This is a genomic window from Cryobacterium gelidum, assembly GCF_004403985.1.
Classification (GTDB): domain Bacteria; phylum Actinomycetota; class Actinomycetes; order Actinomycetales; family Microbacteriaceae; genus Cryobacterium; species Cryobacterium gelidum.
On record NZ_SOHL01000009.1, the window covers coordinates 1 to 170,709 of the forward strand.

A 170,709-nucleotide genomic window follows, 5' to 3' on the forward strand; every position below is an offset into this window, starting at 1 on the left:
CCGAGCAGCAACGTACCTGGACTGGATTCATAGCTACAATCACCACAGACCCCATACCGGCATCGGCGGCAAATCACCCATCGACCGCGTTCACAACGTCAGTGGGAAGAACACCTAGGCCGCTGGGTTCAGGTCCCGGGAAATAGACTGCGCGGCGGCGCGCAGCGCGGGAATGGCACGCTGCGCAAACGCCTCGTCGACCCGGGATACCGGCCCGGAGACGCTGATAGCGGTGGGCGTCGGCGCATCCGGAACTCCCATAGCGAAGCAGCGCACACCGATTTCCTGCTCACCGTCGTCGACGGAGTAGCCTCGTTCCCGGATCCTGGCGAGATCGGCCAGCAGATCATCCACCGTGCCGATACTCATGGTCGTGGGCGTCGGCATGCCTACCCTGGCCACAATAGCGCGCACGGCGTCATCGCCCAGCTGCGCCAGAATCGCCTTGCCGACTCCGGTGGCGTGAGTGTGCGCGCGCCGGCCGACCTCCGTGAACATGCGCATAGAGTGCTTGGACGGAGCCTGGGCGATGTAAAGCGCCATGTCGGCGTCAAGAACGGCCATGTTCGCCGTCTCCCCGAGCTGGTCGACCAGCGACCGAAGTTGCGCGCCGGCGAGGGCGCCGAGCTGCTTGCTGGCTGCCGCTCCGAGGCGAATGAGTCCGGGGCCCAGGGCGTACCGCCGATTGGCGAGCTGGCGGATGTACCCCTTGGCCATCAGTGTGCGCAGCAGTCGATGAATGGTCGGCAACGGCAGGTCAGTGGAGGCGGCGAGTTCGCTCAGCATCACCGCTCCACCAGCAGCCGTGATCAGTTCCAGAAGTTCAAAAACCCGCTCCACCGACTGCACACCGCTACCAGCCGCACGTTCCGCCATCTCCAAGCCTCCAGACCGTGTGTGACAACAAATATCTGCAGTGCGGAAATCGTCGCCGGGTTCCCCAGAGTACACAGCGGTTGACGTGGGGCCGCACCGACCATATTATTTTCGTAGCGCAGAACTTTTCTTCCACAATGCGAAATTACGTGGAATGAAACCGCTCATTTGTCGACTCGAGCAAGGAAGCCCATGCCGTACACCGTGAATTGCTCCATCCTGCTGACCGAGCTGCCGATGCTCCAGCGCCCGGCCGCTGCCAAGGCCGCCGGATTCGACGCGGTCGAGTTCTGGTGGCCCTTTGCCGCCGCCGTTCCCACCGACACGGAGATTGCCGACTTTGAGAACGCGATCACGGACGCCGACGTTCGACTGACCGGTTTGAACTTTGCTGCCGGGGACATGCCGGCCGGGGACCGGGGTCTGGTCTCCTGGCCCGCGCGTTCCAACGAGTTTCGCGACAACCTGGCGGTCACGGCTGGTATCGGCGAGCGCCTCGGCTGCTTGTCCTTCAATGCCCTCTACGGAAACCGCATCGACGGCGTCACCGCTGAGGAACAAGACGACCTCGCTGTCGAAAACCTCTCCCTCGCCTCGCAAGCCGTCGCCCCGATCGGCGGCACCGTGCTTCTGGAGCCGGTGAGCGGCGCACCGAGGTATCCCCTGCGAACGGCGGCCGACGTGCTGGCCGTAATCAACCGGGTGAGCGCCCAGACCGGCGACACGAACATCAAACTGCTCGCCGACTTGTACCACCTCGCCGTCAACGGCGACGACGTCGAAGCCGTGATCGCCGAGCACGCACACCTATTCGGCCACATCCAGATTGCCGACGCACCGGGCCGCGGCGAACCAGGAACGGGCACGCTTCCGATTCGCGAGTGGCTCGCGCGCAGTCACGATCTCGGCTACGAGGGCGCCATCGGGCTTGAGTACAAGACGGCCGCAGCAAACCCGTTCGCTTGGCTCGAAGCCGTCTAACCGAACAAGCCCATCCACCACCCGTCAGAAAAGGACAATGAAAATGATCAATGTTGCCGTCATCGGCCTGGGAATCATGGGCCTTCCCATGGCGATCAATCTCGTCAAGGCCGGTCACAACGTCATCGGCTTCAATCGCAGTCCGGCACGGATCGATCAGTTGATTGCCGCGGGCGGTATCGGCGCGGCCAACATCGCCGAAGCCGTGCGGGATGCCCATGTCGTGATCACGATGCTGCCCGACTCGCCCGATGTCGAAGACGTCGTCGGCGGCCCGGACGGCGTCTTCGCCAACACTCCGGCCGGCGCCTCGTGGATTGACACCAGCACCATCCGTCCCGACGTCACCGTTCGCCTCGCCAACGCCGCACGGGACGCCGGGCTCAAGGCCGTCGACGCCCCCGTTTCCGGTGGCGAGGCCGGCGCGATCGAGGGCACCCTGTCAATCATGGTCGGCGGGGACGCCGCCGACGTTGAGGCCGTTCGCGGCGTGCTGGACGCGGTGGGCAGCACCGTCGTCCACGTCGGTCCGGCCGGGTCCGGCCAAACGGTCAAAGCCGCTAACCAGCTCATCGTCGCCGGCACTATCCAGCTCGTCGCCGAGGCGCTGGTATTTCTGGAAGCACACTCGGTTGACACCGCGGCCGCCGTCAAGGTGTTGGCTGGCGGACTGGCCGGCAATCGCATCCTGGATCGCAAAGCCGCCTCGATGGTGGCGCGCCGCTTCGAACCGGGTTTCCGGGTCGACCTGCACCACAAGGACCTGGGCATCGTCACCGCCGCCGCCCGCGCCGCCGGCGTCTCCATTCCGCTGGGTGCGATGGTGGCCCAGCTGATGGGCGCCCTGCGCGCCGAAGGCCACGGTTCGCTCGATCATTCGGCTCTGCTGTTGCTGGTCGAGCAGATGTCCGGCCGCTCGCACACCGAAACACCAACGATTCAGCTCCAAGGAGAACCACATGTCTAAAATGCGTGCAGTCGACGTCGCCGTCGCCATCCTCGAGAAAGAGGGAGCCACCCAGACCTTCGGCGTGCCGGGCGCCGCCATCAACCCGTTCTACTCGGCCATGCGCGCCCACGGCGGCATCGACCATATCCTGGCCCGCCATGTAGAGGGCGCGTCGCACATGGCCGAGGGATTCACCCGCACCAAAGCCGGCAACATCGGCGTGTGCATCGGCACCTCCGGGCCGGCCGGCACGGACATGATGACCGGGCTCTACTCCGCATGGGCCGACTCCACGGCCATCCTCTGCATCACCGGCCAGGCGCCGGTGAGCAAGCTGCACAAGGAAGACTTCCAGGGCGTCGATATCGCCTCTATTGCGGCACCCGTCACCAAGATGGCCGTCACCGTGCTCGAGGCCGGGCAGGTTCCCGGTGTCTTCCAGAAGGCGTTCTATCTGATGCGCTCCGGCCGCCCGGGCCCGGTACTGATCGACCTGCCGATCGATGTGCAGCTCACGGAAATCGAGTTCGACATCGACACCTATGAGCCGCTGGCTGTGGCCCGGCCCGCGGCATCGGTTGCCCAGCTGAAGAAGGCACTCTCCATGCTGCTGCTCGCCAAGCGCCCGGTGATCATCGCCGGCGGAGGCGTGATCAACGCGGACGCCTCACAGCAGCTGGTGCAACTCGCCGAGGTGTTGAACATTCCGGTGATTCCCACGTTGATGGGCTGGGGCAGCATTCCCGACGACCACCGGCTCGCGGCCGGCATGGTGGGACTGATGACCTCGCACCGCTACGGCAATGCGACCATGCTCGAATCGGATTTCGTTCTCGGCATCGGCAACCGCTGGGCGAACCGGCACACCGGCGGCCTCGACACATACACAAAGGGTCGTACGTTCATTCATATCGACATCGAGCCCACCCAGATCGGGCGTATCTTCTCACCCGACTTCGGCATCGTCTCCGATGCCGGGGCTGCGCTTGCCGGTCTGGTTGAACTTGCACGGGAATGCAAGGCCGAAGGCGGACTGCCCGATTGGGAGAGCTGGGTCGAGAGCTGCGTGCACCGTAAGAATACGATGCAGCGCAAGACACACTTCGACAACGTCCCGATGAAACCGCAACGCGTGTATGAGGAGATGAATCGCGCATTCGGCACCGAGACCCGATATGTGACCACGATCGGGCTCTCCCAGATTGCCGGGGCACAGTTTCTGAACGTGTTCCACCCGCGGCACTGGATCAATTGCGGCCAGGCCGGTCCCCTCGGCTGGACGCTGCCCGCCGCCCTGGGCGTAGCCGTGGCCGATCCGACGAAGACGGTCGTCGGGCTCAGCGGCGACTACGATTTTCAGTTCATGATCGAAGAACTAGCGGTGGGCGCCCAATTCCACATCCCGTACCTCCATGTCGTCGTGAACAACTCCTATCTCGGCCTGATCCGACAGGCGCAGCGCCGGTTCGACATGGATTACCAGGTGTCGCTCGCGTTCGAGAACATCAACTCGCCCGAGCTCGAGGGCTACGGCGTCGACCACGTCAAGGTGGCCGAGGGCCTCGGCTGCAAAGCCATCCGGGTGCGCGAAGCCGACGATCTGCAGGCAGCGTTCGCGCAAGCCCAGGCCTGGATGGCCGAGTTCCGGGTTCCCGTGGTCGTCGAGGTCATCCTCGAGCGGGTCACTAATATCTCGATGGCCGCCGCCGAGATCGACGCCGTTACCGAGTTCGAAGCCCTCGCCGAGACAGCGGCCGATGCGCCCACCGCGCTCTCCTTTATGGTCTGACTCGGCCCATTGACTGAGTGCACGTGCAATTCACGAACAAGGGAGTTCTTGTGAGTACAACAACCGTTAGCGACCAGACCGGCAGTACCGTGTTCGGTGCGCTCCGCGCGGCCGTGGCCGATCCGGCCCGGGTGAAGACCCGCGCCCTCGACCTTTACGCCAACGCACACGATGCCTCGCACTTCCTGCTTATCCCGCAGGCGGTCGTGGTAGCCACAAACGCTGCCGAGGTCGGCGCGCTCCTGCGCGCCGCTGCCGCGCAGGGCATGCACCTCACGTTCCGGTCGGGAGGCACCAGCCTGAGCGGGCAGGCCATCACCGACGGGGTACTGGTCGATGTGCGTCGCAACTTCAAGAACATCGAGGTGCTCGACGAGGGCCTCCGGGTGCGGGTGCAGCCGGGCGCCACTGTGCGTGCCGTGAACACCCGGCTGGCCCAGTACGGCCGTAAGTTCGGGCCCGACCCGGCCAGCGAGTCCGCCGCAACCATCGGCGGCGTCGTGGCGAACAATTCCTCCGGAATGGCGTGCGGAACCGTCGATAACACCTACCAGACCCTCGAATCGGTCATCGTGGTGCTGCCCAGCGGCACCGTCGTCGACACCGGGGCTGCGGATGCCGATGATCATCTCCTCAGACGGGAACCGGTTTTGTACAACGGCCTGCTCGAACTGGCGCGACGCACCCGAAGCAGCGCGGCATCCGTCGCCACTATTCGGCAGCAGTTCTCGATGAAGAACACCATGGGCTACGGCGTGAACTCCCTTCTGGACTTCGACCGGCCGGTAGACATGCTCGCGCACCTGATTGTGGGCAGCGAGGGCACGCTGGGCTTCGTGGCCGAGGTGGTTTTTCGTACCGTGCCCAAGCTGCCGCACGTGACGACGGCACTGCTCGTGTTTCCCGGGCTCGAGGCCGCCACAGCCGCGCTGCCCGCCCTCGTGGCGACCGGCGCGGCCACCCTCGAACTCATGGACGCGCTATCGCTGACTGTGGGACAGCAGATGCCCGGCGCCCCGGCCATCGTGCTCGACCTCGTTATCCACGAGCACGCCGCCCTCCTCGTGGAATACCACGCCGAGTCGTCCGAGAAACTGGCGCAGCTGCTCGAGACCGGTATGCAGACCGTCAACACGCTGGATCTCACCCTGCCGGCCGATTTCACGACCGATGCGGGCATCCGCGGCCAGCTGTGGTACCTGCGCAAGGGGATCATCCCGGCCGTGGGCGGCACCCGGCCGCAGGGCACGAGCGCACTGCTCGAAGACATCGTGGTTCCCGTGCCGGCGCTCGCCCGCACCTGCATGGAACTGATTCGACTGTTCGCCAAGTACGAGTACGAGAACTCCATGATCTTCGGTCATGCCAAAGACGGCAACGTGCACTTCATGCTCACCGACGATTTCGGCAGCCCGACCGGACTGGAACGGTTCAGTCGGTTCACCGAAGACCTCGTCGACCTCGTACTCGGCGAGGGTGGTTCGCTCAAGGCCGAGCACGGCACCGGACGCGTGATGGCACCCTACGTGCAACGCCAATACGGCGACGAACTCTACGACGTCATGCGGCGCATCAAGGTATTGTTCGACCCGGCCGGCCTGCTCAACCCGGGCGTGCTCATCAATGATGATCCGGCTGCGCACCTCAAGGACCTCAAGGCCATCCCTGCAGTGGCGAAAGAAGTAGACCGCTGCACCGAGTGTGGCTGGTGCGAACCGGTGTGCCCGAGCCGAAACGTGACGCTCACACCCCGGCAGCGCATCGTATCGCTGCGTGCAATCGAACAGGCCCGGCTCGATGGCAATCTCGCCCTCGTGGCCGAGCTGGAAAAGGACTACGAGTACGACGCCGTGCAGACCTGCGCCGCCGACGGCATGTGCCAGACAGCCTGCCCGGTGACGATCAACACCGGCGACCTCATGAAACGCCTGCGCCGGGACGACGCCAACCCGGTCGAGAAGGCAATCTGGAATGTTGCCGCGAAGAACTGGGGCGCCGTGACCCGGGGTGCTGGCGTGGCCCTGAGTGTGGTTCGCACGATACCCGTCGGCGTCATCCTCGCGCCCAACAAGCTGGCCCGCGCCGTGCTCGGCACAGACGCAGTGCCCCTCTATTCCCCCGAACTGCCCGGTGGCGGCGCCAGCCGCAAACGTCGAGCGGTGACGACTGCGCCCCAGGCACACTCATCTATCACCGTCGAAGAAAGCGAAACCAGCCATGCGTAATCCACCGTCGGAAACCACCCGGCAGCGTGCCCTGCCAGCGGATGCGCCGCAGGCCGTCTATTTTCCCGCTTGCGTGCAAACGATGTTCGGTCCGGCCACCACCGGAACTTGCGGCGTACAGGTCGGCTTCGAGCAGTTGTGCGAACGCGCCGGCATCACCCTCCTCGTTCCGGCCGGAATCGACGCGCTGTGCTGCGGCACACCATGGTCGTCCAAGGGCATGGTCGACGGGCTCGCCACCATGAGCCGAAAGACCCTCGCCGCCCTGCGCACCGCCACCAATGAGGGCGAACTGCCCGTCATCTGTGACGCCTCCTCCTGCACAGAGGGCCTGCGCCACATCATCGAGGGCGACACCAGCGCGCGGCCCTTGACCGTCATCGACGCGGTCGAGTTCGCCGCCACCCACATCCTGCCGAGCCTGCCGGGGTATCAGAAAATCGAATCTCTCGCGCTGCACCCCACTTGCTCCTCCACCCGGATGGGCATCAACCCGGCGCTCGACACCATCGCCGACGCCATCGCCGAACACGTCGAAATCCCCGAGAATTGGGGGTGCTGCGCGTTCGCCGGCGACCGAGGAATGCTCCATCCCGAACTCACCGCATCCGCCACCCGCGCCCAGGCCGCGGACGTCGTCGCCATGGGTGCCACCGCCCACGCCTCCTGCAACCGCACCTGCGAACTCGGAATGACGCGTGCCACCGGCAAACCGTATCGCCACGTGCTCGAGATCCTGGAAGAGGTGACGCGACCGTAGTGAGCTAACGCTCCACCACGCACCACCACACTCGAAAACAAAGGAGTTTTTTCGTGAAATCCGTCGATGCACCATTTCAGCAAATCATCGATCCGATAGCTGGATCCCTGGTCCTTTCGGCCATCTGCGCCGCACTGCCCCTCATCCTCCTGTTCGTGCTGCTCGGCGTTTTCAAGGTCAAGGCGCACAAGGCCGCCCTGGCCAGCCTGCTCTTGTCCGTTGTGCTTGCCCTGCTCGGCTGGCAGATGCCAGTCGGCCAGACACTCAGCGCCGTCGGAGCAGGAGCCGTCTACGGAATGATCCCGATCCTGTGGATCCTCATCAACGCCCTGTGGATCTTCAAGCTGACCGTCGCGACCCCCTGGTTCGAGGTGCTCGGGCGCACCATCCGTTCCATTAGTGATGACATGCGGATTCTGTCGATCCTGATCGCTTTCTGCTTTGGCGCGCTGCTCGAGGCACTGGCTGGTTTCGGCGCACCGGTGGCCATTACCGCAGCCATGCTCCTGGCCGCCGGTATGAAACCGCTCAAATCGGCGATGGTGGCGCTACTTGCCAACACTGCCCCGGTGGCTTTCGGATCGGTGGCGGCGCCGATCATCGCCCTCAGCGGCGTCACTGGGCTCCCCATTCATGACCTCGCGTCGATGATCGGTCGGCAGACCCCGTTCATGGCCCTGCTGGTACCGCTCGTGTTGGTCTTCATCGTCGACGGCAAGCGCGGCGTGAAGCAGACCTGGCCGGTGGCGGTAGTCGCCGGCGTTGTCTTCGCGGTGGCGCAGTTTTTCGCCTCCAACTTCCTTGCCGTCGAACTGGTGGACGTGATCGCCGCTCTCGCGACCATCGCTGCCGTACTGGTCATGTTGCGGTTCTGGCAGCCGTGCGAAACCATCGGATTGCCGACGGCAGCCGCCAATGCACCCTCGGATGACGTGCGGGTGCGCACCGGCGCTGTCGGTGACGACGGTGGGCTCGAGGTTCGGGCCGGGGCGTCCGCTGCCGCCGCTTCCCTGGTTGTGGCAACATCGCCGATCGACGCCGCGCCGGTGAAAACGACGCGTCCCGAACCTCGGCAGGTATGGACGGCCATCGCCCCCTACCTGATCATCATCGTGATCTTCTCGATTGCGCAAGTCCCGATAGTCAAGGCGTGGCTGACCGCTTTCGGCAGCGTGACGTTCCAGTGGCCGGGACTGGATGTGACCGACCCAGAGGGCAATCCGGTTGTCGCGCAGCTCTTCAAACTGGACCATCTCAAGGCAGCCGGCACATCCGTGCTGATCTCCGGTGCGGTCCTGATGGCCCTGTACAAGATCACCCCCCGCCAAGGACTGCAGATCTACCGGGAAACCCTGCTGCAGCTGCGCTGGACCATCGTCACCGTCACCGCAGTGCTCGCCCTGTCGTTCGTGATGAATCTGTCCGGACAGGCCAGCACGCTGGGCGTCGCCCTCGCCTCCACCGGCGGCTTCTTCGCCGTGCTCTCCCCGCTACTGGGGTGGATCGGTGTGGCCTTGACCGGCTCCGACACCTCGTCCAACTCCCTGTTCGGGCAGCTGCAGGTCTCTGCCGCCAACTCGAGTGGCCTCTCGCCCGTCTTGATGGCTGCGGCGAATTCCTCAGCCGGGGTGCTGGGCAAAATGCTCTCGCTGCAAAATCTTGCAGTGGCCGCGGCCGCCGTCGGACTCGCCGGGGCGGAGAGCACGCTCCTACGCAAGCTCATTGGTTGGAGTCTGGGCCTGCTCGTGCTGATGACCCTCCTGATCTGGCTCCAATCCACCCCCGTGCTCGGCTGGATGGTGCCCTGACGGCGGCGCTCGCGGTGGCGAGCTAGGGAATCGCCACCGCGACGGGTTGGGCCACGTGAACGCGGTCCCGCCCGCTGTGCTTGGCCTCGTAGAGAGCGGCATCCGCTCGGGCCAGCCAGGCCGAGACAGGTTCGTTTGGCTCGAGTGCCGCCACCCCCGCGCTCACGGTGCAGGCCAGCCCCGGAGCGAGGCTCCCCCAGTCGTAGCCGCGCACGGAGGTCAAAAGCCGTTCGCAGGCCGCCGTCGCTTCAGCCAGGCTGGTTTCAGCGAAGACGAGCAGGAATTCCTCGCCGCCCACCCGCACCGCGAGGTCGGTGCCGCGGGTGACCGCGCGCAGCATCGAGGCCATCACCGTGAGAACTCGATCACCCGTCGCGTGACCGTGGACGTCATTCACCTGCTTGAAGTGATCGAAATCAATCATGGCGGCGCAGAGCGGTCGCGTGCCTTTCTCGTCGTGGCCCATCAACCACGGCAATTCACGGTCGAGTGCGCGACGATTCAACAGGCGGGTGAGTGGATCGGTGTTTGCCTGGTCGTCGAGTTCCTTGGCCCGGAGGCGTTCCACTCCCACTTCCAGTTGGGATTTCTCGACCTCGTGGCGCGCCTGTTCGATTTCGATGGTGTTGATCAGCATCTGAGCCTGCAGCCCGGCTGTCTGTACGGTCATGAGCAGTGTCACGGCGTGCAACTGCTCATGGTGCGCCAGCGCCTGCGCGAAGCGCCCGCCCGCCTTGTGCATCTCATACAGTGACCGGTGCAGCTTGGCGAGCAGCGCCGGTTCGTCATCGACGTCGGGATTGACGAGCTGGGCTTCCATCATGGCGGTGGCTTCGTCGAAACAGCCGGAAGCCCGTACCAGCTCCGCGAGCTGGGCGTCGATGTCGATCTCGAGGCTGCGGTAGCCGTGCACCGTGCTGAGTACCTTGCCCTGCCGACCTTGCTCCCGAGCCTCGTCGTGCCGCCCGAGCCCGATCAGCAGGCTCACGAGGTTGGTGCGCGCAATCGCCTCCTGAAAGGGATTTTGCTGCTGCTGCGCGAGACCAACCGCCTCGCGCAGGAGAACCAACCCGTCAGTGAAGGGCTGCGAGGCGTCTTCGTCGCGGGAGAGCATGGCGCGAGCCATGGTCAGATAGGTGTCGCCGAGGTTGTTCAGCGCCGTGAAACTCGTCTCCGGGTCGTGCAGCGCTTCGGCGAGTACCAGAGCCTGCTTGCCCAGGTCTACCGAGCGCACGGCGTCGCCCATGGCCCCGTGCACCAGCGACGAGCGGCTCAGCGCCCAGAATTCCGCCGTCGGGTTGGCGCACGCGCGTGCCGCCGCGACCGCGCCGAGCACGTGGTGGAGTGCTGTCTCATTGAGGGCGGTGTCGGAGAACGCCAGCGCGAGCGTGCAGTGCACCTTCGACTGGGCCAGCCGGTCGCCACTTGCCGTGTAGTACTCCAACGCCAGAAGGCCCTGCTTGACCGATGCCTGATAGTCGCCCAGCCGCAGGCGATGCATCATAAGCAACTCCCGGGCACGTGCTATTTGGCCGGGAGTCGCCTCGGGGCGGGTCAGCGCCTCTTCGGCCTGGTCCGCGCCGAGTCGATGCTCCCCCTGCGCACGTGCTCGTTTACTGCTCGCGAGGAGGTCGTCGAGGCTCATCGAAAGCTCTCCTGCGACAGCAGTGTCATTAAGGATCATGGTGCAGCCCCCAGCAGTCTGCGGCTCAACTAGAACCGGGTAGCGGCCCGCGCGCACGCAAACCGCCTCTGAGCCATTTCTGCTCATAGGGCAAGCATAGGGATGAACCAGCCCGAACAGTTCCCCCGACTAACCCCGTACGGGTCATCGGCGGTTATTTTCGCGAAGGGCCAGCCCAGCACTGGTCTGCACCGACCGGTTCCCGGCGGTGATCAGCCAGCCAGGACGCCTCCTCTGTCGTCGTCGTTCTGCCCCTCACACCGCTGCGGGCCGGCGAAAGCTTCGCCACCGATCCGAACGAGTCAGCACTCGCCGGGCCGGAATTTCGGGCGCACGTGACAGTTGAGCAACAGGGGCGAGTGCAGTCGGGTGACGAACTCAGACTGATCCAGGTTGCCGTCGTGGACATGGCGCTCGGAACGGCGACGAGCGGCCGCATGTACTCGCGACGCTCGACCGTGGCGATTTCGAGGCATCGACCCCTGATTACGATATGTGTCCGTAAGCCTGGCTCGGCGCCGCTCCGGCGGCGAGTACGCTCGAATCGTGTTGTCTCGCGATCTGATTCGTCTGTACCCCGAGCTCTACCATGTGGCGGCCGACGGCAGTTGGCCCGCGATCGAGCGGCATGGGCTGCTCAGCCCGTCCGCGCTCGTGACCCGCTGGGGCGTCAAGCAGGGGGCCCCGCAAGCGGCCATTCTGGCTAAGCGGCGAGGCGAGTCGCGCGTGCTGGAGCATGCGGAATTCGGCACCGCGGTCATCCGTCATCAGAAGGCCATTCATGAGCCATCGCTCGACGACGCCCTCGACGATATGACACTCGCCGAGTGGTACGCAGCCCTGAACGAGCGAGTATTCTTTCACCTGCAGCCGCGACTTCTGCGCGACCTGCTGACCGCCCGCTCCTATCGGGATGACGCCCACACCGTCATCACCCTGAGCACCAGAAGCCTGGTCGCCGCTCACGAAGACGAGATAGAGCTCAGCGCGATCAACTCCGGCTTCGCGCAGCGGCACAGCAGGGAGCCACGCGGGCGGGACACCTTCGTGTCGATCGCACACTTTCACCACCCGACCCGGTCACACGCGGTGACCAAGGGGCAGGACATCGCCGAACTCGCCATCCCACGTGGTGTGCGCGACCTGCGCGACCACGTGGTGCGCGTCGAGCGGATGCGCGAGGGCACAGTTCTCGAGCGCCTCGCCTGACGCCTCGGCTGGTCAGCGGGCGGCGAGGTACTCGGCGACGAGGGGCGACATCGCGCCGAAGAGCACTGCCACGGTCGCCGCCAGAACCGTGAATGTGGTGCGTCGGGTGCGAGCATCTGCTACCTGCTGTTCCAGCGCGGTGAACCGTGCGTTCAGGTGCGCCGAAGCGAATGGCTGGCCCGCGGCAAGCCAGGTTGATGGATCGTCGATGATCGCGGCGAGCGCGGCCTGCTGGTGCGGGCTGAACACTTGCTGGCGCCCCACGAGCCATCGGCGCAGACGTGGCGAGTCGATGACCGTCACCGCGTCAGGTTTGCCGGCAAGCAGAATTTTGTGCGTTTTGACCAGCACAATCACGGGTTGAACCTCGGTCGTCGCCGGCATCGCTGCGGCCAGCAGCGCGGTGATCTGGGCCGATTCGAACCGGGCATCCCGCAGGTACGGGAAAGCGCGATCGCCAATCGGAATCGAGCGCGGCGCGCCGAACAGGTCGCGATCCCAGCGGGTCCGTGAATTGATAGCGAAGATGCCACCCGGGCCCAGCACGAGATGGTCGACCCAGAACGCCGTGTTGCGAATGGGCAGGGAATGGTAGACGCTGTAGCCGGTTGGCAGTCGCGCGAGAATGTCGCCGACAGTCCTCTCGGCCTGTGCTGCGCGCAACCAACTGAGCTCGTTTGCGTCGAGCGGCGAGGCACCGAGGATGCGCGCGAGCCGGGATCGCGGCGGCCGATCATCGTACTGACGGAGCAGTTCCTCGACGACGGATTGCCCAGCGAAGCGACCGGGGACAGCGGGTGTTTCCGGCGTCGTAAGCGGGGCAGGCTCGTGATCCCGAGCATGCCCCCCAGCGCCAAGAATTGTAAAAGCCATGTTCACTTGCCTCACCCACGGATTCGTATCAACCATCATGATGGCATCGACACCTGACAATTCTGCGTGAACGACCTGCCGTGTTGCAGCATTGGCTGGCAAATCCTTGGTAATTCACAGAAGCGCTGCGCGGGCGACGTGCGAGCTGAGCGGAGCATCCGCTGTCACTGCAGGGCGTCGGCCCCGAATGCCGCCTCCCCCAGTACGCAGGGCAACGTCGGCTAGCCTGAAAGCCTCCCCACCGATTGGAATTGCACGTGAAACACCTGACCTTCAACGTTTGCGCGATCGCGGGACTCGGTTTCAGCGGCCTAGCCGTGCTTCTGCTGCTGGCCAATCTCGTCTCGGGCAACGAGTTCGTCGACGCGATCCTGCCAGCGGCCGTTGTCTCCCTCGTGGTCGGCGGCGCGTTCTCGGTGCGCGCCCGCCTGCTCTCGGCCAAGGGCCACGGGCCCGCCAAACGCTGACCGCAGAACGCTGGCCGCAGAGCGCAAGCGACGCGCCGCACGGTGCGAGCGGGTCACGCAGACGCTAGGTGCGCCCCCAATGCCTCGACGACGAGGGCATGGTCGTCGAGCTGCGGCAGACCGGAGACACCGACCATTCCCACGATCGACCCACGAACGAACAGCGGAAACGCTCCCCCGTGCGCCGCGAACCGGGTCAGGTCGAGCCGGGAATCGACGTCGAAGTCGACGCCGCGGCTGCGAAATTCCACGCCGACGGCGAGCGAGGAGTGCCCGTAGCGGCGTACGACGGCGAACTTGCGCTCCAGCCAGCCGTCATTATCAGCGGATGCTCCCGCCAGGCCAGCATGAAACACCCGCTGGTCACCCAGCATGATCGCGATCGCAACCGGCAACGTCTGCTCAGCGGCGAGCGTGCGCAACCGGGTTCCGAGCATCCAGGCGTCGTCGTGGCTGAACGCGTCGAACTGCAGGATACGTTCCTGCTCGAGCAGGGTCTGCAGGTGGGCGAGGTCGTCGGTGTGCATCGATGTCCAATCCGGGGCATCGTTGCCGCCGTGGTTATAAGCACCGGAATCGGTGGATTATCAGACCCCCACGCTACCGGGCCGCGGCGCGATAGACGGGCGAATGCCCCAGGTCAGCGGGTTGTCGATCACGGCGGCGAGTTCCATGCGTTCGATGGGCCGCAAGACCTGAGGGCGCGCGGCCAGCCAGGCGCCGAGCGTGGCCGCGCCGAGCACCGGCGGAGTTCTGCCCGACGGCGAGCGGCCGGTGACCCACAGGGCGCGGGTGCCCAGCAGGACGAGCGCTGGCTGCACCGCCGTTCGCAGCGGCAGCCGACCCCGCAGCAACAGCGTGAGGCGGTATGCGCCGGCTTCGGCGACCGCGAGATCCGGGGAGCGCGGCCCTGCAACGAGCACCGTGTGGCGGTGCACCCAGACGATGTGGCCGTCGTAGGGCTGCGCGTGCAACGCAAAGATGCCGCCGGGGCCAACGAGGAGGCGCACGGTGCTCGCTCCGTCGTCGCCGCCGAGCGCGGTCGAGGTGAAGGCAGCCCAGTGTTGCGGCAGCGTCGCGAGCAGGGTGTCGACGGCGGTGTCGGTGCGCGCGCGAGCCAGGGCCAGAGCGTCGGGCGTCGCCGCAGCGTTGCGCGACGCCCGGCCAAGCAGCCAGAACAGGCCAGTTGATGATCGAGGCGCTCCGGTGCGATTCGATTCGGGCATTTCCGGCGGCGTCGACAGGCGCCGCCGCGTGGAGAGTATGTGAGTCATGAGTGCTCCTCGCCGGGTTTTATATCCTGCCAGTGCCACCCCATCGGCATGACCCCCAGAATAGGGGGGCTTTCACCAAGCGGATATCACCCCGCTGCCCCTGAGTCGAGACGGCCGGGTTGTACAACGTATATTCGAAGGGTCGTGCGCCTGCGGCCAGAAGGAGCCTTATGACCGTTCGACGCCCGACCCGGTCGGTTCTGGTGATCGGGGTGATCGTGGGCGTGCTCGCGGCGATCCTGATCGGTACGGCGGTGACGGGCACATCCGTTTCGCCTGATCGGGCCCGAACTATGGGCAGCGCGACGCCGACGGCTGCACGGCCGGCCACCACCGCCCCCGAGCCCGCGGCCCTCGCCGTGCTCGCGACACTGCCGATCAAGGGGCGCGCGCCGAAGACCGGCTATGACCGCGAGGAAAGCTTCGGATCAGCCTGGCAAGACGTCGACCAGAACGGATGCGACACCCGCAACGACATTCTGGCCCGCGACCTGACCGTGCTCGTGGTCGACAGTGGCTGTGAAGTGCAGAGCGGCACCCTGCTCGGGCCATACACGGGCCTGACCATCGCTTTCGTGCGTGGGCAGACGACCTCGTCGCTCGTGCAGATCGACCACGTCGTGGCGTTGTCGAATGCATGGCAGACCGGCGCGCAGCAGCTGTCGCAGCAGCAGCGGGTGGCGTTGGCCAATGATCCGCTCAACCTGCTTGCCGTTGACGGCGTGACCAACTCGCGCAAGGGAGATGGCGACACGGCCACCTGGTTGCCGCCGCTGAACAGCTACCGGTGCATCTATGTGGCGCGGCAGGTCTCGGTCAAAGCGGCCCATGCGCTGTGGGTGACCCCGGCTGAGCATGATGCGATGACGCGCATACTGTCAGACTGCCCCGACGAGCTTTCGAGCACCGGCATCGCGCCGGGCGACGCGCCCGAACCGGCAGAGCCGGACGACGAGACCCCGAGCAACGTCTTTTCCCAACCTGCACCGCCGCACGTGAGGCCGGCGCGGCCCCCGTGCACGCCGGAGATCCCGGCTACGGCAGCCACCTCGACCGCGACGGCGACGGCAGCGCCTGCGAATAGGCCGCCGGCAGGCTACGGCGCGCCGAGCAGTCGGGGCACTATCAGCAGCATCTCCAGCGCCGTGAAGGTGGTGAACACCATTCCGCACAGTAACCACAGCTGACGGGTGCGACGTGCACGAGCCACCTCCGTTTCCAGGACAGCAAAGCGCTGCAGGATCTCGGCCGGTTCCAGCGCCGTGAGCGCCTGCCAGAGCACGGGATTTTCGACGTATCCGGCAATTGCCAGCCGGTCGAGTGGGGCCAGCACCGGAGGTAGTCCCTGCAACCAGGCGCAGAGGTCGGGCGCCTCAATGATTTTCACCCGTGACGGCTGTGCCTGCACGATCACGTTCTTGGCGTCGACGAGCACGACGACGCCGCGCACCGATGCGGGGCGCGGCATCCGCTGGGCGAGAAAGGCAGTGAGGCTACCCGCCTCATATTCGGCCTGCCTCAAATAGGGAATCTTTCGGGCACCGATCTGCACATTGCGGCTGGCGACCTGCACCGATTTGCGCGCTTGCCGGTGGGAATGGAGGGTGAACACCCCGGCCGGTCCGATCACAAGGTGGTCGACGTCGGCACCGCTCTCGCCCACCGGCAGGGAATGAAAAACGATCCATTCCCGCGGCAGCTCGGCCAGAGCCAGCCCCACGGCGATTTCCGCGCGGGCGGCGTCAAAGCAGCGCACGCTGCCTGCGCCGAGCGGGGATCGACCGATCAGGCGTTCCAGCGAACTGCGGGGCGCGACCAGGCGTTGCTCCAGCAGGAGCACTTCCATGCTCGACTGCGCCGGGCAACGCTGTCGCATGATCGGAGCATCGAAAGTCACGGTTCTCCTGTCGGGTACCTGAATGTAGCCTGCCGAGGACCGGCCCGAGCAGCCCCCGAACCGGGAGTTGCGGGGGCCCCCGATGTGCGATCGAGCGTGCTCGAACAGTTCGCCGCAGCGGATGCGTTGAATCACCCCTGACGCGCGGCCCGGTCGGCCCGCCGGTCGATCAGCTGCGGCTAGCCGATTCAGGGGTGTACATACTTTCGCTTATGCTTAAGCCAGCAACTTGGCATGGCCGTTTGGTCTTCCGCGCCTGAGAGCCCGACCAAAGGTACCTGCAGTATGAACAAGAAGAATATTCTCCTGGCCAGCGCCGCTGGCGTCGCACTCGTATTGGGCGGCGCGGGCCTTGCCCTGGCCGCAACCAACCTCGGCGACAACGATGGCCCGCTCAGCGGCGAAACCCTCGACCGCGCGAGCAACGCCGCCCTGGCCGAAGTCGGTCCGGGAACCGTGTCGAGCGCCGAGCGCAACGATGACGGCGGAAGCGCTTACGACCTTGCGGTCCGCCTCGACAACGGCACCGAGGTCGACCTCGAACTCAACGATGCCTTCGACGTGGTCTGGGTCGGCGACTACGACAACACCAGTGACGACTCCTCGAACAACAGCGAGGCGGCGCCGAGCCCGAGCGCCACGGCCGACGCGAGCGCCGCCGACCAGGCCGCCAGCGAGCGTGCCAGCGCGGAAGCCGCCGCCCTCGTCGCGGTCGGCAACGGTCGCGTGACCGATTTTGATCGGGACGAAGACTGGGACCACGTGTACGAGGTTGAGGTCACCCTCGACGATGGCACCGACCGCGACGTCGAGCTCGACGCCGGCTTCGTCGTCGTGCGCATCGACGACGTTCAGCAGTAAGAGCCGTTCAGCAGTAAGAGCCGTTCAGCAGGAGGCCCGGAGCGAAATTGCTCGGGGCCTCCTGCTGTTGGTCAGCGTTCGACGAGGATACCGTCTTCGTCGCAGTAGACGGTGCGCCCGGGGGTGAAGACGACGCCGGCGATCTCGACGACGGTGTCCGCCACCCCGGAACCGGTCTTGGAACTCTTGCGGGGGTTGCTGCCGAGGGCCTTGACGCCGAGGTCGAGGGCACCGATGGCGACCCGGTCACGCACGGCGCCGTTGATGATCGCGCCGGACCATCCGTTCGCGACGGCGAGGTCGGCGATTATGTCGCCCATGAGCGCCGAGTTCAACGAGCCGCCGCCGTCGATGACGAGTACGGCACCGTCGCCGGGCGTGGACAGGATCGACTTGAGCAGCGCGTTGTCCTCAAAGCAGGTCACCGTGCGGATCGGGCCGCTGAACCGGGCGCGCCCACCGATCGTCTGAAACTGCAGGGGTACGGATTGCAGCTCGTCACCACGCTCGTCGTAGAGGTCGGCGGTCAATACGGTCATTGTTCCTCCAGGTTTTCAATGCTTCCAGAGTAGGCCCCGAGCATGCCGGCCGTGGAGCAGGGTCGGGGCGCTCTGGTGACCCAGGCTAGAAACGGATGCTGTCGGTTCTCGCGGTCACACTGTCCAGCACGTCGGACAGTACCTCCACGCCGATACCTGGGCCGGTCGGCACCCGCAGGTGCCCGTTCTCGAGCTCGAACGGTGCGGTGAGGTCCTCTGCGAAATACCGGTTCGAGGCCGAGGTGTCGCCCGGCAGTATGAAGTTCGGCAGGGCGGCGAGGGCCACGTTGGCCGCCCGGCCGATGCCGGTTTCGAGCATGCCGCCGCACCAGACCGGAACGCCGTGGGCCGCGGCGACATCGTGGATGCGCCGAGCCTCGAGATAGCCGCCGACCCGGGCCGGTTTCACGTTGATGATGCTGCACGCGCCGAGGGTGATCGCCGTCGCGGCGTCGCGGGCGGATCCGATCGATTCGTCGAGGCAGATCGGCGTGGAGATGAGCCTGGCCAGGTTGGCATGGCCAAGCAGGTCGTCCTCCTTCATCGGCTGTTCCATCAGCAGCAGGTCGAACGGGTCGAGCAGGGCGAGGTGGCGGGCATCGACGAGGGTGTATGCGGTGTTCGCGTCGACCTGCAACAGCAGGTCAGGACCAAAGCGCTCGCGCACGGCCCGCACAGGGGCAAGGTCCCAGCCTGGTTCGATTTTCAGTTTGATACGCAGGTAGCCTTCATCGAGATAGCCGGCGACGACGTCGAGCAGCTCGGGGACCGAATTCACGATGCCGACCGAGACGCCGGCCGGCACGCTGTCGCGCACCGCGCCGAGATGGTTGCCGAAGGAGGCGCCGGTGGTTTTGAGTTGCGCATCGAGAATGGCCGTTTCGAGAACGGCCTTGCTCATCCTGTGCCCCTTGACCGGTTCGAGTGCGGAGGCGACGAGTTCGGCGCTGAGCCGGTCGCCCACCGCCTGCAGCCGGGGCACCAGGTGGTCGCGAATAACCAGGTCGCTCGCGTCGAGAAATTCGGAGCTGTACAGGGGACGGGCGTCGGCGGCGCACTCGGCCCAGCCCTCGGCATCCGCTGTGATGACGCGCACCACGGTCACTACCCGCTCGGTGGCCGTGCCGAACGAGGTGCGGAACGGCCGCACTAACGGCATGTGCACCCGGCGCAGCTCGATGGTCTCGATTTTCATGCGGTTCCTCCCGGTGCGAGTCGGTACCAGCCGTCACGGCTGACTCCGCGGGCTACGTGCCCCGACGCGAACACGTCGGTGAAAATAGCCCGGACGCTGAGCCGCCACCGGGCGGCCAGCCGCGGGTCCAGCCCGCGCAGCGCCACAATATCAGTGGGAACCCGGCACCACAGAGCACCATTCGCCGCAACGAAGGCCGGTTCGCCGTCGGGGCCGAGCCGGAGCACATCATGCAGCCCGAAGTCGGGAAGCCCAACCGCAACCGGGCGGTCTTCGCTGCAGGCAGCCGACTCGTCGCTCGTGAGCGGCCACACCGCGACCAGGCGGTCGCTGGGGTCGTTGGCGTTCATTTCGCCCATCATCGGGCCGTAGAAATCAACGGCGTACTCACTCGCGTGGGCGCCGAGTTTGGTGAGGTTGAAGCGGGCATTGCGGCTGACCAAGGGGTCGAAGGTCCAGGTCATCTCGGATAGGTCACGGTCCAGGCCCCAGGCCCGCTGGTGCTGTTTCAGGGCAAAGCCGACGCCGTGGTCGCTGTTGCCGGGCAGCACCCCGGCAATCAGGGAGTACATCGACGCGATCTTTTTCGACGGGGACGATGGCGTGACGATCGCCGCAGCGGCGCCGACGAGGCGGCCGGCCTGGTCCCGGGCCACGGTCACATTGCAGCCGGCGTGACCGATGCTGCAGAGCAGTTCGGAGGGGATGACGCTCTCGCCGGGTGGCAGCCGCCAGACCGTGTTGAAGAGCGTTTCTATCTCCAGAAAACCGGCGAGGCTGCCCTCGTTGCTCACCAGCACGCCGGCCGATTCGGCCGCCACCCGGGCCGCGGCCTGGGCTTGTTGGGCAAGGGCTGAGTTCTGCGACATTTGATCAGTGTGGCATTCTCGGCCGCCCGTGTCTTGCCCCGCCACTGTGACTCGACCTGCGCGTGGTCCAGAGCGAAGGAGCGCGCACGGTCCCCGCGCCCGGTGCACACTGGTGGGGTGATTCGTAAACGCGTGCTCGCCCGCGGCGAGGTGCAGGGCGTCGGATTTCGGTACCATGCCCGGGCCCAGGCCCTGCACCTCGGGCTCGTCGGGTATGCCCGCAACCGGCCGGACGGAACGGTGGAACTCGAGCTCGAGGGGCTGGAGGCATCCGTTTCGCGCATGCTGCGCTGGCTCGAAACCGGCCCGCGCTACGCCGTCGTGACCGCGCTCGAGGTGAGCGATGTGGCCACAACGGGCGAGAGCGAGTTTCAGATCACCGGCTGAGGTCGGGGGCCGCCCAGCGCTGGCGTAGCGTTAGCCTATGACCGCGCGCACGAGCCCCGCCGGGGGGCGGGAATGAACGCGCGCACCGCGTTCGCCCTGGCGCGCCTCGGTTTGAGCGCGGCGGGACTCGTCGCCCTGATCGGCTATTTTCAGTACACCCTGGGCGTGACCACGTTTGCCATCGCGAATTTCTTCAGCTATTTCACGGTGCAGAGCGGCATTGCGTCGGTCATCGTCTTCGTGACGGCGGCAGTGGTTGCCGCGCGCCGGCTGACCGATCCGGCCTGGCTCGATATGTTGCGGGCCATGGTGACAACCTACATTCTGGTCTCGGGCGTGGTCTACGGAATCATCGTCTGGCGGTCCTCTGGCGTGAACTACTCGATCGAGGTGCCGTGGTCGAGCCAGTTACTGCACTTCGTGATTCCGATCTGCGCCCTCATCGACTGGATCGTCGACCCGTACAAGGCCCGCCTGTCGTGGAAATATCTCGGCTGGGCTATCGTCTTCCCCGTGTTCTGGCTGGTCTTCACGCTCATTCGCGGACCGATCGTTGGCTGGTACCCGTACTTCTTTCTCGACGCACGTCAGGTGAGCGGCCCCGGCGAGACCGTGTTGTACTGCCTGATCATCGTGGCCATCATCACCGGAATTGCGGCGCTGCTCACCGGGATCACCCGGCTGAAGCGGATGCCGCGGCACCTGCTCCCACCCTGGCGGGCCGCCGCCTGAGCTAGTCTCCGGGCACCGCGAGGAACGGTTCGAGCGCCGCAAGCGCCGCGGCGAGAAAGGCATCGTCGTCGAGCGCAGACAGCCGGGTCGCGTTTTCGGCGGCGATGAGACCCAGGAGAACGGGTTCGCCGGTGAGCGGCATCATGTTGATCCAGACCGCAAAGTCGGAATCTTCGCCGACGATGGTCCAGAGCCGGGCCGCGGTATCCCAGAACGGCACGTCGAAACGCAGCCAGACCTTATCGACCACGCCCATTCCGAGTGCGGCAATCGCGCCGCGATGGGCGAAGGGCAGCGCCGGCGAGAACTCGATCGTCGCATTCTTCAGCACGCCGAGCGGCACCGTCACGATGACCCGATCGGCCGACAGCGACTCGCCGGTGCCGAGGCGCAGACTCACGCCGCGATCGTCGTGCGCGACCCGGTTCACCACGCTCGAGAGCAGCAGCTCGAGGCCCGCCGCTTCACTGGTGAGCAGGGTCGAGTACCCGCCGACCACGATCTGGTCGTTGTCCGCACTGGCGATATCGGTCGTGTACCAGGCCGATTGCTGACTCGGCGTCGCCCCGGTTTCGACCTTGAGCCGGGTGGCGATTTCGTACTCCAGCCAATCGGCATCCGAGAGCCCTTCGGCATTCGGAGTCTTCGACAGGCTCGCTTCGCCCGAGTCGATCAGGGCCCGTTCAACCGAGACGTCTTGCTGCTGATCGGCCGCCCAGCTGAGGGCGCCCGCCACGGCCTGAGCGCCTAACGGTGAGGGTTCGACGACTGCGCCCGCCCGGCTACGCACCTCGGGAGTGCGCTCGAACGGTAACAGTGTCACCCCGAGGGCGGTCAACTCGTTGTCCAGGAAGCTGTCGGAGCTATGGTGCACGAACGAGGGGCCGCGCTCGATCGGAAAGGGCCAGTCGCTGCTGACGGTGTCGATGCGCCCGCCGATACGGTCGCGCGCTTCGATGACGACCACACTGAAGCCGGCGGCGACGAGACGGCGGGCGGCGGTGATGCCGGCGATCCCCGCACCGACAATGGTGATGCGTTCGCCGGGAGCCGCGACGCCCTGCACCTGGCTGGCCACGAGCACGCCCGAAGCGCGGGCACCCTGCACCGTCCCGGGCTCATCGACCGCTGTGGCCTCACCGGCGAAGAACACCCGGGCGTCGACGGCCTGACCGAGAGCGGTGCGGTGTTCAGGAGTGGCGCCGACGGCGGCGTAGCTGAAGGATCCGCGGGAGAAGGGGTCGGTCGACCAGTTCGTACGGTCGACCGTGATCGGCTGGGGCACCAGCGAGGGCGTGAGGGTCGACGGCGAAGTGGATGGCGGCGGCACCGGCGCTGGCGCCACGCACGCCGCGAGGGCCAACACGGACAATCCCGACGCTGTGCCGAGCAGAAAAGTGCGCCGCTTCACGATCGGTCTTTTTCAGAACGGCGACTTTCGGGCGCGGGCCTGCGGTACTTCAGTCCGGCGCCAGTCATGACACCAAACTACCGCAGACCGTCACTGTCGACGACGTTGTCGACATCTGCAGCACACGGGCGGGCCGCGCACCATGGAAAACAACGGCTTAGAACGGGCGGCGCTCCTCGGCCACGGAGTTTCCTCCGTCGACGATGATCACCTGCCCGGTGACATAGGCGGCCCCGGGCGAGGCGAGAAAGGCGATGACGGATGCGACCTCTCCCGGTGTACCGCTGCGACCGGCCGGAACGAGCGCAGCTTCCAGGGCCTCGCTCGTGAGCTGGGAGCCGGTCGCGATCCAGCCCGGCGCGACGGCGTTGGAGGTGATGCCGGCTCCGGCCTCGTCGACGGCGAGGGCCCGGGTCAGCCCGACCAGCCCCGCCTTGGCCGCGGCGTAGGCGACATCGCCGCGGCTTGCCATGATCGTTCCGCTCACGCTCGACACCGTCACGATACGGCCCCAGCCGGCCGCGCGCATGAAGCCGATCACGGCGCGCGTGGCGTGGAATGCCGTGGACAGGTTGATGGCCAGGCCCCGATCCCACTCGGCGGGGCTGGTGAGAATGTCGCCGTGGCCCATCTCGGCGTCGCCGACGGCGACCATGCCGGCGTTGTTCACGAGGATCGTGGGTTCTCGCCCGCTTGCCGCGAGCGCCGCCTGCAGGTGCGCGGCACCCGCGGCCGAGTCGAGGGTGCAGACGATTCCGATGACGTCGAGGCCGCGCGCGGTCAACTCGCGTGCGCGGTCGTGCACTCGCGCCGTCGTGCCGGTGAGGATCACCGGGGCACCGAGTTCGCCGAGCATCCGTGCGGCTGCGAAGCCGATGCCGGTGGCGCTGCCCGCACCGGTCACGAGCGCGGTACGCCCGCCGAGGTCGAAGGCGGCCGGTAGTGCGGGTGCAGGAGTCATGGCGTCAGGTTAGCGCCCCGCGTCCCGAGTAACTCCTGCACTGTGTGAACGGTGCGACGCGGATGCGCAGAATTTTGGTCGACTCCCCCTCCGCGCCCGCAGATTGCTGGAGTTCTGACGGGGGTGCCGGGGGTGACCGGGGCCACTTCAGGACATTCGGCCGGGCGCCGGAGGCTGGGCGAGCCGTTAGATGAGCTCCGGCACGATCAGGAAGCCGTCGACCAGCAGTTCACGCACCCGCGGCAGCAGTTCGGCGGTCAGCGCGGCCTCGTCGGCGCCCAGCAGCTGGGCGAGAGCACCGATGATGGCGCCGACCGCGAGGTCGCCGTCAGAGGCACCGACCAGCCCGGCGAGCGCCGTGTCGAGCGCAACCGAGCGGCCGAATCCACTGCCCTGGTGCAGGGTCATCAGCGTCGGGTCCGCCTCACCGGGCCAGTAGTGGCGTTCTTCGGTGACGTCGGGGGCCACGGTGAGGTTGGTGCGCAACAGGCGTGCGTCATCCGTTCGCGCCTGCCAGTCGTGCGCGGCGAGGCACTCGGCCAGGTGCGCGCCGAGGCCGGCCGGGTTGTGGCCGAGGGCGTCGGGCATCCGTTCGAGGCGGCGCAGGGTGGATTCGTGCGCCCCCGCTTCCGGCAGTCGCAGCAGCAGGTAGCCGAAGCCGACTTTTCGCACGTCGCGCGCCGCGAAGTCGTTCAGCCAGGCGTTGTACAACCGGTCGAAGTCGAGGCCGGGTCGAGTACCGCCGTCGCGGATCCAGGTCTCGGCATACTCTCCCGGTGACTGTACCTCGCGTTCGATAATCCACGCGTCGAGCGCGGGCGAAGGCTGAGCCGGCATGAGCCAGTGCTCGAGCCGTTCGAAGGCGTCCGTGTCGCCCCGGTATTCCCAGTTTCCGAGCAGCTGTGCGATGCCTCCGGGGGTGAGATGCTCGGCCGCCCCGCGCACCACGGCCTCGACCAGCGCGTCGCCGACCATTTTGCCGTCGCGATACTCGTAGCTCGGTACACCCTCGGTGCGTGGCGTGATCACAAACGGCGGATTCGAGATGATGTGATCGAACCGCTCCCCCGCCACCGGCTCGAACAAGCTGCCGAACCGAAACTCGATATTGTCGATCTCATTGAGTTCGGCGTTCAGCGCCGCGAGCTCGAGCGCCCGCGTCGAGATGTCGGTCGCGACGACGTGCTCGGCGTGCCGGGAGGCGTGCATGGCCTGAATCCCGCAGCCGGTACCGATATCGAGTGCCCGCGCCACCGGGGTCGGCATCATGAGTCCGCTCAGGGTGCGCGAGGCTCCGCCGATGCCGAGCACGTGACTTTCGCCGAGCGGATGCCCGAGCGCCAGTTCCCCCAGGTCGCTCACGATCCACCAGCTGCCAGCGCCGTGGGCGTCGATGAAGCTGTAGGGGCGCAGGTCGACGAGTGGCCGCACGAGCGTGTCGACGAGTGGCCGCACGAGCGTGTCGACCGCCGCCACGAGCCCGAGTTCTTCGGCGCCGGCCGCCCCGAGCGACGACAACGCGGCGTCGAGGTCCGCGCGCGGCACCGGGTCCCCCAGCAGGAACAGCCGGGCGAGGGTTGCGGCGGGCTCGTTCCGGCCCAGCGTGGTGGCGAGCGCGGCGAGCGCCCGCTGGGCTGGAACCCGCTGGTTGCGATAGAGCGCAGCATCCGCTTCGATGCCCCACAGGCCGGTCAGGCCGGGAACCGAGAAGTGGGCGGCCGCGAGGTCGGTGCGCAGTCGGGCGATGAGGTCGGTGGTCGTTATTGCAGAAGTCACCCGTCCATTCAACTCGATGCGCACCCGGGGCTGTACCCCGTGCCGTATATCTGCGCGCGGCGCGTCCTGCGGTGACCCTCGCAATGCGACCGGCGGCACCGATCGGTCACAACCAGCGCATCGTGAATGCGCGTGCGACGAGCTCGTTGGCCGGCGGCAGCGTGAGACCGCGCACGAGCGCGTTGCGGGCGCCGAGCCGCAGGCCATGGGCTGGCCGGCCCATTGCCATGTTGAATCCGGCCTGCAGGGCCGCGCGGCGAGCGGCGGCGCGGCGGGTGCGGTCGTAGTCGGCCAGAACGGATGCCGCCGCCCCGGGATCAAGCAGCGCCCGCTGCAGCGCCGGTGCCAGTGCAACGGCGTCGAGCCAACCGAGGTTCATTCCCTGCCCACCTATCGGACTGATCTGGTGCGCCGCGTCGCCGACCAGCGCGATGCGCCCGGCGGGCCGGGGCCCGGACACTGGTTCGGCCCGTAGGTTGGACCGCCGAGACCCCGCGTACAACGGATCCGAGTGCAGGCGCCCCGCGAGCCTCTGCTGTACCACGAACGCACTCGCCGCCCCGAGCGGCTCGGCCACGGTCACCCGTGTTCGAAAACGGATGAGCTCGGCCAGGTCGGCGCTATCGGCATCCGTGGCCAAAAAATCGGTCATCGCCACCCAGCGGCGCCGGCCGCCGGGCAGCGGGAAGGACTCCACCACGCCGCCGCGCTCGAAGTAGAGCACCGCGCCGGTGTCGGTGTCGCGGGGGCCTGAATCGGCGAAGTCTCCCATCAGATACGTTTCACGCCGTCCGAGCTGCCGCCAGGTGATACCGGCCGCCGCCCGCACGCGACTGCGCGCGCCGTCCGCGCCGATCACATAGCGGGCCTCCACGGTGCCCGAGTCGGTGGATAGCAGGGCCGCGTCGCCGCGCTCACGCACCCCGGTCACGGTCACGCCGCTGCGATACCGGCCGGGCCGCAACTTCTCGAACCGGTCGCGCAACAGGGCCTCCGTCTCGTATTGCGGCAGTGCCACGACGAACGGATAACCCGGAGTGGCCCGTTCGAACGACATCTGCCCGAGCGTTCGGCCATCGCAGTGCACCTCTCCCGCGCGAATGCGCACGGCCCGCTCGAGCAGGGCGTCGGCGACACCGATCCCGGCGAGGGCGGCGAGGGACGGCGGGTGGATGCCGATCGCCCGCGAACGCAGGGACGGCTGCTGGCGCTGCTCGAGCACCTCGACGTCAAGTCCGCCGACCGCGAGCACGCAGGCGAGCATCGTACCGACCGGCCCCCCGCCGACGATGACGACGTCACGCATCGGGCCTGTCCCAGCCCAGCACCAGCCGTGACGGCAGGCCGCGCGACACCGTCCACCCGGCCGGCACCGCCGCCCGCAGCTCCGGCGCGGTGTAACTGCGCCGGATCGAGGTGAGCCCGTCCGGGCGAATATAGGAGCGCCGAAAGAACGGCCGGGTCGCCGCCGCGAACCCGAGGTACGCGACGTTCGACCGCTCGAGATCGGCGTGTAGCACGTGGCGGCGAGCGAGTTGTTCCGAATCCACGAGCAGCCCCTTCAACTCGTCGACGCCGAGGTGGTGCAACACGTGGTTGGAGACCACGAAGTCGAAGCGCGCGCCCTCGACCACGAGGTCTGAGCTCAGTGCACGCCGAAACGACAGCCCGGCAATGTGCGGTTGGCTGGTGGCGAAACCGTGCGCGCGGGCATCCGGATCGATGCCGGTCACCCGCAGCCGGAGGCCGTCGCGCGTCGCCCAGCGGGCCAGCGCCCGCGAGATATCTCCGCCACCGGAGCCGACATCGAGCAGTGTCGTCTCGGTTGTGGTTGACAGGGCGGGGCGGATGCTGCGGCGGTAGATTCGCCGCCAGCCCGAGACGACCGCGTTGACCACCCGAAAATCCTGATACGTGCGGGTGAGCATGGCCGGATCGCACAGTGGGGAATCCATGATCTCCGCTGCTTCGTCGGCCCGTACCCGCAGTGAAGGCCGGGCCATTCAGCCCTCGATCACGGTCATCAAGCCGGATTCCACGGTGAGTCCAGGGCCGAACGCCATGGCGCACACGCGTTCCCCGTCGGCGGTGGCGGGACCGTCGAGGATGGCCTTCATCACGAACAGAATGGTCGCGCTGCTCATATTGCCGTTGGTGCGCAGCGTTTCGCGCGAGGGAATCAACTGGTCGGTGCGCAGCTCGAGCTTGGCCTCGGTCTTGTCGAGGATGCTGCGGCCGCCGGGGTGAATCGCCCAGTGCTCGATCACCGAGCTGAGCGACGCGGTGGGTGCCAGGGTGAGAACCGGGGCGAGGAGCGTCGCGACGGCGCCGGCAGCCGAATCGGGTACCCCAGCGGGGAGAGCGTCGGCAAGCTGCGCGGTGATCGACGCATCGCGGGCGAACAGCGGGGCGAGGGCGCCTTCGATGTGCTCATCGATGATGTGCGGCACGTAGGTGCTCAGAATCATCTCGAAGCCCTCATCGCCAATTTTCCAGGCCATGTCGCCCTCGCCGATCGGGGTGATCACCGTTTCGAACAGGTCGAGGCCGAGGGCCTTCTCGCCGGGCAGCGGGGCCCGGGCGCTGACGATACCGGCTGCCGCTCCGTCGGAGAACAGAGAGGAGGCGACGATGGTATCCGGGTCGCTCGAGGTGCGCAGGTGCAGCGAGCAGAGTTCGGCACTGACCACGAGCACGACGGCGGTCGGGTCGGCCTCGACGAACTGCTTCGCGGTGCGCAGGGCCGGCATCGCGGCGTAGCAGCCCATGAATCCGAGGTGGTAACGCTGGGTGCTGGCCTGCAGGCCGAGTTCGCGCACGAGCATGAAGTCGGGACCGGGGGCATAGAACCCGGTGCAGGAGACGGTGACGACGTGGGTTACGTCTTCGGGACGAATGTCGGGGCAGGCGGCGAGCGCCCGACGCCCGGCTTCGACGAAGAGTTTGGTGGCTTCCGTGATGTAGAGCTCGTTGCGCACCCGGGTGCTCGGCACGAGCAGGAGCTGCTGCCGCGCATCGAAGAACTGGGGTTCGGCCGCATCGTTGTCTAGGGTGAGCTCGTCGATGACGGTGTGCCGGGTCTCGATGCCCGACACGTTGAAACTCGTGCTGACCAGCCGTTGAGCTAGTCGGCTGAGTCCGGGTTGGGCGGCGAAGATGTCGCGCACCTGCTCTTGGATCAGAATCGTCGGGGGAACTACGGTCTGGAGCGCTCTCAGCGTGACGGCCATGAGTTAGTCTCGCACGCGCCCCTGACGGAGTACACCCCAACTTTGCGAAGCTAGGGCAGCCGAGCGAACAGCCGGGTTCCTCCGAGCGCGAGCAGCAGGCCAGCCGTGACGATGGCCGCGACCCCGCCCAGGTAGGCGACCACGGTGCCGAATACTCCGACAGCGTCGAACAGACCGCTGTTCAGTACGAGGGTGGCGATGAAGGCCAGGGCTGAGAGAGCGCCGCAGCCGATCGACAGCCAGCGAACAACACGCACGGTCGACCGGCGCAGGCCGGTGAAAGACAACCGGCGTGTGGCTGCCGTGGCGGAAGCCGCAGCATCCGCTCGTGGGTCGGCGCCCACCCGCCGCCAGGCCAGCACCACTCCCGCGAGACACCCCCAGAGGGCCACCCACAGCAGCGCCGCGATCACGTCACTCGGCCGGTGCCACTGGTTGGCGAGCGTCGCCACACCCGCCAGCACAGCGAAGGCGGTGCCCCACCCGGCGACCATCGGCCGGGTGCGTGGGCTCGCCACCAGAAACACGACGAGAGCGGATGCCGCTGCCACCGTCGTATGCCCCGACGGGAAGGAGTTCCCCGCGTACCCCTCGACGGCCAGGTCGGGACGAGAGAGAATGCCGTACTTGAGCAGTTGGGCCGTGGCCGTGGCGGCCGCGGCGGCGGCGAGCGCGACGATCAAGGTACGCCAGTTTCGGCGCACAAGCGCGATGACCGCGGTCAGCACCACACCGAACGCTACGGCGACATCGGGCACCGAGTCGAGCACCCGGCCGGTGAACGGGGTGATGCTGCTTCGGCCGAATTCGGCGCCGTCGTAGGCGAGCTGGTCGGCTTCCTGGCCAGCGTGGCTGCGCACGAAAAACAGATAGAGGCCGATGAAGGCAACCGTGGTGAGCGCGACTCCGGCGAGGTACCCGAATGATCCCTGCCTGAAGGAGCTGAGAATGGACGGGTTGCGCACGGTCCAGCATGCCACAGTGTTTCTGGGAGACAGCGTTTCTGGGAAACAGCGATTTCGGGGAGATAGCGTTTCTGGGAAACAGCGATTTCGGGGAGACAGCGTTTCGGGGAGACAGCGTTTCTGGGAGACAGCGTTTCTGGGAAACAGCGATTTCGGGGAGACAGCGTTTTCGGGGAGGCCGTGTGCCGGGCGGAGCCCGGGTCACCTCACCCGAAGGCGCCGGCCTGGCAAGTGGCGAGCACGACTTTTCCGCGCAGATGCCCGGCCATGAGGTAGCGGTAAGCGTCTTGCACCTGCTCGAGCGAGAACACGCGGTCGATCGGCAGCACGATCTCGCCATCGGCAATCAACGTGGCGAGGGCGCTGAGATCGTCGATAGTCGCGGCCTGGCCGCCGACCCCGGTGATTCCGGCGCCGGCACGATGGCCGCGCGCGGCGATCGTGTTGATGCGAGAACCGGACACACCGAGATCGAGGGCCGCGTCGATCGTGGCAGCCCCGTTGTAGTCGAGGGCCGCCGTCACGCACGGCGCGACAGCACGTACCCGGTCGACCAGACCATCACCGTAGGTGACCGGAATGACTCCGAGGCCACGCAGAAAGTCATGATTCGCCGGGCTGGCGGTGCCAATCACGGTCGCCCCGGCCCGGAGAGCCAGCTGGCAGGCGAGTATACCGACTCCCCCGGCGGCGGCTCCGATCAGCACGGTGTCCGCCTCGGTCAGCCCAAGGGAGGCCACACTGGCCCAGGCGGCGCGACCGGCGATGTCCAGGCCACCGGCTTCTTCGAAGGTCAGAGCGGTCGGTTTCTTGATGATGCGGGTCGCGTCGACAACGACATAGTCGGCTTGGGCGTGCATCCGCTTGCCACCGAATACCGCATCGCCGACCTCGAGCCCGGCGACGCCGTCACCCACCTCGTCGGTGATGCCGGAGAAGTCGTTGCCGTTTCCGCAGGGCGGGACCGCCTCGTAGCGCAGGGCAGCCGCGCCGCCGTGAAAAATATTATAGTCGACCGGGTTGAGGCCGGCGATGTGCACGCGCACCCGAACTTCACCGCGCCCGGCCTGCGGCCGCTCATCGCGCACGATGCTGAGCACCTCGGGACCACCAAATTCATCAACGCGTACGTATCGAGCCATGCGGTCAGCCTAGGGCCGCGCGTCGACGACGTCGGCATAGACTCATCCAACGTCGGTCCCGTCCATTGGCCCAGAATTTCGCACGATTAACGCGTGTCGTACACCTAACGTTCAAGAACTCCTGATGGACTACCGTCAGTACCGTTGGCGCGCGCGTGCAGAGTGCGCACCTTCCGAACGAATGGAAGTTCTGTGAGCATTCGAACGGCTGAATATCCCAGGCCGAACCAATTTCTCCTCCATCTCAGTGACACTCACCTGCTTGCCGGCGGCAATCGTCTGTACGGCAGCGTGGATGCCACGGCACACCTCATCAAGCTCTTTGCCGAGGTTGAGGCATCCGGGCGCCGTCCCGATGCCATCATCTTCACCGGCGATCTGGCCGATAAAGGCGAGCCGGGGGCCTACGACCACCTGCGAGACATCGTCGAACCGGCCGCTGCCAGGCTCGGTGCGCGGGTCATCTGGGTGATGGGAAACCACGATAACCGTGAAGTGTTCCGCACGAATCTGCTCGATGAACCTGCGTCAGCGACCCCGATCGACCGGGTCTACGATCTGGACGGGCTTCGTATCATCACGCTCGATACCACGGTGCCGGGCCACCATTACGGAGCGGTATCCCAGGATCAGCTCGACTGGCTGGCCGATCAGCTCCGGGTACCCGCACCCGAGGGAACGATCCTCGCCATGCACCACCCGCCGGTGCCAAGCATGCTCGATCTTGCCGTCGCAGTCGAATTGCATGACCAAGCCGGGCTGGCACGGGTGCTTCGCGGCACCGATGTGCGCAGCATCCTGGCCGGCCACTTGCATTACTCGTCGACCGCGACCTTCGCGGGGATCCCGGTATCGGTGGCCTCGGCCACCTGCTACACACAGGACCTCACCGTGCCCGTCGGTGGTACGCGCGGCTGGGATGGCGCCCGTGCATTCAACCTCGTACACGTTTATCCGGACACCATCCTGCATTCGGTCGTGCCGATCGGCAATTACCCGGCGCTCGAATATATCGACGCTGAAGAGACGGCTGGGCGACTCCGCGACCTGGGCGTACAGATTATGCTCGCGGGTGCCGTGCCGGCATCACATGAGCCGCCGATGACCATGCCGATCCCGGTTCTGCAGTAACCACCTGGCTCGCGCGCTCCCACGGCGCGGCGAACGGGAAGTAGAGGTCCAGAAACTCAATGACGGCTGCATGGCGCTCGTCGTCGGAAATCTCCGGGAAGCTCCCGTCGTTCAGGCAGAACATGTCCTGGTTGCGGTGTTTGCGCAGTCGGTTCATCTGCCGCAGCGCGATGCGCAACGTTGTCTCGATGTAGATCGAGTGCGCCTGGGTCTGAGCGACCGCGCGGCCGGTCATCAACGCGTAGTAGTGGTAGAGCGAGTTGGTGACGGAGATGTCGGTCGCCGACCGAAAGCGGCTGGCCGCGGTACGACTGAAGTCTTCGGGAAATTCCTTTTCCAGCTCCAGCAGCACGCTCTTGCGCATCGGCGCCGGCGTGTGCTCGAGGTGCCGGGTGGTGACCTTGCCGAAGCGGCCGCGCAGCAGGGCGCGGTTCACTCGGGCAGCGTTCTCGAACCCGCTTCGGGTCGGATCGTTCTCGCCCAGGCCAATGCGGGTGGAAGCCTCCACGAACTTGGTCACTCCGCCGGGCGAGAAGAACAGCTCGGGGCCAACCGGGCGACCGAAGAACATGTCGTCGTTGGAGTACAGGAAGTGCTCGGCGAGGCCGGGGATGTGGTGCAGTTGGCTTTCCACGGCGTGCGAATTGTGAATGGGCAACACGCTGGTGTCAACAAAGAAGTCTTCGCTGCGCATAATCGTCACACGCGGGTGTTCCGCGAGCCACTCAGGGGCGGGAGAATCGGTCGCGATGAAGATGCGCCGAATCCACGGGGCGAACATGTAGACACTTCGCAGGGCGTACTTCAGCTCGTCGATCTGGCGAAAGCGGGCATCCGAATCGTCACCCTCACCCACTACGTAGGCCTGCATGCGCTTGGCGCGTTCGCGCTGGAACTCGTCGCTTGAGCCGTCGACCCAGCTAAAGACGAGGTCGATGTCGAAGCAAACGTCGCTGGCCAGATCCTCGAACATATTCTGCAGGGTCAGCCAGGTGCGCCCGTACAGGTCGATCGTGGTTTCGCGGGCCTCGGAGCGCGGCAGCCGGGTGCGCATGAGGGCGTTTTCGACCGGGGCGACGATTTCGTCCTCGCTGAAACGCCACAGTTCAAATTGGAACGCGGTCTGAGCACCGTAGCGCAGGCGGCCGATTGGTTCGATGCGCGGCCGATAGACGCGAAAGACTGAGGACTTGCGCAGCGTGGTGAACGCGCCATCGGCGAGCAGAAACTGCTGGCTGACATGGCCGTCGAGCGGCTTGGCATAGAAGGGCTCGTTGGCGAACGCCGTGGCCAGAACCTTCGTGATTTCCTTCCGTCGTTTGCGGTCGACGGCGATGACCGGACGGTTCTGGTCACCGCGCACCAGCAGAAAGTCGATGCCGGCGTTGGTCAGAGCGTCGTACACAGCTACGAGGTCTTTCACCATGGACTCGTGCGGCGTGTAGTGGCCGTTGATGAGGGCGATCTCGCCCTTGCGCACAACAAGGTCGTCACGGTCGAAGCGGCGGGTGCGGGAATCCGGAGTGATCAGTACCAGTTCGGTCTCACTGCTGAGTGAGAGCGTCGAGATCAGCCCGGTGTTGGTGGATGGTTCCGGCGCGCTCGAGTCGGAGCCGACCGAGTCGGGGCGTAAGGCATCGGTGTCAAAGATGTCGCCGACGAACGATTCGGGACGGCCGTGGGTGGCAGTATCCGGTTGTGCGTCCGGAATATCGAGTTTCGCCATGGTCCTCCTTGAAAAAATGGAGCACTCGATCGCGGGCCAGCCGAGACTGAATCCGAGGAGTGCGGCCGATTGTGTCGGCGTGGATGCTTCAGGGTGTTTCTGAGCGGTGAACGTCTTGAGAAGCGACGAGGTTCTCGATGAGCGACTGGCGTTCGGTGAACGCGGTGGCATTTGTCCTAGTGTACGTCGCGCTGTCGGAAGTTTGCTGCGCAGACCGATCGATCGGTCGGCGGCGCCGGCGAAACGGAGGCTACGGCATCCGTTTCGCTCGTGTGATGCAGGTCAGGGGGCAGAGCTGGCGAACAAACCGGTGATGAGGGCCATGAGCAGAATCGTGATTAGTTCATGGGCGACGACCACGCTCGACGCGGTGGCCAGGAGCGCGGTCCAGATGGTATTCCAGGGAACCCTGCGGGATCCTCTCGGCGGGCCGGTCGGGTGCGGGGCCAAGTTGCGGCGTGGCTGGATCCTGCGATGTTAGTGCTCGTGTGCCCGCTTCACGGGTTGCGCTTCAGCGGCAATTTCGGCCAGGAGCGCGGCGGTGGTATCGACCGGAGGCAATTGCGCCGGGTCGGTGACCGGCAGCTGGCAGACGAAGTCGCGACAGAGGTAGGCGGTGGGCTGGCCACTTGGTGCGGTGCGCTCCGCGAACAGGCCGAATCCGGCATCGGCGAACGACCGGGCATTCGATTCTGAAACGGAGGCGACAACTCCCGCCGCGTGACGTCGAGCGAGGTCGTGCAGGGTGATGGCGGGCGGGGCGGCGCCGGTCGTCGGAGGCGTCGCGGCGGGAGTGTCGGGCGGGGCGGTGGGCGGGGCGGCGGGCGGGGCGACGCCGGTCGTCGGGAGCGTCGCGGCGGGNGGGCGGTGGGCGGGGCGGTGGGCGGGGCGGTGGGCGGGGCGACGCCGGTCGTCGGGAGCGTCGCGGCGGGGGTGTCGGGCGAGACGATGACGAGCTGCTCGATTGGAACTCGCAGCTCGTCGAACAGGCGCAAGGCGGCGCCGAACGCGAGCGGACGGTCGGGTGCGAGGGTCGCGACGAGTCCCAGACCGGCCTGCGCCGCCCGAAGATAGCGGTCGTCGCCGGTGAGGCGGTGCAGCAGCAGGGCCGCGTCGGCGGTGGCGGACAGGCCGGATGGGTACGCTCCCTCGGAGGGATCGACGGCGCTGACTCGGCCCTGTATGGTGAGCACCGGGTCCGCGCCGTGTGGCGGGCGGAAGGCGGGCGCCAGAGTCGTGGTGGCGGACAGCGATGTGATTCCCGCATCGGACCGGGGCGCTGAGGAGGACGCAACGGGTGTGTCGGCGGTGACCGATAGCGTGCTGTCGAGCAGGTGACGAGCCTGGGTGGCGTAGGTCACGTCACCGGTGACGAGTGCAAGTTCGAGGAGACCCCGTGAGTACATGCCGTAGTCCTCCAGCGTGGCCCTCGCCGTTGAGATGCGTCCGCTGACAGAGGCGCGCACGAGGGTACCGTCGGCGCGCTCGTGGTGCTCGCGCAGGTAGTCTGCCGCGCGGCGCGCAGCGTCGATGAGGTGCGGCTGGTCGAAGGCGAAGCCGGCCCGGGCCAGAGCCTGGATGGCGAGGCCGTTCCAGCCGGTCAACACTTTCTCGTCGAGGGCGGGCGGCGTCTGCCGCAGGCGATCGTGCTGCTCGAGTGCGTAATACCCGCCCTCGACCCGGTGGCCGTCGACGGTGCTCTCGGAGTCCTGGGCGCTCGCGAACCCGCCGCCGGGTAGCTGCATCACGTCGCAGAGAAAACGGGCGATTCCGTCGGCGACGAGGCGTGCCCAGGCCGCTCCGGTGAGCATCCAGGCGCGGGTGTACAGGGTGAGCAACTGGGCGTTGTCGTAGAGCATGCGTTCGTAGTGCGGGTCACTCCAGTCGCGGTTCACCGCATAGCGAAAGAAGCCGCCCTCGACCGGGTCTCGCAGCGGGGACGCGCCCATGAGCTTGAGCGTGCGCAGGGCGAGCATCGGTCCGTCGTCACTCGGCGCCCCCGCCGCCCCCTCGCCGCGCGGGTACCCCGCACCGGTCGTGTTCTCGTCCCCGTGGCCGAGGAGAAAGGAGAGCGCCGGGGCCACCGGAAATTTCGGCGCGCCACCGAAGCCACCGAAACGGGCGTCTTCGTAGCCAACCAACTGTGCGACGGCCTTGTGGAGCGTGTCGGCAGTGGGCTGCGCGCCAGACTCGGAGGCGGCGGCGTCCGCGGCGTCCGAAGCGAGCTCGCGCGCTGAGCCGGCGAGCAACTCGGCCACGCGGGCGGCGCCGGCCAACACCTCGACGCGGCGGGTGAGCCAGGCCGTCGTCACCGCGGTCAGAACGTCGCGAAATGACGGATGTCCGGCCAGCGCCACCGGCGGAAAGTACGTTCCCGCGTGAAACGCCTGCCCGTCGGGCGTGACGAACACATTGAGCGGCCAGCCGAGTCCCTCGATGAAGGCACTCGCAGCGGCGAGGTAGCTCGCATCAACGTCGGGGTGCTCCTCCCGGTCGACCTTGATGGAGACGAAGTGCGCGTTGAGGTACTCCGCGATCGCCGGGTCACTGAAACTTTCCCTGGCCATGACATGGCACCAATGGCAGGTGGAGTAGCCGATCGACACGAGCACGGGCACATCCCGCTCGCGGGCTTTTGCGAACGCTTCCTCTCCCCAGCCGAACCAGTCGACCGGATTGTCGGCGTGGCTTCGCAGGTAGGGGCTGATGGCGTCGGCGAGGCGATTGGGCATACTCCATTGTGCTCCCGAGATGCCGTTTCGGGCGAGCGGCCCTTGACGCTAGACGACGCCGAGCCTGCCAGACGGCCGGCGCATCCCCGTGACACCCAGTGGCCCGGCAGCATCGGTCGGCGGGCCACTGGGAACAACGGATGCTGCCGGCTAGTTCACCTCGTTGGGGTGCGCCGCGACGCGGCCGGCTCGTTCCAGCGCTGAGATCATGGTGAATTCGGTGCGAGAGAGTTCGAAGTCGAACACGTCGAAATTCTCCGCCATGCGCTCGCGGCGGTTCGACTTGGGAAACAGGATGTTGCCGTTCTGCAGGTGCCAGCGAATGACGATCTGCGCCGGCGACTTGTCGTGCGTTTCAGCGGCATTCTTCACGACGTCCTCATTGAACAGCGGGTACTTCCCCTGGCCGAGGGGGCCCCAGGCTTCGATGTGGATACCGTTTTCGCGGGCGAAGGCGGTGACCTCCGGCTGCTGGTGCGCCGGGTGCAGCTCGATCTGGTCGACGGCGGGCACGATGGTGGTCTCGTGCAGTAGGCGGTCCAGATGCGGCACCAAAAAGTTGGAGACACCGATGGAGCGGGCACGGCCGGACTCCTGAATCTTCTCCAGGGCTCTCCAGCTCTCGACGAACTTGTCATTGGCCGGCGCCGGCCAGTGGATCAGATAGAGGTCGACCTGGTCGAGACCGAGCTTCTCCAGGCTCTCCTCGAACGCATCGAAGGCGGACTGGGTGCCCTGGCGGTCGTTCCAGAGTTTGGTGGTGATGAACAGCTCGGAGCGGTCGATGCCCGAGGTGGCCAGCGCCTTACCCACGCCCTCTTCGTTGCCGTAAATGGCAGCGGTGTCGATGTGGCGGTAACCCACCGAGAGCGCATCGGTCACGATGCGGGTGGTTTCGTCGGGTTCAACCTTGAACACGCCGAAACCGAGCTGCGGAATCATGTGGCCGTCGTTGAGGGTGATGGTGGGTACAGATTTCGTCATGCATCAACACTATGGGCCGCCGCCACCCGTCTACCCTTCACGCGCCGGATGTTCACTGACCGCGAAAGCGCGCACAGAGCCCCCTGTGGCCTCCTCGAACGGGCATCTTCTGTGCTCGCGCAGCACGGGTGAGGGCGAAGTAACATTGAAGCTTCATGGAAACGCTGAATATCACCTTCCCCGCCGAACTGCCGGTCAGCCAGCGCCGGGAGGACATCGCCCGCGCTATTGCCGACAACCAGGTCGTGATCGTCGCCGGATCGACCGGGTCGGGCAAGACTACCCAGCTGCCCAAGATCTGCCTCGAACTCGGCCGAAAGAACATCGGCCACACCCAGCCGCGCCGACTCGCCGCGCGCACCATCGCCGAACGCATCGCCGAAGAGCTCGGCCAGGAGGTCGGCCAGCTGGTCGGTTACCAGGTGCGGTTCACCGACAAGGTCGGCCCGGATACCCGCATCAAGTTAATGACCGACGGTATCCTCCTGAATGAGATCCACCGCGATCGCATGTTGCGCAAGTACGACACGATCATCATCGACGAGGCGCACGAGCGCAGCCTCAATATTGACTTCCTGCTCGGCTACCTGCGGCAGCTGCTGCCCCAGCGCCCCGATCTCAAGCTCATCATCACCTCAGCCACCATCGACCCAGCGAGCTTCGCGAAGCATTTCGCGGCGCCGGACGGTACCCCGGCGCCGGTCGTCGAGGTGTCTGGCCGCACCTTTCCGGTCGAGATCCGCTACCGGCCGCTCGTGGCGGAGCCCGGCCTCGACGACGACGACGGGGCGGATGCCGCTCCCCCGGTCGACCGCGACTACATCGAGGGCATCACCTCGGCTCTCGATGAACTCGAACGGGAGTCCAACGGCGACGTGCTCGTCTTTCTCTCCGGCGAGACCGAGATTCGCGACGCCGCCGACGCCCTGCAGGGCAAGTACGCCTCCTCGGCCAGCCGCAATCCCACCGAGGTGCTGCCGCTCTACGGCCGGCTGTCGTCGGCCGACCAGCACCGGGTGTTCCAGCCGTCGACCGTGGCCGGGGTGAAACGGCGCATCGTGCTCGCGACCAACGTGGCCGAGACCAGCCTGACCGTGCCGGGCATCCGCTACGTCATCGACGCTGGAACCGCGCGCATCAGCCGGTACAGCGTGCGCTCCAAGGTGCAGCGACTGCCGATCGAAGCGATCTCGCAGGCCTCTGGCAACCAACGCAGCGGCCGCAGTGGGCGCACCAGCGACGGCATCGCGATTCGGCTCTATTCCGAAGAAGATTATCTGCGCCGCCCGGACTACACCGAGCCGGAGATTCTGCGCACCAACCTCGCCGCCGTCATTCTGCAGATGATCTCGCTCGGCCTCGGCGACATCGCCTCGTTCCCGTTTTTGACCCCGCCGGACAGCCGTAATATCAAGGACGGCCTCGACCTGCTCGCCGAACTCGGCGCCATCGAGGCGGAAGGGGGCGGGCGCACCAAGAGCGCACGCGGCACCACCCGTGCCACCAGCAGCGGAGCCGATGCCGCCGTCCCGACTAGCACCGCTGCGCCGGCTACCACCACTGCGCCGGCCGCCGCCGCCGCCCCGACCACCCCGCGCCTCACCCGCATCGGCCAGCAGCTCGCGCAGCTGCCGATCGACCCGCGCTTTGGCCGCATGGTGATCGAATCGAAAACGCAGGGCACCAGCCGGGAAGTCATGGCGATCGTGGCCGGGCTGACCATTCAGGACCCGCGGGAGCGCCCGCTCGAGCGTCGCGCCCAGGCCGACCAGTTCCATGCCCGGTTCGCCGACCCGACGAGCGACTTCCTCAGCCTGCTCAACCTCTGGAACTACCTCGAAAAACAGCAGTCCGAGCTGGGCTCGAGCGCCTTTCGGCGGTTGTGCAAGAACGAATACCTCAACTACCTGCGGGTGCGCGAGTGGCAGGACGTGCTGCGGCAATTGCGCCAGCTCGCCAAGCCGCTCGGGCTGACGCAAGGCGAACCCAGCACGAACCCCGACGGCGTGCACCGATCGCTGCTGGCCGGGCTGCTCTCCCATATCGGTCTCAAGGACGTCGCCAAGAAAGACTACGTCGGTGCGCGCCAGCAACGCTTCGTGCTGTTTCCCGGTTCGACGCTGGCCAAGAAGCAGCCCAACGCGGTCATGAGCGCCGAACTGGTCGAAACCAGCCGGCTGTTCGCCCGCATGAACGCCGTCGTCGACCCAGCCTGGGCAGAACCGCTCGCCGGCAACCTGTGCAAGCGCAGTTACTCCGAACCGCATTGGGAGATGAAGCAGGGCGCCGCCGTGGTCTACGAACGTGTCACGCTGTACGGCGTGCCGATCGTGGCCCGGCGTCGGGTGCAGTTCTCGCGGATCGACCCGGCGTATGCCCGCGAGCTGTTCATTCGCCACGCGCTGGTCGAGGGCGAATGGGACCGGGCCTCGGGACCGCAAACGGCGGCAACCGAGCCGGAAACGGACCGTGGCGGTCGCGGGCCGTCGCGCAACGAACGCGTCGGCATCTCGGTCGACGGCGGCACTGCTACGGGCGGGCGCGGTTCCGGCCGCGGCGCACCCGCGGTCGGCAGCAGCGCGAGCCGTGGCGGCCGGCCCGGCCAAACCGGCGACCCCGGCATGTGGGCGTTCGAACGAGCCAACACCCGGCTGCGGGAGGAACTCGCCGAGCTGGAGGAGCGCACCCGGCGCCGGGACATCCTCTTCGATGACGAGGCCGTCTTCGACTTCTACCAGCGACGCATTCCAGCCGAGGTGTCGTCGACCAAGAGCTTCGAGGGCTGGTGGCGCACGGCCAGGTTCGACACCCCCGACCTGCTCACCATGACCGCCGACGCGCTTGTCGCCGAGGACTCCCCCGAGATCGATGAGGGGCTCTTTCCGCCGAGCTGGCAGCAGGGCGACCAGCGTTTGACCCTCGGTTACCGGTTCGAACCCGGCGAGGAGGACGACGGCGTGACCGTGCGCATCCCGCTCGCGCTGCTCGCCCGCCTCTCCCCCCATGGTTTCGACTGGCAGGTGCCGGGCCTCCGCGCCGAGCTGGTGACCGCCATGATCAAGTCGCTGCCGAAAAGCATCCGCCGCAATGTCGTCCCCGCCGCCGACTGGGCCGCTCGGTTGCTCGGCGAGCTGCCGGCCGAGCCCGGCCTGGTCGAGACGCTGCCCACGCCGGTGCCGCACGTCTCGTTCGCCGAAACCCTCGCGGCGCTGATTCAAAAGCTCACCTATGTGCCGGTGAGCCTGCGCGACTTCGAGCTCGGCCGGGTTCCCTCGCACCTGCGCATGACGTTTGTCGTCACCGACGAACGCGGACGCACCGTCGCCGCCGATAAGGACCTCGCCGACCTGCAGCGCCGGCTCGGCACCCGGGTGCGGGAGAGCGTCGCGAAGGCGACGAGCTCCGCGGCTCCGAGCAACGCGATCGAGCGCGGTGGCGTCACCACCTGGGACCTCGGTGAGCTGCCCCGCTTTCTCGACACCAAGCAGGGCGACAACACGATTCGCGGCTATCCGACGCTCGTCGATGACGGGACATCCGTCTCTATTCGCATGATGAGCACCGAGCTGGAACAAGCCCGCGCGCTGCCTCGCGGCGTGCGCCGGCTGCTGCTGCTCGCGACGCCGTCGCCGGCCGCGTATGTGCAGCAGCACCTGACCGCGGCCGAAAAGCTCAGCCTTGCCACCAGCCCGTACAAAACCACGCAGGCCCTGTTCGAGGATTGCCTCGCCGCCGCGATCGACGACGTGCTCTTTCGCGTGCGCCCGGGCGGCCAGGTGTTCATGAAGGCGGAGTTCGACACCATTCGCGATCGGGTGTCGGGGGTCGTGATGGACTCCATGTTCGAAACCGTGGGTTTGGTCGCCCGTATCCTCACCGCGAGCCGCGCCGCGGACAAGGCGCTCAAGGCCGCGACCAGCATGGCGCTGCTGCCGGGGATCAGCGATGCCCGCCAGCAGCTCACGGCCCTGGTCTACCCCGGGTTCGTCAGCGAAACCGGCCTCACCCAGCTGCGGCACCTGCCGCGCTACCTCGGCGGGATCAGCGCCCGGGTGCCGAAACTCATCGACAACCCGAGCCGCGACCGGGTCTGGATGAACGAGACCCAGGCCGCCACCACCCGATTCGAGAACGCCGGTGGCACGATGCCGGTGAAAGCGGATGCCACGGCGCCGGTTCTGCGCGCCCGCTGGATGATCGAGGAGCTGCGCATCAGCCTGTTCGCGCAGGAGCTCAGGGCGGCGGAGTCCGTCTCGCTGCAGCGCATCCAGAAGGTGCTCGCCGGCTAGTTCGCACCCCAAGCCCACCTGATGAACCCGGGCCCAGGCCCCGAACGCACTTGTACGCGGCGGGGCGGAACGGCGGGCACCGGGGCTAGAGCACCTTGGAGAGGAAGGCGCGGGTGCGCTCGTGCTGCGGGTTGGTGAGCACCTCGGTGGGGACGCCACTCTCGACGACGACGCCGCCGTCCATGAAGACCAGCGAATCGGCGACCTCGCGGGCGAAACCCATCTCATGGGTGACCACGATCATGGTCATGCCGTCGCGGGCCAGGCCCTGCATGACGTCGAGCACCTCGCCAACCAGCTCGGGGTCGAGCGCGCTGGTGGGCTCGTCGAACAGCATGAGCTTGGGTTCCATGGCGAGGGCGCGGGCGATCGCGACCCGCTGCTGCTGGCCGCCGGACAGGTGCGCCGGGTAGTAGTCAGCGCGTTCGGCGAGACCGACCCTGGCCAGCAGGGCGCGGGCGTTGGCCTCGACCCCGGCCTTCGACAGGCCCTTGACCCGGATGGGTGCCTCCATCACGTTCTGCAGCGCGGTCATGTGTGGAAACAGGTTGAAGCGCTGAAACACCATGCCGATATCGCGGCGCTGCCGCGCGGCCTCCTTGGGGCGCATCTCGTAGAGCTTGTTGTTGGCCTCGCGGTAGCCGATGACTTCACCATCCACGCTCAGGCGTCCAGCCGAAACGACCTCGAGGTGGTTGATGCAACGCAGAAAGGTGGACTTGCCCGAGCCGCTGGGCCCGACCAGACACATGACCTCGCCGCGCTTGACCTCGAGCGAGATGCTCTTGAGCACCTCGTTGGAGCCGAAACTCTTGGAGACACGGTCGGCGACCACCATAGGGGTGTCGATTACAGCAACCATCAGCGGTCTCCCTGGTACGGGTCGGTGGCGGGCGACACAACGGTGGGTTGGCCGCTGCCGACGACCGGGGTGACCCCCGTGAGCGCCGCGCTCGCGTCATCCGCTTTCTTGTCTGGACGGCGGTCGCCGATGCCGCGGGCGAACCGTTTCTCGAGAAAGTACTGACCGACCATGAGGATGGAGGTGAAGAACAGGTACCAGATCGACGCGACGATGAGCATCGGCACTGTTTCGAAGGTCACGGCGGCAATGTCTCGGGAGCGCGTGTAGAGCTCGAGGGTGAAGGGAATGGCCGTCACGAGCGAGGTCGTCTTGAGCATCGAGATGACCTCGTTGCCGGCCGGCGGAATGATCACCCGCATCGACTGCGGAACGATCACGCGCACCATGGTCTGGAACCAGCTCATACCGAGCGCGGTCGCCGCTTCTTCCTGCCCGCTGTCAACCGAGAGCAGGCCGGCGCGCACGATTTCAGCCATGTAAGCGGCCTCGTTGAGGGCCAGTCCCACGATCGCGAGAATGAACGCGCTCAGCGCGACCCGGGTCGGAAAAGACACCCACGGTTCGGTGAAGGGCAAGCCGATGTCGATGGACTGGTAGATCGTGCCGATCAGGCCCCAGAATGCGAGCTGAACGTACACCGGGGTACCACGGAAGATCCACAGGTAGACCCAGGCGATACTGCTGACGACCGTGTTGGGTGAGAGCCGCATGATGGCGAGCGTCACCCCGAGAATGATCGCGATGACCATGGAGTAGACCGTGAGCTGCAGGGTGATGAATGCCGCCTGCGAGATGCGCTGGTCGAACAGGTACTTGCCGACCGCCGGCCAGTTGTAGGCCGGGCGCATCGCCGCATCGGCGATGAACAGCGCCACGATGAGCAGTAACACGACCGCGAAGGTGTTGCGCCACGGGTGACGCAGGCGAATGGCCTTGATACCGGGTTCCGTCTTGACGCCGGTCGCGGTCGTGTTAGTCATGATGTGGGTCGCTGACTCTTTCTAGCCGTTGGCGGCGGCGTTGATGGTGATGGTGTCGATGCCACCGTCGGTGACACCCCAGGCGTCGAGGATCTTGCCGTAGGAACCGTCATCGACCATGGACTGCAGGGCGGCCTGCACGGCCGCCGTCAGCTCGGATCCCTTGTCGACGGTGATGCCGTACGGCGCCGTGTCGAAGCTCTCGCCGGCAGGCTGCAGCTTGCCGTTGGCCTTGGAGATGGCGTAGAGGGTGACGGGCGAGTCGGCGCTGAGGGCATCGGCCTTGCCGAGCACGACCGCGTTGGTCGCTTCGTCCTGCGAACCGTAGGGCAGCACCTCGATGGGCTCCTTGCCGGCGGCGGCGCAGGCCGCGTTCTTGGCGGGCAACTCATCGGTGTCTTCAACCGTGTTGGACTGCACGGCGACGGTCAGGCCGCAGGCATTGTCGGGGTCGACGGTGCTGCCAACGGGCGCGGCCCAGAGGATTCCGGCGTTGTAATAGTTGACGAAGTCAACCTGCTTCTCGCGCTCGAGGTTATCGGTGAAGGAGGATTCGCCAATGTCGACGGTGCCACCGGTGATGCTCGGAATGATGGTGTCGAACGACGCGATCTGGTACTTGGTGGTGAGGCCGAGCTTGGCGGCGATACCGTCGGCGAGCTCGATACCCCAGCCGATCGGTGCACCCGACTCGTCCTTGAACTCGTTCGGCGGGTAGGCCGCGTCGGTTCCGACGACGAGCACGCCTGCGCTCGCGATGTCCGCGGGGAGCAGCGCGACCGCGGCGGCATCCGGTTCAATGGTGCTCGCGGCATCGGGCGGCGTCGTGGCTGCAGGAGTGGAGTTGTCGACACAGCCGGTCAGCAGCAATACGGCGGCGGCAGCGAATGCCGGGATAACGTGGCGTGCGCGCATGGCACTTCCTTCTCTAGGTGGTCGAAAATGCGCGGGTTCGACGATGAACCCGCACGCGGGTAAGACCTAACGAGCCTAGTGCAAGCGCGGCGCGGCAAATTCGAGCGTTGACCCCCAGCGGGATATTCTGGGCGAGGGATATTTTGGGCGAATGATATTTTGACGAGGGGATGCCGCGGATCTATCGTCGAGGGGTGTCTACCGAAACCCCGAACATTTTGTACACCTCGCCAACCGATCCCCTTGCCGCGCCCCTCGTGGCCGAGCTGTCCCGGGAGTATGACGAGCGCTACGGCTCGACCGACAAAATCCTGCCGTCGGTCGAGCTCAGTCGATACCCGGCCAGGCGTTTCCAGCCGATTGACGGCGGTACATTTCTGCTGCTGGTGGAGAACGGCCGCGCGGTCGCCGGCGGCGCGTTCATGCGGTCCGATGACCCTCGCGCTGCTGATGGCAGCTCGGTCGAGATCAAACGGGTGTGGACCCACTCGGCCCACCGCCGGCGCGGGCTCGCCCGCCAAGTGATGGCCGAACTGGAGGCCGAAGCGAAGCGGCGCGGCATCCGTTCGATCGTGCTGACGACGGGAGCGCGCCAGCCGGAGGCTGTGGCGTTGTACCTCGCGCTCGGCTACGAGCCACAGTTTGATCCGGCCGCGAACTGGGAATCGCTCGGCTATCTGGAGTTTCGCAAGCGGCTCGATGCTGTCGTCGACGACCGAGATTCTGACGAGCAGTAGACCGGTCGGCGAAACCGGTCAACCGTGCACGCCGCCGGGTCGGTAGTCGGTAGTCGGTAGTCGGTAGTCGGTGCTGAGGGAAACGGATGCCGCAGCGGGCTGACGCTGCGGCATCCGTTTGCGGAATGCGTTACTACTTGACGGCGGCGGCGAGCAGGGCAACGTAGTCGGCGAGGCCCCAGGATAGCGAGAGTCCGGTGGGCGGGGAGACCGAGCTGATGAACGCCGCTCCGACCGGCGACGCGACCGTACCGGCCTGCACCTGCGGCATGGCCTGGGCGTAACTCGCAGTCAGGAACGCGTCGGACTCTTCCCTGGTGGAACCGAAGTTCACCAGCAGGTCGCTCGAGAGCTGGTCGAGCTGCTCGTAGCTGAGCGTGTAGTAGAAGCTTGCCTCGTCGGTGGCGAGGTCGTCGACGGCGGGGGCGCTGACAAAGCCGAGGTCGAGGGTGAAGTCGACCCGGGGGTCTTCTTTCTTATAGACGTAGAAGGTGCCGGCGCTGTCGCTCGCGAGGGCGATGCTCTTCCCGGCGAATTCGGGGTGGGCGGCGGCCTGGTCGGCGATCTGGCCGTCGATCGACGCGAGCAGACTGTCGGCTTCAGCGTTCTTGCCGAGCGCGGTCCCGGTGATCTCGATGAGGTCACGCCACGGGGTGGCCCAGGCATCTCCGGGGTAGGCGACAACCGGAGCGATCTGACTGAGCAGGTCGTACTCCTGCTCGGTGATGCCGGAGTAGGCGGCAAGAATCACGTCGGGCGTTGCTGCCGCGATGTCTTCGTAGGGCGGCTCATCGGAATCAGGCAGTATGACGGGCATCTCTTCGCCCGCGAGCGCCTCGGTTATCCACGGGAGCACGCCGTCGGCGTCGCCGCCATAGCTCTGGAACGGCATGGCCACTGGAGTCACGCCGAGTGCGAACGCGTCGTCGGCGCTGCCCCAGCCCCATGTGACGACGCGCGTCGGCTGAGCGTCAATCGTGGTTTGGCCGAACGCGTGCTCGATGATGACGGGGAAGCTTTCGGATGCCGCGGTGTCGGGTGCGGGGTCGGCCGCGCCAGCAGTGCAACCGGAGAGGCCCAGGGCGAGAATGCTCGCTGCGGCAGCGAGTGTGACAGTGAAGTGTCGGGACACGAAAAATCTCCAGTTCATCGGGCGGGATCGAGGCGCAAGCACACCCGGATCACATCGGTCATAAGGTTAGCCTAACCTAAGTCAGATCTTGCTGGTGTTGCACCGCACGGGCGTCGACCCAGCTGCCCCCATTGCTGCGGTCGTGCAGGGTGCGGTCTGGGCGCTGCGGTCCAGGGCGGGGTTACGCGGCGGGTACACGCCCGTGGAACCGGCCGATCGGCACGACCATGGGCGCGCCGCAGACCGGGTCGGACACGATCCGTGCCTCGAGATCGAAGGCATGCCGCACGATCTCGGCGGTGAGCGTCTCGGTCGGCGTGCCGTTCGCGACGATTCGCCCGGCACGCATGACGACGAGGTGGTCCGCGTAGCGGGCAGCCAGGTTGAGGTCGTGCAGCACCATCACGACGGTCGTTCCGTGCTCGCGGTTGCGCTCGAGCAGCAGGTCGAGCACCTCGATCTGGTGGGTCACGTCGAGAAACGTGGTCGGTTCGTCGAGCAGCAGAATCTCGGGATCCTGGGCGAGCGCCATGGCGATCCAGACGCGCTGGCGCTGGCCGCCGGAAAGGTCTTCGAGGCGGCGCGCGGCCAGCTGCTGGGTGTTGGTGGCGGCCATGGCCTGGGCAACGATCGCGTCATCCGTGCTTGACCACTGCCGAAACCAGCCCTGGTGCGGGTAGCGGCCGCGGCTGACGAGGTCGGCCACGGTGATGCCCTCGGGTGCGATCGGCTGTTGCGGCAGCAGGCCCACCACGGTCGCGACCTTTTTGCCGGGAAGCGCGGCGATGTTGCGGCCACCCAGGGTGACCTGGCCGGCCTCCGGTTTCAGCAGCCGCGAGAGTCCTTTCAGCACTGTGGACTTGCCCGAGGCGTTGGCACCGACGATGACGGTGATCGCGCCGGGCACCAGGTCGAGGTCGAGGTCGTCAATGATGGGGATGTGGTCGTAACCGAGGCTGAGCCCCTCGGCGCGCAGTCGCGGGGTCATCAGGCGCCCTTTCCGGTTGTGTTGCTGGTTGCGAGCAACCAGAGCAGGTAGGGGGCGCCAATGGCGCCCGTGATGATTCCGGCGGGCAGTTCGAGCTGCCCGGGGAGTAGATGCTGGGCGGTGAAGTCGGCGACAGCAGCAATGAGGGCGCCCACGAGAGCCGCCGGGATCAACGCCAGGCCGCCGGTGCCGAGCACGCGCCGCGCGATCGGAGCCGAGACAAAAGCCACGAAGGCGAGCGGGCCGACCGCAGCGGTGGCCGTTGCAGCGAGGGCGACGGCAATCACGAGCAGCACGAGCCGGGTACGTTCGGTGCCGACGCCAAGGCTGCGCGCGAGGTCGTCGCCGAGTTGCAGGGCGCGCAGGCGTGCGCTCAACACGCCAATAACGGGAATCAGCACAAGCAGCACGACGGCCATGGCGGAGATGTCCTGCCAGCGAGCACCACTCACACTGCCGACCAGCCAGAGCAGGGCTCCCTGAGCGTCATTTCGCGTGGCGCGGGAGAGCAGATAGCCCAGCAGGCCCTGCACCATGAACGCGACCCCTACCCCGATCAACACGAAGCGGTAGCCGACCACGCCGCCGCGCCAGGCCAGCAGGTAGATGACACCGGCGACGATGATGGCCCCGGCGAACGCGGCGACAGAGGTCGCGACGGCTCCGAAGCCGAGGATGAGCATGCCGAAGACCGCGGCGGCGCTCGCTCCCCCGGTGACGCCGATGATGTCGGGGCTCGCGAGCGGATTGCGCAGCACGGTCTGGAACAGCGCGCCGGAGAGTGCAAAGGCCACCCCGACGAGCACGGCGAGGGTCAGTCGGGGTAACCGCAGCGAGAGCACGATGAAGTTCTCGCTCTGACTGCCCTGGCCGGTGAGCGTGCGCAGCAGGTCGGGCACACTGAGCGAATAAGCGCCGACCGCGAGGCTGAGCGCCGCGACTATGACGAGGGCACCGAGCAGCACGAGCACGACGCTTCGGCTGCGTCTGCTCCGCTGAGCGCGCGCTCGGGCCAGCGGTGCGGCATCCGCTGGGCGAACGGATGCCGCTGCCCCGGCGCGCACGGCGCCCCACATCACAGGCCAGCCAGTTTCACGCAGCGCACGAGGGCGATGAGTACCGGCGCCCCGAGGAACGCGACGACGAGACCGGCCTCGATTTCGCCGGGCTGGGCGATGAGGCGGCCGAGCACGTCCGCCGCCACGAGCAGGGTCGGACCGAACAGGGCCGAGAATCCGATGATGAGGCGGTAGTCGGGGCCGGTGATCCAGCGCGCGATGTGTGGCACGGCGAGTCCGACGAACACGATCGGGCCGGCCATCGCGGTAGCCGAGCCGCACAGCAGTACGATCGCGACGGCGCAGACGATGCGGGCGGTCACGAGGTTTTGGCCGAGTCCGCGGGCGAGGTCGTCGCCGAGGGCGAGAGCGTTGAGCATGCGCGCGGCGACGATGCTGAGAATCGCACCGACCAGAATGAACGGGGCGAGCGGCAGGGCCGCGTCGAGGCCGCGCGCCACGAGCGACCCGGCCGCCCAGAACCGGTAGCGGTCGAAGGCCTCCGTGTCGGCGAGCAGCACGATCGTGATCAGCGAGGTGAACGCGGCGGTGAGTGCGGTGCCGGCGAGGGCGAGCTTGACCGGGGTCGCGCCCTCGCGGCCAAGCGAGCCGATCAGATACACGATCGTGGCCGCCACGGCGGCACCCGCGAAGGCGAACCAGACGTAGCCGATCGAGGAAGTGACGCCAAACCAGGCGACACCGGCGACGACGAACAGCGAGGCGCCCGCGTTCACACCGAGCAGGCCGGGGTCGGCGAGCGGATTGCGGGTGACACCCTGCATGAGGGCGCCGGCCAGACCGAGGGCGAGGCCGGCCAGGAGGCCGACGACCGTGCGCGGCACCCGCAGGTCGAGAATGACGGTGTGGTCGGTCAGCCTGCGATCGGGGTTGGTCAGCGCATCGAAAACGGTGCCGAGGGTGATCTCCCGGGTGCCGACCACGAGCGACACCGCAATGCTGAGCCCGAGCAGCACGAGCGCGAGGGCGAAGCCGATGACGACGCGGCGCGGACGCATGCGGGCCGGTGCGGCCGGTTCCAGAATGGCGGACTCCGGGTGAATCTGGATCATTGGCCTTCGGACCGGCCGAGCCGCCAGTAGCCCATGAAGGCCACGCGCGACCGCTCGAGGCCGGTCTCGCTCACCAGAAAGCGTCGCAGCAGTTTGATCATGCACGATTCGCCCGCGAGCCAGGCGTAGAAGCCGGTTCCGGCCGCGTTGCTCGGCGATTCCCAGAGCGGGTCGCATTCCACGTCGATCTCGGCGAGGGGCTGCGGAGCCGTCGCGACCGCCGTGCGCACCAGGGCGGTGTTGCTCTCGGCCCAGCCGCGCACGGCGGCGTACAGGCGTTCCCCGTGCGCGGCGGCGTCGCGGGCCAGCCAGGTGATCTCGCAGCCGGCGGGCAGAACCAGGGGGAGAGCATCCGCTTCGCTGGGCACTTCAATGAACGCGCGTGCGCGGCGACCTGCCGGGAGGCTCTCCAGGATGCTGCAGATGGCGGGGGCCGCGGTCTCGTCGCCGGCCAGCAGCAGGTCGGTCGCGTGGGCCGGACGCCAGTCGAGGCCGATCCCGCGGCCGGGGCTGCGCTCGTCGGGGCCGATGATGACGACGTCGGAGCCGATCGTCGCGGCGAGCAGCCAGCGCGCTGCCGGGCCGAGAGGGGCGTGATCGGGGTGGGTGACGAAATCCACGTCGACTTGGCGCAGTTCGGGGCGCACCGCTCGAATAGTGTAGGTACGAAACGGATTGCGGTCGGCGTCTGGCAGCTCACGCCAGCGGGTGTACCACGTGCCGTCGGCCACGGTGCGCTCATCGTCGGCTCCGATGTCGGTCACTCCACGGCCGGGCAGGGGCAACACGATCTTGATGCGCTGATCGAGGCCCATGGTTCCGAAACTGTTGAACTGTGCACCGAAGAATGTCACCCGGGTGAAGTGGTCGCTCAACGAACGGATGCCCACGACCGTCGCCCGGTATGGACGGTAGGCCGGGCGGTCAGCGACCGCCCGGCCGCCGCCTCCCGTCCCGATCGGTAAGGTAAGCATTACCTAAGTATGGCAGGCCTTCCTGGGAAAGGATGTCCAGCCTGACCCAGTCAGGGGTCCTGCAGGTCGCGTCTTCTCCCCCAGTTTTCTGCCTACCCGACCCTAGACTGAAATCATTGTGAAAAGTTACTGGACCCTCCTGCGCACGCCCGGCGTATCGCGCCTGATCGGCGCACAGCTGACGGCCCGTTTCCCATTCGGAATGCTCTCGCTCGCTTTTCTCATCCACATTGAGCGGATCTTCGATTCCTATGGCGCGGCCGGGCTGGTCCTCGGCGCCATGAGCATCGGCCAGGCCATCGCCGGGCCGCTCACCAGTCGCCTGATGGGCCGACTGGGCATGCGCCCCGTGATCATCGCCACGATGTTCATCTGCGCGGTCTCGATCATCGTCATGGCGCTGGTTCCGCTGTCGATTCCGAGCCTCATGCTCATCGGATTCGTCTCCGGCCTGTCCACGCCGCCGATCCAACCGGCCGTGCGCACCATCTATCCCAAGATCGTCAACTCCCGCCAGCTCAACCCGCTGTTCTCGCTCGACGCTTCGGCCCAGGAGATCATCTGGGTGCTCGGCCCCGTGATCGCGACCTTCGTGGCGCTGCAGGTATCGACGACCGCTGGCATCCTGCTCGCCGCATTCTTTCTGGTCGCCGGCGGCATCTGGTTCGTCTCCCTGCCCGAGGTCGGACGGGTGCGCATCCCGCGCAGTCGCCGCAAGATCGGCGTCGTGCTCAAAAAACCCGAGGTGCTGCTCAGTACCATCGTCGGGTTCACGCTCGTCGCGGCCTGCGCCGCCGTCGAAGCCGGCGTGGTCGCGGTGTTCGGCCACGGCAGCGCTGACGCCGGTTGGGTGCTCGGCATCTTCGCGATCGGCTCCCTCATCGGCGGCCTCGCGCTCGGCCACGCACCGATCGGCCCGTGGGCCCTCGCCGCCCGCATGCTCATCGTCACCATCGGGCTGGCCTTGGCGAGCCTGTGGCTCACATTCTGGTGGCTGTCCCTGGCGTTGCTCGTGGCGGGGGTCGGTATCGCCCCCGCCTTCGCGGTCTTGTTCGGCATCGTCTCGGCGAGCGTGAAGTTCAGCGACACCGCCGAGGCCTACGGCTGGGTGGGCACCGGCCAGCTGATCGGCGCCGCCATGGGCTCTGCCATTGCCGGGTTCTCGATCGACCAATCCGGACCGGTCTCGGCGATCTATGTCGCCGCGGGCTTCGCCGCCCTCGGCTGCATCATTCCCGCGCTCGGACGCCGCTGGCACCCCGATCTCCGTGGCCGGGACATCAGCCCCATCCCCGACACCGAACCCATCCAAGTGCAGGTTTCCTAGCCTCTCCCCGACACCGAACCCATCCAAGTCTGGGTCTCCCCGCCTGCTCCCTTCAGGTTCCTCTCTTCTTCATTGCGCCGTAGTGTGAATTTGGAGTCTGTTTTGGGCGGCGGCAAATTCGTCCAAAATCACAGATCGCTGCCGGGGCGGCCGGGAGAGAGATCAGCGGAGGCAACGGGTCAGTACCCGGGCCTGCCACGGCGCGAGCACCAGGTTGTCGATCCCCTCGTTTGCTGGGTAGTTATCGATCAGTGTCGGCGCCGTGCGCCAAGCGTCAGCCTCTGGCAACTCGATGTCGGATAGCTCACCAACCTCCAGGTGTCCATTGCCAAAGTTGGCCAACACGAGCAGCTGGCGATTCTTCAGCGTGCGGGTATAAGCCACGAGCGTCCGATGCTCTGGGTACAGCAGTTCGAACGTCCCACGTGAGATCACCGGATCGGTATGGCGCAAAGCGATGAGGGTACGGTAGAACTCAAAGATTGATCCGGCCCGGCCGTGCTGCGACTGGGCATTGATGGTCGGGTAATTCGGGTTCACGGCGATCCAGGGCGATCCTGCCGTGAAGCCAGCCTGCGGCTCGTCGCTCCACTGGATTGGAGTTCTCGCATTGTCCCGGCTGATGTGCCGGATGCTATGGAGTACGTTCTCCGGTTACCCGCCCAACTCTTCGATTGCCTCGGCGAAGTAGTTGAGCGACTCGATGTCACGAAAGTCTGATATTCCGCCGAACGGAACGTTGGTCATCCCGAGCTCTTCGCCCTGGTAGACGTAGGGCGTGCCGCGCTGAAAGTGCAAGACCGTCGCGAGCATGGTTGCCGACTCGGCCCAGTACAGACGATCATCGCCGAATCTGCTCACCGCACGGGGCTGATCGTGGTTGTTCCAATAGAGACTGTTCCACCCGACCTTAGCCAGGCCCTCCTGCCATCTGGCGAAAGACGCTTTGAGTTCACGCACGTCGAGGGGGCGGGGATCCCATTTCCCGGAGGGGCCGTTATCGAGGCTGACATGCTCGAACTGAAATACCATGTCGAGTTCGCGCCGAGCGGGGTCGGTAAATCGGCGTGCCTGTTCGACGGTCACACCCGGCATCTCACCAACGGTGAGAAACCGACCAACCCGGCCGGCGAAGACACGCTCGTGCATCTCATGCAGAAATTCGTGGATGCGCGGGCCGTAGCCGTAGTGCGGGAAACCGTCTCCGTAGTGCTTATCGGGCGCGATGACCCCGTCGGGAAGCGCCGGATCCTTTGAGATGAGATTGATTACGTCCATGCGGAAACCGTCGACCCCCCGATCGAGCCACCACCGCATCATCTCGTACACGGCCTCGCGCACGTCGGCATTTTCCCAGTTGAGGTCCGGCTGCTTGCGGGAGAACAGGTGCAGATAGTATTCGCCGGAAGCCTCGTCCAATTCCCAGGTCGAACCCGAGAAGAATGAACCCCAGTTGGTCGGCTCCGCACCCGGTTCTCCCCCAATGCCCCCCGTGCGCGCCGGCCGCCACCAGTACCAGTCGCGTTTGGGGTTATCGCGGCTCGAGGCAGATTCCACGAACCACGGATGCTCGTCCGATGTGTGATTGACGACAAGATCCATGAGCAGCGTCATGCCGCGCCGATGAACCTCGGCCACAAGCAGATCGAAGTCTTCGAGCGTACCGAAGACCGGGTCGATGGCACGATAATCGCTGATGTCGTAGCCGTTGTCGTCGTGCGGCGATGCGTAGATCGGGGAGAGCCAGATGATGTCGACACCGAGGATCTCCAAGTGATCGAGACGCGCGATGATGCCGCGTAGATCCCCGATCCCGTCTCCGTTCGAATCCGCGAAGCTTCGGGGGTAGATCTGGTACACGACGGACGATTGACACCACGCGGTGTCGTCAGGAGTGTCGTCGGAATCAGTTTCTCCGGCGCCGAAAACGTCCGGCATACTGTCGTTCATGAGGCTCCGATCGGGGCAGGGTAACGAGGGAGGCCGCCCCGGCGGGGCAGAAGCTAATTCTGGACCAGCGTCACAAGTGTGAATCCGCCTGCGGCAACGGATACCCGGCCCGAGTGGTCCGCCCCGTTGCTGTTCTGACCTGCGACCAGGAGCTGACCGTTAGCGTCGAACGCCTGCTGTTGCAGCATGTAGCCTCGCGGCACTCCGCTCTTCCAGACGGTGGTTTCGTTGGCCGCACTCACATACAGGGTGGAGTCCCCACCAGATCCGGTGACGGCGACGGACGAGATCAACGGCTGGATGAGTAGTGCGTCGATGGAGGCCGTTCCAGCGCTGTGGCCGACGACGGAGGTGGCACCGGCGGGCAGGGTGCGTTCCAGCGAGAACGGGAAGATCCTCCCCGGTGCGTCCGTGATGCCTTGGGCACCGGCACCGCCGTTGGGCGTGCTGCCCAGATCGATGCTCTTCCCGGCAGTCCATGCCGTGCTCCCGGCCGGTTCAACCGACTGGTTCACGATCGGGTAGATGGTCCGTGCCTGGTCGGCGGCCGGCACCGGAATCGATAGTGCGTCCCCGGCATCCAGCCGCACGTAGGCACCGCCTGACCAGTTGGACTCCCCGGTCCACGCCGAAGCGGGCGTGACGACGGATCCGCTGTTGGTGATGGTGCCGGATTCCGCTTCGATGACGCTCAGGCCGTTGGCGGAGACGGTCTCGTTGATCCCCAGCGACTTGGCCTTGAGAACCGGATTCGCGTCGAGGACCAGCATGGAGAGCAGCGCATGGATTGTGGACTCAGCGCCGGAATTCGGGTTGACCCGGCCATCCCGTGCGATCCCGTCGATGGCCGTTCCGGTGGCGGGGTTGTAGGTCGGGGCGCCGCTGCGGTTGGCTCCGAAGTACCAGCTTGCCGCGATGGCGGCGATGTCCAGCAGTCCAGGGGCGTTGGCGGCATGAGCGGTGGCGACCAGACTTTGCACTCGTGAGTCGACCCCGTAGGCAATCTGCGATTCACCGGGCGTCGGTGTCCAGGCATTGTCCGCTCCACCGGCTGCCAGAAGCTGTGGGGTGAACTGCGCGGCATCCTTGATAGCCGCCGTCAGCAGGTCAGGCCGGTCCAGCACGTCGGCGGCCGTGGCGACGGCGGCCGGAGCCATTCCGCCCCAGGCGTGCCAGAGCGTCTGTGACTTGTTCCACGGGAGGATGGCACCGAACGGCCACTGATTCACCGATCCGGACGACATCGCGGCGATGCCCTCGGTCAGCTGAGTCAGTGCAGTGGTGGCGATGGCGTCGGTCGGTTCTGCGCTGGCATATGCGACAAGTCCGAGCACGGCCTCGGCCGAGGCATCCGCCCCACCCGCGATCAACCAGGCCGGGACCTCCACGCCGTCGGCCACGTCATAGCTGCCGTATTCGGCCAGCGATTGCTCGTTCAGGGAGCCGAGCGCCAGGTGCAGGCGGTCTTGCAGGAACGCGGCGAACTCCGGGTCGGCCGACTTGAACGCTGCGTATCCCTCTCCCAGTGCCCACACGGTGCGCGCCAGCCAGTAAGATTCGGACGAGTCGCTCGGGTCCGGCAGCTCGACGGGTGACGCACTGGGCGTCAGGCTGCCATCCGTCTGCTGCCAGAGCACCACGTTGCCGGCGTTGGGGCCGGTCGTGGTCTGTAGGAAGGTGAGCGAGCGAAGAGTCTGGAATGCGTGCTCCCGGCTGGTCTCATCACCGGTCTGTTGCCAGTGCCGCAGGTAGACAACGGCGGTGCGGGCGATATCGTCAGCGTTAAAGGCGCCTTGGCTCCAGTAGCCGGTCACCGCATCCAGGGACCCGCCGCCGACGCGCGTGTACCTGCCATCGCCGTTGCTGTTGTCCGCATAGGTCCATGGAGCCAGGACCTTCGGATTCTCTTCCAGCCGATAGGTGGTGTGCCCCTCGACCGCCGTGAGCGGCACGGTGTCGAGCAGAAAGTTTAGGTGGGCCAGATTAGTCAAGGACGCCATCGACGCTGGCGTGCCGTGGACGAGCGCTGACGCGGGTGCCGCGGCCGCGGCACCCGCACCCGCCAGGAGCATCGATAGCGCGGCGGCGAGGGCCACAGGCTTGGATATCAGTCTTCTGCGAACATCGTCGAAGGTCATATGTCTCTCCTGGTCGGGTCAATGGTGGGGTCAGATTAATGAGACCTAGACCCGGTCGAGTTTGGCGACACCGATCTTGGAATCGGCCATGCCGTAGAACACGAACAACTGGCCATCGATCTTTTCGATCGCCGTCGGAAACACCACGTTCGGCACGATGCCGGAAATTTCGTCCTCGGTTTCGGGCGTCAGCAGCGGCTTGTCAGTGCGGGCGATCACTATAGAAGGATCATCGGCGTCGAGAATCATGGCGCCTGCGGCGTAGTTGACCTTCTGCTGATGATCGAACGCCGACTTCTCCAGCGCCCCGGCGACACCGTGGTGGATGAGCAGCCAGCCCTCGTCGACCCGGATTGGCGCCGGTCCACCGCCGATCTTGAGCGCCTCGAACGGATACTCGCTCAGGGCGACGAGCTTGTGCTTGCCCATGTGCACCAGGTTGCGGATGTCCGCCTGCACGTCGGTCACGGCGACGTAGGAGATCCAGATGCCAGGGCGGTTGTCGGTCAGACCGGCGGGCAAATGCTCACCCTCGCCCTCACGGATCCAGCCCAGGTCCCACATGGGCCGGTGCAGCATCGCGTAGGAGGGGACGCCGTCTGGGTCGTTTACCGGCTCAGGGAAGAAAACCGCGTCCTTGTTCGGGAACAGGTTCAGGTCTAGGGATAGCTCGGCTTTGTACTCGAACAGACACGGGCCGAGGCGTTCCCAAGTGCGCAGGTTCTCGGAGTGGGCGAAGGCCAGGCGCGGCCCCATCGGCCCGTACGCCACGTACGTCATAAGGTGTCTGCCGAGGGACGGCACCCAGGTGACGCGCGGGTCTTCGGTACCGGCATTATTCCGGCCGCGTTCCCAGCCCTCGTCAGGGGCGAGTACGGTACCTTCGCGCTCGACGCCGGAGGGCACGCCGTCGTCACCGATGATGATCCTGGCGATCCCTACCCGGGAGACGTTTCCCTTGGCCACCAGCCGTGGCAGGAGGTAGAGCACGCCGTCGGGGCCACGGCCGCTGGCCGGGTTTAGCACGCCCTCGGCCTCGAGGTCGTTGCCCTCTTCCGGCGTCATGATGACGCCGGCGCGGGTGAGTGTGAACGGAACGGTTGGCAATGCAGATGTTGCTGCGGAGTTCATGTGTCAGTTAGCCCTTTACGCTGGATCCGAGATTGTTGGAAATGAATTGACGCTGGAAGAAAATGAACAACGCGATGGCAGGTGCTGCGAGCACACAGGCACCGGCCAGGATGGCCCCGAACGGGTTGGAGGCTGTCGCCGCGATGTTGGAGATGTAGTTGGCCAGTGAGACGGCCAGCGGCTGAAGGGCCGCGTCTTTCGTGATCAGGAATGGCCATAAGAACTCGTTCCAGGGGCCGATGAAAGTCAGCAGGATGGCCGTGACGATAGCGGGGCGCACCAGTGGGATGGCGATCTGCCACAGAATCCGAAGCTCGCTGGCGCCATCGATCCGGGCCGCCTCGAACAGGCTCGCGGGCAGCTGCAGGAAGTACTGCCGGAATACGAATACCGCGGTGGAGTTGATGGCGAACGGCAGGATCATGCCGAGGTAGCTGTCGGCGAGACCGTAGTCGCGCGCGATCATCACATACAGCGGGATGAGTAGCAGCTGGAACGGGATCATCTGTACTAGCAGCATCATGCCGAACACCACACCGCGGCCCCGGAACTGCATCTGCGCCAGAGCATAGCCCACCAGAAGGCCGAACACCACGGTGCACAGGATGACGCCGCCGGTGAAAATGCCCGAGTTCATCAAGCCGATTAGCAGGCTTATCCGGTCGTTGATCTCGGTGTAGTTTTCCAAACTGAGATTGGCCGGATTGGGGAAGGCGCCGGCCACCGACGTGTCTGGTGAGGCCTGCAGCGAGCCGATGAGCATGTAGTAGAACGGGAAGAGGAACACGAAGGCGCCGACGGCGAGCATCAGAAAACTGCCAACTGTCAGGTTCCGGCGTTTCTCAGTTTTTTCTTGGTGAGGCTTAAACCGTGCCATTTCAGTCCTCCTTCCCGCCGACAAGGCGTTTCTGAATCAAAGCGACCAGCAGCACACCGAGTACCAGCACGACGCCCAGCGCGGCCGCAACATCCGGGTTTCCCTGCAGGATCCCCTTTTGGTACATCAGGAATACCGGAGAGCTAGATGCACCGTCCGGCCCGCCGCCTCCGGTGAGTAGGTAGGGTTCCGTGAACAGATTGGCACCGGTAATGGTGGCGAGGAGGGTGACCAGCACGCTGGCCGAGCGCACGCCGGGGACGGTGATGTTCCAGAATTGCGCCCATTTGTTTGCGCCGTCTACCGAGGCAGATTCGTAGAGTTCTTCCGGGATGTTCTGCAGCGCGGCCAGATAGAGCAGGATGAAGAATCCCAGCTGTTTCCAGGTCACATACAGCGCTACGGTGGGCATCGCCAGCCAGGAGCTAACCAACCAAGATGGGTCGGGGGCCAACGGACCGAGCAGGACGTTGACCAGACCGTTCTCCTGGAAGAGGAACAGCCACACGCCAACGACGGCGACACTGGCCGTGATGTAGGGCACGAAGTAGCTCACACGAAAGAACGTCCGCAGCCTCGTCACCCGGTTGAGGGCGTTGGCCAGGATCAGCGACAGGCCCACCGTGAGCGGAACGTTGATGACCAGAAAAATCAGAATGTTGAGGAAAGAGCGTTGCACGGCGGGGTCGGACAAGATCGTGACGTAGTTGTCCAACCCGACGAACGGCCGGTCGACCTGCACCCCGGGGGCGGTGAAGAAGTAATCGTGGAACGAGATGTAAACGGCATAGCCGAGCGGGAACGCCAGGACCCCCAGAACGTACACCACGTACGGCGCGCTGAACAGAAGCCCTAGCGGCTGACGGCCCAAGGGAGACGTTTTCTTCCTGGGGCGCGTCAGCTGCCGGTTTGCCGTTACCCCGACCGGGCTGTCTTGGACGGTGCGGAGTGACATGGGAATCGCCGTTAGTTCTGCGCTACGAGCTGATCAATTTTTTCGGCTGCATCCTGAAAGGCCTCGTCAATGCTTTGGTTTTCGAAGACCACGGATGCTGCGTAGGCCGTGCGGAAAGTCTGCCAGACCTCGACCGAGTTGGAAACGTTGGGAACCTCAACGGTGCGAGCAGCCTGGTCGGCGAACTGCTCATACGCCGGGTTCGCGGCGAAGTAGTCGGCGTAGGTGCTGGTCAGGTCTTCGCGCATCGGCATCTGTCCGGTGAGGGCCAGAAGGCTTCCGTCCTGCTCCTCGCTCGTGGCGAACTTCAGCACCTCCCAGGCCGTTCCCTGGTTCTCGCAGGCGGAATACAGGCCAATGTTCTTGGCGTCTGAGAAGGTATAGCCGTCATCCTGCGCCTCAGCGCCAGGGATCGCGACGGCGCCCCAGTTGACCGCGTCCTTGTAAGCATTGATGGCCCACGGACCGGCCAGCGACATGGCCGACTTGCCCTCAGCAAAGGAGTCGCCTTGGTACACCTCTTTGGAAGCTAGGTTCTCCTGGTAGAGGGTCTCGAACATTGTGGCCACCTGCTTGCCCGCGTCGCTGTCGAAGGTGGCCTTGCCGTCCTCAACCAGCGAGGCACCATTGGAGTTGGCCGCATAGAACGGGTAGAAGTCGAACCACGATTGGAAGAAGTCACTGGCCGGGGAAGGCCAGATGGCGTTCTGTACGGCGCCGGATTCCACCAGTGCCCGTGCGGTGTCGAGGAATTCCGCCTGCGTGGCCAGCTTCGGGTTCTCGGCGTCCAGGCCGGCCGCGGTGAAGATGTCCTTGTTATAGAACAGCACTACCGGGTTCGACTTCCACGGCATCTGGTAGGTCTTGCCGTCGCTGGACTGATACTGGTCGGTCAGGTCCCCGGTGCGCTCCGCGAGGTAGTCGGCACCATCCGGGAAGGAATCCAATGCCACCAGACCGCCCTGCTTCTGGAACTGAGGCACGGCCACCGGGGCGGTATTGAAGACCAGGCAAGGGGCGTTGCCAGCGGTGATGGCAGCGCCGATGACTTCTTCGCTGCTCTTACCGGCCGGGATTTGCTGGCCGGTGACCTGTTCGTCCGGGTTGGCGTTGTTCCAGTCGGCCACCATTTTCTCGGCCCACTGGACTTCGAACTCGTTGTTGGAGTACCAGACCTTAATCGGGCCAGTCGCGGTGAGTGCTCCGCTCGCGTCCTTGCTATCACTCCCCCCGCTACTGCAGGCTGCCAAGACCATACTCCCCGCCACGGCGACGGCCGACATGGTGAGTCGTCGAGCAGTGGTTTTTATGTGCTTCATTGCGTCTCCTCGGAAAGTGACTGTGTTGGTGCAGGTCGTTAGGTTGTGCTGAATCTGACCGGTCCGGTGGAGCCTCGGACCAGAAGCCTTGGCGGGGGAAGAACGATATCCTGCCCGTCGTGGGTGCCAGCGAGCTGGTCAAGCAGAACCGCCGCGGCCAACCGGCCCCACCTGAGCGGATCGGACGAGATCGTGGTCAGCGGTGGATTGAGATACTGGGCAAATTCGGCATTATCGAAGCCGGTAATGGATAAGTCACCTGGCACGGTGAATCCGTGGGTGAGGGCGAACGACTGCCCGGCGGTGGCCATGAGGTCGTTGGCGTAGACGATAGCGGTGGGTCGATCGGGCCGGCGCAGCAAGGCTTCGGTAGCGGTGACTCCCCCAGACGCGGTGAAGTCGGCGTCGGCGAAGAGGTCAGCCGGCAACCCGGCCGCGGAAAGTGCCCTTTCCCACGCCAGACGGCGGCTGCGGCCGTGAACGTAGGCCTGCGCTCCGCCGACATGAGCAATGCGGGTGTGGCCCAGGCCAATGAGATGGTCGACGGCGGCCGTGATTCCGTCCGTGTCATCCGTGCGCAGGGCAGTAAACGGGGAGGGTGTATCCGAACGCTCCAGCGTGACTGCGGGAAGCTTGAGTTCTCGCAGGAGAGCAATCCTGGAATCGTCGTTCCGCATGTCGGTGAGGATTACGCCATCCACCCGTCCACCCTCGACGAGCTTGCGGTAGCTACGCTCTTCCGCGTCGGGATCGGTGGCTATGGTGAGGACCAAAGCGTACTCGTGCTCCGAAAGGGTGGATTCGATACCGGCAATGAAGGCCGGGAAAAACGGGTCTGTACCCAGCAGCTTCAGATCACGAGCGACGACGAGCCCCAACGCATAGGCCTTGGATGAAGAGAACCCCTTGGCGCGCAGGCTCGGCTTCCAACCGAGTTGTTTCGCCGCCTCCACGATGCGCTGGCGGGTCACGTCACTGACGCCCGGTCGGCCGTTGAGCGCGTACGAGACGGCACCCTTGCTCACGCCGGCCGCACGAGCGACGTCGCTGATCGTGACCGCCATGCGCCTGCCTCCTTACAACGACGGGCCAGCGATTTCCATTGCTGAACCGGTTCAGTAAATCCAACTCAACCGGTTAAGTCAGGAACTGTCAAGTGCCTGCGGTCAATCCGGAATTGTAACTTTCAAAACAAATTTTCTTCCCCCGTGCGCACAATCGGATGGCTGCCGTAGCCGGAAAGCGCGCTGCCTGAGGACGAAGACCTCGACTGATCAGGCGCTTTCGGATGCACGATGGGGGGCTGGCCCGAGCGGGTCCACAATATCCCTCCGGAGTTTGCAGCGTGCGGATACCTTGGTAAGTGAAGCGTCCACGTATGACATTTGCTCAGAATCGGCACTAGTGGGGTCGTTGGTCAGGTGTGCCTCAGGCAGCGGCAGCGCGTGCCGACGCCGAGGACGTCGGCGAGGCTGGCCGCTACCGGGCGGGTGACACCTGGCCCGAGGCCGCCCGGTGCGGGCCCCTGCCTCACCAGCGCGGGTGGATCTGCTTTCGCAGGAGCCGATCGTAGATGTCCTGCACGGCCTCGTTGAACGCGACGCTCAGCGGCTCGGCTACGCCCGCAGCGGCATTTGCCTGTGCCTGCGCGACCGAGCGGGCTCCCGGAATCACGGCGCTCACACCGTCGATCTGGGCGACCCAGGCCAAGGCGGCCTGCGCCGGGGTGAGGCCGGCCGGAACCAGGGCCGCGAACTCGGTGGCGGCCTGCAGACCGACCTCGAAGTCGACGCCGGAGAAGGTCTCACCGACGTCGAAATGGCTGCCGTCTCGGTTGTAATTGCGGTGGTCGCTGTCGGCGAACACGGTCTCGCGGGAATATTTGCCGGTGAGCAGCCCGCTGGCCAGCGGAACCCGGGCGATGATGCCGACCCCGGCAGCGCGCGCGGCGGGCAGCACCTCATCGAGCGGCTTGAGCCGAAAAGCGTTCAGGATGATCTGCACCGTTGCGACGCCCGGGTGGCTGATCGCAGCGAGGGCCTGGTCGCAGGTCTCCACGCTCACACCATAGTTCTTGATGACGCCCTCGTCGACGAGGGTGTCGAGAGCGTCGTACACCTCGTCGGACTCAAAGACCGCGCTCGGCGGGCAGTGCAGTTGCACGAGGTCGAGGGTATCCATGCCGAGGTTGGTTCGCGACCGGTCGGTCCACTCGCGAAAATTGGCGAGCACGAAATTCTCCGGCAGCTGTTCGGCCCGGCGACCCATTTTGGTGGCGACGATGATTTCAGCACCTGAGGCGTCGTTCGCAAGAAAATGCCCGATCAGACGCTCGCTGCGGCCGTCACCGTAGACATCCGCTGTGTCGAAGATGGTGATTCCGGCTTCGACGGATGCCGCGAGTACAGCGGCCCCATCGGCGTCGGTCACGGCGCCCCAATCGCCCCCAAGCTGCCAGGTTCCCAACCCGATCACGGAAACAGTGTGGCCGGTTCGTCCAAGAGTGCGTGTTTGCATGTACCCAGCTTAGGCATCGGGTGTGCTTCGCCGACGCAACGGTGCGCCACGGCCCTGACGCGCCGCTTTGCAGAGGCGACCGCCGGCGATCGTGCCGCCGCTAGCGGCTCCCGATGCGTTCCGCGATCAGCGGACCGCCATCCTGCACGCGCTCCCCCGGGTCACCGATGCGCCAGGCTCCCTCGACGGCGGCAAGCGCCCGTGCGAACCGCTCGGGCTCATCGGCGCTGAGCGTAAACAGCGGCTGACCCTTGACGACGGTGTCGCCCGGCTTGGCGTGCAGGTCGATTCCGGCGGCATGCTGCACGGGATCCTGCTTGCGCGCCCGCCCCGCACCGAGCCGCCAGGCGCCGACGCCGAACGGCAGGGCCTGCTGTTCGACCAGCACGCCGCTCCGCTCGGCGAGCACGACGTGAGTCTCACGCGCGACCGGCAACGCGGCATCCGGGTCGCCGCCCTGCGCCCGAATCACGGCACGCCATTTGTCCATCGCTCGGCCATCCGTGAGGGCCGCCGCGACATCGACATCGGTGATCCCGGCCAGGGACAGCATCTCCGCCGCCAGGGCGACGGTGAGCTCCACCACGTCGGCCGGGCCGCCGCCGGCGAGTACCTCGACCGACTCGCGCACCTCGTTGGCGTTCCCGATCGCACGTCCCAGCGGCACGTTCATGTTGGTCAGCAAAGCGGATGTCGCCACCCCGGCATCTTCGCCGAGCTCCACCATCGTGCGTGCCAACTCCCGCGACCGCTCGATGTCTTTCAGGAAGGCGCCGGAGCCGTACTTGACGTCGAGCACGAGTGCGCTGGTGCCCTCGGCGATCTTCTTCGACATGATGGACGACGCGATCAGCGGAATCGACTCGACCGTGCCGGTGATGTCACGCAGGGCGTAGAGCTTGCCGTCGGCCGGGGCCAGGCCGCTGCCGGCCGCGCAGACCACCCCGCCGATCTCCTGCAACTGCTTGAGCATCTCGGCGTTGGTGAGGTTGGCACGCCAGCCCGGGATCGACTCGAGCTTGTCGAGGGTACCTCCGGTGTGGCCGAGGCCGCGGCCGGAGAGCTGCGGCACGGCCGCCCCGAACACCGCGACGAGCGGCATCAGCGGCAGGGTGATCTTGTCGCCGACACCGCCGGTGGAGTGCTTGTCGGTGGTCGGCTTGCCGAGGCCGGCAAAGCTCATCCGCTCGCCGCTCGCGAGCATGGCCATGGTGAGGGCGCGAATCTCGTGACGGTTCATGCCGTTCAGAAAGATTGCCATGGTCATAGCGGCCATCTGCTCGTCGCCGACATAGCCGCGCGTGTATGCGTCGATCAGCCAGTTGATCTGCGGCTCGCTGAGTTCGCCGCGATCGCGCTTGGTGTGAATGAGGTCGACGGCGTCAAACGCTTCGATGGCGGTCATGTGAGACTCCTTAGGAAGCGGTGACTGCGCGGTAGTCGGCGAGTTGCCGCGGTCCGAAGGCATCCGGAAGCACTTCGTCGATGGTCTTGACCCCCGACACGGTTTCGAGCAACATGCCCGGCGCGGAGTGTTCGTAGAGCAGCTGTCGGCAGCGACCGCACGGCATGAGAATGCCGCCGTTGCCGTCGACGCAGGTGAACGCGACGAGCTGGCCGCCACCGCTTCGATGCAGCGCCGAGACCAGACCGCACTCCGCGCAGAGGGTGAGGCCGTAGGAGGCGTTCTCCACGTTGCATCCGCTGATGATCCGCCCGTCTGTGACGAGCGCGGCAACGCCGACCGGAAACTTCGAGTACGGCACGTAGGCGGTCTTCATGGCGGCCAGGGCGACCTCGCGCAGCGCGGCCCAGTCGACGGTCACCGTGCTCACTTGATGTACGGCTTTCCGTCGGCGGCAGGCGCCCGCGAGCGGCCGACGAACCCGGCGACGGCGAAGATCGTCACGACGTAGGGCAACATGAGCATGAATTCGCTCGGAACGGGCGAGCCGATGATGCCCAGCACGTTTTGCAGGTTGGTTGCGAAGCCGAACAGAAGCGCCGCGAGGGTGGCCTTGATCGGATGCCATTGGCCGAAGATCACCGCGGCCAGGGCGATGAAGCCCATGCCGTTGGTCATTTCTTTGTTGAACGCACCGACCGCGCCGAGCGTGAAGTATGCGCCGCCGAAACCGGAGATGACGCCGCCCAGGGTGACGGCGATGAAGCGTGTGCGGTTGACGTTGATGCCGACCGTGTCGGCGGCCTGCGGATGCTCACCCACGGCCCGCACGCGCAGGCCCCACTTCGTGCGAAACAGACCGAAATACACCAGGGCAATCGCGACGTACATGACGTAGACGATGATGGTCTGGCGAAACAGCACCGGACCGATGATGGGGATTTCGCTGAGGAACGGAACGTTGAGCCGGGGAAAGACATCCGGAGAGTTGAGGTTGGCGCTCGGCGCGAGCACCTGCGAGTAGAGAAAACTGGTCAGGCCGATCACGAGCACGTTGAGCACGACACCGACGATGACCTGATCGACGAGGTATTTGAGGACGAAGGCGGCCAGCACCATCGACACGAGCGCACCGGCGACCATGGCCGCTAGCAGGCCGAGGTAGGGGTTGCCCGTGGCGGAGGCCACAACGGCCGAGCTAAAAGCTCCGGCCAGCAGCTGACCCTCAATGGCCACGTTGACGACGCCGGCACGTTCTGAGAGCACCCCCCCAAGGGCGCCGAAGATGAGCGGTGCGCTCAGGGTGACCGTTCCGATCAGCAGTCCGGGCACCGGAATCGTGGAGCCGGACGCCGCCCAAGCCAGAAATCCGACCAGGAACAGAAGCGCGAACAGGATGGTCAACACGATCGGAATCTTGGTATGACGGTAGACCAGCCAGGCCGACGCCGCGGCCATGAGCACGAGGACGACGGCGACGAACACGCCGGTAGCGAAGGTCGGCAGGGCAACCTCGGGCAGTTGGATCAGGTCGCGTCCTTCGGACAGGCGGAAGGTGCTGAGTTCACCGCGCAGGCCGCGCCCGAGCACGACGAACAGAAACAGCGACAGCACGGCGAAGCTGCCGAAGGTGATCGGAATCTTCCAACTGCGAATCTGCGCCGCTGGCTTCACGATCGGGGTCGAAGCCGGAGCGGAGCTCTGTGTGAGAGTGCTCATTTCGCCACCACCTCGTTGGTCTGGCGCGTCTTGACAGCGCGAATTTTGGGTTTCCTGGAGGTGCCGGGTGTGGGCAGGTGGAACATGGCGCGCACCAGCGGCGGGGCCGCGATGAACAGCACGATAAGAGCCTGCACGACCACGACGATATCGATCGGCACACCCTCAGCAGCCTGCATGGCGAACCCACCGGCTTTGAATGCACCGAAGAGGATGCCGGCGGCGAAGATACCCCAGGGTTTTGAACGACCGAGCAGGGCGACGGTGATGGCGTCGAAGCCGATACCAGCATCGATGCCGGACCCGAACCCGGTGGTCACCGTGCCGAGCACCTGATTGATGCCGGCCAGGCCCACGAGCGCGCCCGAGATGGCCATCGCATACAGGTAGACGTTCTTCACGTTGATACCGGCCACCCGAGCCGCGCTCGGGTTCTGCCCGACGGCGCGAAACTGAAACCCGAGGTTGGAGCGACTCAGCAGCCACCAGACGAAAATCGTGGCCGCGACGACCGTGAGAAAACCGGCGTGCAGGTTGTACCTCGGCCCGAACAGGTCGGGAAACACCGCGGTGGCCGCCATGGCCGGGGTCTTCGGGTTGTTGCTCCCTGGAGCCTGCAGGGCGCCCGGGGTGCGCAGCAGGAACTGAATGAGATAGAGGGCCACAAAGTTGAGCATGATCGTGACGATCACCTCGTGGGCTCCGGTACGCGCCTTGAGCAGGCCCACGATTCCGCCCCAGATGGCGCCGCCGAGCAGTCCGGCCAGAATGGCAACGATCAAATGGATGCCAGCGGGCAGCTCCACCGCGAAGGCAACCCACCCTGCGGCCCCGGCAGCGATGAGCATCTGCCCGCGGCCACCGATGTTGAACATGCCGACCCGGAAAGCGAGTCCGACACCGAGACCGGCCGCGATCAGCGGGGTAGCGAAGGTGAGAGTCTCGGTCAATGGGCGAATCGCGGTGAGAAAGTTCGTGGCGCGGAAGTTGTAAATCGAGCCCTGGAACAGGGCGGAGTACGCCCCCGCGACAGCGTCCCAGACGGCTCGAAGCAGGTCGGTCGGACGCGAGAAGAAGTATCCGGCGGTCTCCTGTACGCGTTCATTGGTGAACGCGATCAGTATGGCGCCGACCACGAGCGCGAAGAGGACAGCAAGGACGGAGATCATGGCGCTGCCGCCGGTGATGTCACGCAGCGTCTGGATCCAGCGCTCAGAACCGTCCATCCTGCTGTCACGGCCCGCCGGCGCAGTGGTCGTCGTGGCGCTCACAGTCCGGACTCCGTCGCCGGGGCGTGTTCGCCGGCCATCATGAGGCCGAGCGTGGCGCGGGGGGTGTTACCGGGCACGATTCCCACGATTTCTCCTCGATACATCACCGCGATGCGGTCTGCGAGAGCGACGACCTCGTCGAGCTCGGTGGATACAACGATCACCGGAATGCCGGAGTCCCGGGTTTCGATGATGCGCGTGTGCACGAATTCGATCGACCCGACATCGAGCCCCCGAGTCGGCTGCGCCGCCACGAACAATCGCAGTTCTCGGCTCAGTTCCCGCGCGAGTACGACCTTCTGTTGGTTGCCGCCGGACAGCCGGCCGGCCTCCATCTCACTGCCCTGCGACCGAATATCGAATTCCGCAATCTTCTCCGCGGCGAACTGAGCCCGGAATCCCAGCTGCAGGTTGCCGGCCTTCACGAACGGAGCCCCGGAACTGCGGTCGAGCATGAGGTTCTCGGCGATGCTGAAGTCGGCGATCAGGCCGTCTTCCGTGCGGTCTTCGGGCACGAACCCGACTCCTGAATCAAGAATGTGCCGCACGCTGTAGCCGCGCAACGGTTTCCCGTCGAGTTCGATCAACCCCGTGACGTGCTGCTGCAGCCCCAGCAGGGCTTCGGTCAGCTCGGTTTGGCCGTTGCCCTGCACGCCGGCGATGGCGAGCACTTCACCGGCCTGCACGTCGAAGCTCACACTGTTGACGACGATCTGGTTGCGGGAGTCGATCACCGAGAGGTTTTTCACCGACAGGGCGGTTCCGCGCAGTTCGGGGGCGTTCTTGTGCACCGTCAGCTCGACGGCGCGGCCGACCATGAGCGAGGCCAGCTCCGCGTTCGTCGCGGTCGGCGACGCCTCACCGACGACGGTTCCCAAGCGGATGACGGTGATACGGTCGGCGACGGCGCGCACCTCCCGCAGTTTGTGCGTGATGAACACGATCGAGGTGCCGGACTCGGCGAGCTGTCGCATGATGATCATGAGCTCGTCGGTTTCTTGCGGAGTGAGCACGGCGGTCGGTTCGTCAAAGACCAGCACCTTCGCATCCTGAGACAGCGCCTTGATAATCTCCACTCGCTGCTGCACACCGACCGGCAGGTCCTCGATCAGGGCGTCGGGGTCGATGTCGAAGCCGAAACGGTCAGAGATCTCGCGCACCTTGGCCCGGGCCGCGCTCAGGTCGAGGCGGCCGCCGAAGGTGGTTTGCTCGTGGCCGAGCACGACATTCTCAGCGACGGTGAACACCGGGACGAGCATGAAGTGCTGGTGCACCATGCCGATTCCCGCGTTCATGGCGTCGCCAGGGCCAGCAAACTTCTGCACCACGTCGTCCAGCAGAATATCGCCTTCTTCGGCGTTATACAGGCCGTACAAGACATTCATCAAGGTGGACTTGCCAGCGCCATTCTCACCCAAAAGGGCATGAATTTCACCCGACTCGACGGTGAGGGAGATGTTGTTGTTGGCGACCAGCGCACCAAAGCGCTTGGTGATGCCGCGAAGTTCGAGCTTCATTCATCCTGAATTCTTGGGTCGAGCATGCGGGACTGCACGAGGGACATGAAATGGGGAGGCCGAATACTCGGCCTCCCCATTTCCATGAGCCTATTACTGCTTGGGCGAAGCGGGCGATTCGACCGTGATCGAACCGTCGATGATGCCGGCCTTGATGGCGTCGACGTCGTCGATCATCGACGCGGGAACCTTGGACTCGAAGTCGTGGAACGGTGCGATGCCCACGCCTTCATTATCGAGGGTTCCAACGTAGGCGGTCGCGTCGAACGTACCGGATCCGGATGCCGTCACAACGTCGGACACGGCGAGCTTGATGTCCTTCAGGATGCTGGTGAGGAACACACCGGAGTCGGCGGGGTTGGTCTCGAACAGGTCGGCGTCAACACCGACCATGGCGATGTCCTTACCCGAGCTCTTGATCGCTTCGATAGCGCTCAGGAAGATCGGTCCACCAACGGGCAGGAGCACGTCAGCATTCTGGTCGATCAGGGCCTGGGCCTTGGCGAGCGATTCGACGCCGGCCGCGAAGCCACCGGTGAACGATCCGGTCTGCGAGGCGACGTCCCAGCCGATCGTCTGAACGGAGGTGCCGTTCTGGTCGTTGTAGTATGCGACGCCGTCAGCGAAGCCGTCCATGAAAATGGTGACCGGGGGGATCTGCAATCCGCCATAGGTACCTACGACGGCGGTCTTGCTGTATCCGGCAGCGGCATAACCGGCCATGAATCCGGCCGGTGCCGTGTCGAACAGAATGGGCTTGATGTTCGGCGCGTCAACCTTGCCGTTGAAATCCAGGTCGGCATCGTTGTCGATGATGGCGTAATTCACTTCGGGGTTGGCCAGAGCCGACTCCACGGTGGCGGCGGCGAGGTTGAAACCGACCGTCACGATGAGGTTGCAGCCCTGGTCGACCAGGTTCTGAACGTTCGACTGGTAGTCGGTCTCCGCTGCGGATTCAACAGTTTTCGGCGTCACGCCAAGTTCGGTGGAGGCCGCGGTGAGGCCCTCGAAGCCGAGCTGGTTGAAGGACTGGTCGTCGAATCCGCCCTCGTCGGACACCATGCAGGGCAGGAAGTCGCTGGCGGCGGCGGCGTTGGTGCCGTCGGTGGTTGCGGGCGCTTGAGCACAGGCGGCGAGCATCGCCACGGTACCGAAGATGGCAAGACCGGCAAGTACGGTCTTACGGGACGAAATTGTCAAGAGGGCCTCCAGTGTGCTGCCCAGCGCGATCGCACGGGCGTGATGCGATCCACGTTACCCAATCTGGCGCTGCGCAGATGAGCAATGTGGGTGCGCGACCGAGTCGTTACCAAGCCGCGACATTGTGGAACCGAATCTCCCGCTATTGGGGCGAACTCGGGCCCGTCACGGTGATGATCCCCGCTATGATCGCGGACCGTATCTGCTCGATTTCGCCGACCAATTCCACCGAGACCAGGGCGGACTGATCATGGAAGTCAGCGATTTCGACGCCGCCGTTTTCGAGCGTGCCGACGAACGGCGCATTGTCGAAGTTACCGTCCAGGTCGGCTCCGATCGCTTCCACGACCGCCGCCGACGTATTTTTCAGCACGCTGGTGAGCACGACCGACTGAAACTGGGCCGGCAGGGTGACGTATCCGTCGTTGTCGACCCAAATAATGGAGACGCCCGGGGTCTCGATCGCAGCAGCCGCTGCGCCCTGCCCCACCTGGCCCGCCACCGGCAGGATGATGTCGGCGCCCAGGTCGATGAACGACTGGGCGAGAGCCTTCCCCTTGTTGACGTCCTCGAAGTCGCCCGTGAAACTGCCGTCCTGGGTGTCCTTGTTCCAGCCGAGCACCTGCACGGCAACTTTGTGCTTGTCGTTGTACATGGCGACGCCGTCGACAAAGCCGTCCATGAACAGGGTGACAGGCGGCTGGTTGCCGCCACCGAAGGTGGCCACAATGCCGGTCTTGCTCACGCCGGCGGCGAGGTAGCCGGCTAGAAACGCGGCCTGGGCCGTGTCGAAGACGATCGGTTTCACGTTGGGCGCGTCGACGACTTCGTCGACGATCGCGAAGTGCACGTCGGGGTTGGCGGTCGCCTCGGCGAGGGTGGCGTCGGCGAGTTCGAAGCCGACGGTGAGGACGAACTGGCATCCGGTCGCGACGGCCTGACTCACGTTGGGCGCCAGGTCGGTCTCCGACGTCGACACGATCGCCTCGGTGTCGATGTTGTACTTCGTCGCCGCCTCCTGCAGCCCCTCCCAGCTGGACTGGTTGAATGAGCGGTCATCGAGCCCACCCGAGTTCGTGACCATGCGGGCGCAATAGTCCGGCGCCGTCGCATCCGTTGTCGCGGTGGGTGTCGGCGCCTGCGCGCAACCGGCCAGCAGCACAGCGGATACCGCGAGGGCAGAAACAGCAATCAAGCGACGCATTGACACTCCCTTAATCATGAACTGGAATTCTAGCCAGAACTGGGCTAGAGCACGTCGCTGGAACCGGACAGCTTGAGCGCGTCGACAACCGCCTTGACCTTTTGGGCGTTCGCGCTCGTCGTGACCAGCAGGGCATCCGGGGTGTCAATGACGACGATATCTTCGACACCGATGAGCGCGATCATACGACCGGTGTGGCTGACCACGATGCCGCTCGACGAGTCGGCGAGCACCCGGGCACCGTCGCCGAGGATGGCGAGGTTGGACTTGCGGCCGCCGGAATGCAGCTTGGCGATCGACGCGAAGTCGCCGACGTCGTCCCAGTCGAACTGGCCGGGAATCACCACGAGCTTGCCGGCCGCGGCGGCCGGTTCAGCGACCGAATAGTCAATGGCGATCTTCTTGAGGGTCGGCCAGACCTGATCGACCACGGCGCCGCGGGCCGGGGTGTCCCATGCCTCGGCGAGCCTCATGAGCCCGGCGTGCAACGCGGGCTCAGTCGACGCGATCTCGGCCAGCAAGCGGTCGGCGCGGGCGATGAAGATCCCCGCGTTCCACAGGTAATTGCCATCGGCGAGGTACCGTTCAGCGACCTCGGGGATCGGCTTCTCCACGAAGGAGTCGACGGCCAGTGCGGTCGGGGCGCCATCGACCGCCAGCGCGGCGGCGCTCTTGATGTAGCCGAAGCCGATCGCGGCTTCGGTCGGCCGGATGCCGATCGTGACGATATAGCCAGCATCCGCCGCGGCCACCGCCTCCGTCACGGCCGAGCGGAACAGGGCGTCGCCCTTGATGACCTGGTCCGCCGGGAACGATCCAATGATCACTCCGGGTTCGCGCAGCTGCAAGATAGCCGCCGCGAGGCCGATTGCGGCGGTCGAGTCGCGTGGTTCGCTCTCGAGCACGACGTTCGGGTCGGCCAGTTCGGGCAACTGCTGTTCGACGGCGGAGCGGTGGGCACGCCCGGTGACGACCATGATGCGCTGCTCGCTCGAGAGCGGAACGAGACGATCCCAGGTGTCGCGCAGCAGCGTCTGGCCCGAGCCGGTGAGGTCGTGCAGAAATTTGGGGGCGTCCGCTCGTGACAGCGGCCACAGACGGGAGCCGATGCCGCCGGCGGGAATCACGCTGTACAGGCGGTCGATGGGCTCACTGGACGTAATCATTGGTCCAGACTATCGGGCGGCCCCGACACGACTGTTCATGCGCCGGTCACCCGGCGGCAATGCCCGTTACCTAGTCTCCAATCATGCGGATCGCAGTCATCAGCGAAAGTTTTCTCCCCACCATCAGCGGGGTGACCACCAGTGTCTGCAAGGTTCTGGAGCACCTGGCCGCCACCGGACACGACGCCATGGTCATCGCGCCCGCCGGCGCTCCGGCCGAATATGCCGGATTTCCGGTGCACACCGTCTCCGCGTTCAACTACCGCGAGTTTCCGGTCGGCATGCCGAGTCCTCAGGTGCAGAAGCTGCTCGCCGATTTTCGCCCCGATGTGTTGCATGCCGCGTCGCCGTTTCTGCTCGGGGCCCAGGGCATCAGTGCGGCCAACCGGCTCGACATTCCCTCTGTGGCGATTTTTCAAACGGATGTCGCCGGCTACGCTCACCGAAATCATCTCGGCCCCGCCGCCGCGCTGGCCTGGCGATTTGTGAAATGGGTGCACGAGGGCGCCACCCGCACCCTGGTGCCGTCATCGTCGTCGATGGCGGCGCTGCTGCGCCTCGGCGTGCCGCGGCTGGCCCTGTGGACCCGCGGCGTCGACCTTACGGGGTTCCACCCGAACCTGAAGAACGATCCGGCGGTCACGGCACTGCGGGAACGAATTGCGCCGCTCCCGCGTGCTCCGCACGCCGAGGGCGCCGCTCGCGACGTGATCGTCGGGTATGTCGGTCGAATGGCTCCGGAGAAGCAGGTGGAGCGGCTGCGTGCGCTGCGCGGGATTTCGGGCATCCGTTTGGCCCTCGTCGGTGACGGGCCCAGCGTTCCGTCGATACAGCGTGCCCTCGCGGATCTGCCGGTCACCTGGCTGGGACGACTCTCCGGCCGCGAACTCGCCGTCGCCTACGCGAGCTTTGACGTGTTCGTGCACGCGGGCACCGAGGAGACCTTCGGTCAGACCATTCAAGAGGCGCACGCCGCCGGGCTGCCCGTGGTGGCCCCGCACGCGGGCGGTCCGATCGACCTCGTGGCGCACGGCGAGAACGGCTACCTGTTTCGCCCCGACGACGACCGCGATCTGCGGCACTGGGTGTGCCGCCTCGTGCGTGACCCCATGCTGCGTGCACGCATGGGCGAAGCCGGGCGTCGCGCTGTACTGGGGCGCTCCTGGCCGACGGTCTGCGCCGAACTGGTCGACTACTATGAGCAGGCTGTCGACGAGCGCCTGGCCGTGCGCGCCGACACACACATACCACCTTCGATGCAGCGTTAGGCCACCCTAACCGGCACGAGTGGGCTGACCGCTTGTAGAATAATGACATGTGCTTATAGCGCATTCTCGGTCTCATCAAAGAGCCATTATTCAGCCAGGGAGGGTTGTTCATGCCACAGACGGCAGGAACCCTAGATTCTCAGCAGAAGACGACGTCACGTCGCCCCGCCGGCACCCTGTATCGGGGTAACACGGGCATGTGGTCGTGGGTATTGCACCGCATCACCGGCGTCGCGATCTTCTTCTTTCTGCTCGTTCATATTCTCGACACGGCACTCGTGCGGGTCAGCCCCGAAGCGTATAACGCGGTCATCGCGCAGTACCAGACGCCGATCATGGGTCTCGGTGAGGTCGCACTCGTCGGCGCCATCGTGTTCCACGCGTTCAATGGACTGCGCATCATTCTGATCGACTTCTGGAACGCCAAGTACCAGCGGGTGCTGTTCTACGTCGTCATCGGCCTCTGGGTCGTCACCATGCTGGCATTCGTGCCGCGCCACCTCATCAACGTGTTCAGCCACTAGGGGGCGACAGACATGACTTCAACAATCGAAGCTCCACGCAGCCCGTATAGCCGCAGCACGAAAAAGAGCGGTGTCAACTGGGAAAAGTGGGGCTGGATCTACATGCGTGTCTCCGGCGTCGTGCTGGTCGTGCTCATCTTCGGCCACCTGTTCGTCAATCTCATGATCGGTGAGGGCGTCAGCGCCCTGAACTTCGCGTTCGTCGCCGGCAAGCTCACCAACCCGTTCTGGATGGTCTGGGACATCATCATGCTCTGGCTCGCGCTCATTCACGGCGGCAACGGCATGCGCACCCTGGTCAACGACTACGCCACCTCGCGGATCAGCCGCGGCATCTTGAAGGTCGCGATTCTGGTCAGCGTTGTCTCGCTGATCGTGCTCGGCACCCTCGTGGTGTTCACCTTCGATCCCTGCCCCGCCGGTGCGCCCGCCAACCTCGTCGCCTCGTTCTGTACGTCCCTCTAGGAGCTGCACTCATAAATATGACTTCTTCCACAACGCCTCCCGGCGCTACTCCAACTTCGGAGGCCACCGTCGTAGACGGCGTGCACTACCACCAGCACGACATCGTCATCGTGGGAGCGGGGGGAGCGGGCATGCGTGCCGCCATCGAAGCCGGCCCCAACGCCAGCACGGCGGTCATCTCCAAGCTCTACCCGACGCGTTCGCACACCGGTGCGGCGCAAGGCGGAATGGCTGCCGCCCTCGCCAACGTCGAGGAAGACAACTGGGAGTGGCACACCTTCGACACGATCAAGGGTGGCGACTACCTGGTCGACCAGGATGCCGCCGAGATCCTAGCCAAGGAAGCCATCGACGCCGTCATCGATCTCGAGAACATGGGCTTGCCGTTCAACCGCACCCCGGATGGCAAGATCGACCAGCGGCGCTTCGGCGGTCACACCCGCGACCACGGCAAGAGCCCGGTTCGCCGCTCCTGCTACGCCGCCGACCGCACCGGCCACATGATTTTGCAGACGCTCTATCAGAACTGTGTCAAGCGCGGCATCAACTTCTTCAACGAGTACTACGTGCTCGACCTCGTCATGACCAACGTCGATGGTGTCGACCAGCCGTCGGCCGTGGTCGCCCTCGACCTGTCGACCGGCGAGCTGCACGTGTTCCAGGGCAAGGCGTTCATTTTCGCCACCGGCGGTTTCGGCAAGATCTACAAGACCACCTCCAATGCGCACACCCTCACCGGTGACGGTGTCGGTATCGTCTGGCGCAAGGGCCTGCCGCTCGAGGACATGGAATTCTTCCAGTTTCACCCGACCGGCCTGGCCGGGCTGGGCATCCTCCTGACCGAGGGAGCCCGCGGCGAGGGAGCCATTCTGCGGAACGCGAGCGGTGAGCGGTTCATGGAACGGTACGCGCCGACGATCAAGGACCTCGCGCCGCGTGACATCGTCTCGCGCTGCATGCTCAAGGAGGTCGCTGAGGGTCGCGGCGCCGGGCCGGAGAAGGACTACCTGTATCTGGACTGCACGCACCTCGGCAAGGAGCTGCTCGAGACCAAGCTGCCCGACATCACCGAGTTCGCCCGCACCTATCTCGGCGTCGACCCGGTCACCGAGCCGGTACCGGTCATGCCGACCGCGCACTACGCGATGGGCGGCATCCCCACCAATGTGAAGGCCGAAGTCTGGCGCAACAACGAGCAGGTCGTTCCCGGCCTGTACGCCGCCGGCGAATGCGCCTGCGTCTCGGTGCACGGCTCCAACCGTCTCGGCACCAACTCGTTGCTCGACATCAACGTGTTCGGCAAGCGCGCCGGCATCAACGCGGTCGAGTACGTCAAGACGGCCGAGTTCGTTCCGCTGCCGGAAGACCCGGCCAAGGAGGTGCGCGAACTGCTGGAAGGTATCCGCTCATCGACTGGAACCGAACGCATTGCCGTGCTTCGCAAGATTCTGCAGGAGGAGATGGACAAGAAGGCTCAGGTGTTCCGCACCGACGAGTCGCTCGCCGAGGTCACCGAGACCATCCACCTGCTGCGCCAGCGTTACAAGAACATCGGTGTGCAGGACAAGGGCCGTCGGTTCAACACCGACCTGCTCGAGGCGGTCGAACTGGGCTTCCTGCTCGACCTCGCCGAGGTCGTCGTGTACTCCGCCCGCAACCGCAAGGAAAGCCGCGGCGGACACCAACGCGAAGATTACCTCGTGCGCGACGACGAGAACTACCTTAAGCACACCATGGCGTACCTCCAGGGTGACGCCATGAGCGCGGATGCCGCCGACCACATCAAACTCGACTGGAAACCGGTTGTCATCACCCGCTACCAGCCGATGGAGAGGAAGTACTAGTGAGTTCCGCCACGATTGATCAGAAGCCCGTCGTTCCTGAGGAGATCAAGTCCTTCACGGTCACGCTCATTATTCGTCGCTTCAACCCGGAGGTCGACGACGAGCCGCACTGGCAGGACTTCGATGTGCAGATGTACCCGACCGACCGTGTGCTCGACGCGCTGCACAAGATCAAGTGGGAACAGGACGGTTCGCTGACCTTCCGTCGCTCCTGCGCACACGGCGTCTGCGGCTCGGACGCCATGCGCATCAACGGCCGCAACCGCCTGGCCTGCAAAACGCTCATGAAGGACCTCGACATCACGAAGCCCATCTACGTGGAGGCCATCAAGGGCCTGCCGCTGGAGAAGGACCTCATCGTGGACATGGAGCCGTTTTTCGACTCGTTCAAGGCGGTGCAGCCGTTCCTCATGAACAGCGTCACCCCGGAGAAGGGTAAGGAACGCATTCAGACGGTCGCCCAGCGCGCCCGTTTCGACGACACCACCAAGTGCATCCTGTGTGCAGCGTGCACGTCGAGCTGCCCGGTGTTCTGGACCGACGGCCAGTACTTCGGGCCGGCCGCAATCGTCAATGCGCACCGGTTCATCTTCGACTCCCGCGATGAGAATGCGGCCGTGCGCCTGGACATTCTCAACGACAAGGAAGGCGTGTGGCGTTGCCGCACGACCTTCAACTGCACGGAAGCCTGCCCACGCGGTATCCAGGTGACCCAGGCCATCGCCGAAGTCAAGCAGGCCATTATGCGCGGCAAGGCATAGCCGATTGATTGTGTGACAGACACCCTCGTCGATTCGACGGGGGTGTCTGTCATTGTGTGGGCAGCGGATGCCGCGTGCGGCTGCCCTCGCCGCCACACCGGGCACTGCGGTTAAGCTGACACCGTGAAAGAGCTGGTAGAGCGCATCCTGGCCTGGCGCCCCGTGCGGGTGCTGACCCATTTCAACACCGTGGGTGGCGGAATCCTGGCCGCCGGAATGTCGTACCAGGCCATCTTCGCCATTTTCGCCGCCGTCTGGGTGGGCTTCTCTATCGCTGGGCTCGTTCTGACCGCGAACCAGGGGCTGCTCAACGCCCTGTACGCCATCATCAACCAGTCGATTCCGGGTCTGATCGGCACCGACGGCATCATCGATCCGGAGGTGCTCGCCACTGCGGGCATCCTGACCTGGACCGGCACCATCGCCCTGGCCGGACTGCTCCTGACCGCTCTAAGCTGGCTCTCGACCACCGCGCAGGCCGTACGGACCATCTTCGGCATGCCCCCACAGACCACTTTCTTCATCTGGGTCAAGCTGCGCGAGCTCGGTCTCGGGCTGATCTTCGGACTCGCCCTGGTCGTGTCGGCGCTCGTCTCCCTCGCGAGCACCGCGCTGCTCGGCGCCCTGTTTCGCCTCTTTCAGATTGCGCAGGACTCGTTCTTCTACGAGGCATCCGCCCGCGGCATCGGCCTCGCTGTCGTGCTCATCATCGACATGCTCACCCTCGCCGGCTTGTTCCGGGTGCTGTCGCGGGTGCGCATTCCGTTGCGACGACTGCTCGCCGGGGCGCTGCTCGGCGCTGTCGCCCTCGGACTCCTGAAAATTCTCGGTGGAGTGCTCCTCGGTGGCGCCAGCCGCAACCCGCTGCTGGCGACCTTCGCCGTGATCATCGGTCTGCTGGTCTGGTTCAACCTCGTGAGTTCCGTGACACTCATCGCCGCCTCGTGGATCGCGGTCGGCATGGCCGACGCCGGCATTCCGCCGCACATGCTGAGCGCCGATGAGGCCGCAGACCGGCAGGAGAAACGGATGCACGACGCCCTCCGGTTGACCGCGCAGGCCGAGCTCACGGCAGCCAGGGCCGACTTCGATGCGTCGCCGTGGTATGCCCGGTGGGCCGCCGGCCGTCGACTGAGGGCGGCGGAAGCGCGGGTGGCCGAGTACGCCCTGGCCGATGCGGCAGACGCGCGCTAACTAGACTTGACCCATGTCTTCAGCCAAACCCCTGCGCATTGCCAGTATCAACACGAACGGGGTACGGGCCGCGTACCGCAAGGGCATGGGCGACTGGCTGCACACCCGTGATGTGGACATTCTTGCCATTCAAGAGGTGCGCGCCTCGACCGAAGACCTCGAGGGTCTGCTGGGGCCGGACTGGAACATTCTGCACGATGCCGCCACCGCCAAGGGCCGGGCCGGTGTCGCCCTCGCCAGCCGGGCGGGCGCATCCATTCACCGGGTTGCCCTCGGCGCCGAAGAGTTCGACAGCGCCGGCCGCTGGCTCGAAGCCGACTACGAGGTCGACGGCCAGATGATCACCGTCGTGAGCACCTACGTGCACTCCGGCGAGACCGACACCCCGAAGCAGATCGAGAAGTACAAGTTTCTCGACGCCATGTTAGCCCGGCTGCCCGAGCTGACCGAGCACAGCCCGCTCGCGCTCGTGCTGGGCGACCTCAACGTGGGCCACCGCACGCTCGACATCAAGAACTGGCGCGGCAACAAGAAGCACGCGGGTTTTCTGCCGGAGGAGCGGGAGTATTTCGACCGTATCCTCGGAAGCGAGGGCGACCCGCACTACAACGCGGGGGCCGGACTGGGCTGGGTCGACGTCGGACGTAGGTGGGCCGGAGAGGTCGAGGGGCCGTACACCTGGTGGTCTCAGCGCGGCAAGGCCTTCGACACCGACACCGGGTGGCGCCTCGACTACCAGCTCGCCAGCCCGCAGCTGGCGGCATCCGTTCTGAACTATGCGGTCGACCGGGCCGCAGCATACGACCAGCGCTGGAGCGACCACTCCCCCGTCGTCGTCGACTATGACCTCTCGAAAGACGCACGCTCGTGACCAAACCCCGCCTCTATTCGGGCATGCAGCCCTCCGCCGAGTCCCTGCAGATCGGCAATTACATCGGCGCGCTCCTGAACTGGAAGTCGCTGCAGCAGACGCACGACGCGTTCTTCTCCATCGTCGACCTGCACGCCATCACCGTCGCACAGGAGCCCGCCAAGCTACGCGAGAACACGCGCGGCACGGCCGCGCAGTACATCGCGGCTGGCATCGACCCGTCGGCCTCGACGCTGTACGTGCAGTCGCACGTCGCCGCGCACGCGCAGCTGGCCTGGGTGCTCAACACCATCACCGGGTTCGGTGAGGCGAGCCGCATGACGCAGTTCAAGGACAAGTCCGTGCGGCACGGCGCCGACGCGACATCCGTTGGCCTGTTCGCCTACCCGACGCTGATGGCGGCGGACATCCTGCTGTACCAAACCACGGTGGTGCCGGTCGGGGAAGATCAGCGCCAGCACGTGGAACTCACCCGCGACCTCGCCCTGCGCTTCAACTCACGGTTCGGCGACACCTTCACTATTCCCGAGGTGGCGATTGTGAAGGAGACCGCGAAGATCTACGACCTGCAGAATCCCACGTCGAAAATGTCGAAGTCGGCCGAGTCGCATGCCGGTATCATCTGGCTGCTCGATGAGCCCGGCGTCACCCGGAAGAAGATCATGCGGGCCGTGACGGATGCCGACGGCGGCGTAATCTTCGACCGCGAGAACAAGCCGGGTGTGGCCAACCTGCTCACGATCTACTCCGTGCTCGCCGGCGAGTCGATCGAGTCGATCGAGAACGAATACGCTGGCCGCGGGTATGGCGACCTGAAAAAGGGGCTCGTCGAGGTGGTTCTGGGTACGTTCGATCCGATCCGCCAGCGCGTGGCCGAGCTGCTGGGTGACCCGGCCGAGCTCGACCGGGTTCTCGCGTCCAACGCGGCCCGGGCCTCTGATGTCGCCAATGAGACCCTGGCCACCGTCTACGACCGCGTCGGCTTTCTACCCCCTCGCTAATGCAGCCGTTCTCGCTCTCCTCACCGCTGGTACTGCTGGACGAGCTAGCGGCCAGCGACACCGACCGCGTCTTCGACTACTGCCAGGACACGATCTTCGAACGCTATTTGACCGTTCCGTGGCCCTACGAACGTGCACACGCCGAGGGATTCATCCTCGAGTATGTTCCCGACGGTTGGCTGTCGGATCGGGAATACACCTGGGCGCTGCGGGACCCTGCCGGGCCAGGACTTCTGGGCGTGATTGGGCTACGCCTGACAGGCGAATCCGTCGCGGCGGACGCATCCGTTCACCGGGTGGGGTCAATCGGATTCTGGCTGGGTGCCCCGCACCGTGGCCGCGGGCTCATTCCCGAAGCGCAACGGCTCGTCGCCGATTGGGCATTCGCACAGGCGATTATCGATGATCTGCACTGGGAGTGCCTGCTCGGAAACGTCGCGTCAGCCCGAGCTGCGTGGAAGTCGGGGTTTCGATATACCGGCGTCGCGCCGTCCGTCGCCGCCTACCGCGACAAAAGCTACCCCGACTCGTGGCACGGCCACCTCGCAGCCGGCGATGACCGCAGCCCGCAGCCCGGCTGGCCCGCCGCGGCCCTCGCCCGATGACCGTGCCGCGGGTTGTGCTGTTTGACCTCGACGACACCCTGTTCGCGCACCGGGACGCGGTCGCTGTGGGCATTCTGCTGCACCTCGACCGGGTCGGCGGCGCCTTTGCGTCCGGCGACCGAACGGCGGCGACCGTGCTGTGGAACGCGCTCGAGGAGGAGCATTATCACTCCTACCTCGCCGGCGATTTGGACTTTGCCGGTCAGCGCCGCGCCCGGGCCCAGGATTTCGCGGCGTCATTCCGCATCGCACTGACCGACACCGAGGCGGATCTGTGGTTTGACGAGTATTTCGAGAGCTACCGGTCCAGTTGGCGGCTGCACGACGACGCGCTCCCCTGCATCGATAAGCTGGCCGAGATGATTCCCGGGGTGCGTTTTGGCCTCATCACGAACGGCGACCCGGTTTTTCAGGGCGAGAAGATTCGTCGCGTCGGCCTGGCCGACCGGTTCGAGCATGTCGTCACCTCGGGTGCGCTCGGTTTTGCCAAGCCCGACGCACGCATCTTTGAGCACGCCTGCGCGCTGTTCGACGTGCCCGTGGAGTCGGCGGTCTACGTCGGGGATCGATTACGCACGGATGCGCTGGGCGCGGCCGCTGCGGGGCTGACCGGTGTCTGGCTCGACCGAGCCGGCGCATCCGCTATGGGCCCTGCCGACACAGATGATGCCGCACGCCTCGGAGTTCTCCGCATCGACACTCTCACCCGCCTGCCAGGCCTGTTTGCCGCCCTCCATGGGGCATAACTCCTGCAAATTGCCACCTTCGCTCGGTGAGGCCTCGCATTGCGGGCTTCTCTTCCGGCTTATGCAAAATCTGCAGGAGTTACGCGCCACGGATGCCCGTTGTCTGGGCGGCAGTGAAAACTCGGGGACTCCCATACCGGCAAATGTCGACGAGCTTCTGAATTGCCCGAAGCACGCCCTCCGGATCGAACATGATGTCTTGATAGAGCACGCGGAGTGTGACATAGCCGAGGGCTGCCAGCAAACGGTCTCGGGTGCGGTCGCGAATGTGCTCCTCCCAGGCTTTGTGGTGACTCTGGCTGTCCGCCTCAACGACCACACAGCCCTCGACCAGTAGATCGACCCGGCCGACCCGGTCGATGTGCACCTGGATGTCGCAGCGGTACCCGGCGGAACGAAACAGGTCGCGCACGATGGACTCCTGGCCGGCATCCACTCGCGCATCGATGCGGGACCGCAGCCCACCATGCTTCTCGGGGACATGGGCGAAGATGTCATCGAGGTCGGTTGCCCGAATCTTGTGCTCGTGTAGGGCGGTGTCGAGCGCCGCGAGAGCAAAGCGAGGTTCCTGACACTGGATAATCTGGGCGAGGGCGTCGCGGGGCCCGACGCAGTACTCGGTGCCATCAGTTCTGTCGATGAGCGGCCACCAGTGCAGCTCGACGCCGTCCCGCGGAGCGGCCGCCAGCGGAACGTGACGATTTTGGGGACTGCGCAGACGAGAGCCCTCGCGCGGGATATGCACGTGGGTGAATTGCGAATCGAAGGCAAAGAAGCCGATCTCCCGGGCCGCCGAAACGCAGGCTTCGCGCCCGCCGACGCGAACCGCCTCGAGGGTGTGGCGATCGGTTCCCGGCAGAGCGTAGTGATCGCGGCGGACTCGGATGAGCGTATTGCTCCGCACTGCAGCCGTGATGTGTTTGGCTCGCATGCCGCTGTTCAATAGATCTTGTCGGCTGACGATGCGGCACTGGCCAGCGAGGGAGGTCAGGAATGGGTTCATGCAGACGATCGTCGTCATTTTCCAGTGGCTGTGACCTCCCCGCAACCAATCTGGGAACAGCACTTCCAGCCGCCTGTGCATAACTCTTCCGTGCTTACTCTTTCGAGTTTATTCTTCCGTGTCACACCACTCGCGAGAGCGCCTAACTCCTGCAATCTCCCCACAAGTCCGCAATCTGACCCGGAAGCACTCGGGTCGGCCGGACCGAGATATCAAATTGCAGGAGTTACGCGATTGGGCCATCCCGGAGTGAAAACGGTCACCCAGAAGGGCGGTCGAGCCGAATTGATGGATCACCGGGCAGTCACCAAGGCATAACTCCTGCAGATTGCACGCGCTGTGTCTACGGACCGCGAAAACACGGACCTCCGGAAAGTTGACACGGCAATTTGCAGGAGTTATGCGCCCTGGGAGATGGGGAGCGGCCCGGCCGGTGGAAGGGGTGAGGCTAACGCACGTCTTCGTCTACCCAGTCCAGGGTTTTCGTGACTGCTTTTTTCCAGTTGCGCAGCAGGCGGGCTGCTTCCTCCGGCTCCATCGAGGGCTCCCAGCGGGCGTCTTCCTGCCAGTTGGAGCGCAGGTCATCAAGGCCGCTCCAGAAGCCCACGGCGAGGCCGGCCGCGTAGGCGGCGCCGAGCGCGGTGGTCTCGGCGACGACCGGGCGCACGACGGGCACGCCGATGATGTCGGCCTGGAACTGCATGAGCAGGTCGTTCACCGTGGCACCGCCGTCGACCTTGAGCTCGGTCAGCGGCACCCCGGAGTCCGCGTTGACCGCGTCGAGCACCTCCCGGGTCTGATAGGCGATGGCCTCGAGTGCTGCACGGGCGATGTGACCCTTGTTCACGTAGCGGGTGAGGCCGACCAGGGCGCCGCGGGCGTCCGACCGCCAGTACGGCGCGAACAGGCCGGAGAAAGCCGGCACGAAGTACGCCCCGCCGTTGTCCGTGACCGTCTTGGCCAGGTCTTCGATCTCGTTGGCGTTCTTGATGATGCCGATCTGGTCGCGCATCCACTGCACGAGCGAGCCGGTGACAGCGATCGACCCCTCCAGGGCATAGTGCACCGGGGCGTCGCCGAGCTTGTACCCCACGGTGGTGAGCAAGCCGTTCTTCGAGTGGATGATCTCGGTACCGGTGTTGAAGATCAGAAAGTTTCCGGTGCCGTAGGTGTTCTTCGCCTCGCCCTGGTCGAAGGCGGCCTGGCCAAAAGTCGCCGCCTGCTGGTCGCCGAGGATTCCGGATATCGGCACCTCGCGCAGCAGGCTGTGCCCGCTTGCAGTGCCGTACACCTCGGAGGACGACTTGATCTCGGGCAGCATCGACTTCGGCACGTCGAAGATGCTGAGAATCTCGTCGTCCCACTGCAGGGTTTCGAGGTCCATGAACATGGTGCGGCTGGCGTTGGTGACGTCGGTCGCGTGGACGCCGCCCTCGATGCCGCCGGTCAGGTTCCAGAGAACCCAGGAATCCGTGGTGCCGAACAGGAGGTCGCCGGCATCCGCTCTCGCGCGTGCTCCCTCAACGTTTTCCAGGATCCAGACGATCTTGGTTCCGGAGAAGTAGGTGGCCAGTGGTAGACCGACCTTCGCTTTGAACCGGTCGACGCCACCATCCGCTGCCAACCGGTCGACGATGGGCTGGGTCCGGGTATCCTGCCAGACGATGGCGTTGTAGACGGGCACGCCGGTGTTTTTGTCCCAGACGACAGCGGTTTCGCGCTGGTTGGTGATGCCGACGGCTTCGATGTCGTGGCGGGTGATGTTCGCCTTCGATAGCGCCTGGCCGATGGCCTCACGGGTGTTGTCCCAGATTTCCTTCGGGTCATGCTCGACCCAGCCGGCCTGCGGCAGAATCTGTTTGTGCTCGAGCTGGCCGGTCGAAATGATCGAGCCAGCCTTGTCGAAGACGATCGCGCGGGAGCTGGTGGTTCCCTGGTCGATGGCGAGAATGTATTTGGCCATGTGTAACTCCTTTGTTGTTCCAGGTGAGAAAGCAAGTTTTACGACTACAGCGCATGCTGCAAAATATGTGAGCGGGCTTAGCCCAGGATGGGCAGCAGCACCCCCGACGAAGCTCCGGCAAGGACCCCGCCGATGATGGGACCAACGACCGGCACCCAGGCATAGGACCAGTCGCTGCCCCGCTTGCCCTTGATCGGCAGGAGGAAGTGCGCGATGCGAGGGCCGAGGTCACGCGCCGGGTTGATCGCGTACCCGGTCGGCCCACCGAGCGAGGCGCCGATGGCGATCACGAGCAGGGCCACCGGCAGTGCACCCAGGGCGGCGAGGCCGCCGGCGTCCCCGTTCCGGCCGAAGCCGATGACCACGAAGACGAGCAGGAAGGTGCCGATGATCTCGGTGACGAGGTTCCAGCCGTAGGAGCGGATGGCCGGCCCTGTCGAGAAGACACCGAGCTTGTTGGCGGCATCCGGTTCCAGGTCGAAGTGCTGCTTGTAGGCGAGCCAAACGACGACGGCACCGAGAATGGCACCGATCATCTGCGCACCGATGTAGGTGAGCGTCGACGCGACGTTGACCGGTACACCGGACCCGAAGGTCTCGGCCCCGCTCGCGACGAGGCCGAGCGTGACGGCCGGGTTCAGGTGGGCACCGGAGTTGTAGGCGGCGATCACACCGGCGTAGACCGCGAGGCCCCACCCGATCGTGACCATGAGGAACCCACCGCCCAAGCCCTTGTTCTTGGCGAGCGCCACGTTGGCGACCACACCGCAACCGAGGAGCACGAGGATGGCCGTTCCCACGACCTCTGACATAAAGACGACACCTATATTGTCCACATTGACCTTTCAGATGGGGAGTGCTGTTCGCCGATCGACCTTGTTGTCGAGTGCGGCAGTCGAGCACCTTGTCTAAAAGGTATCGGCGCGCGCGCCGGCCCCGGCCGATTTCCACTGCACGTTCGTGCAGATTGCCGGCCGGGTGCTGCGGCTACGAGACCAGGGCGTTGTTGTGGCTGACCGGGCCGAGCTCGACCCCGTGCACGTCGCTCAGGATTCGGCGAGTCAACTCGATCTCCTCGGCCCGACGCCCGGCATCCCAGCCGAGAACGGGGGCGACCACGAGCGTCAACTCCTCGATCAACGGCGTGGTCACGTCGCCGACGAAGGCCATGCTGGTGCGGCGCAGGAGTACGTCGAGCAGGCGAACGACGCCCTCGGTCGAGGCCAGAAACTCAATTTCGCGCCGGGTGTATGCGGCGTTGTGCGCCAGAGGAGCATCCGGTGCACCGGCCGGGTCCGCCAGGAAGTCGATGACCTCGCTCGCCCGGGTACCGTAGCGGGCGAGCAGTGCCGCTGCACGGTCGACCCCGACCTCGTCACCGTGGGCGGTGACCCAGACCAGGGTGGCGGCTTCCGTAGCAGGCCAGTCGCGCCCGCCGCCGATGGCGAGGCCCTCGGTGGAGACTGTGCGCGGCAGGCCGAGAAGTTTCAGAATGTCCGTGCTGAGATTCTCGGCGAGGGCGCGGAAGGTGGTCCACTTGCCGCCGACCAGGCTGAGCAGCGTGCCGTTCGCAGCGCCCGTGCGCGGCAACGGCCGCGACTCGATGCGGTAGTCGCGGGAGACGAAACCGGGGGCTTCATCGTCGTGGCGCGGCAAGGGGCGCACTCCGGCGAAGCGGAACACGATGTGGGATCGGTTTACCGTAACGGTTGGGAAAACGTGCGCGACCAGGTCGAAGAAGTAGTCGATCTCCTCTTCGGTACAGCGAATCGGCTGGGTCATGTCGTGCTCGAGGTCGGTGGTGCCGACCAGGACACGGCCCTTGAGCGGGTAGATCAGCACAATGCGGCCGTCTTCGTGCTCGAAGAAGATCTCCCGGCCCCCGGTCGCCGCGAGCAGCTCCGGGTTGTCGAGTACGACGTGGGAGCCCTTGGTACCGCCCATGAAGGTGCTCGGCTGGCCGAGCACCTCGTTGGTCAGGTCGGTCCACGGCCCGCTCGTATTCACGACGACATCCGCCTCGAATCGAAATTCCTCGCCGGTGATCGTGTTGCGCAGGAGCACGCCGGTGTCGTTCATTCCGGCAGCCTCAACGTAGTTTGCGGCGCGGGCGTGCGGGCCGGCCTCGAGGCCGTCGCGCAGCACGTCGAGGGCGAGGCGTTCCGGGTCGTGCATGGCGGCGTCATAGTAGGTGGCCGTGTACTTGAGGCCGGGGTTGAGCATGGGCAGCGCGGCAAGGGCCTTCGTGCGGCCCTTGAACTCGTGGCGCGGCACCGTACCGCCATCGCGGGAGAAAGCGTCGTAGATCATCATGCCGATTTTGATGAGCAGGGCACCGCGCTCTACGTGCTTGGCACCTTGTTTGTGGGTGAGGAACCGCAGCGGCGCTGCCATCACACCGGAGAAGGCGGAGAAGATGGGAATGGTCGTCTGTAGCGGCTTGACATAGTGCGGCGCGATCTTGAGGAGGCTGTTGCGCTCCTCGACCGATTCCTTGACGAGGCGGAATTCGCCGTTTTCGAGGTAACGCACCCCACCGTGAATCATATGCGAACTCGCCGACGAAGCACCCGAAACATAGTCGTTCTTCTCCACGAGGACCACATCAACGCCCTGCAGGGCCAGGTCGCGGAAGGTAGCGATGCCATTGATGCCGGCGCCGATGATGAGCACCTGGGCGCGGGGACGGTCGGAGATCGCGGACGGCGTCTGTTCGTGTTGGAACGACATTGTTGTCACCTCTGTCTCGGGGCAGGCCCGGTGTGAATCTGCGCAGTGGATTTGCGCGGGGCAAGCCATGTGAATAGATTCAGTCTGACAGGACGACACAATTTCTCAACTGGATTGAACATACGTGCAAGGAGCCGCTGTGACCTACGCTATTGATCCGATGCCCGATCCCGTGCAATCCGATCGCAGCCGCGACGCACTCACCGCGGCACACCTGTATTACATGCAGGACCTCACGATGGATGCCATCGCTCACGAGCTCCACACCTCCCGCTCCTCGGTCTCCCGCCTGCTCAGCCATGCCAGGGAGACGGGTTTGGTCGACATCCAGATCAAGTCTCCCCTGGATGCCCCGAGTCACCTCGAGCAGCAGCTCGACGCTCGGTTTCAGATCACCGCGCACGTGGTTCCGGTGCCCGACAGTGCTACCGACGTCGATCGGCTCGAGCGGGTGGCCCTATCCGTTGCACGAATTCTCGGTCAGTATTTCGACTCCAACATGACCATGGGCATCGCGTGGGGTTCCACCATGAACGCGATCAGCCGGCACGTTACCCCGAAACAAACGCACAACTCGCAGATCGTGCAGCTCAACGGAGCCGGAAACATGCGCACGACCGGCCTGGGCTATGCGAGCGAAATCCTCGGACGTTTCGGCACGGCGTTCGGCGCGCACGTGCAGCAGTTCCCGGTACCCGCATTCTTCGACGACCCGGCGACCAAGCAGGCGTTGTGGCGGGAGCGCAGCGTCAGCCGCCTGCTCGAGATGCAAGCCATCATGGACATCGCCTTATTCGGTCTCGGTTCCCCCTTTTCCGGCGTGGTCAGCCGCGTGTACGCCGGCGGATACCTCGAACAGGCCGAATTCGATGAGCTCAGCGCGGCCAGCGTCGTCGGCGATGTGGCGACCGTGTTCTACCGCGCCGACGGCTCGACCGACGGCATCGCCCTGAATGAACGCTCGACCGGCCCGGACTTCACCGTGCTACGCCGCACCCCACGCCGCATCTGCGTGGTAGCCGGCCGCTCCAAGCTCGCCAGCCTGCGCGGGGCCCTCGCCGCGCGGCTCATCACCGACCTGTTCGTCGACGAGAGCACCGCCCGCGCCCTGGTCGGAGCCCCCTGAACTCGTACCCGTGACAGCGGATGTCGGCGGGAATAACGCGGCGTGCAGCCTGTTGCACTATAACTAGAAGTAGTACTTGCAGTACACGTGCTCCGGGGTCGGTGTAATTCCGAACCGGCGGTTAAAGTCCGCGACCCGTTAGTCCCTCGAGAACGTTTGGGGGACGAAGCGGTTGAGCTGGTGAAACTCCAGCACCGACGGTCACAGTCCGGACGGGAGGCGCACGAGTTGGTTGGCTGCTACAGCCGACCAGCGGAATTTTGCGTGCGGTATTTTCCGTGCGCAGATCCACACCCCCGGAGCTCGTCCGATACGGATGAGGGCGGGATGATCGAGAACGCGGCAGTCGGCACGGGCCTGACCGGTCTAGCTGTCGAGGGTGCCATGCGCCGCGCATTCGAACTCGCCGCCCACGGCCCGGCCACCGGCGTGAACCCGCGGGTCGGCTGCCTCATCCTGAACGGGCACGGCGAGACCCTCGCCGAAGGCTGGCACCGCGGTGCCGGAAGCCGGCACGCCGAGGTCGACGCCCTTGCGAAGCTCGCCCCCGGCGCGGCTAGCGGCAGTACCGCCGTCGTCACCCTCGAACCATGCAACCATGTCGGCCGTACCGGTCCGTGCGCGCTGGCCCTGATCGACGCTGGCGTCGCCCGCGTCATCTACTCCGTGAGCGACCCCGGCAAGCACTCCTGCGGCGGGGCTGCCCGGCTACGCGCCGCCGGTATCGAGGTGCAGGGCGGCGTGATCGTCGAGCAAGGCGAAGCATTTCTCGGTGACTGGCTCGTTGCCGCCCGCCTCGGCCGCCCCTTCGTCACGCTCAAATGGGCCTCGAGTCTCGACGGTCGCGCGGCCGCGACCGACGGCTCCAGCCGGTGGATCACCGGCGCAGCGGCCCGCCTCGACGTGCACCGACGCCGCGCGGCCCGCGACACGATTCTGGTCGGTACCGGCACCGTGCTCGCCGACGACCCGGCGCTGACCGCACGGGGCGAAGACGGCGGGCTGCTCGCCCAGCAGCCCGTGCCCGTGATCGTCGGCCGTCGTGCGCTGCCGAGATCCGCTGCCCTGTTCGCGCACCCGAAGCAACCGTTGTTCTTCGACGGCCTCGATCTGCCAGGCCTGCTGGCCGATCTGCACAGCCGGGGCCTGCGCAGCGTGTTCATCGAGGGCGGACCGACCCTGGCGAGCGCCTTCGTCGCCGCGTCGCTGGTCGACGAATACCTCATCTACCTCGCGCCCACACTGATCGGCGGGCCCCGACTGGTGCTCGGCGACATCGGCGTGAGCGTCATCGGCGAGCAACGCCGCCTCTCTATTCAGTCTCTCGACCGGCTCGGCGACGACGTTCTCATCGTGGCCCGGTCCCAACCCGCTTCGATCTAAGGACCACCCATGTTTACCGGAATCATCGAGGAGCTCGGCCAGATCGAGCGTATCGACCACACAGGGGATGCCGCCCGCCTCACCATCCGCGGCCCGCTCGTCGTCGACGGAGTCGGTCACGGCGACTCCATTGCCGTACAGGGCGTCTGTCTCACGGTGGTCGAGCGCACGCCCGACACCTTCACCGCCGACGTCATGAAGCAGACCCTGACCATGTCAACGCTGTCCGACGCCCGCATCGGCTCCCCGGTCAACCTCGAACGCGCCGCCCTCGTCGGCGGACGCCTCGGCGGTCACATCGTGCAGGGCCACATCGACGGCACCAGCACCGTGCTGGTCATCACGCCCGGCGAGGCCTGGCGGGTACTGCGATTCAGCGTCAACGCCCGGCTTGCCAAGCTCGTCGTTGACAAGGGCTCGATCGCCATCGACGGCGTCTCCCTGACCGTGAGCAACATCAGCCCCGCCACCGAGGCGAGCCAGTGGTTCGAGGTCTCCCTCATCCCCGAAACCCTCGCCGCGACCACCCTGGGCGGCCTCGCCGTTGGCGACCGAGTCAACATCGAAACCGACATTCTGGCCCGCCACATTGAACGGATGCTGGCTCTTTCCGCCGCCGCACTGCCGTCGCAAGCTTCACCCCCAGAATCCCAGCACGCAACCGCACCAAGGAGCGCATCATGAGTCTCGCCGATATTCCCTCCGCACTGGACGCCCTGCGCCTCGGCCGACCGGTCATCGTCGCCGACGACGAGGGCCGCGAAAATGAGGGCGACGTCATCATCTCGGCTCAGCTCGCCACCCAGGAATGGATCGCCTGGACCGTGCGCTACTCGTCCGGGTTCATCTGCGCGCCGATGACCAACGAGATCGCCGACCAGCTCGACCTGCCGGTGATGGTCGTGAACAACGAAGACCCACTCGGCACCAATTACACGGTGAGCGTCGACGCCGCCGACCGCCTGTCGACCGGGATCAGCGCCGCCGACCGTGCCCACACCCTGCGGGTGCTCGCCGACCCGGCATCGGCTCCGGCGAGTCTGCACCGCCCCGGCCACATCCTGCCGCTGCGCGCCCGCGACGGTGGCGTGCGCGAGCGCAGTGGTCACACCGAAGCCGGCGTCGACCTGATGAAACTGGCCGGCCTGTTTCCGGTCGCCGCGATCGCTGAGATCGTCGCCGAAGACGGCGAGATGATGCGCCTCCCCGGCCTGCTCGAACTCGGCGAGCGCGAGGGCCTGCTCGTCATCACCATCAAAGACCTGATCAGCTACCTCAACGAGTTTCATCCCGACGAGGTCCTTCAGACGCGTGCCCCGCTCATCGAGGCACCACGGGTCGACTTCGAGGTGGAGACGACGGTACCCACGCGGCACGGTGCCTTTCGCGTGCGCGCCTACCGCGACCGCTCCACCGGCGCCGACCACGTTGCGATCGTGGCGGGAACCCCGGTGGATGGCGCCATCGTGCGGGTGCACTCCGAGTGCCTCACCGGCGAAGCCTTCGGCTCGCTCAAGTGCGAGTGTGGACCGCAGCTCGATGCCTCGCTCGACATCATCCAGGAGGAAGGCGGAGTGGTCGTCTACCTGCGCGGTCAGGAGGGGCGCGGCATCGGCCTCACCAACAAGCTGCGGGCCTATGCGCTTCAGGAAGACGGCCTCGACACCCTGGACGCCAACTTGGCGCTGGGTCTTCCCGTTGACAGTCGCGATTACGGCGCGGCCACCAGCATCCTGCACGATCTGGGATTGACGTCGGTGCGACTGCTCACCAACAATCCCGAGAAGGTGCGTCAGCTCGAGCTGCACGGCGTCGCCGTGACCGAACGGGTGCCACTCGTCGTCGGTATCGGCGAATTCAACGAGGAGTACCTCGCGACCAAGCGTGACCGGATGGGTCACCACATCACGAACACCGAAATCATGAATGGAATCGCCTAATGGCCGGAACAGGACCCACCATCACTGTTGACGGACGAGGCTTGCGAGTCGTGATCGTGGCCGGACAGTGGCACGACGTGATCACCGACGGTCTCATCGCCGGCGCCACCCGGGTACTGCAGGCGAGCCACGCCGAATTCTCACTCGTGCGTGTTCCGGGCAGCTTCGAACTTCCCGTTGCCTGCAAGGTCGCGCTCGAGAACGGGGCCGACGCGGTCATCGCCCTGGGCGTGATCATTCGCGGCGGCACCCCCCACTTCGAGTTCGTCTCGAATGCGGCAACGGATGGCCTCACTCGCGTCGCCCTCGACACCGGCAAGCCCGTCGGCTTCGGCGTGCTGACCATCGACGACGAACAGCAGGGCCTCGACCGCGCCGGGCTTCCCGGTTCGAAAGAAGACAAGGGTGAGGAGGCGGCATCCGCTGCCCTGGCCACCGCCCTGGTGCTGCGGCAGTTGCGCGGACAGATCGGGTAATGTGCGGCGTGGATGGTCCCTAGGCTGAAGTAATGGACCTTCTACGCAATATTCTGCTCATTCTGCACTTCGTCGGCCTCGCTTCGCTGCTCGGTGGCTTTCTCGTGCAGATCAAGCCGATCATTGCCGGCAAGGGCACGATTGTCGCCGCAATGTTCCACGGTGCGCTGACCCAACTGGCCACCGGCCTGCTGCTCGTCGGCATCATCGAGATGGGCTCGCTCGGCCATATCGACAACATTAAAATCGGCCTCAAGCTGCTCCTACTCATCGTGATCACCGTGCTCGTGATCGTGAACCGCAAGAAGCCGACCGTGCCGTCGCTCGCGCTGTGGGCCATCGGCGCCCTGACTTTCACCGACGTCGTGATCGCGGTGCTCTGGTGACAGCAGCAGTGTGCGGAAGCGGATAACGGGGTGCTCCGGTTCACTCCCGGCGACCAGGAGCCCGCTTTCGCTCGTTGCTGCGGGCTTCGCGGTAAACTCCACCGTGCCCTCTAAACACGGCCACGCCCCAATTCGTGCGTCAGCGCTACCGCGGGAAGTCAGATCGACTTGCGGGTTACGTCGCCGCTCAGCCATCCCGACCGGAGCGTTCCACCCTCATGTCTACAACCACAGCGTCAGTTTCGATGCCGACCACGCCTTTGAATCCAAAGGGCCGCGTCATCATGGCGAGCCTCATCGGCACGACCATCGAGTTCTACGACTTCTACGTCTACGCCACGGCCGCCGTGCTGGTCTTTCCGCACCTGTTCTTTCCCACCGGAAACGAGACCACCGCTCTCCTCGCTTCCTTCGCCGTCTTCGGCGCCGCCATGGTCGCCCGCCCGATCGGCGCACTGTTCTTCGGCCACTTCGGTGACCGCAAGGGACGCAAGGCCACCCTGGTTGGCGCCTTGCTCACGATGGGCATCGCGACCTTCTTGATCGGCCTGCTGCCGACCTACGACATGATCGGCTGGTGGGCACCGTTCATGCTCGTCATCCTCCGCCTCGCCCAGGGCTTTGCCCTCGGCGGCGAGTGGAGTGGCGCGGCCCTCGTGGCGACCGAAAACGCACCCGTCGGCAAGCGCGCCTGGTACGGCACCTTCCCGCAGGTCGGCGCCCCGCTCGGCTTTATCATCGCCAACGGCCTGTTCCTCGGCCTGGCCCTGGCCCTGCCGTCAACCGACCCGACCCGTCCGTCCGAGGCGTTCCTCGAGTGGGCCTGGCGCATCCCGTTCCTGTTCTCGGCCGTGATGGTCATCGTCGGTCTCTGGGTGCGTCTGCGCCTGGTCGAAAGCGAGGTCTTCACCAAGGTCGTCAAGGCCGACCGGGTCGAGAAGCTGCCGCTCGCGGCGGTGTTCAAGTCCAACTGGCGTGAGCTCATCCTCGGTACGTTCATCATGCTCGCGACCTACGTGCTGTTCTACCTGATGACCACGTTCACGCTCGGCTACGGCCGGGCCGCGACGGATGCCCCGGTTCCGGGACTCGGCTTCAGCTACAACAACTTCATCCTCATGATGATTCTCGGCGTCGTGTTCTTCGGGATCTTCACCCTCGCCTCTGGCCCCTGGGCTGACAAGCATGGCCGCCGCAAGACACTCATCATCGTGACCCTGGCCATCATCGTGTTCGGTTTGCTGTTCGTGCCGCTGCTCGGCGCCGGCTTCCCCGGCGTGATGCTGTTTCTCATCGTCGGCTTCTCGCTGATGGGGATGACCTTCGGCCCGATGGGCGCGCTCCTGCCCGAGCTGTTCCCGACGAGCGTGCGCTACACCGGCTCCGCGTTCGCCTACAACATGAGCTCGATTCTCGGCGCGGCCGTCGCCCCGTTCATCGCCATCTGGCTGTGGACGCTCGGCGAAGGCAGCCCGTTCTGGGTTGGCATCTACCTCTCGATCATGGCCGTGATCACCCTGATCGCGCTGGTCCTCAGCCGCGAGACGAAGGACCTCGACCTGCACCGTTAGGCTGTCGCCGCACAGCATCCGCACCCCTCTCGCGATTGCGAGGGGGGTGCGTTGCTTCAGTTCAAGAAGAGGGCCTTGAGGCGGCGAGTGGTGAAGATCAGGCCGATCATGATCATCACGGCGTAGTAGAGCACGTGCCAGAGCATTCCGGGGTCGATCTGCCCGGTGGTCAGGCCGCGTACGAGCTCGACACCGTGCCAGAGCGGCAACGCCTGGATCACGTATTGGATGCCCTGCGGGTAGACGCTGAGCGGGTAGAACGTGGCCGAGAACAGAAACATCGGCAGCAGTACAAAGTTGATCCAGTCCATCTGCTGGAAGGTCTTCATGTAGCTCGTCACCGCCATCCCGATGCTCGCGAAGCCGAATGCGATGAGCACGACCGCCGGCAGGGCCAGCAGCGCCCACCAGGACAGGTTGAGCCCGAGCGCCTGCATCACGAGCAGGAATCCGGTCGCGTAGAGCAGCCCGCGCACCAGGGCGAGCGAGATTTCGCCGAGCGCCACGTCGAGCGGGCCGAGTGAGGTCGACAGCATGCCCTCGTAGAGCTTGGCGAACTGCATCTTGAAGAACACGTTCCAGGTCGAGTCGTAGATCGCGCCGTTCATCGCGGCGACGGCGAGCAGGGCCGGGGCGATGAACGCCGCGTACGGCACGCTCGCCCCGTCAGCCGTATGCACCTGCCCGATCAGTGCCCCGAGGCCGAGGCCCATCGACAGCAGGTAAAAGATGGGTTCGACGAACCCGCTCAGAATGGCGAGCGAGTTGGAGCTGCGTGTCGCCCGCCAGCCGCGCGCCATCACGCTGCGCGCGTTGCCGGCATAGAGGCTACCGAACGTGCGCGGTGCGCGAGCGCCGGCTGTGAGCGTCGAGGGAGACAGGTGTGGTCCGGTCACTCGTTCACCCTTCTCATTTGTTCAGGCGCCGCAGGGTGAGACGGCGGGCCCAGAACCAGCCGATAGCCAACAACGCCGTCAGGTAGAGCACGTGCACGACGCTCAGCCAGATCGGCTCCGGCCTGCCGTAGGCGAAGACACGGGATAGCTCGGTGCCGTGCCAGAGCGGCGAGATCCAGCCGATCCACTGCAGGTAGGGCGGCAGCAGATCGAGCGGAAAGAACGTGCCAGAGAACAGGGTCATCGGCAGGACCACGAAGCGCTGCAGCATGGCGAGCTGACCGGTGTCGTCTTTGAGGGTGGCCGTGTAGGCCATCACGAGCGCGCCGAAGGCGAGGCCGGTGAGCAGCGCCACCGGCACGGCGATGAACCCGAGCGCCCCGGGCACCGCCCCGAAGACCAGCATGAAGACATAGAAGATGGCGCAGGTGAGCAGCATGCGCGCCGCGACCGAGATGAGGATGCCGTTGACGATCTGGCCGGGTTGAATCGAACTCGCGTTCATGCCGAAGAAGGTGGGGTTCCATTTGAAGCCGAGCATGATCGGGTACGTGAACTCCTCGGACGCCACCGCGATCGCGCTGCTCGAAAGCAGCGCCGGGGCCAAAAACACCAGGTAGCTGACCCCATTGACGGCGTTGCCGCCAAGATTACCGTCGACGAGGCTGGCGAGGCCCACCCCCATCGCGTACAGGTAGATGAGGGGGCTGCCGACCGCGGTGAACAGCACGGTCTGGGCGTACGACCGCATGACCCGAAACCGGTGTTCGGCCACGTACCAGGAGCCGTAGCGCCGGGTGCGTGCCGCCGCCGCGACGGCCGCGGCCAGGGTCTGTGAACGGATGCCATCGCCCGCGCCATCCGCGTCCCGAACGCTACCCGCATCGCCCGCGCTCACGGGCGCAAGCTCTCAGACAGGCCACTCATTCGATCAGATTCCTGCCGGTGAGACGCAGGAACACGTCTTCGAGGCTGGAGCGGCGTACCAGGCTGGTGATCGGGCGGAGTCCCGCCGCGGTCATCTGCTCTAATTCATTCTCGCCGCTGTCGCTGTAGACCAGAATGCGGTCGGGCAGCACATCGACCCGTTCGCCGAAGCCTTGGATGCGGTCGGCGACGGCGGCGTTCTGGGTGGAGCCGAAGCGCACCTCGAGCACTTCGCGCGAGGAATACCGGCGAATGAGGTCGGCCGGGGAACCCTCGGCCATGATGCGGCCCTTGTCGACGACGACCAGGCGGTCGCAGAGCTGTTCGGCTTCATCCATGTAGTGCGTGGTCAAAAGCAGGGTCGTGCCCTGCTCCTTGAGGCGAAACAGCCGGTCCCAGAGGATGTGTCGTGCCTGCGGGTCGAGGCCAGTCGTCGGCTCGTCGAGCAGCAGCAGGCGCGGGTCGTTGATGAGCGCCCTGGCGATGGTGAGGCGACGTTTCATTCCGCCGGAGAGGTCATCGACCTTGGCGCTCGCCTTGTCCGCGAGCTGCGCGAACTCCAGCAGTTCGTCGGCGCGGCGAGCCACCCGGGCGCGCGGGAGCCCGAAGTAGCGGCCGTAGACCAGCAGGTTCTCTCGCACCTTGAGTTCCATGTCGAGGTTGTTCTCTTGCGGCACCACGCCGAGCTGCGAGCGAATCTCCGGACCGTACCGATTGGGGTCGAGCCCGAGTACGTTGAGGTCGCCGCTCGTGCGGGTGGAGACCGCGCCGATCATGCGCATCGTCGTGGATTTTCCCGCGCCGTTGGGGCCCAGCAACCCGAAGGATTCCCCCGGCGCCACCTCGAAACTGATGCCGTCGACGGCGACGAAATCCTGGTATCTCTTGATGAGATTCTGGGTGGCGATGACAGGCTCTGGCACAGTTCCCCACTGTAGACCGCACGGGTGACATTGGGGATTGTTCGCATCTTTGACGGTTAAGATTCATGAGTGACTACCGCTACCCGTGCGCCCGAAACCACCCCTGCATCCGCTTTCCCGGCCGCTGTGAAGTCGTCGCGCGGCCGACGCGGCCGTCCGGCCCCCACCGGGCCACGCGCGAAGTTCAGCCAGCTGCTGCCCTACCTGGGCGAGCACAAAAAGGTGCTCGCCGTCGTCATCGTGCTGAGCGTGCTCGGCGCCGCTGCAAGCCTGGCCCAGCCGCTGCTGGTGAGCCAGGTCATCACGATCGTGCAGGCTGGGGACCCGCTGGGGTCGCTCGTTGGTCTGCTCATTGCCCTCGTGGTTATTTCGGGGCTGATCAGCGGCTACCAGCACTACCTACTGCAACGCACCGGCGAGGGTGTCGTGCTCTCGAGTCGCCGCAAACTGGTGGGGCGCCTGCTGCGCCTGCCGATCAGCGAGTTCGACGCCCGTCGCACCGGAGACCTCGTCTCCCGCGTCGGCAGCGACACCACCCTGCTGCGCGCGGTACTCACCCAGGGGCTGGTCGAAGCGATCGGCGGATCGCTCACATTCATCGGCGCCCTTGTGGCGATGCTCATCATCGACCCGGTGCTGCTCGGGCTGACCGTGCTCGTCATCGCGGTGTCGGTGATCACCGTCATCCTGTTGTCACGACGGATCCGCACGGCGAGCCAAGCGGCCCAGGCGAAGGTCGGTGACCTCGCCGCGAGCGTTGAGCGTGCCATCAGCGCCATTCGCACCGTGCGTGCTTCCAATGCGACCGAGCGCGAAGTCGCCGTGATCGAAGGAGACGCCCGCGGCGCCTGGCGCATGGGGATCAAGGTCGCCAAGATCAGCGCCCTCGTCGTGCCGATCGCCGGTATCGCCATGCAGGTGTCGTTTCTCGTGGTGCTCGGCGTCGGCGGCTTTCGGGTCGCCAGCAACGCCATCACGATCGCCGATCTGGTCGCGTTCATTCTGTTCCTGTTCCTGATGATCATGCCGCTCGGCCAGTTTTTCGGCGCCATCACCTCGGTCAACGCGGCGCTCGGCGCGCTCGGCCGGATTCAGGAGATCATCGACCTGCCCGCCGAAGACCAGTTCGACCGCGATATCGCCCCGCTGGCCATGACGGTCGGCGCCGCCAACGAGAAGGTCAACCCCGAGGCCGCCGCAATCAGCTTCGAGAACGTGCACTTCGGCTACGCGGTGACGCCGGTGGCGGTTGATGCTGAGGCAGAAGCTGAGGGTACCGCGGTAACGGATGCTGCCGGCCCAGCGGGCTCCGCCGCTGCTACCCCCGCCCCATCCACCGCCGCCACCACCGCCGGTGCCGACTCGGCCGACTCCCCCGGTACCGCCACCGCCACCTCCACCGCCGGTGCCGACTCCCCCGGTACCGCCGGTGCCGACTCGGCCGTCTCCCCCGCGTCCACAGAGCCCCGTCCGGTGCTCACCGGCGTCTCGTTCAGCGCTCCGCGCGGGCTGCGCACGGCGCTCGTCGGGCCCAGCGGCGCCGGAAAGAGCACGATCCTGGCCCTGATCGAACGGTTTTACGATGTCTCGGCGGGCACCGTGCGGCTCGGCGGGCTGGACATCCGCTCGCTGGATCGCACCGCGCTGCGCGCCCAGATCGGCTATGTCGAGCAGGACGCCCCGGTGCTCGCCGGGTCGCTGCGCGACAACCTCACCCTCGCGACTCCCGACGCCACCGACGACGAGTGCATCGCCGTGCTGCACGCGGTCAATCTCGGCGAGGTGCTTGACCGCGACCCGGCCGGGCTCGATGCCGCGGTCGGCGAGTCGGGCGTGAAGCTCTCCGGTGGGGAACGCCAACGGCTCGCGATCGCGCGGGCGCTGCTCGCGGCCCCGCCGATTCTGTTGCTCGACGAGTCGACCTCGAGCCTCGACGGCAAGAATGAGCAGATGATGAGAGAGGCCATTGACGCCGTCGCGGCCGACCGTACTCTCATCGTGATCGCGCACCGCCTGTCGACCGTGGTGGATTCCGACCAAATCGTGGTACTCGACCACGGCCAGGTCGTCGGTGTGGGCACCCACTCCGAGTTGGTCGTCTCGACGCCGCTCTACCGCGACCTCGCCAAGCACCAGCTCCTGGTCTAACCGGCTGCCTTTCCATTGCGCGAGTCGACGTAGCGCAGGGTCACCAGCTGGAAGGGGCGTAACTCGAGCGTCAGGGCCGGGCCGTCAGTGGCGATAATGGCGGCCGGGGCGAGGGAACGCTCCAGCAGATCAGTCTCGCCGGCCGCCGCCGCCTCGAACGAGCGGATGACCCGGGCGCGGGCGCGGGTTCCGTGCGCCTCGTAGAGCCGCACGATCACGTCCCCGCTGCCGTCTTCGGCGAGTTTGACCGCCTCGATCACGACCGCCGGGTTGTCGACCGTGACCAGCGGCTCGATTGGCCGGGAGCTGACGCCGGTCACGGTGCGCACCGGCAGGTTCAATCGATAGCCTTCAGATACCGCATCGGGGATATCCGCCCCCACGCGCAGCGACACCCGCAGGTGGTGCTGGCCCTGATCGGCGGTCGGGTCGGGATAGATCGGCGCCCGGAGCAGGGACAGCGACACGGTGCTACCGACGTGGGCGGTAATTTCGACGTTCCCCGGAGCATCCGCTGCCCCGCTGGCGCCGGTGTCGAGTGACGTGGCAGCATCGGGTGCTGACGACGAAAAGACGGTGCGGCTGATCGCGTGGCCATAGGTGGAATCGTTGGCGACGGCCACGCCGAAGCCGGGCTCGCCGACGTGCACCCAGCGGTGCGCAACGGTTTCGAAGCGGGCCACGTCCCACGAGGTGTTCGCGTGCGTCGGGCGGAATATATGGCCGAATTGAATCTCGGAGGCGGCCCGGTCCGCCTGCAGATCGAGCGCGAAGTTCAGCCGGAGCAGCTTCTGCCGTTCCTGCCAGTCGATGCTGAACGCGAGGTCGATAGCGCTCGACTCGCCCGCCAGGGTCACGTCCTCGATCAGCGAGGACGCGCCGAACCGCCGGGTGATGCGCACGCCGACCCGACCGGCCGGCAGCCCGTCGATTGTCTCGATCGACTCGGCGTCGGTGAGCGCTGTGCACGTGCGCGCGTGCGGGGTATCGATGTCCCAGGCGTCCCATTGGGTGGGCGTATCGCGGTGCAACGTGAGCAGGTTGCCAGCGGCGCCGATGGGCACGACCTCGCGGTCGGCGTTCCGATCGCGCACCGAACTGAAAAGTCCGTCGTCGTTGATCGTGACGGACACGTGCGGGTTGCTCAGCACCCAGCCGGCGGGGGTGCGGGCGGCCCGGGCCAGACCGTCAACGGGCGTGTCGTCGACCGCGGGCGCTGCCCGGTGGAGCGGAAGATGCACCCCGCCGAGCGCTGGCACGTCGCCTCGCGCGTACGGCCCGGCGTTGAGCAGCACCCCTCCGTCACCGGGTCCGCAGAGCGCACGAACGGATGCCTCGATCACCCCCTCGAGCACCCCGGCGACCCGCGCATACTCGCGCTCCGCCTGTTGGTGCACCCAGGCGATCGACGACCCGGGAAGAATGTCGTGAAATTGGTGCAGTAGCACGGACTGCCAGGCCGTGTCGAGGGCCGCACGCGGATACTGCGTCCCCACCCGCACCGCGGCCGTCGTCGCCCACAGTTCCGCCTCCCGCAGCAGGTGCTCGCTGCGCCGGTTGCCCTGCTTGGTGCGGGCCTGCGAGGTGAGCGTGCCGCGGTGAAACTCGAGGTACAGCTCGCCCGACCACACCGGCGGCGCCGCATACTCGGCCTCCGCCGCCTCGAAGAACCGCCGCGGACTCGACAACTCGACCGTGGGCGACCCCTCGAGCGACGCGGTGCGGCGGGCGGCGGCGATCATCTCCTCGGTCGGCCCGCCGCCGCCATCACCCCAGCCGAACGGCGCCAGCGACGTGTTCGCCGCGCCCTTCTCCGCGAACAGGCGCTCGGCCCTGGCCAGTTCGAGCCCGGAGAGCTGCCCGTTGTAGTCGGCGACCGGCGGAAAGTGCGTGAAGACGCGGCTGCCGTCGAGGCCCTCCCAGAGAAAGCTATGGTGCGGAAAGACGTTCGTGTCGTTCCAGGACAGCTTCTGCGTGAGGAACCAGCGGCTGCCGGCCGCCCGCACGATCTGCGGCAGCGCCGCCGAGTAGCCGAACGAATCGGGCAGCCAGACCTCGAGCGGTTCCACGCCGAATTCGGTCAGGAAGAAATTCTTGCCGGCCACGAACTGTCGTGCCAGCGCCTCGCCGCCGGGCATGTTCGTGTCGGATTCGACCCACATTCCGCCGACCGGCACGAAGTTGCCGGCCGCGACGGCCCGCTTCACACGCGCAAACAGCTGCGGATAGTGGTCTTTCAGCCAGGCGTACTGCTGCGCCGACGAGGCGGCGAACACGAAATCGGGGTGCCGGTCGATCAGGTCGAGCACGTTGGAGAAGGTGCGCGCGACCTTGCGCACGGTCTCGCGCACCGGCCAGAGCCAGGCGCTGTCGATGTGCGCGTGCCCCACCGCGTGCACCCGGTGGGCGCTCGCGGTGGCCGGGCTTCTGAGCACGTTGGCGAGGGCGGCTCGACCGGCTGCGGCGGTGCCGCCCACATCGTCGGGGTCGAGCACATCGACGCAGCGTTCGAGAGCGCGCAGTATGTTCGCCCGCCGCGGCGACGCGGCCGGAAGCTGCTGGCGCAGGCCGTCGAGCGTGCACACGTCTTGCGCGAGGTGCCAGACCTGCGTGTCGCGCTGGGCGACATCCGCTTGGCGTAGCACGTAGAGCGGCGCGCTGCCGGCGGTCGCGAGGTCACCGAGCGGGGTGGGGGCGAAGCTGAAGTCGGCGGCGATGTTGGGGTTGGCGGCGGCCTCGACGTAGATATCGATGGCGCCACCGGTAACGGTGACCGTGCGGTTCAAGGATTCGATGCCCTTGATGAGACGACCGTCGGAGCCGTACGCGGTGCCCTCGGCTTGAAACCCCGGCACGGCCGCAGTGAAGCCCAGGTCAACGACGACCTCGATGCGCATGTCGGCCATGCCCACCCATTCCAGCGGCACCGTTCCCGTGAGGTGAAACCATACGGTGCCCCACGGCCGGCCCCACGCCTCGCCCACCACGAACGGCGTAAACGGATGCGAGACCGCCTCGGCAAACGATACTGGCTCCCCCTCCGCCGCCCAAGCGGTGACCGTGAGCGGCGCGGTGGCCCGATAGAACGCCGGCTGCAGCCGTTCGCGAACGAACCGGTTCAGCCGAGCCTCAACGAGTGCGCTGTCGTCATGCATGCTGGCATCCTACGGCCGCACCGTACACCGCGCAGGGAAGCACAGACGGCCCCGGCACCGAGGTACCGGGGCCGTCTGCTGCAGGAACTAGTCCTTGAGGTGGTAACGCACGCTTGCGAGCTCGGCGCGGAGCGCCGCCGGTACCTTGTCACCGAACTTATCGAAGTATTCCTCGGTCAGGTCGCACTCGGCGAGCCAGCTGGTCTGGTCGATCGCGAACAGCTGCTGCACGGCTTCCTCCGACAGGTCGAGACCGTCGAGGTTTAAGCCGTCTTCGGCCGGGAGCAGGCCGATCGGAGAGTCGACGGCGTCGACGGTGCCCTCGATGCGGCGAATCATCCATTCGAGCACGCGCGAGTTCTCGCCGAATCCGGGCCAGATGAAGCTACCATCCGGACCCTTGCGGAACCAGTTCACCTGGAAGATCGCCGGGGCGTTGGTGCCGAGTTCCTTGCCGACCTTGAGCCAGTGACCCCAGTAGTCGGCCATGTTGTACCCGCAGAAGGGGAGCATCGCAAACGGATCGCGGCGCAGCTCACCGACGATGCCGTCAGCGGCGGCGGTCTTCTCCGACGAGATCGTGGCGCCCATGAAGACGCCGTGCTTCCAGCTGCGGGCCTGCGCCACCAGCGGAACGTTGGTCGCCCGACGGCCACCGAAGACGATGGCGTCAATCGGCACGCCGCCGGCGGCCTCCCAGTCGTCGGCGATCGATGGGCACTGGGCGGCCGCAACGGTGAAGCGGGAGTTGGGATGCGCGGCGGTACGGCCGGAGGTGGGCGTCCAGTCCTTGCCCTGCCAGTCGATCAGGTGGTCGGGGGCCTTGTCGGTGAGGCCCTCCCACCAGACATCTCCGTCGTCGCGCAGGGCGACGTTGGTGAAGATGGTGTTGCCCCACATGGTGGAGACGGCGGTCGGGTTGGTGGTTTCTCCGGTTCCGGGGGCGACTCCGAAGAAGCCGGCCTCGGGATTGATCGCCCAGAGACGGCCATCTTCGCCCTGGCGCAGCCAGGCAATGTCGTCGCCGATGGTCTCGACCTTCCAGCCCGGAATGGTCGGGCGCAACATCGACAGGTTCGTCTTGCCACACGCCGACGGGAACGCGGCGGCGACGTGGAACACGCCGCCGGTGGGCGAGATCAACTTGATAAGCAGCATGTGCTCGGCCAGCCAGCCCTCGTCGCGACCCATGACGGAGGCGATGCGCAGCGCGAAGGACTTCTTTGAGAGCAGGGCGTTGCCGCCGTAGCCGGAGCCGAAGGACCAGACTTCACGGCTGTCGGGGAACTGCACGATGTACTTCTCATCGTTGCAGGGCCATTCGACGTCGGGACGGGTGATGCCCGAGGCGTCAACCAACGGGTATCCGACACTGTGCACGGTGTGCACCCACGGGTCGCCGGCCTCGATCATGGTCAGCACGGTTTCGCCCATGCGCGTCATGATGCCCATGTTGAGCACGACGTAGGGGGAGTCGGTGATCTCGACGCCGAGCTGCGAGATGGGGCCACCGAGCGGGCCCATCGAGAACGGCACGATGTACATGGTGCGCCCGCGCATGCTGCCAGCGAAGACGCCGCGTAGTTCGGCGCGCATGGCGGACGGTTCGGCCCAGTTATTGGTGGGGCCGGCATCCGCTTCATCGTTGGAGCAGATGAACGTGCGATTCTCGACGCGGGCGACGTCTTTCGGGTTGGTGCGCGCGAGGAAGCTGTTGGGGCGCCATTCCGGATTGAGGCGAATGAGCTGGCCGGAGGCGACGAGCAACTTGGAGAGCTCGTTGGCTTCGCGCTGGGAGCCGTCGCACCAGACGATAGCGTCGGGTTCGGTCAGGCGGGCGATCTCATCGACCCACGCCTGCAGATTGGGGTCGGTGCTCCCCGTACGCGTCGGGTACGCGTCCCCATCGGTCTGGAATGAAGATTTGATGAGGGTCATATGCTGGCCTTTCCGCCGAGACGTAGTTGAAACGTTGCTGAGGAGGTGTCGTCACGGTGGATGCGTGGCGCGTCCTTGCTGTCAGACGTTGTGGACACCGTGATTTCGCCTACAAATACAGAATGGCCCCGTTTTGCTCATAGATGTGCAATTTTCTGTATTAAGAATCACCGTTCTTTAGATATTCTTAAGGAATGTCGCCTCAAGCTTCCGATCTGATCACCCTCGGCCATCGCGTCCGCCACTTTCGAAGCGAGCGCGGCCTCACCCTCGACCAGCTGGGTGCACGCGTGAGCCTCGCCGGCAGCCAGCTGTCGCTGATCGAGAATGGCCGCCGCGAGCCGAAACTCTCGACCCTGCAGGACCTCGCGATCGCACTGTCGGTCGACCTGGCCGAGCTGCTGCGTCGAGAGGCACCGAACAATCGGGCGGCGCTGGAGATCGAACTGGATCGAGCCCAGAAGAATCCGCTCTACCGAGCGCTTGGATTGCCGATGGTGAAGGTGACCAAGGGAATGCCGCTGCCGGCCGTCGAATCGCTGCTCGGCCTGCACCGCGAACTGTCCCGCCGAGCCAGTGAAGCCAGCGCGACCCCCGAGGAAGCGCGCCGCGCGAACACCGAGCTGCGCGAGCGGATGCGGGAGCAAGGCAACTACATGCCCGAGATCGAAGAACTCGTCGAGGAGCGGGTGCGCGCGAGCGGGCATGTCTCGGGCGCCCTCACCCACCGTGAGGTGAGCGTCATGGCCGATCAGCTCGGATTCAGCCTGATCTACGTGAACGACCTGCCTGACTCCACCCGGTCGGTCACCGACCTCGCCAACGGTCGCATCTATCTGCCGCCGGCCTCCATTCCCGGCGGGCACGGCCTGCGCTCGATGGCATTGCAGGCGATGGGCCACCGCCTCCTCGGGCACGAACGGCCAGGCAGTTACGCCGAGTTTCTCTGGCAACGGCTCGAGATCAATTATTTCGCGGCGGCCTGTTTGATGCCGCGCGAGGCATCCGTCGCCTTTCTGTCCCATGCCAAGCAGGAGCGCGAACTGGCCGTAGAAGACTTTCGCGACGCCTTCGGCGTGACCCACGAGGCGGCCGCACTGCGGCTGACCAACCTCGCCACCTCACACCTCGACATGACGCTGCACTTTCTGCGGGTCAACGGCAACGGCGCCCTGCAAAAAGGGTACGAGAACGACGACCTGCCGTTTCCGGTGGACGTCACGGGGTCGATCGAGGGCCAGTACGTTTGCAAACAGTGGAGTGCGCGCAGCGCCTTCACGCACACCAACCGCACCACCGAGTATTACCAGTACACCGACACCCCGGCCGGCACCTTTTGGTCGGCGACCCAGACCGGGTCGACGGATGCCGGTGAGTTCTCGATCAGCGTCGGCGTTCCCTTTGCCCAGGCCAAGTGGTTTCGCGGGCGGGAGACGACCCAGCGCACGGTGTCGCGCTGCCCCGATGAATCGTGCTGCCGTCGGCCCGATTCGGACGCCGCCGCGCGGTGGGCCGGCCGCGCGTGGCCGAGCGCCCGACTGCACGCGCACGTACTGTCGCCGCTGCCGTCGGGAACCTTCCCGGGCGTGGACGACTCGGAGGTGTATGCGTTCCTGGAGGCACACGCGGCCGAGTAGCCGTCAGGTTTCAGCGCGACGGCAACGACGCGGCGATGGGGGTGTCGGCCAGGCACGCCGAGAAGTACGACGCCCGGGGCGCCGATCCTGGCTAGGTCGCCGCAGGATTGAGCGCGCCGGCTGCCAGGGCGAGCTCGTGCTCGACGATGGTGCGCACAAGGGATTGCTGGGTGCGGGCGTCGCCGTAGCGCACGGTGGCGTGGGCCGTGAGGCCGTCAATGATTCCGAGCAGCTGCCAGGCCAGGGCGGGGGCGTCGTCGACGACGAATTCGCCGCGGCCCACGCCTCCTCGCAGCAGGGCAACCAGAAAGCCCTGCCAGGCATCCATTTGACGGCCCACCTCCGCTGCGAGGGCCGGATTGCGTCGACCGAGGCTCCAGGCATCGAGCCAGATTGCGGTGACCGCGCTGCGCTCCGGGCTGAGCAGGGTGTCGATCAGGGCGCCAAGGGCGTGCACCGACGTGGGGCAGGCCGCGAGTTCGGCAGCCACCTCGTGGATCTCGGCCGCTACGATCGCGCCAAAGGCGCTCGCGACCAGCACATTCATGTTGGGCTGGTAGTGCGCGACGAGCGCAGGGGCCACCCCGACGCGGGCGGCGACGGCGCGCACCGTGAGGGCAGCCAGCCCATCGGTCAGGGCAATCTGGCGGGCGGCCAGCGCAATCTCCGCGGCCCGCTCGGCGGGGGTTTTGCGCCGGTTACGGGCGGAAAGCGTTGACATGGGACCCCAGTGTATATAGCTTGATGTCAAGTTGTTGATCATTTGATCAATAAGAGTTACCGGGAGAGCAGCATGCGCCTGATCGAGGCCCCGTCCAGTCCGGCGTCACCCACCCGCGTGCGCGAACCCACCCGTCTTCCCCTGCGCGTCGGCCTCGTGCAGCATCGCTGGCACGCGCACGCGGGGACACTGGAGGCGGAGCTGGGCGAGGGCATCCGTTTGGCGGCAGAGGCGGGCGCCCGCCTGGTGTTTCTGCCCGAATTGACCCTCAGCAAATACCCGGGTCACGTGCCTGCCACCGGGACGCCCAAAGCGGATGCCGAGCCGCTGACGACCGGCCCAACCTTCGCGTTCGCGGCCATTCAGGCTCGGCTGCACAACGTCATCGTGCACGCCTCGCTGTTCGAGAAGCCGGACGACGATGACGCTCCGCTCGATGGCCGCGGCTACAACACGGCCATTCTGGTGTCGCCCACCGGCATACTGCTCGGCCGCACCCGCAAGACCCACATTCCCATCAGCGCCGGATACTACGAAGACACCTACTTTCGGCCGGGTCCCGCCGACGACGCCTACCCGGTCTACACCGTCGCTGGCGCACGCCTCGGCCTCCCGACCTGCTGGGACGAGTGGTTTCCCGAGGTTTCCCGGCTGTACGGGCTCGGCGGCGCCGAAATTCTGGCCTACCCCACCGCCATCGGTTCGGAACCGCTGTTTCCCGATTTTGACACCCAGCCGATCTGGCAGCAGGTCGTGGTGGCCAACGGCATCACGAGCGGACTGTTCATGGTCGTGCCGAACCGGCACGGCGACGAGGGTGACCTCACCTTCTACGGTTCATCGTTCATCTCCGATCCGTTCGGACGCGTGCTCGTGCAGGCCCCGCGCGGCGAGTCCGTGGCGCTCGTGGCCGATCTCGATCTGGCCCAGCGTGACGAGTGGCTCGGCCTCTTTCCATTCCTGCTGACGCGCCGGCCCGACAGCTACGCTGGGCTGACGGCGGCGGTCGACCCGGGGCATCCGTTTGGCGGGGCCGCGGCCGGGGCGGTCGCATGACCTGGCGGATGCCGGCTGAAACCGCGCCGCAAGACCGAGTCTGGATGGCGTTCCCGGCGGGCGGCTATACCCTCGGCGACACCGCAGGGTCGGCGCACGAGGCGCGCCGCACCTGGGCCGCCGTCGCGCACGCCATCGCCGATTTCGAGCCGGTGACGATGGTCGTCGACCCGGCTGCCCGCGCCGATGCCGCCCGCTACCTGGGCAACGAGATCGAGGTCCTGGCGGCGCCACTGAACGACAGCTGGATGCGGGACATCGGCCCAAGCTTCGTGCACGACGACGTGGGCCGCCTCGGCGCCGTCGATTGGACCTTCAACGGCTGGGGCGCCCAGGACTGGGCCGCGTGGGAGAAGGACGCCGCGGTCGGCCGCTTGGTGGCGGATGCCGCCGGGGCGGTCGTGGTCTCGTCGGCGCTCGTGAACGAGGGCGGCGGGATCCACGTCGACGGTGAGGGCACCGTGTTGGCGACGCGCAGCGTGCAGCTCGACCCGGGACGCAATCCCGGCGCCTCGCCGGCTTCGGTCGAGGCGGAACTGCGACGCACGATCGGTGCGGAACACGTTGTGTGGCTGCCACGCGGCCTCACCCGCGACCACGACCGGTTCGGCACCCGTGGGCACATCGACATGGTCGCCGCGCTACCGTCGCCGGGCACGATCTTGCTGCACGCGCAGAACGATCCGGGGCATCCCGACTACCCGCTCACCCGCGAATTTCGCGCGCTGCTGGCCCAGGCACACGATGCGGCCGGGCGATCGTTTGCGATCATCGATCTGCCGGCGCCCGCGACTCTGCGCGATGACGAGGGGTTCGTGGACTACAACTACGTCAACCATCTCGTCGTCAACGGCGGCGTCATCACCGGCAGCTTCGGCGAGGAACGGGCTGATTCCCTGGCTCGCGACGTGCTCACCGCCGCCTACCCGGGGCGCCGCGTGGTCTCGGTCGACGCGCGCGCGCTGTTCGCGCGTGGGGGCGGCATCCACTGCATCACCCAGCAGCAGCCGTCAACGCCGGCCTGACCACTCAGCTCGCGGCGGCGACCCGCCGATTGTGCCAGGCCCGAATCACGATGAACGGCACGAGAACGGCCGCGATGAGCAGCGCAAAGGCCCAGGCTCCAATCTGGGGCGTCATGATATTCGCGCCCCAGATGACCAGGGCGATGGCTCCGACGTTCAGGAGAACGGAGGCCCGCGGCCGGCTCGGCGGGTTGGCGAACAGGGGCAATGGCGTCGTCGGGTTCGCCCAGGCGAGGCGCAGAACGTAGAAGATTCCGCAGACGAAGCCGGCTAGAACGAGAATCGTGCCGAAAATCACTGCCATGCGATGGTGCTCCCTGGTCGGTCGTTCCTTCGACCCTACAGTCCTACTTCGGCTGCATCCGAATCGCGCCGTCCAGACGGATAGTTTCCCCATTGAGCATGGGATTTTCAACGATATGCCGCACCAGGAAAGCGAACTCGTCCGGGTCGCCGAGCCGGGACGGATGCGGCACCTGGGCTCCGAGGGAGTCTCGTACCGGCTGCGGCAGCCCCTGCAACATCGGCGTGTCGAAGATGCCGGGCGCGATCGACATCACCCGAATCAGGCTCTGCGCGAATTCGCGGGCGAGGGGCAGGGTCATCGCGGCGACGCCGCCCTTGGACGCGGCGTAGGCCGCCTGCCCGATCTGCCCGTCGAACGCGGCGACCGAGGCCGTATTGACGATGACGCCACGTTCGGCGCCGCCCTGACGGTCACGGGCACCCAGGGGTTCGTTGCTCTGCATCGCGGCGGCGGCCAGTCGTACGACGTTGAACGTGCCCACAAGGTTGATACGAATCGCGCGTTCGAACTCCTCGAGCGGCAGTGGGCCGTCGCGACCGACCGTGCGAGCGCCGGGCGCGATGCCGGCGCAATTGATCACGATGCGCAGCGGCGCTAGAGCCACCGCGGCGTCGACGGCGGTCTGCACGTCGCCGGCACGTGTCACGTCTCCGGCCACGAATCGGGCCCGGAGGCCGAGCGCGGCGGCGATCTCCCCTCCGGGGGCGCCGGGCAGGTCCAGGAGCACCACGGATGCGCCGGCCTCGTGCAGCGAGCGAACGCAGGCCAGGCCGAGGCCGGAGGCGCCGCCGGTGATGAGGGCGGAACATCCGTTTATCTGCATGAGATCCTTCCGATCCGGTGAGTTGCGGTGGTCGTGCTCGGTCGGGCGGAGCATCCGCCTCGGAACAGAATCCGCGTCTGCATCAGAGTCTCTCGATCAGGGTGGCGTTGGCCATGCCGCCGCCCTCGCACATGGCCTGCAGGCCCCAGCGGCCGCCGGTCATCTCGAGGTGGTTGACCAGGGTGCCGAGCAGGCGGGTGCCCGAGGAACCGAGTGCGTGGCCGAGGGCGATGGCGCCGCCGCGCGGGTTCAGACAGTCGGGGTCTGCGCCCGTCTCGTGCAGCCAGGCCAGCGGCACGCTCGCGAAGGCTTCGTTGATCTCGTAGGCGTCGATGTCGTCGATGCTCAGGCCGGCCCGCGAGAGGATGCGCTGGGTCGCCGGAATCACGCCGGTGAGCATGAGTAGTGGGTCGCTGCCCACGACGGTGAAACTGTGAAAGCGGGCGCGCGGGTTCAACCCGAGCTGTGCGGCCCGCTTGGCGCTCATGATCAGGGTCGCCGAGGCGCCGTCGGTGAGCGGCGAGGAATTGCCGGCCGTAACGTGCCAGCCGAGTTTCGGAAAGCGTGCCGCGAGCGCGTCGGTGCGAAAGGCCGGGCGCAGGCCGGCGAGCGAGGCATGCGAGGTGCCGGGGCGAATGGTTTCGTCCTCGTCGATAACGCTGCCGTCCGCCCGGGTCACGGCCACGATTTCGCCGGAGAAGTCGCCCCGTTCGGCGGCCGCCGCAGCGAGCCGGTGGGAGCGGGCCGCGTAGCTGTCGAGGGCGTCGCGGCCGAGGTTCCATTTCTGGTTGATGAGTTCGGCAGAGACTCCCTGGCTGACGAGGCCGTCGGGATAACGCGCGTGCATGAGGGTGCCGAAGGGGTCCTGCCCGCCGGCGGAGGACCCGAGCGGAACCCGGCTCATCGACTCGACGCCACAGGCGATGACCACGTCGGCGCTGCCGCTCATCACGGCCTGGGCGGCGAAGGCGGCGGCCTGCTGGCTCGACCCGCACTGGCGGTCGATCGTGGTGCCGGGCACGGTGTCGGGAAAGCCGGCGCTGAGCAGGGCGGTGCGCGTGACGTTGCTGCTCTGCTCGCCGCTCTGGCTGACGCAGCCGCCGATGACGTCGTCGATCAGTGTCGGGTCGAGGTTGTTGCGGCTGACCAGTTCGCGCAGCACGGTAGCCAGCAGGTCGGCCGGGTGGACGCCGTCGAGGGCTCCCCCGGGCTTACCCCGGCCCGACGGGGTGCGCAGAACGTCGACGATGACAGCCTCATTGCTCATAACCCCAGCCTAGGCCCGCAGGGGCGACAGCAGCGGTCCGGCGGTGCCCGGTCAGCCGGAGAGCGCCCACATGGCAACGGCACTCGCCGCGGCGACGTTGAGCGAGTCGATGCCGTGCTTCATCGGAATCTGCACGACGCTGTCGGACGCTGCGAGCGCCTCGGGCGTGAGCCCCTCTCCCTCGGCGCCGAGCAGCAGGGCCAGATGCTCATGCCCGGTGCCATCGAAATCGCGCAGGCTGACCGCATCGGCGGTCAGGGCGAGGGCGGCCATATGGAACCCGTGCCGGGTGAGCAGGGCGCGGGTTTCGGTCCAGTCGCCCACGCGGGTCCACGGTACCTGCAGCACGGTGCCCATCGAGACGCGGATGGCCCGACGGTAGAACGGGTCGGAGCAGCGGGGCGTGACCAGAATGGCATCCGCTCCGATTGCGCCGGCTGAGCGAAAGATGGCGCCGACGTTGGTCGGATCCGACACGTTTTCGAGAATGACGATGCGACGCGCACCGGCCAGTACTGTGTCGGCGGAGGGCAGCTCGGGCCGGTGCATCGAGGCGATCAGGCCGCGGTGCAAAATGTATCCGGTGAGTTCAGCGAGCATTTCCCCTGGGCCCACGAACACTGGAACCTCGGCCGCGTAGTCGCCGAGCACGGCGAGAGCCTCGTCGGCCGTGTTGCCGAGCGCGAGCACCGACCGCGGAACATGCCCGGCGCGCACAGCCCGTTCGAGTACGAGCGCCGATTCGGCGATATAGAGTCCGTGCTCGGTGCCGCGGGCCTTCTTCAGGGCCACGTCGGTGAGGTGGGCGTAGTCGACCAGTCGCGGGTCGTTCAGGTCGTCGATCGCGATCAGGGGCATCCGCAAAGTCTAGCCAACGGCCCTGACGGGCTCCGGCCCGCGCCCGGGCGGGTGCCCCTATCGGCCCGCGCCATTCTGCGCATAACTCCTGCAATTTGCCGGCCGAGGCCGTTCGACCCCCGGAATTTCCGGGGGTCGAACGGCCACCCGCCGCGGATTGCAGGAGTTATGCGCCACGGTGGCTCGGGCTGGCGCAGCGGAGGCGGAGCTACTTCGTGCGCACCGACTGCACGGCCAGGGCGAGGTTGCCGTCGGCGAGGCTGCCCCAGGCATACACGATGGTATTCGTGCGCGCGGCGATGTGCACGTCGGCCGGACCGATGAGCGCTGCGGTGGTACCGGCCGCCGCGACCGCAGCCGAGATCGTGCCGACCGGCAGTACGAGCACAGACTCGTTCGGGTTGGTCAGGCCGGTAATAGCCGGGACGCCGTTGGCGAGCACGTCGACGGCGGGTGCAGCAGCGACGTGGCGCACCGTCAGTCGGCCCTGTCCATATCCGGGTGCGGAGGTATCGTTCGTGAAGAGGGCCGCGGTCGGATCTCCAGCCTCGCTCAGGTGAGCCACAGCCGTGTAGTTCATCCCGGACGCGACCGTGAGGTCGACCGGGCCGATCACGGGAGCACTCGCGTCAGCGGCATCCGCTGCGGTGATGGCGAGGGTGTAGGTGCCAGCCGCAATACGGAACGTCTTCGTGAGGGTGCCGGGTTCGAAGTTGTCGATGACCCGCTTGTTGTCGACGTACACGTCAACCACGACGCCGGGGATCGCGTGCAGCACCGAAACGGATGCCGGCGCTGCGGCCCGTGTGCGTACCGTCTGCACGAACAGGGCGAGGTTTCCCTTGGCGAGGCTACCCCAGGCGTACACGATGGTGTTGGTACGCGGGGCGATCGTGACATCAGCTGGGCCGAGCAGCGGCGCCGTGGTTCCGGCGGCGGCGACCACGGCACTGATCGTGCCGACCGGCAGGTCGAGCATGGCCTGCGCAGGGTTGGTCAAGCCGGCGACGGCCACTGCACCGTTCGCGAGCACGTCGACGGCGGGAGCGGCCGCAACGTGGCGTACCGTGAGACGGCCCTGCCCGGCAGCCAGCGGCGTGGTGTCGTCGTTGAACAGGGTGGCGGTGGGAATGCCGGTGTCGCCCAGGTGGGCGACGGCCGTGAAGCTGCGGCCAGCCGTGAGGGTCACGGTGGTCGAGCCGCTGAGTGCGATGTCGACCATGGGCGAGCCGTTGGCGCTGCCGCCGAGCACGAGGGGGTCAGTGGGAGAGATCTTGACGATGTGCGTGCCGGCCGCCAGTTTCAGCGGGCCGAGCAGTGTTCCCGGCTTGAAGTCGTCGACAACGACACGGCCGTCCACCGAAATGTCGAGGATCAGGCCGGGAATGGCGTGTAGCACCGACACCGAGGCGGTGCCCGGTGCCGCGGATGCCGCGGGAACAGCCGCCTGCGCCGGCGCGAGCCCGGCGAAAGCGACGAGAAGGCCGGCGGAGATTCCGACGGCTATGAACTTGCGCATTGCTTCCTCCAGTGGGTCGTTGCGGAAGGCAGCGGTGCCTCCCTGGTTACAACTTCCCCGGCCTGGGGCGTTTCGGATGCACTGTCACAAACTATTTCGCGACTCTCCGCTCAGAGCGCGTGTAACCGGCCGCGCACGATCGAATCTCCAGAGTGTGCCGGGTCGCCGTCGGCGGGCCCGGCCGACACATCCACGAGCGGGTACTGGGTGAGGTCGACGTTGGCGGGGATAGTGAAGCGACCAGACGCCCCCTCGAAGAATCCGATGCCGACCAGGCCGGACGCATCCGCTTTCAGCAGCCTTACCTCGCGCAGGCTCGTGGGCGGGGAGGTCTGCGCCTCGAGGTCGACGACGACCGAGCGACGGCCGTCCGCAGATTCCTCGACCCGCGCCGATCCGCTCGCGGTCCAGCCGGGCAGCGCGTCGAGGACAGCTTCGGCCACGACCTGCTCGCGGGGCGGGCCCATGCCGCTTCCCACGCCGATGGCGATGCCGCCGACCAGCCCGATCACGCCGGCGGCCGCCGCGAATGATGCCCAGGGGCGGCAGCGGGGCAGCGAGTGAGCCGGTGCGATTATGGATGCGCCCATCGCGCCCGGATGCGCCAGAAGATCGGCGGGTGCGGCTGATTCCCGGCCGTCAAGCAGCTCCGCCGATAGGTCCGACGGGGCCGCAATATCCGTCAGGGCCTTGATCGGCCCAAAGCGTCGCGGCGTGCGCACCGCGTCGCTCAACCTGAGTTCAGCGTGGATGCTCGCCCAGATTCCCGCGGGCGGCGTCAGCACGCGGTCGACCCCGGCAGCGCGCCCGAGTTGCACGACCCGCCATAGGTCCAGGTATTCGCCGGCGCACGCACAGCAGACCGCGAAGTGGGCGCGCTCCCGGGCACTCGCTTCTATCTCGGCGAGGGCGAGCAAGTGCAGGTCGTCGCCACCGATGTGCACGCCATCAATGCGGGGGGTACCGATGCGGGCGGCATCAATGGGAGTCATCGGATACCTCCAGCCGGGTGCGTAGGCGGGTCAGACTGCGCCGCATGTGGCTCTTGACGGTACCGAGAGGCAGCCCGAGGCTATCGGCGATCTGCACCTGGGTGAGATCGCCGAAGAAGGCCAGGCGCACTACCTGCCGCGGGACGGGCTCGAGCCGGTCGATTTCGTCGCCGACCAGCACCCGGTTGACGACGCCGACGCTGTCGTCAAAGCGGTGCTGCGGCATGGTCAGGGCGAGCGATTCCTCAAGCCGCCGCTGCCGGCTCCGTGCCTCATGGGTGTCGGCGACCACGTGCCGGGTGATGCCGATCAGCCAGGCCGGCACCCGAGATCGGGCCGGGTCGAACCCGGCCCGTCCGCGCCACGCCGCGATGAACACTTTCTGGGTGACGTCTTCAGCGTCGGCTGCATTGGCGAGCGAGCGCACGGCGATCGTGAAGACCAGCGGAGACCAGCGCGCGTAGGCTACGGCTAAAGCGCGCTCGTCGCCGCCGCGAAAGGCGCGGGCCAAGGCCTCGTCATCGTCGGTGGGTGCACTCACGTCGGTGTGGGTCCTTCGGGCCGAAACACGAATTGGGCAAAAACGCGTCGACCGGGCACCTCGGGCGCCGACCTCCGCGCGCACCAGCATAGTGAGTTTCCTTCGACTTGCGTGCGCTCTCCGGGCGGCGAGGGGCCACGGCAGCACATCTGACGTCGCATACCGTGGCCCCCGAAGGGGGAACCAGTCCAATTACTACCTCTCTCAGCGCGGGCGAAACGGATGCACCCGGCCGCGATTTCGCGCGCCCGTTACGGGTTCGGCGTGAGCGTATATTTCGTCGAGAGGTATTCCTGGATGCCTTCGAGCCCGCCCTCACGCCCGAGACCGGACTGCTTGACGCCGCCGAACGGTGCGGCCGCGTTCGATACGACGCCGGTGTTCAGGCCCATCATGCCGGTCTGCAGCTTGTCGATCATGCGCTGGCCACGAGCAAGGTCGGTCGTGTATATGTAGCTGATCAGGCCGAACTCGGTGTCGTTGGCGAGGCGCACGGCATCCACTTCGTCACTGAACGTGCTGATCGCCAGCACCGGGCCGAAGATTTCGTCGCGGAGAATGTCACTGCCCGGCTGCACATTGGTGAGCACGGTCGGCGAGTAGAACGTTCCTTCGCGTTCGATCGCCGCGCCGCCGGTGAGCAGGTTCGCGCCCCGGGTGATCGCATCCTGCACCAAGGCGTCGGCCTTGTCGACTGCTTTTTTATCGATCAGCGGGCCAATCGTGATTCCGGTCTCGGTGCCACGCCCGATCTGGAACGCTTCGACGCGTTCGGTGACCCGGCGGGCGAATTCGGCGGCGACGGACTCGTGCACGATGAAACGGTTGGCCGCGGTACAGGCCTGGCCGATGTTGCGGAACTTCGCGAGGAGTGCACCATCGACGGCTTTATCGAGGTCGGCGTCGGCGAAGACGACGAACGGGGCGTTGCCGCCGAGCTCCATCGACGTGCGAAGCACGTTTTCGGCGGAGAGCTTGATGAGCGACTTACCAACCTCGGTCGACCCGGTGAAGCTGAGCTTGCGGAGGCGTCGGTCGGCGATGATCGGCTCGGTCACCGCACCGGACTGTGACGTCGTGATGACGTTGACGACACCGGCGGGCAGGCCGGCCTCTTCGAGCAGGGCCACGAAGTGCAGGGTGGTCAGCGGCGTAAGAGCGGCCGGCTTGACGACGACGGTGCAGCCGGCGGCGAGCGCCGGTGCGATCTTGCGGGTCGCCATGGCCAGCGGAAAGTTCCACGGGGTGATCAAGAGACAGGGTCCTACCGGGTGTTGGGTGACGATCGTGCGACCGGTGCCCTCAGGATTGGTGCCGTAGCGACCACTGATGCGCACGGCCTCTTCGCTGAACCAGCGCAAAAACTCGCCGCCGTAGGCGACCTCGCCGAGCGCCTCGGGCAGCGGCTTGCCCATTTCGATAGTCATGAGCAGGGCGAACTCCTGCTTGCGTTCCTGCAGCAGGTCGAAGGTGCGGCGCAGAATTTCTCCGCGTACGCGGGCCGGAGTCGCTGCCCAGTCGGCCTGCGCGGCGTCGGCGGCGTCGAGGGCTGCAGCGCCATCGGCCACGCTCGCGTCGGCGATGGTCTTGATGACACGGCCGGTGGCCGGGTCGATGACATCGAGGGTGCGCTCGCCGGTGGCGGCAACCCACTGCCCGTTGATGTAGAGCTGGCCCGGCACGCGCGCGAGCAGCTCGGATTCGGTTGTGCCTGCGTCGGTAACAGCTGTCATTGCATCTCCCAATAGTTCGTCTACCCATCGATCGGACGGTAACAGCCTAGCTGCGCGCACCGCTCTGACCGCCCGACGGTTGCTCCTGCCCGACCGGTCGACCTGATCGTTGTGTCCGACGTGGGCGACGGCGAGAACGGATGCGAGAATACCAAGGTGTCGATTCCTGAGTTCGCCGCCGCGACCGACGAGGATGCGACCGCGGAAGCCGCGGCGCCGGAGCCTCACGCGCCCGCAGCCCACTCGCAAACCTTGTCACGCGGCATCCGCCTATTGGAGATTCTCGCCGAAACCGACGAACCGATGACCATCGTCGAACTCGCCGCCGCGCTCGTCGTGCACCGCTCGATCGCCTATCGCATCCTGCGTACCCTCGAAGATCACGGCCTCGTTATTCGCGATTCGGCCGGACTCGTGCGGCTGGGCCCGCGCCTGGCCGCGCTGGCTCGCGCGGTGTCTCGCGACCTGCAGGCCGCTGCCCTGCCCGTGCTCACCCGCATCGCCAACGAGCTCGGCATGACAGCGTTTGTCGCCGTACTCGACCGGGGCGAGGTGGTCACGCTCGTGAGCATCGAGTCGCGGCAAGCCCACGCTACGGTCGCGCAGCGGCCGGGCACGCGGCATCCACTGCAGTGGGGCGCACCCGGAATCGCCATCCAGTCCGGCCTGAACGCATCAGAGTGGGCCGCGCTCGGGCACGCCGACGCCCGCCGGAGCCAGGCCGGTGAGGTCGCTGGCATCGGCTACGCCTCCAGTCACGACGAGGTCATTCCCGGTCTGTCGTCGATCGCCGTGCCGCTGCTCGTGCCCGGGGAATCACCCGCTGCCCTCGCGGTCGTGTACATCTCGAGCCTGCACTCCCCCGCCGACATCGGCGCCGCGCTCACCGCGGCTGCGCGCGCCATCACCGCCGAACTCGGCTGACTACCCGGTCATACCCAGGCGCTGCAGCTCACCCGGACCCTAGCAGGGCGCAATTTCGCACGCCGAAACGCTGACGAGTCATGACGCACACAATACTGACCAATAGGTAGGTAATCTTCAGTTTTGATGCCATACTGCCCCCGTGCTGGTTTCTTCGCACGATGCACACACTTTGCAGCAGCACCCGACTTAGCACCGCAGTGAGATACAAGGGAGTATTCCATGGCATTGACGACCGAGCGCAGGCAGGCCAAGAGCGCTAAACGCAGCGAAGAACGGCGGGTTCTCGCCGGCACCATGGTGGGCACCACCATCGAGTGGTACGACTTCTTCATCTATGCCCAAGCCGCCGGTCTCGTGCTGGCCGGGCTGTTCTTCGCGCCGCTGGCCGGGGAGAACGAACCGCTCGCCCAGCTCATCGCCTGGGCCTCGCTGGGCATCAGCTTTCTGTTCCGCCCGCTCGGCGCCATTATCGCCGGGCACCTCGGCGACCGGATCGGTCGGAAGGCGATGCTGGTCTTCACCCTCGTCATGATGGGCGCGGCCACCGCACTCATCGGTCTGCTGCCGACCTTCGACCAGATCGGCGTCTGGGCGCCCATCCTGCTCATCGTGCTGCGCATCCTGCAGGGCTTCTCCGCCGGCGGCGAGTGGGGCGGTGCCGCCCTCATGTCCGTCGAGCACGCGCCGGTGAACAAGCGCGGCTTCTTCGGTGCCTACCCGCAGATCGGCGTTCCGGTCGGCCTCATCCTCGCCACCGGCGTCATGATCCTGGTGACCGCCTCGATGAGTGAAGAAGCCTTTCTCAGCTGGGGCTGGCGCATCCCGTTCCTGGTCTCCGTGCTGCTCATCGTGGTCGGCTGGGTCATCCGTCGCGCGGTCGCCGAAAGCCCGGTCTTCAAGGAGATGCAGACCCGCAAGAAGGAATCTGCCGCCCCGCTCAAGCAGCTGTTCCAGAACCACTCGCGTCAGGTCATCCTCACCGCGCTCATCTTCATCGCCAACAACGCGGCCGGCTACATGCTCATCGCGTTCTTCAACTCCTATGCCACCAAGCCCGCTGAAGCCGGCGGACTCGGCATGGAGCGCACTCCGGTGCTCATCGCGAGCACCATCGCGGCCGTATTCTGGCTCGCGTCGACCATGCTCGGCGGCATCCTCTCCGACAAGATCGGCCGCGTGCGCACGTTCCAGTTCGGCTACGCCTTTCTGTTCATCTGGGCCATCCCGATGTTCCTACTCATCGACACCGGCGACATCGCCTGGTTTGCGCTCTCCCTCATTGTTCTGGCGAGCGGGCTCGGCTTCTCCTACGGCCCGCAGGCGGCACTCTACGCCGAGATGTTCCCGGCCCAGGTGCGCTACTCGGGAGTTTCGATCGGCTACGCCCTCGGGGCGATCCTCGGTGGCGCCTTCGCCCCGTTGATCGCGCAACTGCTGCTCGATAAGACCGGCCACTCCTTTTCCATCGGCATCTACCTCATGGGCCTCGCCACGATCTCCTTTGTGGCGGTCACCCTCGTGAAGGAGACCCGCGGACTTCCGCTGGGCATCAGCACGCACGAGTAATTTCCGGTGACTCCCACCCGTGGATCGTATATGTTTTCCGATATCACGACTCGCCTGACCGTACGCACCGACGCGATTGGACACCATGACCCTTGCACCCCTGCCAGATCTGGGTCGTCCCGGCAAGGTGATCGCCGTGCACACCAACTACCCTTCCCGGGCCGCGCAGCGCGGGCGCACCCCCGAGCAGCCGTCGTACTTCTTGAAACCCTCGACGAGCGTCGCGGCCAGCGGCGCCACCATCGTTCGCCCGAACGGATGCGAATTGCTCGCCTTCGAAGGCGAAATCGCGTTGGTCATCGGTCGCTCCCTGCGCGGTGTGAGCGTCGAAGACGGCTGGAGCGGCGTCGCCGGGGTCACGGCGGCCAACGACTTCGGCGTCTACGACCTGCGGCATGCCGACAGGGGCTCCAACCTGCGGTCCAAGGGCGGAGACGGTTTCACCCCCCTTGGTCCGCGCGTGATCGTGGCTGAGACCATCAACCCCGCCCAACTGCGCATTCGCACCTGGGTCAATGGTGAGCTCGTGCAGAGCGACACCACCGCCGATCTGCTATTCAGCTTCGGTCGCCTCGTCGCCGATCTGTCCCAGCTGATCACGCTCGAACGCGGCGATGTCATTCTCACCGGAACCCCGGCCGGCGCCTCCGTCGTGGTGCCGGGCGATGTGGTGGAGGTCGAGGTTGACGCGCCGACCATGCCCGGCGCACCGAGCACCGGCCGCCTGGTCACGACGGTGGCCGCGGGCACGACACCGCTCGGCGCGTTCGGCGCCGGTCCAAGGCTCGACGACCTGCAGCGGGCCGAAGCCTGGGGCTCAGCCGAGGAGGCCGGTCTGGCGCCCGAAACGACGTTCCTGCTGACCGCTGAACTCAAGGCACGCATCAACAGCGTCGGCACCGCCACGCTCAGCTCGCAGCTGCGCAAACGCGGACTCGACAACGTGTCGATCGACGGCCTGCAGTCCACCCGCCCGAGCACCCGGCTGGTCGGGCGCGCCCGTACCCTGCGTTTCATTCCCAACCGAGAAGACCTCTTCACGGCGCACGGTGGCGGCTACAACGCCCAGAAGCGTGCGTTCGACGGCCTCGGCGTTGATGACGTGCTCGTGATCGAAGCCCGCGGCGAAACCGGCACCGGAACGGTCGGCGATATCCTCGCCCTGCGCGCCCAGGTGCAGGGCGCCGCCGGAATCGTCACCGACGGCGGTGTGCGCGACCTCGCCGCGGTCAGCGCGCTCGAGCTGCCCACCTACCACCGCGGCGGCCATCCGGCCGTGCTCGGCCGCCGCCACGTTCCGTGGGACGTGGACCTGACGATCGCCTGTGGCGGGGCATCCGTTCAGCCCGGCGACATCATCGTCGGCGACGCCGACGGCTTGCTCGTCATTCCGCCGCACCTCATCGAACAGCTCGTCACCGACAGCATCGAGCAGGAGCGCGAAGAGACCTTCATTGCCGAGATGGTCGGCGCCGGCGAGGGCGTCGACGGCCTCTATCCGATGAATGCCGCGTGGAAGGAAAGGTATCGCGCATGGCTCACCCAGCAGTAAATTCAGCAGCGCAGATGGATGCCGCGCCTCCCGCCATCGGCAAAGCCCAGTTCGCCTACGCCTGGCTGAAAACCCGCATCGACGATGGCACCTTCGGCCCCGGTTTTCGACTGGTCCTCGACCAGATCGCCCGGGACACCTCGATGAGCCCGGTTCCCGTACGGGAAGCGATCCGCCGCCTCGAAGCGGAGGGACTCGTGACCTTCGTCCGCAATGTCGGGGCGCAGGTGGCCATGCTCGACCCCACCGAATATCGGCACACCATGCAGACACTCGGCCTGGTCGAGGGCGCCGCGACAGCGCTGTCGGCGCCGACCCTGAGCGTGGAAGCCATCGCTCGGGCCCGGCAGATCAACGCGCAGATGCGCGACACACTGCGCCACTTCGACCCGACACGCTTCACAACGCTCAACCGCGACTTTCATTCCGAGCTCTACAGCACCTGCCCCAACCCGCACATTCTCGACCTCGTGCACCGCGGCTGGAACCGTTTATCGGTGTTGCGCGAATCGACCTTCGGCTTCGTGCCGGGGCGCGCGGCCGAATCGGTGGCCGAGCACGACCAGATTCTCGACCTGGTTGAGCAGCGGGCATCCGCTCATGACATCGAACACGCTGCGCGCGACCATCGGCAGGCCACCCTGAACGCGTTTCTCTCGTCTCGCGCACCGACCCATCACGTTGGCCCCCAGGAAGGCACCTCATGAAGTTCCGCGGTAATCCGAACCAGATTCGCGGGTCCATCGCCGCGCTGATGACCCCGTTCACCGCCCGCGGAACCATCGACCATGCCGGCTTGACCAACCTGGTCAACTGGCAGATCGCCTCCGGCTCGCACGGCATCTCGATCGGCGGGTCGACCGGTGAACCGAGCTCGCAGACCATCGCCGAGCGCGCCGCCGCCATCCGCACCGTCGCGACGGCGATCGGCGAGCGCGTGCACTTCATGGCCGGAACCGGCTCCACCAGGCTCGACGAGACCCTCGAACTGACCGCGGCCGGCCGCGATGCCGGCATCGACGCCGCGCTCATCATCACGCCGTACTACGCTCGCCCCACCCAGGAGGCGCTCTACGTCTGGTACAAAACCGTCTGCGAAGAATTTCCCGACCTGCCGATCGTGGCCTACAACGTGCCGAGCCGCACCGCCGTCGACATCGCGCCCGAGACGGTCTACCGCCTCTTTCGCGATCTCGATAACTTCGTCGGAGTCAAGGAGACCACCAAGGACTTCGAGCACTTTTCCCGCGTGTTGCACCTGTGCGGCCCCGATCTGCTGGTCTGGAGCGGCCTCGAACTGCTCTGCCTGCCACTCATGGCCCTCGGCGGTGCCGGGTTCGTCAGCGCCACGAGCAACATCGCGCCGGCCGCCGTCGCCCAGATGTTCGAGGCCTGGGAAGCCGGCGATTTCGTCACCGCCCGCACGATTCACTACGGCCTGCACCCGCTCGTCGACCTGCTGTTCGTGGAAACCAACCCGGCACCGGGCAAGTGGGTCATGGCCCAGCGCGGCCTGATCGAGAGTGGCTTCGTGCGCCCGCCGCTGATCGAACCGACCCCCGGCGGCCTGGCCAAAATGCGCGTGCTCCTGGACGCCGGCTCCGAGTACCTCACGTCGACCGCCGGCTTCATCCTGACCGGTGCCTCCAAATGATCGAATCCAGCACGCAGGCGCACTACGTACCCGCTGACCTGCCCACCAGCCTCCGTCATTTCATCGGTGGCGAATTCGTTGACAGCCTCGGCGGCGAGACTTTCGACGTGCTCGACCCGGTCTCGAACCAGACCTACGCCACCGCGGCGGCCGGCCAGCAGGCCGACGTCGACCTGGCCGTCGCCGCCGCCAAGCACGCCTTCGATACCGGACCCTGGCCGCGCATGCTCCCCCGCGTCCGCGCCAGGGTGCTGCACCGCATCGCCGACGCGGTCGAGGAGCAGGATACCCGGCTCGCCGAACTCGAAACGTTCGACACCGGGCTGCCCATCACGCAGGCGCTCGGCCAGGCGCAGCGCGCGAGCGAGAACTTTCGCTTCTTCGCCGACCTGATCGTGGCGCAGGCCGACGACACCTACAAGGTGCCGGGCAAGCAGATCAACTACGTCAACCGCAAGCCGGTCGGTGTCGCCGGGCTGATCACCCCGTGGAACACCCCGTTCATGCTGGAAAGCTGGAAGCTCGCGCCCGCGCTCGCCTCCGGCTGCACCGTCGTGCTGAAACCGGCCGAATTCACGCCGCTGTCGGCGAGCCTGTGGGCGGAGATCTTCGCCGCCGCCGGGGTACCCGACGGCGTGTTCAACCTGGTCAATGGTCTCGGCGAGGAGGCCGGCGATGCGTTGGTCAAGCATCCGGATGTGCCGCTCATCTCGTTCACCGGCGAGACGACCACCGGCCAGACCATCTACCGCAATTGCGCCGCGCACCTCAAGGGCATGTCGATGGAACTCGGCGGCAAGTCGCCCGCCGTCGTCTTCGCCGACGCCGACCTCGACGCCGCGATCGACTCGACCCTGTTCGGCGTGTTCAGCCTCAACGGCGAGCGCTGCACGGCGTCGAGCCGCATCCTGGTCGAGCGCTCCATCTACGACGAATTCTGCGCCCGCTACGCTGCCCGCGCTGCGAGCATCGTGGTCGGCGACCCGCACGACCCGACAACCGAGGTCGGTGCTCTCGTGCACCCCGAGCACTACGCCAAGGTCATGAGCTACGTCGAGATCGGCAAGACCGAGGGACGTCTGCTCGCCGGCGGCGGTCGCCCGGCCGGGCTACCCGAGTGGTTGGCACAGGGCAACTACGTCTCCCCCACGGTGTTTGCCAACGTCGCGCCGACCGCCCGCATCTTTCAGGAGGAGATCTTCGGCCCGGTCGTGACCATCACGCCCTTCGAAACGGATGCCGAAGCGCTCACCCTGGCCAACGGCGTGAAGTACGGGTTGGCTGCGTACATCTGGACCACAGACCTCGTTCGCGCGCACAACTTCGCGCAGTCGGTCGATGCTGGAATGGTCTGGTTGAACTCGCACAACGTGCGTGACCTGCGCACCCCGTTCGGCGGCGTCAAGGCCTCCGGCCTCGGCCACGAGGGCGGCTACCGGTCCATCGACTTCTACACCGATTCGCAGGCCGTGCACATCACGCTCGCTCCCGTGCACACGCCCCGTTTCGGCGGCAAGTAGCTCGTTTTCAGTCCCGCGGCCACCGATCAGCGAGGAGAACCCCATGACAATCCCGATCCCGACCCCCACCCAGGCCCCGCCGGATATTCTGCGCTGCGCCTACATGGACATCGTCGTGACCGACCTCGCCACGTCGCGCGAATTCTACGTCGACATTCTCGGCCTCGTCGTCACCGAGGAGAGCGACACCGAGATCTACCTGCGCAGCTTCGAGGAATTCATCCACCACAACCTCGTGCTGCGCCGGGGGCCCATCGCCGCCGTCGCCGCGATGGCCTTCCGGGTGCGCAGCCCCGAAGATGTCGACCTGGCCGAGGCCTACTATCGGGAACTCGGCTGCCGCACCGAACGCCGCCCCGAGGGCTTCATCAGGGGCATCGGCGACAGCGTGCGCGTCGAAGACCCGCTCGGGTTTCCCTATGAATTCTTTTACGCAACCACCCACGTCGAGCGCCTCGCCTGGCGCTATGACCTGCAGGGCCCCGGCGCGCTCGTGCGGCTGGACCACTTCAACCAGGTCACCCCCGACGTCGGCCGCGGCCGTAAATACCTCGAAGATCTAGGCTTCCGCGTCACCGAAGACATCCAGGATTCCGACGGCGTCACCTACGCAGCCTGGCTGCGCCGCAAGGACACCGTGCACGACACCGCCCTCACCGGCGGCAACGGCCCGCGTATGCACCACATCGCCTTCGCCACCCACGAGAAGCACAACATCATCTATATCTGCGACAAGCTCGGCGCGCTGCGCAAGAGCGACCTGATCGAGCGCGGACCTGGTCGGCACGGCGTCTCGAACGCGTTCTACCTCTACCTTCGTGACCCCGACGGCCACCGCGTCGAGATCTACACGCAGGACTATTACACCGGTGACCCCGATAACCCCGTCGTCACCTGGGACGTGCACGACAACCAGCGCCGGGACTGGTGGGGCAACCCCGTCGTACCCAGCTGGTACACGGACGCGTCGCTCGTGCTCGACCTCGATGGCAAGCCCCAGCCTGTGCTCGAACGCACCGAGTCGAGTGAAATGGCCGTGACCGTCGGCGCTGACGGATTCTCCTACACCCGCAAGAACGACGAGCTTGCCGGCTTCAAACTCGGTACCACCCTCTAGACCTCTGCAGCGGGCCGATTTGCGGCTGGGCCCGCAATCGCCCGGCGGCCGGGTACCGCAGATATGGCCGTCCGCGCTACAGGTTTCAGTGCCGCACAGGCATCCCGCAACGAGACCTGGCCTGCAGCACACGCTCGCCCCTCCGCTCTCGCCCGCCGCCTCGGAAGGCTCAGGCCAGAAACTCCAACGCCGCCTGCTTGAACTCGCGCGCGGTGAGCGCGTTGAGGTGGGTGCGGCCGGGCAGCTCGAGGTACCGGGCGCCGCGCTCGGCCGCCAGAGCGGCCACCCCCGCCGGAATCGAGTCGGCCCCACCCGCCACAAACAGCTGCGGGATGCCCGCCGGCACGTCGAGCGTGCAGCCCGCGACGCCTTGTACGCACGCCACCAGCGCCTCCCGGTCGGCACCCGCCGCAATCGCCGGTCCGAGCACCGCGGCGATGGTCGGGTCGGCCGGATGATCGCCAGATCCCACGAAGCGGTTGATGGCGTTGAGATCCCAGGTCTCGAAAAGTTCGAGCGGGCCCGCCCCGCCGAGCACGAGGCGTCGCACGCGTTCCGGAGCAAGCTGGGCCAGGGCGGCTACGACTCGCGACCCCATGGAGTAGCCGATCAGGTCGACCTGCTCGAGTCCGAGGGTGTCGAGTACGGCCACCAGGTCGGCGGCAAGCTGCCTCGGTGCGTAGTCGGCGGCGCGATGCGGTTTGTCGCTGCGGCCGTGGCCGCGCAGGTCGGGCGTGATCGCGCCGCGCCCGGCCTCGCCGAGCGCGCGCACCCAACCGGAATCGACCCAGGTGAGCGCGGCGGTCGACGCGAAACCGTGCACGAGCACCACCGGTCGCTCCCCCGGTGCGGCGTCAAAGGCGATGCGCACGCCGTCGAGGCGCCGGGCGAACTCGGTCACGACACCTCCCCGGTCGCTGCGACGCTAAGAAACGCGTGGGTGACCCCGGTGACACCGATCACTCGACGGCGTCGCTCGCGGTGAATACCGCGCCGGCGTGGGCCATCTCGGCGAGGGCGGTCGCGGTGGATTCGGCGGCGACACCGGCGACCAGATCGGTCAGCACGCGCACGTGCTGGCCGTGTTCGAGGGCGTCGAGGGTGGAGGCCCTTACGCAGTAGTCCGTCGCCACACCGACGATATCGATGTTCGTCACCCCGTGCTCGCTCAGCAGCGCCGTCACGGTCTGGCCAGCTTCGGTGGTGCCCTCGAAGATGGAGTACGCGGGCTGGCCCTGACCCTTGCGAATGTGGAAGGTCACGGCATCCGTTTTCAGGGCGGGGTGGTATTCGGCGCCCGCAGTGCCGGCCACACAGTGCACCGGCCAGGTCGTGACATAGTCGGGGGCCGTGTCACGGGCGAAGTGGCCCCCGTTGTCGTTGCCGATATCGTGCCAGTCGCGCGAGGCGAACACATACTTGTAGGCGAGCGGATGCTGCGCGAGCAGCGCGCTCACGCCCGCCGCGACGGCCGCCCCGCCGTCGACGCCGAGCGCGCCGCCCTCGGTGAAGTCATTCTGAACGTCGATGATGAACAGTGCACGGGTCACGAGGTCTCCTCCGATATTCGAGTGTCAGTTATTGGACAGGTTATCGCCGCAGTGGAAAAACCCGGTGGCCAGCGAGTCGATGGCGATTTTCGCATTCGAACTCACGGTGCCGATGGCATAGATGGCGAAGGTGAGCGGGGTGCCGTCGGCGGCATGGATAATGCCGGCAAGCGTATAGCCGGTGTCGATCCAGCCGGTCTTGGCGAAGACGGCACCGTCGGCGGCGGCGTTGGCACCGGCGAAGCGGTCGCTGTAGGAGAGGGAGCCACGCGGTCCGCCGGCAATCGGCAGGCCGTCGAACAGCACGCCCAGATTGCCCTCGCGAGCGTTGACCTTGAGGAACAGGGCGGTCAGATAAGCCGGCGACACGGCATTGTGGGGGCTGAGGCCCGATCCGTCCTTGATGATTATGCCGGTTGTGTCGATGCCGTAGGCGGCCAGGCCACCAACGATGCCCTGTTGCAGTGCGGAGAAGGAGTTTCCGGCGCCGTTTTCAATGGCCACGAGTCGGGCGAGCATCTCGGCGATGGTGTTGTCGCTCACGATGAGGGACTGCTCGATGAGGGTCGACACCGTCGCGGACTGCACGGCACCGAGTTGGGCGGCACCGGCCGGGGCGGTGGCCCGACTGAGGGTGAGCCCGCCGCCGAGCGCATCGGCAAAGGCCTGGCCGGCCCGAGCCACCGGGTCTTCGCTGCGAGCGGAGGTGCTGCGGGTGGGGTCGTTGCGGTCGCCGTCCACCATGAGAGCGGTGATCTCGGGCATAGAGCCGAGGCCGAGTTCGGTGCGGGCCCAGCCCTCGTCCCAGTCGGGGCCCGAGAAGTACGAGGAGTCGAGCACGAGCGAGGTGATCGGCGGGTTGGCCGGATCGACGGCCCAGGCGGCCCTGGTCTGAGCGGCGAGGTCGTCCAGGTGGGCAGCGCCGGTATAGAACGGTTCCTGGCCGGTGGGCAGCCGTGAGAGAGTGAGGTCTCCGCCGCCGACGAGCACGACCTGGCCGGGCTCGGCACCCTTCACGACGCGGGTCGTCGCCCGGTAGTCGCTACCGAGCACGTTCAGCGCGGCGGCAGAGGTGAGCACCTTCATGACGCTGGCCGTGCGGGAGGCGGACGTTCCACCCCGGTCGAACAACACCTCGCCGGTGGTGGCGTTGACAACCCGCGCCTGAAATTCGGCGAGGCGGGTGTCGGCGGCGAGCCCGGCCACCGAGCAGCTGCGCAGCCCCCTGGCTGTCGTCGGCTCGGCGGGCACCGGCCGGGCAGGGTCGACGGTCGTCGTTGGGCTCGGCGTCGCTGTGGGTGTGACCGCAACGGATGCCGCCGCCGGCTCATTCGTGCCGGTCTGGGTACCGGCGAAGACGGCTCCGCTGCACAGCAGCACGAAGACGAGGGCCGCGATCAGGGCAGCCCGGCGGCGCTGGGCGAACACGGCTGCAGTTCCGCCGCGAGGGGCGCGGCCGACGTCAGCGTCCACGGGTGACTGCTCTGCTTGGTCCACCTCCGTATGGTATCCGACGCGCCATCGGGCAGGCTATTCGCCCGGGTAGCGCAAGCCGATCTGCGCCCGCACCGCGTCGAGGGTGTGCATGATGGCAACCGACTCCTCGGCCGGCATGATATCGCTCGAGACCTTGCCAGCACGGATCAGCGTCTCGGCTTCGACCGCCTCGAACTGCATGCCGCGGCCGGTGAATTCGGCCGCAACGAAGGTTTCCAGCACGGCACCGAGATTGTCGAGCACCCGAAATCCAGTCGGTGAGTACCAGACCGCGTCGAGGTCGATGCGCCCGTGTGTGCCGATGATCGACGCAGTGGTGGGGCCGAGGGTGTCGCTGGCCGAGAAGGTCGTGGCAATCTGCCCGCCCGCATAACGAAAAATGGTCGCGACCTGGGCATCCGCTCCGGTCGCTTTGAAGGACGCGCTGGCCAGAATCGTCTCGGGGGTTCCAAAGACGGCGTGCGCGAAGTTCACCGGGTAGACGCCGAGATCCAGCAACGCGCCACCGCCGAGGGCGAGCGAGTTCAGTCGGTGTGTCGGATCGTCTGGCAGGTCCTGGGTGTGGTCGGCGTGCATGCTGCGCACGTCGCCGAGCGTGCCGGCGGCGAGAATCTCGCGGATGCGCGCCATGTGCGGCAGAAACCGGGTCCACATGGCTTCGAGCACGAGCAGGTTCTTGCTCGCGGCGAGGTCGACGATCTGTCGGGCTTCCCGGGCGTTGACCGCGATCGGCTTCTCGACCAGCACGTGCTTGCCGGCGTTCAGCGCGAGCGTGGCGTGCTCGGCGTGGAACGGGTGCGGCGACGATACGTAGATGACGTCGACCTCGGGGTCGTCGACCAGCGCTTCGTAGCTGGCATGCGCGGTAGGGATGCAGAATTCGGCGGCGAAGGCATCCGCTGACGCCTGGCTGCGCGACCCGACGGCCTGCACCGTATGGCCGTTCTGCACGAGATCGTTGGTGAACAGGTGGGCGATACCGCCGGTGGCCAGAATTCCCCAGCGAATGAGAGCAGTCATCCCTGCAGCTTATCTGCCGGCACCACCCGCGGATTCTGGATGCCGAGGCCCGAGATGATTCCGCCTCCGACCAGCAGGATTCCGGTGACGATCGCGGCGCGATGGAACCCGTCGAGGTCGAGCACCGGGCCCACGATGATGCTTGCCGCCGCGATGGCGACGAGGCCGGCGACACGAGAGAGCGCGTTGTTGACGGCGGAGGCGATACCCGCCCGGTCGGGTTCGATCGCACCGAGAATTGCGGAGGTCAGCGGCGCGACCGTGATCGTCAGGCCCAGGCCGAAGATGATGACGCCGGGCAGGACCTGGCTGGAATAGGTGACACTCGAGTCGATGCGCAACATGACGAAGAACCCGATTCCGGCGATGATCGGCCCGACGCACATGAACAGGCGCGGGCCGAACCGGCCGGCCAGACGACCGATGACGGTGGACAGCGCGATGCTCAGGATGCTCACGGGCAGCAGGGCCAAACCGGCGAACGTTGCACTGTACCCGCCGACCTGTTGCAAGAAGACGGCAAGCAGGAACGTGCCGAGCGACAGGGCAGCGTAGATGAAGGTCGTCGCCACGTTTCCCACCCAGAAGTTGCGCACCCGAAACAGGCTGAGCGGCATCATCGGCGCTTTCGTGCGATTCTCGTGCCAGAGGAACGCGGCGAAACTCAGAAAACCCACGACGAGCGGAACCAGGATAACCGGGCTGCCCCACCCGAAGTTGGCCTGTTCGATCAGCGCGAAGACGGGCAGGGCCAGTCCGAATACTCCGAGCACCGCGCCCACGACGTCGACGCGGGTCGCGGCATCCGCCGTCCGATCATTCGGCAGCCGCGCCAGCAGAACCAGCGTCGCCGCGATGGGCACGATGTTGATAGCGAACACCAGCCGCCAGGAAGACAGATCGACCAGCAGACCGCCGATGAGCGGGCCGGCGATGAAGGCGGTGCTGGTCCAGGCAGTCCAGGCGCCGATCGCCCGGGCCTGGCGAGCGCCGGAAAAGGTACTGAAGATGAGGGCGAGGGAGCTCGGTACCAGCAGGGCGCCAGCCACACCCTGCAGCGCACGCGCGCCAATCAGAAAGGGAGCGCTCGGAGCCACAGCACAGAGAACGGATGCCGCGGCGAACCCCAGCAGACCCCAGAACAAGACCCGCTTGCGCCCGAACGCGTCGGACAGGGAGCCCGCGAGCAGAATAATGCCACCGAGCGTGATGAGGTAGGCATCGACGACCCACTGCTGGGTCGCAATGCCCCCGCCGAGCTCGCGGGTGATCGCCGGGAGGGCCACATTGATGACGGTGCCGTCGAGAAAGGCGATGAACGAGGCAAGCACCGCGATCACAAGAACGAGCCGTTGGGTCGCGGTCGGTGGACGAGTCATGACTTGAGTCAACCGCACAGGCCGCCGCGTCGTGCAAATAATAGGTCAGACTAGACCAATGATCACCCTGCAGCAGGATGCCGATGGCTTCATCCGCATGAACCGCCACTTTCCCCACAACTCGCTCATTAGCATCAGCTTCACCGCAGGGGCGGCGGAGCAATTCACCGGAGCCCAGCTGAACGCCGTCTTCGACGACGCACTGGCCGAGTTTCGCGGGCAGAACCGCCTCGAGGGAGCGAAGGGATTCTCCCGTGCGCCCGCGAAAACCGTGCAGCCCACGAAGAACATCACCTTCGTCAAGGTGCGCCCCGGAATGGCTGGCTAGCCCCGCCGGCTCACGGCAACCCCCGACGGCACCGGTCAGCACCTGTCCCGGTGGCGCCCCAGCGCAACGCGCAGCCCTTACCGGCGGCAGATCCAGGCGTCGGAGTCTCCGAATGCGTGCAGGCGCCGGTGCGGGAGCGCACAGTCGCAACGGGAGCAGCGGAGGACCTCAGCCACGAGCGGCAATCGCCTCACGAAGTTGCTCCCCCGTCGGCCATCCCAAAAGCCCGCCGGGTGTCGAGTAGACCCGGCAGGCCAGCTGCTCGATGCGCCCCGCCGACGGAAACAAATCGGTGCCGTCGATCAGGATGGTCGGCGACCCGGCAAACCACACCTCCGCCGCCGCGGCGGGTGAGTCGATCAGCGTGTGGGTGATGGCGGCGGTCTGGTGGCCAGTCGCGTCCAGTGCTGCCCGAAGCAAACGTGCCGCTTCACGCCCGCCCGCACAATCAACGATGTGCAAAATTTCTGCCTGCATAGTCTCCAGAATACGCACACGTCCCTGACTGCCGGCGAGATCAAATCAGGCTGGTTGCGGCGCCAGCGCGGCGAGCGCAGCATCCGGCATCCTGCCCGGAGGAGTGTGCGCTGGCACTGCACTGTCTGTATCGGTCTGAAACAGGGTGCAGAGTGCCGGTGGCCCCTCATATTGCAGCCTTGAGCTTGAGAAATTCCGGTGGCAGGGCCGCCAGTCGCCATTTTGAGGCAAGTGGGTATCGAAAGGATCGAACTACTTTTAAAACGAGATGCGGATTCGTACCCTCATCAATCAATCTTCCGGTGGGTACCAAACGCGGTCACCATCGACCTTCGCGAAGCTGGTCATGGTGTGCGGCTTGGTCGAGGTCGGGCTCATGATGTCGGCAACCTGAAGGCCCCGAGCCAGCAACGCGTCTCCGATCAGCGACCGGTGACAACGCCAGGGCACAGCCTCGGCACACATGATCGCCACCATCTGCTTCTTCGCCAGCGCCGTCAACTCCTCGACGCCGACAACGAACTCGGAGGTTTGCATGTAGTCGGCGTAGTTGCGGAAGCTCCTGTTACGCCACGCTTCGTTGATCGATGCTTCCGCTGCCGGTGTATGCCGTAAGCCTCCGAGCTTTGGGAGTCGCTGATAGTCGATTCCGTGCTCCGGCATGCTTGTGACGAGTTCGTGTTCCCCGAATTGCGGGTTGTGACGAGACCCCGGAACGGTGCGCACGTCGATGAGTCGTTCGACACCGTGTGCTTTCAACATTCCAACGAACTCATCAATCGGATGAGTCGAATGCCCGATCGTGTACACCCAGGTTTCGGCCATGCTCTCATTGAACCGTACATGCTCGAGCCCGCATCAGGAATGTCAGATTTGCGCGCCCACACCGTGCTCCTCAATAACGTGCGGGAGGGCCTCGCATGCTGGCCGACACCGTGTCGACTCCGCCGCTGAGACGATTTTGGACACTGACTCCGACCAGGATTTCTAGTGGAGCCGCCTGTCAGAATCGAACTGACGACCTTCTCATTACGAGTGACCGATGGGCGCCCAGAAACGGGCGTTGCGGCGTCGAAATCGTTGATTTCACGGGCTTATTGAGTTTGATGTGATCACCCATAACAGCGTCCTTTCCGTTCAAATGTGGGCAAATTGTGGGCAAGAAAATGATCCGCTCACTCTAAGAATCTGTGATGTATCAGGACATCTTTTACGAATCTGTATCAGGTGAATCGTCGAGAGCGGGTACCGACCTGCGCCCCCGGTCCAGGTTGGTGGCGGACGTCGGCAAGAGTTCGTCACCTACCTGGCGTTCCGCAAGCCGTAGCGGACCGACACGGCTCGTCGCTATTCTCACCCCCATGACGGACTCTTCTGACGCCGCCCGAGTCGCTGCCGTGAAACTGTCGTCCCCGCCAATTTGCGACGAATGCGAGCTGCCGCAGGAACAGATCACGCACAGTTATGTCTGCTAATGTGCGTGCGCGACCGACGGCTTCGCCAAACGCTTCCACCCCACTTTCGAGGAGCTCACCGAGCCTGACTTGCTCATCATCATGGGCCTGCCTCTCTGCAACCGCTGCCACCAGCGTCGAGAGATGACGCGCATCGGTAACATCATGCGTTTCGAGTGTGGAAACCCGGCCTGTAACGAGCTGGTCCACCTCATCAGTGCCAAGTCCGCGCAGGCCAATAAGCTGCGGCCTGTGGCAGCTCTCCAGCTGGCGCGCCTCACGCTCGTGCTTTCCGAACCCCGGATTGACCCGACACTACCGCCCGGGCGAGGTCGCTCTACGTTGTCGGGGGTGCCCCCGCAGGACAGTTAGCTGGTCGGCGCGCCAGAAAGATCGAATCCGGGCCGATGTCGATTATGTCAGCTTGTAACGTATTCATCCGCCCTTCATGCAGAAAGATATAAATCGTGGGTGCACTGGCTGATAACGACCGGTGGTTTTGCATGCCTCGATGCTCGACTGACGGCTCTGGACAACGCCGGCAAGTCGACAGATCCGTCATCCTTCCCAAACGCGCCGTCGCTTCAACTCCAGCCAGGAACCGGCGCTGCGACGAGACATCCCCCAATCAAGCGGGACGTAACCGACTGCCTTACGGGAAGGCCTGAGCCTTCTGGCTGCTTCAGCGAGAAGCGTGCGTGACCGTTTCGCAAGTCAATTCGACCAATAACGGCGAACCGAGAGCGGTCCTGAATCGCCTGCACGAAGCAGTCGAGCGATCGGACGGCGTCCGCAGCGCGCGGACAGGAGCAATCCGCACCAACCCCGGCTGGCGTTCATGACGAAGCTATCCTGGTTAGCACTGACGGGACTGCCCCAGGTTCAGTTGACTCAGAGGGTTAGTGGTTTCAGGCGGCCTTGAGGGCCATGTGTATTGTCACAAACTCGATCGGGGTGAGCTTGCCGAGGCGGCGTTGCCGGCGCTCGCGGTGGTAGGTCCGCTCGATCCAAACCACCATCGCCAGGCGCAGTTCCTCTCGGGTTGACCACCGCTGCCGGTCGAGGACGTTCTTTTGCAGCAGCGCGAAGAAGGACTCCATCGCGGCGTTGTCGCCACACGCGCCAACGCGGCCCATCGATCCAGTGATGCCGTTGTTCTTCAGCACCCGCAGGAACGCGTGGGAACGGAACTGAGACCCGCGATCGCTATGCAGAATCGTGCCATCGATGTGGCGTTGGCCGATCGCGTTGCGCGCCGCAGCCACCGCCAGGGACGCCGTCATCCTGGAGTCGATGGAGTACCCGACGATCTTGTTCGAGTAGACGTCCTTGATCGCGTAAAGGTATATCTTGCCTTCGTCAGTGCGGTGCTCGGTGATGTCGGTGAGCCAGAGCTGGTTCGGGCGCGTCGCGGTGAGCTTCCGTTTAACGAGGTCGTCATGCACCGGCGGCCCGGCCTTGCAGGTCAGGCCACGCTTCTTCGCGAACACGCTCCACAGCCGCTGCTGGGAACCAGCCGCCAGACTCAGTTCTCACCCGCCGCGAGGCCCGCGCGGCCCAGTTCGTCGGAGATGAACCGGTAACCGAACGCGGGGTCGTTCTGGTGGGCGTCCAAGGCGGCGTTGGTGAGGTGCGCGTCATCCCAGTCGCGCTGGGAGACGGGGTTGCGCTTCCATTGGTAAAACGCTTGTGTGGAGAAACGCAACACCCGGCAGGTCACCGTGACAGGGATCCTGTCGACGGCCAGTTCACGGACCAGCGGGTACATCATTTTGGGTTGACGTCCCGGGAAAGATAGGCGACGGCCCGGCGCATGACCTCGGCTTCTTGCTCGAGCAGCCGGATACGTTTCTTCGCATCTCGCAGTTCTGCGGACTCCTTCTCGGTCAGGCCCGGCTTGACGCCGTCCTCGACGTCGGCTTTTTTCAGCCAGTTCATCAGGCAAGACTCCGAAATTCCAAAGTCTTTCGCGATCTGGTTCAGCGGGGCTTCGTGCTTCCAGGCGACCGCGACAACATCACGGCGAAACTCGGGTGGGTAGGGCTTGGGCATGATGACATCTTTCCAGTGAAGACGAATCTCCACAGGTCAGGAGTCAACCAAACCGGGGGCAGTCCCTGGGGCGACCCGGTCGCCTGGGCCGCCCCGATGCACTTCGGCTATGTCCGGCCTTCCCACCCGGCATCGGCCCACACCCGGTGTCTCACCTCCGACTACTGCACGACAGTTCACCATGAGACGGCGACAAAGCGGCGATGCCTGGCCGCTGAAATTATCGTCAACGAGCTGCAAAGACACCCCACCGACGCCTGGTAACGCCGACTCGGACAGATCCACGCGCTGGCACACCTCGGCAGTGTCTTCAACGCCTCGCTCGTCGCCGCCCGCATAACGTCCACTATCGTTATCATCAGCCGGTGGCTTCGTAGACGAACCCACTAATTCGGCTGCCGAATGCCCGCAGCAGATCACAGAGGCTGTTCGGTGAACAACACGATGATTCTGGGGGTTGCTTGTGAAGACATCCGTGCGAGCGAGCTCGAACGCGCACTCCGTGGGCGTTCAGCGCCGGGCCAGTTCGTGGGTGATGTGTTCCATGTGGCTGATCGTGGGTGCCTACGTCATCGGGCTTGCAGTTCCGGATGATGGGTTCAATCCGGTCGTGGACGGGTGGCTGCGGACGATCGCTCTGTGCATGCCGACTGTGGTGTGTGTAATGGCATTTTTCCGGGCTAGATTGCGGCGGGCACAACTTGCCTTTGCAGCAGCCGCCGCCGCATCCTTCGCACTCGCCGACACCTACTCAGTTTTCATGCTTTCTAGAAACCAAGCACTGACCTTCCCGTCGTCTGCTGATGTCGGGTTTATTTTCTTTTACCTCTTTGCACTGGTTGCGCTCAGCGCGCTGGTGCACAGCCAATTGCGGCGGCCGTCGTGGCCTATCCTCATTGATAGCGCGGTGGGAGCGCTGAGCGCGGCTTCGGTTTTAGCGGTATTGCTAAACCCGGTGTTGGAGTCGTCGCTGCTAGGACCGGTGTCGCTCGAGACCGTGGTTACCGTCAGTCGCCCCTCGCTTGATCTGGTGGTACTTGCTGTGGTTGTTGGGGTTTCCGCGACCGGGCTGGATTCGGGTCGGCGTTGGAGCTTTCTGGTGGCCGGACTGTTGGTGCTCACCGCATCGGACCTTGCCTTTTCGGCGCAGGTATTTAGTGACGGCGGCTACGTCATCGGATCTGTCCTCGACGCTGGGTGGCCTGTCGCGTTTGCCTTGATGGCTGTGGGCGTGGATGGTACGGTCCTTCTCGACGACGCGATGAGCCGGCCGAGAACGTCCGGCTGGACGCTGGTCGTGCCGGCGCTCGCTACGGCTGCGGGGCTGGGAGTGTTGATCGTGAGCAGTCAGATCAGGTTGTCGTGGCTGGCAATATCGTTGGCGAGCCTCGCCCTCGTCGCGGCGGCGGTACGCACGCACCTGGCCTATCGCCAGCTCCTAAAAATGGCCGACCTGCGTAATCAGACTCGTACGGACGACTTGACCGGGTTGCTGAACCGGAGGGCCTTCTACACCGATGTCCCGAACCGGCTGGCAGTCTTACACAACCAACCGGGTGCACTGCTGCTGCTAGATCTTGACAGGTTCAAGGAAGTCAACGACAGCTTGGGGCATGATGTCGGCGACCGGCTGCTCGTGCAGGTAGGGCAGCGCCTCACCGAACAATTGCGCGCAAACGATCTGCTCGCCCGGCTGGGCGGGGACGAATTCGCGGTGCTTCTAAGCGACACCCATCCCGAGCAAGCGGTTGTGGTCGCCACCAAGGTGCGGGCGGCCTTGGCCCAGCCATTCACCCTGGAGGGCATTGCCCTGCAGGCTAACGCCAGCATTGGGATTGCGCTTTTTCCGGACCATGGCCAAGATTTGAAGGGCTTGCTCCGGAAAGCCGACATGGCAATGTATGCGGCCAAGGCGGCACGCTCCGGACACCAGATTTTTGCCGAAAACAAAAGCAGCGAGGATCGACTGCACCTGCTGCAGGAACTACGCGGCGCCTCTCTCGAAGATGAGTTGATCCTCCATTACCAGCCCAAAATCGATCTGGCCACCGGCGGTGTGTGCGGGGTCGAGGCCCTTGTTCGTTGGAATCATCCCGGTCGAGGCCTGCTGTACCCCGACAAGTTCCTCGCCTTGGTTGAGGAGGCTGGGTTGATGCACGACCTGACCTTTGCTGTGCTGGAGAAGGCGTTGGATCAGGCCGCGACATGGCAGGCGCGCGGGGAGCCGTTGACAATGGCAGTCAATCTGTCTGCCAGCTCCCTCATTGACGCTAGCCTCCCCACCCGCATCGACACCATGATCGCGGCACGCGGCTTGCCAGCTTCAGCGCTTGTGTTGGAGATCACGGAAGATGTTCTGATGGCCGATCGAGAACGGGCGCACACCATCCTTGCGCGATTGCGGGACAGCGGCATTCAAATTGCCATTGACGACTTCGGAACTGGCTACAGCTCGTTGTCCTATCTGCGTGACCTGCCTATCGATGAACTGAAACTTGATCAATCATTCGTGATGAGTATGGGCGACAATGCCCGGGCCGCCAAACTGGTGTCGTATACCGTCGCGCTAGCCCATGGTCTTGGGCTGCGCATCGTGGCCGAAGGCGTGGAATGCCAGAACGCTTACAAAGAGCTGGCCCGCCTAGGCTGCGATCAAGCTCAGGGATACAGTATCTCTCGCCCTCTGCCGATCGTTGAACTGGATCGATGGATCAAGCGGCGTCCCGTGCCCACAAACCAGCGTGTTGGTGCGTTTGCTTCACCTATCATTTAATCGGGATTCCTGAAACCCATGGGTGGCTTCGAAGACGACTTAGACGCCGTTGCAGACACCCTCAATAACCGCACACTTCGAACAAATGTGGGCAAATTGTGCGCGAATGTGGCAAATTCGGACAAACATACCACTGATACGGTTTCGGAAACTGACTCCGACCAGGATTTCTAGTGGAGCCGCCTGTCAGAATCGAACTGACGACCTTCTCATTACGAGTGAGATGCTCTACCAACTGAGCTAAGGCGGCGTTACCGAAGCGCCCCATGAGGCACTCGGTGACACAGCTCTCAAGCCTAGTCGTTTCTGCGAGTGATTCTGTACACCTCGGCGAATGAGGCAGTGTGGCGAGGCGCAGGTCGAACGGATAGGCGTTTCCTGCAGGACCCCGTGGCGAGGCTTGAACTCACGCCGTCCGGGCACTTCGGTTTCGATCGAAATGCTCCAAATATTTCACCGCGCCTTGTCACACCTCACAGACCTGCCCCTTCGACTAGCACTGTGGGTCGGCAGCCGGCACTACTCCGTCAACAAGATAGGAATCGACGGCGTCGTTCACACACGAATTCGACTTGTTGTACGCCGTGTGCCCTTCGCCGGCGTAGGTCACGAGGGTGCCGCTGGTGAGTTGCGCGGCCAGCTGCTGCGCCCAGACGTACGGGGTGGCCGGGTCGTTGGTGGTGCCGACAACGAGAATCGGTGCCGCTTTGTCCGCGTGGATCTCCGTGCGCTCTCCGGTGAATTTGTAAGGCCAGTTGGCACAGCCGATGTCGCCGTAGCTCATGAACATGCCGATCACGGGCGCAGCAGCCTCGAGCTCGGCGGCCTCGGCCCGCATCGAGGCCGGGTCGGCGTTGTAGGCGTAGTCGATGCAGTTGATGGCCACGAACGACTCGGTCGAGTTATCGGTGTAGTTCCCGTCGGCGTCGCGGCCGTTGTAGGCATCCGCGAATTGGAACGCGCCCTCGGCGCTGCCCTTCAGCACGGTGTCAAACATGATGCTCAGTTGCGGCCACGCGGTGGCCTGGTAGAGCGGGTAGATGATCGCGGTGAGCAGCGCGTTTCCGCCGAGCTGGCGGCCATCCGTGGCCGTGATGGGGCTCGCGTCGACGGATCTCAGCAGCGCGCCAATGGTCGTCATCGCGCCGTCGACGCTGCCGCGGAACGGGCAGTCCTTACCAGCGAGACAGTCCGTGAGATAAGCGCGCAGGGCATTTTCGAAGCCCACCGCCTGGGTCTTGGTCACCTCGAAGTTACTGGTCGACGGGTCGACGGCGCCGTCGAGCACGAGACGGCCGACCTTTTCAGGAAAGAGCTCGGCGTAGGTGGCACCGAGGTAGGTGCCGTAGGAGAAACCCAGGTAGTTCAAGTGGGTGTCGCCAAGCACAGCGCGCAGCAGGTCGAGGTCACGGGCCGCGCTCTTGGTATCGACCGTGCCGAGCAGCGGCCCGGTCTGCTCGGCACAGGCCGCCGCGAAGGCAGCGGAGGAGGCCGAGAGCTCGGCGATCCAGGCGTCCGTGCCACGGTCGGCCGTGGTCAGCCCGTAGACGTACTCGTCCATCTGGGACGAGTCATAGCAGGCGACTGCCGAGGAACGCCCGACGCCCCGGGGGTCGAAACCGACGACGTCGAAGCTCGCCTGCAGGGTGTCGTCGGTGGCGTAGTCGAGGGAATCCTTGATGAAGTCGTACCCGGAACCACCCGGTCCGCCGGGGTTGACGAGCAGCGAGCCGATCCGGTCGCCACCGGTGGCGACGTGGCGGATCAGGGCCAGCGACACGTTGCCGGCGGCCGGGTCGGTGTAGTCGAGCGGCGCGGTGGCCTTTGTGCATTGCAGGCCGTCCCCGCAGTCCTCCCACTGCAGCACCTGGCTGTAGAACGGGTCGAGGCCAGCAGACACCTGTTCGCCGGTGGGGGTGGAAACGGCGGGGCCAGCGTCCTTCGCGAACCAGGTCGCGCATCCGCTGAGAGCGAGCGTGAGGGCCACAGCGGCGGCAGTGAGGCTAGTGGCGCGAATGCGTCGATTCAACGGGTTCCTCTTTCATGGCGCGAAGCGGATGCTGCGCTTCAGGCTACCGACAGCGGCTGGGAATCACTGTGGACGACGGATCGCCGACACGAGCATCGCCTCGAGGGCGAGCGCCGGTGCCACGTTGGATTGGATGCGCTGGCGGGCAACGGCAATCGCGTCTATCGTGGCGACCGTCGCGGCGGGCGGGCCGGCCGCACTCGCGGCGCGCAGTTCGGCGAGCAGTTCGAGGTTGATCACGGTCCGTTCGCGCCCGAGCTGCACCATGATCACGTCGCGGTAGAGCGATGCGAGGTCGACCAGGATTCGATCGATCCCGTCGCGCAGGCTGCGCACGGCCCGGCGTTTCTGGTCATCTTCGAGGGCCTTGATCTGGCTGCGCAGCCCCGGCGGCACGGACTGCCCGGCCTCGACGCCGAGTGAGCGCAGCATGCCGTCGCGCTCCGCTGCGTCGAGTTCGAGGGTGATCGCCTTGGCGTCGTCGCCGGCGATCGCGAGCAGTCGCGCCGCCGCGTTGACGGCCGATGATACCGAACGGATGCCGAGGGCCGTGCGCAGGGTCTCCTCGCGCCGTGCCCGCGCCTCGGCACTGGTCGCGAGCCGCCGGGCCATACCGATGTGGCTTTGCGCCAGGCGGGCGCTCAGTTCGGCGATGATCGGGTCGACGCCGTTGCGCCGCACGAGCAGGTCGGCGACATCGGCGACGCTCGGTACGCGCAGGCGCACGGTCCGTACGCGCGAGCGGATGGTGGGGAGCAGGTCGGCTTCACTCGGCGCGCACAGTATCCACACGGTGCGTTCCGGCGGTTCTTCAAGGGCTTTGAGCAGCACGTTGGAGGTGCGCTCGACCATGCGGTCGGCGTCTTCCACGACGACGACGCGGTAGCGACCGACCGACGGCGAATACTGCGAGCGGGCGACGGCCTCCTTGACGGATTCCATCTTGATAATGACGCCCTCGGTGGTGAGCACGCTGAGGTCGGGGTGGGTGCGCGCGTCGACCTGACGAGCGGCCGCGCGGTCACCGTCGGGAGTGCCCGGGCTGAGCAGGGCCGCAGCGAAGGCGAAGGCGAGGTTGGAGCGGCCGGAACCGGGTGGCCCGGTGATGAGCCAGGCGTGCGTCATCGAGGTCGACTCGACGGTGGAGACGCTACTACCAATCGCGCCGGTATCCGCCTTGACGGTATCGACGCCGGAGGGTACCCGTTGCGCCGCTGCCCGGAAGATGGCGATCGCGTCGGCCTGTCCCGTTAGGTTGTCCCACACTGCCATGAGTCAAGGGTAACCCGCGCCACCGACACCGCACGCGCTCCGGGGCCGCTACAGGAGGGGGGACACTCGGCCTCGGATGGTGGCGGCGATCTCGGCGGCGGGGGCGGCGGCGTCGACGACGAGAAAACGGTCGGGTTCTGCCGCGGCGAGCTCGAGGAACGCAGCGCGCACTCGGGCATGGAAGTCGTTCTTCTCGGCTTCGAGCCGGTCGAAGACCTTGTCATCGGCGTCGAGCCGAGCCCGCGCGGTTACCTCGTCCAAATCGAGCAGCACGGTCAGGTCGGGCAGCAATCCTTCCGCCGCCCACAGTGACAGGTCGCGCACCTCGGTGGCGCCGAGCACACGCCCGGCACCCTGGTAGGCGACGGAGGAGTCCAGGTAGCGGTCCTGCACGATCACGTCCCCGCGGGCGAGCGCCGGCCGCAGCTTGGTACCCACGTGCTGGGCTCGGTCGGCGGCGTAGAGCAGAGCCTCGGCGCGCGGGTCGACCTCCCCGCGGTGGTGCAGCACGATCTGCCGAATCTCCACCCCGACATCTGTTCCGCCGGGCTCACGCGTGCGCACGACGGTGCGCCCCCGTTCCTCGAGCCAGTCGGTGAGCAACTGCGCCTGTGTGGTCTTTCCGGATCCGTCGCCGCCCTCGAGGGTGATGAAAAGGCCGGTCACTCCGGGCGCGCAGCCTTCGACGCGACCGTCGTCGTCGCGGCGGATTCAGCGACCGAACTGGCTGCCGTTTTCACCGGTGCCTTCTTCACCGGTGTCTTCTTGGCAGCGGGCTTCTTGACCGCAGTCTTTTTGGCCGCGGTCACAGGTGCGACCGTGCCGTTCAACGCGGCCTTGGCCGCCGCGTTCGCGGCTCGGGTAGCGGCCGCCTTCTTGGCGGTAGCCGCCTTTGCGGCCGCAGTCGGCGCCTTCTTCACGGCCGGCTTCTTCACGGCTGGCTTCTTGACCGTGGCCTTCTTGGCCGGTGCCTTCGTACGCGGCGCGGCCGGACCCTTGGCCCGTTTGTCGGCGAGCAGCTCCACGGCCCGGTCGAAGTCGATCTCCTCGATGTCCTCCGACTTGGGAATGGTCGCGTTGGTGACCCCATCGGTCACATAGGCACCGAACCGACCGTCCTTGATCTTGATCGCCTTGCCGCTCTCGGGGTCAGGCGCTTCGAATTCCTTCAGGGCGCTCGACGCACGGCGGGCACCGTACTTGGGTTGGGCGTAGAGCTCGATCGCGCCCGGCAGGTCGATTTCGAAGATCTGGTCTTCGCTCGTGAGCGACCGGGTGTCGATCCCCTTCTTCAGGTACGGGCCGAACTTGCCGTTCTGGGCCAGAATCTCGGTGCCGGTTTCCGGGTCGAGCCCGACCGTGCGCGGCAGGGCGAGCAGCCGCAAGGCCGTGTCCAGGTCGACCGTGGCCAGATCCATAGATTTGAAAATGGATGCTGTGCGCGGTTTGTCCGCGGCGGCCACCTTTTTCGCGGCCGGCTTGCGCTTCGGCTTGGGCACGGTGACCTCGCCGGTGGAGGGATCGATAGTTTCGACCGGTGCGGCGATGGCCGGAACATCGGGCTCGGCCGGGGCTGGCGCGAGCTCGGTGACGTACGGTCCGAACCGGCCGTCCTTCGCAACGATCTCCTTACCGTTCTCCGGGTTGAGTCCGATGACGCGATCGGTGACGATCGGGGCGTCGATGAGCTCGCGGGCTTTGGTCGCGGTCAGTTCGTCGGGGGCGAGTTCCGGCGGAATGTTTACGCGGCGGGGCGGGGCATCCGCTGCGGCGTCGGGGTCGACGACCTCGAGGTAGGGACCGTACTTGCCGATGCGCAGGGTGATGTCGTCGCTGATGGTGACCGAGTTGATCACGCGCGGGTCGATCTCACCGAGGTTGTCGATGACCTGTCGCAGGCCGCGATGCTTGTCGCTGCCGAAATAGAAGCTGTTGAGCCAGTCGAGGCGGTTGGCTTCGCCGCCGGCGATGCGGTCGAGGTCGTCCTCCATCTCGGCGGTGAAGTCGTATTCGACCAGGTCGCTAAAGAACTCTTCGAGCAGACGCACCACCGAGAAGGCGATCCAGTTGGGAACGAGCGACTGGCCGCGCGGCGTGACGTAGCCGCGCTCGGTGATGGTCGAGATGATCGACGCGAACGTCGAGGGGCGGCCGATGCCGAGCTCTTCGAGCTTCTTGACCAGGCTGGCCTCGGTGTAGCGAGCAGCCGGGGTCGTCTCGTGGCCCTTGGCCTCAAGATCGAGCAGGGTCAGCGTCTGGCCCTCTTCGAGCGGCGGCAGCTTCGACTCGGTCGCGTCGGTCGACGCGTTGCGCTCCTCGTCCTTCGACTCCTCGTAGGCGAGCATGAAGCCGCGGAAGGTGATGACCGTTCCGCTGGCTCCGAATTCGGCGAGCGCACCCGACGCGGAGGGGTGCTCCGTCGTGCCGGTCGGACCGGCCGCGATAGTCACTGAAGCGGTCGAGCCAGTGGCGTCCTTCATCTGTGAAGCGACGGTGCGCTTCCAGATCAGGTCGTAGAGCTTGAAGTCGTTGCCGCGCAGGCTCGAGGCGAGTGAAGCCGGGGTGCGGAAGGTGTCGCCGGAGGGACGAATGGCTTCGTGCGCCTCCTGCGCGTTCTTGCTCTTGCCCTTGTAGGCGCGCGGAGCATCCGGAACGGTCTCGGCGCCGTACAGCGCAGCCGCCTGGGTGCGGGCGGCTGTGAGGGCCTGCTGACCGAGCGACGGGGAGTCGGTACGCATATAGGTGATGTACCCATTTTCGTACAGCGACTGGGCGACGCTCATGGTCTGCCGGGCGGTGAAGCGCAGCTTGCGCGCCGCTTCCTGCTGCAGGGTCGAGGTCGTGAACGGTGCGGCCGGGCTGCGCCGGTAGGGCTTCGAGGTGACCTTGCTGACCTCGAGCTTGACGCCGGGGGTCCGCAGCGCGATCGTCAACGCCTGGGCAGCGGAAGCGTCGAGGGTGACGGCCTTCACGGCGGGTTTGAGTGCACCGGAGTCATCGAAGTCGCCACCGGTGGCAATGCGCTCACCGTTCAGACGCACGAGCTTCGCGTCGAACGCCTGGTCAGTTTCTGAAGCGGATGCTGCCAGTCGCGCCAGCAGGTCCCAGTAGCCGGCGGAGACGAATGCGAGGCGCTCCTTCTCCCGGTCGACGACGAGGCGGGTCGCGGCGCTCTGCACGCGTCCGGCGGACAGGCCGGGGCCGACCTTGCGCCAGAGCACCGGGGAAATCTCGTAGCCGTAGATGCGGTCGAGGATGCGCCGGGTCTCCTGCGCGTCGACGAGGGCGGTGTCGAGTTCGCGGGTGTTGTCCTTGGCGGCGAGGATGGCGTCCTTGGTGATCTCGTGAAACACCATCCGCTTCACCGGTACCTTGGGCTGCAGCACCTGCAGCAGGTGCCAGGCGATTGCCTCGCCCTCGCGGTCCTCATCAGTTGCGAGCAAGAGTTCGTTCGCATTCTTGAGTGCCCGCTTGAGTTCGCTGACGGTCTTCTTCTTGGCGTCGCTCACCACGTAGTACGGTTCAAAGCCGTTTTCGACGTCGACCGAAAAGCGGCCGAGTGCGCCCTTTTTCAGCTCGGGGGGCAGGTTTTTCGGCTCGATCAGATCGCGAATGTGACCGACCGAAGACAAAACCTCGTAGCCGTCGCCGAGATACGCGGCGATCGACTTCATCTTGGTCGGTGATTCAACAATGACCAGCTTCTTAGTGCCTGGCACCAGACTCCTCTTTATACATAGTGACCGAATCATGGGCCAAGGCACACCATACACACCGGAATGGAGTGCCCGCCTAATCGACGGGCGCGTCTCGGCGCGTCCCGCTCGCATACACGGCACTCCCAGCCATTGCTCAGTTCACTCTCGGTGCTCATCACGACAATCCCAAACCCTTGATGTTTGCCTGACCGAGTGCAGAATAGTCCTATGGGTACAATGACGGCCACATACACCGCGAAGTTGACGGACGGGCCCCTTCAGGGCAAGACAATCACGACGACTTTCCTCGACTCGGGTGATCCTCAGCCCCGCATCGAGATTCCGGCCGACTCCGGCAAGCGCTATCTCTATGCGCGCGGCGCCGGCCTGGAGTTCGAGGGTTCCGATTCCCCCGGTCGCCCGAGCGCGGTCGAGTACCGCTACCTCGAGGCGCTCCTCCCCTAAATCGTTCGTCCACGAGTTCGCTGCGGGGCGTCAACCGACCGCGCTCGGGCGCGCGCTAACCGGCCGGCGGCCCGGCCCGGGCACTCGCGGAGATATCGATGCCGTGCACCCGGCGCCGGACCGAAACGGATGCGACCAGCCCGATCACCATGCACTGCGTGACGGCCGTCTCGTTCAGCGTCGCCACGGCTTCCGCTGCTTCGCAGGGGAAGCCGGCGATTGCGCCGGAGGCGGTGTCGGCAGCAGCGAGGGCGGCGGCGTCGGCCGCGTTTGCTACAGACCGTGCGTCGGCGAGCAGGGCGAGGACCGCCACGACGAGGCTCGTCAACAGCACGGTCGCAGCGAGCACCGCCAGGGCGAGGATTGACCCCGCTCCCCGCTCGCTGCGCCTGATCTCGGCGGTTCCGATCCCGGCGGCCCCGATCGCGGGATTATCATCGTGCGCGCTCACAATCCACCGGCCAGGGCGCAGGAGCGCGCTTCGAGGGTCAGGCCCGCGAATATGCCGGTCAGGCCGGGGGCAGTGACTCGGGCACAGACAAACTCGCCGCGCCCTTCCGTGGACAGGCTGGCCCCCGATACCGCCTGCTGCACCAGCATCGCGGCACGCCCCGGACTGTCGCCGCGGGCGAGCGCCCGCGCGGCGGTTGCGGCAGCATCCGTCAACCGCACCTGAACTCCGACGACCTGCACGGCACCAAGGCAACAGGCCAGAACGAGTACGACCGCTGGCAGCGCCGTGGCGAATTCGGCGGTCGTACTCCCCCTGCTGTCGAGACGCCGCGCACTCGTCCGATTCGCAAAAAACGATCGGCCCGCCCGGCTATCCCACGCTGAGGGCACGTCGCACCAGATCGGTGAGCATTCCGCGCACCTCGTCGCTGCGCAGAATGACGATGAGCAGTCCGGCGAACCCGACCGCGGCCATCGTGGCCACCACATATTCCGCCGTCGCTGCTCCGGCCTCGTCCGCCAGCCGTCGCAGTGCGGTTGTTTTTGGTACTTCAGTTTTCGTGGTCACCGCGATCTTTGTATTCACAGACTCGTCTCCTTCTGCGTCCATTGACGCGGGTTGGGCGGCACGAGCAGGTTCACTCTGCCCGGACCTGGCGGCGCACGCCGCCGCATCCGCTCATCAGTCGATAGATTCAGAAGGTCGTCAGTGTGGAGGAGAGCACGCTGATCAGCAGCGGCACCACGCCGACCAGCATGAACGCGGGCAGCACACACAGCCCGAGCGGTAGCATCAGCGTCACCGACAGCGTCGCGGCACGGCGCTGCCCGGCACTGCGAGCATCGCGCCGCAACTGTTCAGCCTCGCTGCGGAGCAGTTCCGCCGCCGGAACGCCCGCCCGTGACGACAGGTCAAGCACCCGGTCAACCGGGTCGTCGCCGTCGGCACGGACGCCTGCATCTGCACCTGCATCTGCATCTGCACCTGCACCTGCACCTGCACCTGCACCGGGCGCAATACCAAAGCGCTCGGCTGCTGCACGCACCAGCGCTCGCGAACGGTCGATGGACCCGCCGCCGGACATGGCAATAGCCATGAGTTCGAGTCGCAGCCCCGGGGTCAGATCGGTCGGGGCCGCTCGGCGAACCAGCGCGCGGTTCCAGCTTGCGGCGGCGAGCATCAACAGTGCGCCACCGCCCAGGCAAACCAGTCCCGGCAGGGTTGCGAACAGGGTGTGTAGGGAATCGAATCCCATGAGGCTGCCGAAGACGATTCCGATCACCGGCAACACCATCACCAGTCGGGCCGTCGCCCGTGGGGCGGCCAGCGCCACCTCGAGATCACGCTGCACCTGGGCGAGTTCGCGCAGCGACGCGGCAAGCTCACGCAAGCACCCGGCCAACGGTGCACCGGCCTGAGTGGCCACCTGCCAGGCCGCGGCAAGTCCGAGCCAGGCGCGCTCGGCCTGAACGGCCGCGTCGCCCCGCCGCCGGGCGCGGCCTGCAACTGCCGCGCGCGCGGAGCCGCCCGCCACCTGCTTCTCTCGAGCCTGTCGATGTGCCTGCCCAGCGATCGCGTCGGCCACGCTGTCGCCACGGGCCGCAGCCCTGGCCGCGGCCCGCAGAATTCGGGTCGTCGCCGCAGCCTGCGGCGACCCGACTCCGCTTTTAGCCGCGCTCGGCGCAACAGCCGGCATCACCGCCCCGGCCCGCGCCGGCATGAGATACCCCCACGCCGACACCGGGGAGACGCCGGCCGAGAGCAGCACGGCAAGTCGCTGCGTCACCGCCGCGACCTCCTCGATCGGCGGCACCACGTCACCGCGCCGCATGGCCGGACGCTCCCCCCGCAAAATAGTGGCCGATCGAGGCTGTCGACCCGGGTCGCATCAGACCTCCTCGATCGAGAGTCGGTCTCGGTCGCTGAGGGTGAACCGTCCGACCGCCTCGAGCCGGCGCACCCCGGCGGTACGCTCCAGATGCAGCACGAGCCCAATCGCGCTCACCGTCTGCCGAGCCACGGCCGCGGCGCTCATTCCAGCGAGAGCTCCGAGCGCCTCCAGCCTGGCGGGCACATCATCGAGCGAATTGGCGTGCAGCGTGCCAGCTCCCCCGTCGTGCCCGGTATTGAGGGCGGCAAGCAGCTCCCGAATCTCCGACCCGCGGCACTCGCCGAGCACAAGCCGGTCCGGGCGCATGCGCAACGCCTCCCGCAGCAGCGCCTCGAGGCCGATGCGGCCGGCCCCCTCCAGATTGGCCTGCCGAGCCTCCAGGGCGACCACGTGCGGATGCCGAATGCGCAGCTCCGCGACGTCTTCGATCGCGACAATGCGCTCGTCGGCCGGCGCCTCGCCGAGCAACGCGGCTAGCAAGGTGGTCTTTCCGCTGCCGGCGGCACCGGTGATGAGCAGATTCTGGCGCCCGAGCACTGCAGCACGCAGTCGATTCACGCGGGCAGCGGATGCCTCCCCCACGCCGAATAGACCGGCGTCAGCGAGCGCACCGAGACTTCGATTCGCCGCGTGCGGCAGCCGAATGGAGAGCAGCGTTCCCGTGCTTGACACTGGCGGTAGCACGGCGTGCACTCTGATGCCGTCGGCCAGACGCACGTCGACGCAGGGGCTCGCCTCGTCGATGTGCCGCCCACCCAGCGCGATCAGCCGCACCGCCAACTCGCGCACCTCGGATTCACCGACCCGCCAGGCCGGCGCGAAGGTGAGGCCGTGCCCGGCATCGATCCAGAGCCCTGACCCCCCATTGACGAACAGGTCTGTGGTTTCAGGGTTCGCGGCATAGCCGGCCAGTGGGCCGAGCGCGCGTACGTCGAGGCGCACGCTCCCGCCTGGGGCCGGGACTGCGCCCGGTGCTCCGGTGTGCGGCACGGCGCCAGCGGCATCCATTGTTGCCGAGCGATGCCGAGGGAACTTCGGCGGCAATGGTGCCGATACCGGCCGGGCATCGAACGGATGCGCCACAGCCGGGCTTGTCCACGGCGCAGCCCACGGGGCTGCCGCTCCTGCCGAAGGGGAAGGGGAAGCAACTGTGTAAGACGGAACGGCGACGAAGGGCTGACCCATGCTCCGACGCTAGAGCCAGCCAGCGCCGCACCAACTCGCCCTGCAGAATCTGTGGAGAGCGTGGCGCCCGATGGGACTGGGGAGGGACAAAACAGATGCGGTGCGCGAGCCGTGACGGCGCGACCTTGTGAGCGCACGCTTAAACAGAAGGGGCGGCACCTATTGGGGGGAACAGGTGCCGCCTAGCACCGCGCAGATTGGGGGGAACCGTACGCGATGCCGGTCAAAACTTTCGTTCAGACGTTGATTAGTTTACGCAGCCCGCGACAAAATGCAAGTCCAATGTCCTCATTTGAGAGGACCCTCGCCTGGGGGGTATGAAATCACCTTCCCGCGAGGGCGAATTCCCCATTTTTTTTGCTCTGTATACAGAGATTGGCCGCGAACCGGTAGGGTTCAATTGAGCTGGCAATGTCCCGCATGCACGTACCGCAAAGGAGCGAACTACACATATGACGGTTAAAATTGACACCCTTCTGCACGAAACGCGTCGATTCGCGCCCACCCCGGAGTTCGCCGCACAGACAGCGGCGACACCAGACCTGTATACCGAGGCACAGAAGGACCCTGCCATGTTTTGGGCTGATCAGGCCCGTAATCTGCTGCACTGGCATAAGCCGTTCACCAAGACCCTCGACTGGACCAACCCACCGTTCGCCAAGTGGTTTGAAGACGGCGAACTCAACGTCGCCTACAACTGCCTCGACCGCCACGTTCTCGCCGGCAACGGCGATCGCGTCGCGCTCTACTTCGAGGGCGAGCCGGGCGATTCTCGCAGCTATACCTACGCCGAACTGACCACCGAAGTCAAAAAGGCCGCGAACGTCCTGCTCGGGCTCGGCGTCACGGCCGGCGACCGCGTGGCCGTCTACCTCCCAATGATTCCCGAGGCCGTCATCTCCATGCTCGCCGTCGCGCGCATCGGCGCCGTGCACTCCGTCATCTTCGGCGGATTCAGCGCCGAAAGCCTGCGCTCGCGCATCGACGACGCCAACGCCGTGCTCGTCATCACGGCCGATGGCGGCTACCGCAAGGGCAAAATCAGTGCCCTCAAGCCCGCCGTCGACGCCGCACTGCAGACCAATGACTCCTCGGTGAAGAACGTGCTCGTCGTCAAGCGCACCGGCCAGGACGTGCAGTGGAACGACCGCGACACCTGGTGGGCCGATGCCATGGAAACCGCTTCCCCCGACCACGAAGCGCAAAGTTTTCCGGCCGAGAACCCGCTCTTCATCCTGTATACATCCGGCACGACCGGCGCGCCCAAGGGCATCTTGCACACCAGCGGCGGCTACCTGACGCAAAACGCGTTCACCCACCAGACTGTGTTTGATCTCAAGCCCGAAACGGATGTGTACTGGTGCACCGCCGACGTCGGCTGGATCACCGGACACAGCTACGTGGTCTACGGACCACTTGCCAACGGCGCAACCCAGGTGCTCTATGAGGGGACCCCCGACTCCCCCCACACCGGCCGTTGGTGGGAAATCATTGAGAAGTACAAGGTCTCGATTCTGTATACAGCGCCGACGGCTATCCGTACGTTCATGAAACTCGGCCGTCAGATTCCGCAGAAGTTCGACCTGTCGAGCCTACGCGTGCTCGGTTCGGTGGGCGAGCCCATCAACCCCGAGGCCTGGATGTGGTACCGCGAAGTCATCGGCAACAACCTCACGCCGATCGTGGACACCTGGTGGCAGACCGAGACCGGATCGATCATGGTCTCGGCTCTCGCGGGCCTCACGCAGACCAAGCCGGGCGCTGCCCAGGTTCCAGTTCCGGGTATCACCGTTGACGTGCTCGATGATGACGGCGTGCATGTTGGCCATGGCAATGGCGGGCTCCTGGTGGTCACGCAGCCCTGGCCGGCCATGCTTCGCGGCATCTGGGGCGATCCGGAACGCTTCAAGGAGACCTACTGGGACAAATTCGAGGGTACGACCGGCGCGAAGGACGGCCCGCTGTACTTCGCCGGCGACGGCGCCCGTCTCGACCACGACGGTGACATCTGGTTGCTCGGCCGCGTCGACGACGTGATGAACGTGTCGGGCCACCGCCTGTCCACCGCCGAGATCGAGTCGTCCCTGGTTGCGCACTCGCTCACGGCTGAAGCCGCCGTGGTCGGTGCAGCCGACGAGACGACCGGCCAAGCCGTCGTCGCGTTCGTCGTGATCAAGTTCAGCCAGGCTGAGATCGCTTCCCACGAGGACATCGCCGGCATTCTGCGGGCCCACGTCGCCCAACAGATCGGTGCAATCGCCCGCCCGCGTGACATCTTCATCGTCGACGAGCTGCCGAAGACCCGGTCGGGCAAGATCATGCGGCGCCTGCTGCGCGATGTGGCCGAGGGCCGCGAGGTCGGCGACACGACGACCCTCGCCGACACCATGGTGATGAACACCATCGCAGCGCAGATTAGAAAGTAGCGCGCACCACCCGCAAAAAACTGAGGCCGCTATCCACCCGGACGGCGGCCTCAGTCGTGCGGCGCACCCCCGAGACTGAGCTTTCCGCCCTACTGTGCGGGCATGACTCGAGCAGCGGTACCCGTGCGGGGTCGCCCCGGCCGGCTCGATGCTCTGCGCGGGGTGGCCGCCATCATTGTGCTGGTACACCACGTGTCTCTATGACGGTGCCGCAGATCGCCACAGCCTACGAGTCGAGTGGCGGCGTGAGGCTGTGCTCCGTTGGCTGGTGGGCCACGCTGTCCCCGTTGCAGGTTCTGCTCGCCTGGCGCTGCGGGTGGCCGGCGCCTGTGTGATTGTGGCTACGGTCGCCTTCTGGCCGCGTGCGCGCACGCCCAAATTTCCAGCCATCCAGCGAGAGGGCACCTATTAGCCTGGCTCGGCTCGGTCAGCTTCAGTCTGTATCTCGTGCGTTTCCCCATCGTGGTGGCGGGCGCGCTGCTCGCCCAGCTGATCACCATGTGGGTCGAACAGCCGGCGCAGAAATACGGCACGCGGGCCGGGGTATCCGTTTCATGGCGGATGCCCCGGCCCGCGCGGCCGACGCGCGTCTAAACGCCCCCTGAGGCGTTAAGCGAACGCGACGACGAGCTCGACTTCGACCGGGGCGTCGAGCGGTAGCACCGCAACGCCGACGGCTGACCGCGCGTGCCGACCGATGTCGCCGAAGATCTCGACGAGTACATCGGAGGCGCCGTTGACGACGGTCGGCTGGCCGGTGAACGACGGATCGGAGGCGACGAAGCCGGTGACCTTGACCACCTGGGTGATGCGGTCGAGCGATCCGATCACGCTCTTGATGGCGGCGAGGCCGTTGAGCGCGCAGGTGCGGGCATAGTCCTGTGCGTCAGGGGCGGGAACGAGGCCGTGGCCGTCGCCGACCTTGCCGGTGGCGGGCAACGCCCCCGCGACCATGGGCAACTGACCAGCGGTGTAGACGAACCCGTTGCTGATCACCGCGGGCAGGTAGGCGGCCACCGGAGGCACGACGCTCGGCAGCTCAATGCCCAATTCGGCCAGGCGTGCTTCGATGTGCGACACGCTTATGCCTCTTGCCTGGGCGCCAGCGGGCGCTTCAAGTAAGCAACCAGGCCACCCTCTGGGCCGGCTACGACCTGGACGAGTTCCCACCCATCAGAGCCCCAGTTGTTCAAAATGGCGGCCGTATTGTGGATCATCAACGGCGTTGTGAGGTATTCCCAGGTGGGCATGTGGCTCCTATTGAGGCGGGCATTCAGATTTGTCGCTTAAGCTCAATTCTATGTCTGCCAAAAATCGAACCGTGAGCGGGGCTCTGGGGGGTTTCCTGGGTCTCGTCGGGATGAGTGCCGTCGCCGGCATTCTCGTGACCGCCGCCGTCGCCCCAGCCGTTGCCCTCTCTGGCATGGCTGCTACGAACACCATCAACGTGTTCGACAGCCTGCCCGAGTATCTCTCCATCGATCGGCTCTCTCAGAAAAGCAACATCTACGCGTCGACCAACGCCGAGGATCCGGTGGGTTCTCGCGTGCTCCTCGCCTCGTTCTACGAGCAGAACCGGGTCGACGTGGCGTCCGACGCGATCAGCCAGTTCGCCAAGGATGCGGCGATTGCTGGCGAAGATCCCCGCTTCATGGAGCACGGCGGCGTGGACATTCAGTCCAGCTTCAACGGCGCCGTGCAAACCCTGGCCGGCGGCGGAACCCGTGGTGGCTCGTCGATCACCCAGCAATATGTCAAGAACGTGCTCGTTCAAAAGTGCGAGGTCATGACCGATGTCGACGCGGCCAAGGCCTGCTATAGCGATGCCACCAAAACGACGGCTGACCGCAAGTTGCGCGAGATGCGTCTGGCCATCGGCATCGAGAAGAAGTACGAGAAGGCCGACATCCTTCGCGGCTACCTGAACATCGCCGGCTTCGGCGGATCGGTCTACGGCATCGAAGCCGCCGCGAGCTATTACTTCAACACCACCGCGCTGAACCTGACGCTGCCGCAGGCGGCCAGCCTGGTAGCGATCGTGAACAATCCGGTGAAGTTCCAGCTCGATCGCCCGGATAGCGAAACCAACGGCGCGGCCAACGGGTATGCCGCCAATAAGGGGCGTCGCGACTACATCCTCGATGAGATGCTCAAGCACGACAAGATCGCCCAGGTCGACTACGACGCCGCCATCGCAGCGCCGATCGAGCCGGTCATCACCGTGCCGAGCACCGGCTGCCAGACGGCCGGAGGCAGCGCCTACTTCTGTGACTACGTCACCAAGATCCTGAAGTCCGATCCCACCTTCGGCGAGGATGCTGACACGCGCCTCGCGAATTTCCAGCGCGGCGGATTTGACGTGTACACCACGCTCGACCTCGACCTGCAGGCTGCCGCGGAGACTTCCCTCAACAAGTACGTCCCCAAGACGTATCCCGGCTGGGATGTGGGCGGGGTGGTTTCGAGCGTCAAGGTGGGAACCGGCGAGGTGCTCGCCATGGCGCAGAACAAGGACTACAGCCAGATGGAGCAGCCCGCCGGCAGCACCTTCACCAGCATCAACTACAACACAGACCGCGCCACGGGCGGTTCCGGCGGCTTTCAACCCGGTTCAACCTATAAGGTCTTCACACTAGCCGAGTGGCTCAAGGAGGGGCACGCCCTCACCGAACGGGTCAACTCTCGAGTCAAGTCAAACTGGGGAACATTCCAGGACAGCTGCTTCGGGCCGCAGAACTATGACGCCCAAGGGTTCAGCCCGCGCAATGACGGCGGCGAGGGTGGCCCCAATGAATCGGCGCTGAACTCGACCACCCGGTCGATCAACACCGGCTTCATCGGTATGGCCAAAAAGCTCGACCTCTGCGGAATTCGTAAGACCGCTGAGGCCTTCGACGTGCACGCGGCAAGCGGCGGCGAACTCGGCCAGAACGCCTCATCGGTAATCGGCACGAACTACATCGCCCCGCTTTCCATGGCGGTCGCGTTCGCCGGCATCGCCAACAACGGCATGACCTGCACCCCTGTCGTTATTCGCAGCATGATCAGTTCCGACGGAGCCGAGCTGCCGATCCCCAAGTCGACGTGCACGCAGTCGGTGTCACCGGAGGTGGCCGCTGGAATGCAGTACGCCATGCAGACCACGACAACCGGCAATGGAACAGCCGCCGCCTCGGGCCGGCGCACCTCGCCCCGGGAACCGATCATCGGTAAGACCGGAACCACCGACAAGGCCAAAGACACCTGGATGAGCGGTGCCAGCAGCAAGGTTGCCACCGTCGTCGGCGTGGTCAACGTGAGCGGCCCGTTCAAGAATCAGCGCTTCACTACCCTCAACGGCGTCCGCGCGTCCGAGATCCGCCACTACGTCTGGCCCGACGTCATGAGTGTCGCCAACGCCAAGTACGGCGGCGAGGCCTTTCCCGAAGCCTCCTCCAGCGTGATCAACGCGGTGGCCGTTCCGGTTCCCGATGTGCGCGGCGAGTCAATGGCCCGAGCCAAGAGCACCGTCGAGGCGGCCGGATTCCTGTTCGTCGACGGCGGCGTGACCAGCTCAGCATTGCCCGCCGGTACGGTGGCCAGTACGGACCCGGCCGGCGGCTCGGCATCTACTCGCGGTGCCACCGTCACGGCATTCTCGAGCGACGGCACCGGCGTGACCGTTCCCGACGTCATCGGCAAGAGTGAAACGGATGCCCGCGGCACACTCACCGGGGCTCCGTACACCTTCACCGTGGCCAAGACCGAACAGCCGACCACCGACAAAGCCCAGGACGGCAAGGTGCTTGCGATTCAGCCCGGAGCGGGAACGGCCAGCCGCCCTGGGGACACCGTGACCATAGTCATCGGCAAGTTCACCGCGCCCGCCCCAGCCGCGCCCGACAAGGGCAACAACAACGGCGAGAACGGATGACCGCGCATCGTCGCTTCGGTGACGGCGGACAGCTCATCGGCGCGACGCTCGCGGCTGTTGGCGCCGTCGGCCTCGCCGCCTTCGCCTGGGGTGCGCTCGTGGAGCGCACCCGGTTCACCCTGCGTGAGGTGAGCGTTCCGGTGCTCGCGCCGGGTTCGGCTCCCATCCGGGTGCTGCACCTCTCCGACCTGCACATGGCTCCGTGGCAGAAAAACAAGCAGGAGTGGGTGCGCAGCCTCGCCGCGCTGGAGCCCGACCTCGTAGTCGACACCGGCGACAATCTTGGGCATAAAGACGGCGTCAGTGGCATCGAGTATGCCCTCGCGCCGTTCCGGGGCATTCCCGGTGTATTCGTCAACGGTTCCAACGACTACGTCGCGCCGCAGTTGAAGAACCCGTTCACCTACTTCGGCGGCCCGTCGCGTTTGCGCGCCGTGCGTCGGGATGAGCTCGACACCGACGCCTTACGCCGGGTGTTTACCGATCTCGGCTGGACCGACATCAATAATGCGGCCGAGTCCCTTGATCTTAGAGACACCCACGTGGAGTTCTTCGGCGTCGACGACCCGCACATCGGGCGTGACCGGCTCGATTTGATCACGCGCGCGATCGACGATCTTCGGGCCAACGATCCGCTCGGCGACGACGTCTGGCCCGACCCGGAAGAAGCCGCGGCCCCGCGGTCCACGCTCACGGTTGGTGTCGCGCACGCACCGTACCAACGTGTGTTGAACTCCTTCGTGAATCACGGCGCACAGCTGATTCTGGCCGGCCACACCCACGGCGGCCAAGTTTGCGTGCCCGGTTTTGGTGCGCTCGTGACCAATTGCGATATTCCGCGGCGCCAGGTGAAGGGTTTGAGCACCTGGAACCACGGCTTGCGCACCGCGTTCCTGAACGTCTCGGCGGGCCTCGGCACCTCGATTTACGCGCCGGTTCGCTTCGCCTGTCCGCCCGAGGCGACCCTGCTCACCCTGACTGCCAGCTAACTGCTCCCTCAATTCGTTGCGGGAGGCGTAGTGCGCCTATACTGATTGAGGCCCACGGGCCATCGGGGTATGGCGCAGCTTGGTAGCGCGCGTCGTTCGGGACGACGAGGTCGCAGGTTCAAATCCTGTTACCCCGACAGCAGTAGATACAACACAACCCCCCACTCCATTGGAGTGGGGGGTTGTGTTGTAGGATCGCCTGTCGGCATCAGCGTTGCTCCTGCCGAGGATCGCCGGGAGACCGGCGCGAATGGATCCCGCGCATGACTTCTACCCCCGTTCCCGGCGCTTCTCCCGGCGCTCCACGCCGGGCTTGGCAGGCACTGATAGTGCTACTCGCCGGCATGTTCATGGCACTGCTCGACACCACGATCGTGAACGTGGCGCTGCCGAGCATCCGCACGAGCCTCGACGCCAGCGAGGCGACGCTGTCGTGGATCATCTCCGGCTACGCCCTCGCCTTCGGCCTCGCGCTCATTCCGGCCGGCCGGGTCGGCGATCGTTTCGGCCACAAATGGGTGTTCTTCACCGGCCTGGCTCTGTTCACGCTCGCGAGCCTCGCCTGCGGCCTCTCCCAGAACGACCTGCAACTCATCATCGCCCGCGTCGTGCAAGGTTTGGCCGGGGGCATGTTCGTGCCCGCGGTGACCGCCGTCATTCAGCTGATGTTCCCGCCGGCAGTCCGCGGCAAGGCCTACGCGATCATGGGCTCGGTCATCGGTGTCTCCACCGCACTCGGCCCGATCGTCGGCGGCCTCATCATCGAGGCCTTCGGCGTCGAGAACGGCTGGCGTCTGGTGTTCTGGGTGAACCTGCCAATCGGCATCCTCGCCCTGATCGCCACGGTCTTTCTCCTGCCCGGCGGCGTCGCGCTCCCCCAAACGACGCAGGTTTCGCGCACGGGCGTCGACTGGCTCGGACTCGTGCTCATCTCGGCCGGCCTGGTGGCGCTTTTGGTACCACTGATCGAGGGCCAGGACCAGGGCTGGCCACTCTGGACCGTGTTCACTCTCGCGGCCGGAGTGCTCCTCGTGGTTGCTTTCGGCGCTTGGGAAGTGTCCGTGGCCAAACGTGACGGCAACCCGCTCGTTCCCCCTCACCTCTTCTCGCACCCGGCATTCACCGGCGGCGTCGTTCTCGCGCTGGTCTATTTTGCAGCATTCACCAGCATTTTCTTTACGATTTCTATTCTCTGGCAGGCGGGTCTTGGGCGCAGTGCGCTCGAGTCGGGCCTCGTCTCCATTCCGTTCGCTATCGGCACGATTCTTGGCGCGTCGCAGAGCGACCGACTAGCCAAACGCCTCGGACGCACCATCCTCGTCGTCGGCGTGGCCCTCGTCACGATCGGCCTGATCTGGATCTGGCTGGTCATGCTGCTGACCACTCCGGGTGACCTGACCAACTGGCATCTGCTTCCACCTCTGTTCCTCGCGGGCCTCGGCAGCGGATTCTTCATCGCCCCCAACGTGTCGTTCATCGTCGCGACCGTCGACCGATCCGAGGCCGGCGGCGCAAGCGGCGTGGTCGGCGTGATGCAGCGCGTCGGCAGCGCGGTCGGTATTGCCGTGATCGGCAGTGTGTTCTTCGGCACGCTGACCGTGACCGGCCCCGGAGCGGATGCCCTGGCCACGGCCTTCACGCACAGCGCCACGATGGCCATGGCGGTGAGCGCCGGTTTCGCCATTCTCGCTCTCGCGCTCGTGTTCGCCCTGCCCAGGCGCGTCGCCGGTAACGGTTCGGTTCCAGCGGCCGAGGAGCGAATGACGGGAGCAGGCGACCCGATTCCGGCTACCCGATCCGATTGAGCTCCGTGAACGACATGGTGGCACTCGAGCCGTCACGACAGGTCTGGTAGAGCAGATCGAAGCCGTGCGGAATGGACGCGGCGTTGTCGGTGGCCGCGTTCAGCACGACGGCGACCGGCCCAACCCGAAAAGTCCCGGTGACGGCGCCGGTGAGGGTGATCGTGCTGCCCTCCCCGGGAAAAAGGGAACCACCACAGAACCAATGCTCGGCAATGACCGGGGTTCCGTAGTGGTGGCCAACGTCGACCGCACCCCGACAGGCGTCGATCTCGCCCTGCCACCCGGCGGTCCAGACGACCGCGGAGTAGTCGACGGGTGCCACCCCGGTCGTCTCCGCCGCGGTAATAATGGGCATGCCATCAACGATCGCGAACGGCAACACGGTGCTAGCTGCCAGGCCGATTATCGCCACGATGCCCACGAGCCGACGCTGAAATGCACGGTGCACTGCTTTGACCACGACAGCCCTCTTTCGGGACAGGAGCAGAAAACCCCCGGGCAAGTTGTCATTAAACATGCGCTCGCCGGCGCTGACCACCCTCCGATGGCATAGACCGGGAGTTGGCCGGCACAATCGTGGCAGGTCGCCATCCTCAGACTGAGCGCAGTCTGGCCCACGCCGCAGCGTTCCCCGCGCACGATCGAGCCAAGACAATACTCGAGTTGGACGTCATCGATTCTGTCTGCTACCTTCTCCAGCATGGATCGTCGAGGGTTTCTCACGTTGTCAACTGCTGGCGCAGCCACGCTCGGTTTCGGTGCGTTCGGTGCGCCCGCCGCTTTCGCTGCCACCGCTCCGAAGCTACCCGGAGAGGTGTCGCGCCTGTCAAATGTGCTCACCCAGAAGGGCAGGAACCTCTACGACAATGTCGAAGTGGACATCGGCGGCGATCGAGCACGTCTGTTCATCCCGCAGTCGATCTCGATGAAGTCGGCAGCCTCGGTAGGTGCGGTGTGGTTCTATCACGCGGCCTCCAGCTCGCACAACGCGCTCAACGGCGGCTTCAAGTACCCCGGCGAACTTGTCGTCGACCAGAACACCATTGCCATCTGCATCAACGCTGGCGGCACCCAATACACAAATTCCATCGCCACGACCGCCCAGAAGAACGCTTGGACGTACCTGAACTCGCTCTACACCGTGCGCCGCAACTTTCTCCGAGCCACCTCCTTTGGCGGATCTCTCGGCTGCTACACCTACGGCAAAAAGCTCATACCGTACATTCGCGGCCTGTACATGGTGAACGGACTCTACGACAACGAGTGGCTCTACGCCTACGACACCAAGAACCAGGCGCGCGTGGGTGATGCCTACGGCAACGATCTCACTTTGATCAAGGGCACCAACCCGGCACGCATCAGCGCTACACCGTGGACCAACAGCCGGGTCAAGGTGCTCGTCTCCGATAGCGCACACCCCGACGACGTTGTCGTGCCCAGCAAGAACGGCCTGGCGTTGATCGCCAAGATCGCGTCGGTGGCCGCCGACACCCAGGTCATGTACCACACGCTCGGACACGAGACTCCGGGCTTTGCCCACACCGACATGATCAAAACCTTCTCGCAGTGGTCGGTCTAGCCGGGAGGTACTGAGTGAGCACAGGGGCAGCGGTCGAGCGAACCCGGGTCGATTGGGTCGACGGCGCGAAGGGCATCGCCATTCTGCTCGTCGCCCTCGCGCACGCGGTGCAGTGGACGGTGCTTTCCGGCCTCGCCCCTGAGCTGTGGAACAAGATCAACCTGGTCTTCATCGTGTTTCGCATGCCGTTGTTCTTCCTGGCCTCCGGTCTGTTCGCCGCCTCGATCATCAGACGCACCTGGCCCACACTCTGGCGCACCCGGCTGAGCCTCCTGGTCTGGGCGCTGCTCCTCTGGACGCTCATCCGCTTCGGGTATTTCTCCCTGTTCGCAAATCCTGCCGGCTTCGACGAGACCAACCCGATCGACCTGCTGCTCGCCCCGGTGCGGCCCAGCAACGGCCTCTGGTTCCTCTACGCCCTCGCCCTGTTCTTCGTCGCCGCCAAACTCATGAGCAACCGCGTCGACTGGCGGGTGCAAATCGGCGGCGCTGCCATGCTGTCGGTATTGTTCTTCGCCCGCGCCGACACCGGCAACATCGCCTGGAACGGCATCGGTCGCTACTTCTTGTTCTTTCTGCTCGGTTGCTATCTGCGGGAGTGGATCCTCTCCTTCATCGACCGGCCCAGCCGCTTCGGCGCCCTCGGGCTCGGCCTCGGTTTCGGCGTGGCGTTCCTCGTGCTGGCCGGCGTCATTCTCACCGTCGACGCGGGGATGCCGTTCATCACTGGCACACTGGTGCTGGTGAGCCTGCTCGCCCTGGGCGCTGGCCTTCTTGTAGCACGATTTCTGGTCGGTTATCGGGCAATGACCTGGCTGTCCTACGTCGGCCGCAACACTCTGCCGATCTACGTCGTTCATGTTCTGTTCGTCTCGGCCCTGACCAGCCTGCTGCTTCTCGCGCGCGGCCAGACGTGGCTCGACCGCCTCGGCCCAGCGCTCCCCCTGCTCGTGGCCGGTGGCGCGGTCGCCGCCTCGCTGCTGGTCTGGCGCCTCGTGCGCGACCTGCCGGTGCTGCGCTACGGGTTCGCCGTGCCGACCTGGTTCTCCGGTCGTGCGCCGGCGAGGGAGGTGGCGGCGAGGGAGGTGGCGGCGGGGACCGCAGCATCCGTTTCAGCGGCGTCAGCAGATGCAGCAGAGCCGGTGCTGCCGCGCAACGAGTGACATCGCCCCACCGATCTGCCCGGCGTCGGCAGCGCGCGCTCGTGGTGGTCACCGGCCTGGTACTGCTGACCGTCGGCCTGCTGGCCGTCACCACTCGAACCGTCATGTTTCCGCGGGAAGACCAACCGATCCCCGTCGATGTCATCGTGGTGCTCGGTGGGCTCGGCAGCGCCGCTGTTGTTCAGAAAGCCGTAGCTCTCGCCGAAGCCGGCTACAGCGGGCGCATCCTGATCTCGGACGCCTTCGGCAGCGATACCCGCCCGGCGCATCTGTGTGCACGCCCGGTGCCGGTGCCGGGCACGGCGATCCAAGTGGAGTGCTTCCGCCCGCACCGCACGTCGACCAGCGGCGAGGGCGAAGCGATTGCCGCGTTCGCGATCGAACGCGGCTGGAACCGGGTGATCGTGGTCACCTCGAGCTATCACGTGAGCCGGGCCCGGGTGCAGATCGGCCAGTGCTACGCGGGCACGCTCCTAGTGATCGGCGCCCGGCAGCCGATGGATCCGCTGAAGTGGGCCTACCAGTTCGTCTACCAGGATGCCGGATTCGTGAAGGCCCGGATCGCGCCCGCCTGTTGACCCTGGCCGGCGGCGAACGAGTCGACCGGCAGGGAAGATTCCCGTTTCGACCGCCTGCGGCTGTGCAACGATCCGCCCAAATGATCGTTTTCCAGCGCCAGGCTGGCGCTGAGGAAAAATCACGTGTTATCGTTGCGGCTATTCGCAGCGTGCTGCGTTATCGCTTCATCCACTGCACCATCCGACTGCGCCATCACCCCCGAAGAGGCGGCCGATGTTCAATTCCACCCAGCGCCGATTGCGCAGCACGCCGGTCGCTATTGTCGTGCTCGCCGCCGTGTTCGTGCTTGTGGCGAGCGCTGTGCTGCCGCGATTTATTCCTACACTGGGCATCACCGTGATTTTGCTCGCGCTGCTCGGCGTTGCCGCGGTGCTGATTCTGTTTCTGCTGCCGGTGCACATCCTTCCTGCGGTCGCTCTCGTCGCGTTCGCGCTGATTCCGTCCCGTCTTCTACCGCAGGACGGTCCGATCGGCGCCTTGCCGATCACCACCATGATCATCGTCATCTGGGCATTGCGGCGACTGCTGCCGGCGAAAAAGGATGCCCGCACCGCGACCCCACCCGCCCCCTTCCGATCGGCCACCCGCTACTTTGCGCTGCTCTTTTTAATCTGGACCCTGTTCACCCTCGCGCGCACGACCGATCTGCAGGCGAGCCTCGGCTGGATGATCAGTTTCAGCGCGGCCGTGCTACTGCCGCTCTGTATCGGTGCCAGTACCCGCGAGGCCTACTGGATTCGCCGGGCCTGGCTGCTGCTCGGCGCCTGGCTCGGCGCCTATGCCCTCCTCGAGGGTTTACTGCGCTTCAACCCGATCTGGGGCGGCTTCTTCACCGCGCTCGGTCTCACCGACCATCAGCACTGGTCGGTGTATCGGGCGGACGCGTCATTTGGGCATCCGCTCTTCGCGGCTTTGTTCTTTGCCGTGGCCTGCGCCCTCGCCGTTGGCATCTGGCTGCAGGAGAGCTCGAAACCGGCCCTCGCCGCGGCCGTGTTCAGCGGGCTCGGGCTCGTCGCTACCGTCTCCCGCGGGGCGCTTCTCTCCGCGGCCATCGCGATCGGCTTCGCCTACACGGTGTCGCTCGTCTTGCGAGGTGACAAGCGTTGGGGCAAATTCGCCCTGCTCGCAGTATTCATCGTCGCCGCCGTCGTGGGGCTGTTTCAATTCGACGCCTTCACCGCCCGCAACAACTCCCTCGAGGCCGAGTTGTCGTCGCAAGCGCGCGACCTGGGCGTCTGGGTGTCGCTGCAGGCCGCGAATCTGACTGGCTGGATCGGGTCAGGCCCTGGCACCTCGGGAATCACCGGGCGCCTGTTCGACGACGTCACCATCGAGAACTCGATGCTGCAGTTGCTCATCAGTATCGGTTTGCCCGGACTGGCGCTGTTCTTGCTCATGATCGGCTCGGCCATCGCGCACGCGCTGTCACGTCGGGCGGTCGGAGCGGCAGCTGCCCTGGTGGCATACTCGGTGTGCATCGCCGGATTCAACGCGATCGACGCGCTACGCCCGATGCACCTGCTGCTCGGCTGCCTGCTCATTCTCGCCCTGAATCCGACGCGAGAAGATGCCGCCCCGCCACTCGAACCTGCCGTGCGTCACGCGTTATCTGCACGCCCCAAACGGGGGTATGCGCGGCTCTAATGCGTTCGCAGATCGCACGCTACGCTAAGCCGACAGATTCTCAGGTTCTTGCCGAACATTACAACCGGCCCGTGAGGAGTACTGGTGTGACGAAAATCAGCGCGACAAGTATCACCGTGTTGCAATCACTCAGTGCGCCCGACGGCACCACGCGGTACGTCAACCAGGTGGTCGAAGGCGCACCCGATGCGGTGACCATGCGTTTCTTCTCCTGGCGCACGGCACTGCTCGGTCACTATGACATTTTTCACGTGCACTGGCCCGAGTTGCTCATTCGCGCGCCGCGACCGCTGAAGGCCCGGTTGCGCCGCGGAGCGCTCTACGCACTGCTGCTGCGCGCCCGACTGCAGCGCATTCCCATCGTGCGCACCGCACACAACCTGACTCCACACGAAGCCGGCCACGACGCCGAGACCCGTGCGCTCGACGCGCTCGACGCCCACACGGCGCTCGTCATTCGCCTCAACCCGACCACACCGGTGGAACCCGAGTCCCGAGCGGTCACCATTTTGCATGGCCACTATCGTGACCGTTTCAGTGGCATGCGCCGGCCGGATACCGTACCAGGGCGCATCCTCTATTTCGGGTTGATCCGACCGTACAAGGGTGTCGAAACGCTGTTGCAGGTTTTTCAGGCGCTGCCCAGCCTCGACCTGTCGCTGCGCATTGTGGGTCGACCATCGAGCGGGCTCGGCGAGATCATCACCACCGAAGCCGCGCGGGACGCACGCATCAGCTCGGCGCTGCGCTTCGTTTCCGACGACGAACTGGTGGTCGAGGTCGGCGAAGCCGAACTGGTCGTGCTGCCGTATCGCGAAATGCACAATTCCGGCGTTCTGCTCGTAACGCTCTCGCTTGATCGGCCGGCGCTCGTGCCATCGACACCGTCGAACCGGGCCCTGGCCGACGAGGTCGGCGCCGACTGGATCTATCTCTACGAGGGCGAGCTCACGCCCGAAATTCTGCGCGACACCCTCGAACGGACGCGCGCAGCCTGCTCCCACCCGCAACCGCGGCTCTCCGGGCGGGATTGGAAAACGCTCGGCCTGCAGAGCTATCGAACCTACCTGCAGGCCCTGCAGCTGACCGGGCGCACGGTGCGCGACGTGCGGAGTATCCGATGACCGCGACGATTCCGCCTCCCTCCCCCGACATCCCCGAGAAACCCCGCTCGACGGCAGGCCTCGGCCGCACTGCCGGGCGGGGCGCGTCAACCACCCTGGTCGGCCAGCTCATTCGCATCGGGGTGCAGCTCGGCGGTATCGTCGTGCTCGCGCGGCTGCTCACTCCGAGCGACTACGGGCTGGTCGCGTCAGTCGCCGCGATCATCGGCGTCGGCGAGGTGCTGCGCAACTTCGGGTTGTCGTCGGCCGCCATACAGGTGCGTGACCTGAGCCGCCACCAGAAGGACAACCTGTTCTGGATCAACAGTTTGATCGGGCTCGCGCTCATGCTTCTCGCGGTGCTCTGCAGCCCGCTGATCGCGACCCTGTACGGCGACGATCGGCTCGTCCTCCTCACCCAGGTGCTCGCCGGCTCGTTTCTGCTCAACGGCCTCGCGACGCAGTTTCGCGCGCACCTCAACCGCAACTTTCACTTCGTCGCCCTGGCCGGGTCGGAGATCGGAGCGCAGGTCGGCAGCCTGGTCATCGGCATCGCGATGGCGCTGAACGGCTTCGGATACTGGGCTCTGGCCGGACAGCAGATCAGCCAGGGCCTTCTCACCATCATCATTCTCATCCCGGTCACCCACTGGTTTCCCGGCTGGTATCACCGCAAAGCGCCCATGCGGCACCTGATCATGTTCGGATCGAATCTCGCCGGCACCCAGCTGCTCGGCTATGCCAGCCGCAATACCGACACGATCGTGATCGGCGCGACGCTCGGCGCTGGCCCGCTCGGCCTGTACAACCGGGCATTCCAGCTGCTGCTGTTGCCGCTCAACCAGATCAACGGCCCGTCCACCCGGGTGGCCCTGCCGGTCCTGGCCCGTCTGCAAGACGACCCACCCAGATACGACCGATTCATTTTGCTGGGGCAGACCATCATGCTGCATGCGGTCACCATTGTGCTTGCATTCTCCTGCGCGCAGGCCCTGCCCATTATTAGCATCGCCCTCGGCAATACCTGGCTCGGCTCGGCCCCGATTTTTCAGATTCTCGCCATCGCCGGGTTCTTCGAAGCGGCCGCCTACGCCACCTACTGGGTGTTCCTGTCGAAGGGCGCCACCAAGCAGAACCTGTATTTCGCCCTCACGACCCGGCCGCTGCTCGTCGCGTTCGTGCTGCTCGGCTCCCTCTGGGGCGTCTACGGCGTCGCCGCCGGGTACTCGCTCGGTGTCGCACTGATCTGGCCGATGGGCCTGTGGTGGATCAGCCGGGTAACGAATGCCCCGGCCCGCGCCATGTTCCTGGCCGGCGTGCGCGCCATTCTCGGTTACGGTTTCGCGGCGGCGGTCAGTTGGGCCGCCGTGCAGTGGATTCCCATCGACCTGCCGTTCGCACGCGTTGCCCTCGGCGGGGTCGCCTTGCTCGCGGCGATCGGTGTCGTCACGCTGATCTGGCCGCGCTTTCGCCGCGATCTACGCTCGATCACCCAGGCCCGCAGCTTTCTGCGCTCCGCGAAGTCGTCGAGATCGTCGAAGTCGGGCACGACAAACCCGGCCATGGGTACCGATCAGCTGGCACCCTCCCGTACCCCCGCCCGCGCTCGAACCGTGGGTCGTATCCGGCTCCGCCTCATTCGCCGGCTGGACCGGGTCGTGCACGGGTTCGCCGCGGCATCGGCTCTGCCCTATCTGCGCGATCGCGCCGCGCTAAAACGAGCGACCGATCAGCTGACTCCGTTCGATGTGCGCAGCGAGCGCTGGCACGTGCTCGTTGCCCCGCCCGGCGAGGGTAATATCGGCGATCAGGCCATGGTCGAAGCATTCCTCGAAAACGTTCCTGGACCGGTGCAGGTGCTCGTGCGGCGGGCGGGCGACCTGCATATCCCGTCACAGCATGCCGGGCGAGCCCAGCTCGTTCCGATTCCGCACCTGATCTACGGAACGGGGCGAGTGCACCTAGAGGCCATGGTCGCGTTGGCCTCCGTGCTGGACGGCGCCCTGTCGCTGACCGTCGTCGGCGCCGACATCATGGACGGCGCCTACAGCGTGCGCGCTTCCTCGCGGCGAGCCGATGTCGCCAGCCTGGCCCGCAGCGTCGGTGTCGACGCGCGCATCCTCGGCTTCAGCTGGAACGGCCACGCCAACGTCGGGGTGCGCCGGTCGCTCGCCCGGGCCGGCCGGCTGGGGACCCGGTTGCAGCTGCGCGACCCGATCTCAAGCGCCAGAGCCCGAGCCGATCGCTTTCACAACGTCGTCGATGTCGCCGACGCCGTGTTCGCAGCCCGCACCAGCTCCGGTCTCGCCGCGACGGAATACCTCGGACCCACGCCAACGCCCTATGCCGTTGTGAACGCGAGCGCGCTGGTCGGCCGCCGTTTCGACCAGACCCTGGAGTATGTCCGCATCGTCACCGCGCTGCTGCAGGCGGGGCTCAGAGTGGTTTTGCTGCCGCACGTGGTGCGCACGAGTGGCGATGACGCGGCCGCCTGCCGGGCCGTGTACGAACGATTGTCCGAGGGTGAGGGCGCCGATTCCCGAGTTGTTCTAGTGAACCGACTGCTCAGCCCGGCCGAAGTGCGCGGGCTGTGCGCCGGCGCCGAGGTCGTGCTGTCCGGGCGCATGCACCTCGCCGTGCAGGCCATGTTCCATCGAGTGCCGGCCGTTGCACTATCGACCCAGGGCAAAGTCGCCGGCATGATGCGACTCTTCGACATGCCGGAGCTGTGTGTCGAGCCGGGGGTCGGACTGGCGGAGCGCATGGTTCCGGTGGCGCTCGCGGTGCTGGCCGACCGAGAGAGCTATCGGCACCGTTTGGCCGTGCGACTGCCCGAGATTCAACGCCTGGCCGCCCTCAACTTCTCGGTGCTGCCAAGCGCAGCGCGTTCCAGACCCCCTGCTCAGCGTCAGAGCCCGACTTCTCACAGACAAGGCCCCGCATGACACCCTCCTCAGCACCGCCGCCCGACTTCACGCGCGGGCGGCCCGCGCTCCGCCGCATCCTCTTTGTGATTCCCTCGCTGCACGGTGGCGGGGCAGAATTCGTGGCCCGCACCTGGATGGGCTGGCTCGCCGACCACGGCTACGAGGTGAGCGTCGTGCTCACCGCCGCCGAGGTGCGACCGGAATACCTGCCAAACGGGGTCGACGCCTACTCCCTCGCCGGGCAGCACGGCCACGTGCGGAAGGCCACCACGCTGCGCCGCCGCCTGCTCGACTGGCAGCCCGACGTCGCGATCGCCCTGCAGGCGCACCCGAATCTGGTGCTGCTGATCGCGGCCCGACTGGTGCCAGCCCGACTGCGCCCCCGGGTGCTGGTCAGCGAGCGCAACCTGGTTTCGCTCGGACTGCCGGAATCGAATCGTGCACACCGGGTGAAAATCTGGTTTGCCAAACGTCTGTATCGGTGGGCGGACCACGTGATCGCCATTTCGCATCCGGTGGCCGCCGAAATGGTGGCCGCTTTTGGGGTGCGCGGCGACCGCATCACCGTCGTGGCCAACCCGGCGACGGCGAAACTGCGTGGCACGCCGCGCGGGCAGGGCACGACGGGGGCGCACGCACAGGTGGGGGGCAGTGAGCTGGGCGGTATCGGCACGATCGTGACGCGATCGGAACGCCGCGCCGGATCGGCCAACGGCATTCAGATTGTGTTGGCTTGCCGGCTGGTGGCGCAGAAGCGTCCACTGCTCGCCATCGCGGCCGCCGCTGAGCTCGCCCGTCGCGGCATCGCCGTGGAGGTCGTGTCGTTCGGCGGCGGTCCACTTCTCGGCGACGTGCAGGCCGCGGCCCGGCAGGAGGACGTGGTCTTTCACCATCGCGGCTGGGTCGAGAACTGGTTCGACCACTGTGGTGACAATGCTGTGGCGCTGCTGACATCCAGCCGTGAGGGCTTTGGCAACGTGCTGGTCGAGGCGGCCGCGGCCGGGTATCCGGCGGTCGCCGTGTCGGGGGCGCTCGGGGTAGCCGATGCGATCGTGCCCGGCATCACGGGCGAGCTCGCGCTGTCCGCGAATCCGGTCGACCTCGCCGATGCCATTCTGCGGGCAGCCGACCTGTCGCTCGAACACATCGAACCCTGGCTCGCCCGGTTCTCGGAGGACGCGAGCGGCGGCGACTTGGAACGCGTACTCCTGCGGGTCGCGGAGCGCGCATGAGAATCTTCACATCGGCCATGGGCCAAATCGACAATGTCGGCGATACCGTGCTGCGGCGAGCCTTTCTGGATGCGCTGCGGGGTGCCGGCGAACTGCAGGTGTTCGTCGGAGGCAGAGCGGATTCGTACCTGAGCGGGCTCGGCCTGCACGACGAAGACCGGGTGTATCGCACCAGCGCCGAATGGCGACGTGAGATTGCGCGGTCGACGCTGCGGGAGGCATCCGTTTATGCCTTCAACGCCGGGGAGATGGAGCTGCAACGCGCCTACGCGCTGCGCTATCTGCGCATTGCTCCACACCTCGCTCTCAACCGGCTGCGCGGCGGGCACGCCGTGCACGCCGGGTTCGGAGTGCGGCAGAAGAGCGGATGGCGCTTTCCGGTTGCGGCGACGCTGCGCCTGTGCGACCTCGTGTCCTGGCGCGACGCGTACAGCCGCGGCACGATGGGGCTCGGCCGCATCGCTCCCGACTGGGCTTTCGCAACCGGGGCAGCGGATGCGGACCTGCTGGCGTCAACGCCCGACCGGCCACTCCTCGCCGTCTCGGTGCGCTATAACGGGCGCCGTCCCGCCGACGCGTGGCTCGAAGCACTGCGGGGTCTGGCTGACAGCCGCGGGCTCGACATCGTAGCCGTGTCGCAGATCGAACGCGACGGGCCGCTCGCCGAAGAATTAGCCGCGAAAGTCGGCGGCACGGCCCTGGTCTGGGACAGTCCCGACCATTTCGCGCAGGAACAGAAACTGCGCGGCATCTACCAGCGTTCGCTGCTCGTGGTGAGCGACCGGCTGCACGCCGCCGTGATCGGACTGACCGAGGGCGCCCTCCCCCTCGTGATCGCCGACGCGGGGCCGTCGAAGGCGGCCCGCACGCTCGACGCGGTCGGAATCAAGGGCACGACGATCGGCTGGACACTGCCGGACCCGGCGGCACTGGAGCGCCGGGCAAATGATGTCGTCAGCCGCCGGGAGCCGATTCTGCGCCACGTCGTCGAGGCCCGCGCCGCATTGCACGAGCTGACCGGCTCCATTCGAAAGCTCACCGCATGAACGGGGCGCACGCCGCCGGCCGGCCGGTCGTGAGCGTCATCGTGCCGGCTTACAACGCCGCCGAGTTTCTAGACGGTGCCATCGAGCGACTGCTGCAACAGACCCTGGCCGTGGATTCTGCGGCGATCGAGATTATCGTGGTCGACGACGGTTCAACGGATGCGACGGCCACGATCGGCGCGCGGGCGGCCACCGAGCACGCCTCCGTGCACTTTTTTCAGCAGGAGCGCAACGGCGGTGTCGCGCTCGCCAGGGCCCGCGCGGTGGCCGAGAGCCGGGGCGACTTTCTGTGGTTCGTTGATTGTGACGATGACTGGGCTGACTTCGCCCTCGAGAAACTCGTCGCGGCGGCCCGGTCCACCGGCGCCGACGTGGTCGTCTGCGGTGCAGAGTATGTCTACCCCGGTCAGCGGCGCCCGCTGGCCGCGCCGGCCCTGACCGGTCCGATCACCGGCGCGGAAGCATTCGGCCTGCTGCTCGACGGCGAGCTCACCGGTCACCTCTGGAACAAGCTGTTCCGGCATTCCCTCACCCAAGAAATTGAGTTCACACCGGCCCGGGTGCACTCGGATCTGGCCATGGTCGCCCAGCTGATCGCTGCGGCGGATCGGGTGGCATTCATCAGCGACGTGCTGTACTCCTATGTCGTGCGCGGTGGGTCGATCATCCGCTCGGGGTCGCGCCGGGCCGAGTCTCTGCTACTGGTTGAACAGGCCATCACGACGGCAGCCATCACCCTCGACACCCGCATCATCAGCTCAAACTCGTACGGCTACTTTCGGCTCCGCTACGTGCTGCTCTCCGGCCTGAAGGACGCACTGAACGGCCCGTACGATGACGAGGAACGCGACGCAATCGTCGCCGAGTTGCGATCCCGATTGACCTGGCGCCTCGTACTGCTCGCGGCACGTCGCCGCGACTGGAAGCGGCTCGCGCTGGCCGGTACGGCGAAGGTGAATATTGGGCTGCACCGCCGTGTGCTGCGGTTCGCAGCGGAGAAGGGTGCAGCCTGAGTCGGTAGTGAGTCGTATCGAACCCGCGGTACCAGCAGAAGAGGATGCCGCTGTCGATGTTGCTGGGCCCGCCATTCTGAGCATTTTCACAGGAAAGTGAATCGGATTCGACTTTGCCTCTCGGTAGGCTCAGCATCAAACGACCCGATGAATTGCCTGGCACGGCTTCACCAGCACCCGCCCCGGTCCGCTCACCCGCTGGCCATCCGCGAAGCCGACTCTCTGGAGGATTCCATCGTGGCCATCCCCCGCAGAGCCCTTTCCCGCAAGATCATCCTCCGTCGGCGCAGGAAATTCGTCCGCCACGCCCTGATCGCCGCCATCGCCTGTGCTGCCATAATCATCGCGGTAGGCGCTCCCGCGACCATGCTGAACCCGGGCAGTAAGGAGGCAGCTGCCGTGACCGCGCGCACCGTCATTGACAGTTCCTCGCCCAGGATCAGCTATAGCGGCACCTGGCGTAGTGCGCGCAGCACCGCCGATCGCGGTGGATCTGTGCGGTTTCAATCCAGTGCCGGCAGCGCGTCGATGACGTTTGAAGGGACCAGCGTCGCCTATATCACCCGCACCACGAAGGACTCCGGCAAGAGCAACGTCTCCATCGATGGCAAGGTGGTCACCAGTGTGAACGGGTATTCCGCCACCTCCGTGCATCAAAAGACCGCCTTCAGTATGACGAACCTGACGAGCGGCTCCCACACCATCACGATCAGCCGCACCGGCAAACGAGACGTTCGCTCGAGCGGCACCAAGAGCATCGTCGACGCTTTCGTCGTGAATGCTGCGGCGAGCCCCGCGCCCGCTCCAGCGTCCCCGCGTCCCCCGGCACCGGTGCGCGTACCCGCATCCGACACCCACCGCTACGCTGACTGCCCGGCCGCCACGGTCACCGTGACGACGGCCAGGGAGCTCATGGCGGCTGTCGATCAGGCCGGCCCCGGCACCGTCGTCAAGATGGCCCCCGGCA

Annotated in this window: 143 protein-coding genes, 2 tRNA genes, 2 pseudogenes and 1 riboswitch; of the genes and pseudogenes, 64 read left to right on the forward strand and 83 right to left on the reverse strand. The window is 65.9% G+C overall.

Features of this window, described 5'->3' with window-relative positions; all coding sequences use genetic code 11:
* On the forward strand, positions 1 to 118 hold a 118-nt coding region (locus tag E3T50_RS05350), incomplete at its 5' end, for an integrase core domain-containing protein (RefSeq protein ID WP_166784209.1).
* Here E3T50_RS05350 and E3T50_RS05355 read toward each other — a convergent pair.
* Positions 115 to 876 (reverse strand): IclR family transcriptional regulator, encoded by a 762-nt coding sequence (locus tag E3T50_RS05355; protein ID WP_134550934.1) that lies wholly within the window; start codon positions 874 to 876, stop codon positions 115 to 117. The two genes, E3T50_RS05350 and E3T50_RS05355, sit on opposite strands and share 4 nt — an antisense overlap.
* A 192-nt stretch (positions 877 to 1,068) precedes the next feature.
* Between E3T50_RS05355 and E3T50_RS05360 the strand changes: the two genes are divergently transcribed.
* Genes E3T50_RS05360 through E3T50_RS05380 form a run of 6 tightly spaced genes read left to right on the forward strand, consistent with a single transcriptional unit; the run spans position 1,069 to position 9,388 of the window.
* Positions 1,069 to 1,857 carry a hydroxypyruvate isomerase family protein gene (locus E3T50_RS05360; protein WP_134550935.1) on the forward strand — a complete coding sequence of 263 codons (789 nt, stop codon included), beginning with the start codon at positions 1,069 to 1,071 and terminating at the stop codon, positions 1,855 to 1,857.
* A 43-nt stretch (positions 1,858 to 1,900) separates the two neighbouring features.
* The gene (locus E3T50_RS05365) at positions 1,901 to 2,824 is read left to right on the forward strand and encodes a 2-hydroxy-3-oxopropionate reductase (protein ID WP_134551044.1); all 924 of its coding nucleotides are present in this window, start codon (positions 1,901 to 1,903) and stop codon (positions 2,822 to 2,824) included.
* On the forward strand, positions 2,817 to 4,595 hold the full coding sequence (gene gcl, locus E3T50_RS05370; RefSeq protein ID WP_134550936.1) for a glyoxylate carboligase: 1,779 nt from the start codon (positions 2,817 to 2,819) through the stop codon (positions 4,593 to 4,595). The genes E3T50_RS05365 and gcl overlap by 8 nt, the downstream gene beginning before the upstream one ends.
* A 50-nt stretch (positions 4,596 to 4,645) precedes the next feature.
* A complete protein-coding gene (locus tag E3T50_RS05375; RefSeq protein ID WP_420898716.1) occupies positions 4,646 to 6,820 on the forward strand; it encodes an FAD-binding and (Fe-S)-binding domain-containing protein in 2,175 nt (724 codons plus the stop codon).
* Positions 6,813 to 7,580: a (Fe-S)-binding protein gene (locus E3T50_RS16940; protein ID WP_420898717.1), complete on the forward strand. Its 768-nt coding sequence runs from the start codon at positions 6,813 to 6,815 to the stop codon at positions 7,578 to 7,580. The genes E3T50_RS05375 and E3T50_RS16940 overlap by 8 nt, the downstream gene beginning before the upstream one ends.
* Before the next feature lie 53 nt (positions 7,581 to 7,633).
* Positions 7,634 to 9,388 (forward strand): L-lactate permease, encoded by a 1,755-nt coding sequence (locus tag E3T50_RS05380; protein ID WP_134550937.1) that lies wholly within the window; start codon positions 7,634 to 7,636, stop codon positions 9,386 to 9,388.
* A 22-nt stretch (positions 9,389 to 9,410) separates the two neighbouring features.
* On the opposite strand, the gene E3T50_RS05385 is transcribed toward E3T50_RS05380, so the two are convergent.
* Entirely contained in the window at positions 9,411 to 11,033 is a 1,623-nt protein-coding gene (locus tag E3T50_RS05385; protein WP_166784210.1) for a tetratricopeptide repeat-containing diguanylate cyclase, read from the reverse strand.
* Between the two features lie 585 nt (positions 11,034 to 11,618).
* Here E3T50_RS05385 and E3T50_RS05390 point away from each other — a divergent pair.
* Complete coding sequence (locus E3T50_RS05390; RefSeq protein WP_134550939.1) at positions 11,619 to 12,281, forward strand: DUF7002 family protein; 663 nt, start codon at positions 11,619 to 11,621, stop codon at positions 12,279 to 12,281.
* A gap of 12 nt (positions 12,282 to 12,293) precedes the next feature.
* Here E3T50_RS05390 and E3T50_RS05395 read toward each other — a convergent pair whose 3' ends face one another.
* Complete coding sequence (locus tag E3T50_RS05395) at positions 12,294 to 13,154, reverse strand: nuclease-related domain-containing protein (protein ID WP_166784211.1); 861 nt, start codon at positions 13,152 to 13,154, stop codon at positions 12,294 to 12,296.
* Positions 13,155 to 13,411: 257 nt separating this feature from the next.
* Here E3T50_RS05395 and E3T50_RS05400 point away from each other — a divergent pair, with 257 nt between their 5' ends.
* Positions 13,412 to 13,621 carry a hypothetical protein gene (locus tag E3T50_RS05400; protein WP_134550941.1) on the forward strand — a complete coding sequence of 70 codons (210 nt, stop codon included), beginning with the start codon at positions 13,412 to 13,414 and terminating at the stop codon, positions 13,619 to 13,621.
* Positions 13,622 to 13,674: 53 nt separating this feature from the next.
* Here the strand turns inward: E3T50_RS05400 and E3T50_RS05405 are convergent, their stop codons facing one another.
* Entirely contained in the window at positions 13,675 to 14,148 is a 474-nt protein-coding gene (locus E3T50_RS05405) for a heme-degrading domain-containing protein (protein WP_134550942.1), read from the reverse strand.
* Between the two features lie 60 nt (positions 14,149 to 14,208).
* Positions 14,209 to 14,895: a hypothetical protein gene (locus E3T50_RS05410; protein WP_134550943.1), complete on the reverse strand. Its 687-nt coding sequence runs from the start codon at positions 14,893 to 14,895 to the stop codon at positions 14,209 to 14,211.
* A 170-nt stretch (positions 14,896 to 15,065) separates the two neighbouring features.
* Here E3T50_RS05410 and E3T50_RS16945 point away from each other — a divergent pair, with 170 nt between their 5' ends.
* A complete protein-coding gene (locus E3T50_RS16945) occupies positions 15,066 to 16,082 on the forward strand; it encodes an HNH endonuclease family protein (RefSeq protein ID WP_420898718.1) in 1,017 nt (338 codons plus the stop codon).
* Here the strand turns inward: E3T50_RS16945 and E3T50_RS05420 are convergent.
* Complete coding sequence (locus tag E3T50_RS05420; RefSeq protein WP_134550944.1) at positions 15,992 to 16,792, reverse strand: nuclease-related domain-containing protein; 801 nt, start codon at positions 16,790 to 16,792, stop codon at positions 15,992 to 15,994. The two genes, E3T50_RS16945 and E3T50_RS05420, sit on opposite strands and share 91 nt — an antisense overlap.
* 285 nt (positions 16,793 to 17,077) lie before the next feature.
* Here E3T50_RS05420 and E3T50_RS05425 point away from each other — a divergent pair, with 285 nt between their 5' ends.
* Complete coding sequence (locus E3T50_RS05425; RefSeq protein ID WP_134460343.1) at positions 17,078 to 17,653, forward strand: PepSY domain-containing protein; 576 nt, start codon at positions 17,078 to 17,080, stop codon at positions 17,651 to 17,653.
* Positions 17,654 to 17,724: 71 nt separating this feature from the next.
* On the opposite strand, the gene rraA is transcribed toward E3T50_RS05425, so the two are convergent.
* The 3 genes from rraA to E3T50_RS05440 all read right to left on the reverse strand — a co-directional run bounded on the left by rraA (position 17,725) and on the right by E3T50_RS05440 (position 20,256).
* Complete coding sequence (gene rraA / locus E3T50_RS05430; protein ID WP_134550945.1) at positions 17,725 to 18,192, reverse strand: ribonuclease E activity regulator RraA; 468 nt, start codon at positions 18,190 to 18,192, stop codon at positions 17,725 to 17,727.
* An 85-nt stretch (positions 18,193 to 18,277) separates the two neighbouring features.
* Entirely contained in the window at positions 18,278 to 19,387 is a 1,110-nt protein-coding gene (menC, locus tag E3T50_RS05435; RefSeq protein ID WP_134550946.1) for an o-succinylbenzoate synthase, read from the reverse strand.
* Positions 19,384 to 20,256, reverse strand: a complete 873-nt coding sequence (locus tag E3T50_RS05440; RefSeq protein WP_134550947.1) for a chorismate synthase — start codon at positions 20,254 to 20,256, stop codon at positions 19,384 to 19,386. The genes menC and E3T50_RS05440 overlap by 4 nt, the downstream gene beginning before the upstream one ends.
* 117 nt (positions 20,257 to 20,373) lie before the next feature.
* Between E3T50_RS05440 and E3T50_RS05445 the strand changes: the two genes are divergently transcribed.
* Both E3T50_RS05445 and E3T50_RS05450 read left to right on the forward strand, forming a co-directional pair.
* Positions 20,374 to 20,643 (forward strand): acylphosphatase, encoded by a 270-nt coding sequence (locus E3T50_RS05445; protein ID WP_134550948.1) that lies wholly within the window; start codon positions 20,374 to 20,376, stop codon positions 20,641 to 20,643.
* Positions 20,644 to 20,715: 72 nt separating this feature from the next.
* On the forward strand, positions 20,716 to 21,375 hold the full coding sequence (locus E3T50_RS05450; protein ID WP_134550949.1) for a Pr6Pr family membrane protein: 660 nt from the start codon (positions 20,716 to 20,718) through the stop codon (positions 21,373 to 21,375).
* A 1-nt stretch (position 21,376) separates the two neighbouring features.
* Here E3T50_RS05450 and E3T50_RS05455 read toward each other — a convergent pair whose 3' ends face one another.
* From E3T50_RS05455 to E3T50_RS05490, 8 genes are all read right to left on the reverse strand, one after another.
* A complete protein-coding gene (locus E3T50_RS05455; RefSeq protein ID WP_134550950.1) occupies positions 21,377 to 22,786 on the reverse strand; it encodes a flavin monoamine oxidase family protein in 1,410 nt (469 codons plus the stop codon).
* A gap of 157 nt (positions 22,787 to 22,943) precedes the next feature.
* Positions 22,944 to 23,747 (reverse strand): SDR family oxidoreductase, encoded by an 804-nt coding sequence (locus tag E3T50_RS05460; RefSeq protein ID WP_134550951.1) that lies wholly within the window; start codon positions 23,745 to 23,747, stop codon positions 22,944 to 22,946.
* A 186-nt stretch (positions 23,748 to 23,933) separates the two neighbouring features.
* Entirely contained in the window at positions 23,934 to 25,523 is a 1,590-nt protein-coding gene (locus tag E3T50_RS05465; protein WP_241990776.1) for a DUF7059 domain-containing protein, read from the reverse strand.
* Between the two features lie 106 nt (positions 25,524 to 25,629).
* Positions 25,630 to 26,829 (reverse strand): FAD-dependent oxidoreductase, encoded by a 1,200-nt coding sequence (locus E3T50_RS05470; RefSeq protein ID WP_134550953.1) that lies wholly within the window; start codon positions 26,827 to 26,829, stop codon positions 25,630 to 25,632.
* Positions 26,822 to 27,526 carry a class I SAM-dependent methyltransferase gene (locus E3T50_RS05475; protein WP_134550954.1) on the reverse strand — a complete coding sequence of 235 codons (705 nt, stop codon included), beginning with the start codon at positions 27,524 to 27,526 and terminating at the stop codon, positions 26,822 to 26,824. The genes E3T50_RS05470 and E3T50_RS05475 overlap by 8 nt, the downstream gene beginning before the upstream one ends.
* Positions 27,527 to 28,753 (reverse strand): type III polyketide synthase, encoded by a 1,227-nt coding sequence (locus E3T50_RS05480; RefSeq protein WP_134550955.1) that lies wholly within the window; start codon positions 28,751 to 28,753, stop codon positions 27,527 to 27,529. It abuts the gene before it with no gap.
* Positions 28,754 to 28,803: 50 nt separating this feature from the next.
* Entirely contained in the window at positions 28,804 to 29,733 is a 930-nt protein-coding gene (locus E3T50_RS05485; protein ID WP_166784212.1) for a phosphatase PAP2 family protein, read from the reverse strand.
* 191 nt (positions 29,734 to 29,924) lie between these two features.
* A complete protein-coding gene (locus E3T50_RS05490) occupies positions 29,925 to 30,860 on the reverse strand; it encodes an NADP-dependent oxidoreductase (protein WP_134550957.1) in 936 nt (311 codons plus the stop codon).
* A 192-nt stretch (positions 30,861 to 31,052) separates the two neighbouring features.
* Between E3T50_RS05490 and E3T50_RS05495 the strand changes: the two genes are divergently transcribed.
* Complete coding sequence (locus E3T50_RS05495; protein ID WP_134550958.1) at positions 31,053 to 31,991, forward strand: phosphodiesterase; 939 nt, start codon at positions 31,053 to 31,055, stop codon at positions 31,989 to 31,991.
* Here the strand turns inward: E3T50_RS05495 and E3T50_RS05500 are convergent.
* The 3 genes from E3T50_RS05500 to E3T50_RS05510 all read right to left on the reverse strand — a co-directional run bounded on the left by E3T50_RS05500 (position 31,921) and on the right by E3T50_RS05510 (position 37,433).
* The gene (locus E3T50_RS05500) at positions 31,921 to 33,717 is read right to left on the reverse strand and encodes a stealth family protein (RefSeq protein WP_134550959.1); all 1,797 of its coding nucleotides are present in this window, start codon (positions 33,715 to 33,717) and stop codon (positions 31,921 to 31,923) included. The two genes, E3T50_RS05495 and E3T50_RS05500, sit on opposite strands and share 71 nt — an antisense overlap.
* 497 nt (positions 33,718 to 34,214) lie before the next feature.
* Entirely contained in the window at positions 34,215 to 36,449 is a 2,235-nt protein-coding gene (locus tag E3T50_RS05505; RefSeq protein WP_241990777.1) for a thioredoxin domain-containing protein, read from the reverse strand.
* Between the two features lie 150 nt (positions 36,450 to 36,599).
* Positions 36,600 to 37,433, reverse strand: a complete 834-nt coding sequence (locus tag E3T50_RS05510) for an aldo/keto reductase (protein ID WP_134550960.1) — start codon at positions 37,431 to 37,433, stop codon at positions 36,600 to 36,602.
* A 155-nt stretch (positions 37,434 to 37,588) separates the two neighbouring features.
* On the opposite strand from E3T50_RS05510, the gene E3T50_RS16565 reads away from it, so the two are divergent.
* Positions 37,589 to 41,722: a DUF3418 domain-containing protein gene (locus E3T50_RS16565; protein ID WP_134550961.1), complete on the forward strand. Its 4,134-nt coding sequence runs from the start codon at positions 37,589 to 37,591 to the stop codon at positions 41,720 to 41,722.
* Between the two features lie 85 nt (positions 41,723 to 41,807).
* Here E3T50_RS16565 and E3T50_RS05520 read toward each other — a convergent pair whose 3' ends face one another.
* Genes E3T50_RS05520 through E3T50_RS05530 form a run of 3 tightly spaced genes read right to left on the reverse strand, consistent with a single transcriptional unit; the run spans position 41,808 to position 44,482 of the window.
* Positions 41,808 to 42,584 carry an amino acid ABC transporter ATP-binding protein gene (locus tag E3T50_RS05520; RefSeq protein WP_134550962.1) on the reverse strand — a complete coding sequence of 259 codons (777 nt, stop codon included), beginning with the start codon at positions 42,582 to 42,584 and terminating at the stop codon, positions 41,808 to 41,810.
* Positions 42,584 to 43,567 (reverse strand): amino acid ABC transporter permease, encoded by a 984-nt coding sequence (locus E3T50_RS05525; RefSeq protein ID WP_134550963.1) that lies wholly within the window; start codon positions 43,565 to 43,567, stop codon positions 42,584 to 42,586. Before E3T50_RS05525 ends, E3T50_RS05520 begins: the two co-directional genes overlap by 1 nt.
* A 21-nt stretch (positions 43,568 to 43,588) precedes the next feature.
* Positions 43,589 to 44,482 carry an ABC transporter substrate-binding protein gene (locus tag E3T50_RS05530; RefSeq protein WP_134550964.1) on the reverse strand — a complete coding sequence of 298 codons (894 nt, stop codon included), beginning with the start codon at positions 44,480 to 44,482 and terminating at the stop codon, positions 43,589 to 43,591.
* Between the two features lie 194 nt (positions 44,483 to 44,676).
* Here E3T50_RS05530 and E3T50_RS05535 point away from each other — a divergent pair, with 194 nt between their 5' ends.
* A complete protein-coding gene (locus E3T50_RS05535) occupies positions 44,677 to 45,219 on the forward strand; it encodes a GNAT family N-acetyltransferase (RefSeq protein WP_241990778.1) in 543 nt (180 codons plus the stop codon).
* Positions 45,220 to 45,352: 133 nt separating this feature from the next.
* Here the strand turns inward: E3T50_RS05535 and E3T50_RS05540 are convergent, their stop codons facing one another.
* The 5 genes from E3T50_RS05540 to E3T50_RS05560 form a co-directional block, all read right to left on the reverse strand.
* On the reverse strand, positions 45,353 to 46,369 hold the full coding sequence (locus E3T50_RS05540; RefSeq protein WP_134550966.1) for an iron-siderophore ABC transporter substrate-binding protein: 1,017 nt from the start codon (positions 46,367 to 46,369) through the stop codon (positions 45,353 to 45,355).
* 163 nt (positions 46,370 to 46,532) lie between these two features.
* Complete coding sequence (locus E3T50_RS05545; protein WP_134550967.1) at positions 46,533 to 47,339, reverse strand: ABC transporter ATP-binding protein; 807 nt, start codon at positions 47,337 to 47,339, stop codon at positions 46,533 to 46,535.
* Positions 47,339 to 48,415 (reverse strand): FecCD family ABC transporter permease, encoded by a 1,077-nt coding sequence (locus tag E3T50_RS05550; protein ID WP_134551045.1) that lies wholly within the window; start codon positions 48,413 to 48,415, stop codon positions 47,339 to 47,341. Before E3T50_RS05550 ends, E3T50_RS05545 begins: the two co-directional genes overlap by 1 nt.
* Entirely contained in the window at positions 48,415 to 49,470 is a 1,056-nt protein-coding gene (locus E3T50_RS05555) for a FecCD family ABC transporter permease (protein ID WP_174844736.1), read from the reverse strand. Before E3T50_RS05555 ends, E3T50_RS05550 begins: the two co-directional genes overlap by 1 nt.
* A complete protein-coding gene (locus E3T50_RS05560) occupies positions 49,467 to 50,444 on the reverse strand; it encodes a siderophore-interacting protein (protein ID WP_134550968.1) in 978 nt (325 codons plus the stop codon). The genes E3T50_RS05555 and E3T50_RS05560 overlap by 4 nt, the downstream gene beginning before the upstream one ends.
* A 118-nt stretch (positions 50,445 to 50,562) precedes the next feature.
* Between E3T50_RS05560 and E3T50_RS05565 the strand changes: the two genes are divergently transcribed.
* Positions 50,563 to 51,771 carry an MFS transporter gene (locus E3T50_RS05565; protein ID WP_134550969.1) on the forward strand — a complete coding sequence of 403 codons (1,209 nt, stop codon included), beginning with the start codon at positions 50,563 to 50,565 and terminating at the stop codon, positions 51,769 to 51,771.
* A gap of 162 nt (positions 51,772 to 51,933) precedes the next feature.
* Here the strand turns inward: E3T50_RS05565 and E3T50_RS05570 are convergent.
* The 16 genes and pseudogenes from E3T50_RS05570 to E3T50_RS05645 form a co-directional block, all read right to left on the reverse strand.
* Positions 51,934 to 53,709 (reverse strand): annotated as a pseudogene (locus E3T50_RS05570) (alpha-glucosidase).
* Positions 53,710 to 53,774: 65 nt separating this feature from the next.
* The gene (locus E3T50_RS05575; protein ID WP_174844737.1) at positions 53,775 to 55,859 is read right to left on the reverse strand and encodes a hypothetical protein; all 2,085 of its coding nucleotides are present in this window, start codon (positions 55,857 to 55,859) and stop codon (positions 53,775 to 53,777) included.
* 45 nt (positions 55,860 to 55,904) lie between these two features.
* Positions 55,905 to 56,990, reverse strand: a complete 1,086-nt coding sequence (locus tag E3T50_RS05580; RefSeq protein WP_134550970.1) for a glycoside hydrolase family 130 protein — start codon at positions 56,988 to 56,990, stop codon at positions 55,905 to 55,907.
* A 7-nt stretch (positions 56,991 to 56,997) separates the two neighbouring features.
* Positions 56,998 to 57,798, reverse strand: coding sequence for a carbohydrate ABC transporter permease (locus E3T50_RS05585; protein ID WP_241990787.1), 801 nt, complete (start codon positions 57,796 to 57,798; stop codon positions 56,998 to 57,000).
* Between the two features lie 70 nt (positions 57,799 to 57,868).
* Positions 57,869 to 58,822 (reverse strand): carbohydrate ABC transporter permease, encoded by a 954-nt coding sequence (locus tag E3T50_RS05590; RefSeq protein ID WP_134550972.1) that lies wholly within the window; start codon positions 58,820 to 58,822, stop codon positions 57,869 to 57,871.
* A gap of 11 nt (positions 58,823 to 58,833) precedes the next feature.
* On the reverse strand, positions 58,834 to 60,141 hold the full coding sequence (locus tag E3T50_RS05595) for an extracellular solute-binding protein (RefSeq protein WP_134550973.1): 1,308 nt from the start codon (positions 60,139 to 60,141) through the stop codon (positions 58,834 to 58,836).
* 38 nt (positions 60,142 to 60,179) lie between these two features.
* On the reverse strand, positions 60,180 to 61,205 hold the full coding sequence (locus E3T50_RS05600; RefSeq protein ID WP_134550974.1) for a LacI family DNA-binding transcriptional regulator: 1,026 nt from the start codon (positions 61,203 to 61,205) through the stop codon (positions 60,180 to 60,182).
* Positions 61,206 to 61,671: 466 nt separating this feature from the next.
* Positions 61,672 to 62,658, reverse strand: a complete 987-nt coding sequence (locus E3T50_RS05605) for an aldo/keto reductase (protein WP_134550975.1) — start codon at positions 62,656 to 62,658, stop codon at positions 61,672 to 61,674.
* Between the two features lie 100 nt (positions 62,659 to 62,758).
* Positions 62,759 to 64,063, reverse strand: coding sequence for a thymidine phosphorylase (locus E3T50_RS05610; protein WP_134550976.1), 1,305 nt, complete (start codon positions 64,061 to 64,063; stop codon positions 62,759 to 62,761).
* Positions 64,064 to 64,073: 10 nt separating this feature from the next.
* The gene (locus E3T50_RS05615; RefSeq protein WP_134551047.1) at positions 64,074 to 64,484 is read right to left on the reverse strand and encodes a cytidine deaminase; all 411 of its coding nucleotides are present in this window, start codon (positions 64,482 to 64,484) and stop codon (positions 64,074 to 64,076) included.
* A gap of 5 nt (positions 64,485 to 64,489) precedes the next feature.
* Positions 64,490 to 65,782, reverse strand: coding sequence for an ABC transporter permease (locus tag E3T50_RS05620; RefSeq protein ID WP_134550977.1), 1,293 nt, complete (start codon positions 65,780 to 65,782; stop codon positions 64,490 to 64,492).
* A complete protein-coding gene (locus tag E3T50_RS05625) occupies positions 65,779 to 67,053 on the reverse strand; it encodes an ABC transporter permease (protein WP_420898719.1) in 1,275 nt (424 codons plus the stop codon). Before E3T50_RS05625 ends, E3T50_RS05620 begins: the two co-directional genes overlap by 4 nt.
* Positions 67,050 to 68,570, reverse strand: a complete 1,521-nt coding sequence (locus E3T50_RS05630) for an ABC transporter ATP-binding protein (RefSeq protein WP_134550978.1) — start codon at positions 68,568 to 68,570, stop codon at positions 67,050 to 67,052. The genes E3T50_RS05625 and E3T50_RS05630 overlap by 4 nt, the downstream gene beginning before the upstream one ends.
* A gap of 93 nt (positions 68,571 to 68,663) precedes the next feature.
* Positions 68,664 to 69,770 carry a BMP family lipoprotein gene (locus E3T50_RS05635; protein ID WP_134550979.1) on the reverse strand — a complete coding sequence of 369 codons (1,107 nt, stop codon included), beginning with the start codon at positions 69,768 to 69,770 and terminating at the stop codon, positions 68,664 to 68,666.
* Between the two features lie 142 nt (positions 69,771 to 69,912).
* Complete coding sequence (locus tag E3T50_RS05640; RefSeq protein ID WP_134550980.1) at positions 69,913 to 70,974, reverse strand: BMP family lipoprotein; 1,062 nt, start codon at positions 70,972 to 70,974, stop codon at positions 69,913 to 69,915.
* 44 nt (positions 70,975 to 71,018) lie between these two features.
* Positions 71,019 to 72,140, reverse strand: coding sequence for a mannose-1-phosphate guanylyltransferase (locus tag E3T50_RS05645; protein WP_134550981.1), 1,122 nt, complete (start codon positions 72,138 to 72,140; stop codon positions 71,019 to 71,021).
* An 83-nt stretch (positions 72,141 to 72,223) separates the two neighbouring features.
* On the opposite strand from E3T50_RS05645, the gene E3T50_RS05650 reads away from it, so the two are divergent.
* The 10 genes from E3T50_RS05650 (at position 72,224) to E3T50_RS05695 (ending at position 81,419) form a co-directional block, all read left to right on the forward strand.
* Positions 72,224 to 73,408, forward strand: coding sequence for a glycosyltransferase family 4 protein (locus E3T50_RS05650; RefSeq protein ID WP_134550982.1), 1,185 nt, complete (start codon positions 72,224 to 72,226; stop codon positions 73,406 to 73,408).
* 110 nt (positions 73,409 to 73,518) lie between these two features.
* Positions 73,519 to 73,932, forward strand: coding sequence for a succinate dehydrogenase, cytochrome b556 subunit (gene sdhC, locus E3T50_RS05655; protein WP_134460461.1), 414 nt, complete (start codon positions 73,519 to 73,521; stop codon positions 73,930 to 73,932).
* Positions 73,933 to 73,944: 12 nt separating this feature from the next.
* The gene (locus E3T50_RS05660) at positions 73,945 to 74,397 is read left to right on the forward strand and encodes a succinate dehydrogenase hydrophobic membrane anchor subunit (RefSeq protein ID WP_134550983.1); all 453 of its coding nucleotides are present in this window, start codon (positions 73,945 to 73,947) and stop codon (positions 74,395 to 74,397) included.
* 17 nt (positions 74,398 to 74,414) lie between these two features.
* Positions 74,415 to 76,241 carry a succinate dehydrogenase flavoprotein subunit gene (gene sdhA / locus E3T50_RS05665; RefSeq protein WP_134550984.1) on the forward strand — a complete coding sequence of 609 codons (1,827 nt, stop codon included), beginning with the start codon at positions 74,415 to 74,417 and terminating at the stop codon, positions 76,239 to 76,241.
* Positions 76,241 to 77,002: a succinate dehydrogenase iron-sulfur subunit gene (locus E3T50_RS05670; RefSeq protein ID WP_134550985.1), complete on the forward strand. Its 762-nt coding sequence runs from the start codon at positions 76,241 to 76,243 to the stop codon at positions 77,000 to 77,002. The genes sdhA and E3T50_RS05670 overlap by 1 nt, the downstream gene beginning before the upstream one ends.
* A gap of 123 nt (positions 77,003 to 77,125) precedes the next feature.
* Positions 77,126 to 78,196, forward strand: coding sequence for a YihY/virulence factor BrkB family protein (locus E3T50_RS05675; RefSeq protein WP_134550986.1), 1,071 nt, complete (start codon positions 77,126 to 77,128; stop codon positions 78,194 to 78,196).
* A gap of 13 nt (positions 78,197 to 78,209) precedes the next feature.
* Positions 78,210 to 79,067 carry an exodeoxyribonuclease III gene (locus E3T50_RS05680; protein WP_134550987.1) on the forward strand — a complete coding sequence of 286 codons (858 nt, stop codon included), beginning with the start codon at positions 78,210 to 78,212 and terminating at the stop codon, positions 79,065 to 79,067.
* Complete coding sequence (trpS, locus tag E3T50_RS05685; protein ID WP_134550988.1) at positions 79,064 to 80,068, forward strand: tryptophan--tRNA ligase; 1,005 nt, start codon at positions 79,064 to 79,066, stop codon at positions 80,066 to 80,068. Before E3T50_RS05680 ends, trpS begins: the two co-directional genes overlap by 4 nt.
* A complete protein-coding gene (locus E3T50_RS05690) occupies positions 80,068 to 80,673 on the forward strand; it encodes a GNAT family N-acetyltransferase (RefSeq protein ID WP_134550989.1) in 606 nt (201 codons plus the stop codon). The genes trpS and E3T50_RS05690 overlap by 1 nt, the downstream gene beginning before the upstream one ends.
* Positions 80,670 to 81,419, forward strand: a complete 750-nt coding sequence (locus E3T50_RS05695; protein ID WP_134550990.1) for an HAD family hydrolase — start codon at positions 80,670 to 80,672, stop codon at positions 81,417 to 81,419. Before E3T50_RS05690 ends, E3T50_RS05695 begins: the two co-directional genes overlap by 4 nt.
* A gap of 79 nt (positions 81,420 to 81,498) precedes the next feature.
* Here E3T50_RS05695 and E3T50_RS05700 read toward each other — a convergent pair whose 3' ends face one another.
* From E3T50_RS05700 to E3T50_RS05715, 4 genes are all read right to left on the reverse strand, one after another.
* Positions 81,499 to 82,422: an endonuclease domain-containing protein gene (locus tag E3T50_RS05700; protein ID WP_166784213.1), complete on the reverse strand. Its 924-nt coding sequence runs from the start codon at positions 82,420 to 82,422 to the stop codon at positions 81,499 to 81,501.
* Positions 82,423 to 82,870: 448 nt separating this feature from the next.
* A complete protein-coding gene (gene glpK, locus E3T50_RS05705) occupies positions 82,871 to 84,385 on the reverse strand; it encodes a glycerol kinase GlpK (RefSeq protein WP_134460490.1) in 1,515 nt (504 codons plus the stop codon).
* A gap of 77 nt (positions 84,386 to 84,462) precedes the next feature.
* Positions 84,463 to 85,197 carry an MIP/aquaporin family protein gene (locus tag E3T50_RS05710; RefSeq protein ID WP_134460793.1) on the reverse strand — a complete coding sequence of 245 codons (735 nt, stop codon included), beginning with the start codon at positions 85,195 to 85,197 and terminating at the stop codon, positions 84,463 to 84,465.
* 175 nt (positions 85,198 to 85,372) lie between these two features.
* Positions 85,373 to 87,115 carry a glycerol-3-phosphate dehydrogenase/oxidase gene (locus E3T50_RS05715; protein WP_134550992.1) on the reverse strand — a complete coding sequence of 581 codons (1,743 nt, stop codon included), beginning with the start codon at positions 87,113 to 87,115 and terminating at the stop codon, positions 85,373 to 85,375.
* Positions 87,116 to 87,275: 160 nt separating this feature from the next.
* On the opposite strand from E3T50_RS05715, the gene E3T50_RS05720 reads away from it, so the two are divergent.
* The 7 genes from E3T50_RS05720 (at position 87,276) to E3T50_RS05750 (ending at position 93,997) form a co-directional block, all read left to right on the forward strand.
* The gene (locus E3T50_RS05720) at positions 87,276 to 88,241 is read left to right on the forward strand and encodes a sugar-binding transcriptional regulator (RefSeq protein ID WP_134551049.1); all 966 of its coding nucleotides are present in this window, start codon (positions 87,276 to 87,278) and stop codon (positions 88,239 to 88,241) included.
* An 84-nt stretch (positions 88,242 to 88,325) separates the two neighbouring features.
* A riboswitch (FMN riboswitch) is annotated at positions 88,326 to 88,469 on the forward strand.
* Between the two features lie 99 nt (positions 88,470 to 88,568).
* A complete protein-coding gene (gene ribD / locus E3T50_RS05725) occupies positions 88,569 to 89,624 on the forward strand; it encodes a bifunctional diaminohydroxyphosphoribosylaminopyrimidine deaminase/5-amino-6-(5-phosphoribosylamino)uracil reductase RibD (RefSeq protein ID WP_241990779.1) in 1,056 nt (351 codons plus the stop codon).
* A gap of 9 nt (positions 89,625 to 89,633) precedes the next feature.
* Positions 89,634 to 90,308 carry a riboflavin synthase gene (locus E3T50_RS05730; protein ID WP_134550993.1) on the forward strand — a complete coding sequence of 225 codons (675 nt, stop codon included), beginning with the start codon at positions 89,634 to 89,636 and terminating at the stop codon, positions 90,306 to 90,308.
* Complete coding sequence (gene ribA, locus E3T50_RS05735) at positions 90,305 to 91,564, forward strand: GTP cyclohydrolase II (RefSeq protein ID WP_134550994.1); 1,260 nt, start codon at positions 90,305 to 90,307, stop codon at positions 91,562 to 91,564. Before E3T50_RS05730 ends, ribA begins: the two co-directional genes overlap by 4 nt.
* Positions 91,564 to 92,040: a 6,7-dimethyl-8-ribityllumazine synthase gene (gene ribH / locus E3T50_RS05740; RefSeq protein WP_134550995.1), complete on the forward strand. Its 477-nt coding sequence runs from the start codon at positions 91,564 to 91,566 to the stop codon at positions 92,038 to 92,040. Before ribA ends, ribH begins: the two co-directional genes overlap by 1 nt.
* Positions 92,041 to 92,072: 32 nt before the next feature.
* Positions 92,073 to 92,426, forward strand: a complete 354-nt coding sequence (locus E3T50_RS05745; RefSeq protein WP_134550996.1) for a hypothetical protein — start codon at positions 92,073 to 92,075, stop codon at positions 92,424 to 92,426.
* 218 nt (positions 92,427 to 92,644) lie between these two features.
* Positions 92,645 to 93,997 carry an MFS transporter gene (locus E3T50_RS05750; RefSeq protein ID WP_134550997.1) on the forward strand — a complete coding sequence of 451 codons (1,353 nt, stop codon included), beginning with the start codon at positions 92,645 to 92,647 and terminating at the stop codon, positions 93,995 to 93,997.
* Positions 93,998 to 94,053: 56 nt separating this feature from the next.
* Here E3T50_RS05750 and E3T50_RS05755 read toward each other — a convergent pair whose 3' ends face one another.
* The 3 genes from E3T50_RS05755 to E3T50_RS05765 are packed head-to-tail and all read right to left on the reverse strand — an operon-like array spanning position 94,054 to position 96,743.
* Positions 94,054 to 94,878, reverse strand: coding sequence for an ABC transporter permease (locus E3T50_RS05755; protein WP_241990790.1), 825 nt, complete (start codon positions 94,876 to 94,878; stop codon positions 94,054 to 94,056).
* Positions 94,879 to 94,906: 28 nt separating this feature from the next.
* Positions 94,907 to 95,791 carry an ABC transporter permease gene (locus E3T50_RS05760; RefSeq protein WP_241990780.1) on the reverse strand — a complete coding sequence of 295 codons (885 nt, stop codon included), beginning with the start codon at positions 95,789 to 95,791 and terminating at the stop codon, positions 94,907 to 94,909.
* 25 nt (positions 95,792 to 95,816) lie between these two features.
* Positions 95,817 to 96,743, reverse strand: coding sequence for an ABC transporter ATP-binding protein (locus E3T50_RS05765; protein WP_134550998.1), 927 nt, complete (start codon positions 96,741 to 96,743; stop codon positions 95,817 to 95,819).
* A gap of 126 nt (positions 96,744 to 96,869) precedes the next feature.
* Between E3T50_RS05765 and E3T50_RS05770 the strand changes: the two genes are divergently transcribed.
* Complete coding sequence (locus E3T50_RS05770) at positions 96,870 to 98,891, forward strand: ABC transporter ATP-binding protein (RefSeq protein ID WP_134551053.1); 2,022 nt, start codon at positions 96,870 to 96,872, stop codon at positions 98,889 to 98,891.
* Here the strand turns inward: E3T50_RS05770 and E3T50_RS05775 are convergent.
* Entirely contained in the window at positions 98,888 to 102,046 is a 3,159-nt protein-coding gene (locus tag E3T50_RS05775; RefSeq protein ID WP_134550999.1) for an alpha-mannosidase, read from the reverse strand. The genes E3T50_RS05770 and E3T50_RS05775 overlap by 4 nt on opposite strands.
* Before the next feature lie 87 nt (positions 102,047 to 102,133).
* A complete protein-coding gene (locus tag E3T50_RS05780; protein WP_134551000.1) occupies positions 102,134 to 103,984 on the reverse strand; it encodes a phosphoenolpyruvate carboxykinase (GTP) in 1,851 nt (616 codons plus the stop codon).
* Positions 103,985 to 104,178: 194 nt separating this feature from the next.
* On the opposite strand from E3T50_RS05780, the gene E3T50_RS05785 reads away from it, so the two are divergent.
* Positions 104,179 to 105,621, forward strand: a complete 1,443-nt coding sequence (locus tag E3T50_RS05785) for an XRE family transcriptional regulator (RefSeq protein WP_134551001.1) — start codon at positions 104,179 to 104,181, stop codon at positions 105,619 to 105,621.
* Between the two features lie 91 nt (positions 105,622 to 105,712).
* Here the strand turns inward: E3T50_RS05785 and E3T50_RS05790 are convergent, their stop codons facing one another.
* Positions 105,713 to 106,342 carry a TetR/AcrR family transcriptional regulator gene (locus tag E3T50_RS05790; protein WP_134551002.1) on the reverse strand — a complete coding sequence of 210 codons (630 nt, stop codon included), beginning with the start codon at positions 106,340 to 106,342 and terminating at the stop codon, positions 105,713 to 105,715.
* 72 nt (positions 106,343 to 106,414) lie between these two features.
* Between E3T50_RS05790 and E3T50_RS05795 the strand changes: the two genes are divergently transcribed.
* Together E3T50_RS05795 and E3T50_RS05800 are read left to right on the forward strand one after the other, a co-directional pair.
* Complete coding sequence (locus tag E3T50_RS05795) at positions 106,415 to 107,398, forward strand: nitrilase-related carbon-nitrogen hydrolase (protein WP_134551003.1); 984 nt, start codon at positions 106,415 to 106,417, stop codon at positions 107,396 to 107,398.
* Entirely contained in the window at positions 107,395 to 108,423 is a 1,029-nt protein-coding gene (locus E3T50_RS05800) for an agmatine deiminase family protein (RefSeq protein ID WP_134551004.1), read from the forward strand. The genes E3T50_RS05795 and E3T50_RS05800 overlap by 4 nt, the downstream gene beginning before the upstream one ends.
* 4 nt (positions 108,424 to 108,427) lie before the next feature.
* On the opposite strand, the gene E3T50_RS05805 is transcribed toward E3T50_RS05800, so the two are convergent.
* The 8 genes from E3T50_RS05805 to E3T50_RS05840 all read right to left on the reverse strand — a co-directional run bounded on the left by E3T50_RS05805 (position 108,428) and on the right by E3T50_RS05840 (position 116,463).
* Entirely contained in the window at positions 108,428 to 108,727 is a 300-nt protein-coding gene (locus E3T50_RS05805) for a hypothetical protein (RefSeq protein WP_134460532.1), read from the reverse strand.
* Between the two features lie 43 nt (positions 108,728 to 108,770).
* Positions 108,771 to 109,553 (reverse strand): 3-hydroxyacyl-CoA dehydrogenase, encoded by a 783-nt coding sequence (locus tag E3T50_RS05810; protein ID WP_134460535.1) that lies wholly within the window; start codon positions 109,551 to 109,553, stop codon positions 108,771 to 108,773.
* Positions 109,554 to 109,635: 82 nt separating this feature from the next.
* A complete protein-coding gene (locus E3T50_RS05815) occupies positions 109,636 to 110,820 on the reverse strand; it encodes a thiolase family protein (protein ID WP_134551005.1) in 1,185 nt (394 codons plus the stop codon).
* 51 nt (positions 110,821 to 110,871) lie between these two features.
* Positions 110,872 to 111,678, reverse strand: a complete 807-nt coding sequence (locus tag E3T50_RS05820) for a TrmH family RNA methyltransferase (protein WP_134551006.1) — start codon at positions 111,676 to 111,678, stop codon at positions 110,872 to 110,874.
* Between the two features lie 208 nt (positions 111,679 to 111,886).
* Positions 111,887 to 113,197: a DUF4397 domain-containing protein gene (locus E3T50_RS05825; protein WP_134551007.1), complete on the reverse strand. Its 1,311-nt coding sequence runs from the start codon at positions 113,195 to 113,197 to the stop codon at positions 111,887 to 111,889.
* Between the two features lie 110 nt (positions 113,198 to 113,307).
* Positions 113,308 to 114,189 (reverse strand): anti-sigma factor, encoded by an 882-nt coding sequence (locus tag E3T50_RS05830; RefSeq protein ID WP_134551008.1) that lies wholly within the window; start codon positions 114,187 to 114,189, stop codon positions 113,308 to 113,310.
* Entirely contained in the window at positions 114,176 to 114,730 is a 555-nt protein-coding gene (locus tag E3T50_RS05835) for an RNA polymerase sigma factor (RefSeq protein ID WP_241990781.1), read from the reverse strand. The genes E3T50_RS05830 and E3T50_RS05835 overlap by 14 nt, the downstream gene beginning before the upstream one ends.
* Positions 114,731 to 114,981: 251 nt before the next feature.
* Positions 114,982 to 116,463 carry an NAD-dependent succinate-semialdehyde dehydrogenase gene (locus E3T50_RS05840; RefSeq protein WP_134551010.1) on the reverse strand — a complete coding sequence of 494 codons (1,482 nt, stop codon included), beginning with the start codon at positions 116,461 to 116,463 and terminating at the stop codon, positions 114,982 to 114,984.
* A 162-nt stretch (positions 116,464 to 116,625) separates the two neighbouring features.
* On the opposite strand from E3T50_RS05840, the gene E3T50_RS05845 reads away from it, so the two are divergent.
* From E3T50_RS05845 to hpaD, 7 genes are all read left to right on the forward strand, one after another.
* Positions 116,626 to 117,387 (forward strand): IclR family transcriptional regulator, encoded by a 762-nt coding sequence (locus E3T50_RS05845; RefSeq protein WP_134551054.1) that lies wholly within the window; start codon positions 116,626 to 116,628, stop codon positions 117,385 to 117,387.
* Positions 117,388 to 117,609: 222 nt separating this feature from the next.
* Positions 117,610 to 118,956 carry an MFS transporter gene (locus E3T50_RS05850; protein ID WP_134551011.1) on the forward strand — a complete coding sequence of 449 codons (1,347 nt, stop codon included), beginning with the start codon at positions 117,610 to 117,612 and terminating at the stop codon, positions 118,954 to 118,956.
* An 85-nt stretch (positions 118,957 to 119,041) separates the two neighbouring features.
* Positions 119,042 to 120,508 (forward strand): fumarylacetoacetate hydrolase family protein, encoded by a 1,467-nt coding sequence (locus E3T50_RS05855; protein ID WP_174844738.1) that lies wholly within the window; start codon positions 119,042 to 119,044, stop codon positions 120,506 to 120,508.
* Entirely contained in the window at positions 120,490 to 121,215 is a 726-nt protein-coding gene (locus tag E3T50_RS05860; RefSeq protein WP_134551012.1) for a GntR family transcriptional regulator, read from the forward strand. The genes E3T50_RS05855 and E3T50_RS05860 overlap by 19 nt, the downstream gene beginning before the upstream one ends.
* On the forward strand, positions 121,212 to 122,162 hold the full coding sequence (gene dapA / locus E3T50_RS05865) for a 4-hydroxy-tetrahydrodipicolinate synthase (protein ID WP_134551013.1): 951 nt from the start codon (positions 121,212 to 121,214) through the stop codon (positions 122,160 to 122,162). The genes E3T50_RS05860 and dapA overlap by 4 nt, the downstream gene beginning before the upstream one ends.
* On the forward strand, positions 122,159 to 123,682 hold the full coding sequence (hpaE, locus tag E3T50_RS05870; RefSeq protein WP_134551014.1) for a 5-carboxymethyl-2-hydroxymuconate semialdehyde dehydrogenase: 1,524 nt from the start codon (positions 122,159 to 122,161) through the stop codon (positions 123,680 to 123,682). The genes dapA and hpaE overlap by 4 nt, the downstream gene beginning before the upstream one ends.
* 43 nt (positions 123,683 to 123,725) lie before the next feature.
* The gene (gene hpaD, locus E3T50_RS05875; RefSeq protein ID WP_134551015.1) at positions 123,726 to 124,799 is read left to right on the forward strand and encodes a 3,4-dihydroxyphenylacetate 2,3-dioxygenase; all 1,074 of its coding nucleotides are present in this window, start codon (positions 123,726 to 123,728) and stop codon (positions 124,797 to 124,799) included.
* A gap of 169 nt (positions 124,800 to 124,968) precedes the next feature.
* Here hpaD and E3T50_RS05880 read toward each other — a convergent pair whose 3' ends face one another.
* Genes E3T50_RS05880 through E3T50_RS05900 form a run of 5 tightly spaced genes read right to left on the reverse strand, consistent with a single transcriptional unit; the run spans position 124,969 to position 130,245 of the window.
* Positions 124,969 to 125,700 carry an alpha/beta fold hydrolase gene (locus E3T50_RS05880; protein WP_241990782.1) on the reverse strand — a complete coding sequence of 244 codons (732 nt, stop codon included), beginning with the start codon at positions 125,698 to 125,700 and terminating at the stop codon, positions 124,969 to 124,971.
* Between the two features lie 58 nt (positions 125,701 to 125,758).
* Positions 125,759 to 126,349: an isochorismatase family protein gene (locus E3T50_RS05885; RefSeq protein ID WP_134551016.1), complete on the reverse strand. Its 591-nt coding sequence runs from the start codon at positions 126,347 to 126,349 to the stop codon at positions 125,759 to 125,761.
* A gap of 24 nt (positions 126,350 to 126,373) precedes the next feature.
* Complete coding sequence (locus E3T50_RS05890) at positions 126,374 to 127,846, reverse strand: D-alanyl-D-alanine carboxypeptidase/D-alanyl-D-alanine-endopeptidase (protein ID WP_134551017.1); 1,473 nt, start codon at positions 127,844 to 127,846, stop codon at positions 126,374 to 126,376.
* Positions 127,847 to 127,879: 33 nt separating this feature from the next.
* The gene (locus E3T50_RS05895) at positions 127,880 to 128,866 is read right to left on the reverse strand and encodes a Gfo/Idh/MocA family protein (protein WP_134551018.1); all 987 of its coding nucleotides are present in this window, start codon (positions 128,864 to 128,866) and stop codon (positions 127,880 to 127,882) included.
* Positions 128,863 to 130,245: a DHA2 family efflux MFS transporter permease subunit gene (locus E3T50_RS05900; RefSeq protein ID WP_134551019.1), complete on the reverse strand. Its 1,383-nt coding sequence runs from the start codon at positions 130,243 to 130,245 to the stop codon at positions 128,863 to 128,865. The genes E3T50_RS05895 and E3T50_RS05900 overlap by 4 nt, the downstream gene beginning before the upstream one ends.
* A 58-nt stretch (positions 130,246 to 130,303) precedes the next feature.
* Here E3T50_RS05900 and E3T50_RS05905 point away from each other — a divergent pair, with 58 nt between their 5' ends.
* Entirely contained in the window at positions 130,304 to 130,573 is a 270-nt protein-coding gene (locus tag E3T50_RS05905; RefSeq protein WP_134551020.1) for a hypothetical protein, read from the forward strand.
* A gap of 168 nt (positions 130,574 to 130,741) precedes the next feature.
* On the opposite strand, the gene E3T50_RS05910 is transcribed toward E3T50_RS05905, so the two are convergent.
* The 3 genes and pseudogenes from E3T50_RS05910 to E3T50_RS05920 all read right to left on the reverse strand — a co-directional run bounded on the left by E3T50_RS05910 (position 130,742) and on the right by E3T50_RS05920 (position 134,556).
* Positions 130,742 to 131,050 (reverse strand): thioredoxin family protein, encoded by a 309-nt coding sequence (locus E3T50_RS05910; RefSeq protein ID WP_134551021.1) that lies wholly within the window; start codon positions 131,048 to 131,050, stop codon positions 130,742 to 130,744.
* Between the two features lie 291 nt (positions 131,051 to 131,341).
* Positions 131,342 to 131,875: a DUF488 domain-containing protein gene (locus E3T50_RS05915; protein ID WP_134551022.1), complete on the reverse strand. Its 534-nt coding sequence runs from the start codon at positions 131,873 to 131,875 to the stop codon at positions 131,342 to 131,344.
* A 1,537-nt stretch (positions 131,876 to 133,412) separates the two neighbouring features.
* Positions 133,413 to 134,556, reverse strand: a pseudogene (locus tag E3T50_RS05920) (IS3 family transposase).
* Between the two features lie 544 nt (positions 134,557 to 135,100).
* Between E3T50_RS05920 and E3T50_RS05925 the strand changes: the two are divergent.
* The gene (locus tag E3T50_RS05925) at positions 135,101 to 137,329 is read left to right on the forward strand and encodes a putative bifunctional diguanylate cyclase/phosphodiesterase (RefSeq protein WP_166784214.1); all 2,229 of its coding nucleotides are present in this window, start codon (positions 135,101 to 135,103) and stop codon (positions 137,327 to 137,329) included.
* A gap of 174 nt (positions 137,330 to 137,503) precedes the next feature.
* Here E3T50_RS05925 and E3T50_RS05930 read toward each other — a convergent pair.
* The 5 genes from E3T50_RS05930 to topA form a co-directional block, all read right to left on the reverse strand.
* Positions 137,504 to 137,579 (reverse strand) — tRNA-Thr (locus tag E3T50_RS05930).
* A gap of 243 nt (positions 137,580 to 137,822) precedes the next feature.
* Positions 137,823 to 139,358 (reverse strand): alpha/beta hydrolase, encoded by a 1,536-nt coding sequence (locus tag E3T50_RS05935; RefSeq protein ID WP_134551024.1) that lies wholly within the window; start codon positions 139,356 to 139,358, stop codon positions 137,823 to 137,825.
* Between the two features lie 63 nt (positions 139,359 to 139,421).
* Entirely contained in the window at positions 139,422 to 140,630 is a 1,209-nt protein-coding gene (locus E3T50_RS05940) for a DNA polymerase III subunit delta' (protein ID WP_134551025.1), read from the reverse strand.
* A 48-nt stretch (positions 140,631 to 140,678) separates the two neighbouring features.
* Positions 140,679 to 141,296 carry a dTMP kinase gene (gene tmk / locus E3T50_RS05945; protein WP_134551026.1) on the reverse strand — a complete coding sequence of 206 codons (618 nt, stop codon included), beginning with the start codon at positions 141,294 to 141,296 and terminating at the stop codon, positions 140,679 to 140,681.
* The gene (gene topA / locus E3T50_RS05950) at positions 141,293 to 144,349 is read right to left on the reverse strand and encodes a type I DNA topoisomerase (protein ID WP_134551027.1); all 3,057 of its coding nucleotides are present in this window, start codon (positions 144,347 to 144,349) and stop codon (positions 141,293 to 141,295) included. The genes tmk and topA overlap by 4 nt, the downstream gene beginning before the upstream one ends.
* 207 nt (positions 144,350 to 144,556) lie before the next feature.
* Here topA and E3T50_RS05955 point away from each other — a divergent pair, with 207 nt between their 5' ends.
* Positions 144,557 to 144,793 carry a hypothetical protein gene (locus E3T50_RS05955; RefSeq protein WP_134460651.1) on the forward strand — a complete coding sequence of 79 codons (237 nt, stop codon included), beginning with the start codon at positions 144,557 to 144,559 and terminating at the stop codon, positions 144,791 to 144,793.
* Between the two features lie 55 nt (positions 144,794 to 144,848).
* Here the strand turns inward: E3T50_RS05955 and E3T50_RS05960 are convergent, their stop codons facing one another.
* From E3T50_RS05960 to E3T50_RS05980, 5 genes are all read right to left on the reverse strand, one after another.
* On the reverse strand, positions 144,849 to 145,244 hold the full coding sequence (locus tag E3T50_RS05960) for an Rv3654c family TadE-like protein (protein WP_241990783.1): 396 nt from the start codon (positions 145,242 to 145,244) through the stop codon (positions 144,849 to 144,851).
* Positions 145,241 to 145,636 carry a TadE family type IV pilus minor pilin gene (locus tag E3T50_RS16760; protein WP_198417954.1) on the reverse strand — a complete coding sequence of 132 codons (396 nt, stop codon included), beginning with the start codon at positions 145,634 to 145,636 and terminating at the stop codon, positions 145,241 to 145,243. The genes E3T50_RS05960 and E3T50_RS16760 overlap by 4 nt, the downstream gene beginning before the upstream one ends.
* Positions 145,617 to 145,814 (reverse strand): DUF4244 domain-containing protein, encoded by a 198-nt coding sequence (locus E3T50_RS05970; protein ID WP_241978334.1) that lies wholly within the window; start codon positions 145,812 to 145,814, stop codon positions 145,617 to 145,619. The genes E3T50_RS16760 and E3T50_RS05970 overlap by 20 nt, the downstream gene beginning before the upstream one ends.
* Positions 145,815 to 145,941: 127 nt before the next feature.
* On the reverse strand, positions 145,942 to 147,078 hold the full coding sequence (locus E3T50_RS05975) for a type II secretion system F family protein (protein ID WP_241990785.1): 1,137 nt from the start codon (positions 147,076 to 147,078) through the stop codon (positions 145,942 to 145,944).
* A gap of 57 nt (positions 147,079 to 147,135) precedes the next feature.
* The gene (locus E3T50_RS05980) at positions 147,136 to 148,080 is read right to left on the reverse strand and encodes a TadA family conjugal transfer-associated ATPase (protein ID WP_241978335.1); all 945 of its coding nucleotides are present in this window, start codon (positions 148,078 to 148,080) and stop codon (positions 147,136 to 147,138) included.
* Between the two features lie 695 nt (positions 148,081 to 148,775).
* On the opposite strand from E3T50_RS05980, the gene acs reads away from it, so the two are divergent.
* Positions 148,776 to 150,749 (forward strand): acetate--CoA ligase, encoded by a 1,974-nt coding sequence (gene acs, locus E3T50_RS05985; RefSeq protein ID WP_134551029.1) that lies wholly within the window; start codon positions 148,776 to 148,778, stop codon positions 150,747 to 150,749.
* A gap of 447 nt (positions 150,750 to 151,196) precedes the next feature.
* Positions 151,197 to 151,343, forward strand: a complete 147-nt coding sequence (locus E3T50_RS16160; RefSeq protein WP_166784215.1) for a hypothetical protein — start codon at positions 151,197 to 151,199, stop codon at positions 151,341 to 151,343.
* 15 nt (positions 151,344 to 151,358) lie between these two features.
* On the opposite strand, the gene E3T50_RS05990 is transcribed toward E3T50_RS16160, so the two are convergent.
* Positions 151,359 to 151,829, reverse strand: coding sequence for a RidA family protein (locus E3T50_RS05990; RefSeq protein ID WP_134460665.1), 471 nt, complete (start codon positions 151,827 to 151,829; stop codon positions 151,359 to 151,361).
* 2 nt (positions 151,830 to 151,831) lie between these two features.
* Positions 151,832 to 151,999 (reverse strand): Sp36 family protein, encoded by a 168-nt coding sequence (locus E3T50_RS16165; protein WP_166783875.1) that lies wholly within the window; start codon positions 151,997 to 151,999, stop codon positions 151,832 to 151,834.
* Between the two features lie 71 nt (positions 152,000 to 152,070).
* Here E3T50_RS16165 and E3T50_RS05995 point away from each other — a divergent pair, with 71 nt between their 5' ends.
* The 4 genes from E3T50_RS05995 (at position 152,071) to E3T50_RS06010 (ending at position 157,456) form a co-directional block, all read left to right on the forward strand.
* Entirely contained in the window at positions 152,071 to 154,662 is a 2,592-nt protein-coding gene (locus tag E3T50_RS05995; protein WP_241990786.1) for a transglycosylase domain-containing protein, read from the forward strand.
* Entirely contained in the window at positions 154,659 to 155,651 is a 993-nt protein-coding gene (locus E3T50_RS06000; protein WP_134551031.1) for a metallophosphoesterase, read from the forward strand. Before E3T50_RS05995 ends, E3T50_RS06000 begins: the two co-directional genes overlap by 4 nt.
* A 63-nt stretch (positions 155,652 to 155,714) precedes the next feature.
* Positions 155,715 to 155,788: transfer RNA gene (locus E3T50_RS06005), tRNA-Pro, on the forward strand.
* 126 nt (positions 155,789 to 155,914) lie between these two features.
* Positions 155,915 to 157,456, forward strand: a complete 1,542-nt coding sequence (locus E3T50_RS06010; protein WP_134551032.1) for an MFS transporter — start codon at positions 155,915 to 155,917, stop codon at positions 157,454 to 157,456.
* On the opposite strand, the gene E3T50_RS06015 is transcribed toward E3T50_RS06010, so the two are convergent.
* Positions 157,440 to 157,916, reverse strand: a complete 477-nt coding sequence (locus E3T50_RS06015) for a hypothetical protein (protein WP_134551033.1) — start codon at positions 157,914 to 157,916, stop codon at positions 157,440 to 157,442. The two genes, E3T50_RS06010 and E3T50_RS06015, sit on opposite strands and share 17 nt — an antisense overlap.
* Before the next feature lie 240 nt (positions 157,917 to 158,156).
* On the opposite strand from E3T50_RS06015, the gene E3T50_RS06020 reads away from it, so the two are divergent.
* From E3T50_RS06020 to E3T50_RS06065, 10 genes are all read left to right on the forward strand, one after another.
* Positions 158,157 to 159,035, forward strand: coding sequence for a hypothetical protein (locus tag E3T50_RS06020; protein WP_134551034.1), 879 nt, complete (start codon positions 158,157 to 158,159; stop codon positions 159,033 to 159,035).
* 14 nt (positions 159,036 to 159,049) lie between these two features.
* Positions 159,050 to 160,198: an acyltransferase family protein gene (locus tag E3T50_RS06025; protein ID WP_134551035.1), complete on the forward strand. Its 1,149-nt coding sequence runs from the start codon at positions 159,050 to 159,052 to the stop codon at positions 160,196 to 160,198.
* A gap of 41 nt (positions 160,199 to 160,239) precedes the next feature.
* Positions 160,240 to 160,776 carry a YdcF family protein gene (locus E3T50_RS06030; protein WP_166784216.1) on the forward strand — a complete coding sequence of 179 codons (537 nt, stop codon included), beginning with the start codon at positions 160,240 to 160,242 and terminating at the stop codon, positions 160,774 to 160,776.
* Between the two features lie 214 nt (positions 160,777 to 160,990).
* Positions 160,991 to 162,421, forward strand: a complete 1,431-nt coding sequence (locus E3T50_RS06035) for an O-antigen ligase family protein (protein ID WP_134551037.1) — start codon at positions 160,991 to 160,993, stop codon at positions 162,419 to 162,421.
* A gap of 86 nt (positions 162,422 to 162,507) precedes the next feature.
* Positions 162,508 to 163,545 carry a glycosyltransferase family protein gene (locus E3T50_RS06040; RefSeq protein WP_198417955.1) on the forward strand — a complete coding sequence of 346 codons (1,038 nt, stop codon included), beginning with the start codon at positions 162,508 to 162,510 and terminating at the stop codon, positions 163,543 to 163,545.
* Entirely contained in the window at positions 163,542 to 166,469 is a 2,928-nt protein-coding gene (locus E3T50_RS06045; RefSeq protein ID WP_134551039.1) for an oligosaccharide flippase family protein, read from the forward strand. Before E3T50_RS06040 ends, E3T50_RS06045 begins: the two co-directional genes overlap by 4 nt.
* The gene (locus tag E3T50_RS06050) at positions 166,466 to 167,683 is read left to right on the forward strand and encodes a glycosyltransferase (protein ID WP_134551040.1); all 1,218 of its coding nucleotides are present in this window, start codon (positions 166,466 to 166,468) and stop codon (positions 167,681 to 167,683) included. The genes E3T50_RS06045 and E3T50_RS06050 overlap by 4 nt, the downstream gene beginning before the upstream one ends.
* Positions 167,680 to 168,729 (forward strand): polysaccharide pyruvyl transferase family protein, encoded by a 1,050-nt coding sequence (locus E3T50_RS06055; protein ID WP_134551041.1) that lies wholly within the window; start codon positions 167,680 to 167,682, stop codon positions 168,727 to 168,729. The genes E3T50_RS06050 and E3T50_RS06055 overlap by 4 nt, the downstream gene beginning before the upstream one ends.
* The gene (locus E3T50_RS06060) at positions 168,726 to 169,742 is read left to right on the forward strand and encodes a glycosyltransferase family 2 protein (RefSeq protein ID WP_134551042.1); all 1,017 of its coding nucleotides are present in this window, start codon (positions 168,726 to 168,728) and stop codon (positions 169,740 to 169,742) included. The genes E3T50_RS06055 and E3T50_RS06060 overlap by 4 nt, the downstream gene beginning before the upstream one ends.
* Before the next feature lie 237 nt (positions 169,743 to 169,979).
* A partial coding sequence (locus E3T50_RS06065) for a hypothetical protein (protein ID WP_134551043.1) occupies positions 169,980 to 170,709 on the forward strand: 730 nt, incomplete at its 3' end.

Bases quoted from the DNA above. Each gene is read 5' to 3' on its own strand.
- E3T50_RS05355 (WP_134550934.1), bottom strand. From the start codon at position 876: ATGGCGGAACGTGCGGCTGGTAGCGGTGTGCAGTCGGTGGAGCGGGTT.
- E3T50_RS05360 (WP_134550935.1), top strand. From the start codon at position 1,069: ATGCCGTACACCGTGAATTGCTCCATCCTGCTGACCGAGCTGCCGATG.
- E3T50_RS05365 (WP_134551044.1), top strand. From the start codon at position 1,901: ATGATCAATGTTGCCGTCATCGGCCTGGGAATCATGGGCCTTCCCATG.
- gcl (WP_134550936.1), top strand. From the start codon at position 2,817: ATGTCTAAAATGCGTGCAGTCGACGTCGCCGTCGCCATCCTCGAGAAA.
- E3T50_RS16940 (WP_420898717.1), top strand. From the start codon at position 6,813: ATGCGTAATCCACCGTCGGAAACCACCCGGCAGCGTGCCCTGCCAGCG.
- E3T50_RS05385 (WP_166784210.1), bottom strand. From the start codon at position 11,033: ATGAGCCTCGACGACCTCCTCGCGAGCAGTAAACGAGCACGTGCGCAG.
- E3T50_RS05395 (WP_166784211.1), bottom strand. From the start codon at position 13,154: ATGGCTTTTACAATTCTTGGCGCTGGGGGGCATGCTCGGGATCACGAG.
- E3T50_RS05405 (WP_134550942.1), bottom strand. From the start codon at position 14,148: ATGCACACCGACGACCTCGCCCACCTGCAGACCCTGCTCGAGCAGGAA.
- E3T50_RS05410 (WP_134550943.1), bottom strand. From the start codon at position 14,895: ATGACTCACATACTCTCCACGCGGCGGCGCCTGTCGACGCCGCCGGAA.
- E3T50_RS16945 (WP_420898718.1), top strand. From the start codon at position 15,066: ATGACCGTTCGACGCCCGACCCGGTCGGTTCTGGTGATCGGGGTGATC.
- E3T50_RS05425 (WP_134460343.1), top strand. From the start codon at position 17,078: ATGAACAAGAAGAATATTCTCCTGGCCAGCGCCGCTGGCGTCGCACTC.
- rraA (WP_134550945.1), bottom strand. From the start codon at position 18,192: ATGACCGTATTGACCGCCGACCTCTACGACGAGCGTGGTGACGAGCTG.
- menC (WP_134550946.1), bottom strand. From the start codon at position 19,387: ATGAAAATCGAGACCATCGAGCTGCGCCGGGTGCACATGCCGTTAGTG.
- E3T50_RS05440 (WP_134550947.1), bottom strand. From the start codon at position 20,256: ATGTCGCAGAACTCAGCCCTTGCCCAACAAGCCCAGGCCGCGGCCCGG.
- E3T50_RS05450 (WP_134550949.1), top strand. From the start codon at position 20,716: ATGAACGCGCGCACCGCGTTCGCCCTGGCGCGCCTCGGTTTGAGCGCG.
- E3T50_RS05460 (WP_134550951.1), bottom strand. From the start codon at position 23,747: ATGACTCCTGCACCCGCACTACCGGCCGCCTTCGACCTCGGCGGGCGT.
- E3T50_RS05470 (WP_134550953.1), bottom strand. From the start codon at position 26,829: ATGCGTGACGTCGTCATCGTCGGCGGGGGGCCGGTCGGTACGATGCTC.
- E3T50_RS05475 (WP_134550954.1), bottom strand. From the start codon at position 27,526: ATGGCCCGGCCTTCACTGCGGGTACGGGCCGACGAAGCAGCGGAGATC.
- E3T50_RS05480 (WP_134550955.1), bottom strand. From the start codon at position 28,753: ATGGCCGTCACGCTGAGAGCGCTCCAGACCGTAGTTCCCCCGACGATT.
- E3T50_RS05490 (WP_134550957.1), bottom strand. From the start codon at position 30,860: ATGGCTCGATACGTACGCGTTGATGAATTTGGTGGTCCCGAGGTGCTC.
- E3T50_RS05500 (WP_134550959.1), bottom strand. From the start codon at position 33,717: ATGGCGAAACTCGATATTCCGGACGCACAACCGGATACTGCCACCCAC.
- E3T50_RS05510 (WP_134550960.1), bottom strand. From the start codon at position 37,433: ATGACGAAATCTGTACCCACCATCACCCTCAACGACGGCCACATGATT.
- E3T50_RS16565 (WP_134550961.1), top strand. From the start codon at position 37,589: ATGGAAACGCTGAATATCACCTTCCCCGCCGAACTGCCGGTCAGCCAG.
- E3T50_RS05520 (WP_134550962.1), bottom strand. From the start codon at position 42,584: ATGGTTGCTGTAATCGACACCCCTATGGTGGTCGCCGACCGTGTCTCC.
- E3T50_RS05525 (WP_134550963.1), bottom strand. From the start codon at position 43,567: ATGACTAACACGACCGCGACCGGCGTCAAGACGGAACCCGGTATCAAG.
- E3T50_RS05530 (WP_134550964.1), bottom strand. From the start codon at position 44,482: ATGCGCGCACGCCACGTTATCCCGGCATTCGCTGCCGCCGCCGTATTG.
- E3T50_RS05540 (WP_134550966.1), bottom strand. From the start codon at position 46,369: ATGAACTGGAGATTTTTCGTGTCCCGACACTTCACTGTCACACTCGCT.
- E3T50_RS05545 (WP_134550967.1), bottom strand. From the start codon at position 47,339: ATGACCCCGCGACTGCGCGCCGAGGGGCTCAGCCTCGGTTACGACCAC.
- E3T50_RS05550 (WP_134551045.1), bottom strand. From the start codon at position 48,415: ATGTGGGGCGCCGTGCGCGCCGGGGCAGCGGCATCCGTTCGCCCAGCG.
- E3T50_RS05555 (WP_174844736.1), bottom strand. From the start codon at position 49,470: ATGATCCAGATTCACCCGGAGTCCGCCATTCTGGAACCGGCCGCACCG.
- E3T50_RS05560 (WP_134550968.1), bottom strand. From the start codon at position 50,444: ATGCTTACCTTACCGATCGGGACGGGAGGCGGCGGCCGGGCGGTCGCT.
- E3T50_RS05575 (WP_174844737.1), bottom strand. From the start codon at position 55,859: ATGACCTTCGACGATGTTCGCAGAAGACTGATATCCAAGCCTGTGGCC.
- E3T50_RS05580 (WP_134550970.1), bottom strand. From the start codon at position 56,990: ATGAACTCCGCAGCAACATCTGCATTGCCAACCGTTCCGTTCACACTC.
- E3T50_RS05585 (WP_241990787.1), bottom strand. From the start codon at position 57,798: ATGCTCGCCGTCGGCGCCTTCGTGTTCCTCTTCCCGTTCTACTACATG.
- E3T50_RS05590 (WP_134550972.1), bottom strand. From the start codon at position 58,822: ATGTCACTCCGCACCGTCCAAGACAGCCCGGTCGGGGTAACGGCAAAC.
- E3T50_RS05595 (WP_134550973.1), bottom strand. From the start codon at position 60,141: ATGAAGCACATAAAAACCACTGCTCGACGACTCACCATGTCGGCCGTC.
- E3T50_RS05600 (WP_134550974.1), bottom strand. From the start codon at position 61,205: ATGGCGGTCACGATCAGCGACGTCGCTCGTGCGGCCGGCGTGAGCAAG.
- E3T50_RS05605 (WP_134550975.1), bottom strand. From the start codon at position 62,658: ATGCAAACACGCACTCTTGGACGAACCGGCCACACTGTTTCCGTGATC.
- E3T50_RS05610 (WP_134550976.1), bottom strand. From the start codon at position 64,063: ATGACCGCCATCGAAGCGTTTGACGCCGTCGACCTCATTCACACCAAG.
- E3T50_RS05620 (WP_134550977.1), bottom strand. From the start codon at position 65,782: ATGAGCACTCTCACACAGAGCTCCGCTCCGGCTTCGACCCCGATCGTG.
- E3T50_RS05630 (WP_134550978.1), bottom strand. From the start codon at position 68,570: ATGAAGCTCGAACTTCGCGGCATCACCAAGCGCTTTGGTGCGCTGGTC.
- E3T50_RS05640 (WP_134550980.1), bottom strand. From the start codon at position 70,974: ATGCGTCGCTTGATTGCTGTTTCTGCCCTCGCGGTATCCGCTGTGCTG.
- E3T50_RS05645 (WP_134550981.1), bottom strand. From the start codon at position 72,140: ATGATTACGTCCAGTGAGCCCATCGACCGCCTGTACAGCGTGATTCCC.
- E3T50_RS05650 (WP_134550982.1), top strand. From the start codon at position 72,224: ATGCGGATCGCAGTCATCAGCGAAAGTTTTCTCCCCACCATCAGCGGG.
- sdhC (WP_134460461.1), top strand. From the start codon at position 73,519: ATGCCACAGACGGCAGGAACCCTAGATTCTCAGCAGAAGACGACGTCA.
- E3T50_RS05660 (WP_134550983.1), top strand. From the start codon at position 73,945: ATGACTTCAACAATCGAAGCTCCACGCAGCCCGTATAGCCGCAGCACG.
- sdhA (WP_134550984.1), top strand. From the start codon at position 74,415: ATGACTTCTTCCACAACGCCTCCCGGCGCTACTCCAACTTCGGAGGCC.
- E3T50_RS05680 (WP_134550987.1), top strand. From the start codon at position 78,210: ATGTCTTCAGCCAAACCCCTGCGCATTGCCAGTATCAACACGAACGGG.
- E3T50_RS05690 (WP_134550989.1), top strand. From the start codon at position 80,068: ATGCAGCCGTTCTCGCTCTCCTCACCGCTGGTACTGCTGGACGAGCTA.
- E3T50_RS05695 (WP_134550990.1), top strand. From the start codon at position 80,670: ATGACCGTGCCGCGGGTTGTGCTGTTTGACCTCGACGACACCCTGTTC.
- E3T50_RS05700 (WP_166784213.1), bottom strand. From the start codon at position 82,422: ATGAACCCATTCCTGACCTCCCTCGCTGGCCAGTGCCGCATCGTCAGC.
- glpK (WP_134460490.1), bottom strand. From the start codon at position 84,385: ATGGCCAAATACATTCTCGCCATCGACCAGGGAACCACCAGCTCCCGC.
- E3T50_RS05710 (WP_134460793.1), bottom strand. From the start codon at position 85,197: ATGTCAGAGGTCGTGGGAACGGCCATCCTCGTGCTCCTCGGTTGCGGT.
- E3T50_RS05715 (WP_134550992.1), bottom strand. From the start codon at position 87,115: ATGTCGTTCCAACACGAACAGACGCCGTCCGCGATCTCCGACCGTCCC.
- E3T50_RS05720 (WP_134551049.1), top strand. From the start codon at position 87,276: ATGCCCGATCCCGTGCAATCCGATCGCAGCCGCGACGCACTCACCGCG.
- ribD (WP_241990779.1), top strand. From the start codon at position 88,569: ATGATCGAGAACGCGGCAGTCGGCACGGGCCTGACCGGTCTAGCTGTC.
- E3T50_RS05730 (WP_134550993.1), top strand. From the start codon at position 89,634: ATGTTTACCGGAATCATCGAGGAGCTCGGCCAGATCGAGCGTATCGAC.
- ribA (WP_134550994.1), top strand. From the start codon at position 90,305: ATGAGTCTCGCCGATATTCCCTCCGCACTGGACGCCCTGCGCCTCGGC.
- ribH (WP_134550995.1), top strand. From the start codon at position 91,564: ATGGCCGGAACAGGACCCACCATCACTGTTGACGGACGAGGCTTGCGA.
- E3T50_RS05745 (WP_134550996.1), top strand. From the start codon at position 92,073: ATGGACCTTCTACGCAATATTCTGCTCATTCTGCACTTCGTCGGCCTC.
- E3T50_RS05750 (WP_134550997.1), top strand. From the start codon at position 92,645: ATGTCTACAACCACAGCGTCAGTTTCGATGCCGACCACGCCTTTGAAT.
- E3T50_RS05775 (WP_134550999.1), bottom strand. From the start codon at position 102,046: ATGCATGACGACAGCGCACTCGTTGAGGCTCGGCTGAACCGGTTCGTT.
- E3T50_RS05780 (WP_134551000.1), bottom strand. From the start codon at position 103,984: ATGACCCTCATCAAATCTTCATTCCAGACCGATGGGGACGCGTACCCG.
- E3T50_RS05785 (WP_134551001.1), top strand. From the start codon at position 104,179: ATGTCGCCTCAAGCTTCCGATCTGATCACCCTCGGCCATCGCGTCCGC.
- E3T50_RS05790 (WP_134551002.1), bottom strand. From the start codon at position 106,342: ATGTCAACGCTTTCCGCCCGTAACCGGCGCAAAACCCCCGCCGAGCGG.
- E3T50_RS05795 (WP_134551003.1), top strand. From the start codon at position 106,415: ATGCGCCTGATCGAGGCCCCGTCCAGTCCGGCGTCACCCACCCGCGTG.
- E3T50_RS05800 (WP_134551004.1), top strand. From the start codon at position 107,395: ATGACCTGGCGGATGCCGGCTGAAACCGCGCCGCAAGACCGAGTCTGG.
- E3T50_RS05805 (WP_134460532.1), bottom strand. From the start codon at position 108,727: ATGGCAGTGATTTTCGGCACGATTCTCGTTCTAGCCGGCTTCGTCTGC.
- E3T50_RS05810 (WP_134460535.1), bottom strand. From the start codon at position 109,553: ATGCAGATAAACGGATGTTCCGCCCTCATCACCGGCGGCGCCTCCGGC.
- E3T50_RS05815 (WP_134551005.1), bottom strand. From the start codon at position 110,820: ATGAGCAATGAGGCTGTCATCGTCGACGTTCTGCGCACCCCGTCGGGC.
- E3T50_RS05820 (WP_134551006.1), bottom strand. From the start codon at position 111,678: ATGCCCCTGATCGCGATCGACGACCTGAACGACCCGCGACTGGTCGAC.
- E3T50_RS05825 (WP_134551007.1), bottom strand. From the start codon at position 113,197: ATGCGCAAGTTCATAGCCGTCGGAATCTCCGCCGGCCTTCTCGTCGCT.
- E3T50_RS05830 (WP_134551008.1), bottom strand. From the start codon at position 114,189: ATGACTCCCATTGATGCCGCCCGCATCGGTACCCCCCGCATTGATGGC.
- E3T50_RS05840 (WP_134551010.1), bottom strand. From the start codon at position 116,463: ATGACAGCTGTTACCGACGCAGGCACAACCGAATCCGAGCTGCTCGCG.
- E3T50_RS05850 (WP_134551011.1), top strand. From the start codon at position 117,610: ATGGCATTGACGACCGAGCGCAGGCAGGCCAAGAGCGCTAAACGCAGC.
- E3T50_RS05855 (WP_174844738.1), top strand. From the start codon at position 119,042: ATGACCCTTGCACCCCTGCCAGATCTGGGTCGTCCCGGCAAGGTGATC.
- E3T50_RS05860 (WP_134551012.1), top strand. From the start codon at position 120,490: ATGGCTCACCCAGCAGTAAATTCAGCAGCGCAGATGGATGCCGCGCCT.
- dapA (WP_134551013.1), top strand. From the start codon at position 121,212: ATGAAGTTCCGCGGTAATCCGAACCAGATTCGCGGGTCCATCGCCGCG.
- hpaE (WP_134551014.1), top strand. From the start codon at position 122,159: ATGATCGAATCCAGCACGCAGGCGCACTACGTACCCGCTGACCTGCCC.
- hpaD (WP_134551015.1), top strand. From the start codon at position 123,726: ATGACAATCCCGATCCCGACCCCCACCCAGGCCCCGCCGGATATTCTG.
- E3T50_RS05895 (WP_134551018.1), bottom strand. From the start codon at position 128,866: ATGACTGCTCTCATTCGCTGGGGAATTCTGGCCACCGGCGGTATCGCC.
- E3T50_RS05900 (WP_134551019.1), bottom strand. From the start codon at position 130,245: ATGACTCGTCCACCGACCGCGACCCAACGGCTCGTTCTTGTGATCGCG.
- E3T50_RS05905 (WP_134551020.1), top strand. From the start codon at position 130,304: ATGATCACCCTGCAGCAGGATGCCGATGGCTTCATCCGCATGAACCGC.
- E3T50_RS05910 (WP_134551021.1), bottom strand. From the start codon at position 131,050: ATGCAGGCAGAAATTTTGCACATCGTTGATTGTGCGGGCGGGCGTGAA.
- E3T50_RS05915 (WP_134551022.1), bottom strand. From the start codon at position 131,875: ATGGCCGAAACCTGGGTGTACACGATCGGGCATTCGACTCATCCGATT.
- E3T50_RS05925 (WP_166784214.1), top strand. From the start codon at position 135,101: ATGTGGCTGATCGTGGGTGCCTACGTCATCGGGCTTGCAGTTCCGGAT.
- E3T50_RS05940 (WP_134551025.1), bottom strand. From the start codon at position 140,630: ATGGCAGTGTGGGACAACCTAACGGGACAGGCCGACGCGATCGCCATC.
- E3T50_RS05955 (WP_134460651.1), top strand. From the start codon at position 144,557: ATGGGTACAATGACGGCCACATACACCGCGAAGTTGACGGACGGGCCC.
- E3T50_RS05975 (WP_241990785.1), bottom strand. From the start codon at position 147,078: ATGCGGCGCGGTGACGTGGTGCCGCCGATCGAGGAGGTCGCGGCGGTG.
- acs (WP_134551029.1), top strand. From the start codon at position 148,776: ATGACGGTTAAAATTGACACCCTTCTGCACGAAACGCGTCGATTCGCG.
- E3T50_RS16165 (WP_166783875.1), bottom strand. From the start codon at position 151,999: ATGCCCACCTGGGAATACCTCACAACGCCGTTGATGATCCACAATACG.
- E3T50_RS06000 (WP_134551031.1), top strand. From the start codon at position 154,659: ATGACCGCGCATCGTCGCTTCGGTGACGGCGGACAGCTCATCGGCGCG.
- E3T50_RS06010 (WP_134551032.1), top strand. From the start codon at position 155,915: ATGACTTCTACCCCCGTTCCCGGCGCTTCTCCCGGCGCTCCACGCCGG.
- E3T50_RS06020 (WP_134551034.1), top strand. From the start codon at position 158,157: ATGGATCGTCGAGGGTTTCTCACGTTGTCAACTGCTGGCGCAGCCACG.
- E3T50_RS06035 (WP_134551037.1), top strand. From the start codon at position 160,991: ATGTTCAATTCCACCCAGCGCCGATTGCGCAGCACGCCGGTCGCTATT.
- E3T50_RS06045 (WP_134551039.1), top strand. From the start codon at position 163,542: ATGACCGCGACGATTCCGCCTCCCTCCCCCGACATCCCCGAGAAACCC.
- E3T50_RS06050 (WP_134551040.1), top strand. From the start codon at position 166,466: ATGACACCCTCCTCAGCACCGCCGCCCGACTTCACGCGCGGGCGGCCC.
- E3T50_RS06055 (WP_134551041.1), top strand. From the start codon at position 167,680: ATGAGAATCTTCACATCGGCCATGGGCCAAATCGACAATGTCGGCGAT.
- E3T50_RS06060 (WP_134551042.1), top strand. From the start codon at position 168,726: ATGAACGGGGCGCACGCCGCCGGCCGGCCGGTCGTGAGCGTCATCGTG.